Below are 230,686 nucleotides of genomic sequence, written 5' to 3'. Positions count from 1 at the left end.
TCATTTGTTATTTATGTACCAGACAATGCTGCTATGGAATCTGTCATTATGGATTTCATATGGAAAGATCAAAACCGGGATATTGAATACATGAAAGATTGGCTATTGGAGAACTGCGGAAAACCTAAGGATAAAATTAGAGATATTTATAAAAAACAAGGACAGTCTTGGGTGTATGATGGATACTATATCGATTATTTTCAAGATTTTAAAAGCTTATAGAAGATGAGCTTAGGCATGATTTAACGACCGGGAGGAAACCCAATGCTTGTCGTTCACTGGTCACCAGTAAGCAACACAAAAAATATTTTGAAAAATGGAATAGCAAAAAGTCAAAACGGAGTGTACTGTTTCCCAGTGACGGGACATCTTTCTTTGGATCGCTGGTGGATGAAGGCATTGAAGAGCTTCAAAAGAGATGGCAAGCGATATAACGGTTTTATTTTCAGAGTGCAAGAGCAGGATTTACCAGCTTATTTTAATCATTTTATAGGGGCTACATCAGGTGATAGATTTGAGAAGCCTATAGCAACGCTAGCCCGGCTAGGGGAACAAATGAAAAACACAATTGTTTGGCGAATTGGCGAGAGATCCGTATGGCATACATACTTGAGGACTACCAAATCGTATTAACGAAATCAATCGAGGCGAACCGTATCATTCGGGTAATACCGCCAACGGAGCAATTCGGTACAAGATTATATAAAAACAAGAAACAGAAATATGATAAGGGCCAATGGAAGGAAGCCCAGCGCTTCGACTAATGGCTCATTTTTGGAGCATAAGGAGCTTTTATGGACATTGAAATCAATATGTTTCTCATCATAGGCATATTTATTGTGCTGGCAGCGGGGTTTGTTCAAGGATTAACGAGCTTTGGCTTCGCGTTAGTTACCATGCCTTTTTTGGTGAAAATGATTCCGCTGCAAGAGGTCGTTCCGATCGTTGTCATCCTCAGTCTATGTACAAATATTATCGTACTCCTAAATAGTTGGCGGCATGTAGCCATTCAGAAAATATGGATATTAATCCTTTCCAGCCTATTGGCTGCCCCGCTGGGAACCTTTTTGCTGGTCTATCTCCGTGCAGATCTTTTAAAAGGCTTTACGGGAATATTAATTATTGCTTTTGCCGGCATACTATTATCAGGGAAATCCTTCCCTGTCCGTAATGATAAAATCGCTTTTATACCTATCGGCATGACAAGTGGGTTATTAAATGGAAGCATCTCGCTCAGCGGTCCTCCGGTTGCTTTGTTTTTATCCAATCAGGGATACAGCAAAAATGAATTTAGAGCCAACATCACGGTTTACGGCGTTATTTTAAACATGATCACAATCGGTACATTTTATTATAGCGGCCTGCTGACTCCCAAAGTGATGATGTACACATCGCTATTTGTCCCAAGCATGTTAATCGGTGTTTTCATTGGCATTATAGCGATCAAAAAGCTAGATGACCAGCTGTTTAAAAAGCTGACCTTGTGGCTTATCATCCTCTCGGGGTTGTGGACGATTCTGGGTTCGTTGAAGCTCGTGTAGAGTAACCTGCATGTAAATATAATATAAACACAGGGATATCGGTTTTTCGCTATTAATGTGATGGAAGGCTACTTTTAAATATTTAATTTGCCCAAGGGGGGAATTCCTTCCTTGGTTATTTGCGATTTTCAAGCTCGATTTGAACAGTACGATTTTTCTGCGCTTCGGAATTCGAGCACGTAGGTTAGGCTAGTAGGACTACGCCTGAGTTGGTCATTATTGCGCATCATGCTGCATAATAAAATTTTTCACAAACTAAAAATACTGCACTACAACGTAAAAACAAAGTGTACTGCCACCACAGCTATAATAAGTTCAGGTTATCGTGAAAGCGATTTCTTTATATAGAGAGGGAGGAAAAAAGATGGTTAAATTACAGAATGGAAAGAGATTGGGAAAAAGGGTATTGTCTGTTTTTACCGTTATAACTATTACGGCAGGCTTAATGACGCAAATTGGCCCGGTGTCCTATGCGGCGGAAACGACAGTCGTATTCAAAACACAAAGCGGAGGGGTATTCAACGGCATGCCGTTGTTCGACGGTAACCCGGAGCATTTGGATGATTTCGTGGATACTTATTTTAATTATACCGGTCTTGAAGGACCGGCCGTGTACGTTACTGGCTCTCGCAATCATTATACATTGAAGAGAGGGGCTCATGCAGGTAATGTTATTCCGGGTGCTCTGTCTGCTGCTGATAATGTACAGGGCATTTCTACCGATTTTCCTGCTTTGGTTGGCATGGGCCAGACCTGGAACAAGGAATTGCTTGGTGAGATTGGCAAGGTTATTGGCAACGAGAAGATTAGTCAGCTCAAGGTAAAGCAAGGTGAATCCAATATTCATGGAGGAGCTAATGCCTCTGCGAGCGTAGCTTTTACTGTGGTCAGCGATTTGCGGATTAATCCGCTTAGCGGTCGCTTTGATGAGGGTTTTGCTGAGGACGCTTACATGGCGGGTACGCTCATTGATAAAATGGCTACCGGCCTGAGCGGTATCGACCAGCCCGCAACGAATGATGGCTTCTGGATGCGTGCGGCGGTTGGAACCAAGCACTATTCGGTCTATAATGCACAATGGTTCCGCCAATCGGCGAGCAATAGCGCTGGGGCGAGAGCGATGTTCGAATACCAAACTAAAAGTGCGCTCAAGGGGCTGGAGTCGGGAGCGGTGGCCGGAGTCATGACCTCGTTTGGCCGAACGAATGGGATTCCAAATATTTTGTCGCCGCTCCAGCTTCATGCTAACGAATTTTCGAAATACGGCGTATATAGCTCGCCGGATTTTAACGGCGATCAGCATGTTTCCACAGGAAATCAATTAGGCAATGGCTACGATAATAATTATGCGGTGGATCGTGCGCATGCAACGCTGTTGATGGCAATGGCGAAGGCGAGTGCTGGCCGTCCATCTCCATCGGTTGACAATGCCAATATTGACGTGGCTGAGCTTGTTGCGCTGGTCGAGCAAAACGAATACGGCATTACGACCGAGGACTTAATTGAAGCAGCTCGCCCCCATGTAAATCAGCTCGTTCGTCTTGGTATTTTCAATGAAACGGATGAGAACGGTATTCCAACCATGTACCCCTTCGCACAGGATGCCAAGGATGTCCGGCAGATTCCGGCAGCTTCGTACAAGGATGCTGAGCATCAGGAGGTTGCACTGAATGCAGCACAGGAAAGCATTGTGTTATTGAAAAACGACGGTACATTGCCGCTTGTCAAAAACCAAAATGCTGCCGTATCGGGCATTTACGCGGACTCTCGGTTCAAAACAGTTTATTCGGTAGGTGTTACGCCAACGGATATTGCTAACTCGGGCAACTCGCCGTTGCTTTCCATAATTAAGGCGAATGGAGCCAACCATGTTCATTATACGAATGGCAGCGAGGTTATCGCCTTGACTTCCAAGCTGAATGGTCAAACCATTAAAGCTGATGTCGATCAGCCTAATGCGATGGAGCAGGGATCTGCACTCATCATGTCGGCAGAAGCTGTCGATCCGCAAAATCCAGCGCAGTTGTTCCAGGTTTATGATTGGGGACAAGAAGGTTCAAGCTTGTTGTCGCTTTACAACAATCGTTGGGTAACATCACCAGCAGCTGGGAGTACGGCAGTGGGCAATACGGATGGCACAAAGCTCAACTTGACTGCAAACGACTGGAACCTTGCAGAGATGGTGGGAGAAACCAGCGTTATTCCGCCAAGACTGCGTATGGAATCGAATGCTGATGATACGGTTTCACTCGTAGCCAACGGTTACCGCACGGGATTCTCTGGAGACTTCACAAACTTTTACTATAGCAACGGCCGCTTCGTTACAACGGGTGACGATGCCTCACTCAAAACCGCTGCCGACCCTCTTGGAACGAAGGCTAATGCAGCTGTCCGCCCTGATGCTGTCAAGTTTGAGAAGACAGTTGTTCAAGAGGTCGGTGCAGAAGCAGCCGCGCGAGCTGACATTGATGACTATGCCGTCGTATTCGTTGGCGCGGTTCCCCGTCATAGCGCAGGGGAAGGCAATGAGCGCTCAAGCTTGAACATGGGTGACGCTGATTACAAGCTGGTAGACAAGGTTTCCTCCGCATTTGCCGCCAAGGGGAAAAAGACGGTCGTAGTTGTCAAGACAAGCTTCCCTGTTGGATTGGAGGAGATCCAGAATAATCCGAATGTATCGGCGATTGTATACCAGCCGTATGGCGGGCAATACGACTCCTATGCGCTTGCTCAGGTGCTCTATGGTGATTATGCGCCTACAGGTCGTTTGACCTCAACATGGTATAAGGATATGTCAGTCTTCCCGACTATTAACAAGTACGTCATCCCGGAGGGCAACAAAACGACGACGCTCGATGACATCGACCCGCGCTTCCAACTGGATATGACGAATGCTGATCCAATCGAGTCCGAGCTTACCTACATGTATACGAAGGCACCGGTGACGTATTCCTTCGGCTACGGGCTGTCATACAGCTCATTTTCATACAAGGGCTTGTCCGCTCCGTCAAGCGTTAGTGGCAATGAACCCTTCACGGTATCCGTACAAGTCAGAAATGATGGGGCTGTGGCAACCTCAGAGGTCGTACAGCTATACGTGAAAAACAACAATGCGAGCTATGGCAGCCATGCGCCGCAGAAGCAGCTTGCATCGTTCGAAAAGGTATACATTGCACCAGGTGAAAGTAGAACAGTGGAGCTTACAGTTGATCCGAAGGACTTCGGCATCTGGGATGTGAACAGCAATCAATTTATTGTAGAGAACGGTGACTATACGCTTGAGCTTGGCTCATCTTCCTCCGATATTAAGGCGCAGCATACGGTCCATGTACAAGGACAGTCGCTTGCCCAGCTTTCACTGGCGCAGCCTTTCAACGTATTTGACCATGCCTATGCAGCTAATGAGGTTGTGTATCATGAGGTATCCAAAGCTCATACTGCTGCTGAATTGAAGGAGAAAGCGGTAGTTGGCGGCTACTATGCCGTTACATCCAAACAAAATGACTCGTGGGTAGCTCTTCCAAAGGTTAGTTTGACAGGAGTGAACAAGGTGAAAGCCTCTGTTGCATCGGATGCGGCAGGCGGAGTCATTACGCTTCATGCGGATTCTCCAAGCAGCGCGCCAATTGCGACCATCACAGTACCGCAAACACAAATGAACGCTTACAAAATTAATAATGCCAATGTTCAGGTAAAAGAGCTTGGCTATACTGATGTAGAAGTGGATGTAAGTCTGGACAATTTAACTGGTATCCATGATCTGTATGTGGTATTCAAAGCACCTGATATTCGCATTGACAGTCTGGCCTTTACGGCAACGGCAGCACCGACGCCTACGACGACACCTACGACGTCTACGGGTACATCAGGTTCGGGCACAGTTGTTCCAACGCCTACGCCAACAGCAACCCCGACGCCAAGCGCAGCTGCAACGCCAACGGCAGTTATGGTTGCTCCGGGCTCGGAAAGCGATGCCGCTAAAGTTGCAAAAATCAGCAAAGCAGGCGTGAAAGTGACAGGTGAAGCGGTCGCCATCACCGTTTCGGGGAAACAAGGAAACTACGCAGAGGCAACAGTGAATGCGGGAAAACAGACTGGTCAAAGTGAACTAACCTTGGCCTTGGTCGGTGCAGATGGCAAGCTTACGCCGGTACCAAGCAAGGCAACGATCGATCAGGATGGAAATACGGTCATTAAAGCGCTTGTATCATCAAGCGGAACCTATGTAATAGTGAGCTCCACGCGCCGATTCACCGATGTTCCAGGAAGCGCATGGTTCGCCCACAATATAGAAAAAGCGAATGGACTACTGCTGATTAATGGCGTATCCGAGACACAAATGAAGCCTGCGGCATCCACGACTGCCGCCCAAACACTGATGGTGGCTCTGAATGTGCTTGGTCTAACACCTGAACAGAAAGCAGGTGATACGAAGTGGTATGACGCTGTAGTAAGATCCGCATCTGATGCAGGACTTATCGAGAGCGCAGCCTTTCAAGCTGAAAAAGCGATAACGCGCGAGTCTATGGCAGAGATTTTAACGAATGCTCTGGCCTACGCGGGATTTGATACAGAGCTAAGCGCTTCAGAAGCCAGTGCGCTGCTTGCAGACTTTAAGGATGCTGCGAAGCTGTCGAACGACAAACGTAATGCGATGGCTGTAGCTGTAAAATACGGTATCTTCAAAGGCACTCCAGATGGCCGTCTGCTTGGTGCTGCTACACTGACACGTGCAGAGCTTGCCGCGGTTGCGCTTAGAACGTATGAGGCTGTAACTAGCAAGCTGTAACTAGCAAGCTGTAACTGGCAGTCTGTAAGAAGCATGAAGTAAATACAAGTAGAGCATCAACATAAAATGAAAACAGGCGCTGTACCCAAGCTCGTTCGAGATGGGGCAGTGCCTGTTTGGCGTTTAGTTAGTTTAGGCAGCCTTGTCAGCCATTGCGAAAGTTTTCCGGCGTTGTACCCGTCATTTTTTTGAATACGCGAAAAAAATATTTAGGATTATCGTAGCCAAGCTCCTTGGCGATTTTGTATACTTTGTCATTCGTAGTTCTAAGCAGCTTTTTGGCTTGCTCGATTCTCAGTTTGTTGATGTAGTCGGTGAAATTCTCCGCTGTCTTCTCTTTAAACAAATAGCTTAAATAGCTTGGATTTAAGTAGAAAAGGGAGGATACCCGCTCCAGTGTTAAATCTTGTGTGTAATGATTATGAATATATTTTTTAATATTATCAATCACGTGATCGGAGGAGTAGGCAGAGCGTTCCTTCAGCAGCCCGGCAATGCCTGTCAACACTTTGAGCATGTATTCCTTAATCGCTTCGATGTCAAAGGAGATGCTCAGCACCGACTCAAGGCTGGAGGAGGAGGAGCTAATCACATCGGTTTGCAAATAAGCAGACAATATTTTTTTGACCTCCATTATGATATCGCGGCTCTGCTCTTTCAATTGGTCGATTGTCACATCGGGCTGTCGAATAAAGAAGGCAAAGAAATCCAGCACAAGCTCTGTTGTTTTGGAAACATTTCCCGATTCGATAAAAAATAGCAGCTCGTGTGATTTGCTCCAGATGACGACAGTGCTCGCTTGTGAAGCCGTGCTGTAGAAATAGCATTTGCCGAAGTCGGTAACGGATCGTTTGTTCAGCGCAGCTATGGATTCCTGATGTGCTTGTCTGAGCGCAGCAAGTGAAGGCTTGACCATACTTACCCCGATGCAGCTTGCTCCCCCACCCTTGGAGCCTGCCTGTTCAATAAGCTGTTTGGCCGTAAGTTCAGCGTGCCCTAGCATTGCACGCTCACTCTCCCCGTGACGGAAGGTCAAAAGTACAAAGGCAAGGTTGGCGCTTTGTGGGTGGGGGATATAGAGAGAGGCGCGCAAGACAGGCAGCTGTTCCACAGCGAGCGGCTGTGGTGAATACAGCGTCAACAGCATGTAATGGGCTTGCTCGACCAACGTGGCAAGCGTCTTGGAGGAGAATACAGGGAGCTGGTCCGTTTGATGAATGCTAAGAATGACATTCAGCAGGAGCTGAATGTCCGATTTCAAGCTGATTTCTTCATTCTCTACCGTTTTCTGCATGACCTCCAGCTTGACAGAGCGATGCTGGTCTATGGCTTCAATCGCCAATTGAAGCGTGCGATGAATCTCCTCGCGGCTGAAAGGCTTCAGCAGGTAGCCAATTACCTTGGCAGAGATGGCCACCTGCATATATTCAAAGTCGGAATATCCGCTAATGACGATTATTTTTTTGTCCGGGTACTGTTCATGGATGTGCTTCATTAACGATTTACCGTCCATCTCCGGCATACGCATATCCGTCAAAATAATATCGGGGTCTAAGTCCTTAATTAGGCCAAGCGCATCCGAGCCGTTGTCTGCTTCGCCAAGAAACGTTAAAGGTATGTGGAAGGATTGGATTTTTTTGAGCAGTCCTTTGCGTATAAGAGGCTCATCGTCGACAATGATGTAGGTGTACATGCTGTTTATCCTCCTTTAATTCGGTTTGCTGGTATGGAAATGGTAATCGTAGTGCCCTCATCCTTAACGCTTTTTGTTTCCAGTCCGTATTCGTGGCCATAGTAGAGGACGATTCTGGAATGTACATTTTTAATGCCGATGCTTTGTTTGCTTCGTTGCCCTAGAGAGACGAATTCGGGCGGCTCGGACAGTAACCTCTGAAGCTCCTCAAGCTGTTGAGGCGTCATTCCTACGCCATCATCAATAATTTGAAGCGTAACTCTCTCCTCCTCTAGCCAGCCTTTGAGCGTGATGCTTCCTTTACCGCGCTTTTTCTCAAGTCCATGGTAAAGGGCATTCTCAATAAGTGGCTGAAGCAGCAGCTTAAGCATACGCAGCTCAAGAATTTGTGGATCAATGTGTTTGTAAAAGGAGATTTTGTCGCCATATCGAATTTGCTGAATCGCCATATAATTGTCAACATGCTGCACCTCCTCTTCCGCTTTAACGAGCTCGCTGTCGGTTTTGATGCTGTATCTGAACATATCACCCAGCGCCTTCGTTATGACTACGATGCTCTCAACCTCTTCGATTTCAGCTATGCTATTAATGGACTCCAGCGTGTTGTATAGGAAGTGCGAGTTAATTTGGGCTTCGAGCGCTTTCATTTGAGAATCCAACGATAAAATCCGATTCTGGTAGCTCTCGCGTATATGCGTGTCAATATCACGGATCATTTTATCAAATTCGTGATACAGGATCCCAATTTCATCTACCCGCCTGGCGTCCGCGTGGATGGGGACGAAGCGCTGTGTTTTATTTTTACGCATAATTTTCGCCAGTCGAATAATCGGCTTCGTAATAAGATTGGAAAGAACGAAAGATACTAGCAGAAAGATAGCAGAGCAACTAGCCGCTACATAAATAACTAGCTTTTGCGAAATGCCATATTCCTGGTATAGCTTGTCCACCGAAATGCTAGCGATAACGCTCCAATCGTTGCTCGGAACCTTCTGAATAACTGTCAAGATGCCGGAGTCATTGAATTGCTGGAGCGAGCCGGTCAGGCTACCAAGCTGCTTTTGAAGCAGGGGAGGGAGCTTCCCTCCTGCTGTTCTGCTTGCGCTTTCATAAATGATGCTGCCTTGTCCATCAGCCAAATAAATATTGGATAAGCCAGGCGCGGGATTCTGATTGAGGCCCGAAAATAAATCCATGCTGCAATCAAGCATAAACACGCCAAGAAACTCGTTGCTGTTCGGATCGTAGAGTGCGCGCGAGAAGCTGATGGATGGTTTGGCGCTAAGCATATATGGCTTGCTGCCAACCTCTCCGATGTATAGGCCACCCTTTAAATGAATCGTACCAATGTACCACGGATCTTGAAGTGGTGTATAATCCAGCTTCATTTCATTGCCGTAGCTAATCGATTTTCCATCCGGTGTAAATAAATAAATGCCATTAATGTAATTATAACCAAGTAAAATGTTTTCAAAAATAAGCTTGAGTCGAGCTCGGGTAATAAAAATTTCGTATTGATCGTTTGTTTTATTCAGTGCTCTCAGCTCATCGCTAACGGTGTTATACACGGTAGTCGACGATGACTGCTGCAGTAAAGTGATTGAGATACGATCAATATTTTGCAAAATGTCCTCGATGCTCTTCACTGAATTTTGGATCGTTGTTGCTGCGACATATGAGGTTTGTTCGTTGACAAGCCTGGTATAACTTCGATAAGAGCTTATCGATACAACAATGATAGGGGCAATGGAGACGAGCACGAACACAAGAAATAATTTTGTTTTAATATTAAAAAAAAGCATATACTTAACCTCCATGCTTGTCTATTCTAAAAATAGTGCACCATTTTTACCAAAGCAATTATACTGCAACTCACATTATTATAAAAATGTGCATAAGGCAAGGACAATAACGAAGCAGGGGGAAATATACGATGGAACGTGCAAAAACAATTTGGCTTGCTGCGCTGGTACTCGTAGTAATCATGCTGAGCGCATGTGGAAGCAACAACGGAGGAAGCGCAACAACGGAGCCGGCTGCGAGTAGTGGAACTGCCGCGGTAGAGACCAATGCCTCGGAACCAGTCACCTTAACGATGATGCTGTCCGGCAATAAAGCGACCGATGGTGAGGATTTTGAGCTTGATGTACTGCCGCGACTGGTGAAGGAGAAATTCCCTAACATTACGCTAGAGGTTCAGAAGCTGCCGGATGATCAATATAATACGTCGGTTCGGACGAAGCTGGCAGCTGGCAAGGGTCCTGATATTTTCTGGATTTTCCCGAAAAATGCGGCTGGCGGCGTCATTGATTTTGCTAAGGCAGGCTTTGCGGCAGACCTTTCTGATCTGGCCTTTTGGGATAACATAGGCAAGGGAGCAAAGGAAGATATGTCCTACGAGGGTAAGCCCTATGGTGTAGCAGAGGGGCTGGATTTTCTAGGTGTCTATTATAATAAGGAAATGCTGGAGCAGGTTGGCGTTTCGGAGTTTCCACAGGACTGGCCTTCGTTTCTTGAACTGTGCCAGAAGCTGAAGGATGCGGGCATTACTCCGATTGCACTTGGTGATAAAGATCCATGGGTCATCCAGTTCGGTATGTACCCGATCGCAGCTAACGTAGTATACCCAGATGAAATGGACTTTGATGTAAAGGTGCAAAATGGCGAAAAATCGCTTAACGATCCGAAGTGGGTCAAAACCATTTCCATGTACAAAGAGCTGTACGATAAAGGTTATGTCGTTAAAAACTCTCTTGGTGTAGGCAGTGCCCAAGCTGCTCAGTTGTTTATTGACGGAAAGGCTGCCATGTCCTTCACTGGAACTTGGGATTATCCGTCAATGAGCGCTAAAGGAGCTGCTGAATTTACTCGCGGCTTCGCATCGCTGCCAGGCAATGAAGCTGGCAAGCCGCTGTACGTATCCGCATCGACATCTGCAGGCTACGCATTGAATGCGAAATCGCAAAATCTTGACAATGCGAAGCAAGTGCTGAACTACCTGTTCGATGGGCATTCTGATCTGTTTAAAGCATTCGTAGACTCGAATAGCTCGATCAGTGTATACAAAGGTGTAGAGCTCAGCAACGAACTGTTCAAGTCGGTTAATGACAACTATCAGAAAAACGGCAAATCCGTTTACTTCAGCAACCAAATGTGGCCGGCAGGGGTGTCCGATGTGATGCAGTCGAAATTTTCCGAAATTATCGGCGGTAAAAATACGACACCAGAAGAAGTGGCGAAAGCAATGGATGACAAATTCAAGGAGCTTTGGAAAAATAAATAAGAAATGGCATGACTACAGATAGTGCCTGACGGGGAGGGCTTTAGCCTTCCCTGAATGGCGTCAAGGAGATAGCCTGAAAGGATGGAGCAGTATGAACTCAACTGTAATGAAGAAGTCGATGTATTTATTTGCAATACCGGCTCTCATTTTTTATATCATTTTATGGATTTTCCCTATTCTCAGATTATTTCAATACAGTATAACGGATTATAATGGCTTCTCACAGGATTATAGCTACATCGGCTTTAATAATTTCAAGGATCTGCTGAATGGCGATGTTCTTGGCGTTTCCTTAAAAAATACACTCCTCTATACGCTGATCACGGTTGTGTTCGGAAATTTGATTGGACTTGCGCTCGCGCTATTGCTAAACATGAAAATTAGAGGCAAAGGGATTTATCGCTCGCTGGCTTATATTCCGACGTTGTTCAGTGCAATCGTAGTAGGCTTTCTATGGAGCTACGTCTATATGCCGGATTACGGATTAATCTCTACCTTTCTTGATAAAATCGGAATCAACAACGATAACCTGAACTTTCTAGGTAATTATTCATCGGCCTTATATGCGATTATTTTGGTTGAAATATGGAAAAATATAGGTACGACAATGATCGTCTTTCTGGCAGGCTTGCAGACGGTACCTAACGATTTGCTGGAGGCTGGAAAAATGGATGGCTGTGGGCCGTGGCGCCTGCTGCAGCATGTGAAAATTCCGTTGCTTGCTACCGCAATTACGATCAATGTTACGCTAAGCCTGATCAATGGACTTAAAGCGTTCGATTTTCCCTTCATCATGACGAATGGCGGACCAGGAACAGCGACGAATACACTTATTTTCTCGATTTACAAAATGGCGTTTACCGAGCAGTTGTTCGGCAAGGCATCCGCGCTTGGCGTTATTTCGTTCGCCGTTATTATTGTCATTACAGCGGTGTTCGTTGTACGCATGAATAAACGGGAGGTGTCAGCATAATGTTAGCCAAGCTTACTCGAAAAACGCTAGTTCAGCTGCTTGTCATCGTCGTTATGGCGCTAAATCTTATTCCACTGATTATTGCGTTGTCGACCTCGCTGCGTGATCCTAGCAATAATACTAATCCACTAAATATGTTTCAAAGTATTTCATTTGAAAGCTATCGGGTTGCCTTTGAACGAATGCTGTTTCCGCAAGCGTTGCTTAACAGCGTTATTTTAACAGGAATCTCAGTGATCTTTGTTGTACTGTTTGCCGCAATGGCATCGTATCCAATGGCTAGGTTAAAGACGAAATGGAGTAAATTTCTTTATTTGTTTTTTCTCTCGGGGCTTGTCATTCCGGCTCAAATGGTGCTGATCCCAGTCGTGCAAATGATTAACGCGCTTCATATTCCAACGAATCAATACACACCGATTCTTATGTTTATTACTTGCAGTCTTCCTTTTTCAACCTTTCTATACACCGGTTTTATTCGCAGCGGCGTTCCAGAAGAGGTGGAGGAGGCAGCACATATCGATGGAGCGGGGCTATTCCGTCGTTTCTGGTCCGTTGTATTTCCGTTGCTTATTCCGGTTACGGTGTCAGTTATTATTACGCAGGGCGTATGGATTTGGAATGACTATTTTTTCAATATGATCTTTATTTCGGGAGCGGGCGATTCGCCACTGCCGCTTGCTATGCTGGGCTTTTTGGGCGATCAGCAAAACCCGACCCAATGGAATGTGCTGTTCGCAGCCTGCTTCCTTTGCGCGCTTCCATTGCTGATTTTGTTTCTGTTCCTGCAAAAATATTTTGTTGGCGGCATGACAGTCGGAGCAGTAAAAGGGTAACGGCCTTTGCCGCCACAGGATGGCTTCAGCCGTTTACGCTTGTCTAGAAATAAAGGAGATAACGACAATGAATAATAAGATCATTCATCAAGCTTTTGTCGATACAGCGAATGCGCTAACTCCGAGGTTGTTCAGGAGCAAAACGTATCCGCAGCAGCAGGTAGAGGTTCTTGCCAATGAACAGGCTTTTCAGGGCTGGGAAGTGAAGCCAGCAGGTACAATGGAGGAGTTCAGTAGCAAGGTGCTTCGTCAAGGCGATAGCGTTACTCTCGATTTTGGAGATCATCAGGTGGGCTACGTTACGCTTTCAATACGCAATATCGACAGCAACGCGGATGCACCGCTCCGTTTGAAGCTGATTTTTGGGGAAATGCCTTGTGAAATTGGCGAGGATTTTGCGGATTATAGCGGCTGGCTCAGTCGCTCCTGGCTGCAGGAGGAGATCATCCATGTTGATGTACTTCCAGGTGTTGTTACGCTGCCTCGAAGGTATACCTTTAGATATATGAAAATAGTTGTGCTCGCAACTTCAATTCGCTACCATGTTAGCTTTCCCGAAATCTATTGTGAAACGGTGACCTCGGCTAACGTTTTGCAAATAGCTCCGTTGCCTGCTCATGTTCCGGAAGATTTGCAGCAAATGGATCGCATAGCCATAAAAACGCTGCAGGATTGTATGCAGACTGTATTTGAGGATGGGCCTAAACGTGACAGACGGCTGTGGATCGGTGATTTGCGGTTGCAGGCGCTGGTGAATTATGAGACGTTTCAAAATAATGATTTGGTGAAGCGTTGCTTGTATTTGTTTGCGGGCATGAGGCTGGAGGATGGACAGGTAGGCGCTTGTTTGTATGAGAAGCCGCAGCCGTTTATCGATGATATCTATCTGTATGACTACTCGCTGTTTTTTGTTTCTACTTTATATGACTATTATTCAGCTACACAAGATCGTCAGACGCTGCTGGAGCTATGGGTGGTAGCTGTCGAACAAATGGAAATTGCCTTGAAGCGGCTGAATGCTAAAGGTATTGTACAGGATGATGACACATGGTATTGCTTCCTCGATTGGCATGATGATTTGAATAAGCAGGCTGGCGCACAGGCTGCTCTTATCTATAACCTAAAGCGGGGCTTGCTGCTTGCCAATGAACTTGGCGATATAGATCGCTCGGTTTTTATTCAATCTGCAATCGAAAGCGCATCAGCGGCGGCAATGGACATTTTATGGGACACAGATCGCCAGTTTTTTGTTAGCGGAGAAAGCAGGCAGGTGTCCTGGGCATCACAAATTTGGATGGCGCTGGCGGAGGTGCTAGATGAACAAGCCAACGCTGAGCTGTTGGAGCGTTTAATAAAAGAAAACCCGGAAATCGGTATGTCCACTCCGTATTTGTATCACCATTTTATTGAAGCACTTGTGCTGTGCGGAAAACGGGAGGAAGCATTCAAGCAAATGCGGAACTACTGGGGCGGGATGATAGCTGATGGAGCAGACACGTTCTGGGAGCTTTACAATCCGGCGGATAAGCGTCTTTCGCCTTATGGCAGCAATCTGGTCAACAGTTATTGCCACGCCTGGAGCTGTACGCCGAGTTATTTTATTCGGAAGTATTTTGTGAATGGGGAAGGCATGTAACTGAGGAGGCTCTCCTTGCTTCAAGATCCATTTTTAAAAGGCCATATGACCAGCCACTGAGCTGTAAAGTGTACCCTTTGTAAAGGACATTTTACTGTTCAGCGGTTTTTTTTATTTTCAGAACTAGCGCGGCGGATGCGCTGTAGGCGAAGCCATCTCCTCAGTATTTCCATTTACTCGTTGTTGAGTTCCGTTAAGGAGCACTCAAACACATGAAAATGGTTTCCTTCACCATATCCATCCTTCACTTCATGCAACTGAATATGACGAAAACCGTTCGTCTTAAGTATATTTTCAAACTCTTTAACATCATAAAGGCGAAGTGGAAAATCCATAATTTCTGTCTTTTCGATTTTATCCTCTGTAACTACCTGGTATTTCAACTTCGTAAAGAGCGTAGATTGCTCTTTATGATATTGAGCTTTTTTGGATATAACAATCCATTCATTGTTAATATATCTTTTTTCTAATTGTATCCAATCTGAACTCTCTTCAATCTTTTGATAATACACTTTGGGTTCCAACTTATTTATATTGCCTTTCTCTATACAGACCTTAAGCATATCTTCTGAAATATCGAATCCTTCTATTTGTATATCACGTTGCATAAAGGGTATCAACATTCTTCCATTGCCACACATTGGTTCAAGTACACTAATATCTTTTCTGTCAGCAAAAGAAAGATAAAAATCAAGCTCCTTGCCGTCTGCTAATGATTTATCACTTTCATACATTTTCGTGCAAAGCTCTCCATAGTAACTTATCACTGATTATCTCCCTTAATATTGATATATATATGCTACTTTATATGAAAGAACACTTTATCCAGAATTAACTGGTGTATTAGGTTTCTGCGAATTTCACGAAAAAAAGTGTGGATTTGTGGTGCTTTTGGATAATTTACCTCGCCGATAACAATATACCACATCACATCCATTTTGTTTGCTTTTTTTACCTTTAGAGTAGAAGAACGGTATAATAATATATAATAGAGTTTGTGAAGCGTGCTTGAGTATGATGCGTAATTATTACAAAGCTTGATGGGAGAGTTGATGGAGAAATGGACAATATTCGGTTTCCTATAGGTCAGTTTAAAGCGATAATGAATCCAACAGAGGAAGAACGCGTTTTCCTAATCAATCAAATACCAGAAATCACAAAGAAGTTAAGAACGATTTTGAATGATTTGGAGCCTGCTCAAATCAACACTCCGTACCGCCAAGATGGCTGGACAGTAAAACAAATCGTTCATCATCTTGCTGATAATGATATGAATGCTTACTTAAGATTTAAGAGGGCGCTAACGGAAGATGGACCGATGGGAAACTCTTATCGGGAAGATTTATGGGCACAATTAAGCGACTATGAAAATATACCTATTGAAGACTCTATACTACTAATTGAAATACTTCATAGACGATTTCTGATTTTGCTTAACCATTTAAGAACGGAAGATTTCAGGCGAACCTTGAAAACTCAAGCGCTAGGGGAAGTAACATTAGATATCGCACTTCAAAGATTTGTATGGCATAACCAGCATCACATAGCTCAAATCCAATCTTCTGTTCAAGCGAATAACTGGCCAGTTTGGGCCACAGAACCAGTTGAGATTAAAACCCCTGATCCCGCTTGGTTAGTAAAGGGGACACAAGAAGTTAAGCGATTAAGAGAAACTCTTTATCCTTTCGGAGTGAGAGATATAGAACATATTGGTAGTACTTCAATTCCCAATCTCCCAGCCAAACCAATTATTGATATGATGGCAAAAATCAAGTCCTATAATGATTTAGAAGAGATCATTGAAAGTTTAAAAGCTAATAATTGGAGTTATGTTCCATATGAACTGGATGGACATGAGTGGAGAAGATTTTTTGTCAAAGTTAAAAATGATAGAAGAGAATGTCATCTTCATTTGATGCTAGAGGACGAAGAGCATTGGGGACAACAAATTAAATTCAGAAATAAACTTCGTGAACAGCCTAATTTGGCTGAGCAATATGCCGAACTGAAAAGAAAGTTAGCAGAAGAAAACAGAGAAGACAGAGAAGCTTATACGGAGGCAAAAACCGACTTTATAAAAAGTATATTAGAATCGGAATAATCGTTTGGTGTTTGGGAGAATTATAATTATGAGGTGACAACGGTATGTTTTATGTTAATGCAAGAGCATTTATTGAGAGAAAACGTAATAATGGTACTGAAATTATTGTCCAAGTTCGTAATAAGAAAAATGAAGAAGCTATAGAACTGCCTGGCGGAAGATTGGAACCCTATGAATCTATATTAGATGGATTAAAACGAGAGGTACTTGAAGAAACAGGTTTGATCGTTACAGAAGTAGAAGGCAGTGAAAAGCGTATTGACACAGTTGGCATTAATTCTGAATTTGAAGTGGAATGCTTAGAGCCCTATTGTGTGTATCAGACCATTAAGGGACCTGTTGACTCAATAGGAATGTACTTTATTTGTAGAGCAGAGGGGCAATTATTAGCTGAAGGAGATGAAACCTTACATATTCGATGGGAAGCTATTGATGATATTTATCAACTAATGAAAAATGACCCGCGACAATTTTCAGATGTTGATCGAGCAGGACTGAAATACTATTTAAAACATAAGTTTGGAAAGCCATGAGAACGTATTGGGTAGCCACAGAAGCTGTTAACTTCGCCCAGCATAGAGTGTTAGGTGAAATTAAAATGAAAATCTGGAGGAGCACACAATGATGAACTTGGACAATATATACTTAATTACCGATATTCCTGGATATTCTCCTCAGATCAGTCGACTGATTTCCATGATGAATTATGCAAGATTTACTACACTAGAGGCAGTGAAAGATTTGTCGAAGGACCAGCTTGATTTTTTACTGGATTCTGAAAGCAATTCAATTGGTGCTTTATTATTGCACTTTGCAGCTGTTGAATATGCTTATCAGGTAGATACATTTGAAAATAGAGAGTTAACTGAAGAAGAAATTAGAGTTTGGGGTCCTGCACTTGATTTAGGTAAAGAAGGACAAGAAAAGATAAAAGGGAATGACTTAATATTTTATCTTACCCAAATGGAGCAAGTAAGAAATAGAACGCTGGATTTTTTGAAATCAGTTGATGATGACTGGCTATATGTCGAGGAGCAATTTTGGTACAACAAACAAGCTAACCGTTATTTTATGTGGTTTCATGTATTTGAAGATGAAATCAATCATAGGGGCCAAATCAGAATGATTAGAAAAAGATTGAATGTATAGCGAAGAAGATTTGTGCTTTACCAAATGAAGGATCTACGCTGTGGGCTTTGTACGGAGTTCGTGGATACAACAAGGTAATCTTAAATTACTCGAAGGCGAGAAGAACAATGACTGTAAAACAAACAATTAAGTTCATTGACCAAGAACTTTCACAAACGCTGAATGATTACTCTGTATGGTTTAATATAAGCCCAGAACTAATTAACTATAGACCTAAATTAGGATGGAGTATTGAGCAGATACTTGGACATGTCACTTTGACCAATCATTATTTATTAATTCTGATTCGTAAAGGTAATAAAAAGGCTAAAGAACAATCTTTAAAAGTCGATCGGCTTGAGATGACTAATTATGAGTTATGATTTAACTGTATTGGTTCCCAATATACAAGAGATTAATATTAATGATTGGATCAAAGACATGGAAAAGCTAAATACAAAAATCGAGATTCACCCAGAATTTTCTTTCAAAGATCACAATGGGTTCTTACCTTTTAAGGTACTTGTGACGGATTGTCTGAAGGACTCATTAAATAGCATATATTTACTTTCTGGGTTCGAGTTATCCGTTCATGATCAAGTATCGAAAATTTCTTGGATTGATAAAATAATGAACACAAAAAAAGAAATTAATAAGGCGCTTATTATCTCAGTAAGTTCAAATGACAGTTTTGAAATGCGCTTAGCTTGGTATTCCGCTGCAGTGATTGCAAATAGACAAAATGGGAAAATTAAAGATCATCAAGAAGGAACTATAATAAAAGGGAAACAGCTTATTGAAGAAGCAAAAAAAATAGTACAGAAATATGAAGAGTCAATAGCAGTAGACAATTGGAAGTTCCGTGAATTCAAAGAATGGTTGTAGTAGTTCGAAGAAGGCGATTACTTTAAGCATATTTATTTTCTGAGTCATTATTAATTCTTGTAGTACGTAATTAAGATTGCACATAAAAAGGGATGAAAATAGATGTCGACTAAGGGCTTTACGCACTGTCTTCAAATTTTTCCAAGCTCTGATATGAACAAGACAGCAGCCTTTTATGAATTGCTTGGATTTAGAGCCGTTCATTATCTTGATTCAGAGGAACCACATATTTGTTTATATAGGGATCAAATAGAGATCGTTTTAACAAAATCGACTAAAGAAGTTATCGCACCTAATCGAGAAATTCATGGTTATGGATATGATGCTTATTTTATAACAAATAACCAGGAGGAAATGGAGAATGAGTTTAGGAAATTAGGAGTTACGATCGTGCGACCTTTGTCAACGACGGACTATAGCAACAAGGAATTTGTATTTGAAGATATAGATAGAAGATGGATTGCTGTTGGGAATAAACAGTAAGGGGGGAATCATTTGATTACGGTTAAGACTCATATTGAGATCTCTGCACCTATTCAGGTTTGTTTTGACTTAGCAAGAGATATAGACGTACACACAAAAACAGTCTGGAAACACACAAAAGAAAAAGCCATCATGGGAGCTGCCTCAGGACCGATCGGATTAGGTCAAACCGTAACTTTTGAAGCCACTCATTTTTTAATAAGGCAAAGGCTGAGCTCGAAAATGACGGAATATCAGGAGCCTTTTTTATTTGTCGATGACATGCAAAAGGGAGCGTTTAAAAGCTTAAGGCATGTGCACGAATTCAAACAACTAGGGGATACGACTATAATGACGGATACGCTGCATTTTGAAGCCCCATTTGGATTGCTTGGAAAAGCAGTTGAAAGACTTATACTTAAGAAATATATGAAAAAGTTTTTAGAGCAACGAAATCAACAATTAAAAATATGGATCGAAGAACGTTAGGGGAAATCTTTGCAAGTAACAAGGAGAAAGTATGAAAACAATAAATGACCTGCAAACGAGACCATCAAGTCGCTTTGATGAATATGATCCTGATCAGGATGGAAATAAAAACACGAAATTCGCTGATTTCATTATTGATGGCAGATCGATTTATCAAATGCTCAAAAAGCATGATAGGGTTCCAGCTCTAGGGTGGGGTAGCGAAGAGAATCAAAGACAATTGATTGATTATTTTCTATTGAAAAAACAACATGAATATATGTATTCTAGATACCCCATACTAGTCTGCCCTTGGTGCGGGGATGAAGAATGTGGCTTTATCTCCGTTAGAATCGAAAGGGAAGATGATATTGTTATATGGAGAGACTTCAGGAAAGAGCCGGACAATCAACGTATTCAACTAGTGCCTTATTACTTCAAGTGGGATAACTATGAGAACGTCATTAATGATACTTTTGGGACTGCAGGAATTCAATAATATGAAAGCTACAAGCAAATATAAATGAATAGTAAAGGTTAGTTCTAATAAGGATTTCCGTCGTAAAATACTATATCCATGTTGCGCGGCATCAACCACTTGGTGTGCCGAGGTATTTAGCGGACATTTAATTAGAAGGCATCTTTCACAGGTTTCAGAAAGAATGTGTGAAATGAATTCTTATCTTTATGGTGAGATTATACCAAGTATAAGTATTGGTAAGTATCGTCTTGGTATTAAACTAAATGAACTTTTGAAAGAGATAGATGTTGAATATACCTTAAAGAAAAGCAGAAGTAATACGTTTACTCATGTAGTTGATATCAAGGGAATGTCATTTTTCTTTGATTTTTCAACAGAAATACTTATTCAGATTACAGTTTCATCAGGTTATAAAGGAAAATACAAAGGGTTAATTGGAATAGGATCAATTTTAATAGAATATAAGGAACAATTATTATATCAACTAGATGAAGATGATAATGACTGCGGTTTGTTTATACCTGATGTACCCGGTATATGGATACAAACTGCAAAATGGGGTGACAATAGCGCACCTATCGAATTAATTAGTGTAAACAAGATACGTAAGAATTACTGATAGCTGATCCATTTCGATCCACACATCAGCTATCAAGCAGGATTAAGATGAGGTTTTGATGAGATAATCATACCAGAATCGATTGTTTTGATATACTCGTAGGAAGGAGATCGCTATGTGCAGGTACGCCATGTATGGACCATATAAAGATATCTATGCTTGTTTCAGCTGTAGAAAAGTATTCAAGCAAACATCGGATCAAGAACTAAGCAAAGCCGAAATAGGGAATAGGGATTATAAATGTCCGCAATGCAGTGAAATCATGAAGGATATGGGGCATGACTTTCAAGCTCCTAAAAAAGACGATATTAAGCAATGGATGAAAGTAGAGATTTTATATCGTAATGGATTTACTTATCACTCTTGTGGTTGTGGTGGCCCGGGTTATAGACCAGCAGCTTTATCCGAAGTGGAACAATTTTTGGAGAAAAATAGAGTGTTTCAGTCCGCTGGAGAAGCGTTATTAAACCGTCTAACGATGAAGCAATAATTTATATGTAGATGAGGTAGGGACACTATTGATCAACGCTTTAAAACAATGGGCAATTAAATATGATATTGAAAAACAAGCCTTACTAGCTTTTGGGAATGCTTTAACAACTATATTGAAGAAGAGCCAATATTCTTGATTAAGGGTAGTTTTATGCGTCTACCAGATTTAATCAAAATAATATATTCAAAAGCAGAAGGTCCTAGTCATACAGGGGTTTCTGCTTTTTGGTTTATTTGAGGACTTTACTTGCGTTATCACGAGTCGCATATGCCATTAAATTGATTGTGAATATATTGCCTTATTTTCCAATAATATGTTATTGTGTTGAAGGGGATACAGTTGAGTCCTTTAGTTGATTATGCTTGCAAATGTCGATCCTTGATTACAACGCAAGCTAGATTGGTGAAGAAGGGAGGCGGGGGATTCTTGTATCGTTGACTATGAGTAATCATGGTAACTGTTCTGTTTGTTGCACGACCAAATAACCTTAGCGGAGGTTTAGACATGCTCGCAAAAATGAGAAAATACGGCGTTTGCAGTTTAGCTTTTATCTTGCTGACTACGATAGTTTTTACGGGATGGAGCGCTCAGGCATCGGCAGCAACACCAATTACATCGGATTTCAGGTCATTGCAGGCTTCGCAAATCGTTTCCGAAATGGGTGCAGGATGGAACTTGGGCAATCAGCTTGAGGCGACGGTGAACGGTACACCAAGCGAGACAGCCTGGGGCAATCCGGTCATTACAGCAGCGCTGATAAAAAAGGTGAAGGCAGCAGGCTTCAAGACGATTCGCATTCCCGTCTCCTACTTGAATCACATTGGAAGCGCTCCCAACTATACGATTAATACCGCCTGGCTGGACCGAGTGAAAACGGTCGTTGACTTTGCCTACAATGAAGGTCTATATGTTGTTATGAATATTCATGGCGATGGCTTTAATTCCATCCAAGGTGGATGGTTGCTGGTCAATAGCGGAAATCAGGCTGCCATCAAGGAGAAATACCAGCGTGTTTGGCAGCAAATCGCCAACAAGTTTATTAACTATGACGAGCGGCTTATTTTGGAATCGATGAATGAAGTGTTTGACGGTACTTACGGGAATCCAAATTCGGCCTACTACGCCAATCTTAATGCATATAATCAAATCTTCGTGGATACGGTTCGGAAGACCGGGGGCAATAACAGTGCCAGATGGTTGCTGATACCAGGCTGGAATACGAATATTGACCATACCGTTGGCAATTATGGCTTCGTCCTCCCAACGGACAACTTTAGATCGTCCACAATCCCGAACTCGGAGAAAAGGATCATGATTTCCGTACATTATTATTCCCCTTGGGATTTTGCAGGCGAGGAAAACGGAAATATTACGCAATGGGGAGCCACAGCTACGAATCCTTCCAAAAGGTCTAATTGGGGGCAGGAGGATTACTTAAACGCGCAGTTTAATTCCGTATATAATAAGTTTGTGACTCAAGGCTACCCTGCTGTGCTTGGCGAATTTGGCTCAATAGACAAAACCGCACATGATTCCTCAAACAATGTGTACCGTGCAGCATTCGCCAAAGCCGTAACGTCCGCGGCCAAGAGATACAAATTGGTTCCTGTATACTGGGATAACGGCTACAATGGCCAGCACGGATTTGCGCTGTTCAATCGTTCTAATAATACCGTAACACAGCAAGGCATTATTAATGCAATTATGCAAGGCATTCAATAATTGCTCATTAGACTGCATCGGTGAAATCGGCGTGTTCCTTGCAAAAAGGAACGCGTCGTTTTTTTTGGAATTTGTTAGGATGGACGATATAACCTTTTAACCGTTAAAATGGAAAGTGTACCTATCATACGGCTTTAATTATGCTGTATCCCATATTCCAATTATCGAGCAAAGCAAATAGATCAATAACGAAAGGGTGAGCAGCCATGTTATGCATTTCTGTCGAAAACATTCAAACGCTCAATCATAAAAATAAACGAACAAAAGAAAAGGATGGTTCTTGATTGGAAATTAAAAATAGCAGTAATGTGCCTGTACGATTTTTCATTAATGACGAGATTAAGCTTGAAAAAAATGCGTTGGCAGAGTTGGACCAGCTCCTGACGGTGAATGAATCGGTCGAAATGCTGAAGCGGCGCCAGACCGGCTATTTTTCCAATGCGGATGCCAAGATCGAAGAGGTTTCGATTACGCCGGACTTCCATAAAGGGAGCGGTATCCCGATTGGCACGACGATTCTTACAAAAGGCTTCGTCATACCCCAAGCTGTAGGCAATGACATTAACTGCGGCATGCGGCTGTACACGACTTCGCTTCAAGAGGACGATATTCGTTCCAATCTCAAAAAAATCGAAGTGGACATTCGCCACATTTTCTTCGAAGGCGGACGCAATATCCCGATGACAAGGTCGCAGCGTGAAGCGATTTTCAAAGAAGGCTTAACGGGTGTTTTGGCATCGCAGCAAGGGAGCAGCCGCGAAGGTCTATGGGGTTTTTACGATGCAAATCAGCAAGAGCAAGACCTTGCCAGAGTAAACCGCTCTGGCTCGTTCATTGCTGGCGGTGTAGACGGACTCGACAGCTTTCTAGGCAGCCCGGGGCTTTCCTATGACAGCCAGATTGGCTCGATTGGCGGCGGGAACCATTTTGTAGAGATACAAAAGGTAGTTAATATACGCAATCATGCCTTGGCTAACGAATGGAATATTAAGAAAGGCCAAGTGGTTGTGATGATTCATACGGGTTCCGTATCGATTGGACATCATGCAGGCCTCAATATAAAAGAAATGCTGAAAGACATTTATCCAGCATCATTAAAGCATCCAAGCAATGGCATCTATGTGCTGCCGCAATCTGAGCAGTATGCGCTGCAATGGAAGCGTTACTGGAATCTCCTTCACAATGCGGCTAATTTTGCTTTTGCGAATCGCTTGTTTTTGGGACTTATGCTGCAAAAAGCATTGCATCAAAGCTTGAAATCGTTCGATTATCAATTGCTGTACGATGCGCCGCATAATTTTGTGTGGGAAGAGACGATCGATGACAGTGCGGGCTTTATTCACCGTAAAGGGGCATGCACCGCGAAGTCGGCAGAACAAATGATGAACACGCCTTTCCAATATACGGGGGAGCCTGTATTCATCCCGGGATCGATGGGTGCGAGAAGCTATATCCTTGCGGGACTCGGCAATCGGGAGAGCCTGTTCAGTGCCAGCCACGGCGCGGGCAGAAGTCTTTCCCGAGGAGATTCCATCAAGGTGGACGATGCTTTATTCCGGGAGTTTATTGCCAAGTTTAATGTGGTCACGCCGATTGATCCTAATCGCAACGATATTAAATCGCGGCCGGATATTTTGAAGAAATGGGAGGAGGAATTAAAGAAGGAAGCTCCCTATGCCTACAAGGATATCAATGCCATCATTGAATCGCATGAGGAGCACGGCATGGCCCAAGTCGTAGCGGAAGTAGAACCGATTTTAACGATTAAAGGCTAATCAACCGTGTATAGCCTAAAACCCCATAAAACCGCCTGTCAAATGTCGAAAGACAATGACAAGCGGTTTATTGATGTTGCAAGATGTTGCGCAATGTTGCACGTGCCGCAAACCCAAGCTTTAAATAGCCCGGGCAATCAGTGCCGCCAGCGCTTTCGCTCCTTTAGCCGTCAGATGGACACCATCTTGTGAAAAATAGTCGTCTTTGCCAGAGCTGGCCGTGTGCCAGTCAACGAGAACCATATTTTTGCCCGCTCTGGCGGCTTTGGCTAGAGCATCGTTGACGATTTGCTCCCACGGCCGAGGGACCCTCGTGTTCACCAATATAATTTTTTTATTATTCTTAAGCAGATCAGAAATTCGCGAAAGCTGCTTGCTTGCAAAAGCGCCGTTCGTTCCGAGCTCAATAATAACGGTGTCGCCAAGTGTGCCTTGCTGCTGAAGCTGTTCAAGAATAGGTGGAGCCTCAGACATTTGCCTGCCGATTTGACCGTCTACCGCTATGCTGGGAACGAGCTTTTCCAGCTCGCTCTGAATGTCGAGCATGACCGAATCTCCAATTGCGGTAATTTTTGTTTCAGAATGAGAAGGCTGCTCTTCTACATGCTCCGGCGCCCTCTCGCCCCCATCTCCACCCGACTCGGTCGGTTTCACTAACGGACTCGGCGTCTGCTCTGGTGCGGCTGATTCTGCTCCCGTCCCAGTACCAGAGCTTCCTTCAACACCGGGCTCCGTCCCTGGAGCTTCGGCATCTCCAGCGGCGTAATTACCCGACGCCTGCACATGTGTGAGCGGCTTATTGCCCCAGATCGATTCTAACCAATCCATTCGCAGCGCAAACGAAAACGTGACGAATAAGCACACGATGAAAAAGGCGGTAAAGGCTCTTCGATAGGAATGGGCGGCCATCCAGGCGGGGAATTGCCTGCACAGCTTTCTAATGCTTCCGTGACGTAGGGGCTGTTCAACATATTTATAGGATACGGTGGCAAGCACAAGCATCAACACAAGCTGCAAACTTAGGCGCATCATCGAAATTTCACCCGTGTCCACAGCCGGACTCGTCAAAATAATGACCGGATAATGCCACAAATACAGTCCATAAGAACGAACGCCGATAAAACGAAGCGGCGGAATCGATAATAAACGACCGATTCGGCTGGCTGGATGCGCCGCTGTCATAATGAGCAGCATCGATACAAAGGACAGCAGCAGCATGCCTCCTAGGTATAAGAAGGGCTGATACTCATTCGTATACCAAAAAGCAAGCAGCGACATAAGCAGCGCCATTCCGCCGATTATATCAAGCGTAAGCTTCGCTTCATTGGAAACGCGTGGTTTGAGCTTATGAAACGGCCATATAAGAGCGAGCGCTGCCCCGATGAGCAGGCCGAACATGCGCGTATCTGTTCCATAATAAACACGGCTCGGATCACTGTCAGGCTGATAAAGCCATGCCATAGCAGCGGCCGAAAGCACAGCCAGCGCAAGTATGCCCAGCAGCAGCGCACGGCGCCGTTTCAAAAAACGCAGACCTACTAAGAGCATAAGCGGCCACGCCAAATAAAACTGTTCTTCTACAGCAAGTGACCATAAATGGCCGAGCGGCGAGGCGGGGCCAAAGCTTTCGAAATAAGAAACATTATGTAAAATGAGCCACCAATTGCTCACATAGAGCAGCACGCCCGGTAAGTCGGTTAAAAAGGGAGACCAATGCGGATAGGCAAACAGCAGGGTCGCTGCCCCGGTGACCGCAATCATAAACAGCATGCCGGGAAGCAATCTTTTTGCCCGACGAATCCAAAAAGCTTTCAAATCTATTTTTCCATGTCGTTCAAGCTCATGCATTAATATACTTGTAATCAAATAGCCGGATAGGACAAAAAAGATGCCTACACCGAGCAGTCCGCCCAGCATCCATCCGGGATGAAGATGGTACACAATAACCGCAATTACAGCGATTGCTCTGATTCCGTCAAGCCCAGCCCTGTACGTTTTGTTTCCCTGTTTCTTATGTGCACTTCGCGCGATATGTCCTTGTGACTGCTTGCTGTTGTCCATTTTGCCTCTTACCTGCCTATGTCTAATTTTGTTGCGCAACATTTAATTTGAATGAGGGCTGTAACCTTTATTATCATAATGATTATAGAAAAATGCAAAGGATAAATAGTTACAAATCAGTTATTTACATTGTGTTCTTTTACCATGCAACTATTTAAAGATAAGATTCGTTTTGGTGGATGAAGGGTATTAAGAAGGCAGAGTCATAATGTTTATTAAACCACCTACGAGCAGGAGGACATTCATAATGAAAACATCCACACGATCGATCTCCAAAGGGAAAAGCATGATGGCAGCAGCGGCTATTGCGATTGGCTTGGCAACGATGTTGCCTACAGCTGGGGCAGCGGACTCTACAGTTGAGCAGGGTTTATTCAGCGGAAAGCCGGCAGGCGACAGCGCCTACCACTTTAGCGATATCCAGTTTTTAAATGCAACGACAGGACGGGCTGCTGGCAACGGCTTTCTAATCGGGACATCGGATGCTGGCTCCCATTGGCAATCGATATATAAAGGAACATGGCAGTTTACCCAGCTGGACTTCATCTCTAATACGACGGGCTGGGCACTAGCTAAATCTGCGAGCAATGGTCCGAACGCTTTGCTGTATACGACGGATGGTGGAAGCAAGTTTACGAAGCTGCCTACAGGCACTCTTCAACTGCAGCGCATTCATTTTATAGATAAAAATAATGGCTTTGGTTATACGAATGCCTTTGCCTATAAAACGAAGGATGGCGGGAAAAGCTGGGCGAAAATCGCAACCCCGGCAAATACGCGCTATGCGGAGTTTGTAAATGACAAGCAGGGCTGGGCGTTAGTCATCCTGCCGGGTCTCGGCTATAACCTGTCGAGAACGACGGACGGAGGCGTGACCTGGACGACTTCCCTTCATGTGAAGGCGGACGAGCTGAGCGGCGGCAAAATCGTTGCAGATGGCACTGGGGTATGGGCGCAATTTAATGGTGGAGCGGGCATGTCGCAGCAATCTTATTCGGTATACGCTTCGGCTAACAACGGTGCAAGCTGGCGCAAAGTCATTAGCCAGAGCACAGCAGGCGGTGGCAGCGCGCCTGGAGAAGCAAAAGGACTTGTTTCTCAAGGGCCGGCATCACCGGGCGGACATCCGAGCGACCTTGAGCTGGTGGGTGGCACAGCGATTTTGAGCGCGTATTCCCCAGCGGCGCAGCGCATCGGCATTGGCCGCTCCTCCAATGGCGGACAAACCTGGTTTGCGCCGTCGGATACGGTCGGTTATGCCAACACCATCTCGTTTACGAGCACCTATGTCGGGTTTATGGCGGACACAAGCCTGAATTCCCCAGCGATTTACAGCACAGTGGATGGCGGGAAAAGCTGGTATACGAAGCTTGAAATTCCGGTTAAGCCATAAGAGTTAAAAAAGGAGCTCCTCCCACTGCTGAATAGCAGTTGGAATGGAGCTCCTTTTTATTGCCGCTTGTATGGCTGCTTACAACGGCAGCTAAATACCGCCAATTTTTCGGCCTGCGCGGAATTGCTTGTACCAGAAATAAACGGTGCAGCCTACGCAATAGCCGAGCAGGGCGGCGCTAGCGGCTGCCAGCAGCATAATGGAGAACGCATACGCTGCAATGTCCCAGCCAAACGCTGCGGATGCCAGCGCTAAAGTAAGGAACAGCACAGCCAGCACATTGTTGAAACGCTGCAGCTCAGCCGCTTGCGTCACCGTGCCTGATCCTTTTAAAATCAGCTTCGCGATCCGTACAAAAAGATTAAGCTTCCCTGCGGAAGCAAGGCCAACCACTTGAATGATCCATAATATCCCCAATAGCAAGGGCTGATTAAGGACAAACGAGAGAAGAACAAAAGTAACGATTCCAACCTGGTTCGCTTTAACATAGCGCATAGGCACTTCACGCATCATCGTTCACCTCTAATTCCAATTTACTTACTTGGTATTATTGTATGTGCTAGTTGAAATTTGAGCAACACAAATATTTTGTAGCGTCATCTAAAGGGAGCAAGCTTTAAACCGGGCTATAATGGTGCTATATTTTAGCTACTATAAAGCGAGCGCAGAGGTGACGAATGCCGATTATAAAGACTGAGCTTTACATCAAGGCGCAAGCCCAGCTATGCTTTGATCTGGCCCGCAGCATTGATATCCATGCGGAATCGACTTCACAGACGAGAGAACGCGCGATTGGCGGCGTGACGCAGGGGTTAATTGAGCTAGGACAGTTTGTGACGTGGGAGGCTGTGCATTTTGGCATCAAGCAGCGGCTGACAGCGCGCATTTCCGTCATGGAGGCTCCGCATTATTTTGTGGACGAGCAGGTTAGCGGGGCGTTTAAGCATTTTACACATTCCCATGAATTTATCATCTCCGGCGACGGAACCTTAATGATTGATACGTTTGATTATGCCTCGCCCTTGGGACTTCTGGGAAAGCTTGCAGATGCGCTGTTTCTTAAGCGCTATATGCGGGTATTTTTGACAAGACGCAACCTTTATATTAAAAATATTGCGGAACAGCGTGCAATGGCGGCGTGTAATAAGAATTGAAAAAAGGATGGAAAAACGCATGAAAAAAAGATTTTACTTTTGCAGGGCTATGTGTTAAATTAATTTATGACCAACTGACCGAAATTGAATTTTAGTCATTTTTGATCAATAGGCAATCATTTAGAAGGTTGTAATGCTTAATGCGAGGGAGGTGCTGGGGATGGCGATTGATCGCAAAACATTGATTTTAGAAGCGGCGGCACAGTCGTTTGCACAGTTTGGCTATAAAGCGACGACGATGGATCTCGTATCCAAAATCGCAAATGTAGGCAAGGGGACGATTTACACCTTTTTCAAGACGAAGGAAGAGCTGTTTGAGGAAATTCTCGGCAAAGCCTTTGCAGAGCTGCAAAGCATTATGAACGAGGGAACGGAGCAGGACGCGGCGTTCGTCGACAATTTGTTTCATGTGCTTGATTCGATTCTCGATTTCCGCTCTGACCATGAGCTGGCGGTGAAGCTCTCCCAGGAGGTACGAGACATTGGAACGGTGCAGGCGCTGGAGGGTATTCGCCGAATGGAGCAGTTCGCGCTGGACTTTCTTAAGCAGCAGCTTGAACGGGCGATTGACAATGGCGAAGTGAAGCCCTGCAATCCTGAAATTGCCGCGTTTATGATTTTTCGGCTGTACATCGGATTGACGTCCGATTGGAATAAGCTGAGCGCGCCGCTGAGCAAGGATGAGATTAAACAAAATATGCTTTCCTTTATCACATATGGCATTGTAGCCGATCCGGTAAAGTAATAGGCAAAGTCAAAGCAAGTCGGCGATGCCTATTTTTTTGGGAGAAATTGACCGATAAACCGAAATGGTCATCGGTTCAACATATGAGCAGCATAGATCAGCATATTGAAAAAGGACGTGTTCGCGATGGGAGTATTTCAAGTGTTTTGGAAGGAAATCAAGCTGCTCGGCAAGAAGCCGATGGTGCTGCTGACGTTAGCGGGTGTTGCTCTGCTGCCGATGCTGTACAGCAGTTTTCTAGTAGAAGGCTCATGGGACCCTTACGGACAGACGAGCAAGCTGCCGGTAGCGGTTGTTAATCTTGACCAAGGGGCAGACTATGAAGGCAAGCAGCTGCATATTGGCGAGGATTTTGTCGATGAGCTGGGGAAAAATACTGACTTTAGCTGGTCATTCGTTACGCAGGATCAGGCAAAGACCGGCATGAGCAATAATCATTATTATATGACGATAACGATTCCTGAGCATTTTTCGCAGGATGCATCGACGCTGACGAAGGCTGAGCCGAAGCAGGCGGAAATTATTTTTGAACCGAATAGCGATTATAACTTTGTAGGCGCACAAATCGGCAGCAGCGCAATGAAAGAGCTGAAGTCGAAGCTGTCCGTGCAAATAACAGAAGCCTATACGCGCAGCATGTTTGAGCAAATCGATAAAATTTCCGATGGGCTTGGTAAAGCAGGCTCAGGTGCAACGGAGCTTCAAGATGGGGCAGGCAAGCTAGAGGGCGGCATTACGACGCTGAAAAAGAATTTGAACAAGCTGGCGAGCGGCACAGCGGACGTTCAGGTAGGTGTGAAGCAGCTCGCGAGCGGCGCGGGCGACCTTGCCAAAGGCGCAGGTGCGCTGAAGTCGGGAACCGCGACTTTGTCGAGCGGGCTCAGTGAGCTGTCTGCGGCCGCTGCCAAGCTGGATGCAGGGGCAAGCAGCGCGCAGGATGGCGCTGCTAAGCTTGAAGCTGGCTTGCAAGCGGCAAGCGTTGGAAGCGGAAAGCTGTCCGCTGGCTTGACGGCTTCGGAGAAGGCCAGCGCGCAGGTTGCGGCCGGCGCAAGCCAGGTCGCTGACGGTTTGGCGCAGCTCGTAGCGAGCAGCCCGGAGCTGCAAAGCAATGAGCAGCTGGCAAAGCTGCTGGCGGCTAGCCGCCAAGTGGCGTCCGGCAGCGAGCAGCTGCATGACGGACAGAAGCAATTGCTGACCGGCAGCACAGAGCTTGCGAAAGGACAGAAGCAGCTGCTGGATGGAGCAGCTAAGCTTAGCAGCGGACAGCAGGAGCTGGCTCAAGGGCTGCATACCTTCAGCACCAAAATGAAGGAAGCTGCGGCAGGCGGCGAGAAAACAGCAGAAGGTGCCTCAAGCCTTCAAGCAGGCGCTGCAAAGCTGCAAACGGGACTTGGAAAGCTGAACGGCGGCGTTAGTGAACTGGCCGACGGCTCTAAAAAACTTGACGATGGCGCAGGCCAACTGGCCGATGGCTCCGTGAAGCTGGTTGACGGATCGGGCGAGCTTGCGAGCCAATTAAATGAAGCGGCTAGTAAATCGTCAGACGTGCAATCAGGAGACAGCACGGTTAGCATGTTCGCTGCTCCAGTCAAAGTGACAGAAAACACCGATCATAAGCTAAGCCATTATGGTCTGGGCATTACGCCATATTTCCTGTCACTGGCGCTATTTATGGGAGCGCTCGTGTTTACTACGGTGTTCTCTTTGAGAGAGTCTGGCATTGCCAGTGCGACACCTATGCAGCGTTTTGTCAGCCGGACGCTGACGTTTACGATGGTCAGTCTCGTGCAGTCGGTCATTGCCGACACGGTTTTGCTATACGTCCTCAAGCTCGAAGTTCACAGCAAGCCATTATTTTTCTTATTCACGATTATAACAAGCTTGACCTTCACTTGGATTGTACAAATGCTCGTCACATGGCTTGATAACCCGGGCCGCTTTGCGGTCATCGTGCTGATGATTTTGCAGCTTACTTCAAGCGCAGGAACGTTTCCGCTGGAGATGCTGCCGGACTGGATGCAGAAGGTAAACCCTTGGCTGCCGATGACACACAGCATAATCGGCTTCAAAGCGATTGTAGCAAGTGGAGATTATGGGGTAATGCGCGAGCAAATGTTGATTTTAGGCATCTTTGCGATTATTGCGCTCGCCTTGACCTTCCTGTATTTCTTTCGCCAGACGGGCAAAAATGAAGAATTACAAGCCATTACCGCATAATGAAGCAGCAGGATAAATGAAGAAGAATAATCGGAAGGAACCTCCTCTTTCATTCAACTCGCAAATGCGTTAATATAATCTTAACAATTATCGTTAAGGAAGCGGCCATCACGTGTTGGTGGCTTCTTTTTTTTAATTATAAGCTTTTATAAGTTACACAATTATCATATTAACGTGGAATGCGAGAGAGTGAGTGAGGCTTATGCAGCAACTGATGTTTGGAGAAAATAAGCAGCGGTCGCCTTTTTTGCTTGTTTATGCAGCGCTGCTGCTCAAGCTGGCGTTATTTCGCTATTTTATTTTTGATACGATTGCAATGAGAGATGTGGCGATGGATGGCCTAGGCTTGCTAGGCGTGTTATTGCTGTTCGAGCTGGTTGCCCCCGCAAAACGCAAAGGCGCTCTTTTTTTACTCGTTAATGCGGTGCTGTCGCTGCTGCTGTTTGCCTCGACGGTTTATTTTGATTATTATGGCTCGGTGCCGACGTATAATGTGCTTAAGTCGATTAATCAAGTCGGTCAAGTGCGGGCAAGTGTTCAGTCGTTAATTCAACCTGTCTATTTCGCTTATTTTCTTGATGTGGCGATTTGGCTGGCGGTGTATGCAGTAAGGCGTTTTCGTACACGGAAAGTATATGAATACAAACGTATGGGAAGAGTGTCGGTGCTGCTTGTCGTGCTAATCGTCAGTACATCGTTTTTCAGCCGCCAGGTTTATATGGATCAAACGATTGCAAATGAGCTGGAGCGTGCGAAAAATCTCGGATTTATCGGCTTTCAGGCATCTGCGGCTTGGCAGGCTGGCAGTGAAGCCATCGAGACCGAAACCGGCAGCTTGCCAGAAACGATTGCTGAAATTAATGAGCTGCAAGCAAGCTATCCTTATGCTGATACGGGAGCTAATAAGGATGTACAAGCCAAGCAAGCGGAGAAACAGCCTGTTCAATTTGGTAAGGCAGCAGGTGAAAATTTAATTGTCCTGCAAATGGAGGCCTTCCAAAACTTTCCGATCCACCTTAAGGTGGACGGCCAGGAAATTACGCCGACCATTAATCAGCTAGCGGATGAGGGCTATTATTTTCCTCATGTGTATCAGCAAATTGGCCAGGGCAACACATCGGATGCCGAATTTATGTCGAATACGTCGATTTATCCGGTCGGCAGCGAAGCGATGTCAAAAGGGTACGGGGACCGTGCGTTCCCAAGCCTTCCGAAGCTATTGCAGGAGCAAGGCTATGACACTGCCACCTTCCATATTAATAACGTGACGTTCTGGGAGCGCGACAAGCTGTACCCGGCGCTTGGTTTTAATGCTTATTACGATAAGCCTTATTATACGAATGACCAATTTAATGATTTCGGCGCCTCGGATGAGGAGCTTTACCGGGTCGGAGTCCAAAAGCTTACCGAGATGAAGCAGCCGTTTTACGCGCAGTTCGTTACAACGTCCAGCCACTTTCCCTTTAAGGTGCCGGCTGACCGCGTAACACTAACACTGCCGGATTCGCTTGCAGGCACTCAGCTGGGCGACTATTTGACGGCAATCCATTATACCGATTACGCCATTGGCACATTGATTAGCAAGCTTAAGGAGCAGGGATTGTGGGACAATACGGTGCTGGTTATGTACGGCGACCACTTCGGCCTGCAGCCTGACAAAATCGATCCAGAGCAATTTAAGAAGGAGCTTGGCATGACGTATGATGCACGGCTCAGCCGCTTCAATATTCCGTTTATCGTCCATATGCCGGGCGGTGTCAAAGGCGGCAAAGGGCAGGTAGTAGAGCAGGTTGGCGGACAGTTGGATATGATGCCGACGATTGCTAATTTGCTTGGTCTTCAGCCGGAGCTGTCGGGCGCTACACTGTTTGGCCATGATCTGCTGAACATCGATCGGAATGTGCTGGGGATGCGTTATTATTTGCCGAGCGGATCATTTTTCAATAATGATATTTTGTTCGTTCCCGGCAAAGGCTTTGATGACGGCACCGCTGTGTCTCTTGATACGATGGAGCCGGTTACGAATTTTGAGCAGTACCGCAGCGACTATGATTATATTATGAAGCTCATGAGCTTATCTGATAAATACGTGCGAATGCTGCCAAAGCGTGAGCTTGAGGCGAATTAATGATAATAGATGAGTGAGATAATTACTATTTTATTGTAAAAAAGCTCCGCCTATTGGCGGAGCCCAGATTGTCGAGAAACCCTACGTCTTATCTCAAGACGTTCGGGTTTCTCTTTGTTTTGGGGATCTAAATGGAGTTGAAAGAGGGGATTTCCCTATTGTGCTTTCCTTTCAAGTCGAACCTTTTCATCAATAAAGGAAAAATCGATGTATTTGTCGATCTTGCGAAGCATATGATCAGTAGGCGCTAAATCTTCAATGGAAATGAGCTCGTAGCTTTGTTGTTTTTCTCGATTAGAACGCAGCATAGGACGACACCTTCCGTTCGTATAAGTTACCATTATCACACCGTGGTAACGCGATGTCGTATTAAACTAAATGCTTTTAAAGATGGCTGTCGAGAATTTCTCGACAGCCTGAGCTCCGCCTATTGGCGGAGCTTTTCGTAATTACCATTCAAATTTTTCCGCTTTTCAATAACTTCGCTAACTTCTTTATCTCGTTGTTCGTCTTTCGGTCTGGGTACAGTCGGGGAGACTTCATATTTATTAAAGCGAGTGTCTGCTACATCTGTTCGGCCTCTATTGGAGCTTCTTACAAAGTGGAATCCGGAATTTAGTAAGGCATAAATTTAAGCTGATCGGGCATAATATATTCAAAACCGAAATGGTGGTGCTGTTTATGCAGAAACCTCGCAAATTCATTGAAAATAGGACTCATAACTGCTATTATTCAAAACATAAGGAGGTGTTCTGCATGTTGATTGAATACAAAGTTAAGAATTTCATGTCTTACAAAGATGAAATAGTTCTTTCAATGGTAGCGGATAAGAACAGGGAACTTGCTGAAACAAATATATTTGAGCATGGAAACATGAGGCTATTAAAAACTGCGGCAATATTTGGAGCAAATGCAAGCGGTAAAACAAATTTAATAGAATCAATGAATTTTTTAAGTCATTTAATGAAATCAAGAATGGATGTAAAGGAAAGTTTTTCTGAAATTCCTAATTTCAGGCTTGATAATGAGAGTAGAAAAAAGCCGATTTCTTATGAAATATCATTTTTTTTAGATGAGCAGCGTCATAGGTACGGCTTAACCTTGGATAAGGACGGTATTTGTGAAGAGTGGCTGTACTTTGTACCCAAAAGACAAGAAGCATGTTATTTTGAAAGAAAAGGAAATAACATAACTCATATAGGAACCTACTTCGAAGATAAAAAAGCTTTAGATTATATAAAGCCTGATTCGTATAGACCATTCTTATATACATTAGGGCAAGAATCAATTAAACAATTTCAATGGGCTAAATTAATTTTAAGATATTTAAAATTCAATATTAAATCCAGTAACATACCAGATGCAATTTTTAGGCAGATGATTGAAGAAGAAATTATGGATGATACAGATGAAAAGACTATCTATAAGGAAGAGATAATTTCAATATTAAAGGATGCAGATGTGGGCATTAGTGATTTATCAGTTGTTAAAGAAGTAAAGAGTGCCGAAGAAAAAGAAATGCTAAGTCACATTATTGGCATATTACAAAAGCAAGGGCAAGAAGGGGAATTTGTTGAACAAAATGAAAATTATGAAACACTCATGCATCATTTAAAGTATGATGATGATAAGAACCAAATCGGCGAAGAACGCTTCCCATTGAAGATTGAATCTCGTGGAACAGTCAAATTATATGCACTTCAATATCCTCTTCTTAATGTTTTGAAAAGAGGGGGCATTCTACTGATAGATGAGATAGAAACTTCGTTACATCCACTTCTATGCGAGAAAATTATAAATTTGTTTAATAATAAATCTACAAATCCTAAAAATGCACAATTAATATTTACTACGCATAATACTTTACTAATGAATCCAAAACTTTTGAGAAGAGATCAAATTCTTTTTACTGAAAAAGATCAATACGGTGTAAGTTCCTTATATAGCTTATACGATATCGACTTAAAGGTTAGAAACAATTTTAATTATCTAAATAATTATTTATCAGGACGGTTTGGGGCGATTCCCTACTTAGGCTCATTCTTTATTAACTCCGAAAAACTAGAGGATATTGCCGATGAGACAAAAACGGAGTAACGGTAGTTATCAGCGGAGGAGTAAAAGCATTCGTCCATCCCCATTTTTTATAATTGTCTGTGAGGGTGAGGTAACGGAAGAAGACTATTTTAAAAGCTTCCCTTACTACCATAGCCTTGGGAAGGGAAATCTACAAGGACAATTATATGAGCATAAAGCCGTACATATAGAAGCTGGGGCTGGACAACATATACAGGTAGTAAAGAGAGCTGAGAAAGTTTTCAATGAGTTCATTAAAAAGTATGGTACCGTTAAACCTAGTGAAGTATGGTGTGTATTTGATTGTGATAATGACATCATTGCCTTAAAGCTAGCTGTAGAGGCCGCAAAGAAAAAAGGATTTAATGCTATATATTCAATTCAATGTTTCGAATTGTGGTATCTATTGCATTTTAAACAACTAAATGTAGCGATTTCGAAAGAAGATTACGACAGTCAAATAGGTAGATTTTTAAAAATAAATTATACTCACGGAACTAAAGGATTATATGGAAAATTGCTTGAGTATCAACAAAAAGCTTTAGACTCATCGGAGAGTCTTTGGGATATGAGACAAAAAAGTGGTGAATTATTTGAAGATCCTACAACAAATGTACATATATTAGTTAATGAGCTTAATAAATCATTTTCAAATTTGAAAATGAAGAAATGATTTAGAGAATTGAAAAATCTTTCAACGATATAGTGAGTTTTTCGAGATCCAATATTTTATTTATTCATACTAAATAGGCACCTCCAGCGCTGCGCTGTATTGCCGCAGCTGGAGGTGCTTTTTTCAGCTTTTTTGAAAAAGAAAACGGCAGAACAGGCAGGCGGCTACTCCCGCGAAAAGCCTTCCTCTTCCAAATATTCGACAGCCTCTTCGTAAGTTTCGAAGGCCATCTCCAAATTAACTCCCTCGTAGATCATCCAAGTATCTTCCTCAAACCGTACTTGAAGCGTCTGCGAATCCTCGTTAACCCATTGCTGATCGGAATTAGCCCGTTGTCTTCTGCGCTGTGCTCTCGTCAGCGGCACTTCAGGCTTGAACGATAGCGATTTGATTGCTTCGGTAATTAATGTGCGAAGCGCAGGCTCATCCAAGCTGCGAATATTGACGAGACCCTTGTCGTCGATGTCATAGCCTTCCAGCAGGGCGGCATAAACGAAGCCATTGCCGTTCGGATGCAGGTGGTAAACGACATTTTTGCGGTCGTACACGCTGTCTGCATATTGAAAATTAACGCGTCCAAGCGATACATCGCTGCGCTCCAGCTCGGGAAAGGACGTAATGATTTCAAGCTTTTGTTCAAAGGTTAGCATAATTTCCTCCATCGTTGAATCCAGTTTACTTTAGCGTAAAGGGCGCTGGCTACAGATGCGCCTTGTTGACCTGTTCGTTGCGTACCATTTGCTCCAGCTTGTCGACGAGAGCTTGATGCTCAGGCGGCAGCTTCCGCAAGCCGAATAACCGTTTGGCTTTGTTTTGCTTCAGCGTCTTCAGCATATACAGCTTCTCCCGATAGGTGAACATGGGTACCAGCCTCCAATCCAATTGCACCGTAAGTTCCTCCATTATATAGGCTTCACCGTCAGGATGAAAGCTATAACCTGAACAATGGAGCTTTTTTGCGAGAGGCAAGGCGGCGCGGGCGGCTTTTCTTCTTTTTTATCCGAGCCAAGCATAAGCTTGAATACAGAGTGGGACGATCCTTAGGGCGGGAGGCGATAGAAGCATGGCAAGATGGGGGAGAAAATGGGGACTGCTTCAGCTGTTGAACCGCAATCGAAAGCTAGCCTGGCCTGGCCTGGCGCTGCGGCGGGTGAAGACGGTCAATTGGAGCAGCCGTGGAAACGCAAGCGGAAATGCAGGCAGCCGCAGCGGCACAAGATGGGGCAATGGCAAGCGATCTGGCGCAAGTGTTAGCCGGCCCAAGAGCTGGGGCAGTGGCAAGCTTGCCAGCGCAAGCATGAGCTGGCCTAAAAGCTGGGGCAGAGGGAGCCGTACTAGCCCCACCGCTAGTCGCCCCAAAAACTGGGGAGTGAGAAAGCAGCTGCTTGGCAAAGGCAGCAGACATAGCGGTTTTGTGGCAAAATCGCAGTCTGGGAGCGCTGAAGCCCGCCGAGCGACCTATGATGCTTTTCAGCCTGGACAGTTACAGTCGTCCGGCGGAGGAGGCTGGGGCTCGCGGCCAAAGTCGCCAAGACGGAAGCTCAAAGTATGGACTGCCATTATTGTGCTGACGCTGCTCATTGGCGGCATTCAGTCTTTTTTATACGTAGATAAGCATTTGCGCGAGCCGCTTACTAAGGTTGCCCAATTGCGAATTAAGCAGGTAGCAACGCAGGCGATTAATAAAGCGACGACGGAGCAGGTGGCCAGCCAATCCGAGTTCGAGAAGCTGGTAGATTGGAAAATGAACAGCAACGGCAAAGTGTCGGGATTCATGCTGAACTACAATGAGCATACGAAAATTAGGGCGCAGACCATTGAAACGGTGCAATCGACGCTTGCGGATCTCAAGGAAATACCCGAGCATATCCCGATTGGCAATGCGCTGGGCAGTCCGCTTATCGCGTCGTATGGTCCCCGTGTTCCTGTGAAGTTTGAGCCGGTCGGCGCTGTTAAAGTAGATCTCAGCACACGGCAGCAAAATGCGGGCATCAATATGATTTTGATTGAGGTGTACATTCATATTGTCGCTGAGGTTGCGATTATTATTCCTTTCGAAACGGAGCCGCAAATGGTGGAGACGGAAATTCCAATTTCCTATTTGCTCGTCGTTGGCGACGTCCCGATGTATTATTACGACAACAAAGGCAATCCAGTAGGCAACTCTGCCCCTGGCGCCCCTAATATTGCACTGCCTTTATCAAAAGGAACCGGGGTGACGCAGCCATCGGACGGCAGCATGCTGGAGGAGCAGCTTGAAGCGCCGACACTGCCTGCGCCGAGCGCGGAGAATGAGAGCGAGCATTAGAAATAAGGAGAGCCACTGATGCAATCACCAGCATCAGTGGCTCATTAGTGATTCATTGTTGTTTCATTTAAGCGTAAGCGAAAATTACATGTACAGCATGAAGAAATTCACGTCATGTCCGTTCTGCTTCAAGTAGTTGTAAAGCTGCGAGCGATGGTGGAACGTATGGGTAACGACCTCAATAAGCCATTTGATCTGAACCATGCCATGCTCCAAATAATAAGCCTTAGATGATTGATTCAGCAGCTCCTCCTCGCTTAAGGAAAGGATATACTGCCTGAACGTTGCGAGGTTGGCTTGAAAACGCTGAATCAGCTCATCGGGGCTAGTAATGCCAGCGGCTCCATTTTCAACTGCCGCCACTTCATGCTCTGTCTTTTCCTGCAAAATGGCAAGATCGCTCGCCGGAATAGCTACCAAATGATGAACGAGCTCAAGCAGCGAGCGCATATTGTCCTGCGGACGAAAGTCCCACTCGGATGGCTGAATTTGGGCAATGAAGGAGCAGCTTGTCCGAATGGACAGCTCCAATTCCTCCAGTAAATGATCTCTAACGGTAAATGTTCCTGACATCAAGTATCGTCTCCTTGTTTGGTCGTTTATTTATTCATGTTGTTCATAGCGGGCAGCGAGCTGGCATACTCGTTGATAGATCGCTTTTCGCAGTGCAGGCGGCTGCGTCACTTCGGCATCCATGCCAATGTAGGTGAAAAATTGAACAGCCCAATCCCATTCGGACATGGGCAAATCCATTTCAAGCTGCCATAGCTGGCTGTCCACCTGCTGGACCAGCTGCCCAAAATGAGGGTCCTGCTCGGCGAGCAAAGCTCCCCGATACGTTAATTGGGCAGCGATGTGAACGAGCTTCATTGCACCGGGCTCCGCCGATATAGCCTTGTCCAAGTAGGCTGAGGCCGCTGGCGGCGGCTCAGTGGGCTCTAATTCCACAAAACGGTCAACGCGGAATGTGCGCTGTTCTTCATGCAGCACGGAATAAGCCTCACAATACCAGAAGCCATGCGCTGTGTAGAGCCGAAGGGGCAGCAGCTCAAGCGATCTTTGATGCTGCTCGGAGCGATAGAAGGCGCGAATCCAGATCGATGTTCCTGCATATTCCAGCAGCTTCTCTAGAAGCGGCGTTTTGTAGCTCCGATCGGGAATCGAAATTTCTATACGATCCAAGATCGGCTCTATATGCTGCAAAATATGCTCCGGCATGGTGGCCCGAATTTTATCAATAGCTGTAAAACGTGCTTGGTTAAAAGGGGTGTCGGCCATTTTAGTCATGGCATTTAGCGAAAATAACACAGCGAGTGCTTCCTGCGAATCGAAATGCAGCGGCGGCAGCTTATAGCCATCCATTAGTCGGAAGCCTCCAGCAGGCCCCGATATGGAATACAACGGTATTCCCATCTCGGCTAGCGCCTGCATATCGCGAAGAATCGTTCGTTTGGATACCTCAAGCTTGCTGGCCAAAGCCTGCGCTGTCTCGGGCCGCTGCTGCAAGGCCATCATAATGGCAATGAGGCGATCATTCCTTTTCAAACGGAGCCTCCCTCCCTTTTTAACCCAGTATAGCATGCCATTAGTGACAACATGTTTGTCATCATTAAATCAGGCCGCTCAATAAAAAATAAAGCAAAAATAATGCTGCCGCCTATGAAAAAAACCGCTAGCTGCCGGCCAGCGGCCAGCAATTAGCGGTACGGAATTTCTCGGAATGAAACGCGCCGCGCCGCCGAGGAAGGCGCCAGCCGTTTCACCTTGAAATATAGGAAAGGATATCCTAACGCGCCATCCTTTCTCTATATTTCTCGGAATGAAACGCGCCGCGCCGCCGAGGAAGGCGCCAGCCGTTTCACCTTGAAATATAGGAAAGGATATCCTAACGCGCCATCCTTTCTCTATATTTCTCGGAATGAAACGCGCTGCGCCGCCAAGGAAGGCGCCAGCCGTTTCACCTTGCTCGTCGCAGTTCTTCGCGCTCCCATGCCTTCAGCAGCGGGTACGGATCAAAGGACCATTCGATGAGTCCGCGGTCGCGGTATATACCGTAGTGAAGATGGGGCGGGAATTTGCCCTGGGTTCCCGGCTTGCCATAGCCTGAGCTTCCGACCCAGCCAATCACTTGTCCCGGCTTGACTACCGTTCCGGCGGTCAGCGATTTGTCGAAACCGGATAGGTGCGCGTAATAATGGTAATAATTGTTGAGATCACGGATGCCAATGCGCCAGCCGCCGAACGGGTTCCAGCCCTTCACCTCGATAATGCCGTAGCAGGTGCTTTTGACCGAGAGGCCGTAGCCGGCGAACAGATCGGTGCCTTCGTGGCTGCGTCTGCCGCCCCAGCTGCGGGCGTTGCCCCAAGTGCTTTTATACGAATAGTTATGCCCGACAGGCAGCGGAAAAGCATGCTCAAACAGATCCAGTCGCCCAAACGCTTCATAAATACGCGCAAACTGCTGAATGCGCTGGACAGAGCGGCTGTTATGATAATATTCCCACAGCCCGATGGCCAAATCATCCTCGGTCGTTCCATGCTGCAAAATTTTGCTTGCTATCGCATACAGCAAATCGGAATCATTGGTGCGTTCCGCTTGCCCATCTCCATCGCCGTCCCGGCCAATGCCGTTGAACCAGCGAATGGAAAGCGGTGATATATCATCTTTATTCGGATTCAGCAGGCCGCTCCATTGATCCTGCTCAATAAAGACGCCAACGGTTTGGCCTAGAAGCGGCCGCGATTTCGGGCGTGCGCTGGACAGAGTGCGCTCATATTGATCGATAGCCGCAAGCTGCGGCCAGGGAATGCCCGTCATCAAGCTTAACTTGTCATATAACGTTTGCCGGGTGGCGAACACTTCGGCAGCTTGGGGTGTGGACTGGGCTGGCAAAAGGCTTTCATCCTTATACTCAGCAGGCCGGGATGCCGAATGGGCTTGCCCCAAGTGCCCGGTTATGAGGCAGGTGGAAAGTGTGAGTGCTGCTGCAAAACGCACGGTCTGTTTCAAGCTGTCCATCCTTTCTGTAGCTGTATCGCTTAATGGTTAGGTTTTGCAAATCATTGGTTTTTATGCGAAGCGCGCAGACTCGTCATCTATCGTAAATCTGTATGGCTTTTATCTGAAATTCGAATGAATCGAATGGGCAATAACGTGCTACATAGGGAAGAAACATGCTATAATAGCGAAAGTGATACGGTCAGGGCTTATTTTGAAATGCAGCCATTGTTGCGTTTAAGGTAGGGCCTTGTTAAATGGAGTGAAAGCAGGGATGCCGGATGAAACCAACCAAACAAACAGAAAAACTGCCGAAGCCGGATTGGCTTCGCATTAAATTAACGACTGACGGCAATTATGCCGAAATTAAGGACATGATGCGCACCAAGACGCTGCATACGGTATGCGAGGAAGCGCGCTGTCCAAATATTTATGAATGCTGGGCGAATCGTACAGCAACCTTTATGATATTAGGTGACATTTGTACGCGGGCTTGCCGCTTCTGTGCGGTGAAGACGGGTATGCCAACGGAGCTTGATACACAAGAGCCGGAACGCGTTGCTGAAGCAGCGGAGCAGATGGGTTTGCGCCACTGCGTCGTAACATCCGTTGCACGCGATGATTTGAAGGATGGCGGCGCATCTATTTTCGCCGGAACGATTCAAGCGATTCGCGAGCGCGTTATGTTTTGCCGCGTCGAAGTGCTCATTCCGGATTTCCTAGGCAATGAAGCCGCGCTTCAAGTGGTTATGGATGCGAAGCCTGATATTTTGAACCATAATATTGAAACGGTAGAGCGCCTTTCTGACCGCGTGCGTGCCCGGGCCAAATATGCCCGTTCACTGGAGCTGCTTAAACGCGCGAAAGCGATGAATCCGAAAATTCCGACGAAGTCGAGCATTATGCTAGGCCTTGGCGAGACGTTTGAAGAAATTTTGAAAACGATGGATGATTTGCGTGCTGTGGATTGCAACATTTTGACTTTAGGCCAATACTTGCAGCCAACGCCAAACCATCTGCCGCTAGTTCGTTACGTGCATCCAGATGAATTTGCCGCTTTGAAGGAAGAAGGATTGAAGCGTGGATTCCGGCATGTTGAGTCCGGTCCGCTCGTTCGCAGCTCCTATCATGCGCATGAGCAGACGGATTCTGCTGTTGCCGCTGAAGAGCGCGAGCTGAGCAGCGTATAAGGCTTGAACTGAAGCTTCGAGAGGTGGGAAGTCGTCTTGATTCAAATCGGTGGTAAAATATATGAGCTTGTTCATGAGAACAGAAATGGCTGGAATCAAGAGGCCTTTCGTGCCCGCTACAGCGAGGTGCTGGAGCGGTATGATTATATCGTGGGCGACTGGGGCTATAGCCAGCTGCGCCTGAAAGGTTTTTTCAAAGACAATCATATGAAGTCAACTCGTGATACGATGTTCTCCTATGCGTCGGATTACATTAATGAATATTGCAACTTTGGCTGCCCTTACTTTGTGCTGGAGAAGACCGGAAGCGTGAAGCAGTCTCCCGAGCTTGAGGAAGTGGACGAGGAGGATGCACTGACGGCTGATCTCAACGACAAGCTGTTCATGGCGCTAGAGGAAGCTTTTCAGACGGCTGGGCAGGAGGAGGACGGCCTCGTGCAGACGGATGCTCCGGCAGCCAAGTCTCCTGGTGAACCACGTGCTCTGAATCAGGGTCAGAAGCAAAGCCAGCAAGGTCAAAGCCATACTTCGCGCGGCAGCTCCGGCAATCGCAGCGAGGATTCTGCTTCTGCGCAACGCAGCGGTGGCAAGCAGCGTGAGCGCCGCAGCTACCGGCCGAATGGCGGCAGTAGCGGGGGCGGAGAGCGTGCAGATCGCAGCGGCGGCAAGAAGCCGCCAAGAGGACTTGCGGCAAGCAAGGAAATCGCCGCTTCCGCTGAAAGCAATGAAGGGGCGCCGGCTCAGCCGCAGCGCCAGAAATCGCCTTATCGCGGCAAAAACCGCCCGCCGAAACCGAATCAATCCGAGCCAACAGCGGAATAAGCTGGCCCTTGTACAGGTGTAGGTTTAAAAAAGCAGGAATGCTGGAGTTCATCCAGGTTCCTGCTTTTTTTTTTGCAAATATAAGAATTTATAAGTTGTAGCTTATAAATAGGACTTATATTTCTCGGACTGAAACGCGCTGCGCCGCCAAAGGACGGCGACAGCCGTTTCACCTTGGTTCAACAGCAATTGGTAAAATCGGACAAAATGCTACATGGACGGTCGCAGGCGTTGTCGATATCATTGATAATGAAAATCAATTAAAAATTCCAGGAGGTGCTTCCAACGGGAATGGCTTACGCGAATAAGGCAGCAATAGGCGAACTGGCAAGCTCACAGGCTTTTCAGAGGGCGAGAAGGCGGGTGTTCACCCAACTGATTGAAGCGCTCGTATTTGAAAGGCTCCCCGCGTTTACATGCACAGAGCAGCGGGATGGCCAGCTGGAAATACTTATTTTCGGTCGCGATGATCAAGAGCGGCCGGTCCATTATAGCTGCCAAGGCAGAAAAATGCTAAGTTTTGGGAAAATAAAGCTGACGAACAGCATCATAAATCGCCTTCAGGATGGAAGACAGGAGGAGGCGCAGGATATTGCCCTCTTTCTGGAGGAAATGGCCCGCTCGCTTGCTGAGGCACCTAGCCAGATCAGCGCCTTTGCCGCAGAGCTGGAGCAGACGCTGCTAAAGGAAGCCGCTGCCTTGCAGTGGGTAAACGAGGAGGAGAGCAATAAGCGGGGCGGCAACCGCAGCTACGACGAGCTTGAGGGAGATGTGCTGGAAGGGCACCCGTACCATCCATGCTTCAAGTCGAGAATCGGATTTTCGATGGCTGATAACGAGGCGTACAGTCCGGAATTTCATCCGCAGTTTCGGCTGCTCTGGCTCGCCGTCTGGCAGGAGGATGTGGAAATGACGTCGTCCGAAGGGATAGATGGACGCGGGCTTATCTTAGCAGACGTTGGCGCGGAGCTGCTCACGCAGTGGGAGCGGCGATTGGAGCAGAAAGGCAGCGAGCCAAAGGATTATGTATATATGCCTGTACATCCATGGCAGTGGCGGGAGGTGCTTTCCGGTTTATTTTTCAAGGAGATCGCTTCAGGAAAAATCGTCGTATTAGGCGAAAGCCGTCACCTCTACTCGCCACAACAGTCCATTCGTACTTTAGCTAACCGCACAGAGCTGAAGGGGCTGTCGATTAAATTGCCGCTAAGCATTCGCAATACATCATCGCTGCGGACAATTAGTCCGCGGCATGCGAGGAATGGTCCGAGATCTTCGGCCCGTCTTGCGGCTATGGTGGCGGGGGATCGGTATTTGAGCGAAACGCTGCGGCTGATTTTATTGCAGGAGCGGCTCGGTGTTTCTTATCGTTATGAACGGCTTCCACAGTCCGTGCGCGGGCGGGCAGAAGGAACCCTTTGCGCCTTATGGCGGGACAGCGTCCATCTTTATGCAGATCAGGGTGAGCAGGCGGTTCCATTTACGGCGCTATGCCATGTTAGGCAGGGCGGGCAGCCCTTTATTGCGCCATGGGTGCAAGCGTCAGGGGTTGAGGTATGGCTTCACCAATTGCTCAGCGTTGTGTTGCATCCGCTGCTCCACTTGTTGTTCGCTCATGGGGCCGCAGTTGAAGCGCATGCGCAAAATCTCGTGCTGCTGCATCGCAGCGGCGTACCGTCGCGGCTCGCCGTAAAGGACTTTTCCGGCGGCGTATTATTTTATAACGGAGAAAATGCGAACCCTGCGGCTTTGCCGGAAACGGATGTTAAGCATGACGTTCGGGACGTGGTGCATAACGCTTTGTTTTTTGTGAATTTGGCGGAGCTGGCTTTGTTTTTGAATACGCATTATTCATTCGCGGAGCAGCATTTCTGGCAGGCGGTTGCGGATGCGATCGGCCAATATGAACGGGATTTTCCGCAGCTGGCAGAGCAGTTTCAGGCCTATAATCTGTTTGGAAATCAAGTTTTCGTTGGGCTGCTTGCTGCCCGCAGACTGCGAGGAGATGGCGGAGAGCGGGATCACTGGATTGCGAATGCCTTGGCTGGCTACCGTGACAGTAATCGCAAAGCTGACCGTGAAGCTCGCCGTGACCAATCGGACTGCATAGAGGAGGAGAACAAGAAATGAAGGCACTTGAGCTGACGCAGCACGAGGCGGGGATAGAGGAGATTGTCCATTCGGAGGCTTATCCGCCAGCGCGGCGGCGTGTATTCCGCCAGCTGCTGGAGGCGCTGCTGTATGAGCAGATGATTGCTTACGACAGCGTTATCGCTGCTGATGGAGCAGAGAAGATTTCGATTACAGGAATGGATGCCGAGGGGCGTCCCGTCTATTATCGCTGTTCATTCAGGCGCAAGCTGAGCTTTGGCAAGCTTCGCTTAACGGATCAGCCGCTGTTTAGGCAGGCAGCGGAGCATCAGGATGGAATCGGGCAGGAAGCCGAGGATATTGCGTTATTTTTGCAGGAAATCGTTTCTGCGATGGTGGAGGAGCCGCGGTACCTAGAGCGCTTCACGCAGGAGATCGAGCAGACGCTGATCAAGGAAGCGGCTGCCCGCAGTCACCGACTGCTGCATCCGGTTAGCGGCAGCCGGGAGCTGGCGGATTTGGAGGGCGACGTTATTGAGGCGCATCCGTATCATCCGTGCTTCAAATCGCGAATCGGCTTCCAATTGGAGGATAATGCGCAGTATGGCCCGGAATTTCATGGACGGTTCCAGCTGGTATGGCTAGCGGTCCATAAGGAGGATCTGATTTTCGCCGTATCCCAGGATCGTTCATGGGCGGAGCATATTGCCCGTGAGCTTGGCGAGGAGACTGTTGCAAGGTTTGTACAAAAGCTGGAGCAGCAAGGGCTTGCGGCGGCGGAATTTACGTTCGTCCCGGTTCATCCCTGGCAGTGGCGGGAGAAAATCGCTCCCCTATATTTCCGGTTCATGGCCAGCGGGCGTATCGTTGTGCTCGGCGAAGAAGGAGATCATTATTCTCCGCAGCAGTCGATCCGTTCGTTGTCCAATCGCAATAACCGGCTCAAAAATAATGTCAAAACCGCGATCAGCATCGTCAATACATCCGCTGTACGCCTTCTCGGAACGCATCATGTAACGAATGCGCCGATTTTATCGGATTGGCTTGAAAGCATTGTGGCTGGTGACCGCTATTTGCACGATGAGCTCAAGCTCGTGCTGCTCAAGGAGCATGCTGGCGTCTCCTTCCGCTACAATTTATTGCCAGGCCCTGTACGGGCCGCCGGCTATGGAACGCTTGGCGCTATATGGCGCGAGAGCGTCTATGTTCACTTGGAGGAGGGCGAGGAGGCAGCACCGTTCACCGTTTTATGCCATATTGGCGCAGACGGCAAGCCGTTTATCGACAGCTGGGTGCAGCGCGAAGGACTTCGAAGCTGGCTGGATAAGCTGCTTTCAATCAGCATGCTGCCGCTCATTCATCTGCTGTTCGAGCATGGCATTGCAATGGAATCGCATGGTCAAAACTTAGTGCTCATTCACAAGCAAGGTGTGCCTTCGCGAATTGCGCTGCGGGATTTGCCCGGCGGTGTGCGTTTCCATACTCGCGATGGCGAGCAGGAATCGAGACCTGAGCATTTACTGGACTCCGATCCGCTGCATCCTAATAGCTACAGCACATCGCCTATGGAAACGAATAATGTTCAGAAGATTCGCAATTTTCTGATGGATTCTTTTTTGCAAATTATGCTTGCTGACCTTTGTCTCGTTCTAGAAGAGCATTATGGGCTTCAGGAAACAGCGTTTTGGCAAGCCGCTGCGGCGCCGATCCAAAGCTATTTGAGCACATTCGGTCTGCATAAGGCAGAGCGCTATGATCTATTTGCTGAAACGATAGAGGTCGGGCAGTTAACAAGGCGCAGGCTGTTCGGCGAGCATGTAATCCGCAATCATGCTGTCGTCAATCCGCTATACCATATGAGAGAAACGGGAGTGTGAACTAGATGAATGTGAAAACGGTGCACAAGCAAGAGGCAGGAGTGACCTCCGTAGTAGATTGTGTGGGCGGAACACCGCTCGTTCGGCTGAAAAGAATTTTTCCAGACTCAAGCGTCCGGCTGTTCGCCAAGCTGGAGATGATGAATCCGGGCGGCAGCATGAAGGATCGATCTGCGCTGTATATGATTGAGCAAGGCTTCGAGAGCGGCTTAATCGGGCCGAATACGCATTTAATCGAAAGCACCTCCGGCAATCTCGGCATCGGGCTGGCGATGGTTGCGAAGATCAAGGGGCTGAAGCTGACCTGTGTCGTCGATCCAAAAATATCAAAAACGAATTTGCAAATTATTAAAAGCTTGGGCGCGAGCATTGATATGGTGACCGTCAAGGATGAGCAGGGCGGCTATCTCAAAACGCGGATTCAGCGGGTCAACGAGCTGCTGGGCCAAATTCAGGATTCCTACTGGATCAATCAATACGCCAATGAATGGAACTGGAAAGCCTACTATTCTACTGCAGCGAGTGAAATTATAGAGCAAATCGATGAAAAAATAGACTATTTGGTTTGTGCGGTCAGCACGACCGGCAGTATTTTGGGCTTTGCCCGGCGGCTGCGCGAGACGAATCCGCATATGAAAGTAATTGCAGTGGATGCGGCAGGCTCCGTTATATTCGGCGGCCCGCCGGGAACGAGAGAAATTCCTGGCATTGGCGCAAGCCGCGTGCCGGAGCTGCTCAGCAGGGATGAAATCGATGAGGTCATCTATGTGCGCGATTTGGAATCGGTAGCCGGCTGCCAGCAGCTGCTTGGACAAGAGGGGATTTTTGCAGGTGGCTCTACGGGGTCGATTATTGCTGCCTTGGGCAAGCTGCTGCCGTCTATTTCTCCGTCCTCGACGATTGTTACCGTATTCCCCGATCGTGGGGATCGTTACATGGATACGATTTATAACGATGATTGGGTCAGTATGCTCGAACAAACAGGAGGCGCACTAGTATGAACAAAATGCTGTATTTGAACCGCGAGGATATTCGCCGGGCGGGAGGCGATTCGTCAGAGCTGTATGTGCAGGCGGTCAGCCATGCACTTGCGCTGCATGCGGAAGGGGATTTCGTACAGCCGCTGAAGCCGTATCTGCGCGTCAATGAACAGAGCGGCCATATTGCCGACCGGATTATCGCCATGCCCGCTCATTTGGGTGGAAACGAGCCGATATCCGGTATTAAATGGATCGGAAGCAAGCATGACAATCCATCCCGGCTTGGAGCGGAGCGGGCCAGCGGCGTCATTGTGCTGAATGATCCACAGAGCAATTATCCGGTAGCGATACTGGAGGCGAGCCTGATTAGCGGCATGCGCACTGCAGCCGTTACCGTTATTGGCGCCCGTTATTTGGCGAAAAAGCAGTTTGCAGCTTTAAGCTGCATCGGCTGTGGCGCAATTGCCGGCATGCAGATGCAGGCGATGCTTGAACAGTTTCCAGCTATTAAGACGCTGCAGCTTTATGATTTGAACGCAGCGGCGGCGGAGCGTTTCGCTCAGCGCCTGCGCGAGCGCTTCAACCATGTGGATATTACAGTTGCGGGGAGTGCGGAAGAGGCTGTGCGCAGCGGCGAAGTGATCGTCACCTGCACGGTCGCCGACCAGCCGTATATTCCATTCGATTGGCTGCAAAAAGGCGCTTTCGTCAGCAATATTTCGATTATGGATTTGCAAAAGGATGTTTTTCTCCGCGCGGACAAAATCGTCGTTGACGATTGGCAGCAGGCGAATCGGGAGAAAAAAATTATTCATCAGCTTGTCACGGAGGGCAATTATTCGCGCGAGCAGCTGTATGGCGAGCTGGGCGAGCTGGTTACTGGCCGGAAGCCAGGACGCGAGAACGATGAGGAAATCATCGTGCTCAATCCAATGGGCATGGCTATTGAGGACATTGCCAGCGCCGCGGAAATTTATCGGAAGGCGAGAGAGGCGGGCATTGGCAGCGAGCTGGAATTGTTTGGCGCTGAGCAAGCTGCGCCATCTGCAGGGTGATGCTATGAGTGAGCGGAAAACAATCGCGGCTCCGCTGGCAATAGCGGAGCAAGCGCATGTGGAGCGGCTGCTCAATGCGTATATGCGGGAAGCGGGACATTTTCGCCCGCTTCTTCATGCGGAGCAGCAGCTGCCGATGGAGCTTCAGGCAGCTGTCGCTCGTGAAGGAGGCCTTGGGGCATTTATGCTGGAGCTGCCCCATTCCCGCGGGGCAATTGTCGGTTCTATTCGCTGGCTATCGGCGATGGGCCATCACAAATATGGCGACTCGCTGTGGCTCGTGGAGGGAACAGGAAGGGCAGCTCGTCATGCTCCGTTCAGCTGGCTGGATGGTGCAGCTGGGCTAGCAGCGATTATAGTGGCCGAGCTCGCGCTTGCGAGCGGAAGCCGAGATGCAAGCAAAGAAGAAGCATTTCTGGCGCAAATTGCTAGCTCATTGAGCAATATGAGCCATTTCTTAGAGGAGTCAGGCAGTGGCGGCATGCAGCTTGCAAGGACGTATGGCAGCGGGCGAATAAGGCTGGCAGAGCAGTCGATGCTGCAGGGCCATCCATTCCATCCTGCCCCGAAAAGCTCGCAGGGATTTACGGCGGACGATAAAGTCCGCTACGCTCCGGAGCTTGGCGCTGCGTTTACGCTGCATTATTTTGCCGCTGAGCCGGAGCTCGTGCAGCAGCAGTGGATTGGAGATCAAGCAGTGGGCGAGAAGGGCGATACGGTTACCCCTGAGAAGGTACGCCTAGCCGCACTGAAGCTGCTGCCTGCTGCTCGCCAGCACTACGTTCTTATGCCGGTCCATCCTTGGCAGGCGGAGTACTTGCTCCGCTTGCCTGTGGTCGAGCGGCTCATGGAGCAAGGCGGCCTTGTGCATTTGGGCCCGCTAGGAAATGAAGTGGTGCCGACCTCATCTGTGCGTACCGTTTGGGATGCACAAAGCCCTTATATGATCAAGCTTCCGCTGCAAGTGCGTATTACTCATTTTGTGAGAAATAATCCGACAGAGCAGCTGGTCAGAACCATTGAGGCCAGCCGAATTCTCGCACAGCTGGAGCAAAGCAGCCCGTTTGGAGAAACGTTCACTATTATCCTTGAAGAAGGGTATCAGACGATTAATTTGCTGGAGGATGTGCCAGCTGAATCACTAGAGGCTGCTATAAGCGCAACAGAAGCGGCGGAACTTGCCGCGAGCTTTGGCGTCGTATTCCGCCGCAACCCGGCCTATACGGAGTTGGGCCATGAACCTGAAGAAGCGGCAAGCCCGCTAGTAGTCGCCGCGCTGCTTGAGGAAGGAGCGGAACCGAAGTCTGCGCCGATAGGCGCCTTCATCCAGCTTGCCGCAGATGCCCGGCAGGCGGCACCTGATCTTTCTTTTGCCCAGCAATGGCTGGAGCAGTATGTTGAAATATCACTGGTACCGCTGATTTGGCTATTTGCAGAGCATGGAGTCAGCATGGAAGCCCATGTGCAAAACTCGCTAGTTGCATTAGAGCGGGGCTGGCCGGTACGTTTTTACGTCCGTGATTTGGAAGGGACTTGCCTTAGCGAAGAGCGGCATGGACAGCCAGCTTCCGGGAGGAAGTCCAGTTATGCAGCACGAGGGAACAGCTCTACTGGGCAGACTGCCTTTACACTGCCGCAGGGCCATCCGGCACTTTATGCAGATAAGCAGGCATGGGATCGATTTAAATATTATGTGCTGGTCAACCATTTCGGCCATCTCATTCATGCCATCGCTTATTCGCTGGATGTGGAGGAATTGGCGCTGTGGCACACCGTTCATCATACGCTTCGCCGTTCTTCATGGCTGAGCGGGGCTGAGCCGTATATGACCGATTTATTTCATACGCCCCAGCTGCCAGCCAAAGCGAATTTGTCCAGCTGGTTCAGCCAGTGCGGCGAAAATCCGTCCTATGTAACGCTGCCTAATCCGCTTTATGCGGTGGCAGAGCGCAGGGACGAGCCGATTACTGCCTCCGTGCTGAAGCGGGTAATGTCGGATAAGCAGGAGCATGCCGATCAGCCCTATTGCGCTTATTTGTACCATTTGGCTGAGCTCCGACAGCATATTAGCCGCCTGACCGCCAGCCTGCCGAGCTTCTGCCAGCTGTTTTATGCGCTGAAGGCAAACTCCGAGGCACCTATTATAGGAGCGCTTGCTCCTTATGTTCATGGGTTTGAGACGGCTTCCGCAGGCGAAATCCGCAAAGCGCGCGAGGTGGATGTTAGCATTCCGGTTATTTATGGAGGTCCCGTCAAAACCGATGAGGCGCTGATGGAGGCTATGGAGCGAAAGGTTCGCCATATTCATGTGGAAAGCAGGCATGAGCTGCTGCGATTGAACGAGCTTGCCGCTCGGCGCAGGGAAATCATGCCGGTGCTGCTGCGCGTAAATGTAAGCATCCCTTTGCCGGATGCAAAGCTCGTAATGGCGGGACGGAAATCGCAGTTCGGCAATGATGAGCAGCAAATTCCTGAACTGCTGGAGTTGTCTCGCACGTTAAGCCATATCAAAATCGACGGTTTTCATTTCCATTCGCTATCGAATAATTTGAGCGTCGATCGGCATTTGGAGCTGCTCGCCTTTTATTGCCGCCGCGCTGCAGAGTGGACGCAGCAGTTCCATCTGAACATTGCTTACATCAATGTAGGCGGTGGAATTGGCGTCAATTATGCAGATTTGCTGCGCCAATTCGAGTGGGAACAGTTCACGGACGGGCTGCGGGAGCAGATTGCTCCGCTATGTGCGCCTGGGGTCAAGCTCGTATTTGAATGCGGCCGCTATATTGTCGCTTCTTGCGGCTATTACGCGGCGGAGGTGGCCGAGGTGAAAAATAATCACGGCAGCCGCTTCGCCCTGCTGCGCGGCGGTACGCACCATTTCAGGCTGCCGGCATCCTGGCAGCACAGCCATCCGTTCCGCATTATAGCGGTGGATAGCTGGCCCTATTCCTTCGAACGTCCGCAGCTGTCTGATAGCCGGGTAACGATAGCTGGCGAGCTGTGTACGCCTAAAGATGTGCTGGCGCGCGACAGCTATATCGAGCGGGTGCGTGTCGGGGATATTGTGTTATTTCCTTATGCAGGTGCTTACGGCTGGGCGATATCCCATCATCAGTTTTTGAGCCACGCGCAGCCGCAGCACATTTACCTTGATTAAAGAAACGGAGCTGAAAACGATGACCCAGACGAAAAAGCAGCTGCATCTGAATTTATTTCTGATGAGCACCGGCCATCATGAGGCTTCATGGCGGCATCCCGACAGTAGCCCGGAGAGGGCAGTCGATGTGCATTATTATGTAAAGCTGGCGCAGACCGCGGAGCGGGGCAAGCTGGATTCGATTTTTCTCGCCGATTCCTATGGCCTGCCGCCTACGATTCAATACAAGGTGCTTCAAGGACTGGAGCCGTTTACGCTGCTATCCGCGCTTGCGATGGCAACGAAGCATATCGGGCTCATTGGCACTGCCTCGACCACTTATAATGAGCCGTTTCATATTGCCCGCAAATTCGCCTCACTGGATCTCATCAGTGGAGGTCGGGCCGGCTGGAATATTGTGACCTCTACCGGCAATACAACGGCTTTCAATTTCCGCGACGAGCAGCTTCCTGAGCATTCGATGCGCTATCGCCGGGCCGAGGAGTTTTTGCAGGTCGTCAAATCGCTATGGGACAGCTGGGAGGATGATGCGCTCATCATCGACAAGCAGTCCGGCGTCTATGCGAATCCCGAGCGAATTAAGCGGATCGATCATAAGGGTGAGCATTATGCGGTTCGCGGTCCGCTGAACTTGCCGCGCATGCCGCAAGGGTACCCGCTGCTAGTGCAGGCAGGCGCTTCGGATACGGGCAAGGAATTTGCCGCGATGGCGGCGGAGGCCGTATTTACAGCACAAAATACGCTGCAGGGCGGGCGCGACTTTTACAGCGATTTGAAATCGAGAATGGCTAAATACGGCCGCAGTACGGATAGCCTTTGCATTTTGCCCGGCTTCTGCGCCATCATTGGCGATACGGAAGCAGAGGCGAAGGAAAAGGAGCAGGAGCTGCATGAGCTGGTGCAAATCGATTATGGACTATATAGGCTGTCTAATTTATTTGGGATAGACCTGTCTGCTTATCCTTTGGATGGTCCGCTGCCTTATGCCGACTTGCCCCAAACCGAGCAAATCAATTCGCAGAAGGGCCGGCATCAAATGTTTATTGAAATGGCGCAGCAGGAAAAGCTCAGCATTCGCCAGCTTATGATGCGCACCGCTTCTTCACGCGGCCATTTCTCCATGGCAGGAACGCCGATACAAATAGCTGATGCGATGGAGCGCTGGGCAGTCGCAGGAGCAGCCGATGGCTTTAATTTAATGCCGCCTTCACTGCCATCAGGGCTGGATGACTTTGTAGACAAGGTCATTCCTGAGCTGCAAAATCGCGGCTTGTTCCGCACCGATTATACCGGCAGCACACTGCGGGAGCATTACGGGCGCAGCGTAGAGGCACGGCCTGGCGTCCACGCGTGAAGGGAAAAGGGGCGCCAGCCGGAGCAGGTGGCGCAGACAAGGCAGCGGTTAACTGGCGGCTGAATCTCACCATTTTATGGCTCGGCAATTTTCTTGTTACGGGCAGCGCGACGATGGTCATCCCCTTTCTCCCGTTGTTCCTAGAGGATTTGGGCGTGAGCTCGGTCAGTGAGGCGGGGTTTTGGGCTGGAGCGATATTCGCCGCCCATTATGTGACCTTATTCATTTGCCAACCCATCTGGGGAAGAATAGCCGACCGCTATGGGAGAAAAATGATGCTGCTGCGAGCAGGCTTCGGCATGGCCATCGTCATTGCGATGATGGGCTTCGCTGAGGCGCCATGGCAGCTGCTGCTGCTTCGTTTACTCAATGGCGCTTTTGCCGGGTTTTCACCTTCGGCAACTGCCATTGTATCGACGAATACGCCGAGCAGCCGAATGGGCTTCGCCATGGGGACGCTGCATTCCGGCAATATTTCCGGTACGGTCATGGGGCCGCTTATTGGCGGCTTGCTGGCGGAATGGCTTGGGCTGCGGAGCGTTTTTTTCATAACGGGCACGGTGATGTTTTTGGCGGCACTGTTGACTGCTATCGTCGTGAAGGATCATTTTGTGAAAGCCGATCAGCACTCCGAGCAAAATGTTTCCACGATCGGCGGCTTTCTCGTGTTATGTCGGGTTCGGCAAATTCCCGCGCTGCTGGCGGTCAGCGTCATGATTCAGTTTGCGCTGACCGGATCTCTGCCGTTTATTCCGCTGTTCGTCAAGGAGCTGCATGGCGAGGCGGGCATGCTGGCTTTATATGTAGGGCTGGTCAGCTCGGTTACGGGCGTGTCCAATATGATTTTTGCGCCGCTGCTTGGCAGGCGCTCTGACCGAACAGGCCCGCACCGCATTTTGAGCTACTCGATGCTCGGCGCATGCGTAGTCGTACTGCTGCATTATTTTGTCGCTTATTATTGGCAGCTGCTGCTGCTGCGGTTTTTGCTTGGCATGTTCATTGGCGGGCTCATTCCGACGGTGCGAACGCTCATTAAGCAGTATGTGCCGAAGGGGATGGAGACGCGGGCATACAGCTTTGATACGAGCGCAGTCAGCCTGGGGGCCGTTCTTGGGCCCATCGTGTCTGGGGCAGCTTATGGCTACGTGGGTATAAGGGGAGTTTTTCTCATGTCTGCCTTTCTCATGCTGCTCAATGCCGGCTGGAGCTACAAAATGCTTGGAGGCAGCGGCAAATCCAGAAGCGATGCTAGAGCAAATCCCGAAACTCCTTCTGACACGATCGCCACTCCTGAAAATAACGCTTCTACGCCCCGACCTGCGGGCGAAGCATTCAAAAAGCCTATGTAGCCGCGTTAGCGCGGCCGCATAGGCTTTTTTTTGAAATATAGAGATAGGATATCCTAGCGCTATCCCTTCTCTATAATTTCTCGGAATGAAACGCGCCGCGCCGCCAAAGGACGGCGACAGCCGTTTCACCTTGTTGAAAAACTAGGCATGATGCTGTCCGTCCGTATAGAGGAGCAGCGAATCCATAATCGTTTTGCGGCCGATCGGCGTCCAGCACATGGCATACCAATTTGGGATGAAGCGTACACGGCCGCTCTGGACAGCCTCATGCTTTTTCCAGAAGGGGCTGCTTTGCATTCGCTGCAAAATTTGATCGCTGCTCGGTCCATGATGAAGCTTCTGAACGAACAAATAATCCGATTGAATGGATAGGCCGCTAAGCTGCTCCGGCTGCATTTCGACCTTGTGGTCAATGGCTGGAGAAGAGCTGCCCGCCGTTAGTCCGAGCTCGGTGAACAGCAGCTCGTTGAGCGGATGGTCCGGCGCTCCTTGAATGCGTACGGCGTTGTGCGTAACCCGCATTAACGTCAGGCTACCGCTGCCGACGGAGCGGCCGAGCTGCTTGCGGGCGTCGTCGGTTTGCTGCGCCAGCTCGCTGAGCATCGTCTGCTCGGTGAGCTCGCAGCCGATCATCTCCGCAATTTTGTGCAAGGCGATACGCCAGTCGGCATGATGCTCCAGACAAGCGGTGGAGGCGATTTGTTTAAGCGGCTCCTCGTAGTTATGATGATAGCGATCAATGAGAATCAAATCCGGTTTAAGCAGCATCAGCGTCTGCAAATGTCCGGTCACTTTGCGCAGATGCTCGGCTTCTCCCATGCCGGGATAACGGAAGCAGTTCATGCTGGCTATCGGATAAATGCCGAGCGAGCGCAAGCTGTCGTCAAAGCTGGAGCAGGCGACGACCGCGATTTTTAATTGATGGCGCTTCATATAGAGATTGGGAGAAATGCCAACCGCTGCTTTAAATACCCGGCTGAAATAAAATTCGCTGCCAAAGCCAATCCGCTCGGAGACACTTCTGACAGACGCCCCATTCAGCGAGAGCTGGGCCTTCGCCTCCTTGACCCGAAGCTCTGCTAAATATTCAAAGGGAGTGACGCCCATTACCTTCTTAAACTTGCGCGAGTAGGAGGTTGGCGTCAGCATGGCGATACTGGCAAGCTGCTCCAGATTGATTTTTTCATGCAGATGTTTATGAAGGTAGTTAATGCTTTCCTGCATGCCCTTCTCAGATGTTGGAATGCGATTAAGCTCCAGCAGCTCTAGCAGGACTGTGCTGTAAAGCTCCTGAAATTGCAGTTGAATCATCATCTCGCGTTCAGGCCTGCTTTCGAACTTATCGGCTTGTGAGGCTGTCTCATATAGGCGTGCGATGCGCTCGGAGATTTGCTGCTGGCTGTGCAGTTTAATGCCACTATTGAACAGCTCGGCTGGCAGCTCGGGAAGCTGTACCTTCCGGCTTTCACGCTGTTTGGCGATACCAACGGCATCCAGCATCAGCACATAATATTCAAAGTCTCCGCGACCTGCTTGGAAGCGTATAGACATGCCGGGAAGCAGCAGAAGCGGCTCAAGCGCTTCGAGCTTTCGCTCATAGCCGTTCATAGAGAGGAGGCCGGAGCCTCGGGTAAGAAAGATGAGCATCGGAGCGGGCGCCGTCCGCTGAATAGAAGTGTGAGCGGGTTTGCTGTATTTGTGAATGGAAGATAAAAAAACCATTGTACGTTTCATTTTGGCGTCTCCAGTCTATTAGTCTGGTAAGAGGCATCGGTTGCTGCAAGGTGAAACGGCTGTCGCCGTCCTTTGGCGGCGCGGCGCGTTTCAGTCCGAGAAATATAAGCCTGTTATAAGAGTGAAACTTATAAATGCTTATATTTAAAAATAAGAAAAATGGGATCCTGTTTATTGTAAATGAAAATCATTATCATAGTCAATTATGAAAATAGGTTATTGTCAACTATGGGGTAGATGATAAAATCTTATATGGAATCGGACAAAAAGATCAATGTACAAAAAGCGCCAAACGTTTTATGATTCTCGTTGAGAATAGTTCTCATAAAAATGGTCGTTAAAGGCCGAAGATACATACAGGGAGGGTTTTTCAATGTTATTCAAGTTACAAATCAATGGGCAGGCGCGCGCGGTACTGGTGCTGCTGCTGCTGATGCTCGTCGTATCAGGCTGCGGAGCTGCGGCAAATGGAACTGGCGGTGCATCGCCTGGGCAAAGCAGTGCTAGTCCGGCTGCGGGAGAAAGCACTCAGCCAACCGCTGAAGCAAATGCTGCTGGGTCGACAGAAAATCGTACTTTCAAGCATGCGATGGGAGAAACAGTCGTTCCGCCTAATCCGCAGAAAGTGGTTGTATTGGATAATGGCGCACTTGATAATATACTTGCACTTGGCGTGAAGCCGGTTGGCGCGCCATCGATCATTTCGGTGGATGATGGCTTCGCCACTTATTTGACAGGAACAGATGGCATTACGAATATCGGAACGGTGGAGCAGCCGAGCTTGGAGACGATTGCCTCGTTGAAGCCAGATGTCATTATCGGCATCAAGGATACCCAGGAGGCTATTTATGAACAGCTTTCACAAATTGCGCCAACTGTATTTACTGAGGTAGGCGGCGCACAATGGGAGGCGAATCTGGCTGTGCACGCCGCTATTGTTGGCAAAGAAGCAGAGGGCAAGAAGCTGATTGAGCAATTTGATGCGCATATTGCAGAGCTGCACGCAAAGCTGGGCGATAGCTTGAATACGACGGAGGTTTCGCTGCTTCGTCCAAGGAAGGACCGCGTTTCCGTTTACTTGAAGCCTTCGTTCACTGGCGGTGTAGTAGAGCGTGCAGGCATTAAGCGTCCAGCTGTACAAAGCGGCGATGACGATTTTAACTTTAATGCGACAGAGGAACAAATTGCCGATCTGGACGGCGATGTCATTATTTTGTTCGGACGCGAAAGCGAGCAGGAATATTTTGAGCAAAAAATTAAAAGCAATCCGCTATGGAATACGCTCAAAGGTGTGCAAAATGATCGCGTCTACGTAGCGAGCTGGGAAGTTTGGCTCAGCGGGCATGGCATACAGGCCGTCAATCTTATGATTGACGATTTGGCTAAGTTCCTGGTCAAAGCGTAATCAGCGCTTGCGTTCAAGGGATTGGAAGCGTGGTGAGTAGGCAGAGTGTCCCTGCTGCGGCAGAGCTGGCGCTCTGCCGCCACGCTTTTAGGGAGGAACGGATTTGAATATTCGGCTTATGGGCATTGTGCTCGGTATTGTATTTGTCATCCTTGGCCTTGCAGCCAGCATCGCTGTAGGAAAATCAATGGTTCCGCTTCATACGGTCATCGATGCGTTTACCTCATTTGACGGCTCAAGGGAGCATCTGATCGTTCGCACGGTCCGTGTGCCGCGCGCGCTAATGGCGATGATGGTCGGAGCATCGCTCGGGATGGCGGGAAGCATTATGCAGGCGATTAGCCGCAATCCGCTGGCGGGCCCCGAGATGCTCGGAAGCAACTATGGGGCGGCGCTGCTGCTCGTCATTTCCATGTTTGTATTTGGCTTTACGTCTTCGCTTGTCCATATGTGGGCGGCACTGCTCGGGGCTGGGCTTGCCTGTCTCGTAGTTTTTATGCTTGGCTCGCTGGGCCGGGGAGGCCTTACGTCCATTAAGCTGATTTTGGCGGGCGCCACAATCAATATGCTGCTTGCCTCCATGGTGCAGGGCATTCTTATTTTCAGCGAGGAGTCGCTGGATGAAATGCGCTTCTGGATGGCGGGTTCATTAACCGGTGGCAGTATGGAAATGTTCGTGCGCGTGCTGCCATACATGCTGGTCGGGATCACGGGCGCTCTGGCGCTCAGCCGGCAAATCAATTTGCTTAGTCTCGGCGATGAGGTTGCTCAGGGGCTGGGGCTGAAAATCGGCCTAATGAAGACGGCGGCGCTGTTCATCGTCATGTTCCTTATGGGAGGCTCTGTCGCTATTGCTGGGCCAATCGGCTTCATTGGTCTTGCGGTTCCGCATATCGTCAGATTTATGGTCGGACTGGATTATCGCTGGATTATTCCTTATTCTGCGCTGTTTGGAGCGGGCTTGCTGCTGCTGGCGGATATCGCCGCTCGCTTTATTTTTCCCTATCAGGAGCTTCCGGCAGGTGTAGTGACGGCGATGGCAGGCGCTCCCTTCCTCATTTATTTGGCTCAAAGGAGGGAGAAGCGATAATGTCCCGTTTCACTTTATCCGCCTCCGCCCCTTTGTGGCCCGTCATAGTTGTCCTGATTGCCGCCAATTTTATCGTTCTCTCGATGAGCATTATGATCGGAGAATATCCTGTACCGCTGTCACAAGCGTGGAAAACGATCATCGGCATTGGCGAGCCTGAATATGAGTTTGTCGTCAATCAGCTGCGCTTTCCAAGGTCGCTGGTAGCCTTTCTAGTCGGCTGCGGGCTGGCGCTGTCAGGTGCCATTTTACAAGGGATTACCCGCAATCCGCTGGCTGCCCCAGGTGTTATTGGCATTAACGGAGGTGCTGCCTTAATGGCGGTTACCGCCATTATTGCCCTGCCATCGGTGCCGATTGCGCTGCTGCCTTTTATTGCGTTTAGCGGGGCGCTTGGAGCGGCTGCGCTTACGTATTTTCTTGCTTGGCGACGTGGAGCTGCACCAATGCGGCTGCTGCTTGTCGGCGTAGGGGTGGGCGCGGCCTCACACGCATATATTACCTTTTGGATGACGACGCGTCACGTTCAGAACATTAAGCAGGCGATGATCTGGCTGATGGGAAGTACATATGGAAGAACATGGGATCATTTTTGGCCGCTGCTTCCTTGGCTGCTCATTTTGTTTCCGACAGCGCTTCTTATGTCGCGGACCTTGGATATTTTGAAGCTTGGCGATGAGCTATCCATCGGGCTTGGCAGCTCGGTTGAGCGTTCACGCGGCCTTTTACTGCTCATCAGCGTAAGCTTGGCTGGCGCTTCTGTCGCGATGGCCGGCACCATTGGGTTTATTGGCTTGATGGGACCGCATATTGCGAGGCAATTGGTGGGCCAGACGAGCCGCAGGCTGCTAAGCGTATCGGCTTTAGTTGGCGGCTTGATCGTGATGTCTGCCGACCTGCTGGGACGTGCGCTGCTGCCGCCTATTGAAATCCCTACAGGCATTATAACGACAGCTATTGGAGCGCCCTATTTAATCTATTTGCTGTACCGCAATCGCAATCGTCCATAACTGGACACAAGGAGGAGAAAACGATGCATACGGACAAGTCCGCTCTGCCGAATACGGTATCGCAACTCATAAAGGAAAGGCGCACGGTGAGGGTTTTCAAGGAAGATCCGGTATCCGTGGAGACATTGACGGAGCTGCTCGATGTAGCGGTCTGGGCCCCTAATCATAATTTGCGCGAGCCTTGGCGTTTTATCGTGTATGAAGGGGAGGGGCGCAAAATTTTCGCAGATGCGGTGCTGTCCACCTTCTCGCCGGAGGAGCTGGCAAAGTATGGCGAGCACCGGATGAAGGAGTACATGCTTACCCCGCTGCATTTAATGGTCGTGCTCAAGGAGGACCCGCGTCAAAAGCAGTGGGATGAGGATTTTTCGGCCGTATGCTGTCTCATTCAAAATCTTCAGCTTGCCGCCTGGGAGAAGGGAATTGGCATGGTGTGGAAGTCGAATCCTTACATGTATAATCCGAAATTTCGCGATGAGTCTGGTGTAGGCGTACAGCCGGGTGAAAAAATTGTCGCCGTGCTCCATATTGGCTATCCGCGAGTGATTCCCCATGCTGCCCCGCGTACTCCAGCGCGTGAGCTTCTTACAATTGTTAACAAATAATTTACATTAAATTTAGTTTAATTTTCTATAAAATCCGAAGACTCTTGGAATCTAATGATTCTAAGAGTTTTTTAATAATTTTAATATAGAAAAATAGGGCAAAAATGTACATGGATTAACTTTAAGTATTTCGTTAAAATCGTAAATGAAAATCGTTATCAATATTAGAACGCAGAGTCGCCATCCCGTTCCAGGGTGACCCTATATCCTTTTGAGGAGTGGTAGAAGATGAGTTATGGCAAAAAGAAGATGCATTTGAACTTGTTTCTGCGAAATACAGGGCATCACGAAGCGTCATGGCGCCATCCGGGCAGCGACCCGAATGGGGTGACGGATATCGACTATTATATAAAGCTGGCGAAAATTGCCGAAGCGGGCAAGCTGGATTCGCTATTTCTCGCCGATTCCTACGGCCTGCCGCCAACGATGCAGTTTCTGGTGCAGCAGGCGCTGGAGCCGTTCACACTGCTATCGGCACTCGCGATTGCGACAGGCCGCATCGGATTGATCGGGACGGCTTCGACAACCTATAATGAGCCCTTCCATGTCGCCCGCAAATTCAATTCGCTGGATCATATTAGCCGGGGCCGGGCGGGCTTTAACATTGTAACCTCGACGGGCAATGCGACGGCCTTCAACTTTGGCGCGGCTCCGCTGCCGGAGCATACCGACCGTTATGAGCGGGCTGGCGAGTTTATGGAGGTGGCGAAGGGGCTATGGGACAGCTGGGAAGAGGACGCGGTCGTTGCCGATAAGGCGCAGGGACTTTATGTGGACCCGGATAAGCTGCATGAAATCAACCATGTTGGCCGCCATTTCTGTGTGTTGGGGCCGTTAAATTTGCCGAGGTCGCCACAAGGACATCCCGTGCTGGTACAAGCGGGAGCATCGGATACCGGCAGAGAGTTTGCCTCTCGTATGGCGGAGGCTGTTTTTACCGCGCAAAATACGCTTGAGGATGGACGGAGCTTTTATGCGGATGTGAAAGGACGGATGGCGAAATATGGCCGCTCGCCAGAGCAAATTAAAATTTTGCCGGGCTTTTGTCCGGTCATCGGCGATACATCGGCGGAGGCGAAGGAGAAGGAGCGCGAGCTGAATGAGCTGACCCAGCCGGAATACGGGGTGTACCGTTTATCCAATTTACTGAAGATGGACTTGCGCGGTTATCCGCTCGATGGTCCGCTGCCTTTCGCAGAGCTGGCGAAAAATCATGAAATCAATTCGCAAAAAGCACGGCATCAGCTGTATCTGGAGCTGGCGCAGCGGGAAAACCTGACGATCCGGCAGCTTATATTGCGGACAGCAACGTCGCGTGGACATTATTCGATGTCAGGCACGCCGATTGAAATTGCCGATGAGATGGAGCGCTGGATAAAGCAGGGGGCAGCAGATGGCTTTAATTTGATGCCGCCTTACTTCCCGAGCGGACTAGAGGAATTTGTCGATAAGGTCATTCCCGAGCTGCAAAATCGCGGTCTGTTCCGCACCGATTATGAAGGCACGACGCTGCGGGAGCATTACGGGCTGGAGCGGCCAGAGCGCTCTTCATCCAGGCAGTCGGTTATTTCCGCCCAATAAAAGGGCAGTGGAAGGGGAGGAAGGAATGAAGGCGACCGACAGGCAGCTTCACCTGAATGTGTTTCTTATGGGCAATGGCCATCATGAGGCCGCTTGGCGGCTGCCGGGAAGCAGCCCGCAGGATGTTACAAATGCCCGCTATTACGTCAAGCTGCTGCAAACGGCGGAGCGTGGCAAGCTCGATTCCTTATTTTTGGCTGATTCGTATGCGCTGCCCCCGACTATCCGATACAAGGTGCTGCAAAGCTTGGAGCCGTTTACGCTGCTTTCTGCGCTTGCTATGCTGACTAGTCGGATTGGATTAATCGGTACGGCTTCGACGACTTACAGCCATCCGTATCATGTGGCGCGGCAGTTTGCTTCGCTTGATTTTATTAGCGGCGGCCGTGCCGCTTGGAACATTGTGACATCAACCAATGATGCCACTGCCCACAACTTTGCTGATGAGAAGCTTCCGGAGCATGGGGAGCGTTATAAGCGCGCTGCAGAGTTTTTGGAAGTGGTGCAGCGGCTGTGGGACAGCTGGGAGGACGATGCGCTTGTACAGGATAAGGAGAGCGGCATTTACGCTGATCCTGGCAGCATACACGAGATACGCCATGAAGGCAGCTATTTTTCGGTGCGAGGCGCACTGAATTTGCCGAGGCCCCCGCAAGGGCAGCCCGTACGGGTGCAGGCCGGCGCTTCGGAGACGGGCAAGGAATTCGCGGCGCATGCAGCGGAGGTCGTGTTTACGGCACAAAACAGCTTCGCGGACGGCTGCCTCTTTTATACGGATTTGAAATCGCGAATGAAGAAATATGGAAGGCAGCAGGATGAGCTGAAAATATTGCCGGGGTTTTGCCCGATTATCGGCGATACGGAAGCTGAAGCTAGGGATAGGGAGGCCGCGCTTCATGACCACATCCAATTTGATTACGGTCTGCTGCGTCTCTCTAATTTGTTCAGCACCGACATGACCGGGTTTGAGCTGGATGGACCGGTACCCGTCGATTTTCTGGCGCAGCAAAGCGAAGTGAATGGCCACCGCGGACGCTACCAGCTTTATGTGGAGCTTGCCCGCCGGGAAAAGCTGACGATGCGTCAGCTGATTATCAAAACGGCCGCCTCGCGCGGACATTATTCGATGGTAGGCACGCCAGTGCAAATTGCCGATGAAATGGAAAAATGGTGGCGCGGCGGAGCGGCAGACGGCTTTAATGTCATGCCTCCATATTTGCCGGAGGGGCTGGAGCTGTTCGTGGACAAGGTGGTGCCGGAGCTGCAAAACCGCGGTATTTTTCGCAGTGAATATACAGGAACAACTTTAAGGGAGCATTATGGCCTGCAGCGCCCTGCCAGCATCTATGGGCGGACGGGGCAATTGGCAGCCAAGAGATAACGGCAGTGATGCCCTAACATGCTATGTCGAAAGGAATGAAGGAATGATTTCAGCGAAGCGGAGCATGCATATTAATTTATTTCTGATGAACACCGGGCATCATGAGGCGTCATGGCGCCATCCGGCAACAGATCCCCGCCGCATTACCGATTTGAATTATTATCGTGAGCTTGGACGAATTGCTGAACGGGGAAAGCTGGACTCGTTGTTTCTCGCGGACACCTTAGTGCTGCCTCCGACAGTTGAGCATAAAGTGCTGCATGGACTGGAGCCGTTCACACTGCTGTCAGCCATCGCCGCCGTTACCGATAAGATTGGGCTGATTGGCACAGCCTCAACCACCTTTAACGATCCCTTCCATATTGCCCGCAAATTTGCCTCACTGGACTGGATCAGCGCAGGACGGGCTGGCTGGAACATTGTGACAACGGCAAGCGAAAGCGCAGCTTATAACTTTACGGATGCGGCTTTGCCGCCGCATGACAAGCGCTATCGCAAGGCAGGCGAATTCGTAGAGGTAGTGAAGGCGCTGTGGGACAGCTGGGAGGATGATGCGCTCGTTGCCGATAAGGAAAGCGGCTTATACGCCGATATGGCGAAAATCCATCCGCTGAATCATAAGGGCGAGCATTTCGCGGTGAGCGGCCCGCTTAATATGCCGCGCTCCCCTCAAGGCCACCCGCTGCTCGTACAGGCGGGGTCATCCGAGGATGGCAAATCATTCGCTGCAAGGGTGGCGGAAGCGGTATTCACTGCTCAGCCTACCTTCGAGAGTGGACAGGCCTTCTACGCAGACATCAAGTCGCGTATGCAGGAGTTTGGGCGGAGCCCGGACGAGCTGTGCATTTTGCCGGGTTTTTTCCCGATTATCGGCGATACGCTAGCTGAGGCGCAGGACAAGCAGCGTGAGCTGGATGAATTGACGATTGTTGCATATGGGCTGAAGCGGCTGTCGACACTGTTCAAGATCGATTTGACGGATTGTCCGCTCGATGAGCCAGTACCGCTCCATCTGCTGCCGCGTCATGAGGAAATCAACGGCAATCGAGGGCGCTATGAGCTCGTTGAAGGTATGGCCCGCAAGGAAAAGCTGACGCTCAGGCAGTTGATTATGCGCACCGCAGGATCACGCGGACATGCATCGCTTACGGGTACGCCGCTGCAAATTGCGGACGAGCTGGAGCGGTGGTTTGTCGGCAGGGCGGCGGACGGTTTTAATTTAATGCCTTCGCATATGCCAGATGGACTGAGCGATTTCGTCGACAAGGTCATTCCCGAGCTGCAAAACAGGGGCTTGTTCCGTACCGAATATACGGGAAATACATTAAGAGAGCATTACGGGTTCAGTCGTCCTGCCAGCAGGCATAAACTGGAGGCTCATATATGATGGGCGGTGGAAGCGAGAATCGCCAGCTGTACATGAGCGTTGCAATAGATGGCCTTGATTACCTGGAGTGCGTGCAGCTTGCGGAAGCGGCAGAGCGTGCTTGTCTGCACGCTATCCTTGTTCCGGACAGCAGCATGAGTCCGAAGCCGCTGGACGCAACGGGACTTATCGGTCAAAGGGGCTCGGCCAATGGTGATGCCGCGTCTTCTGCCGTGCTGGAGCCATTTACTTTGCTGGCGGCCTTGTCGGCTTCGACGAGTACGATTGGCCTCATTGCGGAAATCCATACCGCCTTCCATGAACCTTTTCACGCGGCGCGCAAACTGGCTGCACTGGATTATATGAGCGGCGGCAGAGCAGGCTGTCTTGTGCTGCCGGGGCAGGAAAATGCCGCTGCAAATTTCGCTCGAACCGATCAGCTGCAAATGCGCCAGCCCTGCTACGAGGCTGCCGCCGCTGCGGAGTTTGGTGAAGCCTTGCGGCAATTGTGGGACAGCTGGGATGACGATGCGCTTATGTATGATAAGCAGGCAGGGCTGCAATTTGATGAAGCGAAGGTGCGCGAGGTCCATTATGCAGGACGCTATTACAGTACGCGTGGCCCGCTGAATATTGCTCGTCCCCCGCAAGGCTACCCGCCACTGGTAGCTCGAATCAGGGAGCAGGCGGACAAGCTTGCTGCAGCCAGCGGGGCAGACGTCATCATTATTGAGCCGCAATCGCTGGAGGAAGCCGCCGAGCTAGGATGCGAGCTGCGAGAGCTGCTGCGCCAGCAGGGAAGGCAGCCGGAGCAATGCCGGATTTTGGCCAGTGTGACGCCGCTTGTACAAAGCAGTGCCAACAACCATGCGGAATGCTCATTGCAAATGGGTGGCGGCTTTGAAGGCGGGGCAATAGAGGTTCAGCATTCCCGTGAGGGAAATGTACAGCAATTAGCAGAATGGATGCGGAAGTGGCAGCTTTCAGGGGCAGTTGACGGTTTTCATATGGAGCTGCTGCCGCATGCTGCGCTTGACAGCTTCAGGTATGTTGAAGAACGGCTCATTCCAGAGCTGCAGAAAAGAGGGATATTTCGCCAGGCAGCGATTGATGGCGGGACGCTGCGGGATCAACTGGCGCTTCCAAGGCCGATTAATTCATTTCACGCCATGCGGTAAAGGGGGACGTTGCAACTGAATGAGGACAATCGCAAAATACGCTTAAATGTATTTGTACACGGAACGGGTCATCATGAGGCAGCTTGGCGGCATCCCGGCATGCAGCCGCGCCAGACGCTGGATATCGTCTATTACCGCCATCTTGCGGAGGTGGCCGAGCGCGGAATGATGGATTCTATTTTTGTCAGCGATGCCTATTTTGGAAAAATCAATAAGCTGGAAGCGACTACGCTGCTGGGGGCGCTGGCTGCTGCTACAAGGCATATCGGCCTCATTGCCACGGTTGGTACGACCTACTATGAGCCGTATCATCTCGCCCGGCAAGCGGCAACGCTTGATCATATTAGCGGCGGTAGGGCAGGTTGGAATATTGTGACGGGAAGCGCCGATGAGACGGCCTTTAATTTTGGCCGAGCAGCCCATCCCGAGCATGGACAGCGCTACCAGCTGGCGAAGGAATTTGTTGAGGTTGCGAAGCAGCTGTGGGACAGCTGTGAGGAAGGAATCGCTGTTCATACCGCTGGCTCTACTAACGGTGTTGGAACTGCTCGACATTATGCGGTGAAAGGGCCGCTCCATGCTCCTCGTCTGCCCCAGGGCTATCCGGTGCTCGTCCAGGCGGGCTCCTCGGAAAGCGGCAAAGCGATGGGCGCAGAAATGGCCGACGTTATTTTTACAGCCCAGCAAACCTTTGAAGCAGCATGTACTTTTTATACAGACGTCAAGGGTCGTCTTCCGGCATACGGAAGAAAGGCTGGCGAGCTGTTGATTATGCCTGGGCTATGTCCGATCGTAGCGGATACGCTTGGGGAAGCACGGGAGCTGGAAGAAGAGCTGAATCAGCTCGTTCATATGGAGGATGCGCTGAGGCGGTTATCGCGGCGATTTGCCGCAGATTTGTCCTCGTACCCGCTCGATGGCCCGGTACCGCTGCATTTGGCAAAATCGTCTGGTGAAATTAATTCGCTGAAAAGCCGCCAATCGCTGCTGCTTGAGCTTATCGAAGAGGAGCAGATGACGATTCGCCAGTTTGTCCATCGCTTTGCGAATGGGCGCGGCCACTATGCTTTTACGGGAACGGCAGTGCAGCTTGCAGATGAAATGGAAAAATGGTTTCACGGCGGAGCGGCGGATGGGTTTAATGTGATGCCGCAAATTTTCCCGAGCGGGCTGGAGGCTTTTGTGGAAAAAGTCATTCCTGAGCTGCAAAATAGAGGGCTGTTTCGAACAGCCTATGAAGGAGCATCATTGCGTGAGCGTTTGGGGCTTAAGGCGCCAGCTCAGCACTGCAAGGTCTAAGGTTAATTAGCCAGAGGAGTGAGCGCTATGGGAGAAACATCGTTGAATGGATCGAAGAAACTGATTGAGAAGACGATACACTACATGCAAACTCATTTTCATGACAAAATCGATATGGTTACGTTATCCTCAATGGCGGGACTGACTACAAGCTCATACTCCCGGCTGTTTAAACAAACGATGAAGGAGCCGCCAATAAAATATTTAACGAGATTGCGCATTGAGCGGGCCAAGCGCCTGCTTTACCATAATGCAGGTCCGGTTAAGGAAGTGTCTGCCGCAGTTGGCTATGGCGATGAATTTTATTTTAGCCGCATCTTCCACCGTATGGTGGGAATACCACCATCCCGTTATGGAAAGCAGAAGGAGATGGGCAAGGAAGAAGGCAGTGTGATGAACGAGGAGCTGTTTATTCATTAAAAAAAAGAAGCTGCCCTGCAGGCTAATTGCCTGAGGGGCAGCTTCTTTATTCGGCGCTTGCTCAGATTTAGACTTCGTGCATATCCACGAAGGCATCGCGGACGCGATTCCAGAACGGGAATGGGCGATAGCGGGCGAAGCTGACCTTGCGGCTGGACACATTGCAGCGTATGGATAAAATGTCGCTGCGCAATATGCTGAGCTGGTCGATAGTCAACAGCATCCGCTGGTTTTTCTTCGAGATAATGTCGCAGTGGTGATGCTGCGGCAGCAGCAGCGAAGAGCCCAGCGTCCGGAAAACGCGATTGTTAATAGAAGCAATCTCGGCAATTTGTATTGAGGCAATGGACGGATGGACGATAGCGCCCCCGACGCTTTTATTATAGGCGGTACTGCCTGAAGGCGTCGAAATAACGATACCATCGCCACGGAACATTTCGAAGGGCTCATCATTGACATTGATTTGAGCGACGAGCGTGCCGTCTACCCCTTTAAGCGTGAACTCGTTCAGCGCCATATAATGAAATTTTCCCTCGGTCGTCTCGACCTCGATTTCCGCGAGCGGATAGCGGACGATGCTAAGCTCCTTCTCGGCCATTAAAGCGACGAGCTCGGGAAGCTCATTTTTTTGCCAGTCGGCATAAAAGCCCAAATGTCCGGTATGTACCCCTACAAAGGCGACATCCATAATGCGATCAACATATTTGTGAAAAGCCTGCAGCAGCGTGCCGTCTCCACCTATGGATACGACAATTTCAGGCGCGTCGTCATTTCGGTTGAAGCCGCGCTCCGCTGCGAGCGTATGGAACTGTTCCGCCAGTGACTGGGATATGGAATCGCCTCTGTCGATAACGGCATATTTCAAGGAATGCAGCCCCTTTTCAAATCTTCTGGTTACGTTCCCTTAAATGATATCGGAATACAGCCGTAAATTCAATGTGCGCAGCACATTTCATCCGAGAAATCTGGGTATTAGGGCCCGAGCCATCCCCATAACGCATAAACGAGCCCAAATGCGATAAAGCCGTGCAGCAGCCTTGCGAGCATAAGCGGCTTGTAGCGCATATCGGTTTTGCTGACGAGGCTGGCCACCTGGGCGTGGACGGATAAGCCTCCCCATGACAGCACCCAGGCTGCGATTGCCGTTTGATGCAGCAGGCCTGTGCCAGCTTCACCTGCGGCGCGGGCGCCGAGCGTTACTTCGAACAGGCCGAAGATGGCGGCATCAGCGAGGGCGGGCGGAAGCCCAACCAGCTCGAACAGCTGCCGCAGCATAGCAGCAAGCACGGTAATCAGGCCGGCTGATGTCAGCATCTCCATAATGACGGAGAAAAAAACAACGAGGCCGCCGACGACGATCATTAGCCGCAGCGCGGATTGAATCGCCTCCTGCAGCAGCTGGCCGAGGCCTCGCCTGTCAAGCAGGCGTGCCTCATGCATCGCCTTCAGCGCTTCCGCAAGGCGAGAACGGCGCAGCGAGCGTGGGTGCTGCAAGTGCTGTGAATGTTGTGAGTGCTGCAAGTGCTGCGAAGATGTTGTCGTATTCAGCGGCTGATGGCCTGCCGAGCCGGGCTTTGTGCCAGAATCGGACAGGCTGCTGCTGCGCCGGGCTTCGGTAATCGGCGCATGCGGGTCGTGGAAGCGCATGAGCAGGCCGATGATGAGCGCGCCGCCATAATGGGCGGCGGCTAGCACAGGCGCCAAAGCAGCATTGTGGAAGAAGCCCACGGATACGGCGCCGATTAGGAAGATGGGATCGGATGTCGTCGTAAAGGCGACAAGCCGTTCTCCCTCTGTACGGTTGATGAGCTGCTGCTCATAGAGCTTGGCTGTCAGTCTGGCGCCAACCGGGTAGCCTGATATATAGCCCATTGCCACAACGAAGCTGCCAATACCCGGGAGCTTGAACAGCGGGCGCATGAGCGGGTCCAGCAGCTTGCCGAAAAAATGGACGATGCCGAAGCCAAGCAGCAGCTCGGAAATGACGAAGAAGGGGAAAAGGGCAGGAAACAGCACCTGCCACCATATCGATAAGCCTCGCAGGGCAGATTCCAGCGCTTCATTCGGAAATACGGCCATTAACAGGGTAAGGAACACAGCGGCTAATCCTGTTAAGGCAGCGGGATGCGAGAGCGTGCGCAGCATGGTCAAGTCCTCCCCTCAAAATGGCGCTTCACAGTCAAAGGGACTTGTCCCGGTAAATAGGCAAGCAGCCCGTAGGCCCGGCAGAAGTCCTTTTATCATCTTTATGCACAAACTAGGACATCCATCACTTGCAAAGGAGGAAAAGCCTATAAAAATATTTTTAGTCCCAGAAAGAAAACGCTTGCAAAAAGGGTGGACGCGGGATTATTTTATGGTACAATAGAATTACCTTTGAATGCTTGGAGTGATGGGAATGAGTATAATCGCTGGCATCCTCGTCTGTGCTTTCGTCTATGTAATTAGGGAATCGCTTACAGCACCAGGAGAAGAGGACTACGAAGGCTACCACTAAAATAAACCTTATACTTTCACAAAGCCCGCATATGGATATGCGGGCCTTTTTTCATATAACGGCTTTGCAGATGACATCATGCATTTGAACAGCAGCTCCGTACCTGACAGCACGCTTGAATTTGTGCTTCAAGCGGTCAGAAGCCAGGACCGGGAGCTGCTGCCCAAAGCGGTCGAGCGTATGCTTGCAGCAGCATGCAGCTACAAAGTAGAGCAAGCGACGGTTGCGTTGTCCAAGCTGGCCTCCGATCTTCAGAAAATAGCGAAAACCGGTCTTGCCGAGAGCATAACGCGGCATGCGGATTTCCTCGATCATTATCAGCGCATTTGGCGTATACGCAGTCACGCTGAGCTGCGGGCCTGGCTGGAGAAGCTGTGTTTTGATGCATTTGGGAAGCTGAACGATTTAAATACGGTGCAAACCCGAAATTTGGCCAGCGAAGCCATCGCATATATCCGCAACCATTTCGGTGACCAGACGCTTTCCTTGAATGGTCTTGCAGAGAAGCTGACGATTAGTCCGCCTTACTTGAGCCGCCTGATTACAGAAGCGACGGGCAGCAGCTTTCCCGATTTTGTCAATTTGGTCAGTCTAAGGGGTTCTATGGCAACTAACGGACGAGTTCGGAAGAGGCGTTGTTTAGCCAATGTGCGAGCTCAGTTGCAAAGGCCTCTGGCTGATCCTCTTGGACATATGTACGCGAGTTTTGTATCAGCTTGAAGGTGGACTGTTGAAAAATAGCGTCGACCCGCAGCCCCAATTGCTGCGGAAACAGCTTGTCGTCGTCGGCTCCCCATAGGACAAGCACCGGTTGGCGAAATTGGCGAAGCTGCTCGGCAGCCTGTAGCGTGATGCGGGGAGACCATCCCTTTACAACCTTCCTGAAGTCGGCCCGAATGCCGCGTTGCCTAATAAACGATGAAATATAGAGCGTGGACGCCTCATGCTTGGTCAGGCGATGAGAGAGGAGGCCAAGCACGAGAGGCGTTGTAAGCAAAGCTTTGCAACGGAATAATTGGGCCATGAGCCACGTAAAGCCGGGAATGCGGACACCGGCTTTCAGCGAGGCAAACGCCTTGGGAGGGAAAACCTCAAATGCATCGGTGTTGCACAGAAGAAGATGAGAAACACGATCCGGATAAAGCGATGCAAAAACTTGCCCGTAAGCGCCTCCCGTGTCATTGCCGACAAGAACGATGTTGTCAAGCTTCAGGGCTTCGATAAACTGTTCTAGAATGAGCGCAACGCCGTGCGGCGAAAGATCCGCCTTGTGGGCAAGCGGAATGGCATGACCGCCAAGCGGAAGGTCGGGAACGATGCAGCGAAATTCGCTCGACAAGAGTGGAACAACTTTCCGCCATGTATGTCCGTTGCTCAAAGCTCCGTGCAAAAAAATGATGGTTCTGCCGCAGCCCTCATCCCGGTAGCGAATGGTGCCTGCCTCAATGGTTAATGTTTTCAATCGCATCAGCCTCCCCATTTGGTTGTGCAGAAAGTATAACATACTCTCGGTATGTTATACATACCAAGAGTATGTTGCGGGCTAAAGCTTTTCCAAATAGGCGGTTCAGCAGTTATAATACAGGTATGAGCGAAAAACGACGAAAAAAACAAGATGCCGAATGGACGAAGGAAGCATTGCTGCAGCAGGCGCAATTGCAATTTGCCGAATACGGCTATGCGGGAACTTCAATTGATGAAGTTGTAAGACGGGAACAACTGACGAAAGGAGCAGTCTACTACTATTTCAAGGATAAAAAAGATTTGTTTGCCCAGGTGGTGGATCGGCTTCTAAATCGTATGGTGCAGCAAATCGCAACGACCATTGCACAAAAGAGCGACCCGTGGGAAAAAGCGTTGACCGCCATCGATACGTATTTGGAGGGATGCCTTGACAAGGAGTATCGGCAAATCGTATTGAGGGACGCACCGGTAGTGCTGGGCTGGACGGAATGGCGGGAGAAGGAGCGGCAAAGCGTGGTTGGTTTGTCGACTTTGCTGCTGGAGCAATTAATGGAAGCGGGACTTATGAAGAGGCAGCCTTTGGACATGCCCGCCTATATGCTGTTTGGCGCGGTAACGGAAGCGGGGATCGGCATTGCCGAATCAGACGATCCGGCGCGTGCCCGGGAGCAGGCCAAACAAGTAATTAGAAGTATATTGCAAGCTCTTTAAAGTTGCGAGGCGAGAGCTTCATGTCGAATGGCACCTATGCAAATGCAAAGCGAAAGAATAAAAAAGTTGGACGGAAAACATGACATGTTTCTGCCCGATTTTTTTAAAGCAGATACGCAGAATAAGGCTTGTAAGCTTGAAAATTAAGGCGGTACAGCTGCTAGTTAAGCGCTGTGCCGTCTTTTTTTGTGCTGCCTGCCTCATTGACCTTGTAGTGAAGCTCGTAAAAATGAGCAAGCAAGCTGTTCAAATAACGTCTGATTAATCACGAATTCGCCGCTTTTAGATGGGAATAGAAATTAAAAGCAAGCTTAATTATATTATAATAGGCTTATGGCCCAGAACGAACCGGGACAAAGGGGCCGGAAGGAGGGTGATACGAGGCAAAATTGTTGAGACAGCCAAATTTTTCTGTGATATAATACTAAATACCTACTAATTGGAGCTGAAAATGACGATGAATAGGAATATAAGCCTCTATGAAGCACTTGGAGGAGATAGGTCTTTAAGACTTATTGTGGAAGCATTTTACCCGAAGGTACAAGCTCATCCCCTTCTTGGTCCGCTGTTTCCGGAAGATATTAATCCGGTTATGGAGAAGCAGCACATGTTTCTCACCCAGTTTTTTGGAGGGCCAACGCTGTTTTCTGATGCTTTCGGCCATCCGATGATGCGTGCTCGGCATATGCCTTTCGAGATTACGCCACAGCGTGCTGAGGCTTGGCTCGATTGTATGAACAGAGCGCTACAGGAAGTAGGCATTGAGGACGAGCTAAGACAATTTGTAATTGAACGACTATCAGGACCTGCCCATCATTTTGTAAACACACCGGAATAGGAGATGTGGTCTGTATGGAACCGCTATACGAAACGAAAGTACAATGCATTTGCTGTGAGACAAGCTTTATAACCTCGCGCGTGCGTCCTAGTTTTAAGAAAGCGGTGAAGTCAGACACAGACTTCTGCGGATATTATAAAGCGGATATAAATCCCGATTATTATGTCGTTCGCGTATGCCCAACATGCGGCTATGCGTCGACGGAGAATGGAACGGAACGGCTGAGCGATAAACAGAAGATGAGCTATTATGAAAATATTGGCTCGCGCTGGGCTGCACGTGAGTTTAGCGGAGAGCGCACACTTCAACAGGCTATGGCTACGTACAAGCTGGCGCTGTTGTCGGCCCAATCGGTGAGCGAGTCCCAACGTGTTATCGCTGGCATTTTGCATCACATTGCATGGTTGTACCGCTATGAAGGCAACCACGCCGAAGAGCAGCGGTTTCTGAGATTTGCGCTGCAAGCCTATTTAAGAGTTTTTGAAGGGGAAGGCGCGGAGCTTAATGGCGCTAAGCTGATGTATTTGATTGGCGAGCTGAACAGACGCATCGGCGAACGTGCTGAGGCTGTGCGCTGGTTCTCGCGCATCGTGAATGACAAGCGCATTATGGATGCCGCGATGATACGGGCAAGCCGCGAGCAATGGCAGCTCATTCGCGAGGAGCAGGAAACGAGCAGAATGCTGGAGCAAGAGCCGCATGGCGAACTGACATCTGCTTAATACGAATCAGGCATGAAGCAGTCTGGTACAAATAAAGAAGCTTTCGCATTTCCGCTGTAAGCAGCGGGTGCGGAAGCTTCTTGTTTTTGCTGTGAGGCCAGCGGGCAATTGCCTGCTAGCCTGATTTAGTTGAACGGGAGCAGGAGGCTTCAGACAAGGGACAGGCGCTCTATTTTTCATAAAAGGCTTGGAGGGCTTGTCCGCGCTGCCTGGTTAGCTGCCTAGCTTGCGCAAGCGCTCAGTTGCCAGCAAATAGTCGCCATCTACATCGATGATCGTTACTCGGTTGTGGCAGCAGGGAAAGACCAGCAGCTTTTTTTTGCCTTGCTGAATGAGCGGAATTTCCTTGGGACGAATCGGGAGTAACACATTGCTGGCCTGGCAAAATGGACAAGCATGTACATAGATATCATTCATGATGATGTCGTAGGGCCAGGTGTTCTCAAACGGAATCATACAGGCTTGTCTCCTGAAGCTTCATCTTCAGAAGGGTTCGCAGCGGCTGCGCTCGCCTGTGCTTCGGCTTTGGCGAGCTCCCCGAGCTTTTGCAGCAAAATGTGCTTTGGCATATGCATTAAGTGTTCAATCGGTATGCCGAGCTGCTTAGACAGCTTGATTGCGGTATCCGCTGAAATTTGTAAAGGCTGGGACATGGTAGAAATCCTCCAATCTGTATATAATTAAGTTATACACCGCCTCCGGAGAATGCGCAAATGAAAAGCGAATCTTGCGGGCGGTTTTTAGTGAAATAGAAGCAATTATAAGTTTCACACCTATTAATAGGCTGATGATTGGGCAAGGAGAGGAGATAGGCGAATGTCAGTTGGTCATTATTCATTAACATGGAATTTGGACTCTATTTATGCAGGAGGAGCGGGCTCGGAGGCTTTTGCAGCGGAGCTGGCTGCGGTGCAGCAGGAACTGTCGGAGCTAGAGGAGCTGCTGGCAGCACCGCAGGAGGGAGCTACATATTTAAACAAGGCAACGGAGCTTGTACAGTCGGTTTTGCTGCGGATGCGCCAGTCGGATTCATTCGTAGCTTGCTTGACCGCGCAAAATATGAAGGACAAGGCGGCAACTGCTCTGAATGATCGCATTAAAACATTGAATGCGGCTTTTCAGGGCGCGCTGACGCGCTACGATAATGTGCTGCGGAGTGTGGACGATGCCAGCTGGGCAGCGTGGATCAGCGAAGGGCCAGCGGCTGAGATTGCATTCAGCTTGACGGAGCGCCGCGAGCAGGCGAAGGAGAAGCTGTCTCCGGAGCTGGAGTCTTTAATCGAAGATATGGCGGTGGACGGCTATCATGGCTGGGGAGATTTGTACAATCTCGTCGTATCGCGGGCGAAATTTAATGATGTCGATGCAGATGGCGAGAAGCGCGAGCTTTCGGCAGGACAGATGTTTAATAAGCTGTCAGCTAGCGACCGTACGGTGCGGCAGGCGGCTTTTGCCGAGTGGGAACGGGAATGGGGCGAACAGGCTGATCTGTGCGCAGACGCCTTGAACCGAATATCGGGCTTCCGCCTGAAATTGTATGGCAAGCGCGGCTGGGATTCGGCGCTCAAGGAGCCGCTGCAAATGAACCGGATGAGCGAGAAGACGATCGGGGCCATGTGGTCGGCGATCAATGAGGGCAAGCCGGAGCTGGTCAAATATATGCAGCGCAAAGCGAAGCTGCTTGGTGTCGAGCAGATGGATTGGCACGACATGTATGCGTCCATCGGTACGGCGGAGAAGGTTGTCAGCTACGACGAGGGCGCGGCGCAAATTTTGGAGCAGTTTGCGAAGTTCAGCCCGGAGCTGGCCGCTTTTTCGGAAAAAGCATTTGTAGATAAATGGATCGAGGTTGAGGATCGTCCGGGCAAACGTCCTGGAGGCTTCTGTACTTCTTTGCCGAAAAGCAAAGAGACAAGAATTTTTATGACGTATTCGGGTACAGCATCGAATGTGTCGACACTCGCGCATGAGCTTGGACATGCTTACCATCAGCATGTCATGAATGATTTGCCAGCCTATTCGCAGGAATATGCGATGAATGTGGCAGAAACAGCCTCGACGTTCGCAGAGCTGATCGTATCGGATTCCGCGCTCAAGGCTGCTACGGACAAAGATGAGAAAATCGCTCTGCTGGAAGAAAAATTGAGCAGCGCGGTGTCCTTTTTCATGGATATTCATGCGCGGTTTTTATTCGAGACGCGTTTCTATGAGCGTCGTGCCGAAGGCATGCTGACCGTGGAAGAGCTGAACAAGCTGATGGAGGAAGCGCAGCATGAAGCATTCTGCGGCGCATTCGGACAGGTGCATCCGTTGTTCTGGGCATCGAAGCTGCATTTCTACTTTACGGATGTGCCTTTCTACAACTTCCCGTATACGTTCGGCTACTTGTTCAGCGCGGGCATTTACGCACGGGCAGTGAAGGAAGGAGCAGCTTTTGCTGACCGCTATGTGGCGCTGCTGCAAGATACCGGCCGCATGACAGTTGAGGATTTAGCGCAAAAGCATTTGGGCGTCAACTTGGAGGAACCGGATTTCTGGCGTGAAGCGGTCGCTTTGACGACTGCCGATGTAAAGCTGTTCCTGGAGATGACGGAGGAATAACGCAGTTCGCTTATGATTGAAGAAAAAGAAGCCAGCAGAGCCGGGAAAAGCTTCCCGAGCCCTGCTGGCTTCTTAGGTGTAGGCTTAAATTTAAGTTTCCGCGCCAATGAGCTGTTTTAGCCGCTTATGATCTGCTTCGTTAAAAGCGGACCCAAGGCTGGTCTCCACTGGGTGCGTGATGCTCATTTGGTATTCGTCGCTGACTTTAATCCGCTGCTGCTCTTCATGAATGTCCAAAGCTATGGAGGCGGGGGAGCCTGCAAGCAGAACAATTCTCGAACCAAGCCTTAATGCTTCATCGCAGTCATGGGTGACGAGGAGTACGGTAGGCTTGTCCTTCTCCCATAGATTAAGCAGCAGCTGATGCATGTTTAGCCGTGTGGCCGGATCAAGACTTTGAAATGGCTCATCCATCAGCAGCCATTCAGGGCTTGCGGCGAATGCCCGCACGAGCGAAACACGCTGCCGCATGCCGCCACTGAGCTGGTGGGGGAAGTGATGGATGGCAGAGGCAAGTCCTGCTTCGCGGAGCAGCTCAATGACCCTATCGCGAGCGATGCTGTTTTTTGCAGACTTGGAGCTGCTTTGGCCCAGCACCCACAGTACATTATCCAGCACGGTTTTGCCGGGCAGCAAGCGTGGCTCTTGGAAAACGCAGCTGATGCGATGCTTGATGCTGCTGCTATTGCCTTTACTGATGTTGTTGCTGAAATTAGTGCTAGTGCTAGTGCTAGTGCTAGTGCAATTGCAATTGCTGTTGCGAGTCACCCGGCCTTGCTCGGGCTTCTCCAAGCCTGCTGCACAGCGAAGAAGCGATGTTTTGCCAATGCCGGAGGCGCCCATTAGGCAGGTGATTTTTCCCTCGCCCAATTGCAAGAAAAAATCATGGAATATCGTTTTGCCGCCAAAGCTCAGCTTGATGTTGTCGAACTGCATCAGCGATTCTCCTTCAAGATCATGTTATTCGGCACCTGCTGGCCCTTTGCGATGGAGCAGCTTTCGTGCGAGCTGCTCCATCGATAGGCCGAGCAGGGCAATGACGAGCGTCCATGCCATAACGTCCGGCATTTCCAAGTAAATCCGCGCCGTATTCATCGACGCGCCAATCCCCGTATGTCCGCTAATAAGCTCCGCCATGACCACCGTTTTCCAGCCCATACCTAGATTGACCATAATAGCTGCTGACCAGAAGGGCTTTAATGCGGGCATGTAAATCCCAGTAATCCGTTTACCAGTGCTTACTTGGTACACGGCGGCCATTTCCAGCAGCTCATGGGGCGCTTGTCTAACCCCTTCTACCGTATTGAAAAAGAAAACAGGCATAAGCGCTATCATTACAATGAGCACCTGCGCACCACCGTTCGTGCCAAACCACATGATGGCCAGCAGCATCCAAGACACCGGTGGCACCGCCTGAAGCAGTGAAATGGCGGGACGAATAAACGCATGTACGCTTTCCCGCCAGCCGGCGGCTGCACCTATACCGGCTCCAAGCAGGAAGGCGAGAGCGAAGCCTGTGGCAAAACGGGCGATAGTACGCTTAAGCGGCTCCCACAGCTGACCTTCGGCAATGAGTGCTGCTAATGCTTGCAGCGTTTCGACGGGGCCGGGCAAAATGACCGGCGGATACAAACGCGCCGCTCCCGCCCAAGCCAGCAGCAGAAGCAGCGCAGTACTTATTGGCTGCAAGCGATTACGGCGCGTAGTAGAAGCCATCATCCGGCAGCTTGCCCCCGACTGACTCTGGCGCCAGTTTCAGCAATATATCAAAGTAGCGATCGGTCTCTTGCCTTGCCTCTGCGGCGGTTTTGAAAGTGAGCATGATTTTGCCCATGGCCTGCGTCAGCACAGCTTCCGGCATGCCGAAGGCTTCGGCGGCTGCCGTTAGATCCGCTCCTGGCTGAATGGCTTCCTCCAGCGCTGTTTTATACTGGCTTTGGAAAGCGGCAATCGCCTCTTTATTGGTTTTGGCCCATTCGCTATTGACGAATATGCCTGTTTGCGGCAAGCTTTCGCCAAATGCTTTTTGCCACGCTGCATCATAATCGACCACTTGGGACAGCTTGCCTTCCAGCTTTATGCGCAGTCCGCTAAGAACTGGCTCCGGCAGCACAGCATGCTTGATCGTTCCCGCAGCAAGCTGCTGCATCATATCCGGAATTGTCGAATAGGCGAGCTCGATGTCCGAAGCAAGTGCGGCTTCTTTTATCAAATATTTCGTCAGGGTGTCAGGAGGGCCGCCTTGGCCGGGAATATATACGGTTTCGCCTGCGAGATCGGCGAGCGTTTGTTTTTCCGTATCCGTCGATATGAGGTACATAGAGCCCCATGTATTAACTTGAATGAGCTGCACCGGCAAGCCTTTGGCATAAAGATTGCTGCCTACATTAAGCGGTGCTGCAATAAAGGCGGCATCGCCGTTTTGGATGCGGGCAAGCAATTGCTCAATCGTATCCCAAGTTTCGATTTTAAGCGCAATGGTATCGGCAGGCTTGTCCGCCGCAAGAAGTGCCGGAATGAGCGAAGGCGCTTTTGGCGTTAGCAAAGTGACAGCTTGCGCTTCCTGTGCAGGTGCTTCAGTGGCCTGCTGCTGTGCCGCAGCTTCGGCCGTTGTCTCTGCTGCTGCCGTCGCATTCGAAGCGGGGCTTGAAGCCTGCGGCTCCTGCTCGCTGCTGGAGCAGCCGGCAATAATCATGGCTGCAGCAAGTGTGCCTGCCATTAGCAGTCTGCTGATCTGGTGACGAAATGTACCCATTTGTTTGTCCAACTCCTTAAGTGTTTGTGTGGTTTCGTTAAGAATCATTCTCAATTATAGAGGGTGGAGGAGAATGCACCATCCCATAAATGTGGGATATGACTCGCGCCTTAAGGAGACCAAGCGTCATATAGCGGTCATTTTTTTCGAAAAGGTCATGAATAAGCATTATATCGTTCTCTTTAATCCGCTATCAGAAACACTAATAGCATTATGTCGTCTTATATATTGTGCATTATATTTATATGTGTTATATTAATTGCGGATAATGACCATTTAATATGATGACTATCTTATAGATAGATATGGTCGAGAGGGGGAGAGAACGGTCATACAGCTATCATCCAGGCAGTTAGAGCTTATTGAGCTGGTAAAGAAGCATGCGCCTGTTACCGGAGAGCAACTTGCAGATTATATAGGCGTGAGTCGTCCTACTCTGCGCTCGGATTTTTCGCTGCTCGTGATGCTGGGGCTTCTTGATGCCAAGCCTAAAGTCGGTTATTTCCTAGGCAATGCTTACCTCGGCATCGACAACTCGGAAACGAGGCAGCGCTTTGATCATATGAAGGTTGCTGAAATACAAGGCGTGCCAGTGAACATACCGGATACCCTTTCCGTTCATGATGCTGTTATCACTTTGTTTACCGAAAATGCGGATACGCTGCTGATTGTTAATGAAGATAAAAAATTTGTCGGCATCGTTACGCCCAAGGACTTGCTGAAAATTACGCTAGGCAATGCGGGAGCTGCATCCATTCCAGTAAGCATGGTCATGACGCGCTTCCCGAATATCGTGACGCTTTCCAGCGATGATTCGGTGGCGGATGCGATTCGCAAAATGATTTTACATCAAGTGGACTGTTTGCCGGTTATTACGTCGGTGGACGAGTCCGGTCAAGGTCCCGAGGTTACCGGTTGGGTGTCCAAATCCAATATAATTCGTCTGATGTCGGACATCGCAGCAGCAGAGGAACTGGGGGAACAGGGTTTATGACAGAAGAAATCATATACGTGTGCTCCGATGCCGTAGGCGAAACAGCTGAGGCAGTGGCGAAAGCAACGCTGCGGCAGTTTTCTTCGGAGCATGTCAAAATTAAGCGTTATGGTCACATGAAGACGGAGGACGAGGTTATTCAGCTTGTTGCCGAGGCAGCACGCACTGGCGGCTTCATCAGCTATACGCTCGTCCAGCCGGAATTGCGCGAGCTTATGAAGCAAGAAGCTTTACGCTGGGGTGTTCGCGCAGTCGATGTGATGGGTCCGATGATGCAAGCCTACGTGGATACCTTTGGCAGCTTTCCCAAACGCAAGCCCGGCTTGCTGCATTCGATGGATGATGAATATTATCGCCGAATGGAAGCGATTGAGTTCGCGGTTAAATATGATGATGGAAAAGATGCGAGAGGTTTTATGCAGGCCCAAGTGGTGCTGATCGGCGCATCGCGGACGTCGAAGACGCCGCTTAGCGTGTTCTTGTCCCACAAAGGCATTAAAGCGGCGAATTTGCCGCTGATGCCAGAGGTAAAGCCGCCAGCTGAGCTGTACCCATTGCCAGGCCGGCTTATTGTTGGCTTGACGATGCAGCCGGAGCAACTGCTGCACATAAGGTCCGAGCGTTTGAAGACGCTAGGCTTGCCGGGTTCGGCCCAATACGCTTCCATGGAACGCATCATGGAGGAGCTTAATCATGCATCGCGCGTTATGGAGGAGCTGGGCTGCCCTGTCATTGATGTGACGAGCCGGGCGATTGAGGAAACGGCTGGCATTATTATAGAAATGATGAACAGCTAGAATTGCTGGACAAGAAGGTATAGAAGGCGAAAAGTTGGCAATACGAAGGAGAGGGAGATAACAGATGCTGGAACGCGAATTATCTTTGGAGCTTATACGAGTAACGGAGCTTGCCGCACTTGCGGCTTCTCCATGGATGGGACGCGGCGACAAGCATAGCGCAGACGGTGCGGCAACGGAAGCGATGCGCAGCATGTTCGACACCGTTTCCATTCGTGGAACCGTTGTAATTGGCGAAGGCGAGATGGATGAGGCGCCGATGCTGTATATCGGAGAGCAGGTCGGCAGCATGAATGGTCCTGAGGTTGACGTGGCAGTAGACCCGCTTGAGGGTACTGAGATCGTTGCCAAGGGGCTAAATAATGCTATGGCTGTCCTTGCTGTAGCGCCGAAAGGCCAATTGCTGCATGCCCCTGACATGTATATGGAGAAGCTTGCAGTGGGCCCTGCGCTTGCCGGGAAGCTGTCGCTGCGCGACCCGATTGTGACAACGCTTGAAAAAGCGGCCCTCGCCCTTGATAAGCCAGTATCTGATCTCACCGTCATGATTCTCGATCGAGAGCGTCATGCAGATACCATTCTAGAGCTGCGCAAAGCAGGTGTCCGAATCAAGTTTCTGTCAGACGGAGACGTAGCGGGCGCGATGGCACCTTCCTTCCCAGAAGCGGGCATTGATTTGTATGTAGGCTCTGGCGGTGCGCCTGAAGGTGTGCTGGCAGCTGCTGCACTTAAATGTCTAGGCGGAGAAATTCAAGGACGCCTCATGCCGGAAAATGAAGAGCAGTACGAGCGCTGCATTTCTATGGGGCTGTCCGACCCTCGCAAAATTTTGTATATCAACGATATGGTCGGCACGGATGATGTGATTTTCGCTGCGACTGGCGTTACGCCAGGCGAGTTTATGGGCGGTGTTCGTTATTTGCCCGATCAGCGGGCTGAGACACATTCGATCGTTATGCGGGCCAAAACCCGTACGATTCGTTACGTGAAATCGCTCCATTACTTGCCGAACAAACCGCTGTTGCGATAGGGTGCTTTTATGAAAATCGAATTTTTAAATGAAAATGAGAGGTTTACCTTCGATGTTCGCAGAAGCATTTTGCTTGGCGCGTATATGGCACAGTGGGGCATGCCGGAATATCGGGTAGTGCTGTCTAGGGCGGAGAGCGGCGTCTATATTGAAATGTATCTTTTTCCCGATCGGGGAGGCGTTTCAAGGTTTGTGACGATTGGCTTGTCCAATACGTTTCACAAGTCTGGGCAACCCGTAGCCTCTGAATGGATGCTGGCGCTTCCTTCTGATTTGGGAGGAGAGAAGCAAGAGCGAATCTTTCATTATTTTGCCGATTTAATTGCACACCATATCGAAAAAGCCTCCAGCTCGTCTGTTCCTCTCGTCATGGGCTCAAGTGCTTTAGCACCAGACAACTGGAATGCGAAAGCTTTGTTGATCGATGAGCTGCGCGGCGAAAGCGATAGCTTGGAGGAGCTGAAGGTGGGCGATGAGGTTTTTCCACTCTTATGGGCAGTTCCGATTACCGAAAAAGAAGCGGCGATTATTTTGGAAAAAGGAATTGAGGATTTCGACGAAATCTTTGAAAAGTCTGATTATTCTATAATTGATCCTTGCCGTCCGTAATCTAGCATTAGATTTGACAGGAAATGAAATGGATAATAACAGTTTAGAATAGAAGAGAGGAAGTTAGCGTATGAGTCGTACTTTTGTAATGGTGAAACCGGATGGGGTTAAACGCGGCCTAATTGGCAATATCGTAGCAAGGTTTGAGGAAAAAGGGTTTGAGCTTGTACAAGCCAAGCTGATGAATGTAGATGTAGCGCTTGCTAAGCAGCATTATGTGGAGCATGTGGAAAAACCATTTTTCGGCGAATTGGTAGATTTCATTACTTCCGGCAAGGTGTTTGCGATGATTTTGGAAGGGCCCGATGCGGTGCAAAATGCAAGAAACATCATTGGCAAAACCAATCCGAAGGAAGCTCAGCCCGGATCGATTCGCGGCGATTATGCGTTATCCGTTGAAAGCAACATCGTACATGGTTCAGACTCAGATGAAAGCGCTGCTCGCGAAATTAAATTATTTTTTCAACAATAGAGATCGGCAATCAGGAGGGTGGAGCTCGCAAGCGAAATGAGCTGCTCGCTGTTCTTTTATTGCTTCAAGCCGCCGGTCATGGCTCATGGCCTGGCGGCTTTTCTTTTGCCGCTAGGCTGCTCCCTAAGGTATGATAGAAGCAGATGGACTAAGGTACGCTTGCAAGCTGAGCGACTAGAGCAAAAGGGGACAACAAGGAGGCTATTGGAGATGGAGATCAGAGCGCTGGAAGCCAAACATTTTGAGGAAAGATTGAAGCTGTCCGAATATGCCTTTCAATTTAAACTTACACCAAGCCAGCGGGAGCAGAATGAGCAAAAATTCCGCCCGGAGCAGGAGCTTGGCGCATTCGATGAGCAGGGGGAGCTACTCTCGGCGCTTACTTTGCTGCCGCTCGAAATTTGGGTGCAAGGCAAGCCGTTCGCGATGGGCGGGCTTGCGGGGGTTGCGACATGGCCGGAGGCAAGAAGACTTGGCTGTGTAAGCGAGTTATTAAAACGGTCGCTTGAGTTAATGAAGGGCGCAGGGCAGACGGTAAGCATGCTTCATCCGTTTGCGTTTGCCTTCTATCGGAAATTCGGCTGGGAGATGACGGTGGAGCGCAAGGCGTATACGATTGCAGCGGGCCAGCTTCCTCTGCGTAAAGTGACAAGCGGCCGAATGCAGCGGCTGGCAGAGGTGGATAGTGCGCTGCTGGATGAGGTGTATGCCAAGTTTGTATCGCGGTATACGGGAACGCTTGTTAGAACATCCGAGTGGTGGGCTCAGCGTGTACTCAGCAAGCCCGGTCACACAGCTGTATATTATAATGCGGACGATGAGGTGGCAGGATATGTGAGCTATCAAATTGAAAACCGTAAAATGACGATTCACGAGCTGGCTGTGCCAACAGAGGAGGCTCGCACTGCAATTTGGACCTTCATTAGCAACCATGACTCCATGCTGGATGAAGTTACTGTGACGGTGGCAAATGATGATCCACTGCCATTCCTGCTGCCAGACCCGAGAATCAAGCAGGAGCTGCAGTCTTATTTTATGACGCGGATTGTAGATGCGGAAGCTTTCGTGAGCCAGTATCCTTTTGCTGCTGGTGATCAGGAAGAGGCATTAGAGCTTGTGATTACAGATGCGCACGCTGAGTGGAACAACGGCCAATTCCGGTTAGTATTCGATGCAGATGGGACGGCACGTTTGACGAGAATAGAAGAAGAACAGTCGGATATGAAGCAAGCGCCTGCTGCTCCTCAGCTTGCCTTGGATATCCAGACCCTGTCAGCGCTGCTGCTTGGTGGCCGTAAAGCCTCCTGGCTTGCAGAAGCGGGACGAATAACGGGCGATGCGGAAGCGGCTGCACTGCTCGAACGCCGGATACCGCAGCATAAGACGTTTTTGATGGACTTTTTTTAAGCGGAGTGCCACAGCATTTGCAATAGTTAGGGCAGCAAACAGGGTATGGGACGTTATTCGTTCCCATGCCCTGTTTTTTGATATGGATATTTATAAGCCTTCATTAATAAATAGGAGACGTGGCGATTGAAACAGAGGGCAGTATGTAGGTGTCGAAAGAAAAAAGGCCAACCATAAATCTCTGGTTGGCCTGATAATACGAAATAAAGTATTAGACGGGAATCGTTGATTTAATGTGATTTTTGTAATGAAGAATCGTCAGCTTTGGAAAAATAATTTGTAGACTGCCGCTGTTGTCATTAAACTAACGATTCCCGTAGCTTAACCTTCTTTCGCAAGTATTAAATACTTCTCAAAACTTAGCACATCATTTATAACCTCTCCATCAAAATCTTGCGTGTAGTGGTACCGGGCAATCAAAGATTCTTTATAGCGTACGGTTTGTACAAATTCAATCAGAGAATCAAATCGAAAATTAATAACTAGTGCGATCCGTTTCTAGTTCGCCAGGATATTATCATTACCCTGACTATCTTTCCTCGTTAGTGTTGAATAACTGTTTCTGTTATTTCACTTGTTCAGTTATTTTAAATGCCTGATTTAAACAAGCAAGATGATTTAGTTTTACACTCATTTTGTCGTTGAATACTGTATAAATGAGTTTCGCTAAGTCTGTTTCAGACTTGCACAAGGAGCATTGTGCTACAATTTTCCTTATTTCAATACTGTATTCATCTTCTGGGGCTCCTCCTTCTAAAAGACCAACAGGATCCCAGTTATTTATTACTTTAGTTAAAACCAACAAGTCAATATTCACCTATTTATCCCCCTTTTTTAGAATCAGCTATTGGAATTATATTGCTCTTTAGATTGTGTAGCTGTCTGAAGGTAATATGCACGATGATGCACTGAACTAAATTCTTCGTTAGCTTAATAATTACATGGATTTATGATTATCGAATATTGAAGACAAGATACTGTCCGAATACTCCAACCAATCAAACATAAAAGTACCGATTTTCAATGTTTTTGTTGTCTCGCCATCTTCATAACTAAAATCACTCCAGATAATATTCTCTCCTTCAAGCCTTATGGAAACTGTAATTGCTCCACAACCTAAATCAGCACACATAGGGCATACATAGAGAAAATATCTCCTACTGTCCAATTCAGAAGTTCTCTTCAGTAATAACTTTTCTATTTCTTCTCGTTGTGCCGACTCTTCCTTATGCTGGAGTACCGAAATGAAATCGTATGACTGAAATCGATCGTAAAGTGAGTTTCCATCAATATTAAAATCAAAAAACTCAGTATTTTTCTCGCATTTAGTGATTATCCCATCAACATATCTATCTACATACCCGTGTCTGATCTTTGTTTTACACTCTATTTTGTTCATTAAAGTGCCCCCATTAATAATTGGTCTTAACCTAAGGTTTTTATCTTAAGTGGAATATAGGGTCTTGTATTGCAATAAAAGCAGTCGATTTTACCGCAATTTGGGGTTATCCATTCAACACAATACGCACAGAAGGTAGCATCATATCTATCGTAATAAAAGAGTCCATTATTACAGGTGACACAAAAACTATTAGGCTCTGGGGCTCCACCAATTTTAAAGTAATCGTCAATAATAATAAGCCGCTCCTTACTCAATATTTTTATTTTCAACCTACACCTCCGACGAAAAATATTATCCTTATTTTACTACATTTACGGGAACTAAACTGTCCGTTAGCTTAATGATACGTTACGAGCCTAATACTTTATTTTCACCGAACAATAGATATGGCTCGCACTGCTTCAACACGGAGCATCCCATCTACCTACTTTGGCCGAAGCCATCAGCCTCAGGACCTTCTATCTAGTTTTGTATACAAAATGTATCAAATTTTGTCTATAAATCTACCTCGCCATATTACAGGCTGTTCCTCGCCTATCCTCTAAGAATAAACACGCGTTTTCTACATATAAGTTAGTTTGAATTATAAAAAAGTCCCATTTTCCCTAGAGAATACGGAGTTTTTCAGTGAAAACGCTCTCTTTTTTAGGATTGCGCTTTCAGTTACATTCTGACGCATTTTTATGAAAATATGTGAAAAATCTATTGACATGATACGTATTGTATCGTAAAGTTAGGGTTATAAAAATACATAATGTATCAATCAACAGGCGGCAGACGCTTATGGAAAATGGCGCTAAAAGCATCCGTATTTGTCAGAAGAAAAAAGAATATCAGAATGAAAGGGTGGATGAGTGACGTCATTATGTCAGCTGCTGAGAAGGCTCGACTCTAAGAGACAAGTTTCAGCTTTTTCGAAATAGACATAGAAATACGGATAGCCTGTGGAGGGATAACAGTGGAGTTGAAACAATATATGAAAATCGTCCGAAAAAAAATAGGGCTGGTTGCGGTCATTGTTCTTATCGCCTGTGTGGCAGCAGCGGTAAAAAGCTTCTTTTTTACGACCCCCATCTATCAAGCTCATGCCCGGCTGCTCGTCAATCAAACCGCCCTGCCTGACGGCCAGTTTTCCCCAAGCGTAGGAACGCTGCAAACGAATATTATGATGATAAATTCTTACAAGGTCATTATAAAATCAGAGACGATACTTAGTCTGGTGACCGAGCGTTATCCCGAGTTGAACATTACACCGACGCAGCTGGCTGGACGCATATCCGTCTCCTCTGCCGAAAATTCGCAGGTTATGGATTTGCTGATTCGAGATCAATCGTATGTACGGGCTGCGAAAATGGTCAATGCGGTATCCACAGTCTTCAAGGAACAAATTCCCCTCATTATGAAGGTCGACAACGTTACAGTCCTGGATAAAGCGAATGAAACGGCCGCTGCGTATCCCATAAACAACAATCCCATTTTCGTCATTCTGGTTAGCTTTATTGCAGCGCTTATGCTGGCGATTGGACTTGTGTTTCTGATTGAGTATTTGGATGACACGTTTAAGATGGAGTCCGAGGTTGAAGCGGTGCTGGGTATTCCGGTCATTGCCTCTGTACCGAAGATGACGAAGGAAGATGTCCGTCCTTCCCGCAAGCGTGTATTGAATAACCAAGGGGTAGGTGAAGGGCAGCATGCGACGATTAACCAGTGAGACGAATTTAGTAGCGTTAACGAATCCCAATTCTCCCATTTCGGAAGTTTACCGAACGCTTCGCACCAACATCCAATATGCCGAAATCGATACGCCCAAGCAAATTTTAATGATCGCCTCCTCACAGCCGGATGAAGGCAAGACGACGACGATCACCAATCTGGCGGTCACGATTGCCCAAGAGGAACGCAAGGTGCTGCTGGTTGATGCTGATATGCGCAAGCCGTCCTTGCATCAAGTGTTTGACAAGCCGAATCGCATCGGTCTCAGCAGCGCCATATCCAATCAATTTTCGTGGCAGGAGGCGGTAATGGATACGATGGTCGAGCATTTATCGGTCATTACCTCCGGCCCGATTCCACCGAATCCCTCCGAGATGCTGGGCTCTAATAAGATGAAATCGCTCGTGCAGGAGTGGAAAGAGCATTATGACGTTATTTTGTTTGATACCCCGCCCGTGCTTGCTGTAACGGATGCCCTAATCGTAAGCGCGTTTTGCGATGGCGTTGTGCTGGTTGTGCTGGCAGGCAAGGTGAAGAAGGAAATGGTCAAAAAGATGAAGGCGAATCTGGACCGCGTCCAGGCGCAAATCGTCGGAGTCGTCATGAATAAAATCAATCCGAAGGACAGCGAGGATATTCAGCTGCAATATTATGAAACAGCTAAATCCTAAGCGGTCTGCCATAGCTTGATTTTCAGAAAAAAGAAACGAATTACGGAGCCAAACGGCTCAGGTCATGCCTATAACACCTTTATCAGGGTAGGCACTCGGTCACGCTGTGGGTTAAGCGACCTTAGACATGATTGTCGAGGGTGTGATGTGAGGAAGGGTTAAATGCCCTGTTAAAAATAATAGTTATTGCCTTTTGTTATAGGCAAGAGGCAATAACTAGCATTTTTAACTTCTAAGAATGGCAGCCATAGATAAAGAATAAATAGGGATAGGGTGATGGATGATGAAGAAGGTCAAAAAAGCAATTATACCTGCTGCAGGGCTCGGAACACGTTTCCTGCCAGCGACGAAAGCAATGCCGAAGGAAATGCTGCCTATCGTGGATAAGCCGACGATCCAGTATATCGTTGAAGAAGCGGTGGCATCAGGAATTGAAGATATTATTATTGTAACGGGCAAGGGCAAGCGGGCGATTGAAGACCATTTTGACCATGCCTTCGAGTTGGAGAACAATCTGTTCAGCAAAGGGAAATTCGATCTGCTGGACGAAGTCAGACGCTCCTCCAATGTAGATATTCATTATATCCGGCAGAAGGAAGCGAAGGGGCTTGGCCACGCCGTATGGTGTGCACGCAATTTTATCGGCAATGAGCCGTTTGCGGTACTGCTCGGAGATGACATCGTCCAAGCGGAAGTGCCTTGCGTGAAGCAGCTGATTGAGCAATATGAAAAAACGCAAAAATCAGTTATTGGCGTCCAGACGGTGGCGGATGATCAGACGGATCGTTACGGCATCGTAGATATATTAGAAAAATTTGACCGCCTCTATGAGGTGAACCATTTCGTGGAAAAGCCGGCGAGAGGCCAGGCGCCGTCGAACTTGGCTATTATGGGGCGATACATATTAACCCCTGAAATATTTGGCTTTCTGGAAAAGCAGGAAGAGGGCGTCAGCGGCGAAATTCAGCTCACCGACGCGATTCAGAAGCTGAATGAGCATCAGGGCGTATTTGCTTATGATTTCGAAGGCATTCGGTACGATGTTGGTGAAAAGCTCGGCTTTATTAAAACGACACTCGATTTCGCCTTGCAAAATCAAGAGCTTCGCGGCCAACTGCTATCGGTTCTTGAGGAAATTTTGGTCAGAGAGCAACTGATTAAAGCAAACTAGCGCAGCGCACCCCGCTGTTTTTTCAAATATAGGAAAGTATATGATTTCGTCATACTTTCTCTATATTTCTCGACAAAGCTCTTCGCACGTCCCAGAAGGACGACGAAGTCGTTTTTGCTTGGAGTATTGAAATCGTTATTCTACTATTTAATTGAGGTGATTGCGAATGCCCCCATCCCCGCAGCGCAATGATGCCAGGGCCGTATTGGAAGGCGGTTTTAATGCAAGCTTTGAGAAAAGAAGGTCGCTACGTCTCTATTTAATGGCAAAGCGGGCAGTGGATATTATCGGGGCAGCTACAGGCATTATGATTTTATCGCCGATTTTTATTCTCGTGGCTACTCTCATCAAGCTGGAGGACCCGCGCGGCAAAATCTTCTTTTACCAGACGAGGGTTGGACGTAATGAGCGGACGTTTAAAATGTACAAATTCCGCTCCATGGTTTCCAATGCCGAAGATATGCTGGAAGATTTGCTTAGCAAAAATGAGGTAGAAGGCGCGATGTTCAAAATGAAGGAAGACCCGCGCATTACAAAGATCGGCCGATTTATACGAAAAACGAGCATTGATGAGCTGCCGCAGTTTTGGAACGTGCTGCTTGGCGATATGTCGCTCGTCGGTCCCCGTCCACCGGTGCCCCGGGAAGTGGAAACCTACAGCAGCTATGACAAGCTGCGACTGCGCGTAACGCCTGGCTGCACGGGCCTATGGCAGGTGAGCGGTCGTAATGAGCTGAATTTTCATGAAATGGTGGAGCTCGACCTCCAATATATTAAGCAAAGAAGCATTATTTTTGATATAAAAATTATTTTATTGACCGTTAAGGTGATGTTCGGTTCAAAGGATGCATATTAGGGGCGGGGCTTCGAAACCTTTATTGTGAAAAGGTGGCGTGAAAAAGAAGCTTCGCTGCATGAAAAGCCCGGCTTCCGATCGCCATTGACCTTCAATTTCTTCAATTAAACCGCATCTGCGGTGGAAATTGTGGGCCAAAAGCGAACGCTGACGCTTCTCCAGTCCAAGCTTTTCATTCCGCTACGTCTTATTCACTTTACCTTTAAACAAGAAAAGATTTTAAAAGCACAGCCCGCTAAAAGGGAGAGGAATAAAGGGATGGAAATAGGAGCTAAAATTTATGTGGCGGGACACCGGGGGCTTGTTGGCTCGGCTATCGTCAGAGCCCTTCAAGAGCAAGGCTATCAAAATCTTGTATATCGCACTAGCGCGGAGCTGGATTTACGCAAAAAGGATGAGGTGCTCGCTTTTTTTGAGCAAGAAGCTTTCGATTATGTGTTTCTCGCTGCGGCTAAAGTGGGTGGCATCGTGGCAAACAACGATTACCCAGCCGACTTTATTCGAGATAATTTGCTCATTCAAACGAATGTCATAGATGCCGCTTATCAGACGCGTGTTGGCAAACTATTATTTTTGGGCTCAACCTGCATTTATCCTAAATTTGCTCCGCAGCCGCTGAAAGAGGAATATTTGCTGACGGGCGAGCTGGAGCCGACAAATGCGCCTTATGCAATTGCCAAAATCGCCGGCATTCAAATGTGCCAATCGTATAACCGGCAATACGGTACAACCTTCATTTCCGCTATGCCAACTAACCTCTATGGGCCTAATGACAACTTCGATCTAAAAACTTCGCATGTGCTGCCCGCCCTTATTCGTAAATTTCATGAAGCTAAGCAATCCGGCCAGCCATCAGTGGAAGTATGGGGCTCCGGCAATCCAAAGCGCGAGTTCCTGCACTCCGATGATTTGGCGGATGCCTGCATCTACTTAATGCGCCATTATGATGGCAATGACATCGTCAATATTGGCGTAGGCGAAGATATTTCAATTAAAGAGCTCGCAGAGCTAATCGGTTCTATCGTGGGGTATGAAGGGGAAATTACATTCAACACCACCGTTGCTGATGGAACGCCGCGCAAGCTCGTCGATGTAACGAAGCTGAACAGGCTCGGCTGGAAATCCAGCATTACGCTTGAAGAAGGTCTGAAAGCGGTATATGCCGCGTATCAGAAGGAAGCTCTAGTCAACCACTAATGCAGATAAAAGTGTCATGAAAAAAAGCGCAGCTTCTTTTTCAGCATGCTTTTAAAATTCATACAATAATCCCTTTGGAGGAATGAAAATGAAGAGAGCGCTAGTAACCGGTGTAACGGGGCAGGACGGATCGTATTTGGCAGAGTTTTTGCTGGAAAAAGGCTATAAGGTATATGGCATGAGAAGAAGAACGAGCACGCCAAACTATGAAAATGTCGCTCACATTAAAAATCAGATCGAATGGATTTCCGGCGATTTGACGGATCTTGCTTCTTTAATCGAAGCGGTACGCATTTCCGATCCGGATGAGGTCTATAATTTGGCGGCGCAATCGTTCGTGGCGGCCTCATGGCCACAGCCGCTGGCTACCGCGCAGCTGACGGCGCTTGCCGTCACGAATATGCTGGAAGCCGTTCGCATCGTTAAGCCGGAGGCGCGTTTCTATCAAGCATCCAGCAGCGAAATGTATGGCAAGGTGCAAGAGACGCCGCAAAAGGAAACGACTCCTTTTTACCCGCGCAGTCCGTACGGCGTAGCCAAAGTATACGGTCACTGGATTACGGTCAACTACCGCGAAAGCTTTAATATGTTCGCTTGCTCAGGCATATTGTTCAACCATGAATCACCTCGGCGCGGGCTTGAGTTCGTAACGCGCAAAGTAACGGACGCCGTTGCCCGCATTAAGCTCGGTGTGCAAAATGAGCTGCGCATGGGCAATTTGGATGCACTTCGCGATTGGGGCTTCGCAGGCGATTATATTAAAGCGATGTGGCTGATGCTCCAGCAGGATGAGGCGGATGATTTCGTCATTTCGACGGGTGAAATGCACACGGTTCGCGAGCTGCTGGAGGTTGCGTTCTCCTATGTAGGGCTTGATTACAGCAAATATGTCGTTATTGATCCTGAATTTGTGCGTCCGGCAGAAGTGGATTTGCTGCTTGGTGATTGCACGAAAGCGAAAGAGAAGCTTGGCTGGGAGCTGGAGGTTGGTTTCCAGCAGTTGATTCATATGATGGTCGATGCGGATTTGAAACGGGTTCGTGCTGAAACAGCCTACAACAACAGCTTGATTGGCGCAGCAGGGGCAGGCGTTTAATTAAAAAGCAGAACAGGGCGGCAGAGCAATTCTGCCGCTCTTTATTTTTGAAGAAAGCTGGAGTGAGCGATGATTAAAATTAAACCGGTAATCGAGCATGAAGGCATTTGCCGGCACTGCGGCGTTGTTCTTGCCAATGAACGAGTGCTGTGGCAGGGCATTCATGTATGCGTGGAAGCGTGCTGCCCGGCCTGCGGCGGCGAATACGTGGAGGATTTGAAGGTCGGGCATGCAACGACCTATCCGTATTTGATTGACCTTTCGTCATACACGCTTAGTGGTCATGAGGAATCCAGAGGCTGGCTCGGGAATCCGCTGCTTCATAGCCTACAGCATCCAACTGCTGATGAACAGGTCAGGCTTGAGGTAGAGATACGCGAGGCTTGCCGCGATGTAGTTATCATTAACTGCATCGACTTTCTTTACGGTCATTCCCTGCTCAAGCTGCTGAACGCTGAACGTGAACGTACCGAAAACCCGGATATCGGCATTATCGTCCTCGTGCAATCGTTTATGAAATGGATGGTACCGGATTATGCGGCGGAGGTGTGGACGGTCAATGTGCCGCTCTCCAAGGCGCAGCGGTTCTATCCGCAGCTGGATGAGCAAATTTCAGCGCAGTGCGAGCGTTTTGAACAGGTTTTCGTCAGCAGGGCCTATTCGCATCCGAGCCGATTCAATATTGAGCATTTTACGAAAATGCGCCCATTCCAGATGGAGGAGCCCCAGCCTGGGCCGACGCGGATTACTTTTATTTGGCGTGAGGATCGGGTATGGCTCGATAATCCTTATGTCATTAAAGCGGCGAAGCGCTATAAGCTGCTGCGGATGCTGCTTAAGCCGATTATTTGGTCGCAGCGCAACAAGATCGTCAAGCTTTTTAGCAAGATTAGAAAGCAGGAGAAGGACATTAAGTTCAGCGTAGTCGGACTTGGCCGCTCCTTCGCTTTCCCCGATTGGATTGATGATTGCCGTGTAAGCAAATTCAATCTGGAAGCGGAGCTGATGGCTTGCGAGATTTACGCCTCCAGCGCGGTCATTGTCGGGGTGCATGGCTCCAATATGCTGCTGCCCTCGGCGCTTGGCGGTATGGTTGTTAATTTAATGCCCGCGGACAAATGGGGCAATTTCGCCCAGGATATTTTGTTCACGGAAGAGAATAACCGCATTTCGGCTTATATGTACCGTTTTCTGCCATTGGAGACGAAAATCAAGGTGCTGGGCAAAATCATTTCCAGCCAAATTTCCGGCTTCACGCATTATCACGATCAAATGAAGGAAGACATTATGATGAGTAGGAATGGGTAGGCTTATGGGCAAAGTAAAGCAAATCTTGCAAGCAAAGGACCACCCGTTCTGGGTCATTGTCCAGCAGTTCGTGACGAAGGTGCTGACGGGCGTCAAGTTTCTCATTATCGCTCGCATGCTCGGGCCGGCCGAGATGGGGCTGGTCAGCATTGCGCTCGTGAGCCTGTCCATTATTGAGCTGCTCACGCAGCTTGGCGTCATGGAGGGCATCATTCAGAGAAAAGAAGACTTGAACAATGAGCAGAAAAATGCGCTTTGGACGATGATGCTTGCGAGAGGCGTAGGCATCAGCCTTGTACTGCTCGTAACCGCGCCTTATATTGCGCAGCTGTTCGGCGAGGGACGGGCGACGTCCTTGCTGCTGCTGGCAGCGGGCGTTCCACTCGCAACTAATGCGGTCAGCATTAAGTGGTATGAGCGAATGCGCCATAAGGATTTTCGCTCGACGGGCATTTTGCAGCTGATTACGATTATGCTCGATTTAAGCTTATCCGTCATGCTCGTCGTAGTGCTGAATTCGCCAATCGGCGTCATTGCCGGTCAGCTTATCGCCCAGTTGTTCCGCTGTACGGCTTCCTTCGTCTGGTTCAAAGATAAGCCGAAGCTGAGCCGCGATATGGGCAGCATTGCCGATATTCGCAAATATGGCAAATGGATTTGGGCGAACAGCATTTCGACACTTGTGCTTTATCAATTGGATAAGGTCATTGCCTCCCGCTTTCTGGGAACGACGGTGCTCGGACTGTATCAGACGTCGCAGAAGCTCAGCCAAATGAGCATCAGCGATGCGTCTTATGCGCTCGGGCAATATTTTTTTCCGGTGCTTTCCAAGCTTAATCGGGAGGATCATAGCCAGCTGAAGGTGCAGTTTATGCAAATGCTGTTTATTATCTTCTCGTTTTCAATTGTTACTTCGGGCTATGTGTTATTCAACGCAGAAACATTTATTGTTTTATTATTGGGTAATGAATGGATGGAGTTAAGTCCGTTGCTCGGTCTAATGCTGCTTAACGCAAGTATTGCTGGCATTATGAATGTTTTTGTTGTTGCCTTGCGTGCCATAGGTAAGCCACGGGTAGTAACCATTACTTCTTATATTCAGTTGGGTATTTATTTGCCACTCGCTATAGCTGGCGTTTTCTATTATCAAGTTTATGGGCTGATTTACGCCAGTATTATAGGAGCAACCACCACCACGGTCTTATTGTTTATTTCCTGTTTTAAAAGAATGAATCTATGGGGTGAGCTCGTTTATTTAAGAGGGGTTTTTGCTAACCTCTTATTTGTCATTATTATGTTTATGATTTCAATTACAGCTGGAAATCAACTGACCTTTATTATGTCAACATTCTTATATCTAATATTTGCATACAGGCTAGCAGCGAAGCTAAAAGTCAAGGTGAAACGGCTGTCGCCGTCCTTTGACGGCGCGTTTCAGTCCGAGAAATAGAGAGAAAGTATGAAAAATTCATATACTTTCCTATATTTTAAAAAAGTGCAGGCGATTGATGAAATAAGCGTACCTGTAAAAATTTAATTGCGCAAAAGGAACGTGCTTATGGAACCTAAATTAGCTGTGCATAAAAACATTTCAATTGATTATATGGTAGGGTTTTATTTCATTTTCTTTTGCTATACAGCTATTCTAATTCCTTTACTGGAGCTTTATAAAACGGTATTGCTAGCTGCGTCATTTAATTATCTTAATCTGGGCTTGAGCTGGTTTATTATGTTTTATGCAATTGGAAGGCTTTCTTTGCTTATGATGAGCGATACAAGAAGATTAATTGAGCTTTTTTTCTGGATTTTTGTATACATTTGGATGGGGTATGTTCCTCTCCAACAAGTCCTTACGGAGCGTTTTGCTTTGTCGGGAGCTTACTCCAGTGATGATATTCGCTTTGCGTTGTTTCTTGTAATAGCGGGTATTCTTTCCTTCGACCTTGGTGGTTTTCTTCATAATAGCTTGAACAAGAGACGGGATAGAGCAGCCGATGATGATGCAGGATCAAATATAAATGTGTTTGCAATCGACAAAATACAAGTAAACGAGAAAAAATTTATTATTTTTACGCTGATAGCGCTGTTTATATGTGCCATTATTATTTTGAAAATTGGTGGCGTAAGTGCTTTATTTCTCAATAGGCAAATCTTTAATGCTCAGTTTGGTGGGAAAATTGAGTTTCTTGTGTTATCCAGTTTTTTAAAGGTATCCATATTCGTATGTCTTGTACTTGGCGTTATTTATTATAAGCATTCAAAAATGAAGCTTTCCTTAGGAACAAAGCTATGGATCCTCTTTATTGGTATCGTTAATTTTATGATCAATAATCCTATTTCGGGAGCTAGATACTGGATAGGCTCCATGTTATTAACCCTATGCTTTTTATTATTGCCATGGGGGAAACGGTCCTTTTATAAATGGGTCATTACGCTTTTATGTTTATTGCTATTTATATTTCCTAAGTCAGATATGTTTAGGCATACAACAGATACGGAGAAAATTGTTCAAAGCCTTACTACCCAAAGTAATATGGCGACAGATGGGGATTATGATGCCTTTCAAATGACGCTTAACACCGTTAAATATGTTGATCTGTTTGGTCATACGCATGGGGAGCAGTTACTAGTTGCTTTTCTTTTCTGGGTGCCAAGATCTATTTGGGCAGATAAACCATTTGGCTCAGGAACGACAGTAGCGGATGCCCTCGGATACGACTTTACGAATTTATCATGTCCGCTATGGGCAGAGTTTTACATTGACTTTGGTTTGCCTGGAGTTGTGCTTCTATTTATATTGTATGGTTATTTTACTCAGAAGGCACAGAAGGCTTATGAACGAGCGGTTACATCGAATGAAATTTCACTGGCGAGATTATGTGTGCCTTATTATGCTCCGTTTCAAATTTTTTTGCTAAGAGGAGAGCTGATGAGCGGAACCTCCTATTTAACGGCTTATCTTTTCTTTGCTTTAATCGGATATTGGTTTTTTAAGCAAAAGCAGGAGCCATTGAATCAGGCATATCCAGACTTCAAAAGTGTCTCGAGTTAAATGAATATTAAAATGATTGGAGCAAGCCTATGAATAAGGTACTTCTTCTAACCAATACAATTGCGCCCTATCGCATACCCGTATTAAATAAGCTGCACCGTGATGACAATACGAGCCTGACGGTCTGGTATTTGGAGGAGAAGGAGCAGAATCGCAAGTGGGATATTGATTATGGCGAAATCGAATATGCGTACAAATGTCTGCCGGGCATGCATGCTTTTATTCAAAAATTGGATATGGGCATTCATCTTAATCCCGGCATTTTTTTGCGGCTGATGAAGCATAATCCCGATGTGGTCATTACCTCAGGCTACGATTCGCTTGGTTATTGGTCGGCACTGCTGTACAGCAAGCTGTTTAGGAAAAAATTTATCATTTGGTGGGGCAGCACGCTGGAAAGCAGCCGGGTACAAAATAAACTGGTGAACACGGTGCGCAGAGTGTTTTTCAAGCTAACCGATTCCTTTATTACATACGGTACACAGTCAGCGGAATGCCTGGAGTATTACGGCGTCAGCAAGGATAAAATCGTAATTGGCTACAATACGGTGGACATTCGATTTTTCCATAAAAAATATACCGAGCATAAGCAGAGCAAGCTGCGCAGCGATGAGGGGCCGATCAAGCTGCTTTTCATCGGACAGTTGATTGAACGCAAAGGGCTCGCACAAATTATTGACGCTATCCAGCAAACGCATAGCGATGCGGCCTGGCAGTTGACCATTGTCGGCTCGGGCCCGGATGAGCAGAAGCTGAAGGCACGTGTGGAGCAGTATGGGCTAACGGGGCAGATCAGCTTCGAAGGCTATAAGCAGAAGGATGAGCTGATTGGTTATTTGGTGGAAGCCGATTGCCTGATTTTCCCTTCCCTAATCGAGGTGTGGGGGCTCGTCGTCAACGAAGCGTTAAGCACGAATACGTTTGTACTGGCATCCAAATACGCGGGAGCAACGAAGGACATTATCGTCGATAAGCAAAATGGTCTCATTATTGATCCGCTTGATCCGCAAAACTTAAAGGAATCGATGGACTGGGTGTTCGCAAACAAACGGTATATTCAGTCGAGCTGGAAGCTGAAGTTTGGGCTGTGGCGCAAAATGCACCCGAATTATTATGCCAGAGCGGTATCATCAGCCGTAAACCGGGCTTTGTCAACGGAGGGATAGCAAGTGGAAAATATTCTTTATATTCAGCCGTATGCAAGCCATGTCGGCGGTGTGGATACGGTGCTGCTGCAGCTGGTTCAAGGTCTGGATCAGGCGAAATACAAGCCCTATGTGGTGCTGCCGGAATGGAGCCCTTATGTGGAAAAATATGAGGCGAGCGGAGCAACGGTGCTGTTCGCAGCCCTTGCCGTCTTTGGCAAGCCGACCGATGCGCTTTATTATTTTCGCAATACGGTTAAATTGGTCAAATCCATGCGGGCACTGCGAAAAATCGTCAAGCAATATCATATTAAGCTCATTCATTCGCATAAAATGGAAGTCATTGGCGGCAATATTGTCGGTAAAATGCTCGGTATTCCGACGCTGCAAACCGTCCATGAGCTGCCAAGAAAGCCGCTGATCGCCTATAAATTTGTCGGCTATTTGGACCATCTGTTTAATGACCGCATTATCGTCTTATGCGAACGCAGCAAAATCATGTTTCAGTGGGGCGGCCATACGTCAAAGAAGCTGATTAAAATACATAATGGCATTGAGGTGGCCGCGCCCTCCGCGCTTAGTGAAACGGCCAGCAGCCTGCTGCGCCAGGAGCTGAATTTGGCCGAGACAGACCGCATCGTCATTACGGTGGCAAGGCTGTCGCCGATGAAAGGCATCGAATATTTGCTCAAGGCTGCGCACTTGATGAAGAGGAAAAAAGTCGAGCAAAACCTGCATTTTGTCATCGTAGGCGATGTTGCCTTTGATACGGATCAGGAGTATAAGCAGGGCTTGCTCGCCATGGCTCAGCAATACAAGCTAGGCAATGTCCATTTCCTCGGCATGCGCAGGGATGTTGCCGATTTACTGCAGCAGGCGGATTTGTTCGTGCTTCCGTCGGTCTATGATATTTTTCCGACGGTGCTGCTGGAGGCGATGGCGGCTTCACTGCCGATAGTAGCGACGGATGTAGGCGGCGTGCCAGAAATGCTGAATGGGGCGAATGGACTGCTCGTTCCGCCGCAGGATGAGCTAGCGCTTCAAAAGGCGATAACGAGCATTTTTGAACAAAATTACAAGCTGATGGGGGAAGAAGGCTATTCGCTGCTCCAGCAATCCTTCACCCGGGAGCAATATGTGAAACGAACGACGGAGGTTTATGAGGAGTTGTTGAACATCGGATGAAAAATCTCATACGTTTGGACCAGTATGAGCAGGCTGGCTATTCAAGGGGCAGAAGCGGCGCGTATGTTCTGTTATGGTGGCTCATACAAGGCACGCTGTTCCGGTTCTCCCTGCACAATATGTACGCGTGGCGAAGCTTTCTGCTTCGTCTGTTTGGTGCGAATATCGGCAAAGACGTATTAATTCGTTCAACGGCGAAGTTCACGTATCCTTGGAAGGTCAGCATTGGCGACTTCTCCTGGATCGGTGATCATGTCCAGTTTTATAGCTTGGATGAAATTGTAGTGGGCAGCCACTGCGTTATTTCCCAAAATGCTTATTTATGCACAGGCAGCCATAAAATCAATGATCCTGCTTTTTCGCTGGAGGTTCGGCCGATTGTCATTAAAGACGGCGCTTGGGTGGCGAGCGATGTATTCGTTTATCCCGGCGTCACCTTGCATGAAATGGCCGTTGCGGCAGCAAGAAGCACGGTGTTGAAAAGCATCCCGGCCAATGAAATTCATGCCGGTTATCCGGCGCAATATTTAAGAGAGCGATTCGCGAAAGAGGTCATGGCATGAAGCCTAATATCGTATTCGTAATAAATTATTTTTATCCTGATTTTGCTTCTACAGGGCAGCTGCTGACGGAGCTTTGCTTATATTTGCAGGATGATTTCAACATTACGGTCATCGCGGCACAGTCCGAGCAGGGCGAGAAGGAAGCGGAAGCAAAGGGGGATAAAAGTCGCATCGTTTATGATCGTTTGGAGGACATTCAAATTATCCGCATCCGCCTGCCCAAGGTGGATAAGCGGAGCAAAGCAAGTAGGCTGCGTTATATTGCATCCTACTTTTTTCATGCCAATATTCAGCTGCTGAAGCAGAAAAAGGTTCATTTCATTTATACGATATCGCAGCCGCCAATTTTGGGCGGGTTGATTGGAACCATAGGCAAGACGCTTAAGCGCTCCAAGCATATTTACAATATTCAGGATTTCAACCCTGAGCAGGCCGCAGCCGCAGGCTATATGAACAATAAAGCGGTGCTGGGATTGGCGCGCTGGGTGGATACGCTGAATTGCAAATACGCCGATCATATTATTACCGTTGGTTATGACATGCAGGATACCCTTCTTAAGCGTTTTGCCAGCCGGAGGGTGACGGACAATACGGTCATCAACAACTGGACGAATGAAGAGGAAATTATTCCGCTGTCCAAGGAGCATCCACAGGTTCAAGCGTTTCTTCGCGAGCATCATTGGCAAAATAAATTCGTTATTATGTATTCCGGAAATTTAGGCCTTTATTACGATCTGGAAAAGCTGGTTGAGCTTGCGAGCCGGTTTCGTGATTACCCGGATGTGATTTTCGCCTTCATCGGGGAAGGCGCTGTGAAGAAGCAGATGCAGGATTATGTGCAGCGGGAGCGGCTTGCGAACGTAGCTTTTTTACCTTTTCAGCCGAAGGAGCAGCTTCGTTATTCGCTTAATGCGGCGGATGTGCATCTCGTCGTGAACCAGAAGGGCATTAAGGGCGTGTCGGTGCCAAGCAAAATTTATGGCGTCATGGCAGCAGGCAAGCCGGTTCTAGGGGTATTGGAGCAGGGCAGCGAGGCGTACCGGATTATTGAAGAGAGCGGCTGCGGCATCGTGGCGGAGCCTCAGCAGTATACGGAGATTGCGCGAAAGCTGAATGCGATGATTGAGCTTGGAGGAGTGGAGCTGGAGGAGCTTGGCCTTTGTGGACGGGATTATTTAGAGGCTCATTTGCGCAAGGAAATATCTCTTAATAAGTATCGCAAGCTGCTGCTTTCCATATAAGAAGGGGAGGGATCCATGATGAAGCTGGTATTATTGTCCGGAGGTTCAGGCAAGCGGCTATGGCCGTTATCGAATGATGCGAGATCGAAGCAATTTCTGAAGGTGCTGGAAAATGAGAACCGGGAAATGGTTTCCATGGTGCAGCGTGTATGGGGGCAAATTAATGAAAATGGCCTAGGCGATTCCAGTTATATTGCCACGAGCCAGGCCCAGATCGAAATGATGCAGACCCAAATTTCACCGGAGGTTCCGCTCATTATTGAGCCGGATCGGCGAGATACGTTCGCGGCTATATCGCTTGCCGCCACCTATTTATATTCCCATGCGGGAGTAGGGCTGGATGAGGCAGTGGCTATTTTGCCCGTTGATCCTTATGTGGAAAGTCATTTTTTTGAAGCGGTTAAGCAGCTGGAGGATGTGCTGAACCGCTCTGATGCCGAGATTGCGCTCATAGGCGTGAAACCAACTTATCCATCGTCCAAATACGGCTATATTATACCGGAAAAGGCTGCTTCAGCAGCAGCGGGTACAGCGATGGCAAGTAAGACTGACAGGGAATATGTTGCGGTCAGCCACTTTCGGGAAAAACCGACTGAGGAAATCGCTGAGCGGCTTATTGCAGACAATGCCTACTGGAATTGCGGCGTTTTTGCCTTCAAGCTGGGTTATGTGATTGAGCTGCTGGCGAGCAGAGGGCTGCCGATTCAATATGAGGAGCTTTCAAAGCAATACCAGCTGCTGCCGAAAATCAGCTTTGATTATGAAGTAGTCGAGAAGGCGTCGAGCATCGTCGTTCTGCCTTATGAGGGCTGCTGGAAAGACCTTGGCACGTGGAATACGCTGACCGAAGAAATGAAGAACAAACAAATAGGCAGAGGCATCATCAGCGAGGATTGCATTAACACGCATCTCATTAATGAAATCGATATTCCCGTTTCTATTCTCGGCTTGTCGAATATCGTAGTTGCGCTAAGCCCCGATGGCATCTTGGTGACGGATAAAAGCGCGAGTCCGCGCATTAAGGATTTTATCAGCTCCGATCAGGGGCCAATGTATATCGAGCGCCAATGGGGCTGGATCAGAGTGCTTGACGATCGCACCTATGAGGATGGCCGCTGCGTGTCTACGAAGCGCGTAGGCATTCAGCTCGGCAAAAACCTCAGTTATCGCCTGCATTCGGCGCGTGAGGAAGTGTGGACCATCGTCAAAGGCAGCGGGGAGTTTATTCAAAATGGCAATTTTATGCGCGTCGGAGCAGGCAATGTGCTGCATATACCGATGAAGATGCTGCACAGCATCCGTGCATTGACGGAGCTTGAAATTATAGTCGTGCAAAGCGGCATGGCCGAGGAGCGCAATCAGGTTGTGGAAATTTATCATACCTGGGACGAAGTGTCCGAGCATTGCATTAAGGTATGACCATGCTTGGTGCTCGGGATACGAACGGCCGTTTAACAACGATTGGATACTATATTTCAGATTATGGCTATGGCCATGCAACGCGCAGCATTGCGCTTATTCGAACGCTGCTGCTTTATTCGCCGTGGCGTTACCGGCTTATGATCTGCTCGGGCAAAACACTTCCCTTTATCCAGGCTTCATTAGCGGATTACAGCGCTGAATATAGCCCGGAACGGTTAGAGTTTCGCAGCTGTTCATCGGATCTTGGCTATGTGCTTGGCGGAGGCACAGGCTCGGTTGAGCCTGATCAGGAAGGGTTCAAGCTTGGTTATGAGCAATATATGGCAGGATTTTCAGCTGAGATAAGGCGAGAAGCCGATTTTATGATGAGTGAACGGATGGATATGGTCATTTCGGATATTTCTCCAATTCCGATAGCTGCCGCCGCGATTGCGGGAGTGAAATCGGTGGGCATATCCAACTTCACCTGGCATACCGCCTATGGGGCTTTTCTGCAGCAGGAGCAGCTGGCTCCACTGCATCAGGCGTACGAACAACTGGATTATTTCATTCCGCTGGCTGGGTCGGATTTTGGGGAACGGAAATGGACAACGGGCAGCGAGCCAGAGACAGACTTTTATTGCCGAACGCCGCAAGCTGCTGAAGTGCAGCGCATCGTGCAGGAGCTTAATCCGGACGGCAGCAAAACGATCGTTTATTTTGCTCTAGGCATGGGAATGGAGACGGAAGCGCTAGACTCGTTTTCGCTGTGGAACGATCATTCTTGTGTGTTTATCGTATCGCAAAATATGCAGGTGAGCGGGCCGAATATTGCTCAAATTCCGCAAGGCTACACCGAGTCGCAAAATTATGCGGCAGCAGCTGATATTATCATTTCGAAGCCGGGCTGGGGTGTAGTTGGGGAGGCGGTAACACTTGGCAAGCCTTTGATTATGCTGGTCAGATCGTCCATGACGGAGGATCGGAATACGCTTCAAGCATTGCAGGGCAAGCATCCGCATATGCTGGTAACTTGGCAGGCACTAAGGGAGCTTGACGTGCAGCAAAGCTTATCGCAGCTAGCAATGGCAGGATGGAGCGAGCGCGCTTCTATCGCTAGGAATGAGCGGTGTAAATACCAAATTATCCAATGGATTGAGCGGATTGCTGATGAAACGAATGCCATTCGTGCCTATCGCTCCTCGGTTTAGTTTGTAGAGTTGGTTATGAAGGCTTTGTATAAGGATGCAAAGGGTTAGTGGGATGGTATATAAAGCAGCGGCCTGCGATTAGGCACCCTTGCTGCATATGGAGAGGAGTGGGCAGCATGAAGCTTGCTGTAATTGGAACGGGTTATGTGGGGCTTGTATCAGGCGTATGCTTCTCCGAGCTGGGCAACGATGTCATCTGCGTTGACCACCTGGAGGAGAAGATTGCCTTGCTGAATAAAGGCGAGGTGCCGATTTATGAGCCGGGCTTGAAAGAGCTTATAGCGAGCAATAAAGCGGAGGGACGCTTGCAATTTACTACGGATTTGCCAGAAGCGGTGAGGCAATCCGATATGATTATCATTGCGGTAGGGACGCCATCGCTGCCAAGCGGCAAAGCGAATTTGAGCTATATTGAACAGGCAGCCCGCGAAATCGGCTTGGCAATGAATGGATTTAAAATTATTGCTACGAAAAGCACGGTGCCAGTTGGCACGAATGAACATATTCAAGCGATTATAGCTAGCCAGACGGCATATCCGTTTGAGGTCGCATCCGTACCAGAATTTCTCCGGGAAGGCACAGCGGTTCAGGATACGCTGCACCCAGACCGCATTGTCATTGGCACATCGGGCGATACGGCGCGCAAGTGTTTGACGGAACTGCATAGGCCGCTCACCAAGCACATCATGAGCACCGATATTCGCAGCGCCGAAATGATTAAATATGCATCCAACGCTTTCCTTGCAGCCAAAATATCCTTCATTAATGAAATAGCCAACATTTGCGAAAAGGTAGGCGCCGATGTGACGGAGGTAGCGGAAGGAATGGGCTATGATCAGCGAATCGGTTCCTCTTTCTTGAAAGCGGGAATAGGTTATGGGGGCTCCTGCTTCCCGAAGGATACGCAGGCGCTTATTCAAATTGCCGGACAAATGGATTATGATTTCAAGCTGCTTAAATCAGTCGTCGATGTGAATCGCGACCAGCGCTTTAACGTCATTCGCAAGCTGGAAGCTTCGCTTGGCGATTTGGGAGGCCGGACCGTTGCCATTTGGGGCCTGGCCTTCAAGCCGGAAACGGATGATGTTCGCGATGCACCAGCCTTTGAAATTATTGAAGCGTTAGTAAAGCGAGGCGCAAAAGTCAAAGCCTACGATCCGATAGCGACGGCTAATTTTCGCCAGCAATTTGGCGAATCGGGTGTCGTATACTGTGATAATCCGGAGGAAGCGGCAATTCAGGCGGATGCGCTGTGCATTTTGACCGAATGGAAGGAATTCCGCGATATTAAACCATTAAGTATTCAATCCTGGCTGCGAACGCCTAATCTCATTGATGGGCGCAACATTTATAGTGAGCATGAACTAGTCAATACACAGCTCATTTATTATTCGGTTGGCCGTCCCAATATGAACCATGGAGTAAAAGAACAAAAACCATTATTATCGCTATGAAAAATGGTGAAGCATAGGTTAAAACGAATAATTGTTTCGGTAAAAATGATACAAATTGTATCTTTATGTGCTATAATAAATACAGTTAGTATCAAAAAGAAGGAGGCACAGCATGAGCGCAATCGCCGCTATTTATCAGAAGGATTCCGAAGCTCCCGTTTCCGTAGAAGCGGGGTTGCGCCTAATGCAAGCCTTGCAAAAATATCCAGCGGATGCCGTCGATACTTGGCATGACGGACGCGTTTTCCTAGGCTGCCATGCCCAGTGGATTACGCCTGAATCGGTCGGACAGCCGCAGCCCTTTCACGCAGCTGAGCTGGGACTAACGATTACGGCTGATGCCATGATCGATAATCGTCCATTTCTATGGGAGCAGCTGCTCATCGATCGCGAGCGGCGAGCCAGCATGCCGGATAGCGAGCTGATTATGCTGGCCTATGCCAAATGGGGAGAGGAAGCGCCGCGTTATTTAATTGGCGACTATGCGTTCATCATTTGGAATCAGCGCAAATCCGAGCTGTTCGGTACGACCGATTTGTTCGGCAGCCGTACGCTTTATATCTACTCTGATGCTCGGCAAAGCTCCTTTTGCACCACCATTGCGCCGCTGCTTGCCGCCCATCATGTGGAGAAAAAGCTGAATGAAAGCTGGCTCGCTGATTATTTGGCGGTTGCTATTGTTCATGAGTCGAGTGACCTGTTCGCAACGCCCTATGAGCATATTCGGCAAGTGCCGCCGGGGCATGCTTTTCGCATCAAGGACGGCAAGCTTGATTTTTGGCAGCACAGCAAGGTGGAGTCCCCCGAGCAGCTGAGGCTGAAGCGACGTGAGGAGTACACGGAAGCTTTCCAGGAGATTTTTCAGGAAGCGGTCAATGCCCGGATGAGGACGTTTCGGAAGGTAGGCGCAACGCTTAGCGGCGGCCTCGATTCTGGCTCGGTCGTCAGCTTCGCGGCAAAATCACTACAGGCGCAGCAAAAGCAGCTGCATACCTTCAGTTATGTGCCAGAACCGAATTTTCAGGATTGGACGTCCAGGCGGCATATGGCGGATGAACGTCCCTTTATAAAGAAAACTGTCGAGTTTGTTGGCAATATTGCCGATCAATATTTGGATTTGCAGGGCCGCAGCCCGCTGTCGGAAGCGGATGAATGGCTGGAAATGCTGGAGATCCCCTTTAAATTTGCAGAAAATTCATTTTGGATTAAAGGGGTTTACGAGCAGTCGCAGCAGCAGGGAATGGGCATTTTGCTTACGGGAGCAATGGGAAACCATTCGATCTCGTGGGGGCCTGCCATCGATTATTATTCGTTGCTCCTCAAGCGGCTGCAATGGCTGCGGCTGTACCGGGAAGTGACGATGTTTGGCAAGCGTAAGGCAGTCGGGCGGAAACGGCTTATGTATTATGTTGGGAAAAACGCCTATCCGAAGCTGTTTCCTCGGGACCAGGATCATGGGCAGCAGGAGATGCCGCTCATGATCAATCCGGCTTTTGCCAAGCGGATGAACGTCTTTGCCAGATTGAAGGAGCGGCAGGCAGGGGCAGGCAGCGTTTTTGAAAAAGATGCGATTAAAGCGCAGCCGGGGCCTTTTCAGGATATGGCGATGACCAATATGAGCGGTACGCAGCGCACCAAGCTATCGCTAAGCTATGCGCTGTGGGAACGAGACCCGACCAGCGATCCGCGGGTTGTGAAGTTTTGCTTGTCTGTTCCGATTGAGCAATACGTTCATGACGGTTACGACCGTGCTTTAATCCGCGAGTCAACGGCCAACTATTTGCCCGATCAAATTCGGTTAAACCAGCGGGTGCGCGGCATTCAAGCAGCGGATTGGGTTCATCGAATGACGCCGGTTTGGTCTGCATTTGTAGAGGAGCTGCGGCAATATTGCAACGATTCGTATCTTGCACAGTTTTTCAATGTAGAGCAGATGAGGACTTCGCTGGAACAGGTCGGCTTAGTGCCGAAGCCGGAATACGCGGTTGATTTAAACAGCCGTTATTTATTGCATTGCCTCGTAGCCTGCCGGTTTGTCCGGCAGTTTAATTTGAAGGGAGGTGAATAAGCATGGAGAAACAACAATGGCAAGCTCCGGTTCTCGAAACGCTGCAAGTGAGCGAGACGATGGCTGGCGTAGGTACACGTTACATTGATTTTGTAAAAGCGGGGGACTTTGACGTCACTGATGACCCAACTCCGTTCCCTATCGATCCAGGCACTTCCTTTTCCTAGAAATAAATCCATTATACTTATGCAGTAAAAGTGATCAACAAGGTCCTTATACAGCAGGATATCCTTGTACAAGGACTTTGTTGATTTTGTTCAAATATAGGGAAGTACAGGTTTCACCGCGAAACGATTACTTTTGATGGCTTGAAGCAACGCGATTTTATTCATATAAGGGTGAACGCGATGATAGTAACTGGGAAAAAAGCAATCTACGACGCTTTCGGCTTATGTATCAGCAGTGAAATTGAGCTGCCTGAGCTGCTTGAGGCGGAAAATTCGAAAGCGTTTGCAGATGTTGAAATAGAGCTGGCTAAGCCAGAATTTACGTGGCCGATTTTGGAGCAAACGCAGGATCATTACGTTGTTCACGGCGCAAAATTGTTTTTTTATATTCACGAGGTCGCAAGCTTCTGCATTCAAGAGGGCAAACGGATTATTGTGGAGCCATGCGAAAACATGGATGAGGGCAGGCTCCGGCTTTACCTGCTTGGAACATGCCTAGGCGCGCTGCTCCTGCAGAGAAAGCAGCTGCCGCTGCATGGGAGCGCTATAGCCATAGACGGCAAGGCCTATGCTTTCGTAGGGGACTCTGGGGCAGGAAAGTCGACGCTGGCCGCAGCTTTTATAGACCGTGGCTATCCCCTGCTTAGTGATGATGTCATTGCCTTAAAGGAACCGGAGGCTGGTGCAAATGGCTCGTCAATTGTCATGCCCTCCTATCCGCAGCAAAAGCTGTGGCAGCAAAGCGTCGAGCAGCTCGGAAGAACGAGTCAGCTTTATAAGCCGCTTGCCTATTCCGTATCCAAATTCGCTGTTCCGTTATCTGCCAGCTTCCTAGCCTCTCCACTTCCACTCGCCGCCGTATTTGAGCTTTCGCGCACAGAAGCAAATGCGGTATCGCTATCACAGCTGCATTCACTAGCGAAGCTGCCTGTATTGCTGAACCACACCTTCCGACATTTTCTAATTGCGCCTTTAAGGCTGCAAAATTGGCATTTTTCTGCTGTTGTTCGGCTTGCAGCAAGCGTGCAGGCTTATCAATTGCAGCGTCCCGCAGAAGGAGCATTTTCCGCTTATGAAATGGTTGATCTAATACTAGCAGCGACTCAGAAAGGACGTGAGGCAAATGTCTAAACAAGCTAGACCGCTTCTGCAGCCTGAACAGATAATCCAGCGGACAGAAGGTCATTTGGCTACTGATATGGATGGCGATAAAGTGCTGTTAAGCCTGTCTTCGGGCAAATATTACAACATGGGCAAGCTGGGCGGCATCATTTGGGAGCGGACGGCGTCGCCCGTGACACGCCGCGACATTGTGGCCCAGTTGCTCAAAGAGTATGAAGTGGAGCCAGCGGCATGCGACCAGCAGGTGGCAGATTTTTTACAGGATCTGTATGCGGAAGGGCTGCTTGAGCCTGTCTCGAATGCAGGCGCACAGAATGGCGGAGCAGGAGCTACGGCAGATTAGCGAATAGTTCAAGGAAAGGGCGGTTCGATTGTCTTGCTTAAAAAATGGAGCCAGTTCACCTTGCTGCCGCTTCGCAGCAAGCTTCTTCTGTTCGAAGCCTATATGCTGCTCGCCTGGGCGCGTCTTCTCAAACTGATTCCTTTCGCTAAAGTTGCCCCTACTCTAGGTGTTCCTATGAAGGAGACGCCCTATGAGCGGGTAGCGGAGCATGAGCAGATGCTCAGTGAGGTGGCGAAAGCGATACGGCAGATGAGCCGCTATACTTGGTGGGAAAGCGAATGTCTCGTTAAGGGAATCGCCGCGATGAAGCTGCTGAAACGCAGAAAAATAGCGAGCACGCTCTATTTGGGCACAGCCAAGGACGAATCAGGCAAAATGATTGCCCATGCCTGGCTTCGCAGCGGCCCCTACTACATAACAGGTGTCGAAGAAATGGGTCGTTTCACCGTCGTTGGCTTGTTCGGTAATCAGATTAAGCGGAAGAAGGAGCAACGCTATGGATAAAACGTATGAATGGGAAGTGGCTAACCTTCCGCTTGAATTGCAATTTATTCTCGAGTGCCTGCGGCCAAATGCCGATCCGGCAGTCATTGGCCGCCGCTGGGCCGGCAGCAGGCTGAACGGGGAGAAGATTATCGAATTGGCGCGCCATCACCGTGTATATCCAAGCCTCTATTTGAAGCTGAAGCAGCTTGTGAAGCCGGTGCTGCCGAAGTCGGTGCTGCTGACGCTCCAGCAGGATTATTACGCCAATACGCTGATGATGCTGAGGCTCAGCGCCGAGATGCAGCGGATTGTAGCGGCTTTGGCAGAGCGCGGCATACGCTCCTTGCAATTGAAAGGGCCAGTTATTGCACATGAGCTTTACGGCGATATTTCCCAGCGCACAAGCAAGGACCTGGATATTTTAGTGCCAATAGAGGATGTTGACCGAGCCGAGGCGTTGCTTGAAGAGCTTGGTTATTATGATCGGGACCCGGCGCCGCGTTTGTTTAATGATTTAAAGTGGAAAACGCATCATAGCTGCTTCGAGCATACGATCAATCAGACGCAAATTGAGCTGCACTGGCGACTCAGCCCTGATGCGGTGAAGGAAGTGTCCTTCGAGCAATTATGGGCGCAGCGCAGAATCTATGAGCAGACGGGAAGTCCGATCCCTTATTTAGGGCCGGAGCATCTGTTTCATTATCTCGCCAGCCATGGCGCAAGACATGGCTGGTTCCGGCTGCGCTGGCTGCATGATATTGCCCAGCTTGCTTCTGCCTGCGAGGACGGCGGCGAATCGCTGATAGAGGAAACACGGAGAAACGGAGGAGCGGCGGCCATAGGGCAGGCGCTTGTTTTGGCGCGAGAGCTATTCGGTGTAAAGCTTCCCGAGACACTGCTGCCGTTGACCGACAGCCCCCTCGTGCATAGGCTTGTACGCTGCATTTTTCCATTTATTCAGGAGACGGTTACGATCAGCCCGATTCCAGAGGAGAAGAAGATGGCGCTGCTTTATAAGCGTTATACCTTTATGCTGCTGACAAGCCGGGAGAAGCTGACCCATTTCATCGGCAAGCTTTATCCAAGCGCCTGGGATGCGCAGACTTTGCCTTTGCCTAAGGGACTGCATTTTCTATATTTTCCGCTGCGGCCGTTTCTGTATTTTTATCGAAGGCTCAAGCAGCCTCGCAAAAGGGTGAGTATATGAAACCGATTTTGCTATATATGAAAAAGCTGCATCAGTTTGCAGGAAAGAAGCTTTACTTGAACATGCTGGGTATTATGATTGTCAGCTCGCTTGAGGGCGTAGGGCTGCTCGTCTTAATACCGCTGCTGGGCATCATCGGTTTATTTGATGTGCAAAGCGCAAGCTTGCCAGTCGTACCGCAGGTCAGCGTCTGGCTTGGCGAGCTGCCGCAGGAGCTGCTGCTTGCAGCTGTACTGGCTATTTTCATCGGCATTAATGTTGGGCAGGGCCTGCTGCAAAGACAGCAGACGAATCAGGGCTTTGCCCTGCTTCAAAGCTTTGTAACGAAATTGCGGATGGATATTTATCAGGCGCTGCTGCAATCGAACTGGGCTTTTTTTCTTGGCAAGCGCAAGTCGGACTTCAATCATATTTTGTCTTCCGAGCTATCTCGGGTTAATCAGGGTGTGCAGCTCTCACTTCGTTTAGTTACGACGGGAATATTTACGCTTGTACAAATCGGGCTAGCCTTCTATCTGTCGTATCAGCTGACGTTGCTTATTTTAATTTGCGGTGGCCTAATCAGCTTGTTCTCACGTAAATACACGCGAGGAGCAAGGTCGCTTGGCACCCGGCTGACAGAGCTGTCGCAGAGCTATGTGGCGGGCATAACCGATCATTTCAATGGCATTAAGGAGATCAAAAGCAATCGGCTGGAGGAAAGTCATCTGTCCTGGTTCAGCAAGCTGACGCAGCAAATGGAGCACAATAATGTGCAGTTTGTGAAGCTGCAATCCAATAGCCAGCTCCTATTTAAAAGTATCTCAGCGTTGATGATTGCGGGCTGCGTATTTTTATCGGTGCAGGTTCTGCAGGTTGGGGTAGCGCAGCTTACATTAATTGTGCTGATTTTTACAAGGCTGTGGCCGAAGCTGACGCTCATTCAAACCTCTATGGAGCAAATCGTGCTGACGCTCCCGGCATTCAAGAGCTTGAATGACTTGATGAAGGAATGTGGCGCTGCTGAGGAAATGCAGCTGAATAAGCCTGCTGACCCAACAGAGCGAACAAAGCAGGCAGAGCAGGCAGAGCCTGCTGCGCTGAAGCTTGTGCATGAGCTGGTCTGCCAGGATGTGTATTATCGCTACCGGGAGCAGGATGAGACGTATGCGCTGAAGCATATTAATTTGCGTATCCCGGCGAACAGCATGACGGCAATTGTCGGCAAGTCCGGGGCGGGAAAAAGTACGCTGATCGATACGTTAATCGGGCTAATCGTACCCCAGCACGGAGCGGTGCTGCTCGATGGTGCTCCGCTGGACGATAGCAATCGCTTTGCTTACCGCAGCGCGGTGAGTTATGTCTCGCAGGACCCCTTTCTTTTTAATGTCAGCATTCGTGAAAATTTAAAGCTCGTACTGCCGGGAGCGACGGAGGAGCAATTGTGGGAGGCGCTCGCTTTTTCGGCGTCTGATGCCTTCGTTCGCGCGCTGCCGCAGGGACTGGACACGATCGTGGGCGATCGCGGGGTAAGGCTGTCTGGCGGTGAACGGCAGCGCATTGTATTGGCGCGAGCGATGCTTAGGAAGCCGTCGATCCTTGTACTGGATGAGGCAACCAGCTCACTCGACAGCGAAAATGAGCTGAAAATTCAGCAGGCACTTGAGCAGCTGAAGGGCAAACTAACGATTATTGTCATTGCCCACCGACTGTCAACGATTCGTGACGCCGATCAGGTTATCGTCTTGGAAGAGGGCAGAATCATCCAGCAAGGCGGCTATAATCAGCTGTATCGCGAGTCCAAGGGGATGTTCAGCAAGCTGCTGGAGTATCAGGCGGGCGGGCCGGGATAAGTACTGGGATAAGCAACGGGAAAGTGAAAAAAGCAAGAGAGTGCAGCAGAATTGCCTGTGCTCTCTTGCTTTTTTTTAGTTTATAGAGATTATTTATGTACTAAAGCAGGAATGTACACTCATTGCAAAAGCTTACACACACAATGGAGCCAAGCAGAATATTTTATTTGTATCAAAGCTTTTATCCTCCATTGATTGAAGTTCGTAATCATCTGTAAACAGGCTAATGAGATGAATTTTTAAATAAAACGCTATTTAGATAAAGAGAGGAAGTAAAAATGTATAGTCAATAGGAGGAGAGGCATGTGGCATCTAATGAAACAGATAATCTCAAAATGAGTGTTAATGCTGGAGATGAAAGCTTAAAAATTAATGAAATAAAAAATAATTTTCAGAAAATTGATAAGGAATTTGAAAGTCGTGGTTCCAATATTGAATGGTTTAGTGCTGATAAAACCGGAATGACCAATTCGACTCAGGCATTTATTGATCTTGAAGCCTTTATTCAATCACGAATTACTAATAATGTAAGTGAAATAACGAATCCACAAGGAAATACGGTCATTGATTTGCCTGCTGGTACCTATGTCGTTTCAAGCAGTAATCCGAAAATTTTAGGGAATTCCAATACAAAGAGGGCTCGTGGCTTAGCTTTCCGAGGGTCTGGAAGAGGAATTACAAGGATTTTATTTAAACCAAATTCAGGTACGAACGGTTATTTGTTTTACAATAATGACAAATGGCTGCACATTCATTTTGAAGGAATTACATTTGTCGGTGATTACGAAAAACAAACCAATTTTATGTATTCGTATTCGAAAGGCGGGGCTCAAAACTATACGTTTGATAAATGTGATTTTATTAATTTTAATTATGGTTGGAAGCTAGAAGGGTTAAATACAAATAGTGAATTTACGTGGTTTCACTGTGGTTTTTATGGAAAATGGAATAAAACGATATTTTCGGAAAGTACAACAGCAAATGACCAATTCCTAAATTATAATTTTTTTGCTTGTCAATATGAGGCTTCTAGAGGGGACTTTCTGCATTTCGAAAAAGGTGGAAATATCAATATCTGGGGTGGAAGCTTCATAAATACGGATAGTAATGGTGGCAACACTACTTTTTTTAAATTGCTAGGAGCTTCACATGTAAGCGGTGTACAGAGATTTTTATGTATAGGGGCTAGATTTGAAACAAAATATGGTTTAGCGAAGCTAATTGAATGTGAATGGGCTGATGGTGCTGTTTCATTCATAAGCTGTGATAGTGATTCTCAGCAATACAATAATGGGAGCCATCAGTGGGTTACCGCCTTATTTAAATCAACGAATGTGAAAATGCCCATTATTAAATTCGATGGCTGTACGCTTATGGGGCAACATCAATATTATTACACGGGTAATTCATGGGCATTCCCTCATAATATTATTTATGAGAATTGCCAGATTGCCAAGCATACTAGACCGAAGGATTTTATTTCGTATGTAAGTACAAATTCGCTTGGGAATCTTGGAGGGCAGCCCCAAATTAAATTTAGAAATTGTCGTGGTTTAAATGACAGCCCTAAAAATATATGGGAATGTACGCTTGGATACGAGAGGGCAAATGTTGGAATTGTGCAAAAGAAGATTATATCTGTAAAGGGACCGAACGGGAGATTTCCTTATTTGGGGAATCAAAATTTAGAAATTATATTACCTATTAATTCGATTATTACGCAAGTAAGGCTCTATTCCCCTGCCAACGCTGTAACGGAAGATACCCCTGCAACATTCACGCTTAAAACCGCGGAAGCAAATCCAACTATATTAGCAGTAGCAGATGTAGCTCGTCATAAATTTGGTTTTAATGTTACGGCCGAGCTTTTTTTCGTATGTGATACCGATGACAAATGCAATATTATCATTTCATCAAGTAATGGTGTTAAACAGTCGAATCCGTCTGCCCTATGTTTAATTGAATATATCGGGTAAATGTAAGTTTTATAAATACTAATTTTGCTTGTATCTACTGATAAAAAACCGTAAAAGGTCATATGTAATTATGGTCTTTTACGGTGTAATTGTTTTTAACTATGTTTATCTAGCTGCAGTTTGAGAAAGTTAAGGACCTACAATTAAATCAGCGAATGGAGGAGGCTAATGGAAGAGGGCTAAGGGAAATAGGTATAAGCGGCATATTTCCATTTTATGAAAAATAAATATAATTAAAATCTAATCCTATTTTAAGTCTAAAACTAGAAATGAACTTGCAAAAGAAAAAAAGCAGTTGACAGGATACATATCGTCGTGATAAATTTTTCTCAATCTTAAATTGGATGACTACGGAAGCACCGTAAAGGACCGCAGGTAAACTGCGCCTTTACGGTGCTTTTTTGCGTTGTCTGAACTCAGATTGCTGGTTGTAGCTTTGCTTCGAAAGGAGGATGAATGGTGCGTTATCAATTAGCTGTTGCAGTAAGTGAGCTGGAGTATGCAAGAAGACTTGCAGAATACGTGAGGGATAGTTCCTTCGGTGAGCATTGGCAGCTAACAGCTTTTACAAACCCGGCCTCGCTCATCCAGTTTCTCAAGGGAGGCTATGCCGTTGATTTAATCGCGGCCCAGCCTGCTATTCTCGCTGCCGCTGCTCCACACCTGCCCGCTGGTGTGCCAGTGGCGGCATTCGTAGCTGCTAAGGGGCAAGATGCTCAGTATGATGCGGAGCTGCTGCAATATCAGCCGCTCCCGGAATTATTGCAGAGCTTGGCGGCTCTGCATGGAGCAGTCCGGTCGAGCGCAGTTAATGCAGGCAGTGAGGGCGGAGCGTCAGTTATTGCTATCGGCTCGGCCTCTGGCGGAGTTGGCAAGACAGCACTTGCGCTCAAGCTGGCGAATACAGCTGCCAAGCATGGCTGCCGCGTTTTTTATTTGACGCTGGAGCGCTGGAGCGCCCTTGAGGTGTGGCTGGGAGCGGGAGACCAGCGCGTGCTGCCCGAGGGAGAAGGCATGTCACAGCTGCTTTATCACCTGAAGGCTGAGCCAGATAAGGCAGGGGCATGGCTTGCGCAGCATCGCAAGCGCCACCCGGCGCTGAAAGCCGATTTTATTTTGCCCTGCGACAATGAGGAGGATCGTTACAGCCTATTGCCAGTGGATGCAGTGGCGATGGTAGAACTGCTCCGAGCTACAAGGCAATATGATCTCATTTTAATCGATTTGCAGGATGGGATGGGCGAGCTTGAGCTGTCGATTTTGAGGAAAAGCAGCTTGGTTTTGTGGCTGGTTACCGATGACCTATCCATTCAGCGGAAGGCAGAGCTGGCGTTTGGCTGCGCCGAACGCAGGTGGAAAGAAGATTTTCAGTCGCTTAGCCGCCGCATCCGACTTGTTGTTAATCGCCGTATTACGCCAGCCGGAGGTGATGAAGCAGAGGGGAGGCCTCCAGATATGTTTACGATTAAGCTGCGAAATGGAAGCCGTTCGATTGCCGCAGCGCTGCCTGAAGCTGCTGAAGGGAGTCCATCACCGGTTGTAGTTGCTGCGTCGCCATTGTATAAAGCAGCCGTAGAGCGGTTGTTTCAGCAATTGGTAAGCGAGGGAGGTATTCGGATTGCTAACCGATGAGCTGGTACTTGCATTAAGAAACCAGATTAGGTCGCAGCTTGATTTCAGCGGCGCTGTAACGGATGAAGAGCTGACGCGAAACGTGGAGCAGACGGTATTTGACTATTGCAATAGTGGAAGTCCGCTTACGGCGGCAGAGAAGGTCCAGTTGGTTCGGAGGCTGTTTCATTCCTTTCGGGGTTTGGATATTTTACAGCCGCTGATGGATGATCAGGCAGTTACTGAAATTATGATCAATCATCACGGCGAAATTTTTATTGAACGAAGCGGAACGATGACACAACTGCCAGCTGCCTTTGAAAGCAAGGAGCGGCTGGAGGACTTGATTCAAGCTGTCGTTGCAGGTGTCAATCGTGTCGTGAACGAGTCTTCGCCTATTGTTGATGCCCGTCTTAAGGATGGCTCTCGCGTCCACGTTGTACTGCCGCCTGTAGCCTTGCGCGGACCAGCGATGACGATTCGCAAATTTCCTGAGCGCCCAATGACGATGGAGCTGCTCGTTGCGGCGGGAGCTTTAACCGCAGAGGCAGCAGGCTTTCTGCAGCAGCTGACCGCAGCGCAATACAATATTTTTATTAGCGGAGGGACAGGGACGGGCAAGACAACTTTCCTGAATGCGTTGTCCCAGTTTATTCCTGCTGATGAGCGAGTTGTAACCATTGAAGATTCTGCTGAACTGCAAATTCGCAGCGTTGCCAATCTAGTATCGCTGGAGACGCGCAATGCCAACACCGAGGGCAAAGGTGAAATTACGGTTCGCGATCTTATTCGCGCATCGCTGCGGATGCGTCCTAATCGAATCATCGTCGGCGAGGTAAGGGGGCCGGAAACGCTGGATATGCTGCAAGCGATGAATACCGGGCATTCAGGCAGCATGTCCACTGGTCATAGCAACGGTGCGCGCGACATGATGGCAAGGCTCGAGACGATGGCACTTGGTGCAGCTGATTTGCCCGTTCAGGTCATTCGGCAGCAAATCGTCTCCGCATTGGACATTGTCATTCATCTATCGCGGTTTCGCGACCGTACGCGCCGTGTAACAGAAATAGCTGAAATTGTCGGCATAGATGGTGGGGAAATCGAGCTTCGCCCCTTGTTCCGTTTTGAGGAGGAGGGAGAGAAAGACGGCAAGGTGCTAGGAGCTTTAAAGCGTACCGTTCATTCACTTCTTCACCGGAACAAGCTGCAAATGGCAGGACTAACACTGGAGGAGGAGCGTTTTGAAGATATTGGGGAATGCGATGAGAGCGGAGAAAGCCGAGAAAGCGGAGAAAGCGGAGAAAGCCAAGAAAGCCAAGAAAGCCAAGAAAGCCAAGAAAGCCAAGAACACAGGGATAGTCGGGCAACGGCTGCTCAATAGAGCGCTCTCCTGGTGTGGCCTTGAGCACGAAGGTGACAGAAGTGAAGGTGAAGACGGGAACGGGAGTAATACCAGCTGGCAGCCGTCCAAGACCGGATATTTAACGAATTATGATAGGTATGTGCTGTCTTATCGCGAGTTCGCAGTGGCAGCAATTATCGGTTATGCAGCTGTTTTTACTGCTCTGTATACGGTGTACCATTCCCTTCTGGTTTGTCTCATCGCAGCCGGATTGGGATTATGCGCACCACGTTATTACAAGGCTTCATTAATTTCGCGTCGCAAGGAGCGGTTGAAGCTGCAATTCAAGGAGGCGCTTTATTCGCTGACCTCCTGTCTTGCGGCAGGAAGATCGGTGGAAAATGCCTTTATTGCGACGTTGGATGATTTAAAGCTGCTTTATCCTGACCCAAGAACGGAGCTGCTGCTGGAGTTTCAAATCGTTAAGCACCGTCTTGAGCATGCGGAGCCGCTGGAGCATGCGCTGCGAAGCCTAGCAGCCCGCGCTCATGTAGAGGATATCGTACAATTCGTTGATGTGTTTGCTGCCTGCAAGCGCACTGGAGGCGATTTGGTAGAGGTGATGAAGCGTACGGCGCAGACGATTGGCGAAAAGCTGGAAATCCAGCAGGATATTATGGTGCTGCTGGCACAAAAACGCTTTGAGGCACGCATTATGATGGCGATTCCCTTTATATTTCTTGGCCTTTTGAATCTAATGGCTCCGGATTATATGGCTCCTCTATATGGAGGAATGGGCTATTTGCTGCTGACGATTGGCCTTGGGGCATTGTTAGTATGCTTTTGGTTTATCCATAAAATAATGAGTATTCGTGTATAGGAGCGAGCGCAAATGATAGCAATTCCGATTGTGCTCATGGCGTCATGGCTGTTCATTATCGGTGGAAAGCGTCTTCGAATGATCTTGGCTGTATCCCGCCAAAAACAACGCAAGCAGGATGCTTTAAAGCATTTGCTTTTCATTGAGCCGTTCAGCGAGCTATTGGAAAGAAGCCGCTTGTATGAGTACATGGCACTTTCACTTAGCAGCTATCACGCTAAGCTCGTTATTTTACGGGGAATCCGGTGGCAGCTGCAGCAGACGAAAGAGCAGCTTGGCGGTGCTGCTGGTTACGGATATGGCGCCATGATAGGCTGCGCCTTACTGGCTTGTGCAGCAGGCGAACCGCTGCTGCTGGCAATGGGGGCACTGCTTGGCTTGCTGCTGCCTGTTCGCCAGCTTCTGGAAGCAGGGAAGCTGATTAAGCAGCGCAAGCAGGAAATTATTTTGGAGCTGCCGGAAATGATCAGCAAGCTAATGCTTCTGGTCGGAGCGGGCGAAACCGTCTTGCAGGCGCTGGGGCGCTGCCTTGAAGGCAAGGACATTACGCAGCATCCGCTGTATAAAGAATGGAACAAAGTCGTATATTCGCTGCACAATGGCGAGTCGTTTAGTACAGCAGCGGAGAAATTCAATCGCAGCTGCGCGGTGCAGGAGGTTTCGATTTTTACGACAGTGCTGCTGCTGAATTATCGCCGAGGCGGGGAGCATTTTGTGCTGGCGCTGCGGGAGCTGTCTTATACGTTGTGGGAGAAGCGCAAGGCTGTTGCGCGGGCGCGCGGCGAGGAGGCATCCTCGAAGCTTGTTTTCCCGCTGGTTGGCATTTTGCTCGTGTTGATGGTGTTTATCGCTGCTCCTGCCATGCTGTTAATGTCTTAAGCCTTAACGGGGCAATTGAAAATAGAGAGGAAGCTGGAACGATGACAACAGTAAAAAAAGCATGGAAAAGATTTTGGAAATCGGAGAGCGGCTTAGGTACGCTGGAAATTATTTTAATCATTGCCGTTGTTATCATTATTGCATTGCTGTTCAAGGATTGGATTATAGAACTCATTGAGCGTTTAATGGGCAAGGCCGATGACCAAGCAGACAAAATTTTCTCTTAGGCCGCTGGTTCGCAAGTGGCTGCACGGGGAGCAGGGCAGCTTTACGCTGGAATCAACGCTCGTTTTCCCGCTGCTGCTCACTGTTATTTTGTTGTTTCTCCTGCTTGGGATGTACATGTACCAGAAGACAGTGCTTTATTATTCGGCTTCCGTTACGACGGAGCGTACGGCCTTCGGTTGGGATAACAGCTTCCGTAATCCGCGGACGGGCCTACTGCCGGAAGGTGAATACGATAGCCTATACTGGCGAATGAATGAGGAGCGGATGCTCAGCTCTTTGTTCGGCTTAGGCACCGAGTCAACGGATTTCCAGTTAGTTTTGCCTTTGGAAGGGGCTGCTGGGGATAGCTTGCCTGAACAAAAAATGGCAGCGGCTGCAGGGTGGATGGATGCTGAGCGAGGGCTTCCTTTTGAGGGGAGCATTGGCTACCATCGTACGGTCATTCAGCGCCATATTGAGACAAAGCTTTTACAGCCTGTGTCTATGCAGCCGCTTGAGCGTATCTTAGGCATTCGGGAGCCTAAGACGGTTGCTTCCAGCCCGGTTACCGATCCTGTCGATTTTATTCGTGGCGTTGATTTGGTTAGATATTATACGGCTAAATTTGCTGGCAGTCCTCAGGGCAGCGGGAAGGAACAGGCTAGTCAGGTGCTATCCACCTATAGCAAACAAGACAGTAAGAGTAACGCCAAAGGATCATTAAATGGAGGTGAAAAATGAAAGCAAGCCGATCTGAAAGGCTGAGTCAGTATGTAGCCAGAAAAAGCTGCTTACGCAAATGGCTGTGGCGGCGTGAAGGTGCAGTTACTATATTTTCCGCTATGGTGCTATCGTCGCTTTTGCTGTTCATGTCCATCCTTATTGATTACGCCAGAATAGCAGCTCTCCATAAAATAACCGAGGATGCAGCTAGAGCAGGTATACGATCCGTATTATCTGCCTTCGATAGTCAGCTTTATGAGCAATACGGATTATTTGGGCGAGGCGGGACAAGTGCAGATACGATTTATAGCGAGGTTGTAAAAGCGAATGTGGAGCGTAGTGCATCATCCGCTGCTTTTTCTCGGCCAATTGATGCCAATGTAGTCCATTCACATACGGATCAGGCAGCGGTATTGGGCAGCCATAAGGTGTTTGAAAGACAGGTGCTGGAAGAGATGAAATATAAAGCACCGATTGATTTTACACTGGAGCTGGCTTCCAAGTTTACTCCTATGTCGGAGGCGATGAAGGAGTCGGCTGTGACAGTGGACCTGCTGGAGCAGCTGCGCAAGCTGTATGACAATCGCCAAGCGAGTATCGCTCGTATATTAGCCTTGCAAAAGCAGGCTTCTGATGCAGTGGGAACAAGCGGCTTGAAGGCGCTTCTGCCGTATGGGGAGCTGGATATCTCAAGAGCAGGAGATGGGACAGCAGCATCGCTTAGTCGGCGTTATGAGGAATATGCCGGCTGGGTCATCGTTGACGAGCAATTAATAGCCGCAGGCAAAGCACCAAAATATACGCAGGAAAGAGCGGAATATAAATCAGAAGCAATTACGCTGATTAATGAGCTCAAGAAACTGAGCGCTAAGGTGATGCGCGAGCATGTAGAGCTGCAAAGCACGGCGAAGGACGAGCTGGAGCAAGCAAGGCTGTTGAATGAGGAAATGCGGCGGGTTGAAAGCAAGGCGAAACAGTCTCCCGCCTATAGCGGATATGACCGCGTATCTGGCAAACAAGTCGTAGGCTCGGATTTGCAATCTTTGCCGTCCGGAGCGGTCTCTGAACTGCAGGATATACAAAAGACAGCGGACCAGCTGATTTTACCCGACGCTTGGTTCACTGAATATGGAGCTGAACTGGATGATCAGGCTCAGTCGTATACAGCTTTTCATAACGAAGCAAGTGGATTCACCTCAGCATTTACGGTGCTGCTTGATCTAGTAGATCGTTACTCAACCATACTCCATACTGGATTAGCGAAAATGATTATGCAGTCTGGACAATATGCAGGTCTGTATGTTCAGCCAGGTACTATTATTGCCAAGCGTCAGCAGGAGCTAGCAAATGAAGGACTCGAAAAGCAGCGTAAAGAGCAAGAAAAGCAGCTAGGCTCGTTATGGAAAAAGGCAGGCAACATGCTGGAGGGTTTTCAAAGCGTTGCTGGTTCAGAAGAACAGCAGGCAATATTTAATCAGCTGGAAGAGCGCTACAATGGAAATTTGCAATTTAATGCAGCCGCTGCGCAAGGCTCAAATGTTGAAACAAAAACGTTTGGCGACGATGCCCATGCTCAGGCTGAAGCTTCTGCGGAGCTTTCAAATGGCTTGTTCGGCGGGGTAGCCGATATGCTGGAGCAGGCTAGAGATACTGTATATTTTGGCGAGTATGTATTGCAGCGATATTCGTTTTTTGCCCCGCAGCAATTGAAGATGATGCTTGAATATGGGGATACCGCTGAGCTCACGCAGGCGCTGACCTTTCATAATCAAGAAGCCGAATATGTGATTTATGGTTTTCATAATCGCATAGGCAATGTGGCCGCAGCTTATGGCGAGCTGTTTAGCGTACGCATGGCAATTCGCACTATGGAAGGGTTGTCTACTTGCCGACCTGCTGGACATCCCCTCTTGATTTTATCTTGCTCGCTTATTTATGGCTTGGAGAAGACGATGGAAGACATGCTCGCATTTGCCAATCGGGGATCGGCCCCGTTATCTAAATATGTCAATGTAGAAATTTCGTATACCGATTATTTGCGGCTTTTTATGCTTCTGCATGGCGGCGCTAACAAAGAAGCAGTCGTGTCTAGAATGATTGCGGTTATTGAGCAAAATAGCGGGGTTACTCTGTCTGGTGTTTCCACAGCTGTAACAGGAGAGGTGCGGACAACTGCACAGCTGTGGTTTTTGCCTGGTGTCATGCAGCTGCTAGGAAGCTATGGATTATTGCAGGGAAGGGTGACGAATGGCCGCTATGAAACGACGCAGACGATTGGCTGGTCATACTGATCGCCGTAAGGGGGAGCGCGGCAGCATCGTTATGGAAGCAGCGCTAGTTATGCCGATGCTCCTGCTTGTGCTGATGGTATTCATTATTTTTATACGTGTGTGCGCACTTCAAATGGCGCTTCAAGCAGCAGCCTCGCATTCCGCCAGGCAAATTGCCGCTCATATATATCCTGTAGAGTTAACCTATCAGAAATTTTCTGCATCTATATCGGAATTTAGTGCTGCACACCTGCCGCTCGCTGATTGGAGCGCTGCGGCAGGTGATGCTGCCAAGTGGCTGCCTGATCCGGCAGGAACACTAGCTTCCTCTGCATTAAGCGGCGATTGGACACCGCTTAAAGATATGGCAGCAACGGAACTTGGAAGAGGAGCGGTAGAACCGCTGCTCCGTCAACATGCAGACGAGGCTGTACTGGAGAAAGATAGAATCAGGCTTTCAAGGCTATCGCTGCCGGATTTGAAAAATAAGCAGCAGCCTTATCTGATTATCGAAGCGGAATATGAATTTCCAATGCAGCTGCCCTTCATGAGGCAAAAGCTGGTTTTAAGGGAGCAGGCTTCAGAGCGGGTATGGATAAGCGACGCTGTAGCGGCGCAAGATTCAGCAGCGCAAATTGATCCCGACCATATTCCACTGCAAATTATATCGATATCACCTGTGCCGCTCAGACCGGGTCGCAAAGCTACGGCTATTGTACTAACAAAGCCGGGTGCAACTGCTTCATTAAAAGTAATGTACAAAAGTGGGCAAAGCCAGGCCAAGCATCTTGGCGAGGCGACAGCGGGCAACGACGGATTTGTACAGTGGACATGGCTTGTGTCGGGCAATACGACGCCAGGCATGTGGGAGCTGATAGCTGGAGTGGGCAATCAGCAAGCATCCATGCATTTTCAGGTTGAGAAAAAATCAAATTAGAAATGTGCGAGCCAACAAGCATACAAGGAGAAAGGGGCAGAATGTAATGCTCACCATACCGTTTGCAGCGGCAGCCGTGCTGCTCATCGCTGCGTTACTGACAGATTTGCGTTCCATGATTATCCCAAATCGTTTGACCGTATCTTTTTTTGCAGCAGGCTGCTTATATCAGACTGTCGTTGGCAGCTGGAGTGGATTATGGATGGGGTTAATTGGTGCTGCCGCAGGCTTTGTACCGCTGTTTATATTGCATATGGCGAGAGGAATTGGCGCAGGGGATGTTAAGCTGTTCGCTGCCCTGGGTGCATGGGTTGGCACAAGTACGGTGCTGCAAATGATGATGTATGCCATTTTATATGCTGGCTTAATTGGCGTACTGCTTGTCCTGTTTAATAGGCCTTTTAGCAGAAGGGTTTTTAGTGGCTTGCTGCTGCTGTTGCACAGAGGCGCAGAGCCCAGACGCAAGGAGCTTGGAGGCTGGGCAGCGGGAGGGACTACCTTTCCATTTATGCTTGCAGTAGTACCCGGGGCATTAACTGCGTGGCTTATGCTTACATAACACTAACAGCGTGTTAGCTTTACTTAGATTAGCTGTTCATAAAGAAACGAGCTGCAAGTAAAGGGGGAGAACCGATGGGGAACTTTATTGTAGATTATGCGATGAATCGTGGTCATGAGCTAATTCTGGATCGTGAGGGAGGCATACGCAGACAGGAGCTCGACGATGTAGAGCTGCAAATGCTGCAAGGCGGCTCGATTCCACATATGCTGCCAATGGAATGGTTTGAGCTTGATGGGCTCATTACATTCAGATATCGAATAAGCGGCAAAAAATTGCTGCTTCATCGCTTGCAGATACAATCACTGACAATGGAGAAGTTTTATGCCGTGCTGCTTGGTATTATAGAAGCGCTGGATGAGTGTCGCCATTATATGCTTCGCCCTGAAGGCTGCCTGCTGGAAGAATCACATATATTTGTCGGCGAGCAGCTAAGCGATATTTTTCTCGTGTATATGCCTTTAAAACCGAGTAATACAGGCCAGGCTGCTCCAAGCTGTACGAACTCTCTGCTAGCTCTGGCAGTACGCTGGTCCTCTTATATAGAAGAAATAAATGGCGAAGAGTTTCAGCATATATTGCGTTTGTTAAGCAGAGAAGATGCTACGGTTAGCATGATCCGTTCGCAATTGCTGGAGCGCATCAGTAAAATGTATGAGGGTTCGTATCGCCGTCCTGCGTCCGCGCCTAGCACAAGCGGGCCAGATTATGCTGGCAGTACTAGTATTGCTAGCAATGCTAATTTTGCTGGCATTATGAGGCCAGACAAGCCTTCCGATCATAGCAGTTCTAAGCATCACGCAGAAGCTGGAGAGTTTGGCCACGATAGCGATGCGATCAAAAAAAGCGAAACGACTATGGATGATTCGCCAAATGAGCGTTTTTTTGCCGCAGGCAATTGGGAGATAGAAGCCGAGCCTCTGCCTCCATATAGTTTTAGTGAGGAGGAGCCTGCGCCAGCTCGAAAAGGAAAGTGGCTATTAAGCGCTTTAATCATTGTAATAGTGGCTTGTATATGGCGCTATATTTATTTGACGTCTCCTTCTAGCAGCAAGCTGTTTATATGCCTGGGTTTATCGCTTGGCGGTGTGGCTGGACTGCTAGCCATATGGCTCAAAAAAAGCGTTATTGCTGAATCGGAATTAGTAGAAGAAGAGAGAATGAAGGAAGAGAATATGGAAGAATCGTTTAGCCACTCACGTCATAAAGGAATAAATCAAAGATGGGAAGAGCTGGTTCATCCCCCTAAATCGGCTGTTGATAGGGAGGGAGCTGTGCCCGCGTTTAAAAAGACAGTTTCCTCGCAATCTGCATCAACTAGAAGAGAGGAAGCGACCGTGCTGCTAGGACAGCATAACAAAAAGCCTGCTGCCAATAGCGGACTCTCACTCCAGAGGGAGTGGGAAGGGCAAGGGCAGAGGCTCGATTGGGAGAAAGGCCGATTTACAATTGGCCGTATAGGCGAACAGGTCAACTATGGTGACGAAGCGCAGGGAATATCTCGGCTGCACCTCGAATGTTATAGAGACGACAAAGGCTGCTTCATCAAAGATCTTGGCTCCCGAAATGGAAGCATGCTGAACGGACAAACGATGATTGCTTACAAAGCCTATCCATTTTCAGTAGGAGATATTGTCCAGCTAGCTGGAGTAAATGGTCCTAAATATGAATTGAAGCAAGGCAACTGATGGAAGGAGCAGGCTTAGGACTTTTTGTACATATGCTCCATTGCGCTCTCGACATTCGGATATAGGAAAGTAAATCCATTGTCCAAGGCGACACGCGGAAGCGCCCGCTGTCCATCGAGCAGCAGCGTTGCAAGCTCGCCGACCGCAGCTTTCATCACAAAAGCGGGAACTGGGAACCAGTGTGGCCGATGCATTGCTTTGCCGATCGCTCTCCCAAAGCTGTCATTCGTAACAGGCTCTGGAGCAGAAGCGTTAACAGGACCATTCACATTTGGCTGATCCACGCAAAAGATGATGAGGCGAACAATGTCCTCCAGATGAATCCAAGATATCCATTGCTGTCCGCTGCCCATCCGTCCACCGCCAAATAACTTATAGGGAAGCGCCATTAATGGGAAAGCGCCGCCTGTTTTGTTCAAGACGACGCCTACTCTTAGCTTGATCAGACGTTCTACCTTAATCGCGTCGGCAGCTTTTTCCCATTGCTTGACCACCTCTGACAAAAAGTCTGTTACGGCAGTCGGGCTGTACTCATCAAAGGTTTCGGTAGTTGACAGCCCGTAGGCTGAAATGCCTGAAGCATTAACGACAACCTTTGGTTTGCCTTTTAGAGCTTGGACGATTTGGGCGATGCGTGCGGTTGCAGTCAGCCTGGAGTTAAGAATTCGCTGCTTGGCCTCGTTGCTCCATCTTTGATTGATGGATTCGCCAGCCAAGTTAATGATGGCGTCAATTCCCTCCAGCTTTTGAGGATGCTCGGCAAGCTCGCTCCATGTTATATAATGGAGGCCTTTTCCTACAGGCGAGTTTTGGCTCCGTCCAGAGCGCGAAATAATCCATACTTCATCACGCCGCTCCAGAAGAGCCTTGACCAATGCTTGTCCGACAAAACCAGTACCTCCTGCTACCGCGATCCGCATGCATCCACCAGCTTTCCATTATTGTTTCTCGATTTTCTCCGCCCACATTTGCGTGAAACCGTCTAAATCCTTTTCAACATACTGGTATTTAATATTGCTTTTCTCTGGCAGTGTATTAATGACATCAAGCAGCTTATCATCTATTTGCAAAACGATGGTGCCGCTTGGCGTGTCCACTTCAATGGAGTGGGTGTCGATAATGCCATTGAATACACCTTCACCGTTTTTTAGATCCGGGTTAGCAGTCGGCGTGTCTGTTCCTGCGCTGCTTTCTGGCGACGCTTCGCCAGGCTCTGTTACGCTTCCGCCATCACTCGGTGATGGAGCAGGGCTTTCCTCTGGCGTTGGCGATACGGTAGCTGGCTGCTCGTCTGTGGCAACCGGGCTGCTGGATGCAGCGGGAGCATTATTGCTATTGCTTGAGCAAGCGGCGGTTGCGAGCATAATTGCTACTAATAGGGAGCTCGTCACCATCAAGCTGCTTTTTTTGGTTTTATTATTTTTTGTCATTGTGAAGCACCTCCTGGCAGTATAAACGAAATCTGATCGCAATAGGTTCCAAAAAAAGAGATCAGAGCGAGCCGTCGCCATGCTCGTACATGTTCTTACACGGACAGAAGACTCATTAAACAGCCAGCGCCAGGCTAATCGTAAATGGTAAAACTAAGAAACGCTATTTGTTGAGCAGATGCTTGAAAGGGCTGTAATCAATGCCTTGCTTCTCGAGAAAGGTAACAAGTACTTTGTAGTCTCTTTTGGGTGTAGCCCGTATGTATCCTTCTACACAGTGTGCTCGTGTGACCTCTTTGGCTTCATATTCAATAGCTACTTGACCGATCTTGGCAGCTATGGAGTGCTTCGCTATATCTCGGAATGCAGATGGGACAGGCGCAACCAGCTCATCGAGAAAAAGCTTCGATTCCTGGGTCCACATGCTGCGGCTTCTGTCCACCCAATAATTTTGCCAATCGAGCTTGGACTTGCCATCCCGCTGAGGGAGCACCTTCAAAAACTTGCGGAACATAAAGAAACCGCCGATTGCCATGAATACGACCATGACGATTGCCCAGAAAATGATGAAATACATAAACCAATCAGGAGCTGATTTCATATCCAATTTTCACCTCATGGATGAATTATAGCGTATTCCTAGATTTATTTCGACATTCCTTGTAAAATAGGTGTGATAAACCGAAAGGGGCGTTATATAACGATGTTGAAAATCGGTTCCCATGTTTCATTTTCGGACAAAGGGCTGCAGACAGCAGCAACGGAGGCTATTTCTTATGGCTCCAGCACATTCATGATTTATACCGGCGCACCGCAGAATACGCGAAGAAAGCCGATTGACACGCTATATATTGAAGAAGGCAAAGCTTTAATGCAAACAACAGGTATTGATGAGATCGTTGTTCATGCTCCGTACATTGTCAATCTCGGCTCCTACAAGGACAGCACCTATAACCTGGCTGTTGAATTTTTGCAGGAGGAAATCCGCCGTACGGCTGCTATTGGTGTGCAGAACATTGTGCTGCACCCAGGCGCTTACACTGACAAGGATGCTGAATATGGCATCGGCCGTATTGCCGAAGGGCTGAATGCAGTGCTGGAAGGCACGAAGGAAACGAATGTCAATATTGCGCTTGAGACGATGGCTGGCAAAGGCACGGAAATCGGCCGCAGCTTTGAAGAGCTGGCAGCAATTATTGATAAGGTTCAAAGCAACAACCGTCTGACGATTTGTATGGATACTTGCCATATGCATGATGCAGGCTACGATCTTGTTGATGATTTGGACGGCGTGCTGGACAAGTTTGACAAGCTCGTAGGACTTAACCGAGTTGCAGTAGTCCACGTGAATGACAGCAAAAATCCGCGTGGAGCGGCAAAGGACCGCCATACGCCGATAGGCTCGGGATATTTGGGTTATGATGCTATCCAAGCCATTGTCCATCATGAGGGACTTAAAGGTCGTCCATTTGTTTTGGAGACGCCATGGATCGGCAAGGATGCCAAAACCGAGCGTCCGATGTACGAAGTAGAAATCGCCTTGCTTCGCGGCGAAGTTCAGCAGCGGTTTGGCGACAGCTTCTTGGAGGATGTTGCGAAACTCCAGCAGTTTTTTGTACCGCAAGGCATTGACCGTGCATTTGTACTGTCGACATGGGAGCTGCTTAAGGCGGATGCCAAAGCGAGAAAAGCTGATCCTCGCGAGCCAATGGAGCGGATTTACGACCTCGTTATTGAAGGCGGCGTATTGCCGGCGGCACTGACGGAAGAGCAAATTAATCAACGGATTACAGCATGGTTTGCAGGCAAAGCTGTGCTCTAAATATAAAGATTTATAAATGATGAATAGAATGAAGATAATAGTTGAAGGAAGGAAGTTTGAAATACATGTCATCACCATCTATATCGCAGCAGCCGTCCGCCAAGAGCGGACGGGCTCGCATGCTTATTTCCTGCCCGGACCGTTCTGGAATCGTGGCAGCCGTTTCCCATTTTCTATATGAGCATGGGGCAAATATTGTGCAGTCCGACCAGTACACAATGAACCCGGAGGGCGGAATGTTTTTTATCCGTTTTGAGTTCGATTTGACTGACCTCGACAAGGAGCTGCCTGTATTAGTGGAGGATTTTGCCCGTGTTGCCGACCGTTTCGATATGAAATGGCATACGTTCCGTGCAAGCCGCAAGAAGCGCCTGGCGATTTTCGTTTCCAAAGAAGATCATTGCCTGATGGAACTGCTGTGGCAGTGGAAAGCCGGCGATCTTGATGCCGATATTGCCATGGTCGTCAGCAATCATCCGGATATGCGCGAAATGGTGGAAGGCTTCGGTATTCCTTATCACCACATTCCGGTCACTGCGGATACGAAAGCGGAAGCGGAGCGTAAGCAGATGGAGGTTGTTGCGGATAAAGCAGACATTATCGTGCTTGCCCGTTACATGCAAATTATTTCGCCGAAATTCATCGAGCAATTCCCGAATCGCATCATTAATATTCACCATTCCTTTTTGCCTGCTTTCGTTGGCGGCAAGCCGTATGCGCAGGCTTACCAGCGCGGCGTGAAAATCATCGGAGCTACAGCGCATTATGTAACAGAGGAGCTTGACGGCGGTCCAATTATCGAGCAGGACGTGCAGCGGGTCAGCCACAGGGATAATGTGGACGACTTGAAGCGGATTGGCCGCACGATTGAGCGTGTCGTTCTTGCCCGTGCAGTTAAATGGCATATTGAGGACCGGATTATCGTTCATCATAACAAGACGGTCGTATTTAATTAGGTTTTTCACGGTTATTTATCAATAATTTTTAATAGGCAAACTGCTCTGGCGGGTGTTACAATGTTCAAAGCCATTGTGTTCATTTGCGCACGACCTATAAGCATGTTGAAAAATGCAGGCTTTCCGCCTTATATTTCATCGCAAAACGGAAGCTTTGCCACCAGAGGACGGCGAAAGCCGTTTCACCTTGAAATAATAGGAAAGGATATGATTTTCTCATCCTTTCTCTATATTTCTCGGAATGAAACGCGCCGCGCCACCAGAGGACGGCGAATGCCGTTTCACCTTGCCATGCTTCTAAAGAGAGAGCAACACTTAAAACAAGAAGACCAGAATGGATTTTTAGGAGGAAACAAGCTAATGACAGTTACTCAAAAATCAGTTGACCAGCTTTCGATTGATACGATCCGTACGCTTGCGATCGATGCGATTGAGAAAGCAAAATCTGGACACCCAGGCATGCCAATGGGTGCAGCTCCAATGGGTTATCAGCTTTTCGCTAAAAACATGGTTCACAACCCGTCTAACCCGACTTGGGTAAACCGCGACCGTTTCGTACTTTCCGCAGGACACGGCTCCATGCTGCTTTACAGCCTGCTGCACCTCTCCGGCTACGATCTTCCAATTGAGGAGCTGAAAAACTTCCGTCAATGGGGCTCCCTGACTCCGGGTCACCCTGAGTTTGGCCACACAGCTGGCGTTGACGCAACGACTGGTCCATTGGGACAAGGCGTGGCTATGGGCGTTGGTATGGCGCTTGCAGAAGCTCAGCTTGCTGCTACTTACAATAAAGAAGGCTTTAACGTAATCGACCATTATACTTATGCGGTTTGTGGCGACGGCGACTTGATGGAAGGTATTTCACATGAAGCGGCTTCCATGGCTGGTCACATGCAGCTGGGTAAACTGGTTGTCCTATATGATTCGAACGATATTTCCCTCGATGGCGAACTGAGCCTGTCCTTCTCGGAGAGCGTTCAGAAGCGTTTTGAAGGATACGGCTGGCAAGTGCTGCGCGTAGAAGACGGCAACGATCTGGATGCTTTGTCCAAAGCGGTTGCAGAAGCGCAAACAGACCATGCTAAACCGACTTTGATCGAAGTGAAGACGGTTATCGGTTACGGCAGCCCGAACAAAGGCGGCAAAGGCGGACATGCAGGTCCTCACGGATCACCGCTGGGCGCTGAAGAAACGAAGCTGACTAAGCAGTTCTACGGATGGGAAGAAGATAATCAGTTCTTCGTGCCAGACGAAGTTCGCGCACACTTCGCAGAAGTGAAGAAGCAAGGTGAAGAGTCCAATGCGCAATGGGATGCTTTGTTTGCTGAATACAAAAAAGCAAATCCTGAGCTTGCTGCTCAATTCGAAATCGCAACTTCCGGTTCATTGCCAGCTGGCTGGGATGCAGACCTTCCTGTTTATACAACAGAAGACAAGCCTGTGTCGACTCGCGTAGCTTCCGGTAATGCCCTGAACGGCCTAGCGAAAAATGTCCCTAGCCTTGTTGGCGGCTCCGCTGACCTTGAAAGCTCGACGATGACTCACCTGAAAGGCTTGCCAGTGTTCAAGCCAGGCAGCTACGATGGCCGTAACATTTATTTCGGCGTTCGCGAGTTCGGTATGGCTGCTGCAATGAACGGTATTGCTCTTCATACAGGTCTGAAAGTATTCGGCGGTACGTTCTTCGTATTTACCGACTACCTGCGTCCAGCTATTCGTCTGGCAGCGCTGATGAAGCTTCCTGTTGTATACGTACTTACGCATGACAGTATTGCAGTCGGCGAAGACGGTCCTACACATGAGCCAATCGAGCAGCTTGCTTCGATTCGCATCATCCCTGATCTGACGGTTATTCGTCCAGCTGATGGCAATGAAACTTCCGCAGCATGGGCTTATGCGCTGGAGAACACAAACAATCCAGTAGCGCTTGTTCTGACTCGCCAAAACCTGCCGATTCTTGAAGGTTCTGTTGATAACGCACGCGAAGGCATCCGCCGCGGCGGATACGTTGTATCCGATGCGAAAGACGGCAAGCCGCAAGCGCAAATCATTGCTACAGGCTCTGAGGTTCAACTGGCTGTTGCTGCTCAGAAAGCTCTTGCAGAAGAAGGCATTCAAGTTCGCGTTGTCAGCCTTCCGAGCTGGGATCTGTTCGAGAAGCAAGACAAAGCTTACAGAGATTCTGTATTGCTTCCTGAGGTTAAAGCACGCGTTGCTATCGAAATGGCTTCCCCATTCGGTTGGGAGCGTTATGTTGGCGATCAAGGCACGATTATCGGTATCGACCGTTTCGGCGCTTCGGCTCCTGGCGACCGCGTCATCGCTGAATATGGCTTTACGGTTGAGAACGTTGTAAGCAAAGTGAAATCCGTACTTTAATTTTCGAAATAGAAGGAGATTATACCGCCATGTCTCAATTTGAAAATGTAACGGTCGTCAAAGAAGCTAACGTTTATTTTGACGGTAAAGTAACAAGCCGCGCTGTATTGTTCGCGGACGGCACGAAAAAAACGCTCGGCATTATGCTGCCAGGCGACTACGAGTTCGGTACAGACTGCGTAGAAATTATGGAAATTCTTGCTGGTGATTTGAAAGTGCTGCTTCCTGGCGAGACGGAGTGGCTGCACATTCAAGGCAAAGGCGAGTTCACTGTGCCTGCCAACACGAAATTCAAGCTTCAAGTTGCGACGGTAGCAGACTACTGCTGCTCGTACATTTACGAATAAGATTCCAAAATCAAAGGAAGGGCTGCTTCGCATATGCGAAGCAGCCCTTTTCGTCGTTCATCGAATAACCGATGTTTCCTTAACCAAACAACATAAATCCTAAAACATTGTTATATCTCCCCATGGCTTTGGAAAGCTACAATAGCTTCTGTAACCGCTAACAATAAATAAGAAGAAGGTTAAATGGAGGGGGATTTATTGAAACAAAGAGCGATGCGGAGGTGGAATTTCAAGCTCACTTGGCCGTTGCATGCCATGCTCATTCCGGGTATAGTTCTTGTTCTGATCTTTTCATATTTGCCCATGCTGGGACTCGTGATGGCCTTTCAGGATTACAAGCCCCAGCTTGGATTTTAAGATTCCGAATCCCTGACGATGATTGCCGGGCGTGTTTTTCTTCATCCCGTATATCTCTCTCAGATGTATAAAGCGGCAACCGATGAAAGCTTAAGCGGCTATATGCAGCGAATGCGGATAAGCTGATGCGGGCCCGGCTGGCGCTTCATTTGTGTCAACTTTTCTAATTCATGCTTAGAATTCGATTTTTTGTGACATAAACGTCTGAAATAGGGGTCTTTGGCATGGCATAATCGGGAAGGAAGCTTTTGTTTTCTGCTTGAAATATTGGAAAGAGAAGCATATTTGTAGGAGGAAGAAGCGATGAGTAAAAGGGAACAGGAGCAGAGCCTTAAGCTGCTGCCGGACAAAAACTATACGCCGCTGATTGCGATTTTGACCGTTGTGATCGTAGGGCTAGTGACGGTGCTGTTTTTTCTGCCGGCCTATGACGGGGAGCTTGGCTTCAATGTGAAATTGCTGCCGCTGCTCAATGCGGTTTTTAACTGCTTTACGTTTATTGCTCTGGTCGTAGCTTTAGTTGCGATTATCAAAAAGAACATCAAGCTGCATCGCCGTTTTATTGGAGCGGCATTCGTCTCGACGACCTTGTTTCTCGTGTCCTATGTGACCTATCACTATTTGACGGAATCGACGAAATATGGCGGCGAAGGGGCATTGAAGAGCATTTATTTCTTCGTGCTGATTACGCATATTTTGCTGGCAATCGTCGTTGTGCCGCTGGCGCTGCTATCTGTGGCAAGAGGCCTCTCCATGCAGGTCGAACGCCACCGCAAAATCGCGAGATGGACGATGCCGATCTGGCTCTATGTCAGCTTCACGGGCGTTGTCGTCTACTTGATGATTTCGCCGTACTATTAAGGAGGAGCGGGTTTCCGCTTCGCCATGCAAAAATAAAACCGGGTACAGCCTGTCACTTTAAAGGACAAGCTGTATCCGGTTTTATAATCAGAGGAGCATTCGAATGGCCTTCGCTATCCATGCTCTTCCATTCCTATCGCTTCGCGCTTAAACATTGCTTCTTAGAAAGACAAGCCTAGCACGTAAGGCAAGCCTAGCACGCAAGGCAAGCCTAGCGCACAAGGCAAGCTTAGCGCACTTGCAAGCCTACAAGCTGCCACCGCCGAGCTTGCGCCCGATATACTGCTCGTACGCTTGCGCTACGGCACACATATCCAGCCCGCTCAGTCCCATTGACTCGCCGACCTGGAACATGCTCTTCGCCGACTCCAGCAGCGGTGTGGGCACGCGCAGGCTGTCTGACAGCACGGAGGACAGCTTAAGGTCCTTGAGCATCAGCTCCAGCGAAAACTGCACATCATAGTTGGCATTGATCAGCTTAGGGCCCTTCAGCTCAGCCGATTTGCTCGATGCGCTGCCGGCCTGCACCAGCTCTAGAAAGGCGCTGCTGTCGAGCCCGCCGCTTGCGGCAATCGCCATGCCTTCCGTCAGCGCAACAACGTTGATGCCGACGATTGTATTATGCGCCAGCTTGGCAATGGAGCCGCTGCCGTTGCGGCCCATATAGATGAGCTTGCCGCCCATTGCTAGCAAAATGTCGTCATTGGCGTCGAGCACCGCCTTGCTGCCGCCAATCATAAATACAAGCGTTCCGGCATCGGCTGCCGGCTTGCTGCCTGTAACCGGGGCATCGAGGAACGAGGCGCCCTTCTGCTCGGCGGTTGCCGCTAGCTCGCGCGCCAGACTTGGCGAGATGGTGCTGCTGTCAATAAGCACAGTGCCGGAACGGACGGCGCTGAAAATCCCATTTTCACCATAATAAACGTCCCGTATTGCTTGATCATTGCTGATCATTGTAATCACGACATCGCTGCCAGCGGCCGCTTCGGCCGGAGTTAATGCTGCAGTCGCTCCAAGCTCGATTAGCGCTGCCGCTTTTCCGGGCGTGCGGTTGTACACCGTGACGCTATAGCCTTTGCGCAGCAGGTTCGCCGCCATTCCCATACCCATTACACCAAGTCCGATAAAAGCTGCTGTTTTCATCAAAAGGTTCCTCCCATGGTTAGCGTTTTCCTTTCATTATACGGCTTCTTCATCAAGATTTCATTGTTATAAGCTTGTTTTTATAGTTTAAATCCGATATTGTAGATTTGACGCTATACATGATGTTGATTATCAGTGGGGGGAAGCTTGAGCCCCGCCGTTAATCGTACGATATTTTAAAAACGGCAGCGATGCCGTTTATATTCCTAAGGAGGCTTATTTGTTTATGAGTAAAACGGTACATTTCGATTACAGCAAAGCACTAACTTTTATTGGGCAAAATGAGATCGACAACTTGACGCAGCAGGTTCGTCTTGCGCATGACCAACTACATAACGGCACGGGTGCAGGCTCTGACTACCTGGGCTGGATTGACCTTCCTGAAAACTATGACAAAGATGAATTCGCCCGCATCAAGCAAGCGGCTGAAAAAATTAAATCGGACTCCGAGGTGCTGATCGTAATCGGCATCGGCGGTTCTTACCTAGGCGCGCGCGCAGCGATCGAAATGCTGTCGCATTCCTTCTATAACTTGCTGCCGCATGAGCAGCGCAAGACGCCGCAAGTGCTTTTTGCCGGCAACAACATCAGCTCCACTTACGTGACGCATTTGACGCAGCTGCTTGAAGGCCGCGACTGGTCGATCAACGTTATTTCCAAATCCGGCACAACGACCGAGCCAGCGATCGCTTTCCGTCTGTTCCGTGAACTGCTGGAGAAAAAATACGGCAAGGAAGCTGCACGCAAGCGTATTTATGCAACGACGGACAAACAGCAAGGCGCGCTCAAAAAGCTCGCATCCGAAGAAGGCTACGAGTCGTTCATCATTCCTGATGACGTAGGCGGCCGCTATTCCGTATTGACAGCTGTAGGCTTGCTGCCTATCGCAGCGGCTGGCGTTGATATTGATGCAATTATGAAAGGCGCGGCTGACGCTGCCAAAGAATACAGCAACCCGAATCTGGCTGAAAATGAAGCCTACCAATACGCGGCTGCCCGCAACTCGCTGTACCGCAAAGGCAAAACAACTGAAATTCTCGTTAACTACGAGCCTTCGCTTCACTTCGTATCGGAGTGGTGGAAGCAGTTGTTTGGCGAGAGCGAAGGCAAGGACTACAAAGGGATCTATCCTTCCTCCGTTGATTTCTCGACAGACCTTCACTCGATGGGCCAGTTCATCCAAGAGGGCAACCGCAACATTTTCGAAACCGTTATTCAAGTGAAGGAAGTGTCCGAGCACATTTCCATCGGCCATGACGATGCGGATCTGGATGGTCTGAACTTCCTGACGGGCAAAACGATGGACTTCGTCAACAAAAAGGCATTTGAAGGCACTTTGCTTGCGCATACAGACGGCCAAGTTCCTAACTTTATCGTCAACATTGCAGATTTCTCGCCATACACCTTCGGCTACCTCGTGTATTTCTTCGAGAAGGCTTGCGGCATCAGCGGCTACCTGCTCGGCGTAAATCCATTTGACCAACCGGGCGTAGAAGCATACAAGAAAAATATGTTCGCGCTGCTTGGCAAACCGGGCTACGAGAAGGAGAAAGCGGAGCTGGAAGCGCGCCTGTAGGCGTCGTTTCCGACTTCCTTCCTGATGAAGCTTGAACGTTACCGAACGGTTAGGCAGCAGGCCCATGCCGAAATCGTCATCAAGCGCTCCCGTTTTATTGGCTATGCAAAGCCAGTAGAGACCGAGGAGGAAGCGGTGCAGTTTATTGACGAGATCAAGCGGCTGCACAAAACCGCTACGCATAACTGCTCCGCCTATATGGTGGGGGAGCGTGACCAATTCCAGAAGCAGTCTGACGACGGCGAGCCAAGCGGCACGGCGGGCAAGCCGATTTTGGAGGTCATTAAGCACAAGGGTCTCAAAAATATCGCCGTCGTTGTCACCCGCTATTTTGGCGGCACGATGCTGGGCGCCGGGGGACTCGTCCGGGCCTACACAGACGGCGCGGTAGCCGGAATCGAAGCGGCAGGCGAGATTGTAAACGTCCTGCACCGCGAGGTGCGGGTTTCCGTTGACTATACTTGGTATGGCAAGCTGGAGAACGAGCTGCACGGCCGTGGCATACGCGTAGGCGGCACCGAGTTTACGGACCGCGTCATCGTCAGCTGTTTGCCGGCGGAGCCGGAGGCGGAAGCTTTTATTGCGTGGATGACGGATTTGACGCAGGGCCAAGCCGAGATAGAAGCAGGCGAGAGCGTCTATTATATTGAGGGCGAATAAGCAGCCCATCATTTGCTTTTAATAATTGCAAAAAAGCGCCTTATTCATAAACCCATTGGGGATAATGAATAAGGCGTTTTTTGTCATGGTTTATTGTTTTTGTTCTTTTATTTTTTATCTGTATTCTTTTATCTTTTTTACTGAGCGGTTTTGGCGATTTTGTTCTGTGGTTTTTCAATTGTAGCTGGAAGAGGGGCGGAGCGGAGTGAAAGGTTTGAGCTGGAGAAGCGGAGCGCTCGCCTTTGCCTGCGGAATTCTACCATAAACATGGTACAATCGAAGAATTCCGCGGGCAACAGCGATCGTAAGCCAAACCTTTCACGCAGCACAGACCCTATTTCCAGCAATCAGTTGAACTCCACAAATAAAAGGCCAAATTAGCATTGACTTGGACTAATATGATCTGCTAAATTGATAATACCAAGTTTGTTAATAGGGATTATCTTTTTTGCTTTCTTTTTTTACTTTTCGCTTTTCGTCTGTGGTTTCACCTACGACACGAGTCGATGGTCTGGAGGGTAACGTCAACGTGAATGCTATGTTTCGAAACAAATGGTGGAGCTTCGGCTTCCGAAGTACGGTTATGCTTTATTTTATTATCCTGATTATTATTCCGATTTTCGGCATTTACACGCAATCGCTGTCGCTAGGCTGGCAGCCGTTCTGGGTAAGCGTAAGCGATCCTCTCGCGTGGAAAGCGGTGCTGCTCACCGTCAGGCTCGCCGTTATTGCGACGATAATCAACATTTTTCTCGGAACGCTGATTGGCTGGGTGCTTATTCGCTACAAATTTCCCGGGAAAAGATTTCTCAACTCGCTCGTCGATTTGCCTTTTGCTTTGCCGACAGCGGTTGCGGGGCTGATGATTTTGCTGCTGCTGGGCCCACGAAGCTTTGTTGGCGGTTTGGCGACGAAGCTTGGCTTCGATATCGTATTCCATGAACCGGCGATTATTATCGCGATGGTGTTCGTCACCTTCCCATTCGTTATCCGCGCTGTACAGCCTTTGCTGGAGGAGCTGGATCGCTCGGAGGAAGAAGCGGCGTATACGATGGGTGCTTCAAGAGCGCTGACGTTTTTTCGCATTATTTTACCGTCGATGCTTCCAGGTATTATAAGCGGAGCGATGCTGGCATTCTCGCGCGGCATAGCCGAGTTTGGTGCAGTTGTGCTAGTAGCGGGCAACATTCCTGGCAAAACGCTCATTGCATCAGTTTATATTTTTGGGGAAATCGAAAGCGATAATCCGCAGGGAGCAGCGGCGGTTTCCGTTATTTTGCTCACCTTATCCTTCGTCATCTTGTGGACGGTTAACCTGATTCAATCCAGGAGGCCGGGCCAATGAGAAAACTATGGATTACGCTCACTTACGTCGTATTTATACTTCTACTTATCATACCGCTTGTTGAAATCGTGCTCGGGTCCTGGGCAGAAGGCTGGAGCGGTTTTACTGAAGGGCTGCTAAGGCAGCAATCGCTTCATGCTCTTAAGATGACCGCATTAATCGTCGTTATTGTAACCGCATTAAACACACTTTTCGGGGTCATGCTTGCGCTTTATCTGGTACGGGCAAAATGGATTGGGCCGCGTATCAAGCGCCTGCTGAACAGCTTGGTAGACCTGCCGTTTGCAGTGTCTCCGGTTATCGGCGGTTTGATGATTGTCCTTATTCTTGGACCAAGTACCGTTATTGGAACCTTTTTTGAAGCGTCGGGCTTTAAAATCGTCTACGCCTTGCCAGGCATGGTGCTTGCAACGCTGTTCGTCACTTTCCCGCTCATGGTGCGCGAGGTACTGCCCGTATTGCAGGAAATCGGGGCCCAGCAGGAGGAGGCGGCGTCTACGCTTGGCGCATACTCGTGGTATACGTTCTGGCAGGTGACATGGCCGTCGATTCGTTGGGGTGTCATTTACGGTGTTGTGCTGACGGTTGCCCGCTCGCTTGGCGAGTTTGGCGCTGTGCTCGTCGTATCCGGCAATATTATGAATAAGACGCAGACGGCAACGACGCTCGTGTATCAGGATGTGGAAAATTTTAATGTTGTGGCTGCGAACGGGGTTGCGCTCGTGCTTGCGGCGTTCTCCGTAGGATTGCTGCTTTTAATGGAATGGGCCAAGAAACGAAAGGAAGTGCATTAAGCCATGCATATTGAAGTCCGTAATTTAAACAAAAGCTTCGGGGATTTTCATGCGGTGCAGGATGTCAGCTTCGATATTAAGAAAGGCCAGCTCATTGGCCTGCTGGGGCCGAGCGGCGGCGGCAAAACGTCAATTCTCCGCATGCTGGCAGGGCTTGAGTCGCCTTCCTCTGGCGATATCGTATTCCATGGCAAGCGCGTCAATGATTTGCCGCCGCAGGAGCGCGGAATCGGTTTTGTATTCCAGAACTATGCGCTGTTCAAGCATATGACCGTTTATGATAATATCGCTTTTGGACTTAAGGTGAAAAAGCAAACCAAAGAACAAATCCGCGAGCGTGTGATGACGCTTGTTGAGCTTACAGGGCTGAAAGGCTTTGAGCATCGTTATGCCCACCAGCTATCGGGAGGCCAGCGTCAGCGTGTCGCCTTCGCTAGAGCACTCGCGCCTGAGCCGCAGCTGCTGCTGCTCGATGAGCCTTTCGCGGCGATTGATGCGAAAATTCGCACGGAGCTGCGCACTTGGCTCAAGGAAATGATTGAGCGCGTTGGCATTACGTCGATTTTCGTCACGCATGACCAGGATGAGGCGATTGAGGTTGCTGATGAAATTATGATTATCAGCAAGGGCAGGCTGGAGCAGAAGGGCTCGCCATGGGCGATTTACAAGGACCCGCAGACGCCGTTCGTAGCGAGCTTTATCGGGGAATCGACAATTGTCGAGGATGTTGGCGCATTGAAAGGCTTTGACTCTGCTGCTGGCAAACCGGGAACAAAGGCGCTCATCCGCCCCGAGTATATAGAAATCGGCAAGCCGGGCGAAATTCGCCTTGCATCTGCGACGCTTGCAGCAAACGTTAAGCATATTCATTTCCGCGGCAGCGAGTGGCTGGTTGAGCTTGAGGTAGGCTCGGTTAAGCTTGTTACCTACCGTTCGCTGGAGAAGGATGTGCTGCAGCCGGGCGACCGCGTTCAAGTGCTGGTGCACCGGGCGTATTTGTTTAATGATCAAGAGAGCTGGATTCAGGAAAACAGCCTGAAGGAAGATCCAATGCCAATTCATATCTAATAGCTTGGGTTTGAAAACATCGAGCAGAAAGAGTTGTATGCCATTATGAATGCTATTCAGACAACAAGCCGCCGTATATTTGCCCTGTTGCTTGCGACCGCCCTGCTGCTTGTTGCAGCGGGCTGCGGCGAAGCGCAAGGCAATGATCCGGCGGTGGAATCTTCCGTTCCAAACGGCGATGTCACGCTTGTCATTGGTGCATACTCCATAGTGAAGGATGCTTTCGCCGAAATTTTGCCGCAGTTCCAGGCTTACTGGCTGCAGCAAACGGGACAAAAGGTTGTATTTCAGGAATCCTATGAAGCCTCTGGGACACAAGCGCGTGCCATTATAGGTGGATTTAATGCCGACGTTGCCGTGCTGGCGCTGGAGGGTGACGTCAACAAAATTGCCGATGCGGGACTTATCAACCCGAATTGGAAGGAGCAAGCGGACGGCGAATTTGTGACCAAGTCGATTGTTGTGCTTGGCACACGTGAAGGCAATCCGCTGAACATTCAAGATTGGTCCGATCTTACTCGCAGCGGAGTAAAGATTGTCTATCCGAACCCGAAAACATCTGGCGGCGCCCAGTGGGATATTAATGCAATTTACGGCGCGGGATTGAAGCAGTCGGAGGAAGAGACAGGTGCCAAGGACCCGGCATTTGCAAAAAACTTCCTCAAGGCGGTCCATGCCAACGTAGAATCGCTTGATAAAAGCGGCCGTGCTTCTATGGCGGCGTTCGAATACGGTGTCGGCGACGTGATCGTGACGTATGAGAACGAACTGCTCGCCCGCATTAAGCAGGGTAAGGACTATCATATCGTCGTGCCGAAAAGCACGATTCTGATTGAAAACCCAGCGACGGTAGTAGACAAAAATGCAGACAAGCACGGCACCCGCGAGGTGGCCGAAGCATTCATCCATTATTTGCACAGCGATGAAGCGCAGCGTGTGCTTGTCGATTACGGTTTCCGTTCTGTAAATGAGACAGTAGCCAAGGAATCGGCGAGCAAATACGTAGTTCCTGAGCAGCTGTTCGACATCAGCTACCTCGGCGGCTGGCCCGAGGTAAAGAAGACGCTCTATTCCAAAAAGGGCATCTGGTACCAAGTGCTTGCAGGTATTTAATTGCAGTCAAAAGTGCAGTTGCTTGTAACCATGTAATTAGACATTGTAATAAATGTTGTAACAACAAACAAACCGTGGAGCTGGCGATTAAATGAGCCAGCTCCACGGTTTGTTTTATTGCCCCAAAAAAATCGGTAAACGCTTTAAGGTTGTATAGGTGAGCGGGTCGTAGCGGAGTGAAAAGGTGGGGGTGGAGAAACGAAGTGCTCAACAGAGCTTTCTGGAAGAAAGCGGCTTCGAAGCCTAATCTCCTTGCTGTGGAATTTCAGCCGTTCACGGCTAATTCGAGGAAATTCAACAGCAATGGCGATCGTAACCCCCACCTTTTCGCGCAGCGCAGAATCCCATCTCACCTACACCTATCCCTTACGAGTTTAAAACGAATTTTTCAAATACGTGACGAACGCCCTCATCATTATTGCTAAGCGTCACATAATTAGCAACCTCTTTCAGCGCTGGAATCGCATTAGCCATTGCTACGCCAAGTCCAGCCGCTTCGATCATCTCGTGATCATTCCATGCATCGCCGATTGCAATCGTTTGGTCCATTGTGCAGCCAAGATGCTCAGCCATAAAACGCAGCGCATGTCCTTTTGTCCCTTCTTTATGCATAAACTCTAAATAATGAGCTTTGGATTTCGTAATATGCACACGGTCGCCGATAAGCGCCTTGAGCTGCTCAGCAATTTCATCGAGATAGTCCGGCTCATCGATAATCAGCATTTTCGTATTCGGCTGCTCCAGCAGCTCCTCGAAATCTGGTGCTACCGTGTAAGGGATTTTGGATAGGCGCGAATACATAAGTGCTTTATCATTCGCTTCCTTCACAAACAGTTGGTCATCGACATAAAGCTGCAAATGCAGGCCATGTTTTTCTGTAAAAGCATACAGCTCCTTGGCCGCATCGGTAGGCACACTGCGCTCATACAGCACCTTGCCGTCCAGCAGCGTTTTTACTAGCGAGCCCTGATACGTAATGATGGGCACATTGAGCTGGATTTGCTCAGCGATTTGTCTGGCCGAAGCGTACATTCTTCCGGTAGCCAGCGTCACCGTTACGCCTTTCGCGATCGCTTCCTCCATGGCGCGTTTCGTTCCTTCAGTCACAATGAGTTCATCGTTCAACAGTGTATCGTCTACATCAATTGCAATTAGTTTATACATAATGACAATATGTTCCCCTCTCCAAGCATCTTTATCGTGTACATAAGCTAGGTTGATTGTAGCGAAAAATCGGCGTTCGTACAAGCGATCACCGGCTTTTCCTGTATAATAGAAAAGACTGTTAAAGAATGGATAGAGAGAGGATGGGCAAGGATGAAGCTAAGATGGGGAATTTTAAGCGGTGCGAGTATTGCGATACATACGATGATTCCAGCCATACAGCAGGCAGAGCGAGGCGAGGCGGTCGCGATTGCAAGCCGCAGCATCGAACGAGCTGTTGAGGCAGCAGAGCGGCTAGGCATTGAAAAAGCATACGGCTCCTACGAGAAGCTGCTCGCTGACCCGGATATTGATGCGGTCTATATTCCGCTGCCGAATCATTTACATAAAGAATGGGCGATTAAAGCGGCTGAGGCCGGCAAGCATGTGCTTTGCGAGAAACCATTTGCAATCACGGCAGCGGATGCGGGGGAAATGGCAAAGGCGGCACAGACGGCAGGCATCGTCATGGCGGGGTAGATATGATGGCTTCTGGCATTCTGGAGTTCGGAAATGATGTAAGCCTCGTATTCGACTGCGGCATGTGGGCGGCTTACCGCAACCGCATGGAAATTCTCGGGACGAAGGGGCGGATTGAGCTGCCGAACGCTTTTGGCCCGGGTGAAGAGGATTATTTTTTCGTACATACGGAGGATGGCCAGCGTAAGGAAGGGCCTTTCAACCTGAACACGTATGTGATGCAAATCAACCGAATTGCACAGATTGCCGCTGGTGAGGAACAGCCGCTGTTTGGTCCTGAAGATGCGATAGCGGGGACTGCGGTAATTGAGGCCTGTCTCACCTCGGCACGAGAGCAGCGGCGGGTTCTTTTGTGAAAATTTGCTCCATCCCCCTTCAATAAGATACAGTAAAGAAAGCGGATGAGAGTTGAACCTGGGGAGATGACGAGTTGAGGTATTTTACACATGCTGCTGCACGGCGCAGAGTGCTGTTAATTGGCCTGGTTGGGGCTATATTATTTATGGTTGCCGGGTTCGCAGTGGGGTGGCTCTGGATGGGGCATCGTTATCCGATGCTGAAAGAGCCTGCATTCCAGAACTTTGCGGTATCCTACAATACCATTATGGATAAATATTTAAATGGAGCGGATGGCGAGGATTTGATTAATGGCGCCTCCGAGGGAATGGTAGCATCGCTTGAAGATCCGTATTCCCGCTATTTAATCGAGGAACAGGGCGATGCCTATACGCAAGGTTATGAAGGCGAGTTTTCTGGAGTTGGGGCGGAGGTGCGTGAGCAGGATGGGCAGTTCATCATTCATGCGCTGACCCCCAAAGCGCCGGCAGAACGCGGAGGCGTGCAATCCGGCGATATTATTGCGGCGGTTGACGGCCAGGATACGAAGGCGATTAAGTTTCAGGATCTGATTGCACTTATGCGCGGCAAGTCCGGTACCGAGGTGACGCTGACGCTGCAGCGCTTGGGAGAGACGGAGCCAATCGAGATCACGCTTAAGCGTGAGGCGATTCCAGTGTATACCGTAACCTCAGAGATGCTGGAGGATGGCATCGGACATATTACGATTAGCCGCTTCGCCCAGAAGACGGCTACAGAATTTGATGAAGCGGTAGCGAAAATGAAGGAGCAGGGCATGACGAAGCTGCTGCTGGATCTTCGCTCTAATCCAGGCGGACTGCTGCAGCCGACGATTGCGATTGGCAGTAAGCTGATTCCGAAGGGAAAAGTGATTCTGGAGGTCGTCTATAAAGAAGAAAGCAGCCCGATTGTTTATAAATCGACCCAAAAGGAAGAGTGGACGATTCCAATCGTTGTGCTAGTGAACGGCCAGTCGGCAAGTGCAAGCGAGGTGTTGACAGCCGCGCTTAAGGAGTCGGCGGGAGCAACGATCGTTGGCGAGAAAACGTATGGCAAAGGCGTCGTTCAGGCGTTTGAGCAATTTAAGGATGGCTCGGTGCTCAGCTTGACCGAGGCACAGTGGAAAACACCTGCTGGCACGTGGATTCACAAGGTTGGCGTCATGCCTAATGAGGTTGTCAGCCTGCCTGCATTTGCAAGCTTACGGCCGCTTCCGGTCGGCAGCGAGCTGAAAAACGGCAGCTACGGCGAAGACGTCAAGACGCTGCAATCCATGCTGAAGGAGCTCGGTTATGCGTCCGTGGGCAAAGACGGCTTGTTCGATGATGCGACGGAGGCGGCGATGCGCGCTTTTCAGAAGGCAGAGAAGGTGGACGTTACCGGATCGCTTAATGACAAGACGGCGTACAAAATTGTTGAGCTGCTCAAGGAAAAGCTGGATAAGGAAGATACTCAGCTGCAGCGAGGCATAGAACTATTGAAAAAATAAGTTTGGCCGCTGCCCCGTGGCTATTGACAACGGTAATGATTATTACTATCATTTGATAGGGGGCCTTTTGGATCGAGCGGACGATTGCCTGATCATACAAAAGCGTCAACCGTAATCAGACAGCCGTTGCGGCAGCGGGGTGACACACCTATTGAAGATCAAATATTGCACCAAAAATTTCAAAAACGGGACGAAGCCGGTCTATAAGGCGATGAAGGATAAGTTTCCCGACATCAAGATGAAGAAGTCCGACTGTCTCGGAAATTGCAAAACATGCAGGCATGAATGTTTTGCCGTGGTGAAGTCCAAGATGGTCAGCGCTCCGTCAGCCGAGAAGCTTTATAAAGAATTAAAAAAATTAATTGGATAAATATAGGGTGGGCGGCTTTTGCCGTCCTCCTTTTTTGTGTTAAGATAGAGGCAACTCCGAAAAAGAAGAGGTGCATAAGTAATGAATGATCAATTAGCTGAAGCTTTAAACGAACAAATGAACTTTGAATTTTATTCGGCGCATGTGTATCTTGCAATGGCAGCCTACTGTTCTGGTGAAAGTCTGGACGGGTTTGCGAATTTCTTTATTATCCAGGCTGAGGAAGAGCGTTTCCATGGCATGAAAATATATAAATTCCTAAACGACCGCAACCGTCGTGCTACCTTGTCTGCTCTGCATGAGCCTAAGAACGAATATGCATCGATGCTGGATGCGTTCGAGCGTGCTTACGCGCATGAACAGCAAAACACTCGCAAGTTCTACAACCTTGCTGACCTTGCGCTCAGCGAGCGCGAGCACGCGACGATCTACTTCCTGAAATGGTTCATCGATGAGCAGGTAGAAGAGGAGTCCTTGTTCGACGGTATCATTTCGAAGCTGAAACGCATTGATAAAGACAGCAACGCGTTTTATATGCTGGATGCTGAATTTGCACAGCGTACGTTCACGCCTCCTGCGGAATAAATGAGAAAGAGGGATTGGCACTTACGCCAATCCCTCTTTTTGTTTATTAAGCTGAATAAATGAATCGACTAAGTCCGGGTCAAACTGGGTGCCGCGCATCTCTTTAATGTAAGCGAGCGCCTGCACCTCCGACCATTTTTCCTTGTAGGGGCGTTTGCTGGTAAGGGCGTCGAAAACATCAACGATGCTTACGATTCGCGCTTCAATGGGGATAGCTTCTCCAGCAAGCTTATGCGGATAGCCCTCGCCATCCCACCGTTCATGATGGTGCAAAATAATATGCCTGCTCGCTGTCAGCTCGCTAGTAAACAGCTCGTCATTAAACTCATTGAAAATCTTCTCAATAATGTCGACGCCAATAAACGTATGCATTTCAATAATGGTGCGTTCATAGTCAGCGAGCGGACCTGGCTTATACAAAATCCCCTCGGGAATGCCTGATTTTCCGATATCATGCAAAATGCTCGCTGAGGCGATGCGGCTAAGCCGTTCTTCTTTCCATCCCAACTGCATGCGCTCATTATGATAACGCACAAGCTCCTCCGTAAGATCCCTCACCCGCACAAGATGCGACTCAATGCCAGGATCGCGAATTTCACAGGAAATGGCGAGCACCTTGAGCAGCGAGCTTTGAATATGCCCAATTCGTTCCTGAGGCATATAGAAGCCGCTAGGGAGCTGCTCCAATTCACGGAAAATGCCGATATAATACCAGCTCTCATCCATATATAAAGGTGTAATGGTAATGGAGGAATGCCACAGCTGTCCATCCTTGCGGCGGTTAATGAATACGCCAGACCATGGCCGCTTTGCCTTTAACGCTTCCTTCATGCTCTCATGAATATGCCCAGGAGTAAGGCTGGTGCGAACAATACCGGCCGTTTTACCTAATATTTCTCTGCGGCTGTAGCCGGTTATCGCTTCATAGCTCGAATTGATTTCTAATATTTGATGCTGGTCATCCGTAATAATAACGGCATCACCTAATTGTAAAAAGGTTCTAAGCTGATCGTTCATCCAGTAGCCACCCCACTAATAGGCATATATTTATTTAAAAGCGTTGAGTAAAAAAGAAGAAACGGCCGCCGGTTTGCCGCGATAATAACCAGGCGAGCTGATGTACAGCTCTTCCTTGGCACGCGTAACGGCGACGTAAGCGAGCCGGCGTTCTTCCTCCAGTGCAGCCTCGGCAACGTCATCACCCGTCTGAATAGCGCTGCGGTCACTATTTTTGCTCGCGGACAGCGCGGAGCTGTGCGGTAAAATGCCATCGGATGCCCCGCTGACGAATACAACGGGAAACTCCAGACCCTTTGATTTGTGGATCGTCATAAAATGGACGGCGTCAGCACCACGGCTCGCCAGCTTGAGCTGCCTCATTTCTTGCAGCTTCACTGCAATTTCGTCCACGAATGCCAAAAAATCGGCAATCGTGGCAAAACGTTTGGAAGCGGTTTCCAGCTCGTCCAGCGTTTCCTTCAAGGCGTCCTTGTGCTCGGTAAGCGTCTGGCTTTTATCGGCTTGGATGTAATTGTCATAAAAGCCATCGCGCAGCAGGCGAATAGCCTGCTCAGGCTTAAGCTTAGGCAAGGAGCGAATGAGCCGCAGCCGCTCTTTGATTTTTTCCTGATGAAATTCCTTAATGCCGGGGAAGCGGACGAGGTGGATCAGCGGCCATTTTTTGGCTTGCTGCTTCTCTTCGTTCCAAATGAAAGCCATAGCCTGCTCCGGCTTGACATAAAGCGTCGCCAGTATATTTTGCATCGCATCAAAATGACGCCGATCGATCGCCAGCCGCAAATGGGCAATGATCGGCTTTACGACCCATTGCTCATAAAAGGACTCGCCTCCGCCATAATCAATAAACGGAATTTGCCGTATGACCAGCTGGTCGAAGATGGCGCGGCTGCTGCTTGCCGTACGAAACAAAATGGCGAAATCCTGATAGCTGCGCTTCCCCTGGCTCTGCGTCTCCGTAATTTTATTGACAATCAGCTGGGCCTCATCGTCGGTATTGCCGGGCCTTGCAAATGTTGGGGAGTGACTTTGCGTCTTCGCCACTTTGAGCGACTTGGGACGGCGCTGCTTGTTGCTGCTAATAATCACATTGCCCAGCCCGACAATGGCAGCCCCGGAGCGATAGTTAATGTCGAGCACAACATTTTTGCTGGTCGGATATTGCTGTTCAAAATTCAAAATATAATCGTTGCGCGCCCCGTTAAACGAATAAATCGTCTGGTCATCATCGCCAACGACCATCAAATTGCCATGCTGCTTAACAAGCAGCTTAATCAGCTCATATTGCACCTTATTCGTATCCTGAAACTCATCGATCATCACGTAGCGGAAGCGGCGCTGCAGCATCTCGAGCAAGTTCTGATCGGTCGTCAGCAGCCGATAAGCGGCCAGCAGCATATCATCATAGTCGATCAGCTGCTGCTCCGACTTCCACTGCTCATAGCATTCAAACAAAATTTTCAGCTGCTTGTCCTCTTCTGTTTGGGCTGGCAGCTCATGGAGCTCCAGCATTTCCAGCTTGTAGGCTGAAAATAACGTAATAAGCGTCTCCGGCTGATACGTCTCATGCAAATTGCGTTCGCGCAGCAGCCGCTTGAAAAAAATCTGCTTCCGGCCGCTGTCGCCTAAAATCGCCTGTCTCATGCCACGCCTGCGCAGCAGCTGCAAGCAGAAAGAATGGAAGGTCCTTGCTTCAACCGCAGCGGCAGCACTTTCAGAAATACCGGGCAGCGTGGCGATGCGCGACTTCATTTCCTCCGCTGCTTTTTTGGAAAACGTCATGAGCAGCAGCTGGGAAGCCATTACGCTGCGGACAGACAGCAAATAAGCCGTTCGGCAGACGAGAACGGAGGTTTTGCCAGAGCCAGCTCCAGCGAGCGTGAGCAGCGGCCCCTCGGTATGGCGAACAGCGGCAATTTGCGCCTCATTCAGCTGGATGCCGTGCTGTTCCAGCGAGCGGAAAAAAGCGGCATCGGCTTCCCCGCTTCTGACAAGCTGTTTGCTCGTATCAGCTGTCGCCTGATTTGCCCGTGGCATTATGTTTGTTGTTACACCGTAAGGTCTGGGATAATATTTTGTACGTGTTTGTTCCATATGTATAATCACCTGTGCTTGATTATAGCATGGCTTAATGGATTAAGATAAACTAATTGAAGAATAACAATAGGAGATGAGCGAAATGATTGTTCCAGCGAAAAAAGAAGATGTGCAGCAAATTATGCCGCTTCTGCATGCTGCGATTGGCGATATCGCCTGTACGCTAACGGGGGCTCAAGACGAGCAGGAGGCTATGAATATACTGGCAGATTTTTATGTGGAAAAAGGAAATAGGCTCAGCTACGAGCATGTGCTTGTCGCCTGGGAGGGGGAGGCCATCGCTGGCATGGCGCTCGGTTACGGCGGTGACGCTGCTGAGAAGCTGGATGCTCCGCTGCTGTCGCGAATCCGCCAGAAGCCAGCCCATGCTGGCTATCAGATTATGACGGAGGCAAGGCCCGGGGAATATTATTTGGATTCCGTGGCGGTAAATCCCGCCTATCAAGGAAAGGGGATAGCGCGGGCTTTGATCGGCGCGCTGGAGAAGAAGGCCAAGGATGCGGGCTGGCCCCGCCTATCGCTCATTGCGCTGGATGATAACGAGAAGGCGACGGCGCTCTATATTCGGATGGGCTATGCCGAGGATGGGGAGCTGGAGCTGGCAGGACACCGCTACATTCGAATGGTAAAGCAGCTGACGCAATAATGGATTGCGAAGTGGAGAGCAAACAGGTACGATAGCCATATGGCAAATATTCCATTCATTTACTAACTTGCTAGAAGCAGCTTTGGAGGCATAACAGATGAAAGACATAAGTATTCGTATCGTAGAGCCACTGGATGAAACGTTGCACCAACTCATTCAATTACTAGACGAGGAACTGCTGGAACGCTATCCGGCGGAAGAGGTGCATGGACTTGATTTCACCGATCCGGGCATCAAGGACACTACATTTATTGTCGCTTTTTCCGGGGACGAGCCTGTGGGCTGCGGTGCCATTCGGCCGCTCGATGCCCAATATACGGAGCTGAAACGCTTTTTCGTGCGCAAAGAAAGCCGGAAGCTCGGCATCGCGGCTGCTATGCTTTCCTTTTTGGAGGATCAGGCGCAGCTGCTCGGGTTTGCGGGCATTCGTCTGGAGACGGGGCCCGAGCAGCCTGAGTCGTTGAAGTTTTATGAAAAGCATGGCTATGTATTTATCGGGAAATTTGGCGAATATGTCGACTATGAGCTGAGCATGTGTTATGAGAAGCGTTTTGGCGCATAAAGAAGGGAAGAACACGATGAATGTATTTGAAGGATGCAGCAAGCAAAGCCTAGGCAAGGAACTGTCATGGATTAATGAGCCGAAGAGCTGGGAAGTGAATGAGCATAAACAGCTGATTGTGCAAGCACCGCCGATGGGCGATTTTTTTATCGATCCGGCAGGAGGAAATACGAAAAATTCTGCTCCTTTTCTATATACAGTAGTTGAAGGCGATTTTTATGCCGTCACTCGCGTTGCGGTCGATATGAAGCAGACGTACGATTCCGGCTGCATCATGATAATGGCGGATGAAGACCACTGGGCAAAGCTGTGCTCGGAGTTTTTTGACGATATGCCGTCCATTCTCAGTGTTGTAACGAGTGGAGCCTCCGATGATTGTGTTTCCAGCGATGCCCAGATCGTTCGTCCTTTTTTGCGTATTGCCCGGGCAGGCAATTGCTTTGCATTCCATTATTCGCATGATGGCGTCAAATGGAAAATGGTTCGTTATTTTGGGATGGACGTTCCCGCAACGATTAAAGTGGGCGTCGTAGCCCAATCACCGATTGGCGAAGGCAGCGTCGCAACGTTTGATTATTTAAAAATCAGCACAAACGTAATTGGCGACATCCGCAGCGTTAATTAAGAACGAGTTGCAGCTACTTCATGCCAATGGTGCTGAACAGGAAAGCAATGAGCTCGGTTGGGCCAGGCATGTCGGGGAAAAAAACGAGCAAAATCGCCAAAGCTGCCGTTATGGCGGTTATGGTGACAGCCGTATTGATTTCCCGGCGGCTGCTCCTTCCCCCGTGAGCTTCTCCATATACAATAATGACGGAGACGAGCACAATACCTGTAATAAATAGTGCCTTCATCGCGAGCCCTCCTGCATGTTTATGCTGCATTTATTCATTGGATTGGCCCGGTATCCCTTGCGGATCACCGGATTTTCCTGTACGCAAAATGCGAACCTCTACTTGGATTTTCGTTTTTATTTTTGGAAAATCGCTTTCCCACTGAGCCTTTTTTGCCTTCCATTTGTGTGGGAAATGATTGCGGTACGCATTCGCATAGCCAAAAAAATCCGTTTTCAGCTTATGCTGGGTTAATTGCAGTGCGGCTTCCGCTCGCTGCTTAAACTGTTCTTGAAACAAAGCCTGAATTTTTTCCACATTCGGCGGTGGCAGGAGCGACAGATCGGTTGTATTCAAGATGACATCGCCCTTTGTTTTAATGTTGACCTCCATCGTCCAGTTCCCGTCAGCAAAGCCGGGAATAAACTCGGTGCGAATGAATTGCGGTTTTATGGTGACAGCCGCTTGTTTGTTCGCTTCATCTGGATTAACCGTCAAAACGATATTGTCCAGCTGATTAAGCAGCATAAGCACGCCAAGGCTCATCGGCTCGGTCACGACGTGAATTTCCCGGTCATTGCGAATCATGGCCAGTCCGAATATATAGGGCATGGTAGCTAGCTTGCTTTGTCCAGACTCGGGCCGAGGAATTTTCAGTCTGGAAAGAACAGCTGATTTGCCTAGACCCTCCAGCGCTTGGGCTAAATCAAGCACCGTCATTTTGGTACCCAGCTTCATGTTGCCCATTTCGCGCAAAGCTTCCGCCGAGCTTCGCTCAAGAGGAGGCAGCAAGGAGAGGATATCCTGTGCTTTAGGCTCACTAATATAAACATAGGCATGCTCGCGAAATTGGGAGAAGCGCAGTAGAAAGTCCATATACTCGCGAATGCCGAGCTTTGCTGTCTTTTCTCCAATGACTATGGCCTCGCAATGGCCCCAGAAAACGTGGCGGGAAATTTTGCGCTGCAGCCGCGCCATTGCATCCGCAATATTGTTTCCTTCGGCAGTTCGCACCATCGTAACGCCGCTCGGAGACCCTTCACTGCCACCGGTCCCTCCAGTCGCGCTGCTGCCGCTTTGGCGTGGAATGAAAATTTGAATCGAAAGATGAACTTTACCGTCTTTGGTTCGATCAATGCCGGTTGCCAACACCATTGCCAAATCATTAATTTCCATTCGATCCCAGCAGCCCTGCAAAAGCGTCGCGCTGCATGCCGCCAGAAGCAGGAGCGCGATTTTGCGTCGCAGATTGTGCAGCTTGCTGCTCATCATGGGGAAGCCTTCTTTTTACGGGTCAGCTTATTTTTAAGGAGCATGAGCAGCAGAAGCAGCATAGGCAGCACGAACAGGCTTATGATTGTATACGTGTTTCCGGATATGCTGATCAAATTGGCGATATCGCCCTGGCTTCTGGCTGACCAGTAGGCAAAAACCGTACATAGAAAGGCAAGTGGCATAACGATAGAACGGTAATGCTTCAATTTAAGCCAATCTGCCACAGTAATCGAATAGACATATAGAAATACCGATATTTTCACAAAAATGCCTGAAATCCATATGGCAATAACGACTGCTTCCAAATGCTGCATAAAGTCGGCGATTGTAATGTAACGGGCGGCAATCATCACCGGATAAATAAAGCTGGTAGTCAAATCCCCCATAAGAAACAAGCATACGAGATTGGTGGCAATCATTGTAATGGTGACAAACAGCACCGATAGCATGCTTTTGCGCATCGCTTTCTCACGGTCGTTCACAAAGGGAAGCAGAAAAGCGATCAAAATATATTCACTGAACCAGGCGGCTGGCGCCAGCGCCCCTTTAATCGATGGACCTATGCCATTTTCGGCAATCGGCAGCAGCTCGGAAGGATGAAGCTCGCCGATTAGCAAAATAAATAGAAAGGCCGAAAGAAAGATAAATACAGCTGTGAATATTTGAGAAGTTCTGCCAATAACCTCAATGCCGAGCCGGGCATTAATGGCACATACGAGCACCATTGATCCGGTAACCACGAACTGCGGCGTCATTGGCAGTGCATTGCTAATAATAAACTCGCCATACTGGCGAATAATGATGCCTGTTAGATGGGGCAAATAAAAAATATAAAACAAACCCACCAGAAAACCCGGAACAGCTCCAAGCAGGCTGAAGCTCGTTCGTATCAAGGTGCTGTCTGGCTTCAGCCGATTCAGCTTGATGGCCACCCATACAGTCAGCATGCCAAACAAGCCTGCCCATATCGGAGAGAGCCACATATCTTGATGGGCATGGGTCATCGTAATGCTGGGCACAGACAAAATCGACGTAGCGAGAATCGATGGATAAAGCAAAATAGCCATTTGAGACGATGATATTTTTCCAGTTTCAAGCATTGGAGCTTCAGCCCCCTCCGTTAACATTTTGGGCAGGTTTTGGATGACGTGAGCTATTTTTTGTTCCCGCTTCGACTGCTGCGTCTAGGATGCCCTTCTTTGCGGGCTTCGTTCATCCATGCGGGAGCACGCCAGATGACATCACGAATGGTCCCCATCGAGGCTGGCGTAACGGGCGACAAGTAGGGAACACCGAAGGAACGCAGACTCGATAAATGGATGACGATTAAAATCAGCCCCAGCATCATGCCGATCAGCCCGAGCGTGCCCGCCATCAGCATAATGGGAAACCGCAGCAGACGTGAGGCAATGCCTGCTGCATACCGCGGAATCATAAACGAGGCGATGCCCGTTGTCGCTACAACAATGACCATAGGCGCGGAGACGATGCCTGCCGAAGTAGCGGCTTGTCCGATGATCAGTGCCCCCACAATGCTGACGGCAGCACCGACCTGCCTTGGCAGCCGCACCCCGGCTTCACGCAGCGCTTCAAAGGCAATTTCCATAATCAGCGCTTCGACGAGTGCTGGAAAAGGAATTTCCTCCCGCGCCTTGGCGATGCTGAGCAGCAGCACTGTTGGAATCATTTCCTGATGATAGGTCGTAATCGCGACATAGGCTGATGGAAGAAGCAGTGACAGCAGGAAAAAAACATAGCGCAGCCAGCGTACAAAGGTACTCATAATAAAGTGCTGATAGTAGTCTTCGACAGACTGCAGCATGGAAAACAAGGTCACGGGTGCGACGAGGGCAAAGGGTGTCCCATCAATTAATATGGCGAATCGCCCTTCAAGCAAATTTGCGCATACAACGTCAGGCCTCTCGGTTGCGATCATTTGTGGAAATGGCGAATAAGGCGAGTCGGCAATCCACTCCTCAATATACTCGCTTTCCAAAATACCATCGGTGTCAATAGCGGCAAGCCGCTTCAGCGCCTCATCGACGGTAGCAGGATTTGCTGCTCCCTCCAAGAAGAGAATACCGATATCGGTTCGCGTATATTCGCCAATGGTCATCGTGAGCAGCTTCATCTTCGGGCTTTTCATTTTGCGGCGCAGCAGCGACAGATTAATGGACAGCACTTCATTAAACGATTCACGGGGGCCGCGAACGGTAGATTCCGCCGAAGGCTCCTCAATGCTGCGATGCTCGATTTTCTGCAGGCCAAACGACAGAGCCTCCTCGCTCCCATCGATAAATAACAGCGGCATGCCTTTGCTGATGCCAACAGTAGCATCCTCCAATGTGCGAATCGTATTGGCAGCGGCGATGGGCAGCAACCCCAGCAGCTGTGCGGGAGTTGCAGCAGTCAAACCGCCAGCATGGCTCGCAAGCGGACGCAAAATGAAAAGATTCAGCTGCTCATTATCGCACATGCTGATATGAAACACGAGCATGGCGTCAGCGAGCTCGCCGATCCGCAAGGAATGGAAGGAGAGGTCATCGCAGTCCGCATACACACGCCGCAGCTCTGCCATATTTTCATCTAATCGATGGGAAAGAGGCTGCTGCTTTTCAGACGGATGATCGCCTGACTGCTGCCAATCTGCCTTTGCTGTTTTGTGCTTCCAATTGCTGCGTTTGAATCCGAGCATGGCAGTCCCTCGCTTCCAGATGATAGAACAACTCCGTGTCCTTAGCGTTTCCAGCGTGTTCCTTTCCTATGTAAGGAAGTAGATATTTTCAGAAGTGGTGAATTATTGTGACAGGGTGTTGAAAAAAAAGCACGCTTGAATTATAATTGATAATGATAATCATTATATATGGATGAGTGATCATTCAGCTGTGCCAATAGGCCGGGAAGGTGGGAAATGATAAAGCATATGAGAAACTCGATACGGATGGGCTTTCAAGAAGAGGATACACACTTTAGGCATAACACCGAATCTGTTGCAGGAGGAAGAAGCAAGCTTGGACAGACGGTTGAATATATGAAACGACATTATCAAAAACCAATTACAAGGGATATGCTTGCCAGCATGGTTGGCATTACGCCGGAGCATTATTCCCGCGCCTTCAAGAAACATATGGGCATCAGCCCAATTGATTATTTGATTGCCATTCGCATTGACCGGGCTAAGGGACTATTGAAGGAGACGAATGCGACGGTGCGCAGCATCGCTCGTCAGGTTGGCTACGAAGACCCGTATTATTTCAGCCGCCGCTTCAAGCAGGAGGTCGGTGTAGCACCTTCCGCTTATGCGGTGCCTGGGTTTAGTGCTGGATTATAAATAAAGGATGAAGCATGTCGGAGCTCACTAGACCCGGCATGTTTTTTTTATACTGGATATTAGGGCACAGCACGTTTAGACTGAATGGGTAGCGATAATGAGAGCCTTGTTTGATTACATAGTAGACAGGAGGAATTAGAATGGATTTGGGTATGCAAGGGAAACGTGCCATTGTGACGGGAGGAAGCAAGGGAATTGGACTTGCCACCGCGCTGCGGCTGGCGGCTGAGGGAGCGGAGGTGGCGATCGTTGCCAGACAGGAGGGGTCGCTGCAAGAAGCAGCAGAACGGATTGAGCAGGCGACAGGCAAAAGGCCGCTTATCATCTCCGCCGATGTATCGGTCGAGGCCGAGGTACAGCGTGCTGTTGCCGAGGTGGTCCAGCAGCTTGGCGGTGTCGACATTCTCGTAAACAATGCAGGGACGTCAGCAGCGCTGCCATTCGATAAGGTAGAGCCTGATGCGTGGGCAGCCGATCTTGACCTCAAGCTGTATGCGGCCATTCATTTCACGCGTGCGGCGCTTCCCTATCTCCGTAAGGCGGGGGGAGGCGCCATCGTAAATGTAACGGCTATCGGCGGCAAGACGCCGGCAGGCTCCTCGCTGCCCACTTCGGTAAGCCGTGCAGCTGGTCTTGCGCTGACGAAAGCGATGAGCAAGGATTTGGCTGGCGATGGCATTCGTGTGAATGCTGTCTGCATCGGCCTTATTCGCAGCGATCAAATAGAGCGCATGTGGAAACAGAGCGCTTCCGATCTATCGTGGGAGGAGTTTGCGGCAAGCCCGAGGCATGATATACCGCTTGGACGCATCGGCAATCCGGAGGAAGCGGCGAATGTCATCGCTTTTCTCGTCTCGGAAGCGGCTTCCTTCGTTACGGGAACTTCCGTCAATATTGACGGCGGCAAGGCAGCGGTGCTGTAGCTCCATTTGAAAAATAAACCTGGCATCAGCAAGCATCTTTCCTTATGCATGCAAGCAAGAGCAGCTAGCTGCGACTTCATTCTTCGCAGCTAGCTGCTCTAAAACTCCGCATCCGCTGCAATCGTCTGGTTGCGGCCCGCATTTTTTGCTTGATACAGCGCTTGATCCGCTTTCTGGAGCAGCTCCTCGGGGCTGGTGCCATGCAGCGGATATTGCGCGACTCCCTGTGAGATCGTTACGCGTCCTACAACCGGATCTACTCCCCCCTCCACTTCCATTCGCAGCTGTTCGGCAACTAAGTAAGCTTCCGCAAGCGTCGTCTGCTGAAGCAAAATAACAAGCTCCTCCCCGCCATAGCGGTAGCCGATATCTTCTGGCCGAATGGCATGAATGACGGTCTGCGCCAGTTGCTTAAGCACCGCATCGCCTGCTTGATGGCCATATTTATCATTGACTCGCTTGAAACGGTCAATATCGATAATAATAATGGAGAAGGGCAGATTCTCTTCCATCCATAACGTCAAAAACTTGATTAAGGTGCGCCTGTTCATGAGCCCCGTCAGCGGGTCCGTTTCCGCATCTTTCGTTAATTGATGATGCTGGGCCTGAATAAGCGATCCTACATTAATGGTTGATTTAATCAGCAGATCCGTTTCCCTAATCCAGTGGTTTTTGCGCCAGGAGCTAAGCTCGCCTGGATCACCAAGCTGACTGACAAACTGCGAAAGCCTTAGAAACGGATTGGCGATGCTTCGCGCCAATATAACGACAGCGAATATAAGCAGCAGCAGTGGTATGGCAACCGTGATGGCAACATTTTTGAAATGATAAAAGAGCTGATCCTTTATGCTTTGCACAGGAGTTGCTACTACGATACCCCAGCCATTTTCCTTGACGTTGGCGTATCCGATGAGCAGCTCGCTGCCGTCCAAATTAGTGACGGTTTCGCTGCCGCTTTGCCCAGCCATTAGCTTTTTCACGACCATATTTTCGCTGATGTTTCTGCCGACAAGCATCGGGTCAGGATGAAACAGTAGATTGCCCTGCTGATCCACAAGATATAAATAAGACTCCAAAAAGTCATTCGTATTTTTCTCGAAAATCGTATTCATAACATTATTTTTCTTTAAATAAATGCTGCCGCCAATAAAGCCCTTGTATTGCTGGTTTTTGTCATACAGCGGCTCGCTTACCATAATAAATAAATTACCCGTTCGTTCATCGAAAAAAGGGTCCGATATGCTCGACCGTTTCGATGCCAGCGCTTGTTTCAAGGAATCCGACGTAATCGGCTCATTGATTAAGTTATTTATTCCCTCCGTAGCCCCTCTTATCATTCCATGTTGATCCACAACCACGATAGAATTAAAAAAATTGCTGCTGTGCTTCATTAAATTTAAATCCTCATTCATCCTCTGGGCTTGATTAGGCCCGTCCCACATGCCCTCCTGATCTCTTTGCACACTGTATTTCAGGCTTAACCGTATCGTCTTGGTTAAGGCGTCCAGCGTATCGCTCATTTTGCTCGCTTTGGAGAAATTAGTGGAAAGGGCCGTACGTTCCATTAATTGCTTGCTGGATTGGAAGGCTGAAAACATCACGAGGATAATCGTAACCAGGACGCATAAAGAAACGAGACCGCTAAGTACGGTAGCCAAGCTGATTTTACTCTTTTTATACGCTGGATGTGGGGCTTTCATCGTAATGACTTCCTTTCGTTTCGCGTAAAGTGTGTCAAAGGAAAACGTTGTATAAAGTAAATTCGTTCTATAGTCCAAAAGTCCTGTAACTGCTAAAATGTTGATTCTACTGTTTTTTTTTGGATTTGTGATAAAATTGAATTTATAAAATGATGAACGATACTGTCAGATGTACGAGTTTGAAAGCGTAATATGAATTGCGGAGCCTGATATGAATAGATTCTGAATGGAAGAGAAAACGGGAGAAATAGCTTGTACCGTTGCAGGCGTGCTGCTGGTGATTTATATTATACAGCCTGCATGGCGATTCAGACAGTAGCTGTGCTAAAGAAAACGATGCTTAATGCTACAACCTATTGGCTGTGAAAAGCTAGGAAGCTTGCTTTTTTGATATATCTATAATAAAATTAAGATGATAATGATTACAAATTGAGAAATTGCAAGCCGCATGCAAAGGAGGCTCATGAGCGATGAGTGAACTGGAAAATCATATAGATAGAATCAACCAGCAGCTGAAAGCGAAGGGCTACAAGCTGACGCATCAGCGCGCGATGACTTTAAGAGTGCTGCTGGAGAACGAGCAGGATCATCTCAGCGCAGAGGACGTATATATGCTGGTCAAGAAGTCTTACCCAGAAATCGGGCTGGCGACCGTTTACCGGACGCTTGAGCTGCTGACCGAGCTGCATATTGTAGAAAAAATGAACTTTGGCGATGGCGTTGCCCGCTTCGACTTGCGTGACGACAACCAAGAGCATATGCATCATCATCTGATCTGCGCCAAATGCGGCGTGCTGAAGGAAATTCAAGAGGATTGGCTGCTTGAGCTGGAGCAGCGCGTACAGCGCGAATTCGGCTTCACCGTTACCGACCACCGATTGGATTTCACCGGCATGTTTCAAGGCTGCAATGCCGGAGATTGCAAGCGAGGCAAAGATACGAAAGCTAGCTAATTGTTAATTTTATGGAGAAATGCATGCATATAAGCCAGCCAATGGCCTTAAAAACGCTGAATCCACCAAATAAAGGGGATTCAGCGTTTTTTTTTACGGCATATTTTTATTTGGTATTGATAATAAGGCTTGGTAAACCGTTATATAAGTATAGGACTTGCGGCTTAAACTACCAGTTAAGAAGGTGACAAAACATGAAGACTATATTGGTAGATAACGAGCCTCTAACGCTTAAGCTTCTGGAAGAGGAGCTGGGGAAAATTGGAGGCATCGATATTGTGGGAATCTTTTCTAATCCTGAGCTGGCGTACCAGCATATTTTAGCCGATCCTCCGATCGCTTTATTTTTAGATATCGATACGCAGGAGCTTGGCAGTATACAGCTTGCTGAGCAAGTGCTGCAGCACTTTCCGGAAGTTATGCTTATTTTCCTAACTGAGCAAGAGAAGTATGCGGTGAAAGCATTTGAGCTTAGCGCTCATGACTATATTATGAAGCCTTTCAACCATGAGCGGTTGTGCACAACGGTTGAACGGCTATTAAAGCGGGCCAGAATTGCTCCTCCTGCTGCACAACTGGTATCTGGCCCAGCTAAAATGATCCATTGCTTTCGATCACTGCGCATTGGGCCGAAGGGCGATGAGAGCGTAACGCTCAAATGGAAAATCTTGAAGGCGCAGGAGCTTTTCGCCTATTTGCTGGAGCATCGCGGGAAGCTGAACCGCAAGGAGGATTTGCTTGATCAGTTGTGGCCGGAAATCGAATGGCGGAAAGGCACCTCCCAGCTGTATACGGCGATTTATCAAATTCGGCGAATGATGCACAGAGAGGGTGTTGACATTCGGATCGTAAACCGTGATGAAGGCTACACGCTGGATTTGAATGGCGTGCTTCTGGATACGGAGGAGTGGGAGCGAAAAATTAAGAGAATCCCTCCGCTAACAGATGAAACATTAGAGCAGCATCAGCAGATGCTGGAAATGTACCCTGGCGACTATTTGCTGGAGTATGCGTATGAATGGGCCGAAACGGAGCGTCGTCGGCTTCGCACCTTATGGCTGCGTCATGCCCAGCGCATTGCCCAGCATTATGATTCGATTGGCAATGAGGCAAAGGCAGTCCAGCAATATTTGCTCATTCAAAAACAGCTGCCCTCCGAGGAGCAGATTTATTTTGAGCTGATGCGTTTGTATGATCGGATGAATGAACGGTTTGCTGTACAGCGGCAGTACGATCAGCTCATACAGATGCTAAGGCAGGAGTTTGATGCCGAGCCGCTGACGCTGGTGCAGCAATGGTACAATCAATGGCAATACAAGCATAGCCAGCGTTTGTCTGCGCAATAAGCGATATACAATGGCATAGCTGCTTTAGTCTAAGCGAGCGTTTTTGCAACATTTATTATAATGGATTAAATTTACTGAAAATTTAAATATTTGCCAACTGAAATGAGGGAAAGAAATGGGGCATCTCCATGGCACCTATGATAGCTCACTAATTATTTTCTCCTACATTATTGCAGTACTTGCGTCTTTTGCAGCTTTGGATCTAGCCGAGAAGGTCGGTATTTCCTATGGCCGCAAACGCTGGATCGGCATTACGCTGGGCGCCGTTATTTTGGGAATGGGCATTTGGTCGATGCATTTTGTCGGCATGATGGCCTTTTCCCTGCCGGTCGTAGTAGCCTATGACCTGATCGTTGTACTGCTGTCGCTTCTCGCCGTCATCGTGGCCGCATTCGCTGCGCTCTATGTCATTGGAAGGGATGAATTGAAAACCGGCAGGCTGCTGGCAGGAGGATTGCTGCTGGCGACCGGTGTGTCGGTTATGCATTATGTAGGCATGGAGGCTATGCTGATTCAGATTCATTATGATCCGCTGCTGTTTTCACTTTCTATTTTTATTGCCTTTACCGCATCTGTTGCCGCTTTATGGCTCGTATTTTATTTTCGCAAGAGCAGCAAGCAGGTTATGTTTTGGAAAAAGCTAAGCGCAGGCATGATTATGGGAGCGGCTATCGCAGGCATGCATTATACAGGAATGATAGCGGCGACATTCAGCTCGAAAACTAAAACGGCGATCTTTTTTGAAATGGTACTGGAAAATAAGCTGCTGGCTTACGTCATTACAGCTGGAACGCTAATTACATGCTTGATGTCGCTGCTGGTCCTATTTGTCTCCAAACGGCTGGAGAGCAAGGAAACGCAGTTGGACGAGCATGAGAAGTGGTACAAGTCGTTATTCGACAACAATTTAGATGGCATTATTACCGTTAATATTCAAGGCCAGATTATTGGCTTAAATCCAATTGCATTGGAAATTACAGGCTTAAAAAGCGAGCAGCTGCTCCATCAGCCTATAAATCTGTTTTTGCCATATATTGTGCCAGACCAGCTGGATCATACAGTAGCGATGTTTACGAAAGCTTTTCAAGGTGAAGCCCAGCGGTATACATCTGCCATATTGCGAAATGGTGAGGAGCGCGTTGATATTAGCGTTGTAAGCGCTCCGGTTGTTGTGGGCGGTGCTGTTGTAGGTATTTACGTCATCGCCAAAGATATTTCAGAGGAGAAGCAGGCTGAGGAAAAGGTGAAGTATTTAGCCTTTCACGATGAGCTGACGGGCTTGCCGAACCGCAGAATGTTCAATCAGGTGCTGGAAGAAGAAATTGAGAAAACAAAACCGGCAGAGGTGGAAACGAACGAAAACGACCCTGTTTTTGCCATCATGGTGCTGGATATCGACCGGTTCAAAATGATAAACGACTCGTTAGGTCATTCTTATGGCGACCTGTTCCTTCAAGAAATGGGCAACCGAATCCTCAGCAGTGTAGACGGCTATAATGTGCTGCTTGCCCGAATGGGCGGTGATGAATTTACCCTGCTGGTGCCTCATTCAGATGCAGGCATTGTGACGGAAATTGCCGAGAAAATTATTCATGCTATCCAGCTTCCGTATCGTCTCAAGGAAAGCGACTTTTATGTTTCGGCCAGCATCGGCATTGCTTTATACCCGCAGCATGGAATGGATACGAGCCAATTGCTTAAAAATGCAGATACGGCAATGTACGAAGTGAAGAAAAAAGGAAAAAATGGTTATCAGTATTATTCGGCTGAGCTCAATGACAAGCTGGTCAATAAAATTGAGCTCGAAGGCGACTTGCGAAAAGCGGTGGAGCAGGGTGAGCTTGAGCTTTACTACCAGCCCCAAATTAGAGCCGAGGATGAGCAAATGATTGGAATTGAGGCGCTTGTCCGCTGGAACCATCCAACGAAAGGCGTACTGTCGCCAGGCATTTTTATTCCGATTGCGGAGGAAACGGGCATTATTTATGAGCTTGGAACTTGGGTGCTCCGGGAAGCCTGCCGTCAAATGCGAAAATGGCATTTAGCGGGCGGACCGCTCATTCCTGTTTCAGTCAATTTATCCTCGCAGCAATTTCATCAGCCGTATTTGGCCGATTACGTGAAGGATATTTTGCGGGAGACGGGGCTTGAACCGCATTTTTTAGAGCTGGAAATTACCGAAAGCATGATGATGGACGCATCGGTATCGACACCTATTTTGAACCAGCTCAATGAATTTGGCGTTCGGATTAGTCTCGATGATTTTGGAACGGGCTACAGCTCGCTTAGCTATTTGAAGATGTTCCCGATTCACAAGGTGAAAATCGATCGTTCCTTTATCCGCGATATTACGGAAAATGACAATGATAAGGCCATTGTATCCACCATTATTTCCATGGCCCAGCATTTAAATATGGAGGTTATTGCCGAGGGCATTGAAACGAAAGCCCAGCTGGACATTTTAACTGATAAAGACTGTGAGAAGATACAAGGCTATTATTTCAGCCGTCCTTTGTCCGCTATTGATGTAGAAGAGGGATTTTTCATACCTAGTCGCCAAGAGAAAACAGCATTTCATTCCTGATTCAGCAGACAGCGGAGGTGGTAAGGTGGACTATTGGAAGAAATCTTTGCCAAATATGTATAAGCAGTTTCCTGAGCCGATTATAACAATAGGAGAAAACGGCTTCATTCTTCATATGAATGAGGCTGCTAAAAAATATCAGCGGGAGGCTATCCGCGATTTGCTTCCGGGAGCCAGATTGTCAAAGCTGAGACGAATAACGGAGGAGGAGGGAGCAAGGCTTGAGCAATTTTTGAGCCGGTCAGATGGCACCTGTTCCGAGCGCCATTTTTTATATTTTGACGATTTAGATGGGGAAGTTATCAGTTGGGAGCTGTATAAGCTCCCTTATGATGCAAGCAGCCGCAGCTTAGGCAGCCATCTTCTCATTCGGGATCGTTCGGAATCGGTTAGGCAGCAGAAGGAAAGTGAAGCTATTAGGGCATGTTACAACGAGCTGCTGGGCTTGTACATAGATCCCATTGTTATTCATCAGGACTCCAAAATCGTGTTCATTAACGATGTGGCTGAGCAAACGATTGGCGGGACCAGCGAACAGCTGATTGGCCAGGATGTTTTTCGCTTTATTCATCCGAGTGATTGGGATATCGTAGCCGAGCGAATAAAAATGATGCGTCAGACGAAGCAGCGCTCCAATATAGAGGAAATTAGGCTGATCAGCTTTCGCAATGAGGTATTTGAGGTTGAGACGATGAGTAAAATGATTGACCATAACGGCCGTCCAGCGGTTTTGACGATCATACGAGATAATAGCGCCCGTAAAAAAGCAGAGCGCGAAATGATTCACCAGACTTTTCATGATTCTTTAAGCGGTCTGCCGAACCGTCTCCAGTTCAATCAGCAGTTGTCGAAAATGATTGAGCGCAGTAGTGCAGGTTTTAACGATGGGAGCAAGCAGATTTCCCGTTTTGCCGTCATGGTGCTCGATCTTGACCGTTTCAAAAATATTAACGATTCACTTGGACATGCCTACGGGGATGTGTTCCTGAAGGAGATGGGCAGTCGTATTCAATCTTGTGTTAGAGACAGTGAAACTTTAGTAGCCCGTATGGGAGGAGATGAATTTACGTTATTAATTAATCGCTTTCAGGATGAGCAGCAGCTTGCGCTGCTGGCAGGAAGGATTACGGCTGCCATTCAGCAGCCCTACCGCCTGAAGGACACCGATTTTTATACGACGGTCAGCATTGGAATTGCCGTCTATCCGGACAATGGACAGGATACGGTACAACTGCTTAAAAATGCCGATACCGCGATGTATGAAGTGAAGCGCAACGGTAAAAACGGGTATCAGTTTTATTCGTATGAATTTAATGAGCAGCTGCAGCTCAGGCTGGAGCTGGAAAACGAGCTGCGCAAGGCGATGGAGCGCGAGGAATTTAGATTGTACTACCAGCCGCAAATCAGCTCCGCCGACAATCGGATGATTGGCGTTGAAGCGCTGATCAGATGGGAGCATCCTACCAAAGGCATTATATCGCCTGGTGTATTCATTCCGGTGGCTGAAGAAAGCGACTTGATTTACAGCATTGGCGAGTGGACGATGCGCGAGGCTTGCAGGCAAATGAAAAAGTGGCATGATGAGGGTGTTTTTTTCGCATCGGTATCCGTCAATTTATCGGCAAGACAGTTTCTTCAGCCGAATCTGGTTCAGCAAATTCATGTCATTTTAGAAGAGACGGGGCTTGATCCGAGCTTTCTAGTGCTGGAAATTACCGAGAGCATGATGATGGACGCCTCGCATTCCATTGGGATATTAAATGAATTAAATAGCACTGGCGTTAAAATCAGCCTCGATGATTTCGGGACGGGCTACAGCTCGCTCAGCTACTTAAAGCATTATCCAATATATAAGCTGAAAATAGACCGTTCCTTCATCATCGATATTACAACGGATGAGAGCGATCAAGCGATTGTCGCCACGATTATTTCCATGGCCAAGCATTTAAAAATGGAGGTCATAGCGGAAGGCATTGAAACGAAGGAGCAGCTCGATTTTCTGACCAGTCATGACTGCAAGGAAATTCAAGGCTACTATTATTGCCGTCCGCTGCCAGCCCAAGTGCTGGAGGAAAAGTATTTAACGATTCAAGCGGAAAATGATGGCATATGGGGCGATTTGAAGCATTGAGACAGTCGTTTACGCTTGAAATATAGGAAAGGGATATGATGTGTCGATCTCTTCTCTATATTTCTCGGAATGAAACGCGCCGCGCCGTCAAAGGATGGCGCCAGCCGTTTCACCTTGAAATATAGGAAAGGATATGATGTTTTCATCCTGTCTCTCTATTTCTCGGACTGAAACGCGCTGCCCCGCCAATGGACGGCGTCAGCCGTTTCACCTTGAAATATAGGAAAGGATATGATGTTTTCATCCTGTCTCTCTATTTCTCGGACTGAAACGCGCTGCCCCGCCAATGGATGGCGCCAGCCGTTTCACCTTGTTTGACGCAGTTTTGGCAGACGCACGACTGGTTGCGCTGTTCAGGCGGTATTTGTTCAAGCAGGCTTTGCGGAACGCGCTCACGGAAGCACCAGCAGGAGTGGGGCGCGAGCCCTGCTTCTATGGCGCAGCCGTTTGGCCCGCCGCATAATGGACATTTTTTCATGGAGGAAAGCCCCTTTCTTCTAAGGGTCAAAAAAAATTAATTAAAATGCTTGATAATAATAATCATTATTGGTAAAATACATAAAGAAAGAAGGGACCGCAACATCCCTTCCATCAGATCAGTTATTTAATTTCGAAAGTTCGGCAATCTGTTTCGCTCGCTTCGTGCGCCATATCTGCGCTATTGCTAACGATATAGATTGATGAAGCGCTGCATTTGTTGTCATCTACCCAATGACGGCAAGAGTCGACTTCGCACAATACGTCTTTAGCCATTACTATCACCTCCCATGGTTAGTAGTCGGTGCACAAATATAAAGCTTATTGACCTCTTATTGGCGTAAGGGGTTATTTGTGCTTTGTAGATAGTTACCCGTCCATCTTACCAAATGAAACCATCATTTACAACCTGTCCAATCAAGCAGCAGGCATGTGCTATCAGGTGCTATAAGGCTTGCCCTCTATATAATAAGCACTCTCTTTATAGGTCCGAAATGCGATCTCTGCTTCCCCCGACTCAAGCTTCTCCATATAACGGTGTACAATAGCGGCAAAGCGGTCCCGGACCTCCTGTCCGCGCTCAAACCAGCCAATTTCAATAAAAGGGAACGAACGATCATGGGCAAGCCCCCCGTAAATAGAAGTGGTTGCAAGGCACTCTATTGTGAAATTGTCTACTCCGCAATCACAGAGGACGGCGAGCTCTTGAACGAGCTCAGGAGCGAGGCTGCGCAAGCCAGGGGCAGGCACACCGCGAAATAATAAATGAGGCATATGATAAGTTCTCCTTTCAGTTATAATAGCTTAAGCTTTTTATGCTGCTGTACTTTATTTACCAGCCTACAAGTTTATCAGTTAAAAGTGCATAACTTGCAGTCTACTATAAAGCAAGTTACCTTTATCTTAACAGAAATTTCTATTTAGCAGGGTTCATTGCAAGGAAAGGATGCAAGATGATGAAAACAATAACGATGGCTGAAGTCGTTGCGGGGCAGAGAAAATGGTTTGAAAGCGGCAAGACACGCTCGGTTGATGCGTGTATTCAGAAGCTGGAAAAGCTGCGTGAGGTGATGCAAAAGCATGAGCAGAAGCTGCTGGCAGCTTTAAAGACGGATTTAAATAAATCAGAGTTTGATGCGTATGCGATGGAGCTTGGCCTCATTTATACGGAATTTAGGCATACCATTAAGCATATAAGGGGCTGGGCGAAGCCGAGGCGCATCAAAACAGCGATGACGCATATAGGCAGCACCAGCAAAGTTATTTCTGAGCCCTATGGCGTAGCAGCTGTTATTGCACCGTGGAACTATCCGGTCCAGCTTGCGCTTGTTCCACTAATTGGAGCCATTGCAGCCGGTAATACCGTCGTTTTGAAGCCATCAGAGCTTGCACCGAATGTAGCCGATACGTTGGCGGTGATCATAGCGGAAGCCTTTGAGCCGGAGTGGGCAACGACGGTATTGGGGGATGCAGCGGTAAGCACGGAGCTGCTGGCTGAGAAGCTCAATTATATCTTTTTTACCGGGAGCGTTGGCGTAGGCAAAATCGTAATGACGGCAGCAGCTCAGCATTTGACGCCGGTTACGCTGGAGCTGGGGGGCAAGAGTCCCTGTATCGTGCATAAGGATGCGAATCTGGCACTCGCAGCGAAGCGAATTGCATTTGGCAAGTTTACAAACGCTGGACAAACCTGCGTTGCACCGGATTATTTATACGTTCACCGTGAGGTGAAGGAGCGCTTCGTCAAGCTGCTGAAGGCTGCGATTGAAGAGTTGTACGGCAGCGAGCCGCTCCATAATGACAGCTACACGCATATTATTAGCGATCGGCACTTTGCAAGGCTTGCCGACTTTATGAATGACGGACGCATTATCATTGGCGGGGAGAAGGATGCTGGGCGCCGGGTCATTACGCCAACGGTGCTGGAGGGCTTGGACTGGCAGGCGCCAGTTATGCAAGAGGAGATTTTTGGCCCGCTGCTTCCGCTCCTTGAGTTTGATTCGATTGAGGAGGTCATGTCGGCTGTTGCCGCTCGTTCGCACCCGCTTGCGTTGTATTTGTTTACGGAAAGCACAGCTGTTCAGCAGCAGGTTACAAGGGGATTGTCCTTTGGAGGCGGCTGCATTAACGATACATTAATGCATATGGCGTCGCCGCATTTGCCTATTGGCGGAGTAGGGGACAGCGGCATGGGCAGCTATCATGGGGAGAAGACCTTTTACACTTTCTCTCACCAGAAAAGCTTGCTTAAGCAAACAACACGCTTTGACATGCCATTCCGCTATCCGACGTCCAAGTGGGGCAAGAAGCTGATTCGCAAGCTGCTCCGATAATTGCAATCGTAAAACCTCCTGAAATTTAGGAGGTTTTTTTAATACAAAGAAGACTTTGCTGCTTAGGCATCTGCTATATGAAATTAATGGAAAACGAGGTAGAATATATGGGCGAACGATAGGACGGAATAGAGAATAGAAAGGAATGTAGCTCTTGAAGAAGCTAGGGCAGTTGAATACGCTGCGCAACCAGATATTAATTGGGTTTATGCTTGTTATGGTTATTGTGCTGGCATCGGTCGGCTACTTTATGTATGGCCAGGTATCCGTGCTCTTGCGAAACAGCGCGGAGAAGCATATTCAACAGACTGCCGTTCAAGCTATGGGGAAGCTTGACGTGCTTCTGGGACAAATCGATACGCTTACCGCGCAGGTGGCTACGAATGCGTCTATCCAGCGATTATTGACGCGGGAAATCGCTGGCAAGCCGATCCGCTTTGAGGAGCGTCAGTCGCTGCAGCAGGAAGCCCGAAAATATGAAGCGTATGTCACGGGTATCCGGGCACTTGAAATGTACAGCAGCGATTATAGAAGGCTGTTTCCGCTAGATGATATTAGTCTGGAAAGCCGGGTGCCGAAGGAGTGGATTGAACAAGCAGATAGCGGAAAAGGACGCTTGGTTTGGCTTGGCTTTGACCCACAGGATGCAAACGTTGTCATTGCTATTCGCCATATACGTTTAGTGGACCGTTCTTTCATCCATGCTGGCTATTTAGTCGTTCATATTGAAAAAAGCTATTTTGAGCTCACAGCTGCCGTAACGGAAAATGAGAATGAAACGCGGGAGCATATGGCTCTATTTGATGGGGCGGGCCAAGAAATTTTTTCTGATTTAGCTATGGATGCAGGTGAGGGAAATATTCTTAATCATGGCGGAGAAACGATTACGGTGGGCGATGAATCGTATATAGCGATTGAGCAGCAATCGAAGGAGACGGGGTGGAAGCTGGCCATATTGACACCTGTAAATTATGCAACGGCAGGTATTTCAGTTCTACGGACGGCTATTCTTGTATCTGGTGCGGTCGGGGGTTTGTTGTTTCTGGTCTTGAGCTTTATTTTGTCAACGATGATTACTCGGCCGATATTAAACTTGATTAAAGCGATGCGCGGTGCGAGATTGGGCACGTTGAAAGCGAACCCGAATACCGCCTCAACCATGGAGATTAATGAGCTCAACAATACATATAACCAAATGGTCGATTCCTTGAATGAACTAATTGAGGTGGTATACCAGAAGGAAATTATACAGAGTAGAACTGAACTGAAAGCACTGCAAGCCCAAATTAATCCTCACTTTCTGTTTAATACATTGGAAGCGTTTTATTGGGAGCTTGATGATAAAGGGGAAGAGGACCTCGCACAAATTGTAGTCGCCATGTCAGGCTTGTTCCGTTATGTGATCAACCGAACTGAGGATGATGAGTGGGTTACGATAGGTGATGAAATGGATCATGCAGAACGTTATTTAAGAATTATGGAGATGCGGATGGTTGACAGGCTGTCGTGGCGAATAGAGGCTGCAGAGGCGTGCAGGACTGTACCCGTGCCCAAACTATTAATTCAACCGCTCGTAGAGAACGCTATCCTGCATGGAATTGAGCAGCGACTCGGGCCGGGGACTGTTGTTCTTCGTGCCGAGCCTTCAAGCCGGGAAGGGTTTACGCGAGTGATTATAACGGACGATGGACCGGGCATGGACGCAGCCGCAGTGGAGTCTCTCCAAGCATTCATGAAAGAAGGTTATGCGAGCAGCTTCAAAGGGACAGGTGTTGGCGTGTCCAATGTGGAGCGTAGATTGAGGCTTTATTATCATGCAGCTGGAAGCGGGCTGGACATTGCGAGCGAGCCTGGTTGCGGAACTTCCGTTACGTTTGAGATACCTAATAAATTGGAAGGGAATGGAATAAATGAAGACCATCTTAATCGTAGATGATGAACCTAGAACAAGGCAGGGAATTCGCAAAACGCTGGAAGCGTGGTCCTGCGGCCGACATCGAATCGAAATGGCATCCAGCGGAGTGGAGGCTTTAGCTTGGTTGCAGCAAAATGAAGCTCATCTGCTCGTGACCGATATTAGAATGCCGGAGGTGGGAGGCCTGGAGCTGGTCGAACGATTAAGCGCGATGACTCTTCCCCCTGTGGTTATTGTTATTTCCGGGCATCCCGAATTCGATTATGCTCAGAAAGCACTTCAGCTTGGGGTCGTCTCATATTTGCTAAAACCACTGGTTAAAGAAAAATTAGTGCAAGCAGTCGAGCTGGCTTTGAAAAGGGAAGAAGAGATAAGCCGGATGGTGAGAATGGAGAAACTTTTTGACCCCAAATTACTAGGTACGGTGCAAGAGGAGAAGCAGTACAGCATTCAGGTGCGTGATGCGCTCCGCCATATCGATGATCATCTGAGCGAACAGGTTTCTATGCGTGCAGTTGCAGATCATTTGCATATGAATGCCAGCTACTTCAGCGTTCTGTTTAAAGAGCAGACAGGTCTCACCTTCAGCGACTATTTGAGTCGCAGACGAGTGCAGCGGGCCAAGGAACTGCTGGTCAATACGAGAGACTCGATTGCGGAAATTTCAGAGCAGGTGGGCTACCAAACAGCAAAATATTTTGTCAAAGTGTTTCGTTCCATAGAGGGCACTAGTCCAAGGCAGTATCGTCAAAACGTCTCTCATTCTGAAAAAATGATCCAATAATTATGGTATTACTCCCAATGCTTATGTCCTTACGGCTTGCTAAAAGTGTTGCTACAATCTAATTAAAGCGGTATTAATACGCTTACATTAGGATTAAAGGGGATGTAAACGTGTTCAAGAAAAAAGGATTGATGCTCTTATTGGCGTTTTGCCTGGTTCTGGTAGCAGCTGGTTGCGGCACAAACAGTAATGAAAGCAGCAGTGGCAGTAAGGAGACAGCAGGCGAGAGCGGTGAGCAGGTCACGATTAACTTTATGCATTTATGGCCGGAGGGTGTGTCAGCAGGCCAAAACAAAATCGTAAATCAAATCATTAAAGCCTATCAGGATGAGCATACGAATGTGACGATCAAGCAAGAAGTGCTGGATAACGAGCAATATAAAAACAAGCTGAAGGTGCTTTCGGCATCCAATAAACTGCCGGATGTCGGTGTAACGTGGGCGGCCGGGTTCTTGCAGCCGTACGTGGAAGGAAAGCTGTTTACACCTGTAGACGACTTGCTTAGCGGCGAGCTGAACGGCAAGTTCGTATCCGGTACGACAGAGGCATATGCGATTGACGGTAAAACGTACGCGCTCCCACTTGAATTCAACATTGCTCCGGTTTACTATAATAAATCCTTATTCGAGAAATACAAGCTTGAAATCCCGCAAACCTACGAGGAATTAAAGGCTATTGCAAAAACACTGTCCGAAAATGGAATTGCGCCGATTGCGCTTGGCAACAAGGACCGTTGGACGGGGTCGCTCTGGTATATGTACCTAGCTGATCGAATCGCCGGGCAGCAGACATTATCCGGAGCGATAAACGGCGAAGGAGCCTTTACAGACGAAGGATTGCTGCAAGCAGCGACTGAAGTACAGACACTAGTAGACAGCAATGCGTTCGTGAAGGGTTTCAACGGTTTGTCCAATGAGGAAGCAAAGTCGGAGTTTCTGAATGGCAAAGCTGCCATGTATATGATGGGCACATGGGAGCTGCCAAACTTTACGACAAATGAAGATATCCCGAAAGAATTTCGCGACAGTGTTGGTTTCTTTAAATTCCCGAAAGTTGAGGGCGGAAAAGGCGACATTAACAGCTGGGTAGGGGGTCCGGGTGTCGGTCTATTCGTATCCGAAAATTCTGCGGTAAAAGCGGAAGCGAAAGCATTCGTCGAATACTTTGTAACTCAGTGGGGAGAGCAAGCGGTGACTGGGGCGGGCGTTATTCCTGCGACTAAAGTGGATACATCCAGCATGGAGCTGCCGCAGCTTTACATTGATTTATTTAATGAAATGAATCAAGCAAGCAGCATTACCTTATTTGCAGATGTTCAAATGCAGGCGAGTGCAGCCGAAACTCATCTGAATATGATTCAAGCTCTGTTTGGAAAGGCAGTGACGCCTGAGAAATTCTCGGAAGAGCATGATAAAGCCATTTCCGAAGGGAAATAATCTCCCTTAAGATTGATCGGTGGAAGACATAACTGCGGGCAAGTCCCGAATATGTCTTCCGCTCATTCATCATGAAGGAAAGGAGTCGGCCCAATTGGACAAAGTGCTTTCGAACAAAAAAATAATTGCTTTATACGTGCTGCCGTCTCTGTTATTAATATTAGCTATTGTTTATATTCCGATTGTGTTAACCGCTTATTACGGTTTGAATGAATGGAATGGCATTGGTGCGATGACCTTCGTTGGGTTGGATAATTACCTTGCTTTGTTCAAGGATGAAACTTTCTGGAACAGCGCGTGGCATTCTTTGCTGCTTGCCGTTTTCTCGGGAATGAGCCTTCTGCTCTACCTTATTGTAGCAATGGTGTTAGCCGCGCGAATCAAAGGAGCTCAATTATTTCGCAAAATCTATCTCATCCCTATGCTTCTATCATCGGTAGCGATTGCGCAGCTTTGGCTCAAAATCTATCATCCAACTAACGGCGTGCTGAACAGCATCCTGGAATCACTTGGGTTTGCCAACCCTCCCGCATGGCTAGCTGAGTCATCGCTCGTATTGTTTGCTTTATTTATTCCGATTTTGTGGCAGTATGCGGGTTTTTATATTTTGATTTATTATGCGGCTCTGAAAAATATTCCGGCATCTCTTGAGGAAGCGGCCAGGATTGACGGAGCGAATGCCCTGCAAATTGCTTGGAAAATTAAGCTGCCGCTTGTGATGGAAGTGATTAAAGTAACGATTGTACTGGCTGTTGTGGGCTCTTTGAAATATTTTGATTTGATCTTTGTTATGACAGACGGCGGTCCCAATGGGGCGAGCGAAGTTATGGCCTCTTACATGTATCATGAAGCATTTCGAGCCTACGATTTTGGATATGGCAGCGCAATCGGCTTTTTTCTGCTGGTCATTTGTCTGGCTGTCACTTGGGTCATTCGCAAATTAACGGCCTCAAAGGATACGATTCAATACTCGTAAGGAGGAAGACTTCATGGTTACTGGGAATATCAGAATTCGGAGTGAGCTGTCGGAAGCAAAACCGGGGATCGGCATCAGGCTGGGGTATAGCGTTTTATATGCCGTTTTAATTGTGGTTGCGGCGCTGCAGCTATTTCCTCTTGTCTGGCTGTTGTTTTTCTCTCTTAAAAACAATCAGGAAGTATTTAATCTCCCGCCTTTGTCTCTGCCGATGAATCCTCGATGGGAAAACTATGAGAAGGTTTGGAGCGCCGGGAACATTGATGTTTATTTTTTTAACAGCGTCTGGATCACCGTTTCAGCTACGTTAATAACTGTGCTGCTGGGCAGTTTAGTCACTTATGCCGTCACAAGAATGAGATGGAAGGGCAGCTCGCTTGTACTGGGATTATTCATGGTGGCCATGATGATTCCGGTTCATTCCACGCTAATCCCGCTGTTCAGCCTGTTTAATAAAGTGGGGCTAACGGATCATCCCCTGTCTCTGATTTTATCTTATGTTGCTTTCAACATGCCGATTACGATCATGATTCTGCTCGGGTTCTACTATGCGCTACCGCGCGAGGTGGAGGAAGCCGCTATAATTGACGGCTGCTCGGTCAATCGGATGTTCGTCCAGATCGTACTCCCGATGACAAGCTCCGTGCTTGCTACAACGGCGATCATCAACATGATTTACAACTGGAATGAATTTATTTTTGTTAACACGTTTATTAGCTCTGATTCTTATAAAACATTGACTGTCGGCGTGCAAAATTTTATCGGTCAGTACACGACGGATTGGGGGGCAATCGGAGCCACTCTTATGATTAGCATTCTTCCGATTTTGATTACGTTTCTGTTCCTCAGCAACCGTATTGTTGAAGGGATTGCGGCGGGTTCGGTTAAAGGGTAAACGATTAAATAATTTTAAGACCTAATTTTAATGTAGGTCTTTTTTTGTTTTTTTTATATTGTGAAAGTGGATGTATTATTTTTTTGTTCATCTCCATTTTGTCCATTGCTTTAAAAATAAGGCTGCGATAAACTGGAAAGGCTGATAATTATAATCATTATCAGTATTGGATTGTTTTCCAATAAGGCTTACCATTATGACAGAAGAGGAATGATGACATGCTTCGCCGTTTTTTTGACTATTACCGACCTTATAAGGGGTTGTTCATACTGGACTTCTCCTGCGCGGTGTTTGCAGCTTTGCTGGAGCTGGTGTTCCCGCTTGCCTTGAACCGGGTCGTGGATGATTTGCTGCCTTCGGGCAATTGGAAATGGATTTTATGGTCCTGTGTGGGCCTGATTGGTATTTATGTAGTAAGTGCGTTCCTCCATTATGTGGTGACGTATTGGGGGCATAAGCTCGGCATTCAAATAGAGTCGGATATGCGCAGCAAGCTGTTCAACCATATTCAGAAGCTATCGTTCCGTTTCTTCGACAATAATAAGACGGGGCATCTTGTATCTCGGATGACGAATGACCTGATGGATATTGGGGAAATTGCCCACCACGGGCCGGAGGACATGTTTATTGCCATTATGACGCTGCTGGGCGCATTCGGGCTCATGCTGACCATCAACTGGCAGCTGGCGGTGCTGACGTTTATTATTATTCCGCTGATGGTCTACTTGTCGCTGTATTTCAGCCGCAAGATGTCCAAGGCGTTCCATCGAATGTTTTCCGATATTGCCGACTATAATGCCCGCGTTGAAAATACAGTTAGCGGCATTCGCGTCGTTCAAGCGTTCTCCAACGAGAAGCATGAAGTGGATCAATTTGAAGTGAACAATGGTCGTTTTCTGCAAACGAAGCTGGTCGCTTACCGTGTTATGGCTTGGAACTCATCGATCAGCTACATACTGATGAAATTTGTTTCCTTGTTTGTACTCGCTTGCGGTACTTGGTTCGTGATTCAAGGCCAAATGACGTTCGGTGAATTTATGGCATTTGTCCTGCTTTCCAATGTGTTTCTTGGTCCAATTGAAAAAATCAACTCGGTTATTGAGACGTATCCGAAGGGAATTGCTGGCTTTAAGCGTTATTTGGAGCTGCTCGAAACCGAGCCGGATATTGAGGATGCGCCGGATGCCAAGGTGATTAGCCGCTTGGAGGGAGAAATTACGTTCCGCGATGTATCCTTTGGTTATGAGGAAGGCAAATCGATTTTGAATCATATTGATTTAACTGTGAAAACAGGAGAGACGGTAGCTCTTGTTGGTCCATCGGGAGCCGGCAAAACCACGATATGCAGCCTGCTGCCGCGCTTCTATGAGGTTACAGACGGGGCGATTGAAATTGACGGCCTCGACATTCGGAAAATTAAGCTGGATTCACTGCGCGGCCAAATCGGTATCGTGCAGCAGGATGTGTTCTTGTTTGATGGCACCATTCGCGAAAATATTGCTTACGGCAAGCTGAATGCTACCGAAGAAGAAATTTGGGAGGCGGCTCGCAGAGCACAGCTGGAAGAGCTTATTCTTTCGCAGGGCCAAGGAATGGACACGCTGATCGGCGAACGCGGCGTTAAATTGTCAGGCGGACAGAAGCAGCGCCTTTCCATTGCCCGCATGTTCCTGAAAAATCCGCCAATCCTTATTCTTGATGAAGCGACCTCGGCGCTTGATACGGCCACGGAAGCAGCTATTCAGCAGGCGCTGGCTGAGCTGTCCAAAGGGCGCACGACGCTCGTTATTGCGCATCGTCTTGCGACGATCAAAAATGCTGACCGCATCGTTGTCGTTACGGAGGAAGGCATTAAAGAGCAGGGCAGCCATGATGAGCTGCTGGCCATTAAAGGCGTATATAACCGCCTGCATAAAGCGCAGTTCGGCGCTTAGCAGAGGCTACTGGACACTAACTAGAGACTAACAACGTAAGTAGATGGCAAAAAAATGGCTCAGCATGAGGGAATTAATCTCATGCTGAGCCATTTTTCATTTCACATTAAGCTTGGGGAGCCGAAGCATGCGATTGTTGCAGAACCTAAGAACGCTTGGGCTGCACCCTCCTTTTTTTGAGGGACTGAGGTTCCGCTATTCTGGCTGCTGCGACGAGTTCAGGCGGTAAGCGGACAGGAAATCCGCTATGGATCTCATTATCTCCACAAAATGGAAATGAGCAGTGCATTAGCGGCTCCTGAGTCAGCAACTTGTGCCACAACCCATGATTCTATTGAAATAGCTGCTGCTGTGTCCACCAAGTGTATCTATGTGGCGCTACATTTAATCAGCAGCTGGCTCGCATACGATCTCAAGCCCAATCCCGCGTTAATGGATCATTGAAGTTCCACATTGCATCTTCCAGATGGAAGCGGCTTCCACCTTTTGCTCCTTACGATGCGGCAAATCGTTTCTTTGGATTAAACGTCGTCTGTGCTCAGTAGAAAAATCCGCGAGCCTGAATATTCCTCTAGCTGTGCAGCATTGATTTTTTTTATGCCAAAATAGAAAAGCTCTATTGGCTTTTATTCGGCAAACGATGGTAAACTCGTTTCAATCATTATTAAATACGACAAAACCACTAGGAATAATAAAAAATTAGAAGCGAACAACCAACAGGAGGGAACAATCATGACCACAACTAAAAAGAGACAATTGAAGCTAGGCGCTATTTTGCACGGAGTAGGCGGGAATATTGCTGGATGGAGACATCCAGACGCACAGCCTGACGCAAGTGTTAATATTGAATTTTACAAGCAGCAGGCGCAGAAGGCAGAAGCGGGCAAGCTTGATTTTGTATTCATTGCTGATGGCTTATATATTAATGAAAAATCCATTCCCCACTTTTTAAACCGCTTTGAGCCATTGACGATTTTATCTGCGCTTGGTGCGGTTACATCGAAGATTGGCCTAGTCGGTACGCTTTCTACTTCCTATAGCGAGCCTTTCACTGTAGCGAGACAATTTAGCTCGCTTGATCATATTAGCGGCGGCCGTGCAGGCTGGAACATCGTAACATCGCCGCTTGAAGGCTCAGCGAAAAACTTTGGCAAGACGGAGCATCCCGACCACCCGACACGTTACCGGATTGCAAATGAATATTTGGAAGTGACGCGGGGGCTGTGGGATTCATGGGAGGATGACGCTTTTGTTCGCGATAAAGAAAGCGGCCAGTTTTTTGACCCGGAAAAGCTGCACACCTTGAACCATAAAGGCGAGTTTTTCTCGGTGCAGGGGCCGCTGAATATTTCCAGATCGAAGCAGGGGCATCCGGTTATTTTTCAAGCAGGCTCGTCGGAGGATGGCAAAAACTTCGCTTCTAAAGTAGCGGATGCGGTATTTGCCCATTTTGAATCTATCGAGCAGGGCAAGCAATTTTATGATGATGTGAAAGGCCGTGCTGCTGCGCATGGACGCTATTCGGAGGATATCGCGATTTTGCCAGGCATTGCGCCAATCATTGGGGCGACGGATGAAGAAGCAGAACGCAAATATCAGGAGCTGGCGCAGCTTGTAAATATTGAGAAGGCGCTCGATTACTTGGGACGTTATTTTGACCACCATGACTTTTCACAATATCCGCTTGATGAGCCGTTCCCGGAGCTGGGCGAAATTGGACTAAACAGCTTCCGCAGCACGACGGACCGTATCAAACGGCAGGCGAAGGAAGGCGGCTTGACACTTCGCCAGGTGGCGCTTCAAGAAACGACGCCAAGGCCGACGTTCATCGGCACGCCAGAGAGAGTAGCGGATCAAATTCAGCAATGGTTTGAGCAGGGGGCGGTAGACGGCTTTATTGTCGGATCCTCTATCCCGACGGGACTGACGGAGTTTGTTGATCAGGTTGTGCCGATTTTGCAGGAGCGCGGATTGTTCCGTGAGGAATATGAGCATGACACGCTGCGCGGACATCTCGGCGTACCTGTGCCGGAAAACCGTTATGCCAAAACCAAGGTGACGACCGTATAGGAAGGGTGAGGGATATGAGCAAAGCATACAGCAAACCAGCGGTTTGGATGAAAATGACCAGCCTCGCCCTAGCGGTTACCCTTGTACTGGCAGGATGCAGCGGAGGAGGGGGCAAGAGCAGCGCGAATACGGGCGGGAACATCTCTGGTGCCGCCCCTGCGTCTTCGGCAGAGCAGAGCAGCGCACCTGCTCAAGGCGGCGAACTAAGCTATGCGCTCGCCACCTCTCCCGATCAGCTTGATCCGCATCGCAGCGGCCTTGCCGTTGCAGTCAGGGTCATTCGTACGCTCTACGATACGCTGGTCGTCCAGCTTCCGGGCGGAGAAATTAAGCCTTGGCTGGCAACGGAATGGTCGATTTCGGAGGATGGAAAATCGTATACGTTCAAGCTTCGCCAGGACGTTAAGTTTCAGGATGGCACACCTTTCAACGCTGAAGCGGTAAAATATAGCTTTGACCGGATCATTGACCCGGAGACCAAAGCAGCGAATGCTTTAGCGCTCGTTAGGCCTTATGAATCGTCGGAGGTCATTGATGAGTTTACGGTCAAATTGAACCTATCCGAGCCGTCGCAAGCGTTCTTGGGCAATGTAAGCCAAGCGCTGCTCAGCATTGTGTCGCCGACGGCGGCGAAGAAGGATGGGGATCAATTCACTAAGCATCCTGTCGGAACAGGGCCATTCAAGTTTGTAAAATGGGATAAAAATTCAGAAATCGTCGTGGAGAAAAACCCCGATTACAACTGGGCGCCGGAAACGGTCAGCCAGCAGGGCGCGCCGAATTTGGATAAAATCATTTTCAAAATTGTGCCTGAGGAGGCTACGCGGATCGGCAGCGTCCAAAGCGGGCAGGTGCTTGCCGCTGAGACGGTGCCGCCGCAAAATATTCTCTCTTTCAAAAACGATGCGAACAGCCAGCTATACCAAGCGGGTACCGTTGGCCTGCCTTATACGCTGTTCATCAATCATAGCAAGGCACCATGGAATGAGCTTAAGGCTCGGCAGGCGCTGCAGCTTGGCATCAATGTCGAGGCAATCGTCAAAACGCTGTATCTCGGAACGTATGAGCAGGCGTGGTCGCCGCTTTCACCAGGCATTTTCGGCTATGACGCTTCGCTTGAAGGCGGCGTAAAGCCGGATATCGAGAAAGCAAAGCAGCTGCTTGACGAGCTGGGCTGGAAAGCAGGGGCAGATGGCATCAGGGAAAAAGACGGGAAGAAGCTGACGCTCCATTATGTCGATGGCTCGCCGAACCGCGAGAAGCGCAATGATATTGCCGCAATCGTGCAGCAGCAGCTTAAGCCGCTGGGCATTCAGGTAGATGTAGAGATTACGAAGGATGTCGCGACCGTCGTTTATGCGAACAATAACTATGATCTGTACGGCAATAGCCAGGTAAACTCTGATCCTAACGCGCTTTATTCTATCTATCACACAACAGCGCCGGGGGCACGCCAAAACCTGCCGAATTTATCCGATCCCGAGCTGGATAAGCTGCTTGAGGATGGGGCGACCGAGCAGGACCAGACGAAGCGTGAAGCGATCTATAAGGAAGCACAGCAGCTCATCATTAATAAGGCCGTCATTATTCCGATTTATGTATTCCCTTATACAGTAGCTGCCTCGAAAAAGGTGCAAGGATTAGCTTTTGACTCGCTGGGCTATCCGATCTTTAATGATGTGTATATAGCCGAGTAAGCATATCGTAATTTAAGTATAAAAGCTGGGAAGGAGCGGAGATGCAGTATGTTAAAAGCGGTAAGCGTTCGGCTTTATACGTCCTTGCTGGTGCTGGTCGGCACGATGGTGCTCGTCTTTTGTATCGTCAATGTGCTGCCCGGCGACCCTGCGCTCCTTATTCTTGATCCGTCTTCCGCCACACCGGAGATGATTGCTAATTTGCGGGAGCAGCTCGGGCTGAACCAACCGTTCTATGAGCGGTTTGGGGAATATTTTCTGCATGTGCTGCAGGGCGATTTTGGCAAATCGATCGTTAATTCGGAGCCGGTATTGCAGAAGATCGTCGAGCATTTTCCCGCCACGCTCGCTTTGACGGCGTTAAGCTCGCTCATTGCCGTCGTTATCGGCGTCACGCTAGGTGTGCTGTCGGCGATTCACCGCAATCGCTGGATTGACATCGTCGCGCGAATGGTTGGTTTGTTCGGCATTTCGATGCCGACATTTTGGTCGGGCATTTTGCTTATTCTTATTTTCTCAGTACAGCTGGGCTGGTTTCCGGCAATGGGCTCGGATGGCTTCAGCACGCTGGTGCTGCCCGCCGTTACGCTCGGCTTCGTTGGCTCAGGCTTTATCGTTCGGATGGTTCGCAATAGCATGCTTGAGGTCATTAATGAGCCGTTTATCGTTACACTTCGGGCAAAGGGCTTGCCGGGGCGGTTCATCATGTATAAGCATGCGCTGCGAAATGCACTGATTCCCGCATTGACGATGGTTGGCGTTATTATTGGCGATTTGATGGCGGGGACAGTGGTCATTGAGACGGTGTTCTCGCGCCAAGGCATTGGACGAATTATTGCCGATGCGATTATGGCGAAGGATTTGCCGGTCGTGCAGGGCGTTATTTTTTTCTCGGCGATCGTGTACATTGTTGTGAATTTGCTTGTGGACATTTCCTATACGTTGATCGATCCGCGCGTAAGGCGTACCGGGTAGCGTAGGCAGAAAGGGGCAAAAGATTCAAATGAAGCAAGCCGTCATTGGCAAACAGATATGGCAAGGAAGCAGGGCAGAAGGGGCTGCGAAATCCCGCAAAAAAATAAGGCTGGCGCCTACGGATCTCCTGATTTATGCCGCAGCGGTTATCGTGTTGTTTATTATTAGCTGTGCTTTAATTCCGAGCTTGATTGCTCCCTATTCGCCTACGCTGATGGATACGGATCAAATTATGCAGCCGCCAAGTCTTCAGCATGTGTTCGGAACCGATTATTTTGGACGTGACGTATTCAGCGTTGTCGTGCATGGCAGCCGGGATTCCTTGCTGATCGGTTTCATTTCGGTGCTTGTCGGCTGTGTGACGGGCGGAGCGATTGGAGCGATAGCGGGATACATTGGCGGTGTGGTAGATGCTGTATTTATGCGGCTGATTGACGTGCTTATGACGATTCCGGGCGTGCTGCTCGCTCTTGCGATTGCAGCGGCGCTTGGGCCAAGCCTGATGAATGTCGTGCTTGCTGTCGCGGCGGCATCGATACCTGGGTACGCGCGGGTAATGCGCGGGCAAATCATGAGTATTAAAGGAAGGTCCTTTATTACTGCATCACGCTCTATTGGCACATCCAGCCTATCGATCTTTGTACGGCATGTGCTGCCGAATTCTTTATCCCCAATGTTTGTCATGGCGGCAATCGGCATTGGCACGGCGATTTTGACCGGAGCAGGCCTTAACTTTCTAGGGCTTGGCACGATAAAAGAAATTCCGGACTGGGGAGCGCTGCTCTCTCAGGGCCGCGGCTATTTGACCGTAGCCTGGTGGATCTGCACCTTTCCGGGCCTTGCCATCACGCTGTTTGTTCTTTCCATCAACATATTGGGTGACAAGGTTCGCGATCAATTAGATCCGAAGCAAAGCCGAGCATAAGACAGCATAGAACGCCGTGCTTAATAGGCGGAAGGAGGAAGCGAAATGAGCCAATTGCTCACGATGGAGCATCTAACGGTTGATTTTAAGACGAAACGGGGCTTGCTAAGGGCAATTACAGACGTTTCGCTTCATATTGCGCCTGGGGAAACGGTATGTCTCGTTGGCGAATCCGGCAGCGGCAAAACGATTACGTCCAAAGCCATTATGCGCCTGATCGACTATGAGAATGGCGTTATTGCCGGAGGCAGCATACGGCTTGGCGATGCGGATCTTGTAGCGATGCCGGAGAAGGAGCTGCGCGCGCTGCGCGGCAAGCGGATGGCGATGGTTTTCCAAGAGCCGATGGCGGCGTTTGATCCGATTTTTACAATCGGGAGCCAAATTACCGAGGTCATCGAGCGCCATAAGCGCGGCAAAAAGAGTGCGGCATGGGAGCGGGCTGTCCATTTGCTGCACCGCGTCGGCATTCCTGAGCCGGAGGCGCGGATGAAGCAGTATCCTGGCGAGCTGTCAGGAGGCATGCTGCAGCGGGCTATGATCGCAATGGCGCTCGCTTGCGGTCCGGAGCTGCTTATAGCGGATGAGCCAACGACGGCTCTGGATGTGACGATCCAGGCGCAAATTCTCCATTTGCTGCAAGAGCTTAAAGAAGAATTTAATATGGGGATTTTGCTAGTGACCCATGATATGGGCATTGCCGCCGAGATGGCGGATCGCATTATCGTCATGTATGCCGGGCAGGTTGTTGAGCAAGCGACGGCGGCGGAGCTGTTCGAGCAGCCGTATCATCCGTATACGAGAGGACTGCTGCAATCGATTACGACGATGGACAGCGACCGCAGCGTCAAGCTTCATTCCATCGAGGGCTCGATCCCAAGCCTGTCGGAGCTGCCGCCCGGCTGCCGCTTTCACCCGCGCTGCTCATATGCCACGGATAGCTGCCGCAGCGTAAGCCCGCCGCTGCTTGCGCTTGGCAAGCGACTGACCGCATGCTGGCATGCCGAGCAGCTCGTTCAATCCGAGGAGTGGGCTGCTGGAACAAGCACTGACAAAAGCACTAGCGCAGTAACGCTGACAGATGCCCTTAGAACAGAGTTTCCGATTGGGTCTCCCCAAGAAGCTGGTCAGCAAGGCGGAAATCTGTTCGAGGTAAGCGGACTAAGCAAATTTTATCCGATTCAGAGAGGTTTGCTTCATCGTTCGGGCCCGCAGGTCAGAGCGGTGGACAATGTTACGTTTTCCATTAAACAAGGGGAAACCTTTGGCCTCGTTGGGGAGTCTGGCAGCGGCAAATCGACGCTTGGTCGGGTGATTTTGCAATTGGAGCAGGCGACAGCTGGTAGCGTTAAGTTTCAGGGCAGGGAGCTGACCGGGCAAAGCAGCTCAGAGCTGCGGCAGGCGCGGCGCGATATGCAAATTGTTTTTCAGGACCCGTATGGCTCGGTTAATCCGCGCTGGCGTATCGGCGACATTATCGGCGAGCCGCTGCGTGTCCATGACAAGTCTGGCAGCAAGGAAAGAAAAGCACGCGTAGAGGAGCTGATGGAGCTAGTCGGACTGAAGGCAGACTGGTACAGCCGCTATCCGCATGAACTTTCCGGCGGGCAGCGCCAGCGTATTGGCATTGGCCGCGCCATAGCGCTTAATCCAAGCTTTATTCTTGCGGATGAAGCGGTATCGGCGCTTGATGTGTCGGTTCAGGCACAGATCGTCAATCTCATGCAGCATTTGCAGCAAAAAATGAATCTGACCTATTTGTTTATCGCCCATGGGCTGAATATCGTCAGACATATTTCCGACCGGATCGGTGTCATGTATTTGGGCAAGCTGGTCGAAATTGCGCCCAGCGAAGAGCTGTTTCTCCGCCCAGCGCATCCGTATACGCAAGGGTTAATTGCTTCCATTCCCCAGCCCGGCCCCGGGCGAACGCGAACATTTCGCGCGATTGAAGGAGAAATCCCTTCTCCGGCCAATCCGCCGTCCGGCTGCCGTTTTCATACGCGCTGCCCTATGGCAACGGATCGCTGCAGGGAGGCGGAGCCCGAACTGCAGCTCATTGGCAGCGAGCATTATGCCGCTTGCCACTATGTATTAGGTTGATAGTAGGTTGACATTTATAAAGGAGGGTATAACCATGTCCGCAGCAAAAAAGGTCATTGTATGGAGTAAAACAGGCTGCCAGTATTGTGGCACAGTTAAACAATTTTTGGAGCAAAACAACCAACCCTATGAAAATATTGATATTGAAGGCAAAGATTATTTGCGAGACGTTCTTGAAGCTAAATACGGCATCCGCCACGTGCCAGTAGTAGAAATCGGCAGCGACGGCGTCTACACCGCCGTTACGGATTGGGATTTGGAGAAAATCAAAGCCCTGATCTCACCTGCCCCAGTAGCAGGCTAAGGGCTTCTAAATCGTATGAAGCCCACTGTTCGTCAACTCCGGTGTACCTTGTTCCTCCGGAGTTGACGGTTTAGGGGCAGAGTTGGGAAGAAGAGCTACAAGAGCTACAAGAGCTACAAGAGCTGCAAGAGCTGCAAGAGCTACAAGAGCTACAAGAGCTACAAGAGCTACAAGAGCTGCAAGCTCTAGGGTGTATATGCAAGCCGGAGCACGCAAATGTTGCTAAGAGCATGCAGTTCTGGGGCTCCCTTTTTTTTGAGGACTGAGTTTCCGCTATTCTACAATTTGAATCGATTTTGGGCCGTAAGGGGACAGGAAAACCGCTATCGCTCTCCTCAACCCTTCAAAATGGCTAAAGACAGCGCATTAGCGGCTCCTGAGTCCGCAGCCTATGGCATAACCTTTGATTCTGTTGTCATAGCGGCTGCTGTGTCCGCGAAGCCTAGCTTTGTATGGGAGTAAACCACTGAAACGAAAAACATGAGACTTCCTTTCGGTACATATGCTCACATTCATGCGGGGATATTCCCAGTAGGTGAGGGAAAGCATTTGACGCTAAATTCGATCAGGATCTGGCTTGCTTATGTTTGCATATACGCCCTAAAAATCTAAATTAGTAGATTAGTAGATAAGTTAGAGCATAAAGTAAAAAGTGGATAGAGTCTAACAGCGTAACCTTCTGAAGGTTTAAGAGGGAAAGACTGTCCGTCAGTAGGTTTATTTTACTGACGGATGGTTTTTTCCTTTTTCTTTATTGTAGTTGAACGGAGAGAAGGAAGGTGCAGGGGAGCGGCGGAGAGAAAGGTTGGAACTGGAGGAGCCTAGCTTTCCGAATGAAAGCCGCTTCGTAAGCATATGCTCAGCGCACGCCTAAAGCTTTCCGGAGGAAAGCATCATTGGCATGGACTATTGTTTTCAGATTTCCTCCTCAGCGAGGAATAAATAGAGAAATCGGAAAACAACAGCGGCCGGAAGCGGGGCCTTTCTCGCAGTAGCGACAATCGCGCCTGACCCTATCAATGTGCAATCTACCATAATATCCCTCTGATTTTACCATGATATAAAAACTAATTATAAGGGTATAAATACCGGCCCGAAATAGAGTAAAATAGTTTAGATAACGAAGCGAGCGCATGCAAATTTCGATCCTCACAAATGTTCGCGCTTACAGAAGTAGGAACCTTAAATTGAAAGGGTGGAATTTATATTGGTTATTCGAAAATTTGGCAGCCTGCTGACAGCAGCGGCATTAACAGCTTCGCTAGTTGGAAGCGCAGCGGCAGCGCAAGCGGAGGACACTAACAGCAGCAAACCAGCTACGCAGCTGCCCGCCTACGATTGGGGCAGAGCGAAGGTCGTAGGTGGCGGATTTGTTCCCGGCATTGTGTATAATCCTTCAGAGAAGGATTTGATTTACGCGCGGACAGATATTGGCGGCGCTTATCGCTTTGATCCCGCGACGCAAAGCTGGATTCAGCTCTTGGATTTTGTGGGCTTCGAGGAATGGAGCATGCTGGGTGTGGAAAGCATCGCGACCGACCCTGTGGAGACGAACCGGGTTTATGCGGCGGTAGGCACCTACACGAACGATTGGACAGATACGCCGGGCATGATTTTGCGCTCGACTGACAAAGGAAACAGCTGGCAGCGTACGGTGCTGCCGTTCAAGCTTGGCGGCAATATGCCGGGGCGCTCGATGGGCGAGCGACTGGTCATTGATCCGAACGACAATCGGATTTTGTATCTCGGAGCACGCAGCGGCAATGGCTTGTGGCGCAGTACGGATTACGGTGAAACCTGGAGCAAAGTAGACAGCTTTACAGCGAGCGGCAACGTAAAGGATTATTTTGACGATATCGTTGGCGTGGCTTGGATTACGTTCGATCAAGCGACGGGCTCGAAGGGCAAGAAGTCCCAAACGATTTATGTGGGCGTGGCTGACAATGAGCAAAGCATATACCGCAGCACGGACGGCGGGGGTACATGGGAAGCTGTAGCGGGGCAGCCGAAGCAAGGCTTTGTGCCGCATCATGGGGTTCTGGACGGCAAAGGCCATCTATATGTTACCTATAATGAATTTGTCGGTCCCTATGATGGCGGCAAAGGCGCGGTATGGAAGCTGGATACGGTAACAGGCGTCTGGACCGATATTAGTCCTACCGGAAATACGGACAATCCATATGGCGGACTGGCCGTAGATGCGCGGCAGCCGAATACGCTAATGGTAGCGACGATGAACAAGTGGTGGCCAGATGATGTTATTTACCGCAGCACGAATGGCGGCGCGACGTGGGAGCCGTTCTGGACGCTTGATTTTTCAAAAAATCCAAGCCGGGAAAATCGTTTCACGATCGAATATGCGGATTCACCTTGGCTGGACTGGGGCGAGAAAAAAGAGCTTCCCGAAATCGCGCCTAAGCTTGGCTGGATGATTGGCGATTTAGAGATTGATCCGTTTAATTCGGACAATATGATGTACGGCACAGGCGCTACGCTGTTCGGGGCGAACAACTTAACGGATTTTGATGAAGACAAAAAGGTTGCAATTACCGTCATGGCAGACGGTATCGAAGAAACATCTGTGCTTGGCCTCATCAGCCCGCCGTCAGGGGCGCCGCTGCTGAGCGCGATGGGCGATATTGGCGGCTTCCGCCATGAAAGCCTTGACCAAGCGCCGGAGATGATCACAGGCCCGTATATCGGAACGAGCACGGATATTGATTTTGCCGAGCTGAATCCAGATATCGTCGTGCGTGTCGGCCATGCGGAAGGGACAGCGGCGAGAATGGGCATTTCCACAGACAATGGAAAAACGTGGACGCCAGCAGCGAATGCATGGACAGCGGCAGAGGAGGACAAAACCAGCGGCGGCTTTGCTGCTGTAAGCGCAGATGGTGGTGCAATTGTATGGAGCCCGAGCAGCGCGGATGAGTTGGCGGCACGTCCGGTCAGCTTCTCCACCGATTTAGGAAAAACGTGGACGGCGTCCAAAGGTTTGCCAGAGAAGGCGCGTGTGTCGGCGGATCGGGTAAATCCGAAGCTTTTCTACGGCTTTGCCGCAGGCGTATTCTATGTCAGCAAAGATGGCGGAGCGACGTTCACCGCATCGAAGGCGACAGGCTTGCCGCAAGTGATAACAAGCAATTTCAAGGCGATGCCGGGCAAAGAAGGCGACATTTGGATCGCTGGGGCAAAAGACAACAAAAAGGTCGATAGCGCCTACGGCTTATGGCATTCGACCGATGCCGGCATGACGTTTACGAAGCTTGCAGGCGTAGAGGAAGCGGCAACGATTGGTTTTGGCAAGGCAGCACCGGGAAAAACGAATGTAACGCTTTATTCCTACGCGAAAATTGGCGGCACATTTGGTATTTTCCGCTCGAAGAATCTCGGCAAAAGCTGGGTTCGCATCAACGATGACCAGCATCAATTTGGTTCCGCCAATACGGCGATTACAGGCGATCCAAGAGTGTACGGTCGTGTCTATATGGCGACGAATGGGCTGGGTATTGTCGTTGGCGAATTAAAGGATGACATCAGCTACGAGTTCACGGATTTGGGCGGCGTGTATGCGGAAGCGCAGCAGGCGATTGCTTTTTTATATGGCAAGGGCGTTGTAACGGGGAAAAATGAAACGTTGTTCCAGCCGGCTGCACAGGTCACTAGAGCGGAGTTCGTCAAGCTGCTCGTTGGCACGCTGGGATTGACACCAGAAGGTGAGTCAAGCTTTGCGGATGTGCCTGCAAGCGCCTGGTATGCGCCATATATTGCCGCAGCTGAGAAAGCGGGCATAATAGCGCTTCTGGCCCAAGGAAGCGGCGGAGAAGGCAGCCTATTCGAGCCGAACCAGCCGATAACCAGGCAGGACATGGCAGTCCTGCTGGCGAGCGGGTGGAAGGCGACAGGCCAGCCGCTGCCAGAACTGCCTGCGGGCAGCGTGCCTGTATTCAGCGATAGCGACACCATTGCTGCTTATGCGAAGGATGCCGTAACGCTCGCAGCACAAGCGGGGTTAATGAAGGGCAAGCCTGACGGCAGCTTCGGCGCGGCTAAGCCGACTAACCGTGCGGATGCGACGGTCGTCATCTATAGGCTCCATACGCTATTCTCGCAAGCTGCAAAAACGGAGTAATAGACGAAGGGCTGGCTCGCAAGCAGATGTTTATGCTTGCGGACCAGCCCTATTTTTCATCCGACCTCTATTCCTCAGCTTCGTGCCAATGCTCCAGGCAGAAGGCTAGCACAAGCTGCTCTTCCTCGTCTTCCAGCTCAAAATCCAAAATGCGCTCCGTCTCGCGCTCGATAATTTCGTGCTTGGCAATTTTGGCTTGCTCGCCATCCTTGGCAAATACGGCACGTACATAAAGCCCTTTAGGCGAATAAATATCGTCGTCCTCGGCTGCTTCAATATCGATTATAAACTCGTAGCGTTTTCCGGTTAAAATGCCGAAAGGGTCTTTAATATATTGCACGCTATAGCTGGAAATTTCAATCATCGTATCATCCTTTGATGTGGTTTTCCTTCCATTATAGCAGAGTTGCTTAGCCAAGGCAGGCTTTCCTATGTATTAGCTGGATGTATTAGCTCGATTTATGTGCTTTGTCGGTATTGTCGCCTTTAGGCGGCAGGACGGAAATAGCGATTACAAGTTGTGCCAAATAACGGCGGAGCTTCATCACATGGACCCCCTCGCATAAATATACAAGCTTGTAGCTATTATTAATCGTTTTGTCGAAATTTGAAACAGCATTCCTCCTGTTTATTGGAATAATAAGTCGCTAATTGGGTATTTGAGCTTGCGGCTTGGCGGGGTTGTTGCTTCTCCTGCCACAAATAGCCTAATATAAACGTAATCATACATGCTGGCTTGAGCATGTGGGCAAGAGCGGAGAGACAGGGAGGGACAGCAATGAATGAGTCCATATTGATTGTAGAGGACGAGCAAAAGATCGCCCGGGTGCTGGAAATTGAACTGGAGGCGGAGGGCTATCGCGTTTCTAAGGCAAATGATGGCTTGCAGGCGCTTGAGCTGTACCGCACGGGCGAATGGGATCTAGTCTTGCTTGACGTTATGCTTCCGGGAATAAGCGGCATCGAAATATTGCGGCGAATCCGGGCGGCTGACGCGGCTACGCCTATTATTTTGCTGACAGCGAAAAGCTCCGTAGAGGACAAGGTGTCGGGGCTTGATCTTGGCGCTAACGATTATATGACGAAGCCGTTTCAAATTGAGGAGCTGCTGGCAAGAATTCGAGCAGCGCTTAGACAGCGCCTTGTTCCAGCGGAGGCAGCAAGCGCAGGGCTAGTGGATGAGACATGGCTGCTGGCCGGCGATTTAAAGCTGAATGAAACGACGCGCGAGGTTATTCGCTCGGGCAAAAGCATCGAGCTGACGCCGCGCGAATTTGATTTGCTCAGCTATTTGCTGAAGCATCAGCGCCAAGTGCTGGGACGCGAGCAAATTGTTGAGGCAGTTTGGGGTTATGACTACTACGGCGACACGAACGTTGTCGATGTATATATTCGCTATGTGCGCAAAAAGGTGGATACAGGCTTTGCCAGCGAGCTGATTCATACGGTGCGCGGAGTCGGCTACGTGCTCAAGGAAGCGCAATGAAGCTGCGCAGCCGGATTCATCTTTATTCCTCTGCTTTATTCGCTGTTTTGCTCGTAGCTATGAATTTGTCCGTCTATGCGCTCTTCAGCAAATTGACGATTACGAGTCAAATGGAGCGGGTAGAGGCGGAAGCTTTGAAAATTTCCGCAGGCATGCTGAAGTCGGCCGGGACGGTTCCGACAGCAGATTTGCTACGTGCGTATGTGCCACTGAACGGCATGCTGCGCATGGTGACAGCTGAAGGAGCGGACAAGCTGCTGGTTACTGCGCCAGGCGAGCAGCAGCTCAGCGAGCGAGAAGCTGTCTATGCAGAGAAGAAGCGGATTGAAAGCATTGATTATAAGGGAAACAGCTATGCCCTTGTATCGATTCCGGTCATTTGGACAGATGGCGCAGTCGTCAATATTCAGGTGACGGAAAGCGTGCAGGACACGGCAGACCAGTTGAAGGTGCTGCAAATTGTATTGCTGGCGGTAACAGGCATCGCAATGATTCCTGTTATTGCTTCGGGGCGCCTGCTCGGAAGCATCATCGTGCGTCCCATCGCCCATATGACGCATACGATGCGGGCGATCCAGCGCAGCGGGACCTTCATAAAAATCAAGCCGGAAGGCAAGTCGCAGGATGAGCTTGCGGAAATGGGAGCGACCTTCAACGATATGATCGCCTTGCTGGAGACGAATTTTGAGAAGCAGGAGCAATTTGTTTCCAATGCCTCCCATGAGCTGAAAACGCCGCTTACAGTCATTGAAAGCTACGCCAGCTTATTGAAGCGCCGGGGGCTGGATCGCCCTGACCTGTTCGTCGAATCGATAGATGCGATTCACTCCGAAGCGGTGCGGATGAAGGAGATGACCGAACAATTGCTGCTGCTGGCCCGCAACAAGGAGCAGTGGAACCTGACGATGGAAAGCGTTGATCTGACGCAGCTAGCCAGTGAGTCGTCCAAAGCCTTTCAGAAGGCGTATGGACGGGATATTCAGGTGCGGCTTGCCAGCAGCGAGGGCAAGCCTGCCGGGGCGGACATGGAAGCAGCGGCGAACGCATCGAATTTGGAGGTAAGCAGCGAAGGCGGGCAGCCGGGCATTTATGGGTATGCAGATGCGAATAAGCTGCGCCAATTGCTGTTTATTCTGCTGGATAATGCGCGCAAATACAGCAGCGCTGCGATTACGCTGGAAATTGGCGCGAGCAGCGATTACAGCGAGATCCGGGTCATTGACCGAGGCATCGGCATTCCGCAGGCCGCGCTGTCTAAAGTATTCGACCGCTTTTACCGGGTCGATGAGGCAAGAAGCCGCCATGACGTTGGCGGTGCTGGGCTTGGGCTCGCTTTGGCGAAGGAAATCGCCGCAGCTATTGGCGCTAGCCTAGCGCTTGCAAGCGAGGAGGACGTCGGAACGACGGCGACGATTAGACTGAAAAGAACGGAAGCAGGATAATAGCAGCTATACGATGATTGAAGCAGCCCGAAGTAGTCCAGAGGGCTGCTTTCTTTTTTTACAGGAATGGATAAAAAAAAGATTGATATACGTATATATATGCGATATATTACATACAAGAAAGGAAGATGCGTATGCCTATTCCGAGCCATTTTACAACACCGATTAAAATTTCAGCGAAAGAACGAGCGCTTTCTCAAATTCAGCGATGGATTATTGACGGTACGCTGCTTCCCGGCGAGAAGATTGGCGATGCAGAGCTCGCGGAAGCTTTAGGAGTCAGCAGGACGCCTGTCCGTGAAGCCTTGCAAATTCTTGAGGTGCAGAAGCTCGTGGAGGTGCATCCGGGCAACTATACGAAGGTCAAAAGCTTGGAGAAATCCGATATTTTGAAAATGTATTCGACGCTGGCTTCCTTGCACACATTAGCAGCAGAGATGGCTGCCAGTGTCATTGTACCCGAACAAATTGAACAGCTAAAGCAGCTGAATGCCGAGTTTGCAGCGGCGATTGAACAGGGGCTGCCCTTTCAGGCCATGGAACTCGACGAGCAGTTTCACAATGTGATCGTGGAAGCCGCAGATAATGAATACCTGGCCTCTTACAGCGCCTCACTCCAGGTACATATTCGCCGCTTTAAATATGTGTTTCTAAAACAGCCTGTTCAGGCGACGCATGTATCAGTCGAGGAACATCAGGCAATTATTGAAGCTATGGAGGCTGGCGACCCTGAACGGGCGGCAGCTATGATGAAGCAAAATTTACTGCGCCCTATGCGTGAGCTTTATGCCATTATTTAACCAACAATGAGGGGATGGATGAACATGTCCGAGAAGGAAGATTTGCGTGGACGCAGCAAGGATATAAGCGAAGGGGTAAACCGAATGCCGAACCGGGCCATGCTGCGGGCGGTAGGCTTTCAGGATGAGGATTTCAAAAAGCCGATGGTTGGCGTGGCCAGCACATGGAGCGAAGTAACCCCTTGCAATATTCATATTGATCAGCTGGCGCGTGAGGCGAAGGCTGGGGTCAAGCAGCATGGTGGGGCTCCGCTTATTTTTAACACCATTACGGTGTCGGATGGCATTTCGATGGGACATGAGGGGATGCTGTTCTCGCTGCCGAGCCGGGAAACGATTGCCGATTCCATTGAGCTGGTTGTGAATGCTGAGCGTTTTGACGGACTCGTGGCGATTGGCGGCTGTGACAAAAATACCCCGGCTTGCCTTATGGCCATTGGCCGGATGAACCTTCCATCTGTTTATGTATATGGCGGCACGATCCAGCCAGGGAAGCTGCATGGCAAGGATGTTGATATCGTTACGGCTTTTGAAGCAGTCGGGAAATATCAGGAAGGGCAGCTGACGGATGAGGAGCTGCATGAGGTAGAATGCAGCGTTTGTCCAGGCGCTGGCGCATGCGGCGGAATGTACACGGCGAATACGATGGCTTCGGCGGCAGAAGCAATGGGCATGGCGCTCCCTGGCTCCTCCTCTACGCCAGCCATTGCACCAAATAAATCGGTGGAATGTTCGGAAGCGGGCAAAGCGGTAATCGAGCTGCTAAGAAAAAATATTCGCCCCCGCGATATTATGACGCTGAAAGCTTTTGAAAATGCGATCACCGTCGTCATGGCGCTTGGTGGTTCAACGAATGCGCTGCTTCATCTGCTGGCGATCGCGCATTCGGCTGGCGTGAAGCTAACGCTGGATGATTTTGAACGGGTGCGCAGCCGCGTTCCCCATCTGGCCGATTTGAAGCCAAGCGGCAAATATGTCATGCAGGATTTGAACAATATCGGCGGTGTGCCGGGCGTGATGAAGCTGCTGCTTGAGAAAGGGCTGCTGCACGGAGACTGCTTGACCGTAACGGGCAAAACGCTTGCGGAAAACTTGGCGGACGCCGAGCCGCTGGAAAGCGGACAGGATGTCATTCGTTCCTTCGAGCAGCCATTAAAGCCAACAGGACCTTTGGTTGTTTTGAAAGGCAATTTGGCTCCTGATGGGGCAGTCGCTAAAATGTCGGGCCTTAAAAAGATGCGTTTTAGCGGCCCAGCCCGTGTATATGACAGCGAGCAAGAGGCTGCCGATGCGATAGCGCGCGATGATATTAAAAAAGGCGATGTGCTCGTCATTCGATATGTCGGACCTAAGGGCGGACCCGGCATGCCGGAAATGCTGTCCATTACCGCGATGATTAGCGGGAAAGGACTTGGCGGCGAAGTGGCGCTTATGACCGATGGACGCTTCTCGGGCGGCTCGCATGGCTTTGTTGTGGGACACGTCACGCCTGAGGCTCAAGTGGGCGGTCCAATCGGCTTGCTGCAAGAGGGCGATATCATTACAATAGACAGCGAGACGCAGGAAATGAACATGGAAATTTCGGCTGAGGAATTTGAATCGAGGCTTGCGAAGTGGGTGCAGCCGCCGCTGAAAGTAAGAACAGGCGTATTAGGCAAATATGCGAGGCTCGTATCCTCGGCTTCGCAAGGCGCGGTAACTGATCTGGATTTGTAATCAGTATAGACTAGGCTTTGGCAGGGCAGGGCAGGGCAGGGCAGGGCAGGGTAGGGTAGAGTAGAGTAGAGAGCATGGACTTGAATCGACGTGCAGTTTTCGTTCTCACCAAATTCTAATCTACAGGTTATATAATAGGTTGTCATACAGCATGCCTTTCAAGCAGCGAGCTTGAAAGGCATGTTTCTGATATAAATGGGGTGTGAAGATGCGACAAAAGCAAGCGAGACTGGTGCTTGGCATAACGATAGCTTGTGTGGTCATTATCTGTATTGGTGGAGGATTATGGTGGCAATCTGTGGCTGACGCCCGGCCTTCCATTACGGAGGAGCAGGCGAGCGAGCAGGTTCTTCAGCAATATGTTGGGAAAATTGTTAGCGCAAAGCTGGGCGACGGCGTCTACGAAGTTAAGCTGCAGTCTGAAAAGGGCATGTACGATGTGGCTGTTGATGCGAAAGGCGGAGGCATCGTTTCCATAAAGCTTATAGATGGCGAGCTGCCTGCTGCTGGAGAATCGCCTCCTGCTTCCTCAGCAAACGAGCCTACAGATGCGACAACTGCGACGCCAGCGGCAGAGCCGACGCCCGTTCAGAGCCCGGTGGCAACGCCGAGCCCAGAGCAAAGCTTAAGCCCAGCACCAAATGCAAGCACTAATCCAAATTCTAATCCAAGCTCGAAGCCAACCACTAAGCCAAGTGATGGCAATGGAGGGAAACTGCCAGCGGCGTCACCTGCCAAACAGGGCATATCTCCAGATGAAGCGGAAGCGATCGCGCTCAAGCAGGTAAAAGGCAAGGTGGAGGATACCGAGCTGAAAAGCTCCGACCGCAGCCGATATTATTTAGTCGAAATCGATACGCCAGACGGCCGTGAGGCTACGGTGCAGATTCATGCTGTAACGGGAGCCATCATGTCAATCACATGGGACGAGGACGATGATCAAGAGGACGATTAAGGTTAAATGAGCGCAGACTCAGCTTTTTATCATCAAATTCTAATGTTGCTGTTATGGTCATCTCATTTGCCGCAGGTAAAGTAAGGGTGAGACAAGCGAGAGACATTTGAAAATGGGAGGAACAAGATGATGATGAATAAAAAAATCTGGATTGGCGTTGTATCGGTTACGTTGGCACTCGGCGCAATGGGCGGTGCAGCAACGGCTGCTTCAAATACGAAAACCTTGATCGGCAAAGCCGAAGCGAAAAAGGTCGCCTTGAAGCATGTAGAGGGCCGAATTGACGGTGTAGACCTGGAGCGGAATCAAACAGGCATCTTTTACGAGGTGGAGGTCGAGCGCGGAGCTTATAAGGATGAAGTCGATGTGCACATCGATGCTTACAGCGGCAAGCTGTTAGGCATTTATGACAGCGATGATGATGACGACGATCGCCGTGCAGCTCAGGCGACGACAGCACCAGCGGGAACAGCATCAAACGCAGGGACAGTGAATCAGCCAGCTGCGAGTCCATCAACTAGCACGGGAACGACAGTCTTAAAGACGGCTGAACAGGCTGGAGCTATTGCAGTTGCGAAAGTTGGAGGTACAGTAGTCAAGGTTCAGCGTGATCGTGATGACGGCAGAATCATTTACGAGGTTGATCTGCGCATTACTGGCGGTAAAGCCGAAGTGGAAGTTGACGCAGCAACGGGAAAAGTGCTGTCCGTGGATAAAGATTACGACAACGACGATGATGACTACGATGACGATGATCGTTATGATGAGGATTAAGCAATCGTAGCAAGCGAGCGCAATTATTTTGAAAATAAAGCGATTGAATTACAAAAAAGGGGGCATCTTCGGATGCTCCCTTTTATAGTTGGCATAAAGCTGCTTATGCAGCTTTAGCGCTGTTTTCTTGGTGCTTGCCCAGCCTGCGGGGCTGGAGCAGCATTTTTAAACGGATTAAGAAACAGCTTGGGAATGCCCGTATCAAAACGGAGCAGCTTGCCGGTCAGCGGATGCTCGAAAGAAAGCACGCGCGCATGCAGACCAAGCCTGCCAATTGGCTTAAGCCGCGCTCCATATTTTTTATCCCCGGTAATGGGATGGCCGATGTCCTCCATGTGGACGCGGATCTGATTTTTGCGGCCAGTCTCCAAATGCACCTCCAATAAGGAGAAGCTGTCGTTAGCTTGAATCAGCTTGTAGTGGGTCACAGCATGCTGTCCATCATTCGGATGGGAGCTGGAGTACATTTTCAGTGTGCTGCTTTCCTTGAGCCACGATTGGATCGTGCCTTCGGGCTTGCGTACTTTGCCTTCTACAAGTGCTACATAGGAGCGCTCCTTGACGGCTTCCTGCCAGTTGTTTTGGAGCGATTGCTGCACCTTCTCGGTTTTGGCAAACATCATGACACCCGAGGTGTCACGGTCCAGGCGATGCACGACGAAAATCCGATTTTTCGGATCGAAGGTTCGGACATGCGCCGTCAGCTGGCGGTAAGCGGTAACCTCCATCTCATCCTTGGTGGAAGCGATGGACAGCAGCCCCGCATCCTTCTGCACGACGATAATGGCATCGTCCTCATGTAAAATGGTGAGTCCCATAAGCGGCGGCGCTTCTACCGCTTTTTCCGTATTTATGGAAACCGTCTGCCCGACCTCGAGCGGGAAATTATATTTCGTTTGTACGCGCTTATTCACCGATACTTGTCCGCGCGCCAAAACCGATTTTACCGAATTGCGTCCCATGCTCGCCAAGTGGATCAATAAAAAAGCCAGCAGCTCCGACGGCTCCTTGACCGTGAATTGCTTGGCCTCTGCGGCTTTACGCGGCTTGCCGCCTTCATTTTGCTTCCTAGACATGCTTAAATACCCCCTGCTTGTTCACTGCTGCTATCACTATACCACGGTTGGAAGGGATAATTCTATGCACGGCGGTTGCCAAATCCATTTTGAGTAGGATAAATAATTGCTTTCATTAAATCAGATTAATTTCAAAACGAGCTTTATCATGCAAGATAATGCGACAGTTACTAAAGGATACTATTCGTTTAATGGACATGGCGATATTATAGATGTTAGGGATATATCTGGTGCTCATTTCGTTATTCCGGTGTGTATTGGGGCAAAAGAGGCACTTGAATTGTACTTAGAAGATATGAAAAAAGAAGACATTCCTCAATCGACTATTTTAATAGAGGATATGTTAAAACCAACTGAGAAGATTTTTCTGATTGAATTTTAAAAGTTGTTAATTAGCTCGTGATTTAGGTTACGTTGAAATCTATCATAGCCTTAAGTTGTAATCTTTCAAGCTGAAAAGAAACCGATTTACGAGTCCTCCAATACCGCAGGATCGAATTACAAAATTGTAAGGTAGATGTAAGGCAAATCGATGGCTTAGGCCAGCCTGGCAGGATAAGATTAGAACAAACGAAAATAGAAATTTTTTCAAAGGAGAATCGAGATGAGGCTATTTGAACTGTTGCTTCTTTTATCAAACATCGGCTTGTTTGCATTAACAGTCCTATTAAAAAAGGGACGGCGTAGAATTCCAGTAATCGTTGCAAGCGGGATCGCCACACTTTTACTGGTCATTCATTGGACGGTGGAAGGATACAGAGTTCAGCTATTTTTCCCATATTGCATTACGGTCATTTTTTTAGCCATTTCAGGTTATAGCTATTTTAAAAAAACCGGCCTAAAAAAAATCCCGCGATTCATGTTGGGCTCAGCTTATACCGCTATAGCGATAATGCTGGTCGTAACAGCGGGTCTTATGTATGCTTTTCCTGTATTTAAACTACCTGAACCGAAAGGCGAATTTAAGGTGGGAACGCAAACTTTTCATTTCGTGGATACAAATAGGGAGGAGATTTTCGACGAAGCCAGAGATGGTAAAAGAGAATTGATGGTTCAGATATGGTATCCTGCTCAAGCTGGCACTGGCCAGAACGCTCCCTTTATTCCCGATACCCAGATTTTACGTTATATGGCCGCGAACTATGGCCTTCCCGGGTTTACTTTTCAACACCTGAAGTACGTATCCAGTCATGCTTATTCGGGGGCCGAAGTTTCTTCGGCACAGACTTCATACCCGCTGATCCTTGCGAATCCCGGCAACGGCTCTTCCAGGTTCCTCCACACGTCGCAAGCCGAAAATCTCGCGAGTCACGGATATATCGTGGCAGTGATCGACCACACCTACAATACATTTGCAACCGAGTTTCCGGACGGTCGAATCACGACCAGCACAACCAACGACTTATTCTCGCCCGACCAAGATTACCGGACAAGTAGAGGAAATCGCGACAAGTTGGGAAAAGTTTTAACCGACGATGTGTCGTTTGCGCTGGACCAATTCGAGCTCATCGAATCGGGGCAGATTTCGAGTCATCTAAAAGGGAGAATTGATCTCGGTCATGTCGGGGTATTCGGTCATTCCATCGGCGGAGCGACGGCCTATGACGCTTCTTACGATCCGCGAATCGCGGTTGGTATAGACCTTGATGGAGGGCTTTATCGACTGCGCGACAGAGAGGGTCTGCGAAAGCCGTTTTTGTTCATCAACTCGGAAAGCTATTCCGAAAAATTAAAAATGGTGATGGATAACCGGGTCTACACGGATGCAGAGCTTAACCGTATGGGCTCAACAAGAGAGTGGGAGGATCAAGTAACGGAAGATAAAAAGTTGGAGCTTGAACGGATGCGCGAAACGGTCAACGAAGGGGGACAAGTCCTCTATATCGAAAATACGGAGCATTTGAATTTTGCCGACGTACAGTTCATTTCTCCTATTTTCAAAATGCTGGGCATTACAGGAAAGATTGCGCCCGAAAGAGCGAGCTCCGTTATCAATGCCTATATGCTGGATTTCTTCGATAAGTATCTGAAAAATCAAGGCGGAATCTTAATGAAAGGACCGGATAGCAGCTTTCCGGAGGTGAAGTTCGTAACCTCGCTATAAATTACGGAACAGACTACCGATTTTGATATGCTCCCCTTCAAGTAGACAGGTTTAATAAATAAACCGCTACTTGAAGGGGAGTTTTCCTTTGTCTAATTGAAAAAGCTCAGTCCCCGCTAAGAAAGGGAACTGAGCTTTTAATGTTTTACTACGTAAGCTAGTTGTGTCCAGCTTAAGACTGCTCCGCAGCAGGCTTAACGAGAGTTCCAGCGAGACTTGTGCTTGCAGTAGCAGCAGCAGGCTCGACTTTCGAAGCTGCAGCCGCATCCGGCGCGCCGCCCGGATGAAATTCATTTTCCATCTTGGCGACGACGACGGTTGCTACACCGTTGCCGATCAGGTTCGTGATGGCGCGGGCCTCGGACATGAAGCGGTCAACGCCGAGCAGCAGAGCCATGCCAGCAACAGGAATGCTCGGGAAAGCGGCAAGCGTCGCTGCCAGCGTAATAAACCCGGAGCCCGTAACGCCTGCGGCTCCCTTGGACGTCAGCATCAGTACGCCAAGCAGCGTAAGCTGCTGCCAGAGCGACATCTCAACGCCGGATGCCTGGGCGACGAACATCGCGGCCATGGACAAATAAATCGCCGTACCGTCGAGATTGAACGAGTACCCAGTTGGAACGACGAGCCCAACGACCGGCTTGGAGCAGCCGTATTTTTCAAGCTTATCCATCATGCGCGGCAGCGCCGATTCGGAGGACGAAGTGCCGAGCACGAGGAAAATCTCATCCTTGATATAACGGATAAAGCTGAAAATGCTAAAGCCATAAAAGCGGGCAATCGAGCCGAGCACAATGATGATGAACAGCGCCATCGTAATATAGACGGAGCCCATCAGCTTGCCCAGCGAGGTCAGCGAGCCAATGCCGAACTTGCCGATTGTGTAGGACATCGCTCCGAAAGCAGCAAGTGGTGATAGCTTCATAATCATATTGACGATGCCGAAAAAGCCATGCGACAGCTTGTCAAACAGCTGGGTAACCGGTTTTGCCGATTCTCCCATCGCCGTAAGCGACAAGCCGAACAAAATCGCAAATAAGAGTATCGGCAGCAAATCGCCGCCAGCCATAGCCGAAATGACGTTATCCGGAATAATGCCGAGTATAAAATCCACCATGCTGTGGCTGGACTGAGCAGCAGCGTCGGTGTACTTTGTAATGTCGCCGCTGGCTTTGCTGGCATCAATGCCTGCGCCCGGCTTCACCAAATTGACGACGAGGAGGCCGATCGCAAGCGCTAGCGTCGTCACAATTTCAAAATAGAGCAGCGCCTTGCCGCCGATGCGGCCGACTTTTTTCATATCGCCCATATTGGCAATGCCGTTTACAACGGTGAAAAAGACGATGGGTGCAATAACCATTTTGATCAGCTTAATGAATCCATCGGCAAGCACTTTCATTTTCTCGCCAAGCTCCGGGAAATAATGGCCGAATAAAATACCAATAATGATAGCACACACGACTTGGACGGTTAGGTTTTTTAGGTTGAATTTCAGCTTCATGAGGAGGGCCCCACTTTCTTTTATCAAAATGAAAACGCTTTAATTTCGTTTGCGTCCTCATTGTAAAAGAAGGAGAGCCTCTGTCACAAGCATACGGTCATATTGTTCGTTTTGGTTATTTCGGTCGCGCGATTTCCTTCATCAGCGGTTCCCCGATAATGTCGCGGTATTGGTCGTAAATCGGCAAAAAAGCTTGCACCCATTGCTCCCGCTCCTGCGGGGTTAGCATATGAATGTCAATATCCTTGGATTGCTTGAGCTGACGAAGCTGCTGCTCCTGCATCGCGGCTGTATTTTGCTTCATCCACTCGGTCGTGTCTGCAAGCGCGCTTTGCAGCTCGGCCTGAATGTCCGGGGGGAGCCCGTCCCAGAAGCTTTCATTAAACATTACCCCATAGCCGAGATAGCCATGATTGCTAATTGTCATATAATGCTGCGTCTGGAACAGCTGCTTCGTAAAAATGTTGGATATTGTGTTTTCCTGTCCATTGACGATGCCTTTTTTTAAGCTTGCAAATACTTGGTTGAAGGGGATTTTCGCTGTAGTGGCGCCAAGCGCTTGAAATTGGCTGATGACGACATCGCTCGGCAGCATGCGGAATTTCAGACCTGCAAAATCTTCGGGAACCCGCAGTGGACGAATGCTGTTCGTCATTTGCTTGAAGCCGTTGCTCCAAAAGGCAACGCTTTTTATATGATGCTTCTCCATCGCTGCAGCTAAAAGCGTGCCAAGCTCGCCAGCAAGCGCCTTATCCACTGCTTGCTGATCGGTAAAAGCAAAGGGCAGATCCATGACGAGCCATGCGGGATCAACGGCGCTTAGATTGGAAAAGGAGGGGGAGATCATTTGGATATCTCCACGTTTGAGTGCCGCGACCTCGGTATCCTCGGTATACAGCATGCCGTTTGGAAATATTTGAATTTCAACGGCGTCATTCGTCTTTTCCTTGACGAGCTTGGCGAAATGGGTCGCCGCCAGTCCTTTCGGTGTATTTTCCGCGACCACATGGCTGAACTTAATGACGATTCTCTCCTTCAGCCCCGTCTGTTCTTCATCAAAGGGCAGGGTACGAGTCGCCTCGGGACGAAAGCCGAACAAAATGGCAGCCAGCAAGCCTACAGCAATAAAGCTGATCATACCGATTGCGGTTTTCATTTTTAATCCACTCCCTTTCCTGCCAGATTAGCAGCGTTTGCCGCAGTTGCTATTTTACCCTTATTATTTCACAATAGAGAAAAAACGTAAACGAAGCAACAGGGAGGAGAAGCGATGCTCAGCCGTCTGCGAATTTATTGGAAAATGATATTGCTGTCATTCGGACTCGTTCTTCTTTCGCTGCTTATTGGTGGCATTGTCGTCATTGGGAGCGTCACCCGCATGAAGGAGGACGAGCTTAAACAGCGGCTGCTGATTACGGCCCGTACCGTTGCCGAGCTGCCTAGCATTAAAAATCAGATCAATGAACCAGATAGCGCAAGCTGGATTGCGCCTGTAGCGGACAATATCCGTATTATTAATAATGTGGCCTATGTCGTCGTGCTGGACATGAACCGGACGAGGCTATCGCATCCATTGGCGTCGAGGATCGGCGGCAAGTTTGTTTCATCGGATGCGGATGCGGCGTTTGCCGAGCACACCTACATGTCGAAGGTGAAGGGGGAGTCGGGCGTTGCCCTGCGCGCATATGTCCCGGTTATGAATGAGGCGCATGAGCAGGTAGGTGTTGTCGTGGCGGGCGGGCTGCTGCCCGGGCTGGCGAAGCTTATTGAGGAGCAGAAAAGCTCGATTGTGCTTACGCTGCTGATTGCTTTATTGTTTGGGATATTCGGTTCAGCGCTGCTTGCCCGGCATATTAAACGGCAAATGTACAATTTGGAGCCGCATGAAATTGCGCGCATGTATGGGGAGCGTTCGGCGGCCTTTCAGGCGATGCATGAAGGAGTCATTGCGATTGATCGCCTTGAGCTGATTACGATTTTTAATGAGCGGGCGAAGCAGATTTTCAGCGTATCCCGTGACGTAGTCGGTTTGCCGATTCGCGAGGTACTGCCGGATACAAGGCTGCCGGAAATTATGGAGCTGGAGCGCCCTGTGTTCAATCAGGAGCTGCGAGTGGGCAATACGCTGATTTGGAGCAACCGCATTCCGATTCGTGAGCAGGGAAAGATGATCGGAGCGATTGCGATTTTTCAAGATCGTACCGAGGTGACACGTATGGCAGAGGAATTGACGGGTGTGCGAGAGTTCGTCGATGCGCTGCGGGTGCAAAATCATGAGCATAGCAACAAGCTGCACACGATTGCTGGACTGCTTCAACTGGATAAAAAAGAGCAGGCACTGCAATATGTATATGATATTTCCGGCCAGCAGGAGGAGCTGACGCAGTTTCTGCATCAGCATATTGCGGATGACAGCCTAGCGGGCCTGCTGCTTGGCAAAATCAGCCGGGGCAAGGAGCTGGGCATTCAGGTTAAGCTTGATCCTCATATGGAGGTAAAGCAATTCCCCGTCATGCTGGATCAGCATGATATGGTGCTGCTTATCGGCAATTTGATTGAAAATGCTTTTGATGCGCTGGCGCAAGTAGTGCGTCACGAAAAGGAAATTTATGTTAGTATGGAGCAGAATGAAGAGCTGCTGTCCATTCTTGTTGAAGATAATGGCTGCGGCATGACGATTGAGGTGCAGTCGCGTGTGCTTGAACGGGGTTTTACGACGAAAGGCAGTGATAATCGCGGCATTGGACTGTATTTGGTTGGCAGTATCGTCGATAAGGGCGATGGGGTGCTGCGTATTCAGTCGGAGCTAGGAAGCGGTACGGCTATTGAGCTAACATTTCCGATGGGAGGGGCTGGCGGATGAACGTGAAAGCGGAGGACATGAGCAAAGGACAGGACGGAAGCTTTTTCAAAGTGGTGCTTATTGAAGATGATCCCATGGTGCAGGAGGTTAATCGCCAGTTTGTTGAGCAAGTAGACGGTTTTCAGGTCGTGGGCATTGCGGGGAATGGGCTGGAGGGCTTGCGCCTCATCCGGGAGCTTGCGCCGGATTTGGTGTTTCTCGATGTATTTATGCCAGCACTAGACGGCTTGGCGGCGCTGCGGGAGCTGCGCTCAGCGGCAATGCCCGTTGACGTTATTGTCGTAACGGCGGCGAAAGATCCGGAGACGATTCGCGAAATGCTGCGCGGGGGCGCGATGGATTATATTATTAAGCCCTTCAAGCTGGAGCGGATTCGCCAGACCTTGGAGCGTTACCGCGACCGCCATGAAGGTTTGGCAGAAGAAAAGGCTGTCACCCAAGAGGAGCTGGATCGAATGCTGCTCAGTGGGGAAAACGGGGTGCAGGGGCAGAAGCATGGTAATGGGCAGCAGGAAGCTGGACAGGCTGAACAAACAGGGCCAGGAGGGATAGTCGGAAAGGCTGGGCCAGCAGGACAAGCAAGGCAAATTGGTTTTGCTGGACTGGATGAGCAGCAAAGCAGCCTGCCGAAAGGGCTGAATGCCGTTACTCTGCGGCAAATCGTCGACGTCATGCATCGCTTGGAGGGCGGAGTTTCGGCGGAGGAAGCAGCCGAGGGAATCGGTATAGCCAGAGTAACGGCGAGGCGCTACTTGGATTTTTTGGAGAAGAGCGGTTATGTGATGCTGGAAATCAACTATGGCGGGGTTGGGCGTCCAATCAATCGCTACGTATTGCAGCAAAGACCAAAATGACCAAAACCAACAATATGGTCAAAAGCTTCCCACGTTTTCATGTAACCGTTATCATGAAGGCAAATAGCAAGCGCTAAAGCGTTTGCAAAGGGAGTGTGGTCAGGATGGCGGTGCCAGCAACGGGAAGCACGAATATCGTATTGCGTTTGGAAATGGACAAGGAAACGTCAACCTTTGGCCGAATTGCTACGGCAATTGGTGAAGCGGGCGGCGACATTGTAGCTGTAGACGTAAGCGGGACAAGCAAAACATCGACGATTCGTGATGTGACGGTCAATATTACGGATACGCAGCGCAAAGAACTAATTGTAAGCGTATTAAATAAGTCGCCAGGCGTAAAGGTGCTGCAGGTATCAGACCAGACCTTCCTTATGCATCTTGGCGGCAAAATCGAAGTAACACCGAAAATGATGATTAAAACACGCGATGATTTGTCGCGGGTGTACACGCCGGGCGTGGCAAATATTTGCATGGCGATACATGAAAGCCCGAAGCGGGCACACTCGCTCACGATAAAAAGAAATACGATAGCCGTCGTATCGGACGGAACAGCCGTATTAGGGCTTGGCAATATTGGCCCGCTCGCAGCGATGCCGGTCATGGAGGGCAAGGCGATGCTGTTCAAGCAGCTCGCAGGAGTCGATGCTTTCCCGATCTGCCTCGATACTCAGGATACGGAAGAAATCATTGCGACCATTAAGCGTATTGCCCCCACTTTCGGTGGTATTAATCTCGAAGATATTTCGTCGCCGCGCTGCTTCGAAATTGAGAGGCGTCTCATTGAGGAGCTGGACATTCCGGTATTCCACGATGACCAGCATGGTACAGCGGTCGTGCTGCTCGCAGGTCTTATTAATGCGGTCAAGCTTGCTGGCAAGCAGCTTGCGGATTGCAAGGTTGTACTGTGCGGCGTTGGGGCGGCAGGTATTGCCTGCACGAAGATTTTGCTAGCAGCAGGTGTACGGAACATCATCGGGGTTGATCGTGACGGCGCACTCGTCGCTGGCAACAGCTACGCGCATGAAGCGTGGAGCTGGTATGCGGAGCATACGAATCCGAACCGGGAGCAGGGCAAGCTGAGTGAAGTCATTGCGGGCGCAGATATTTTTATCGGCGTATCGGGGCCAGGCGTGCTGAAGGCGGATGATGTTCGCAAAATGGCGAAGGATGCCATTGTGTTCGCAATGGCGAATCCAACACCGGAAATAACGCCGGAGGAAGCGGAAGGCCTTGTGCGCGTCATTGCGACGGGACGGTCGGATTATCCGAACCAGATCAATAATGTATTATGCTTCCCCGGATTGTTCCGCGGCGTATTGGACTGCCGGGCGTCGCGGGTGACAGAGGAGATGAAGCTGGCTGCCGCCGAGGCCATTGCTGCGGTGGTTACCGAGGATGAGCTGAATGAATATTACATCATTCCGAGCATATTTAATCCGCATGTGGCAGATCGTGTCAAAGAGGCGGTCATTGAAGCGGCTTATGCTTCGGGCGTTGCCCGCAGACGGGAGCGCAAGCTGTAGTTTGCATATGGCGTGGGTGCTGGATAGGGGACAAAAAAATATTTAGATTTGAATATAGATTGAAAAGTGGGAATGCTTCGGGGCTAGCTATGGGCCTGAGGCATTCTTTTTTTTGAAATATAGGAAAGGAAATGTAAAAAAAGTCACTTTCAAAAACAAACAAAAGTAATACAATATAAACAAAGATATTGAACGAGAAAAAGGGGGACACGCGAATGGAATTCACCTTATTACATCCTTCCGATCAGCTGGTCATGATGATGGAGCGCATTTACGGTTATGGCATGACGACGACTTCAGGCGGCAATTTATCGATTTTGGATGATAATGGCGATCTGTGGATTACGCCGGCGGGTATTGATAAGGGTGAGCTGACGCGACAGGACATCGTTTGTGTGAAGGCTGACGGTACGATTGCAGGCAATCACCGGCCATCGAGCGAATACCCGTTCCATCAGATGATTTATCGCAGAAGGCCGGATATTCGGGCGGTTGTTCATGCACATCCACCGGCGCTTGTGGCGTTCAGCATGGTGCGTAAAGTGCCAAATGTCCGTCTGCTGCCGAATGACTATTTGATCTGCGGCGAGGTGGGCATGGCGAAATACGGCTTGCCGGGAAGCGCGGAGCTGGGTGAAAATATAGCGGATGTATTCAGCGAAGGCTTGAACACGATTATGCTGGAAAACCACGGCGTCGTGGTAGGCGGCCGCGATTTATTTGAAGCCTTTCAAAGATTCGAGACGCTGGAATATTGCGCGCGGATGGAGATACAGGCGAATCGGATTGGGACGCCAGTAACGCTGGCGGCCGAACAGCTGGCGGATACGAGGGAGGTGCTGCTGGAGGCGTTCGTACCGGACTTTTACAGCAGTGAGGAGAAGGAAGCACGCCGGGAGATGTGCAAGCTCATTAAGCGTTCTTACGATCAGCGGCTGTTTACGAGCACACAGGGGACCTTTTCCCATCGGGTCGGTGAAAATTCCTTCATTATTACGCCGTATGATCAGGACCGTAAATATGTGGAGCCAGCAGATCTCGTACGCATCGACGGCGGGAAGAAGGAGGTGGGCAAGGTGCCTAGCCGCTCGGTGCAGTTTCACCAGCATATTTATGAGACGCAGCCGCATGTGAACTCGGTTATTATTGCCCATCCGCCCAACATTATGGCGTTTGCGGTGACGGAGGTGCTGCTGGATTCGCGGACGATTCCGGAAAGCTATATTTTGCTGCGGAATATTCCTAAGCTCCCGTATGGAGATTTGTATACGAAGCCGCAGGCGGCGGCACAGCTTTTTCAGGAGAACACACCCATCGTCATTGCCGAAAATGACTGCGTCATCGTCACTGGGCAAAGCCTGCTGAACGCCTTCGACCGCCTAGAGGTCGCCGAATACAGCGCGAAAGCAACCATTTCAGCGAAAAACATTGGCGCTATTGTGCATATGGAGCAGTCGAGGATTGCGGAGCTGGAGCAGGCTTTTGGGTTGAAGTAGGTCAATTGGCCTGAATCATTTCACCTAAATTAATAGGGAAGTGAACTTAAATATGATGGTAGATGTCCAGCCTGCGGATTTGCGGGTTGGGCATTTTTTTGTTGATAGTAAGACTTAGGATATAGATAACAGATGAAAAGGAAGATTATTGTGAGTTCAAATAGGATTAACTGGAGATAAATAAAAATATTTATTTTTATGACTTATGTAGTATAAAATTTCAAATATCCAACCGATATACTAAGTACAAAGAACTATTATTTCAAAGGTTGGTTTAAAAATCAACAAGCCCATTGAAATTGAAAAAGGCAAACCTGATCGAAAGACAGGGACGCAAAGCCACGGGTCTTCACGGAAAACCATCATTATGGTTGCCGTATGACAGCCGGGCCGCCAAAAGTAAATGGGTCTTTTTTATTTGCCGCCAGAGGGTGGCGACAGCCGTTTTTCTTAATAGAGGAGGATATTCAAATGTATTTTAGTCAGATTAAGCAAGGTGTAATAAGAGTATTGTGCTTGTCATTAATCATTCATTTGTTCTTGCCTTCGATCTGGAGCGATTCTACGGAGGCTGCCACGGCATTTCGAGGCGTTAATATTCAGTTTAAAGCAGCTGATGCTTTAGCAGCAGATGGCTATTTGGCCGACCATGGGGATGAGTATGGTCCACATAATGGATACTTCTATGGTTGGAATATGGATCATACGCAGTCTACGGTTACGGGAAGCACCTACGATGCTCCGCTTCTAAACTCTTCTATTCAAGTGCAAGAAGGGGGCGAATGGGAGATTGAGCTGCCGAATGGCAGATATAACGTGAAGGTCAGTGTCGGAAGCTCTGTATATGAAAGCAATAATACGCTTAATGTCGAGGGAAACACTTTTTGGGAGAATACAGAGCTGCCAGCTGGCGGGCAAGTGACTTTCCATAAGGGGGTTGTCATTGCTGACGGGAAACTGACGCTCCATGCAGGCAGCAGCGAAGATACAACCGCTATTCAGTATATCGAGATTAAATCTCTAGAGCCTATTATTCAAACGATTCCAAAGCCGCAAATTGGAAATCCAGCGGAGCAAAACAAGCTGCAGGGCAATAAAATTATTATTTCTGGCAATCAAAATAATGAGCATAATGCGCTGCCCTTTATTCGGGTAGGCGATTTGAATCCGGAAATTAGCCGGTATATGAATGCAGAAATGGCTTCACTCGAAAGCAGTCTGGCGGCATCCAATCCGTCATTTATCTCCTGCAATAACTGCAGTGCCTCAGGTCTGGAGGCAGCAATCAATAACAGCAGCAGTGATATGGTCGCTGTAACGGTGGGCCATTTAAATTTAGATTCCTCATTGACATTGGGCTCGCCTACAAAACCGGTTTATGTCATTGCAGAGGGGATTAATACGAACAATAAGCTGTCCATTACGGTTTATGGAACTTTGGTCGTCAATGGAAGCATGAATGCGAACACCGAGCTGACTATAGATATTAAAAAACCGAATGATTCCACTCGGACAATGGGAGGGAATTTATGGGTCAAAGGTTCCTTGCACTTGAATAATAATTCTAGCGTCTCGATTGCGGATAATTTCATAGCTGGAAGCCTTACTTATAATAGCGGCCTGCTTCATGTACAAGCGGGAAGAGTTATTGTGCCTGGAAGTCTTCATATTAATACAAATGTAAATATGAATATTGATGAGGAAATGGTAGTTGGCAGTCTGGTTTCCAATAATCAGCAAGCCAATATTTCTGTAAAACGTGGAGATTTATTTATTCAAGGCGATATGCATGTTAACAATCACTTGAATATTGAGACTGGAGGCATCGTTGCCATCGGAGGCGGCATTACAGCTAATCAGAAACCGATTATTAATATCGGAGTTGGTACTGAAGGGGAAACAAAGCTGAAATATTTGGCGGCAGGATTAAAGGCGGAATATTTTACAGAGGAAAATTTGGATGGTGAAAAAATGACGGTGCTAGAGCAGCCTGCATTGCAAGGCAAGGCTCCTGTATCTTCAACAGGCCTAAATGATGGACGGTTTTCTGTCAGATGGACCGGACAAATCCAGCCTTATTATGCAGAGAACTATACGTTTGAGGCTGATGTTAATGGCGGAGTCAAATTATATGTGAATGGGACTCTAATTATCGATGAGTGGGCAGCGCAAGGAAATAAATTATTTACTGGCTCTATTGCACTAGAAGCTGGTCAAAAGGTTGACATTCAAATGGAATATGTTAGCCGTAATGGTTCGCCAAAGGCTATTTTATTATGGCAAAGCGCTTCTGGAGTGAAAGAGGTTGTGCCAGCTAGTCAGCTATCTCCGTTTGCAACTCCCGCCATTCAGACAATTCCAACTGAAAATGCGGTGAAGGTCGGTTGGACTACTGCATTTAATGCAGATGGGTACGAGGTTGAAACAGACGGCAGCATTTATCCAATGGGCATTCATAATGAATTTATTCATGAACCGCTGCCATCCGGCACGGTGCATTATTACAGAGTCAGAGCGACGAGCGGCGATTTGAAGGGCGAATGGTCTTCTGTATCGGAGGTTTGGACTTTGCCGGACGTACCCGAGGATATTAAGCTGCAATCGACAAGCGATTCCGTAACCTTGACTTGGGAAAATGTGAGAGGCGCTACTGGCTATGAGGTGGAAACCTACAATACGGTCGTTAACATTGGCAACGTGAATCGTTATTTTGAAGAAAATCTGAGTTCAAACATCCAGCGAACCTACCGAATAAGAGCGGTGAATACAAGCGGTCCGGGGCAATGGAGCCCGATACTTGTGAAATCTACGCTTCCAGGAACCTCTGGTGTACTGAATACAACTGCAACGGATAAGTCTATTCATATTACTTGGGATTCTATTTCTGGTGCGGACTTCTATGATCTTGAGGTGGATGGCGCAGTTAAAAGCAATATAACGGGAACGGAATATTTGCATGACCAGTTAGAGCCTAACACATCGCATACGTACCGAATTCGTTCGAAAAATAGCAATGGAGCAAGTAATTGGAGCGAGAAAGTTACGGCGGCTACATTGCCTTCCGTCCCGAAAAATCTGCATGCAGTAGCTGGCACCTCCAGTATATCAGTAGAGTGGGATGAGGTTTCTGGGGCAACTGGCTACGACATCGAGGTGGATGGAAATGTTGTAGATAATGGCCTCAGTACAAGTTATTTGCACTCAAATTTAGAACAGAGCGGCGAGCATACGTACCGGGTACGCGCCAAAAATAATGGCATCATTGGACAATGGAGCCATTCCATTACACGTACAACACTTTCGGGAGTACCTTCGAATATACGCACTACAGCTACGGGCACAGCTATTACTGTAACCTGGGATCAAGTAATTGGAGCAGTTGGCTATGATATCGAAGTGGACGGGCTGATTGTAAATAATGGCTTGAATTTAACGTATGTTCATAAGGATTTGCTGCCGTTTACGGAGCATACTTACCGGATTAGAGCTAGAAATGCAGGGGGGAATGGCCCTTGGAGCGAGATCATTACACAAGCAACATCACTTGGCAAGGTGCAAAATGTGAAGGCGGCATCAACAAATGATGCGATTACGATTTCCTGGGATAGTGTCAGTGGAGCTACTAGCTATGAAATCGCTGTTGATGGCGTGCTAGTAGAGGTTTCAAATGGGACTAGCTATACACATGCAGGGCTGGCACCTAATTCGCTCCATGTTTACCGCGTAAGAGCGAAAAATAATGATTTGACCGGTGATTGGAGCGATACGGTTAGAGCAAGCACGGGACTGGGTATTCCCGTTATTCATAAAGTTCTCTCGGCAAGCACGAGTATTTCCATAGAGTGGGAAAGTGTTGTCGGTGCAAATGGTTATGACGTTGAAGTAGATGGAAGAGTCGTAGATAACGGAAATTTGACCCGATACGTACACTCACAGCTTACTCCGGGATCAAAGCATGTGTACCGGGTGAGAGCAAAATCGAGCAGCGCTCTAGGAGAATGGAGTCAAGCGGTTACAGCTATAAGCTCAGCTGGGGTACCGGAAATTATTTCTACGGTAGCAAAGACAAATCAAATTACCGTCGAGTGGACTTCGGTAACAGGAGCGGCAAGCTATGATCTTGAAGTTGATGGGACACTTATTGAAGGTATTTCAGGGGTCAGCTATGTACATCAGGGGCTGAAATCCAATACACGACATGTTTATCGGGTTAGATCCCATTCGGGGAGCAGCTCTAGCGAATGGTCTGAAAAAGTAGAGAAAAATACAATACCTGAAATTATTGTTAACCCAGGCAAAGACAATAAGTTCAATGTAGTTGTTGCTGCTCCTAAGAAGCAGGGTGTAACACAAAGAACGATTACAGTAACTTATCAGCCTTCTGAAGTAGAGGTTCTAGATCTTAGTGGCATGACGCCAGAAATAGAGCTGGGAACTGGTTTAATTCAAGGTACCAATATGATGGTGCGGAAATTCGTGCCTGGAGAAATCGTGTTTGAGGTTATTAATGCCGACAAAACGATAGTGAACAGCATTGAGTTTCTAGCGAAAACGAATGACTACTCAAAAATTACTTATATTGTGGAATAGCATATGTGGGGGACAGTTCAATGAGAAAAATTACAGTACTAACCTTATATTTTTTCCTGGTAACGCTCATAGGGCAAAATGCTGGTGTTTTTGCAGCAAGCATTACTCCGGATAATGGACTTAAAAACCCTAACTGGTCGTATGTGGCAAGTCATAATTTTGGAGAACAGAATTTTTATTCTTCCAACGTCCCTGGTTCCTACTTGGATGGAAAAGAGAACTTGATTTTTGATATTAATCATTCTCGGTACGGGGTTTATCATACGAGACTTGAATTTACAAGCAATAAAAACAATTTACCATTAGGATGCGGATATGAAATAAGCTTCGTCCCGGCAATATTTGGCGGTTCATATGCTATATTGAAAGGTTTTTATAACGAACCTTTTTTGGATATAGAAGGTGTTCCTGGAGGTGCTACTAGGGATATCAAGATAACAAAAGTAGGATGCTATGGACAAAATATGGGCTCCATACATGTGTATAAAACCTATAAACCAGCTAATGATCCTGTATTAATAAGTAGACCTCGATATAACGAGGTTTATAAGGGAACTATGCTTTTGACATGGAAGGTTCAACCTTTGTTAACGATAACCCCCAGTACGGTGAAAATAGAAATCTCACTAGATGGGGGATATTCGTGGGATGATGTCGAAACGGTGCCAGCCTGGCAGGTCAGTCATGAAGGGGAATATTTATTAAATTTAAATAGATACAGGCCCTCTAATCAAGCGATGGTTAGAATATCGGCGAATGATAACGGAATGTGGGGAGAATATGCGTATAGCCCTATTTTCACGATTCAAACGGCCATGAAGCAAAGCATTTTGACACCTACTTCCGGTCAAATGGTTAGTGATTTGCAATCTTTGATTCCGACAGTAAGCGTAACGGGCTCAGCAAGCGGTAATCTTAGTCTTTCCTATTTTATAGATGCAGAGAGCACACCAAGAGATACAAAAGTCATTTCTAATACAGCGACAGCACAGCAAGTAAACTTTAATGCGCTCAATGTCCAATCATTGAGTGAGGGCCCGCATACGATGAAATTTACAGTGAACGATGGGGCACAAACGATTCAGGAAACGGTAGCTTTTCAAGTGGACAAGAATGCTCCAGCAGTTGGCGTATTTCAGGCAACAGCAACGGATACGACTATCCAAGTAACGGGAACAGCAACGGATGCAATATCAGGCTTGCATGCTCTGCCACATCGTTTCACAATAGGGACAAGTGCAACGGACTGGCTGGCGACGGGTACGCATACCGCGACGAGCCTTATCCCAAATACGAATTACACTGTGAAATTTGAAGCGAGAGATGCAGTAGGACATATTGGATCACAAACGAAAAGCATTCAAACAAAGGCGCAAAGCCCATCTTTCGTACTAGGACAAGCCAATGAAAGCAGCCTTGAGGTCACATTTCAAGATGGAAATCCGACCGGAACACAGTACCAGTTAAAAGCTGGCGCTCAGTATGTGAATGGTTCAGGAGGGTTAAGCAGCACGGCCGCATGGTTTACCCCGACGAATAAGAAAATACGAGTTATTGGATTAGCATCCAATACAACACTCGTGTACCAGGCAAAAGCTAAAAATGCACTAGGAGAGGAAACAGCTTGGAGCAGCACAAGGAACGGAGAAACCTTGGCAAGCCCGCCAGCAACGCTAACGCCAGAAGCATCCCAGCGTTACTTGCGGATTTCATGGCCCGCAATTGGCGGCACCGTCACATATGAGATTGAAGTCGATGGAGTGGTCATTAACAATGGCGCTTCGAACACGTATCTCCATAGCTCGCTCACGCCAAATACGAGACATACGTACCGGGTACGAGTCAAAAATGGAAGTGGAGCGGGAAGCTGGAGTCCGCTGCTCGCTGCCTTTACACTGCCAGACCCGCCTACGATTCCGCTGGAAATAGAGGTTGCACCATCCCAGAAGGAACAGACGATCACTTGGGGAATCGTCGCTAGAGCAGATAGCTACGACATTGAAGTAGATGGTGTTGTATTAGATGCAGGAAGTGCGCTCCGCTATGTACATGCTGGACTTGAACCAGAAACACAGCATACGTACCGGATACGGGCAAAAAATATAGGTGGGATCAGCGAATGGAGCGCCTTGATTACCTCACAAACGCTGCCCTATCCTCCACAAAAGCCAGGCACTTTATCAGCAGAGCCGGCGATACATGAGATGGCCGTGAGCTGGGAGCCCGTTGCGGGAGCTACAGGTTATGAAATTGAGGTAGACGGCTTGATTTTGGATAATGCCAATCGCACGAGCTATCTTCATAAGGAGCTGGAGGCGCTAAGTCCGCATACGTATCGCATAAGAGCGACGAACGCGGGTGGCAAAAGCGCGTGGAGCGAGCCGCTCGAAACGGTCACGCATCCTGAAAAGCCTGCCATACCTACGAATCTCATCGCTACAGCCGAAGCGGACGGCAACACGCTGACCTGGTATAAAGTACCGCATGCGGAAAGCTACGAGATTGAGATTGACGGTTCAACGATAATGAACGTTACAACCAATCAATATGCACATACAGGACTAATATCCAATAAAGCCTATTCTTACCGGGTTCGGGCGGTGAACATAAGCGGTCATAGTGAATGGGGCAGCAAGGTGACCCTTACCGCTTTACCTAATCAACAAGCATCGGATTTGGCCCTAACGAACGTAGCGGCTGTCGTGACGAATCGATCAATCACTGTATCATGGGAAACGGTGGCATTTGATGCGCACTATGAGGTGGAAGTAGATGGCGTTCTAACCGATAACGGGCTGGACACGATCTATCATCATGGAGGGCTCGGGGCGAATGAATTTCATACGTACAAAATCCGCTTGAAACAACAAGGGGCACCAGCGAACTGGATCGCCGTATTGTCGTTGTCCACCCTTCCTGACTCCCTCCAAGGGAATATTGAAGTAAATGCAATAGCGAATAACAACAGCATTGAGCTGCGCTGGGATCAGGTAGAGGGAGCAAGCGGATACGACATTGAAGTAGATGGCCAGACCGTAGCATCAACGGGCACATCAACTACCTATACGGATACAGGCTTGGAGTCCGGTACCTCGCATACGTACCGCGTGCGCGCCAAGAATGAAGCAGGCGTGACGGTATGGAGCCCGGCAATTGTGAAGAGCACAACGAGCCCTTCGTATATCGTCAACGGTGTAAAAGGGAAGACGTTTGATTTGTCGCTGCTGGGCAGCAATGTGCAGGATTTCAGTGAGTTAACGTATGTCGTTACGTATGATGCATCAGCGCTGGAGGTCGTGGATTTGTATGATTTCACGCCAGCGCTGGACACGCAGTCCGGTAAAATAGCAGGCTCCAATCTGGAGGGCACTTACACACCGGGACGCATCACCTTTAAGAAAAGCCAAAACATTGTGCCGGGCACATCATGGTCGGGTGAAGTGACGACGATCATCTTCAAATCTAAAATAACAGGTCAAACGATGATTGACGTAAAGGTTTAACAGGAAACGGAAATGGAAATGGAAATGGAAATGGAGCTGAGTATGTGAGGCATTTTCTAAAAAAGCATTACAAATGGGTAGCGATTGTTGTTGTCATCGCTTTAATCACGGAAACCTTTGTATTGCTGCTAGATAACAATTTAATCAATCCAAATAAAGAAGAAGCTGCCGTTGAAATGAAGAGCGACAGCATGATGGCCGCAGATATTTCCAATATGACAGGTGTCAAGGCAGAGGAAATTATGAAGCTGAAAGACACGGGACTTTCTTGGAATGAAGTGCTTGAGCAGTTGAAGTCAACCAAGCTTGCAGCAAACGACGAGGACCGCAGCAAGCGCAGCGGGCTGCTCGCAGAGTCAGGAATGGATGAAGTGACGAGCAAGCTTCAGGCACAAGGCTTTCAGAATGAGGCTATTTTAGAGGCGAAAATGCTTGCAGAACGACTGCAATTTCAACTGAAGGAGCTGGGGGGCGGCAATCAGCCTGCCCCTGCTGTAGAGGTTCCCACGGCAAGCATAGACAAGAAAGAGGAGGACCAGCAGGAGCGCTATGAGAAGCTGCTTCAGCAATTCAACGTTGCCGACGCTGTGTATTTCATGCTTTTGCTGGAAGGCAAAGTAGGCAGCGCGGAAGCTGTATTGGATGAATATTTAATGGCTTTGCAATTGGAATTGGATTTGAACCTATATATTTCTGATCAAGAGGCTTATATAAAAGCAAGAGATGAGAAGCGGATGATCAGCCCTTCCCATGAAATGATTACAATGTCTGGTGTTGAGCTTGCGCTGCTGGAGCAGATTCAGAAAAACAACACGCGTATAAAAGATCATTTGACGACAACGACGCAGGGAACGACAGCATCGATAGATGTAAAAGACAGCAAGGGTGACAACATTTTACCCGATGTTCCTTTGCCGGTTATAGAGGATATTAGGCCTGGCAACCCAGCGGCTGATGTCATGAAGGAACTAGAGGCTATTAACCCAAATCGACCGTAAAGGCGGACTACCGATGAAATATAAATTTAATAAAATGACAAAATCCTTAGTTGTCATACTTGCACTTGGCACAGTGCTGCAGCTTGGAAGCGTGCTTGCGAAAAATGCATGGACTGATCAGAAAACGACAGTCAATACCAATAAGACCTTCCAAAATGCTGCAACCCTGTCGCTATCGCAAACGGCATTGGATCAAATTAAAGAAGCGGATGGGGCCACTTATGCTCGCAACCTTGCTAACTATGAAAGCATGGTGAAGACGCTGCAAGTGGATGAGAAATTCCAAAAGGAGCTTGACCGTCTGGCAGCAGCAGGCAGCAGCTTGCCTGATTTGCTTATTGCTTACGAGTTTTTATACCAAAACTATGGAAAAATGCAAGATTTGGAGCAGCTAGCTTTAGAGCGCTCGAGGGGGAATGATTGGGAGACCGTCATGAAACAGTATCATTCCAGCCATAAAGCGTTCGTTCCCAGAGCTTTCGGGGGAGATGAGCTGGAGCAATGGATGAGCAATCCGAAGCTTAGCTCAGATGACATTATGATTGCAGATACGCTCTCTTTTGTATCCGGGGCAGCGATGGAAGATCTATTGAAGGAAAAGCTTGAGGCAAACAAAGGCTGGCAGGAGATTTCAGCCTCTCTTGATATTTTGAATGGCTCACTCAGCTTGCCGCGCCTGCAAATAACGAAGGAGCAGCTGAGTAAATATGTTCAAAAAGGAAAGTTTACAGAGCAGCAGGTAGCAGAAGCCTTTGTACTAGCTCAGAAGCTTGGGTTAACGCCAGAGTCTGTCATAACGAAGAAAAAAGCAGGAACCTCTGATGAAGCGATTATGGCGAAAGCATACACAGACAAATACAATTAATCGTTTTCGCAAGCATAACAATCCACAAATGCAGTTAAACTTCTTGGAGGTGCAAGGGTGAAACGTTGGCTTAAGACGTCCTTATTTATCTTATTTATATCTATGCTTTCTGCTCCATTAGCCTATGCGGAAACATTGGAAGAGCAGATGAACAACTTAATAGGGCCGCAGAAAAATTACAATACAATGCTGTCCCCTGTTTATTTGAACAACAATAAAAGTGCCGAATACATCAACCCGCAAAGCGGAGAGCTGAGTCTAACGCAGACCGATTATGTGCTCCCTGGGCGCAATGGATTGAATTTGGAAATTAAACGGATTTATCAGAGTGGTATTTCCAATGTGCAGCAAATGAATGTCAAGTATGTTAATGGCGCATGGGTAGACTATGTGGAGCCAGTGGATGAATCCTCTTCTTTCTATGAGGATCGTTATAATTTGGGGATTGGGATGCGTTTCTCGTTTCCTAGCATGGAAATTCGCAAAAATGAAGATGGTACGAGCCATAAATTTCTACATACCGAGAGCGGCGATATTTACCGTTTGAAAAATGCATCACAGGATGGTCTTCCCGTCATGCTGCCGGAAGGTCAGACGGTAAAAGATGTCGTCATTCGTGAAACGACAGAGTTTAATAATGGGCAAACGGATGGCAGCTCCAAATATGTGATGACCGATAAGGAAGGCAAGAAAACATTTTTCTCCTTAGATGGCGCGATTCTCGGCATTGTCGATCGTTATGGCAATACGATTACGTTCCAGCACAAAATACTAGACTATACCGTAGATGGCAAAACGACGCATAAAAAATTGATTTCCAAAATCGTCGATACCGTTGGGCGTATCACGACCATCGATTATAAAGAAAATGATCAGTTTAAAGTAGGAGCAATCACAAGCCCGGCGTATGGGAAAAATGAAACCTACAAAGCGACGCAAAATCCGAATCATGTGGATTCCGGCGACCTGCAAGGGCAGTTTCAGGTTATCGTCAACCTGCCTGGAGAGAATAAGCTCGTGTATGACAAATCGGCTGTGCTGGTCAATGATTCCAAGCATGTGGTGCGGACAAGGCTGCAGCGCGTATTTGATGTGGATGGCAGTCCGAAATATCATTTTTGGTATGAGCAGCCTGAGCTTGGCTTTACGTTTGTGAATGGCACCCATTATGGCGTCTACAATCGCTATGAAAATTTAATGCAGGTGGATTATGTTCCTACCAATCATATCACTCGCTACATCTATAATACGTTTACGAAGGGCCTCAGCGAGGGCAGCATGCAGTACCGTAAAATTTTTGAGAAGCGCGAGCTGATCAAGAAGGATTACGATGCATCCAAAGCCAAGTTTGAGGATCGTTTTACCACCGAGGTAAAAAATAAAACCGTATACAGCTATACGAACGAGGCTGACGGCTACAAAACCGATAACTATAACCCAAATGACCATACGTATTTGAAGGATAAGTTTCGCTATTACACGGAAACGACCGATGCAATCGGCAATAAAATGAAATATACCTTTGATGGCTTGCATCAGCTGATTTTGACCGAAAATACCGGGAAGGATCATAAGGAGGTCGTATCGAGCGAGCGCGACGAGCTGAAGCTGGTGAAAAAGCAGGAAACGCTGATTTACCAGACAACGAATGGTCAATCGAATGAAACGCCTGTAAAGCGCATCGAAAACTATCGATACGATGAATATGGCAACCTAACGAATTATACGGGGCCGGAAGCAGAGCGAGATAGTCAGGGCTATCCCGTAAACAATGATCATTTGGTTGTTTATGCATATGCCTATGACAAGTTTCATGTTTTGGCATCAAAGACATGGAAGAAGGATAAAAATTCCGTAAGCCAAATTCTGTATGCCATCGACTCGAAAGGAAACGTGACAAGGGAAACGAAGATGAATGCCCAGTCAGAGGATAGCTGGACTGTGACGGACTATCAATACGACGCTTACGGCAATATGACGCGCCAGGCCTCAAGCGCTGGTGGACAAAGCTTCGTCACCCAGTTTGAATATGGTGTGGATGCGAACGGCATAGACATGTTGGGTGCCTATGTGACCAAGCAGTCTGGCAGCGCGGATGGCGAGGTTGCAGCCAAATCGTATGCGTATGACTTTAATACGGGCAACCGCAAGCTTGATGTTAATCCTAATAAGGAGCAAACAAGCTATACCTATGACAAGCTGGGACGGGTTACGCAAACGACCGAGCCGGATAAGGGTGTAAAAGGGTACAGTTATATCGAAAACCCTTACGCCAATTTAAGCATTCAATATACCGATCCGAATAAAAATCGATTCCAATATGAATATGACATCATGGGTAATTTGCTTAAAGCGGCTGTGGAGGACAGCGGAAAGTGGCATGTTTTACAAGCTTATGAGTACGATGCTCTTGGACTGAAAACGAAGGAAGTTGATGCGAACGGCCATAGCTTCCGCCTGGAGTATGATAGCAATTACCTCCTGACTAAACGTTCCTCTTATGAACAGGATAAGGTCAATAAAGGGGAGTTGACGCTTCAATATAAGTACACAGGCAATAGCGATACCCCGCTTGTCGTTGTTTTGACGAATGAAGAGGGTTATTCCACTACGTTCTATTATGATCTATTAAATCGTCCAGTTAAGGTAGAGACGACGCCAGATCATAAGCAGGTGTATACCACAAGCTATGAATATGATTTTATGGGCAATTTGCTGCGTGAAACCGATGGCAAAAACGGTTTGACAGCGTACAGCTATGACAACATGGGGCGGTTAATAGAGAAGAAGGATGCATTAGGCAATGAGACTTCATACGCCTACAATGCGCTTGATCAATTAAAGCTCCAGCAAGATCCGGGGAAAAAGGTTACGGAGGTTATTTATGATGCTCTTGGACGCGTAGCGGAGCAGCGTATTTATACCAAGGGTGAGGCGGACTATACGTATACTCGTCACAACTATGATTCAGCGGGAAATCCGATTCGAACAAGAATGGGCAAATTAATAGGAACGGCGGGTGTCGTAGCTAGCGATGTAAGCTATACCTACGATGCGATGAACCGGGTGACGGATGAATACGCCAAGCTTGATGGTTCGAGAACGGCGCATGTTCGGTATGCCTATGATCTTAACGGCAATAAGCTCACCGGGACGTATTATACGGATGCAGCTGAAACCAGCTTTAAGCAGCAGCTGTTCACCTATAATTTTGCGGGTCAGGTGACGAAGGAAGAAGGCACTTTTAAAGAGAAAAATGGCAGTAAGACGGAAGAGCATGGAAGCTACCGCATGCTGTATGACCGGGATCTTGCGGGCAATGTTATTAAGCAGCAGGTATTTAATGGAGACGGCTACGATACGATATTGTTTACATATAATTACCGCAATCAGGTCATCGAGAAGGCGGAGCCTTTCGGCGGCAAGGCCAATGGAAAACGTACCGTGTATCGCTATGACAAGCTTGGCCAGCTTTTAACAGAAACACTAACGGTGCAAGGAACCGACCTTACGCAAACGATAACTTATGATGGGCTTGGCCGTATGGCAACGAAGAGCGATGCTCTCGGCAATCGAAGCCGGTATGCTTATGATGCAAATGGCAAGGTCATTAAAGAAAGCGACGGCAGATATTCTGCCTTGGCTCTCGAAGATGCGCCAGGAACGCTTTATGAATATGATGCGCTGAACCGCATGACAACCGCCAGCTCCTTTGACGGAAAAGTCAAAGAGGTCGTGATGTTCAAGCAATATGATGAGCGTGGCAACGTCAATAAGGAAGGGAAAGGCGAAGGCTATACAGCCGCAAATCCATCGAAATCGAATGGAACGGCCTATCAATATGATGCCAATGATAGAGTCATTGCTGTCATTTCTGCGCAGACTGGCGCGGACAATGATAGCAAAGGCACAGCTCATTACACCAACCAATATGTGTATGATGCTTTGGGAAATGTCATTTCGGAAACGGATGCCTTGGGACGCAAAACGTCGTACAGCTATTATTTAAATGGGCTGTTGAAGGAGAAGGCTTATCCGGATGGCAGCAAGGAAAGCTATAACTATGACCTTACGGGCAAGACGCTGGTTAGCAAGAAGGATCAGAACGGCAATGTAACGACCGTAAGGAACAATGTGTTTGAGAAGCCTTACCGGATGGAGCATCCGGATGGAACCGTGGAACGCATGTCGTATTCCGCTAAAGGTGAATTAATCGAGAAGGTGGATCAGGCGGGGCAAGCCTCTTATTATCGCTATGATTCCAGCAGCAATCTGATTGCTGAGCAAGCTTACATCTCGTCTAATTCGACCTCAACTCAGTATAAGCTGACGGAGTATCAGTATGATGAAGCGAATCGCCTGCTCAGCAGTGAAACCTTCAGCTATAAACAGCCGAAGTCAGGCGCAGAAGGAACCAAGACATCTGCTGGCGATAAAATCACGAATAGCTACGATAAAGCTGGGCGTGTGCTTAGCGTTAGCGGACCAAATGGCCGAGAAACGCTGCAGCAATATGACGAGGCTGGCAATATTACGCTGAAGCGGACGAAGGTAGCGAGCGGCGACTATGACATCACGCGTTATGCGTATGATGTTCAATCCCGTAAGCTTTCGGAGTCGTTATTGGTGAAAATGGATGAGCTTGTGCAGGCTGAGCTTGCGGATGCCGGGGTAGATGATACCTACTACGATCGTGTGCTGGCGACAACGGTTTATGACTATGATAAATCCGGCAATGTCGTGAGCCAGACGGATCCGAAAGGTTATGTAACCAAGCTGGCTTACGACTTGGATAACCGCATCGTTAAGCAAATCGATCCGCTTGGAGCAGCAACCACCTATACCTATGATGAGAAAGGCAATTTAGTTGAAGAAAAAAATCCGCTAGGTCTGCTTACTCGCTATGACTATGATGAGCTGGATCGCGTCATTCGTACAAAACAACTGGCAGCGGATGGAACGGAAGCCGTTACCCGTTATATTTATGACGCTAACGGCAATGTAATCAAAGAGATTTTGCCGAATCAGTATACGGCTTCTCTGGATCGTGATGGCACAGTCAAGTCCATAAAGGGATTATCGTATACGTATGATGCGATGAATCGCCTTACTACTACGACCTCGCCAGAAGGCAAAGGGATGGAATACATCGCCTACGATGTGAACGGTCGAATAATCAAAACGGTAGATGGCTTGCAGTATACCGGAGATATAGAAGCTTCTATGGGCATGAGCTACGTTTATGATGGCCTTGGTCAATTAATTAAGCAGACGGATGCGCTGCAGCATTCTAGTATATTTGTTTACAATGTGCTTGGAAATGTGACGAAATCAACAGATGCTCGTGGCATGATTACGGAATATGCTTATTATCCTGATCGTCTAGTTCGCTCAATCACCTATGCTGATGGCGGAGAGACGTCTTATGAATATGACAAGCTGGGACGTGTAACTGCGGAGACAAATCAGCTCGGCAATAAGACGACGACAGCGTATAATGCCTTTGGGCAAGTGAAGCTGGTGACGGATGCGCTGCTTCAGCGCACGGAGTCTAAATATGATCTTGCTGGCAATCTCGTATCGCTTAAAGATAAGCGCGGCAGCATTTCGCTATATGCCTACGATGCCAACAAGAAGCTGATTGAAACGAAATCGCCGTTGGAGCAAGACAGCAGCGGCAATCTCGTGTACGCAGTAGAAAGCTATGCTTACGATGCGGCTGGCAATCTCATTAAAGAGAGCCTCAGCAGCTCGAAGGATGAAGCCTTTTTACGCGAGACAACCTATGCCTATTACCTGAATAATTTATTGAAAAGCGAATCGGACAATAGCGGCGCATTGACGATTCATGAATACGATAAGAACGGCAATGTGACGGAAACGGCAACGCTTCGTGATACATCGATTTATGATGTGGAGCGTTTTGTGTACGACAGTCAGGACAGAGTGATGCAAAGCGTGAAGCTGGTGGATGCGGAGCATATTTATTTAGATAGCTCGGCTCATACGGAGCTTCTGCAAGATCAGGAAAATCCGGGTAAGCTGCAGATCATAACAGGGTACGTGTATGATGTGCTCGGCAATGTGGTCAAGGAAATTGATCCGAGAGCCTTTATGTATGCTGCAACAGATACAGCGGGCAGAAGCCAATACACGACGACCCATACGTATGATGCGATGAATCGCCTTGCTCAAACGAGCCGCAAGGTAAATGGACAGGATGCGGTCAAACTTTTTACGTATGATGAAAATGGGAATGTTGCGGAAGAAACCAATGAGCGCGGTTATGTGACGAAATACGCCTATGATGAGCTTAACCGCGTAGCGGCCGTTACAGATGGAGAAGGGCATAAGGCGACCTTCAGCTATGACTTGGCGGGCAACAAAATTGCCGAAGCGAATGCAAATGGGAACCGTATGACCTATGCATACGATAAGCTCAATCGTCTGGTGACGGTTAAAGACCCGTACAACATCATTGTGACTCGTAATGTTTATGATGCAGCAGACAATCTCATTAAAGTCATGGATGCGAAAGGCTATGCATCGGCAGCGACGGATGCACAGCGCTATGGAACGGTGTACAGCTATGATCTGGCGAATCGCCTAATTACCCAGGCAGAGCCAGAAGCTGCATTGCAAAATAAATTCAACAAGTATCAATACAATGCAGCAGGAGATCGAATCTCTGAAACGAATGCGCTTGGGGCTACCCATACGTATGCCTATGATCAAGCGGGACGCTTGCTGAGCGTAACCGATCCGCTTGGCGTCAGCGTGACCTATGGTTACGATTTACTCGGCAACCAGCTAGATATGACGGATGGCAGAGGGAAAGTCACCCGCTATCGCTATGGGGCATTTGGTCTGGTGACGCAGGTCATCAATTCGAACAATCAAGCGATGTCCTACCGCTACGATCTGGCGCTGCAAACGGCAGAGCTGACGGATCGCAATGGCAACCACACACGGTATAGCTATGACAATCGAGGACTGCTGGTCGAAAAAGCGGTGGCTGAAACTGAGGATCGGATTCAGTATACGTATGATGAAGCCGAGAATCGTGCTTCCATGACTGATGGCAGCGGCCAAAGCAGCTACGTGCATGATGGAAACAATCGTTTGCTGGAAGTCGCCAAGGATGGGAAAGTCCAGCTCACGTATACGTATGATGTGGTAGGCAATGTGAAGAGCCTGAAGGATAAAACGGGCTTTATGACCAGCTATACGTATGATAAATCGAGCCGAATGAGTACGGTAACGGCGCAAGGGAAGACGACATCCTATAGCTATGATGAGAACGGGAACCGTACATCCATCGCTTATGCGGGTGGCGTGAAGGAAAGTTACACCTTCGACCGCAATAGCCAGCTGCTGAAGTTGGTTAATACGAAGGCGGACGGTGCTGTATTATCTGAATACAGCTATACGTATGACTTGTCGGGCAATCAGCTGACAAAAACGGACAGCTACGGAGCGACGAATTACGGGTATGATGAAGTCGGCCGTATCGTAAAAGCGGAAGCCCCGGGCAAAACGACGGTCTTCACGTATGACCGTAGTGGCAATCGGGAGTCGATGCTGGAGACGTATACGTCGGAGCAGCCGACAGGCTATACCGATCCGATCAGTAAAGCGGAGCTGACATATATCGTGAAGCGCAGCGAATATATGTATTCGAATGCGAACGAGCTGCTTCAGCTGACAGAGCAGATGAAGGATGCAGCGGGCGAAGAGATGCTGGAGAAGAAGGTCATTTCCCTATTCGACAACAACGGGAATGAAGTGCGTCAGCAAACCAGCTATTTGCGTCCGCATAGCCGAGGGATGAACCAGGTAACGGGAGCGAATCCTTACGGGGATGAGCAGACCGAAGAAATAAGCAGCTTGCTGGAGAAGGTGAACAACACCTTTGACGGCTTCAACCGTCTGACGCAAGCGATCAATGTGCAGGGCGGGGAACGCTCGACGGTTGAATACGCGTATGACGGAGACGATCTTCGGACACAGAAAACGGTTCGCAGCTCGGCAGACGGCTACGCGGAGCAGGTGACGAACTACTTGTATGACCGTCAATACGTGATTTTGGAGACGGATAAAGCAGACGCGGTCAGTGTGCGTTATGTGAAGGGCATAAACTATATCGCCCGAATCGACCAGGCGGACAAGCTGTCGTATTTCCTGTTCAACGGCCATGGGGACGTTGTTCAGACGGTGGATGAGCAGGGAACGATCGAGAATCAGTATGACTACGATGTATTCGGTAGCCCAACGCTGACGATTGAGCTGTATGAAAGCACGATTCGCTACTCGGGAGAATTTTACGATGCGGAAGTAGGCTTGTATTACCTGCGGACGCGTTATTATGATCCGTATGTGGGGCGATTTATATCTGAGGATACGTATAAAGGGCGAGCTAATGAGCCGTTGTCGCTGAATCGGTATACGTATGTGCTGAATAATCCGTTGATTTATTTAGATCCAACAGGAATGATAACAGTATCTTTACGGGATATAGCGAAGGCGACGGATACGAAGATATCCTATGATTCCAAAACAGGGATAACGACAGTTAGATTGACAACAGGTATCTCTATTCAATTAGAAACGAAGAACAAAGACGATCAGATAGCCAAGGGATATTCCGTGATAGATGGAAGAATTATCATTGATAATGAGCAATACGATAAATGGATGACACAAACCACAACGAAAAGTGTAAGTTCTGTAACGGGCGGACCAGTAACGACCACAGCTACGGTTAAAACATTCGTGGGAGACGGAATAATCGGAGCGTCTGTCTATATTACGAAAACATATGGAAGTCAAAAACCACAAGTAATAAGAAACAAAGTGTCTGTACTAGATTTATCTACAGATAAGAAAGATAGTATAAATTTATTGACGGGCAAAGGAATGACTGGAAAAGATGAGCTCTTTGTCAAAAATTTATATGCCGAATTGGGAGCAGTGATGAGTGAAGCTAATGCAGCATTGGCTTTATTGATCAATCGGAGGGAAAATAGTTCATTTAACAAGTTTATATACGATCATTATACGTTGAGTGATGATCAATATTATTCCTACTACGGCACAAAAAGAGAAGGCGCACTAGCGGCAGATATGTATTCCGGTGAAGTCATGATAAGAGGAGCTGGAGCTTTATCGAAGCAAGAAACAAATGATTTAAGAAAAGTATTTATGAGTACTTATAAGGGAGCGACAGAAGCAGATTTTCAGGCCTATTTGCAGACAATAGACAATACAGAAGGCTTGAAGCAAGGTATAGAGGCATTTTTCTCAAGGGAAGCGTTAATGTACGCAGATATAGAAAACCATGGAATTATAGCAGCGTCCGCAGTTATGTCCATGGAAATTATGGAATCCAGTATGCCGGGAATGGGATTAGGGATATCTAAAGGGAGAGCAAAATTCAAGCCGGGGAGGTCTATTGTAGCTGGCTGCAATTGCTTTACAGCAGGAACAAAGGTGTTGACAGACGAGGGAGAGAAGCCAATTGAAAACATCGAAGTCGGAGATAGGGTTCTTTCAAAGAATGATGAGACAGGAGAGATTACGTATAAGGAAGTTTTAAATCTGTTCCGTAATGAACGAGACGTGATTTATAAACTTTCTATAGATGGGCAAATCATCGAGACAACATTTAATCATCCATTTTGGATAGTAGGTAAAGGCTGGGTGCTTGCAGAAGATCTAGAAGCAGGAGAACAACTTCAGAATAGTAGCGGGGACCTTTTAACAATTGATAACATCGAGATTGTTAGTTTGAAGGAAGAGGTAACCGTATATAATTTTGAAGTAGAAGATTTCCATACCTACTTTGTTAGTGATCTCGGCATATGGGTGCATAATACAAACACGAATGGTTGTACACCTGGGGGGACGGGGAATATTAAACTCCCTGACTCATATTCAAAATGGAATTGGGATAAACCTAATAGTTTACCTACCTATAGACATGCTTACTCAAAACACGGCTCACATATGTCTGATGATGCATTAAAATCTAGGGCTGCTAAAGATAAGGTTCAGATTGGAAGATGGAATAATCAAAAAGATGCAGCGAAGCTAATATCAGAAGTCGCGAAAAAAGGACCTGGAGTATATGATGTAGAATTACCGAGTAATGTTGGGGGGAGCTCATTCTTGAAAACAGGAGAAAGGGTTGTTGCAGATAGAGCAATTATTGTTGTTAAAGATGACAATAGTATAGCCAGTGCATATCCTTACAATAGTAATTATTCTACAGTACCAGAAAGGTGATTAAATGAATAAATATCCGATAGGAGTCACTCCTGAAGCAAGACTTAAACTTATTGAAAAATTTGATTTATCTGATACTCATCACATTGATTGGGAATATATAGTTGCAGATCATACTAAGCTTCAAGAATTTATTCAAAGCTATAAGTCATTTAATTGGAATATAGATGAAAAATATGCTCTTATGGCTATTATTGTGGCTTCATATGATGATGAACTTCAAGTATGTAAGGAAGAAGAAACGATGTGGGATGAGATTAGGAGTATACTTATAACAGATTTGGAAATTCATATTGATACCATAATTTATTGGTCATTAAAGGAGACTGATTTAACCCCAGAAGAAATTGAGGAAGACGGATATCTGATAACAAAAAGAATGATAGAAGTTTATGAATTTTGCAATATTCTAAATCTTGTAGGTGAAAATCGATGGGAGTCATATAACAGCTAGCAAATAAAATAAGTAGGAATCTTTCATTTATTAGTTTTCAATTCCCCATTTAGTGGGTATTGATAATACATCTAGCCAACAAGCTGACTTCGGTACCTAACCGGAATCGGCTTGTTTAGCTTATACCGCACCATAAGTAATTAGTGTTACAAATCACTAGAGTTGCATAGATGTTTTTTTGGATCTTCAATGAGTGTAATGAACCGTCTGGTGCAGACGAGCCGCAAGGTGAACGGGCAGGATGCGGTCAAACGATTTGCGTATGATGAAAATGGGAATGTAGCGGAAGAAACAAATGAGCGCGGCTATGTGACGAAGTACGCCTATGACGAGCTTAACCGTGTAGCAGCCGTAACCGATGGAGAAGGGCATAAGGCGACCTTCAGCTATGACTTGGCAGGCAACAAAATAGCCGAAGCGAATGCCGCTGGCCATCGCATGACCTATGCGTACGACAAGCTTAACCGTCTGGTGACGGTTAAAGACCCGTACAACCTTATCGTGACGCGAAATGTGTATGATGCAGCAGATAATTTGGTTAAAGTGATCGATGCCAAAGGCTATGCATCAGCAGCAACGGATGCGCAGCGCTATGGAACGGTATACAGCTATGACTTGGCGAACCGCCTGATTGCTCAGGCAGAGCCAGAAGCCGCTTTGCAAAATAAAATGAATAAGTATCAATACAATGCAGCAGGAGAGAGAATCTCCGAAACGAATACGCTTGGGGTTACCCATACGTATGCGTATGATCAAGCGGGACGCTTGCTGAGCGTAACCGATCCGCTCGGCGTCAGTGTTACGTATGGCTACGATTTACTCGGCAACCAGCTAGATATGACAGACGGCAGAGGGAAGGTCACCCGCTATCGTTATGGGGCATTTGGTTTGGTGACGCAGGTCATTAATCCGAACAATCAAGCGATGTCCTACCGCTATGATCTGGCGCTGCAAACGGCAGAGCTGACGGATCGCAATGGCAACCACACGCGATATAGCTACGACAATCGGGGACTTTTGGTTGAAAAAGCGGTGGCTGAAACCGAGGACCGGATTCAGTATACGTATGACGAAGTCGGGAACCGTGCTTCCATGAACGATGGCAGCGGTCAAAGCAGCTACCAGTATGATGGAAACAATCGATTGCTGGAAGTTGCGAAGGATGGAAAGACCCAGCTCACGTACACGTATGATGCGGTAGGTAATGTGAAAAGCCTGAAAGATAAAACGGGCTTTATGACCAACTACACGTATGACAAATCGAGCCGAATGAG

The 230,686-nt window shown here is 48.6% G+C and carries 189 protein-coding genes, 2 pseudogenes and 1 riboswitch (1 of these 192 running past the window's edge); of the genes and pseudogenes, 150 read left to right on the top strand and 41 right to left on the bottom strand.

All coding sequences use genetic code 11. From position 1 onward, the window contains the following. The first annotated feature begins 90 nt into the window (after nt 1-90). From MHB80_RS22980 to MHB80_RS22965, 4 genes are all read left to right on the top strand, one after another. The gene (locus MHB80_RS22980) at nt 91-222 is read left to right on the top strand and encodes a hypothetical protein (protein WP_341279162.1); all 132 of its coding nucleotides are present in this window, start codon (nt 91-93) and stop codon (nt 220-222) included. A gap of 42 nt (nt 223-264) precedes the next feature. Beyond that, nucleotides 265-633 carry a hypothetical protein gene (locus MHB80_RS22975; protein WP_341279161.1) on the top strand — a complete coding sequence of 123 codons (369 nt, stop codon included), beginning with the start codon at nt 265-267 and terminating at the stop codon, nt 631-633. A gap of 161 nt (nt 634-794) precedes the next feature. After that, a complete protein-coding gene (locus MHB80_RS22970; RefSeq protein ID WP_341279160.1) occupies nt 795-1,541 on the top strand; it encodes a sulfite exporter TauE/SafE family protein in 747 nt (248 codons plus the stop codon). A gap of 364 nt (nt 1,542-1,905) precedes the next feature. Continuing rightward, nucleotides 1,906-6,330 (top strand): glycoside hydrolase family 3 C-terminal domain-containing protein, encoded by a 4,425-nt coding sequence (locus tag MHB80_RS22965; protein WP_341279159.1) that lies wholly within the window; start codon nt 1,906-1,908, stop codon nt 6,328-6,330. A 145-nt stretch (nt 6,331-6,475) separates the two neighbouring features. Here the strand turns inward: MHB80_RS22965 and MHB80_RS22960 are convergent, their stop codons facing one another. Beyond that, on the bottom strand, nt 6,476-8,023 hold the full coding sequence (locus tag MHB80_RS22960) for a response regulator (RefSeq protein WP_341279158.1): 1,548 nt from the start codon (nt 8,021-8,023) through the stop codon (nt 6,476-6,478). Nucleotides 8,024-8,028: 5 nt separating this feature from the next. Next, complete coding sequence (locus tag MHB80_RS22955) at nt 8,029-9,825, bottom strand: sensor histidine kinase (RefSeq protein WP_341279157.1); 1,797 nt, start codon at nt 9,823-9,825, stop codon at nt 8,029-8,031. Nucleotides 9,826-9,956: 131 nt separating this feature from the next. Here MHB80_RS22955 and MHB80_RS22950 point away from each other — a divergent pair, with 131 nt between their 5' ends. The 4 genes from MHB80_RS22950 to MHB80_RS22935 all read left to right on the top strand — a co-directional run bounded on the left by MHB80_RS22950 (nt 9,957) and on the right by MHB80_RS22935 (nt 14,748). Continuing rightward, nucleotides 9,957-11,306 carry an extracellular solute-binding protein gene (locus MHB80_RS22950; protein WP_341279156.1) on the top strand — a complete coding sequence of 450 codons (1,350 nt, stop codon included), beginning with the start codon at nt 9,957-9,959 and terminating at the stop codon, nt 11,304-11,306. Between the two features lie 91 nt (nt 11,307-11,397). After that, nucleotides 11,398-12,279, top strand: coding sequence for a sugar ABC transporter permease (locus MHB80_RS22945; protein WP_341279155.1), 882 nt, complete (start codon nt 11,398-11,400; stop codon nt 12,277-12,279). Continuing rightward, nucleotides 12,279-13,112 (top strand): carbohydrate ABC transporter permease, encoded by an 834-nt coding sequence (locus MHB80_RS22940; protein WP_341279154.1) that lies wholly within the window; start codon nt 12,279-12,281, stop codon nt 13,110-13,112. Before MHB80_RS22945 ends, MHB80_RS22940 begins: the two co-directional genes overlap by 1 nt. Nucleotides 13,113-13,179: 67 nt before the next feature. Next, nucleotides 13,180-14,748 (top strand): sugar hydrolase, encoded by a 1,569-nt coding sequence (locus tag MHB80_RS22935; protein WP_341279153.1) that lies wholly within the window; start codon nt 13,180-13,182, stop codon nt 14,746-14,748. A gap of 173 nt (nt 14,749-14,921) precedes the next feature. Here MHB80_RS22935 and MHB80_RS22930 read toward each other — a convergent pair whose 3' ends face one another. Continuing rightward, nucleotides 14,922-15,515, bottom strand: coding sequence for a class I SAM-dependent methyltransferase (locus MHB80_RS22930; RefSeq protein ID WP_341279152.1), 594 nt, complete (start codon nt 15,513-15,515; stop codon nt 14,922-14,924). 293 nt (nt 15,516-15,808) lie between these two features. Here MHB80_RS22930 and MHB80_RS22925 point away from each other — a divergent pair, with 293 nt between their 5' ends. From MHB80_RS22925 to MHB80_RS22870, 12 genes are all read left to right on the top strand, one after another. Continuing rightward, complete coding sequence (locus MHB80_RS22925; RefSeq protein ID WP_341279151.1) at nt 15,809-16,849, top strand: YfiT family bacillithiol transferase; 1,041 nt, start codon at nt 15,809-15,811, stop codon at nt 16,847-16,849. A gap of 44 nt (nt 16,850-16,893) precedes the next feature. Next, nucleotides 16,894-17,382 carry an NUDIX domain-containing protein gene (locus MHB80_RS22920; protein WP_341279150.1) on the top strand — a complete coding sequence of 163 codons (489 nt, stop codon included), beginning with the start codon at nt 16,894-16,896 and terminating at the stop codon, nt 17,380-17,382. A 91-nt stretch (nt 17,383-17,473) separates the two neighbouring features. Further along, nucleotides 17,474-17,998 (top strand): DinB family protein, encoded by a 525-nt coding sequence (locus MHB80_RS22915; RefSeq protein ID WP_341283055.1) that lies wholly within the window; start codon nt 17,474-17,476, stop codon nt 17,996-17,998. Nucleotides 17,999-18,105: 107 nt separating this feature from the next. After that, on the top strand, nt 18,106-18,360 hold the full coding sequence (locus tag MHB80_RS22910; RefSeq protein ID WP_341279149.1) for a hypothetical protein: 255 nt from the start codon (nt 18,106-18,108) through the stop codon (nt 18,358-18,360). Then, on the top strand, nt 18,350-18,862 hold the full coding sequence (locus tag MHB80_RS22905) for a hypothetical protein (RefSeq protein WP_341279148.1): 513 nt from the start codon (nt 18,350-18,352) through the stop codon (nt 18,860-18,862). Before MHB80_RS22910 ends, MHB80_RS22905 begins: the two co-directional genes overlap by 11 nt. Before the next feature lie 102 nt (nt 18,863-18,964). Continuing rightward, nucleotides 18,965-19,345 (top strand): VOC family protein, encoded by a 381-nt coding sequence (locus MHB80_RS22900; RefSeq protein ID WP_341279147.1) that lies wholly within the window; start codon nt 18,965-18,967, stop codon nt 19,343-19,345. A gap of 12 nt (nt 19,346-19,357) precedes the next feature. Continuing rightward, nucleotides 19,358-19,813 (top strand): SRPBCC family protein, encoded by a 456-nt coding sequence (locus tag MHB80_RS22895; protein ID WP_341279146.1) that lies wholly within the window; start codon nt 19,358-19,360, stop codon nt 19,811-19,813. A gap of 31 nt (nt 19,814-19,844) precedes the next feature. After that, complete coding sequence (locus tag MHB80_RS22890; protein ID WP_341279145.1) at nt 19,845-20,291, top strand: oxidoreductase; 447 nt, start codon at nt 19,845-19,847, stop codon at nt 20,289-20,291. Between the two features lie 172 nt (nt 20,292-20,463). Then, on the top strand, nt 20,464-20,892 hold the full coding sequence (locus MHB80_RS22885; RefSeq protein ID WP_341279144.1) for a hypothetical protein: 429 nt from the start codon (nt 20,464-20,466) through the stop codon (nt 20,890-20,892). Between the two features lie 115 nt (nt 20,893-21,007). Further along, nucleotides 21,008-21,382, top strand: a complete 375-nt coding sequence (locus MHB80_RS22880; protein WP_341279143.1) for a hypothetical protein — start codon at nt 21,008-21,010, stop codon at nt 21,380-21,382. A 507-nt stretch (nt 21,383-21,889) separates the two neighbouring features. Then, entirely contained in the window at nt 21,890-23,107 is a 1,218-nt protein-coding gene (locus MHB80_RS22875; protein ID WP_341279142.1) for a glycoside hydrolase family 5 protein, read from the top strand. A gap of 284 nt (nt 23,108-23,391) precedes the next feature. After that, the gene (locus tag MHB80_RS22870) at nt 23,392-24,882 is read left to right on the top strand and encodes an RtcB family protein (protein WP_341279141.1); all 1,491 of its coding nucleotides are present in this window, start codon (nt 23,392-23,394) and stop codon (nt 24,880-24,882) included. Between the two features lie 120 nt (nt 24,883-25,002). On the opposite strand, the gene MHB80_RS22865 is transcribed toward MHB80_RS22870, so the two are convergent. Next, nucleotides 25,003-26,943 (bottom strand): acyltransferase family protein, encoded by a 1,941-nt coding sequence (locus MHB80_RS22865; RefSeq protein ID WP_341279140.1) that lies wholly within the window; start codon nt 26,941-26,943, stop codon nt 25,003-25,005. Between the two features lie 247 nt (nt 26,944-27,190). Between MHB80_RS22865 and MHB80_RS22860 the strand changes: the two genes are divergently transcribed. Further along, nucleotides 27,191-28,336, top strand: a complete 1,146-nt coding sequence (locus tag MHB80_RS22860; RefSeq protein WP_341279139.1) for a hypothetical protein — start codon at nt 27,191-27,193, stop codon at nt 28,334-28,336. 90 nt (nt 28,337-28,426) lie between these two features. On the opposite strand, the gene MHB80_RS22855 is transcribed toward MHB80_RS22860, so the two are convergent. Continuing rightward, nucleotides 28,427-28,849 (bottom strand): DUF4395 domain-containing protein, encoded by a 423-nt coding sequence (locus tag MHB80_RS22855; protein ID WP_341279138.1) that lies wholly within the window; start codon nt 28,847-28,849, stop codon nt 28,427-28,429. 164 nt (nt 28,850-29,013) lie between these two features. On the opposite strand from MHB80_RS22855, the gene MHB80_RS22850 reads away from it, so the two are divergent. The 4 genes from MHB80_RS22850 (at nt 29,014) to MHB80_RS22835 (ending at nt 34,580) form a co-directional block, all read left to right on the top strand. Beyond that, nucleotides 29,014-29,490: an SRPBCC family protein gene (locus MHB80_RS22850; RefSeq protein WP_341279137.1), complete on the top strand. Its 477-nt coding sequence runs from the start codon at nt 29,014-29,016 to the stop codon at nt 29,488-29,490. A gap of 160 nt (nt 29,491-29,650) precedes the next feature. Next, a complete protein-coding gene (locus MHB80_RS22845) occupies nt 29,651-30,235 on the top strand; it encodes a TetR/AcrR family transcriptional regulator (RefSeq protein ID WP_341283054.1) in 585 nt (194 codons plus the stop codon). A 126-nt stretch (nt 30,236-30,361) separates the two neighbouring features. After that, entirely contained in the window at nt 30,362-32,452 is a 2,091-nt protein-coding gene (locus tag MHB80_RS22840) for a YhgE/Pip domain-containing protein (RefSeq protein ID WP_341279136.1), read from the top strand. Between the two features lie 202 nt (nt 32,453-32,654). After that, the gene (locus MHB80_RS22835) at nt 32,655-34,580 is read left to right on the top strand and encodes an LTA synthase family protein (protein WP_341279135.1); all 1,926 of its coding nucleotides are present in this window, start codon (nt 32,655-32,657) and stop codon (nt 34,578-34,580) included. Nucleotides 34,581-34,735: 155 nt separating this feature from the next. On the opposite strand, the gene MHB80_RS22830 is transcribed toward MHB80_RS22835, so the two are convergent. Next, nucleotides 34,736-34,888, bottom strand: a complete 153-nt coding sequence (locus MHB80_RS22830; protein ID WP_341283121.1) for a hypothetical protein — start codon at nt 34,886-34,888, stop codon at nt 34,736-34,738. 448 nt (nt 34,889-35,336) lie between these two features. On the opposite strand from MHB80_RS22830, the gene MHB80_RS22825 reads away from it, so the two are divergent. Both MHB80_RS22825 and MHB80_RS22820 read left to right on the top strand, forming a co-directional pair. Then, a complete protein-coding gene (locus MHB80_RS22825; RefSeq protein WP_341279134.1) occupies nt 35,337-36,677 on the top strand; it encodes an ATP-binding protein in 1,341 nt (446 codons plus the stop codon). After that, on the top strand, nt 36,658-37,329 hold the full coding sequence (locus MHB80_RS22820; protein WP_341279133.1) for an RloB family protein: 672 nt from the start codon (nt 36,658-36,660) through the stop codon (nt 37,327-37,329). The genes MHB80_RS22825 and MHB80_RS22820 overlap by 20 nt, the downstream gene beginning before the upstream one ends. A gap of 164 nt (nt 37,330-37,493) precedes the next feature. Here MHB80_RS22820 and MHB80_RS22815 read toward each other — a convergent pair whose 3' ends face one another. Continuing rightward, nucleotides 37,494-37,979, bottom strand: a complete 486-nt coding sequence (locus MHB80_RS22815) for a hypothetical protein (protein WP_341279132.1) — start codon at nt 37,977-37,979, stop codon at nt 37,494-37,496. Between the two features lie 49 nt (nt 37,980-38,028). Further along, the gene (locus MHB80_RS22810; protein WP_156182362.1) at nt 38,029-38,217 is read right to left on the bottom strand and encodes a hypothetical protein; all 189 of its coding nucleotides are present in this window, start codon (nt 38,215-38,217) and stop codon (nt 38,029-38,031) included. A 175-nt stretch (nt 38,218-38,392) separates the two neighbouring features. Here MHB80_RS22810 and yunB point away from each other — a divergent pair, with 175 nt between their 5' ends. Further along, entirely contained in the window at nt 38,393-39,637 is a 1,245-nt protein-coding gene (gene yunB / locus MHB80_RS22805; protein ID WP_341279131.1) for a sporulation protein YunB, read from the top strand. Nucleotides 39,638-39,721: 84 nt separating this feature from the next. Here the strand turns inward: yunB and MHB80_RS22800 are convergent, their stop codons facing one another. The 3 genes from MHB80_RS22800 to MHB80_RS22790 all read right to left on the bottom strand — a co-directional run bounded on the left by MHB80_RS22800 (nt 39,722) and on the right by MHB80_RS22790 (nt 42,647). Continuing rightward, nucleotides 39,722-40,210, bottom strand: coding sequence for a DinB family protein (locus MHB80_RS22800; protein WP_341279130.1), 489 nt, complete (start codon nt 40,208-40,210; stop codon nt 39,722-39,724). Nucleotides 40,211-40,240: 30 nt separating this feature from the next. Further along, nucleotides 40,241-41,182: a WYL domain-containing protein gene (locus MHB80_RS22795; RefSeq protein ID WP_341279129.1), complete on the bottom strand. Its 942-nt coding sequence runs from the start codon at nt 41,180-41,182 to the stop codon at nt 40,241-40,243. A 412-nt stretch (nt 41,183-41,594) separates the two neighbouring features. Then, nucleotides 41,595-42,647 (bottom strand): M23 family metallopeptidase, encoded by a 1,053-nt coding sequence (locus MHB80_RS22790; RefSeq protein WP_341279128.1) that lies wholly within the window; start codon nt 42,645-42,647, stop codon nt 41,595-41,597. A gap of 269 nt (nt 42,648-42,916) precedes the next feature. Between MHB80_RS22790 and lipA the strand changes: the two genes are divergently transcribed. From lipA to MHB80_RS22745, 9 genes are all read left to right on the top strand, one after another. Then, nucleotides 42,917-43,825: a lipoyl synthase gene (gene lipA, locus MHB80_RS22785; protein ID WP_099519069.1), complete on the top strand. Its 909-nt coding sequence runs from the start codon at nt 42,917-42,919 to the stop codon at nt 43,823-43,825. A gap of 36 nt (nt 43,826-43,861) precedes the next feature. Then, nucleotides 43,862-44,647 (top strand): YutD family protein, encoded by a 786-nt coding sequence (locus MHB80_RS22780; RefSeq protein ID WP_341279127.1) that lies wholly within the window; start codon nt 43,862-43,864, stop codon nt 44,645-44,647. A 291-nt stretch (nt 44,648-44,938) separates the two neighbouring features. After that, the gene (locus MHB80_RS22775) at nt 44,939-46,777 is read left to right on the top strand and encodes an IucA/IucC family protein (protein WP_341279126.1); all 1,839 of its coding nucleotides are present in this window, start codon (nt 44,939-44,941) and stop codon (nt 46,775-46,777) included. Continuing rightward, a complete protein-coding gene (locus tag MHB80_RS22770) occupies nt 46,774-48,615 on the top strand; it encodes an IucA/IucC family protein (protein ID WP_341279125.1) in 1,842 nt (613 codons plus the stop codon). The genes MHB80_RS22775 and MHB80_RS22770 overlap by 4 nt, the downstream gene beginning before the upstream one ends. A gap of 5 nt (nt 48,616-48,620) precedes the next feature. Then, nucleotides 48,621-49,616 (top strand): 2,3-diaminopropionate biosynthesis protein SbnA, encoded by a 996-nt coding sequence (sbnA, locus tag MHB80_RS22765; protein WP_341279124.1) that lies wholly within the window; start codon nt 48,621-48,623, stop codon nt 49,614-49,616. After that, nucleotides 49,613-50,650 (top strand): 2,3-diaminopropionate biosynthesis protein SbnB, encoded by a 1,038-nt coding sequence (gene sbnB, locus MHB80_RS22760; RefSeq protein ID WP_341279123.1) that lies wholly within the window; start codon nt 49,613-49,615, stop codon nt 50,648-50,650. Before sbnA ends, sbnB begins: the two co-directional genes overlap by 4 nt. Then, the gene (locus MHB80_RS22755; protein ID WP_341279122.1) at nt 50,595-53,807 is read left to right on the top strand and encodes an IucA/IucC family protein; all 3,213 of its coding nucleotides are present in this window, start codon (nt 50,595-50,597) and stop codon (nt 53,805-53,807) included. The genes sbnB and MHB80_RS22755 overlap by 56 nt, the downstream gene beginning before the upstream one ends. A 19-nt stretch (nt 53,808-53,826) precedes the next feature. Next, nucleotides 53,827-55,161: an LLM class flavin-dependent oxidoreductase gene (locus MHB80_RS22750; RefSeq protein WP_341279121.1), complete on the top strand. Its 1,335-nt coding sequence runs from the start codon at nt 53,827-53,829 to the stop codon at nt 55,159-55,161. After that, complete coding sequence (locus MHB80_RS22745) at nt 55,158-56,510, top strand: MFS transporter (RefSeq protein WP_341279120.1); 1,353 nt, start codon at nt 55,158-55,160, stop codon at nt 56,508-56,510. Before MHB80_RS22750 ends, MHB80_RS22745 begins: the two co-directional genes overlap by 4 nt. Before the next feature lie 141 nt (nt 56,511-56,651). On the opposite strand, the gene MHB80_RS22740 is transcribed toward MHB80_RS22745, so the two are convergent. Next, entirely contained in the window at nt 56,652-58,244 is a 1,593-nt protein-coding gene (locus MHB80_RS22740; protein WP_341279119.1) for an AraC family transcriptional regulator, read from the bottom strand. Nucleotides 58,245-58,617: 373 nt separating this feature from the next. Between MHB80_RS22740 and MHB80_RS22735 the strand changes: the two genes are divergently transcribed. From MHB80_RS22735 to MHB80_RS22690, 10 genes are all read left to right on the top strand, one after another. Beyond that, nucleotides 58,618-59,649 carry an iron-siderophore ABC transporter substrate-binding protein gene (locus MHB80_RS22735; protein WP_341279118.1) on the top strand — a complete coding sequence of 344 codons (1,032 nt, stop codon included), beginning with the start codon at nt 58,618-58,620 and terminating at the stop codon, nt 59,647-59,649. A gap of 103 nt (nt 59,650-59,752) precedes the next feature. Further along, on the top strand, nt 59,753-60,739 hold the full coding sequence (locus MHB80_RS22730) for an iron ABC transporter permease (protein WP_341279117.1): 987 nt from the start codon (nt 59,753-59,755) through the stop codon (nt 60,737-60,739). Further along, nucleotides 60,739-61,749 (top strand): iron ABC transporter permease, encoded by a 1,011-nt coding sequence (locus tag MHB80_RS22725; RefSeq protein ID WP_341279116.1) that lies wholly within the window; start codon nt 60,739-60,741, stop codon nt 61,747-61,749. The genes MHB80_RS22730 and MHB80_RS22725 overlap by 1 nt, the downstream gene beginning before the upstream one ends. Before the next feature lie 23 nt (nt 61,750-61,772). Next, nucleotides 61,773-62,354, top strand: coding sequence for a nitroreductase (locus MHB80_RS22720; RefSeq protein WP_341279115.1), 582 nt, complete (start codon nt 61,773-61,775; stop codon nt 62,352-62,354). Between the two features lie 228 nt (nt 62,355-62,582). After that, nucleotides 62,583-63,935, top strand: coding sequence for an LLM class flavin-dependent oxidoreductase (locus MHB80_RS22715; protein WP_341279114.1), 1,353 nt, complete (start codon nt 62,583-62,585; stop codon nt 63,933-63,935). A gap of 25 nt (nt 63,936-63,960) precedes the next feature. Beyond that, the gene (locus tag MHB80_RS22710; protein WP_341279113.1) at nt 63,961-65,316 is read left to right on the top strand and encodes an LLM class flavin-dependent oxidoreductase; all 1,356 of its coding nucleotides are present in this window, start codon (nt 63,961-63,963) and stop codon (nt 65,314-65,316) included. A 43-nt stretch (nt 65,317-65,359) separates the two neighbouring features. Beyond that, nucleotides 65,360-66,703 (top strand): LLM class flavin-dependent oxidoreductase, encoded by a 1,344-nt coding sequence (locus MHB80_RS22705; RefSeq protein ID WP_341279112.1) that lies wholly within the window; start codon nt 65,360-65,362, stop codon nt 66,701-66,703. Then, nucleotides 66,700-67,860, top strand: a complete 1,161-nt coding sequence (locus MHB80_RS22700; protein ID WP_341279111.1) for an LLM class flavin-dependent oxidoreductase — start codon at nt 66,700-66,702, stop codon at nt 67,858-67,860. The genes MHB80_RS22705 and MHB80_RS22700 overlap by 4 nt, the downstream gene beginning before the upstream one ends. Nucleotides 67,861-67,875: 15 nt before the next feature. After that, on the top strand, nt 67,876-69,159 hold the full coding sequence (locus MHB80_RS22695) for an LLM class flavin-dependent oxidoreductase (RefSeq protein ID WP_341283053.1): 1,284 nt from the start codon (nt 67,876-67,878) through the stop codon (nt 69,157-69,159). Nucleotides 69,160-69,186: 27 nt separating this feature from the next. Beyond that, nucleotides 69,187-69,579 (top strand): AraC family transcriptional regulator, encoded by a 393-nt coding sequence (locus MHB80_RS22690; RefSeq protein WP_341279110.1) that lies wholly within the window; start codon nt 69,187-69,189, stop codon nt 69,577-69,579. 67 nt (nt 69,580-69,646) lie between these two features. On the opposite strand, the gene MHB80_RS22685 is transcribed toward MHB80_RS22690, so the two are convergent. Both MHB80_RS22685 and ylbJ read right to left on the bottom strand, forming a co-directional pair. Further along, the gene (locus MHB80_RS22685) at nt 69,647-70,444 is read right to left on the bottom strand and encodes an NAD kinase (RefSeq protein ID WP_341279109.1); all 798 of its coding nucleotides are present in this window, start codon (nt 70,442-70,444) and stop codon (nt 69,647-69,649) included. 107 nt (nt 70,445-70,551) lie between these two features. Further along, nucleotides 70,552-71,724 (bottom strand): sporulation integral membrane protein YlbJ, encoded by a 1,173-nt coding sequence (gene ylbJ, locus MHB80_RS22680; RefSeq protein WP_341279108.1) that lies wholly within the window; start codon nt 71,722-71,724, stop codon nt 70,552-70,554. A gap of 430 nt (nt 71,725-72,154) precedes the next feature. On the opposite strand from ylbJ, the gene MHB80_RS22675 reads away from it, so the two are divergent. Beyond that, nucleotides 72,155-72,796, top strand: coding sequence for a hypothetical protein (locus tag MHB80_RS22675; protein ID WP_341279107.1), 642 nt, complete (start codon nt 72,155-72,157; stop codon nt 72,794-72,796). Here MHB80_RS22675 and MHB80_RS22670 read toward each other — a convergent pair. Beyond that, nucleotides 72,687-73,538 carry an alpha/beta hydrolase gene (locus MHB80_RS22670; RefSeq protein WP_341279106.1) on the bottom strand — a complete coding sequence of 284 codons (852 nt, stop codon included), beginning with the start codon at nt 73,536-73,538 and terminating at the stop codon, nt 72,687-72,689. The two genes, MHB80_RS22675 and MHB80_RS22670, sit on opposite strands and share 110 nt — an antisense overlap. Before the next feature lie 125 nt (nt 73,539-73,663). On the opposite strand from MHB80_RS22670, the gene MHB80_RS22665 reads away from it, so the two are divergent. The 3 genes from MHB80_RS22665 (at nt 73,664) to MHB80_RS22655 (ending at nt 75,811) form a co-directional block, all read left to right on the top strand. Continuing rightward, nucleotides 73,664-74,251: a TetR/AcrR family transcriptional regulator gene (locus tag MHB80_RS22665; protein WP_341279105.1), complete on the top strand. Its 588-nt coding sequence runs from the start codon at nt 73,664-73,666 to the stop codon at nt 74,249-74,251. Between the two features lie 457 nt (nt 74,252-74,708). Then, nucleotides 74,709-75,089: a globin gene (locus MHB80_RS22660; RefSeq protein WP_341279104.1), complete on the top strand. Its 381-nt coding sequence runs from the start codon at nt 74,709-74,711 to the stop codon at nt 75,087-75,089. A gap of 14 nt (nt 75,090-75,103) precedes the next feature. Beyond that, nucleotides 75,104-75,811, top strand: a complete 708-nt coding sequence (locus tag MHB80_RS22655) for a DUF2225 domain-containing protein (protein ID WP_341279103.1) — start codon at nt 75,104-75,106, stop codon at nt 75,809-75,811. Nucleotides 75,812-76,024: 213 nt separating this feature from the next. Here MHB80_RS22655 and MHB80_RS22650 read toward each other — a convergent pair whose 3' ends face one another. Together MHB80_RS22650 and MHB80_RS22645 are read right to left on the bottom strand one after the other, a co-directional pair. Next, on the bottom strand, nt 76,025-76,267 hold the full coding sequence (locus tag MHB80_RS22650; RefSeq protein ID WP_341279102.1) for a hypothetical protein: 243 nt from the start codon (nt 76,265-76,267) through the stop codon (nt 76,025-76,027). Then, the gene (locus MHB80_RS22645; protein ID WP_341279101.1) at nt 76,264-76,464 is read right to left on the bottom strand and encodes a YycC family protein; all 201 of its coding nucleotides are present in this window, start codon (nt 76,462-76,464) and stop codon (nt 76,264-76,266) included. Before MHB80_RS22645 ends, MHB80_RS22650 begins: the two co-directional genes overlap by 4 nt. A gap of 163 nt (nt 76,465-76,627) precedes the next feature. On the opposite strand from MHB80_RS22645, the gene MHB80_RS22640 reads away from it, so the two are divergent. Further along, nucleotides 76,628-78,412: a M3 family oligoendopeptidase gene (locus MHB80_RS22640; RefSeq protein ID WP_341279100.1), complete on the top strand. Its 1,785-nt coding sequence runs from the start codon at nt 76,628-76,630 to the stop codon at nt 78,410-78,412. Between the two features lie 90 nt (nt 78,413-78,502). Here MHB80_RS22640 and MHB80_RS22635 read toward each other — a convergent pair whose 3' ends face one another. The 3 genes from MHB80_RS22635 to MHB80_RS22625 are packed head-to-tail and all read right to left on the bottom strand — an operon-like array spanning nt 78,503 to nt 81,167. Then, nucleotides 78,503-79,348, bottom strand: coding sequence for an ABC transporter ATP-binding protein (locus MHB80_RS22635; protein WP_341279099.1), 846 nt, complete (start codon nt 79,346-79,348; stop codon nt 78,503-78,505). Between the two features lie 24 nt (nt 79,349-79,372). Beyond that, nucleotides 79,373-80,131 carry an ABC transporter permease subunit gene (locus MHB80_RS22630; protein ID WP_341279098.1) on the bottom strand — a complete coding sequence of 253 codons (759 nt, stop codon included), beginning with the start codon at nt 80,129-80,131 and terminating at the stop codon, nt 79,373-79,375. Next, a complete protein-coding gene (locus MHB80_RS22625) occupies nt 80,106-81,167 on the bottom strand; it encodes an ABC transporter substrate-binding protein (RefSeq protein ID WP_341279097.1) in 1,062 nt (353 codons plus the stop codon). Before MHB80_RS22625 ends, MHB80_RS22630 begins: the two co-directional genes overlap by 26 nt. Nucleotides 81,168-81,462: 295 nt before the next feature. Here MHB80_RS22625 and MHB80_RS22620 point away from each other — a divergent pair, with 295 nt between their 5' ends. The 6 genes from MHB80_RS22620 to MHB80_RS22595 all read left to right on the top strand — a co-directional run bounded on the left by MHB80_RS22620 (nt 81,463) and on the right by MHB80_RS22595 (nt 86,476). Next, nucleotides 81,463-82,161: a helix-turn-helix transcriptional regulator gene (locus MHB80_RS22620; RefSeq protein ID WP_341283052.1), complete on the top strand. Its 699-nt coding sequence runs from the start codon at nt 81,463-81,465 to the stop codon at nt 82,159-82,161. Beyond that, on the top strand, nt 82,158-82,958 hold the full coding sequence (locus MHB80_RS22615; RefSeq protein ID WP_341279096.1) for a pyruvate, water dikinase regulatory protein: 801 nt from the start codon (nt 82,158-82,160) through the stop codon (nt 82,956-82,958). Before MHB80_RS22620 ends, MHB80_RS22615 begins: the two co-directional genes overlap by 4 nt. A gap of 67 nt (nt 82,959-83,025) precedes the next feature. Further along, nucleotides 83,026-83,988 (top strand): class II fructose-bisphosphatase, encoded by a 963-nt coding sequence (glpX, locus tag MHB80_RS22610; RefSeq protein WP_056041492.1) that lies wholly within the window; start codon nt 83,026-83,028, stop codon nt 83,986-83,988. A gap of 9 nt (nt 83,989-83,997) precedes the next feature. Then, nucleotides 83,998-84,597, top strand: a complete 600-nt coding sequence (locus tag MHB80_RS22605; RefSeq protein WP_341279095.1) for a suppressor of fused domain protein — start codon at nt 83,998-84,000, stop codon at nt 84,595-84,597. 70 nt (nt 84,598-84,667) lie between these two features. Continuing rightward, on the top strand, nt 84,668-85,069 hold the full coding sequence (ndk, locus tag MHB80_RS22600) for a nucleoside-diphosphate kinase (protein ID WP_341279094.1): 402 nt from the start codon (nt 84,668-84,670) through the stop codon (nt 85,067-85,069). Between the two features lie 210 nt (nt 85,070-85,279). After that, complete coding sequence (locus MHB80_RS22595) at nt 85,280-86,476, top strand: GNAT family N-acetyltransferase (RefSeq protein ID WP_341279093.1); 1,197 nt, start codon at nt 85,280-85,282, stop codon at nt 86,474-86,476. Nucleotides 86,477-87,041: 565 nt separating this feature from the next. On the opposite strand, the gene MHB80_RS22590 is transcribed toward MHB80_RS22595, so the two are convergent. Together MHB80_RS22590 and MHB80_RS22585 are read right to left on the bottom strand one after the other, a co-directional pair. After that, nucleotides 87,042-87,293: a hypothetical protein gene (locus MHB80_RS22590; protein WP_341279092.1), complete on the bottom strand. Its 252-nt coding sequence runs from the start codon at nt 87,291-87,293 to the stop codon at nt 87,042-87,044. A 120-nt stretch (nt 87,294-87,413) separates the two neighbouring features. After that, nucleotides 87,414-87,875: a hypothetical protein gene (locus MHB80_RS22585; protein ID WP_341279091.1), complete on the bottom strand. Its 462-nt coding sequence runs from the start codon at nt 87,873-87,875 to the stop codon at nt 87,414-87,416. Between the two features lie 961 nt (nt 87,876-88,836). Here MHB80_RS22585 and MHB80_RS22580 point away from each other — a divergent pair. The 34 genes from MHB80_RS22580 to MHB80_RS22415 all read left to right on the top strand — a co-directional run bounded on the left by MHB80_RS22580 (nt 88,837) and on the right by MHB80_RS22415 (nt 127,439). Beyond that, the gene (locus MHB80_RS22580) at nt 88,837-89,589 is read left to right on the top strand and encodes a Wzz/FepE/Etk N-terminal domain-containing protein (RefSeq protein WP_341279090.1); all 753 of its coding nucleotides are present in this window, start codon (nt 88,837-88,839) and stop codon (nt 89,587-89,589) included. After that, entirely contained in the window at nt 89,570-90,262 is a 693-nt protein-coding gene (locus MHB80_RS22575) for a CpsD/CapB family tyrosine-protein kinase (RefSeq protein ID WP_338552660.1), read from the top strand. The genes MHB80_RS22580 and MHB80_RS22575 overlap by 20 nt, the downstream gene beginning before the upstream one ends. A gap of 283 nt (nt 90,263-90,545) precedes the next feature. Continuing rightward, nucleotides 90,546-91,433, top strand: coding sequence for a UTP--glucose-1-phosphate uridylyltransferase GalU (galU, locus tag MHB80_RS22570; protein WP_341283051.1), 888 nt, complete (start codon nt 90,546-90,548; stop codon nt 91,431-91,433). A 166-nt stretch (nt 91,434-91,599) separates the two neighbouring features. Further along, nucleotides 91,600-92,289, top strand: coding sequence for a sugar transferase (locus MHB80_RS22565; RefSeq protein ID WP_341279089.1), 690 nt, complete (start codon nt 91,600-91,602; stop codon nt 92,287-92,289). A 258-nt stretch (nt 92,290-92,547) separates the two neighbouring features. Further along, complete coding sequence (locus tag MHB80_RS22560; protein ID WP_341279088.1) at nt 92,548-93,486, top strand: GDP-L-fucose synthase; 939 nt, start codon at nt 92,548-92,550, stop codon at nt 93,484-93,486. Nucleotides 93,487-93,574: 88 nt separating this feature from the next. Next, nucleotides 93,575-94,582, top strand: a complete 1,008-nt coding sequence (gene gmd, locus MHB80_RS22555) for a GDP-mannose 4,6-dehydratase (RefSeq protein WP_341279087.1) — start codon at nt 93,575-93,577, stop codon at nt 94,580-94,582. 69 nt (nt 94,583-94,651) lie between these two features. Continuing rightward, nucleotides 94,652-95,890, top strand: coding sequence for a hypothetical protein (locus tag MHB80_RS22550; RefSeq protein ID WP_341279086.1), 1,239 nt, complete (start codon nt 94,652-94,654; stop codon nt 95,888-95,890). Between the two features lie 4 nt (nt 95,891-95,894). After that, a complete protein-coding gene (locus MHB80_RS22545; RefSeq protein ID WP_341279085.1) occupies nt 95,895-97,340 on the top strand; it encodes an oligosaccharide flippase family protein in 1,446 nt (481 codons plus the stop codon). Nucleotides 97,341-97,448: 108 nt separating this feature from the next. Further along, nucleotides 97,449-98,942, top strand: coding sequence for an O-antigen polymerase (locus MHB80_RS22540; protein ID WP_341279084.1), 1,494 nt, complete (start codon nt 97,449-97,451; stop codon nt 98,940-98,942). A 29-nt stretch (nt 98,943-98,971) separates the two neighbouring features. Then, entirely contained in the window at nt 98,972-100,108 is a 1,137-nt protein-coding gene (locus MHB80_RS22535) for a glycosyltransferase family 4 protein (protein ID WP_341279083.1), read from the top strand. Nucleotides 100,109-100,111: 3 nt separating this feature from the next. Next, nucleotides 100,112-101,272, top strand: a complete 1,161-nt coding sequence (locus MHB80_RS22530) for a glycosyltransferase family 4 protein (RefSeq protein WP_341279082.1) — start codon at nt 100,112-100,114, stop codon at nt 101,270-101,272. Further along, entirely contained in the window at nt 101,269-101,835 is a 567-nt protein-coding gene (locus tag MHB80_RS22525) for a putative colanic acid biosynthesis acetyltransferase (RefSeq protein ID WP_341279081.1), read from the top strand. The genes MHB80_RS22530 and MHB80_RS22525 overlap by 4 nt, the downstream gene beginning before the upstream one ends. Then, on the top strand, nt 101,832-103,076 hold the full coding sequence (locus tag MHB80_RS22520; RefSeq protein ID WP_341279080.1) for a glycosyltransferase family 4 protein: 1,245 nt from the start codon (nt 101,832-101,834) through the stop codon (nt 103,074-103,076). Before MHB80_RS22525 ends, MHB80_RS22520 begins: the two co-directional genes overlap by 4 nt. 18 nt (nt 103,077-103,094) lie before the next feature. Next, a complete protein-coding gene (locus MHB80_RS22515) occupies nt 103,095-104,495 on the top strand; it encodes a sugar phosphate nucleotidyltransferase (RefSeq protein ID WP_341283050.1) in 1,401 nt (466 codons plus the stop codon). Next, nucleotides 104,492-105,688, top strand: coding sequence for a glycosyltransferase (locus MHB80_RS22510; protein ID WP_341279079.1), 1,197 nt, complete (start codon nt 104,492-104,494; stop codon nt 105,686-105,688). Before MHB80_RS22515 ends, MHB80_RS22510 begins: the two co-directional genes overlap by 4 nt. 116 nt (nt 105,689-105,804) lie before the next feature. Continuing rightward, nucleotides 105,805-107,142 carry a UDP-glucose/GDP-mannose dehydrogenase family protein gene (locus MHB80_RS22505; protein WP_341279078.1) on the top strand — a complete coding sequence of 446 codons (1,338 nt, stop codon included), beginning with the start codon at nt 105,805-105,807 and terminating at the stop codon, nt 107,140-107,142. 112 nt (nt 107,143-107,254) lie between these two features. Beyond that, a complete protein-coding gene (locus tag MHB80_RS22500; RefSeq protein ID WP_341279077.1) occupies nt 107,255-109,210 on the top strand; it encodes an asparagine synthase-related protein in 1,956 nt (651 codons plus the stop codon). 2 nt (nt 109,211-109,212) lie between these two features. Then, nucleotides 109,213-109,377: a paeninodin family lasso peptide gene (locus MHB80_RS22495; protein ID WP_143088617.1), complete on the top strand. Its 165-nt coding sequence runs from the start codon at nt 109,213-109,215 to the stop codon at nt 109,375-109,377. A gap of 180 nt (nt 109,378-109,557) precedes the next feature. Beyond that, nucleotides 109,558-110,508, top strand: coding sequence for an aldolase (locus MHB80_RS22490; RefSeq protein ID WP_341279076.1), 951 nt, complete (start codon nt 109,558-109,560; stop codon nt 110,506-110,508). Then, nucleotides 110,501-110,842, top strand: coding sequence for a lasso peptide biosynthesis PqqD family chaperone (locus MHB80_RS22485; protein ID WP_341279075.1), 342 nt, complete (start codon nt 110,501-110,503; stop codon nt 110,840-110,842). The genes MHB80_RS22490 and MHB80_RS22485 overlap by 8 nt, the downstream gene beginning before the upstream one ends. A gap of 27 nt (nt 110,843-110,869) precedes the next feature. Then, complete coding sequence (locus MHB80_RS22480) at nt 110,870-111,346, top strand: lasso peptide biosynthesis B2 protein (protein ID WP_341283049.1); 477 nt, start codon at nt 110,870-110,872, stop codon at nt 111,344-111,346. Continuing rightward, complete coding sequence (locus MHB80_RS22475; protein ID WP_341279074.1) at nt 111,339-112,535, top strand: nucleotidyltransferase family protein; 1,197 nt, start codon at nt 111,339-111,341, stop codon at nt 112,533-112,535. Before MHB80_RS22480 ends, MHB80_RS22475 begins: the two co-directional genes overlap by 8 nt. Further along, on the top strand, nt 112,532-114,367 hold the full coding sequence (locus MHB80_RS22470; protein WP_341279073.1) for an ABC transporter ATP-binding protein: 1,836 nt from the start codon (nt 112,532-112,534) through the stop codon (nt 114,365-114,367). Before MHB80_RS22475 ends, MHB80_RS22470 begins: the two co-directional genes overlap by 4 nt. A 305-nt stretch (nt 114,368-114,672) precedes the next feature. Then, a complete protein-coding gene (locus MHB80_RS22465) occupies nt 114,673-116,343 on the top strand; it encodes a hypothetical protein (RefSeq protein WP_341279072.1) in 1,671 nt (556 codons plus the stop codon). Nucleotides 116,344-116,799: 456 nt separating this feature from the next. Then, on the top strand, nt 116,800-117,975 hold the full coding sequence (locus MHB80_RS22460; RefSeq protein ID WP_341279071.1) for a hypothetical protein: 1,176 nt from the start codon (nt 116,800-116,802) through the stop codon (nt 117,973-117,975). Beyond that, a complete protein-coding gene (locus MHB80_RS22455) occupies nt 117,962-119,335 on the top strand; it encodes an ATPase, T2SS/T4P/T4SS family (RefSeq protein ID WP_341279070.1) in 1,374 nt (457 codons plus the stop codon). The genes MHB80_RS22460 and MHB80_RS22455 overlap by 14 nt, the downstream gene beginning before the upstream one ends. Then, nucleotides 119,217-120,176 carry a type II secretion system F family protein gene (locus MHB80_RS22450; RefSeq protein ID WP_341279069.1) on the top strand — a complete coding sequence of 320 codons (960 nt, stop codon included), beginning with the start codon at nt 119,217-119,219 and terminating at the stop codon, nt 120,174-120,176. Before MHB80_RS22455 ends, MHB80_RS22450 begins: the two co-directional genes overlap by 119 nt. Nucleotides 120,177-120,188: 12 nt before the next feature. Further along, complete coding sequence (locus MHB80_RS22445) at nt 120,189-121,055, top strand: type II secretion system F family protein (protein WP_341279068.1); 867 nt, start codon at nt 120,189-120,191, stop codon at nt 121,053-121,055. 41 nt (nt 121,056-121,096) lie between these two features. Then, a complete protein-coding gene (locus tag MHB80_RS22440; protein ID WP_341279067.1) occupies nt 121,097-121,282 on the top strand; it encodes a Flp1 family type IVb pilin in 186 nt (61 codons plus the stop codon). Then, nucleotides 121,254-122,003 carry a TadE/TadG family type IV pilus assembly protein gene (locus tag MHB80_RS22435; RefSeq protein ID WP_341279066.1) on the top strand — a complete coding sequence of 250 codons (750 nt, stop codon included), beginning with the start codon at nt 121,254-121,256 and terminating at the stop codon, nt 122,001-122,003. Before MHB80_RS22440 ends, MHB80_RS22435 begins: the two co-directional genes overlap by 29 nt. Then, nucleotides 122,000-124,276 carry a hypothetical protein gene (locus tag MHB80_RS22430; RefSeq protein ID WP_341279065.1) on the top strand — a complete coding sequence of 759 codons (2,277 nt, stop codon included), beginning with the start codon at nt 122,000-122,002 and terminating at the stop codon, nt 124,274-124,276. Before MHB80_RS22435 ends, MHB80_RS22430 begins: the two co-directional genes overlap by 4 nt. Next, nucleotides 124,233-125,192, top strand: coding sequence for a TadE/TadG family type IV pilus assembly protein (locus tag MHB80_RS22425; protein WP_341279064.1), 960 nt, complete (start codon nt 124,233-124,235; stop codon nt 125,190-125,192). Before MHB80_RS22430 ends, MHB80_RS22425 begins: the two co-directional genes overlap by 44 nt. A gap of 46 nt (nt 125,193-125,238) precedes the next feature. Next, the gene (locus MHB80_RS22420) at nt 125,239-125,751 is read left to right on the top strand and encodes a prepilin peptidase (protein WP_341279063.1); all 513 of its coding nucleotides are present in this window, start codon (nt 125,239-125,241) and stop codon (nt 125,749-125,751) included. Between the two features lie 74 nt (nt 125,752-125,825). Continuing rightward, nucleotides 125,826-127,439, top strand: a complete 1,614-nt coding sequence (locus MHB80_RS22415) for a DUF6382 domain-containing protein (RefSeq protein ID WP_341279062.1) — start codon at nt 125,826-125,828, stop codon at nt 127,437-127,439. A gap of 14 nt (nt 127,440-127,453) precedes the next feature. Here the strand turns inward: MHB80_RS22415 and MHB80_RS22410 are convergent, their stop codons facing one another. The 3 genes from MHB80_RS22410 to MHB80_RS22400 form a co-directional block, all read right to left on the bottom strand. Then, complete coding sequence (locus tag MHB80_RS22410; RefSeq protein ID WP_341279061.1) at nt 127,454-128,359, bottom strand: TIGR01777 family oxidoreductase; 906 nt, start codon at nt 128,357-128,359, stop codon at nt 127,454-127,456. An 18-nt stretch (nt 128,360-128,377) separates the two neighbouring features. Next, nucleotides 128,378-128,869: a hypothetical protein gene (locus MHB80_RS22405; RefSeq protein ID WP_341279060.1), complete on the bottom strand. Its 492-nt coding sequence runs from the start codon at nt 128,867-128,869 to the stop codon at nt 128,378-128,380. A gap of 163 nt (nt 128,870-129,032) precedes the next feature. After that, nucleotides 129,033-129,470 (bottom strand): DUF2621 family protein, encoded by a 438-nt coding sequence (locus MHB80_RS22400; RefSeq protein ID WP_056041344.1) that lies wholly within the window; start codon nt 129,468-129,470, stop codon nt 129,033-129,035. 102 nt (nt 129,471-129,572) lie between these two features. Between MHB80_RS22400 and MHB80_RS22395 the strand changes: the two genes are divergently transcribed. The 6 genes from MHB80_RS22395 (at nt 129,573) to MHB80_RS22370 (ending at nt 135,591) form a co-directional block, all read left to right on the top strand. Beyond that, on the top strand, nt 129,573-130,691 hold the full coding sequence (locus MHB80_RS22395; protein WP_341279059.1) for a deoxyribonuclease IV: 1,119 nt from the start codon (nt 129,573-129,575) through the stop codon (nt 130,689-130,691). Nucleotides 130,692-130,756: 65 nt separating this feature from the next. Then, entirely contained in the window at nt 130,757-131,647 is an 891-nt protein-coding gene (gene purU / locus MHB80_RS22390) for a formyltetrahydrofolate deformylase (protein ID WP_341279058.1), read from the top strand. Nucleotides 131,648-132,007: 360 nt separating this feature from the next. After that, nucleotides 132,008-134,026, top strand: a complete 2,019-nt coding sequence (tkt, locus tag MHB80_RS22385; RefSeq protein ID WP_341279057.1) for a transketolase — start codon at nt 132,008-132,010, stop codon at nt 134,024-134,026. Between the two features lie 29 nt (nt 134,027-134,055). Beyond that, nucleotides 134,056-134,373 carry a pyrimidine/purine nucleoside phosphorylase gene (locus MHB80_RS22380; RefSeq protein WP_046233271.1) on the top strand — a complete coding sequence of 106 codons (318 nt, stop codon included), beginning with the start codon at nt 134,056-134,058 and terminating at the stop codon, nt 134,371-134,373. A 198-nt stretch (nt 134,374-134,571) separates the two neighbouring features. Further along, the gene (locus MHB80_RS22375) at nt 134,572-134,730 is read left to right on the top strand and encodes a hypothetical protein (RefSeq protein WP_341279056.1); all 159 of its coding nucleotides are present in this window, start codon (nt 134,572-134,574) and stop codon (nt 134,728-134,730) included. A 303-nt stretch (nt 134,731-135,033) separates the two neighbouring features. Then, nucleotides 135,034-135,591: a DUF420 domain-containing protein gene (locus tag MHB80_RS22370; protein ID WP_341279055.1), complete on the top strand. Its 558-nt coding sequence runs from the start codon at nt 135,034-135,036 to the stop codon at nt 135,589-135,591. A gap of 246 nt (nt 135,592-135,837) precedes the next feature. Here the strand turns inward: MHB80_RS22370 and MHB80_RS22365 are convergent, their stop codons facing one another. Continuing rightward, nucleotides 135,838-136,734 (bottom strand): NAD(P)-dependent oxidoreductase, encoded by an 897-nt coding sequence (locus MHB80_RS22365; RefSeq protein WP_341279054.1) that lies wholly within the window; start codon nt 136,732-136,734, stop codon nt 135,838-135,840. Nucleotides 136,735-136,960: 226 nt separating this feature from the next. Here MHB80_RS22365 and MHB80_RS22360 point away from each other — a divergent pair, with 226 nt between their 5' ends. The 6 genes from MHB80_RS22360 to MHB80_RS22335 all read left to right on the top strand — a co-directional run bounded on the left by MHB80_RS22360 (nt 136,961) and on the right by MHB80_RS22335 (nt 143,290). Beyond that, the gene (locus MHB80_RS22360; protein ID WP_341279053.1) at nt 136,961-138,310 is read left to right on the top strand and encodes a glucose-6-phosphate isomerase; all 1,350 of its coding nucleotides are present in this window, start codon (nt 136,961-136,963) and stop codon (nt 138,308-138,310) included. Nucleotides 138,311-138,334: 24 nt separating this feature from the next. After that, a complete protein-coding gene (locus MHB80_RS22355) occupies nt 138,335-138,970 on the top strand; it encodes a YigZ family protein (RefSeq protein WP_341279052.1) in 636 nt (211 codons plus the stop codon). Nucleotides 138,971-139,508: 538 nt separating this feature from the next. Further along, complete coding sequence (gene cysT / locus MHB80_RS22350) at nt 139,509-140,315, top strand: sulfate ABC transporter permease subunit CysT (RefSeq protein ID WP_341283048.1); 807 nt, start codon at nt 139,509-139,511, stop codon at nt 140,313-140,315. Further along, nucleotides 140,312-141,109, top strand: coding sequence for a sulfate ABC transporter permease subunit (locus MHB80_RS22345; protein ID WP_341279051.1), 798 nt, complete (start codon nt 140,312-140,314; stop codon nt 141,107-141,109). Before cysT ends, MHB80_RS22345 begins: the two co-directional genes overlap by 4 nt. Nucleotides 141,110-141,112: 3 nt before the next feature. After that, nucleotides 141,113-142,177: an ABC transporter ATP-binding protein gene (locus tag MHB80_RS22340; RefSeq protein WP_341279050.1), complete on the top strand. Its 1,065-nt coding sequence runs from the start codon at nt 141,113-141,115 to the stop codon at nt 142,175-142,177. Between the two features lie 45 nt (nt 142,178-142,222). Beyond that, a complete protein-coding gene (locus MHB80_RS22335) occupies nt 142,223-143,290 on the top strand; it encodes a sulfate ABC transporter substrate-binding protein (RefSeq protein ID WP_341279049.1) in 1,068 nt (355 codons plus the stop codon). A 366-nt stretch (nt 143,291-143,656) separates the two neighbouring features. Here MHB80_RS22335 and MHB80_RS22330 read toward each other — a convergent pair whose 3' ends face one another. Beyond that, nucleotides 143,657-144,454, bottom strand: coding sequence for a Cof-type HAD-IIB family hydrolase (locus MHB80_RS22330; RefSeq protein WP_341279048.1), 798 nt, complete (start codon nt 144,452-144,454; stop codon nt 143,657-143,659). A 153-nt stretch (nt 144,455-144,607) separates the two neighbouring features. Here MHB80_RS22330 and MHB80_RS22325 point away from each other — a divergent pair. The 4 genes and pseudogenes from MHB80_RS22325 (at nt 144,608) to MHB80_RS22310 (ending at nt 147,774) form a co-directional block, all read left to right on the top strand. Further along, a pseudogene (locus MHB80_RS22325) lies at nt 144,608-145,329 on the top strand (Gfo/Idh/MocA family oxidoreductase). Nucleotides 145,330-145,403: 74 nt separating this feature from the next. Beyond that, a complete protein-coding gene (locus tag MHB80_RS22320; protein ID WP_341279047.1) occupies nt 145,404-146,819 on the top strand; it encodes a S41 family peptidase in 1,416 nt (471 codons plus the stop codon). Nucleotides 146,820-146,958: 139 nt separating this feature from the next. Beyond that, nucleotides 146,959-147,189, top strand: coding sequence for a DUF1450 domain-containing protein (locus MHB80_RS22315; protein ID WP_341279046.1), 231 nt, complete (start codon nt 146,959-146,961; stop codon nt 147,187-147,189). A gap of 81 nt (nt 147,190-147,270) precedes the next feature. Then, complete coding sequence (locus tag MHB80_RS22310) at nt 147,271-147,774, top strand: ferritin (RefSeq protein ID WP_056041379.1); 504 nt, start codon at nt 147,271-147,273, stop codon at nt 147,772-147,774. Nucleotides 147,775-147,795: 21 nt separating this feature from the next. Here the strand turns inward: MHB80_RS22310 and MHB80_RS22305 are convergent, their stop codons facing one another. Together MHB80_RS22305 and MHB80_RS22300 are read right to left on the bottom strand one after the other, a co-directional pair. Then, entirely contained in the window at nt 147,796-148,791 is a 996-nt protein-coding gene (locus tag MHB80_RS22305; RefSeq protein ID WP_341279045.1) for an HD domain-containing phosphohydrolase, read from the bottom strand. Between the two features lie 30 nt (nt 148,792-148,821). Continuing rightward, complete coding sequence (locus MHB80_RS22300; RefSeq protein WP_341279044.1) at nt 148,822-150,885, bottom strand: ATP-dependent helicase; 2,064 nt, start codon at nt 150,883-150,885, stop codon at nt 148,822-148,824. An 85-nt stretch (nt 150,886-150,970) separates the two neighbouring features. On the opposite strand from MHB80_RS22300, the gene MHB80_RS22295 reads away from it, so the two are divergent. The 3 genes from MHB80_RS22295 (at nt 150,971) to MHB80_RS22285 (ending at nt 152,721) form a co-directional block, all read left to right on the top strand. Then, nucleotides 150,971-151,534: a GNAT family N-acetyltransferase gene (locus MHB80_RS22295; protein ID WP_341279043.1), complete on the top strand. Its 564-nt coding sequence runs from the start codon at nt 150,971-150,973 to the stop codon at nt 151,532-151,534. Between the two features lie 97 nt (nt 151,535-151,631). After that, entirely contained in the window at nt 151,632-152,096 is a 465-nt protein-coding gene (locus MHB80_RS22290) for a GNAT family N-acetyltransferase (protein ID WP_341279042.1), read from the top strand. 16 nt (nt 152,097-152,112) lie between these two features. Next, entirely contained in the window at nt 152,113-152,721 is a 609-nt protein-coding gene (locus MHB80_RS22285) for a DUF1349 domain-containing protein (protein WP_341279041.1), read from the top strand. A gap of 13 nt (nt 152,722-152,734) precedes the next feature. Here MHB80_RS22285 and MHB80_RS22280 read toward each other — a convergent pair whose 3' ends face one another. Genes MHB80_RS22280 through MHB80_RS22265 form a run of 4 tightly spaced genes read right to left on the bottom strand, consistent with a single transcriptional unit; the run spans nt 152,735 to nt 156,899 of the window. After that, on the bottom strand, nt 152,735-152,950 hold the full coding sequence (locus MHB80_RS22280; RefSeq protein ID WP_341279040.1) for a hypothetical protein: 216 nt from the start codon (nt 152,948-152,950) through the stop codon (nt 152,735-152,737). A gap of 30 nt (nt 152,951-152,980) precedes the next feature. Then, nucleotides 152,981-154,201 carry a Ger(x)C family spore germination protein gene (locus tag MHB80_RS22275; RefSeq protein ID WP_341279039.1) on the bottom strand — a complete coding sequence of 407 codons (1,221 nt, stop codon included), beginning with the start codon at nt 154,199-154,201 and terminating at the stop codon, nt 152,981-152,983. Continuing rightward, nucleotides 154,198-155,304 (bottom strand): endospore germination permease, encoded by a 1,107-nt coding sequence (locus tag MHB80_RS22270; protein ID WP_341279038.1) that lies wholly within the window; start codon nt 155,302-155,304, stop codon nt 154,198-154,200. Before MHB80_RS22270 ends, MHB80_RS22275 begins: the two co-directional genes overlap by 4 nt. Nucleotides 155,305-155,357: 53 nt before the next feature. After that, complete coding sequence (locus tag MHB80_RS22265; protein ID WP_341279037.1) at nt 155,358-156,899, bottom strand: spore germination protein; 1,542 nt, start codon at nt 156,897-156,899, stop codon at nt 155,358-155,360. A gap of 216 nt (nt 156,900-157,115) precedes the next feature. Here MHB80_RS22265 and MHB80_RS22260 point away from each other — a divergent pair, with 216 nt between their 5' ends. Next, a complete protein-coding gene (locus MHB80_RS22260) occupies nt 157,116-157,535 on the top strand; it encodes an AraC family transcriptional regulator (protein WP_341279036.1) in 420 nt (139 codons plus the stop codon). A gap of 140 nt (nt 157,536-157,675) precedes the next feature. Continuing rightward, nucleotides 157,676-158,458 (top strand): SDR family oxidoreductase, encoded by a 783-nt coding sequence (locus MHB80_RS22255; RefSeq protein ID WP_341279035.1) that lies wholly within the window; start codon nt 157,676-157,678, stop codon nt 158,456-158,458. 98 nt (nt 158,459-158,556) lie between these two features. On the opposite strand, the gene MHB80_RS22250 is transcribed toward MHB80_RS22255, so the two are convergent. Further along, nucleotides 158,557-160,158 carry a diguanylate cyclase gene (locus tag MHB80_RS22250; RefSeq protein ID WP_341279034.1) on the bottom strand — a complete coding sequence of 534 codons (1,602 nt, stop codon included), beginning with the start codon at nt 160,156-160,158 and terminating at the stop codon, nt 158,557-158,559. 470 nt (nt 160,159-160,628) lie between these two features. Here MHB80_RS22250 and MHB80_RS22245 point away from each other — a divergent pair, with 470 nt between their 5' ends. From MHB80_RS22245 to MHB80_RS22230, 4 genes are all read left to right on the top strand, one after another. After that, nucleotides 160,629-161,111, top strand: coding sequence for a Fur family transcriptional regulator (locus MHB80_RS22245; RefSeq protein WP_341279033.1), 483 nt, complete (start codon nt 160,629-160,631; stop codon nt 161,109-161,111). 194 nt (nt 161,112-161,305) lie between these two features. Next, nucleotides 161,306-162,457 (top strand): response regulator, encoded by a 1,152-nt coding sequence (locus MHB80_RS22240; RefSeq protein WP_341279032.1) that lies wholly within the window; start codon nt 161,306-161,308, stop codon nt 162,455-162,457. Nucleotides 162,458-162,572: 115 nt separating this feature from the next. After that, nucleotides 162,573-165,041 carry an EAL domain-containing protein gene (locus tag MHB80_RS22235; RefSeq protein WP_341279031.1) on the top strand — a complete coding sequence of 823 codons (2,469 nt, stop codon included), beginning with the start codon at nt 162,573-162,575 and terminating at the stop codon, nt 165,039-165,041. A gap of 25 nt (nt 165,042-165,066) precedes the next feature. Then, nucleotides 165,067-167,172 carry an EAL domain-containing protein gene (locus tag MHB80_RS22230; protein WP_341279030.1) on the top strand — a complete coding sequence of 702 codons (2,106 nt, stop codon included), beginning with the start codon at nt 165,067-165,069 and terminating at the stop codon, nt 167,170-167,172. A 253-nt stretch (nt 167,173-167,425) separates the two neighbouring features. On the opposite strand, the gene MHB80_RS22225 is transcribed toward MHB80_RS22230, so the two are convergent. From MHB80_RS22225 to MHB80_RS22215, 3 genes are all read right to left on the bottom strand, one after another. Next, nucleotides 167,426-167,650: a cysteine-rich CWC family protein gene (locus tag MHB80_RS22225; protein ID WP_341279029.1), complete on the bottom strand. Its 225-nt coding sequence runs from the start codon at nt 167,648-167,650 to the stop codon at nt 167,426-167,428. Between the two features lie 122 nt (nt 167,651-167,772). Beyond that, entirely contained in the window at nt 167,773-167,925 is a 153-nt protein-coding gene (locus tag MHB80_RS22220; RefSeq protein ID WP_341279028.1) for a DUF1540 domain-containing protein, read from the bottom strand. A 162-nt stretch (nt 167,926-168,087) separates the two neighbouring features. Further along, nucleotides 168,088-168,423: a DUF1904 family protein gene (locus MHB80_RS22215; protein WP_341279027.1), complete on the bottom strand. Its 336-nt coding sequence runs from the start codon at nt 168,421-168,423 to the stop codon at nt 168,088-168,090. Nucleotides 168,424-168,602: 179 nt separating this feature from the next. Between MHB80_RS22215 and MHB80_RS22210 the strand changes: the two genes are divergently transcribed. The 14 genes from MHB80_RS22210 to MHB80_RS22145 all read left to right on the top strand — a co-directional run bounded on the left by MHB80_RS22210 (nt 168,603) and on the right by MHB80_RS22145 (nt 190,128). After that, the gene (locus MHB80_RS22210) at nt 168,603-169,982 is read left to right on the top strand and encodes an aldehyde dehydrogenase (protein WP_341279026.1); all 1,380 of its coding nucleotides are present in this window, start codon (nt 168,603-168,605) and stop codon (nt 169,980-169,982) included. Between the two features lie 154 nt (nt 169,983-170,136). Next, entirely contained in the window at nt 170,137-171,918 is a 1,782-nt protein-coding gene (locus MHB80_RS22205; RefSeq protein WP_341279025.1) for a sensor histidine kinase, read from the top strand. Continuing rightward, a complete protein-coding gene (locus MHB80_RS22200; RefSeq protein ID WP_341279024.1) occupies nt 171,893-172,681 on the top strand; it encodes a response regulator in 789 nt (262 codons plus the stop codon). The genes MHB80_RS22205 and MHB80_RS22200 overlap by 26 nt, the downstream gene beginning before the upstream one ends. Nucleotides 172,682-172,791: 110 nt before the next feature. Next, complete coding sequence (locus MHB80_RS22195) at nt 172,792-174,117, top strand: extracellular solute-binding protein (protein WP_341279023.1); 1,326 nt, start codon at nt 172,792-172,794, stop codon at nt 174,115-174,117. 94 nt (nt 174,118-174,211) lie between these two features. After that, the gene (locus MHB80_RS22190) at nt 174,212-175,093 is read left to right on the top strand and encodes a sugar ABC transporter permease (protein WP_341279022.1); all 882 of its coding nucleotides are present in this window, start codon (nt 174,212-174,214) and stop codon (nt 175,091-175,093) included. A gap of 13 nt (nt 175,094-175,106) precedes the next feature. Next, complete coding sequence (locus MHB80_RS22185) at nt 175,107-175,988, top strand: carbohydrate ABC transporter permease (protein WP_341279021.1); 882 nt, start codon at nt 175,107-175,109, stop codon at nt 175,986-175,988. A gap of 218 nt (nt 175,989-176,206) precedes the next feature. Continuing rightward, a complete protein-coding gene (locus tag MHB80_RS22180; protein WP_341279020.1) occupies nt 176,207-177,922 on the top strand; it encodes an ABC transporter ATP-binding protein in 1,716 nt (571 codons plus the stop codon). 732 nt (nt 177,923-178,654) lie between these two features. Then, a complete protein-coding gene (locus MHB80_RS22175) occupies nt 178,655-179,992 on the top strand; it encodes an LLM class flavin-dependent oxidoreductase (RefSeq protein WP_341279019.1) in 1,338 nt (445 codons plus the stop codon). A 14-nt stretch (nt 179,993-180,006) separates the two neighbouring features. Beyond that, nucleotides 180,007-181,689, top strand: a complete 1,683-nt coding sequence (locus MHB80_RS22170; RefSeq protein ID WP_341279018.1) for an ABC transporter substrate-binding protein — start codon at nt 180,007-180,009, stop codon at nt 181,687-181,689. Between the two features lie 48 nt (nt 181,690-181,737). Further along, nucleotides 181,738-182,664, top strand: coding sequence for an ABC transporter permease (locus MHB80_RS22165; RefSeq protein WP_341279017.1), 927 nt, complete (start codon nt 181,738-181,740; stop codon nt 182,662-182,664). 28 nt (nt 182,665-182,692) lie between these two features. After that, entirely contained in the window at nt 182,693-183,589 is an 897-nt protein-coding gene (locus tag MHB80_RS22160; RefSeq protein WP_341279016.1) for an ABC transporter permease, read from the top strand. Between the two features lie 45 nt (nt 183,590-183,634). Continuing rightward, entirely contained in the window at nt 183,635-185,692 is a 2,058-nt protein-coding gene (locus MHB80_RS22155; protein ID WP_341279015.1) for an ABC transporter ATP-binding protein, read from the top strand. Between the two features lie 34 nt (nt 185,693-185,726). Next, nucleotides 185,727-185,996: a glutaredoxin family protein gene (locus MHB80_RS22150; RefSeq protein ID WP_056041432.1), complete on the top strand. Its 270-nt coding sequence runs from the start codon at nt 185,727-185,729 to the stop codon at nt 185,994-185,996. Between the two features lie 1,207 nt (nt 185,997-187,203). Then, nucleotides 187,204-190,128 carry an S-layer homology domain-containing protein gene (locus MHB80_RS22145; RefSeq protein WP_341279014.1) on the top strand — a complete coding sequence of 975 codons (2,925 nt, stop codon included), beginning with the start codon at nt 187,204-187,206 and terminating at the stop codon, nt 190,126-190,128. A gap of 67 nt (nt 190,129-190,195) precedes the next feature. Here the strand turns inward: MHB80_RS22145 and MHB80_RS22140 are convergent, their stop codons facing one another. Next, nucleotides 190,196-190,492 carry a DUF6509 family protein gene (locus MHB80_RS22140; RefSeq protein WP_341279013.1) on the bottom strand — a complete coding sequence of 99 codons (297 nt, stop codon included), beginning with the start codon at nt 190,490-190,492 and terminating at the stop codon, nt 190,196-190,198. A gap of 414 nt (nt 190,493-190,906) precedes the next feature. Here MHB80_RS22140 and MHB80_RS22135 point away from each other — a divergent pair, with 414 nt between their 5' ends. From MHB80_RS22135 to MHB80_RS22110, 6 genes are all read left to right on the top strand, one after another. After that, complete coding sequence (locus MHB80_RS22135) at nt 190,907-191,614, top strand: response regulator transcription factor (RefSeq protein ID WP_341279012.1); 708 nt, start codon at nt 190,907-190,909, stop codon at nt 191,612-191,614. Continuing rightward, a complete protein-coding gene (locus tag MHB80_RS22130; protein WP_341279011.1) occupies nt 191,611-193,056 on the top strand; it encodes a HAMP domain-containing sensor histidine kinase in 1,446 nt (481 codons plus the stop codon). The genes MHB80_RS22135 and MHB80_RS22130 overlap by 4 nt, the downstream gene beginning before the upstream one ends. A gap of 134 nt (nt 193,057-193,190) precedes the next feature. Continuing rightward, nucleotides 193,191-193,856: a GntR family transcriptional regulator gene (locus MHB80_RS22125; RefSeq protein WP_341279010.1), complete on the top strand. Its 666-nt coding sequence runs from the start codon at nt 193,191-193,193 to the stop codon at nt 193,854-193,856. Between the two features lie 24 nt (nt 193,857-193,880). Next, nucleotides 193,881-195,572 (top strand): dihydroxy-acid dehydratase, encoded by a 1,692-nt coding sequence (gene ilvD / locus MHB80_RS22120; protein WP_341279009.1) that lies wholly within the window; start codon nt 193,881-193,883, stop codon nt 195,570-195,572. A gap of 208 nt (nt 195,573-195,780) precedes the next feature. Then, the gene (locus MHB80_RS22115) at nt 195,781-196,527 is read left to right on the top strand and encodes a PepSY domain-containing protein (RefSeq protein WP_341279008.1); all 747 of its coding nucleotides are present in this window, start codon (nt 195,781-195,783) and stop codon (nt 196,525-196,527) included. A gap of 126 nt (nt 196,528-196,653) precedes the next feature. Beyond that, nucleotides 196,654-197,301 carry a PepSY domain-containing protein gene (locus MHB80_RS22110; protein ID WP_341279007.1) on the top strand — a complete coding sequence of 216 codons (648 nt, stop codon included), beginning with the start codon at nt 196,654-196,656 and terminating at the stop codon, nt 197,299-197,301. A gap of 113 nt (nt 197,302-197,414) precedes the next feature. On the opposite strand, the gene MHB80_RS22105 is transcribed toward MHB80_RS22110, so the two are convergent. Beyond that, nucleotides 197,415-198,377, bottom strand: a complete 963-nt coding sequence (locus MHB80_RS22105; RefSeq protein WP_341279006.1) for an RluA family pseudouridine synthase — start codon at nt 198,375-198,377, stop codon at nt 197,415-197,417. Nucleotides 198,378-198,525: 148 nt separating this feature from the next. Here MHB80_RS22105 and MHB80_RS22100 point away from each other — a divergent pair, with 148 nt between their 5' ends. Beyond that, entirely contained in the window at nt 198,526-198,759 is a 234-nt protein-coding gene (locus MHB80_RS22100; RefSeq protein WP_341279005.1) for a hypothetical protein, read from the top strand. 222 nt (nt 198,760-198,981) lie between these two features. Further along, the gene (locus MHB80_RS22095; protein WP_341279004.1) at nt 198,982-200,481 is read left to right on the top strand and encodes a dienelactone hydrolase; all 1,500 of its coding nucleotides are present in this window, start codon (nt 198,982-198,984) and stop codon (nt 200,479-200,481) included. A 172-nt stretch (nt 200,482-200,653) separates the two neighbouring features. On the opposite strand, the gene MHB80_RS22090 is transcribed toward MHB80_RS22095, so the two are convergent. Beyond that, the gene (locus tag MHB80_RS22090; RefSeq protein WP_341279003.1) at nt 200,654-201,982 is read right to left on the bottom strand and encodes a dicarboxylate/amino acid:cation symporter; all 1,329 of its coding nucleotides are present in this window, start codon (nt 201,980-201,982) and stop codon (nt 200,654-200,656) included. 115 nt (nt 201,983-202,097) lie between these two features. Further along, complete coding sequence (locus MHB80_RS22085) at nt 202,098-203,138, bottom strand: DctP family TRAP transporter solute-binding subunit (RefSeq protein WP_341279002.1); 1,041 nt, start codon at nt 203,136-203,138, stop codon at nt 202,098-202,100. Nucleotides 203,139-203,252: 114 nt separating this feature from the next. On the opposite strand from MHB80_RS22085, the gene MHB80_RS22080 reads away from it, so the two are divergent. The 11 genes and pseudogenes from MHB80_RS22080 to MHB80_RS22030 all read left to right on the top strand — a co-directional run. After that, nucleotides 203,253-204,845: a sensor histidine kinase gene (locus MHB80_RS22080; RefSeq protein ID WP_341279001.1), complete on the top strand. Its 1,593-nt coding sequence runs from the start codon at nt 203,253-203,255 to the stop codon at nt 204,843-204,845. Then, nucleotides 204,842-205,699 carry a response regulator gene (locus MHB80_RS22075; RefSeq protein WP_341279000.1) on the top strand — a complete coding sequence of 286 codons (858 nt, stop codon included), beginning with the start codon at nt 204,842-204,844 and terminating at the stop codon, nt 205,697-205,699. The genes MHB80_RS22080 and MHB80_RS22075 overlap by 4 nt, the downstream gene beginning before the upstream one ends. Before the next feature lie 104 nt (nt 205,700-205,803). After that, nucleotides 205,804-207,222: an NAD-dependent malic enzyme gene (locus tag MHB80_RS22070; RefSeq protein WP_341278999.1), complete on the top strand. Its 1,419-nt coding sequence runs from the start codon at nt 205,804-205,806 to the stop codon at nt 207,220-207,222. 215 nt (nt 207,223-207,437) lie between these two features. After that, the gene (locus MHB80_RS22065) at nt 207,438-208,718 is read left to right on the top strand and encodes a class II aldolase/adducin family protein (RefSeq protein ID WP_341278998.1); all 1,281 of its coding nucleotides are present in this window, start codon (nt 207,438-207,440) and stop codon (nt 208,716-208,718) included. Between the two features lie 297 nt (nt 208,719-209,015). Then, a riboswitch (cyclic di-GMP riboswitch) is annotated at nt 209,016-209,116 on the top strand. A 73-nt stretch (nt 209,117-209,189) separates the two neighbouring features. Beyond that, nucleotides 209,190-213,308 (top strand): PA14 domain-containing protein, encoded by a 4,119-nt coding sequence (locus MHB80_RS22060; RefSeq protein ID WP_341278997.1) that lies wholly within the window; start codon nt 209,190-209,192, stop codon nt 213,306-213,308. 584 nt (nt 213,309-213,892) lie between these two features. Further along, a complete protein-coding gene (locus MHB80_RS22055) occupies nt 213,893-216,811 on the top strand; it encodes a hypothetical protein (protein ID WP_341278996.1) in 2,919 nt (972 codons plus the stop codon). Between the two features lie 44 nt (nt 216,812-216,855). Next, nucleotides 216,856-217,809, top strand: coding sequence for a hypothetical protein (locus MHB80_RS22050; RefSeq protein ID WP_341278995.1), 954 nt, complete (start codon nt 216,856-216,858; stop codon nt 217,807-217,809). 13 nt (nt 217,810-217,822) lie between these two features. After that, entirely contained in the window at nt 217,823-218,674 is an 852-nt protein-coding gene (locus MHB80_RS22045) for a hypothetical protein (protein ID WP_341278994.1), read from the top strand. A gap of 57 nt (nt 218,675-218,731) precedes the next feature. Next, complete coding sequence (locus MHB80_RS22040; RefSeq protein WP_341278993.1) at nt 218,732-228,958, top strand: polymorphic toxin-type HINT domain-containing protein; 10,227 nt, start codon at nt 218,732-218,734, stop codon at nt 228,956-228,958. 4 nt (nt 228,959-228,962) lie between these two features. Then, entirely contained in the window at nt 228,963-229,412 is a 450-nt protein-coding gene (locus MHB80_RS22035; protein WP_341278992.1) for a hypothetical protein, read from the top strand. Between the two features lie 189 nt (nt 229,413-229,601). Further along, nucleotides 229,602-230,686, top strand: a pseudogene (locus MHB80_RS22030) (RHS repeat-associated core domain-containing protein); its annotated part runs 1,228 nt beyond the window's last position; the annotation flags it as partial.

It is taken from the genome of Paenibacillus sp. FSL H8-0537 (assembly GCF_038051995.1).
Lineage (GTDB): Bacteria > Bacillota > Bacilli > Paenibacillales > Paenibacillaceae > Pristimantibacillus.
The sequence above is the reverse complement of the archived record's forward strand: the minus strand, read 5'-3'. Positions and strand labels throughout refer to the sequence as shown.

What these genes read in the sequence shown, in the direction of transcription:
- MHB80_RS22980 (WP_341279162.1), top strand. Translation starts at nt 91, where the DNA reads ATGAAAGATTGGCTATTGGAGAACTGCGGAAAACCTAAGGATAAAATT.
- MHB80_RS22975 (WP_341279161.1), top strand. Translation starts at nt 265, where the DNA reads ATGCTTGTCGTTCACTGGTCACCAGTAAGCAACACAAAAAATATTTTG.
- MHB80_RS22970 (WP_341279160.1), top strand. Translation starts at nt 795, where the DNA reads ATGGACATTGAAATCAATATGTTTCTCATCATAGGCATATTTATTGTG.
- MHB80_RS22965 (WP_341279159.1), top strand. Translation starts at nt 1,906, where the DNA reads ATGGTTAAATTACAGAATGGAAAGAGATTGGGAAAAAGGGTATTGTCT.
- MHB80_RS22960 (WP_341279158.1), bottom strand. Translation starts at nt 8,023, where the DNA reads ATGTACACCTACATCATTGTCGACGATGAGCCTCTTATACGCAAAGGA.
- MHB80_RS22955 (WP_341279157.1), bottom strand. Translation starts at nt 9,825, where the DNA reads ATGCTTTTTTTTAATATTAAAACAAAATTATTTCTTGTGTTCGTGCTC.
- MHB80_RS22950 (WP_341279156.1), top strand. Translation starts at nt 9,957, where the DNA reads ATGGAACGTGCAAAAACAATTTGGCTTGCTGCGCTGGTACTCGTAGTA.
- MHB80_RS22945 (WP_341279155.1), top strand. Translation starts at nt 11,398, where the DNA reads ATGAACTCAACTGTAATGAAGAAGTCGATGTATTTATTTGCAATACCG.
- MHB80_RS22940 (WP_341279154.1), top strand. Translation starts at nt 12,279, where the DNA reads ATGTTAGCCAAGCTTACTCGAAAAACGCTAGTTCAGCTGCTTGTCATC.
- MHB80_RS22935 (WP_341279153.1), top strand. Translation starts at nt 13,180, where the DNA reads ATGAATAATAAGATCATTCATCAAGCTTTTGTCGATACAGCGAATGCG.
- MHB80_RS22925 (WP_341279151.1), top strand. Translation starts at nt 15,809, where the DNA reads ATGGACAATATTCGGTTTCCTATAGGTCAGTTTAAAGCGATAATGAAT.
- MHB80_RS22920 (WP_341279150.1), top strand. Translation starts at nt 16,894, where the DNA reads ATGTTTTATGTTAATGCAAGAGCATTTATTGAGAGAAAACGTAATAAT.
- MHB80_RS22915 (WP_341283055.1), top strand. Translation starts at nt 17,474, where the DNA reads ATGAACTTGGACAATATATACTTAATTACCGATATTCCTGGATATTCT.
- MHB80_RS22910 (WP_341279149.1), top strand. Translation starts at nt 18,106, where the DNA reads ATGACTGTAAAACAAACAATTAAGTTCATTGACCAAGAACTTTCACAA.
- MHB80_RS22905 (WP_341279148.1), top strand. Translation starts at nt 18,350, where the DNA reads ATGAGTTATGATTTAACTGTATTGGTTCCCAATATACAAGAGATTAAT.
- MHB80_RS22900 (WP_341279147.1), top strand. Translation starts at nt 18,965, where the DNA reads ATGTCGACTAAGGGCTTTACGCACTGTCTTCAAATTTTTCCAAGCTCT.
- MHB80_RS22890 (WP_341279145.1), top strand. Translation starts at nt 19,845, where the DNA reads ATGAAAACAATAAATGACCTGCAAACGAGACCATCAAGTCGCTTTGAT.
- MHB80_RS22885 (WP_341279144.1), top strand. Translation starts at nt 20,464, where the DNA reads ATGAATTCTTATCTTTATGGTGAGATTATACCAAGTATAAGTATTGGT.
- MHB80_RS22880 (WP_341279143.1), top strand. Translation starts at nt 21,008, where the DNA reads ATGTGCAGGTACGCCATGTATGGACCATATAAAGATATCTATGCTTGT.
- MHB80_RS22875 (WP_341279142.1), top strand. Translation starts at nt 21,890, where the DNA reads ATGCTCGCAAAAATGAGAAAATACGGCGTTTGCAGTTTAGCTTTTATC.
- MHB80_RS22865 (WP_341279140.1), bottom strand. Translation starts at nt 26,943, where the DNA reads ATGGACAACAGCAAGCAGTCACAAGGACATATCGCGCGAAGTGCACAT.
- MHB80_RS22860 (WP_341279139.1), top strand. Translation starts at nt 27,191, where the DNA reads ATGAAAACATCCACACGATCGATCTCCAAAGGGAAAAGCATGATGGCA.
- MHB80_RS22855 (WP_341279138.1), bottom strand. Translation starts at nt 28,849, where the DNA reads ATGATGCGTGAAGTGCCTATGCGCTATGTTAAAGCGAACCAGGTTGGA.
- MHB80_RS22850 (WP_341279137.1), top strand. Translation starts at nt 29,014, where the DNA reads ATGCCGATTATAAAGACTGAGCTTTACATCAAGGCGCAAGCCCAGCTA.
- MHB80_RS22845 (WP_341283054.1), top strand. Translation starts at nt 29,651, where the DNA reads ATGGCGATTGATCGCAAAACATTGATTTTAGAAGCGGCGGCACAGTCG.
- MHB80_RS22840 (WP_341279136.1), top strand. Translation starts at nt 30,362, where the DNA reads ATGGGAGTATTTCAAGTGTTTTGGAAGGAAATCAAGCTGCTCGGCAAG.
- MHB80_RS22835 (WP_341279135.1), top strand. Translation starts at nt 32,655, where the DNA reads ATGCAGCAACTGATGTTTGGAGAAAATAAGCAGCGGTCGCCTTTTTTG.
- MHB80_RS22830 (WP_341283121.1), bottom strand. Translation starts at nt 34,888, where the DNA reads ATGCTGCGTTCTAATCGAGAAAAACAACAAAGCTACGAGCTCATTTCC.
- MHB80_RS22825 (WP_341279134.1), top strand. Translation starts at nt 35,337, where the DNA reads ATGTTGATTGAATACAAAGTTAAGAATTTCATGTCTTACAAAGATGAA.
- MHB80_RS22820 (WP_341279133.1), top strand. Translation starts at nt 36,658, where the DNA reads ATGAGACAAAAACGGAGTAACGGTAGTTATCAGCGGAGGAGTAAAAGC.
- MHB80_RS22815 (WP_341279132.1), bottom strand. Translation starts at nt 37,979, where the DNA reads ATGCTAACCTTTGAACAAAAGCTTGAAATCATTACGTCCTTTCCCGAG.
- yunB (WP_341279131.1), top strand. Translation starts at nt 38,393, where the DNA reads ATGGCAAGATGGGGGAGAAAATGGGGACTGCTTCAGCTGTTGAACCGC.
- MHB80_RS22800 (WP_341279130.1), bottom strand. Translation starts at nt 40,210, where the DNA reads ATGTCAGGAACATTTACCGTTAGAGATCATTTACTGGAGGAATTGGAG.
- lipA (WP_099519069.1), top strand. Translation starts at nt 42,917, where the DNA reads ATGAAACCAACCAAACAAACAGAAAAACTGCCGAAGCCGGATTGGCTT.
- MHB80_RS22775 (WP_341279126.1), top strand. Translation starts at nt 44,939, where the DNA reads ATGGCTTACGCGAATAAGGCAGCAATAGGCGAACTGGCAAGCTCACAG.
- MHB80_RS22770 (WP_341279125.1), top strand. Translation starts at nt 46,774, where the DNA reads ATGAAGGCACTTGAGCTGACGCAGCACGAGGCGGGGATAGAGGAGATT.
- sbnA (WP_341279124.1), top strand. Translation starts at nt 48,621, where the DNA reads ATGAATGTGAAAACGGTGCACAAGCAAGAGGCAGGAGTGACCTCCGTA.
- sbnB (WP_341279123.1), top strand. Translation starts at nt 49,613, where the DNA reads ATGAACAAAATGCTGTATTTGAACCGCGAGGATATTCGCCGGGCGGGA.
- MHB80_RS22750 (WP_341279121.1), top strand. Translation starts at nt 53,827, where the DNA reads ATGACCCAGACGAAAAAGCAGCTGCATCTGAATTTATTTCTGATGAGC.
- MHB80_RS22740 (WP_341279119.1), bottom strand. Translation starts at nt 58,244, where the DNA reads ATGAAACGTACAATGGTTTTTTTATCTTCCATTCACAAATACAGCAAA.
- MHB80_RS22735 (WP_341279118.1), top strand. Translation starts at nt 58,618, where the DNA reads ATGTTATTCAAGTTACAAATCAATGGGCAGGCGCGCGCGGTACTGGTG.
- MHB80_RS22725 (WP_341279116.1), top strand. Translation starts at nt 60,739, where the DNA reads ATGTCCCGTTTCACTTTATCCGCCTCCGCCCCTTTGTGGCCCGTCATA.
- MHB80_RS22720 (WP_341279115.1), top strand. Translation starts at nt 61,773, where the DNA reads ATGCATACGGACAAGTCCGCTCTGCCGAATACGGTATCGCAACTCATA.
- MHB80_RS22715 (WP_341279114.1), top strand. Translation starts at nt 62,583, where the DNA reads ATGAGTTATGGCAAAAAGAAGATGCATTTGAACTTGTTTCTGCGAAAT.
- MHB80_RS22710 (WP_341279113.1), top strand. Translation starts at nt 63,961, where the DNA reads ATGAAGGCGACCGACAGGCAGCTTCACCTGAATGTGTTTCTTATGGGC.
- MHB80_RS22705 (WP_341279112.1), top strand. Translation starts at nt 65,360, where the DNA reads ATGATTTCAGCGAAGCGGAGCATGCATATTAATTTATTTCTGATGAAC.
- MHB80_RS22700 (WP_341279111.1), top strand. Translation starts at nt 66,700, where the DNA reads ATGATGGGCGGTGGAAGCGAGAATCGCCAGCTGTACATGAGCGTTGCA.
- MHB80_RS22690 (WP_341279110.1), top strand. Translation starts at nt 69,187, where the DNA reads ATGGGAGAAACATCGTTGAATGGATCGAAGAAACTGATTGAGAAGACG.
- ylbJ (WP_341279108.1), bottom strand. Translation starts at nt 71,724, where the DNA reads ATGCTGCGCACGCTCTCGCATCCCGCTGCCTTAACAGGATTAGCCGCT.
- MHB80_RS22675 (WP_341279107.1), top strand. Translation starts at nt 72,155, where the DNA reads ATGCATTTGAACAGCAGCTCCGTACCTGACAGCACGCTTGAATTTGTG.
- MHB80_RS22665 (WP_341279105.1), top strand. Translation starts at nt 73,664, where the DNA reads ATGAGCGAAAAACGACGAAAAAAACAAGATGCCGAATGGACGAAGGAA.
- MHB80_RS22660 (WP_341279104.1), top strand. Translation starts at nt 74,709, where the DNA reads ATGAATAGGAATATAAGCCTCTATGAAGCACTTGGAGGAGATAGGTCT.
- MHB80_RS22655 (WP_341279103.1), top strand. Translation starts at nt 75,104, where the DNA reads ATGGAACCGCTATACGAAACGAAAGTACAATGCATTTGCTGTGAGACA.
- MHB80_RS22650 (WP_341279102.1), bottom strand. Translation starts at nt 76,267, where the DNA reads ATGATTCCGTTTGAGAACACCTGGCCCTACGACATCATCATGAATGAT.
- MHB80_RS22645 (WP_341279101.1), bottom strand. Translation starts at nt 76,464, where the DNA reads ATGTCCCAGCCTTTACAAATTTCAGCGGATACCGCAATCAAGCTGTCT.
- MHB80_RS22640 (WP_341279100.1), top strand. Translation starts at nt 76,628, where the DNA reads ATGTCAGTTGGTCATTATTCATTAACATGGAATTTGGACTCTATTTAT.
- MHB80_RS22635 (WP_341279099.1), bottom strand. Translation starts at nt 79,348, where the DNA reads ATGCAGTTCGACAACATCAAGCTGAGCTTTGGCGGCAAAACGATATTC.
- MHB80_RS22630 (WP_341279098.1), bottom strand. Translation starts at nt 80,131, where the DNA reads ATGATGGCTTCTACTACGCGCCGTAATCGCTTGCAGCCAATAAGTACT.
- MHB80_RS22625 (WP_341279097.1), bottom strand. Translation starts at nt 81,167, where the DNA reads ATGGGTACATTTCGTCACCAGATCAGCAGACTGCTAATGGCAGGCACA.
- MHB80_RS22615 (WP_341279096.1), top strand. Translation starts at nt 82,158, where the DNA reads ATGACAGAAGAAATCATATACGTGTGCTCCGATGCCGTAGGCGAAACA.
- MHB80_RS22605 (WP_341279095.1), top strand. Translation starts at nt 83,998, where the DNA reads ATGAAAATCGAATTTTTAAATGAAAATGAGAGGTTTACCTTCGATGTT.
- ndk (WP_341279094.1), top strand. Translation starts at nt 84,668, where the DNA reads ATGAGTCGTACTTTTGTAATGGTGAAACCGGATGGGGTTAAACGCGGC.
- MHB80_RS22595 (WP_341279093.1), top strand. Translation starts at nt 85,280, where the DNA reads ATGGAGATCAGAGCGCTGGAAGCCAAACATTTTGAGGAAAGATTGAAG.
- MHB80_RS22585 (WP_341279091.1), bottom strand. Translation starts at nt 87,875, where the DNA reads ATGAACAAAATAGAGTGTAAAACAAAGATCAGACACGGGTATGTAGAT.
- MHB80_RS22575 (WP_338552660.1), top strand. Translation starts at nt 89,570, where the DNA reads ATGCGACGATTAACCAGTGAGACGAATTTAGTAGCGTTAACGAATCCC.
- galU (WP_341283051.1), top strand. Translation starts at nt 90,546, where the DNA reads ATGAAGAAGGTCAAAAAAGCAATTATACCTGCTGCAGGGCTCGGAACA.
- MHB80_RS22565 (WP_341279089.1), top strand. Translation starts at nt 91,600, where the DNA reads ATGCCCCCATCCCCGCAGCGCAATGATGCCAGGGCCGTATTGGAAGGC.
- MHB80_RS22560 (WP_341279088.1), top strand. Translation starts at nt 92,548, where the DNA reads ATGGAAATAGGAGCTAAAATTTATGTGGCGGGACACCGGGGGCTTGTT.
- gmd (WP_341279087.1), top strand. Translation starts at nt 93,575, where the DNA reads ATGAAGAGAGCGCTAGTAACCGGTGTAACGGGGCAGGACGGATCGTAT.
- MHB80_RS22550 (WP_341279086.1), top strand. Translation starts at nt 94,652, where the DNA reads ATGATTAAAATTAAACCGGTAATCGAGCATGAAGGCATTTGCCGGCAC.
- MHB80_RS22545 (WP_341279085.1), top strand. Translation starts at nt 95,895, where the DNA reads ATGGGCAAAGTAAAGCAAATCTTGCAAGCAAAGGACCACCCGTTCTGG.
- MHB80_RS22540 (WP_341279084.1), top strand. Translation starts at nt 97,449, where the DNA reads ATGGAACCTAAATTAGCTGTGCATAAAAACATTTCAATTGATTATATG.
- MHB80_RS22535 (WP_341279083.1), top strand. Translation starts at nt 98,972, where the DNA reads ATGAATAAGGTACTTCTTCTAACCAATACAATTGCGCCCTATCGCATA.
- MHB80_RS22525 (WP_341279081.1), top strand. Translation starts at nt 101,269, where the DNA reads ATGAAAAATCTCATACGTTTGGACCAGTATGAGCAGGCTGGCTATTCA.
- MHB80_RS22520 (WP_341279080.1), top strand. Translation starts at nt 101,832, where the DNA reads ATGAAGCCTAATATCGTATTCGTAATAAATTATTTTTATCCTGATTTT.
- MHB80_RS22515 (WP_341283050.1), top strand. Translation starts at nt 103,095, where the DNA reads ATGAAGCTGGTATTATTGTCCGGAGGTTCAGGCAAGCGGCTATGGCCG.
- MHB80_RS22510 (WP_341279079.1), top strand. Translation starts at nt 104,492, where the DNA reads ATGACCATGCTTGGTGCTCGGGATACGAACGGCCGTTTAACAACGATT.
- MHB80_RS22505 (WP_341279078.1), top strand. Translation starts at nt 105,805, where the DNA reads ATGAAGCTTGCTGTAATTGGAACGGGTTATGTGGGGCTTGTATCAGGC.
- MHB80_RS22500 (WP_341279077.1), top strand. Translation starts at nt 107,255, where the DNA reads ATGAGCGCAATCGCCGCTATTTATCAGAAGGATTCCGAAGCTCCCGTT.
- MHB80_RS22495 (WP_143088617.1), top strand. Translation starts at nt 109,213, where the DNA reads ATGGAGAAACAACAATGGCAAGCTCCGGTTCTCGAAACGCTGCAAGTG.
- MHB80_RS22490 (WP_341279076.1), top strand. Translation starts at nt 109,558, where the DNA reads ATGATAGTAACTGGGAAAAAAGCAATCTACGACGCTTTCGGCTTATGT.
- MHB80_RS22485 (WP_341279075.1), top strand. Translation starts at nt 110,501, where the DNA reads ATGTCTAAACAAGCTAGACCGCTTCTGCAGCCTGAACAGATAATCCAG.
- MHB80_RS22475 (WP_341279074.1), top strand. Translation starts at nt 111,339, where the DNA reads ATGGATAAAACGTATGAATGGGAAGTGGCTAACCTTCCGCTTGAATTG.
- MHB80_RS22470 (WP_341279073.1), top strand. Translation starts at nt 112,532, where the DNA reads ATGAAACCGATTTTGCTATATATGAAAAAGCTGCATCAGTTTGCAGGA.
- MHB80_RS22460 (WP_341279071.1), top strand. Translation starts at nt 116,800, where the DNA reads ATGGTGCGTTATCAATTAGCTGTTGCAGTAAGTGAGCTGGAGTATGCA.
- MHB80_RS22450 (WP_341279069.1), top strand. Translation starts at nt 119,217, where the DNA reads ATGAGAGCGGAGAAAGCCGAGAAAGCGGAGAAAGCGGAGAAAGCCAAG.
- MHB80_RS22445 (WP_341279068.1), top strand. Translation starts at nt 120,189, where the DNA reads ATGATAGCAATTCCGATTGTGCTCATGGCGTCATGGCTGTTCATTATC.
- MHB80_RS22440 (WP_341279067.1), top strand. Translation starts at nt 121,097, where the DNA reads ATGACAACAGTAAAAAAAGCATGGAAAAGATTTTGGAAATCGGAGAGC.
- MHB80_RS22435 (WP_341279066.1), top strand. Translation starts at nt 121,254, where the DNA reads ATGACCAAGCAGACAAAATTTTCTCTTAGGCCGCTGGTTCGCAAGTGG.
- MHB80_RS22430 (WP_341279065.1), top strand. Translation starts at nt 122,000, where the DNA reads ATGAAAGCAAGCCGATCTGAAAGGCTGAGTCAGTATGTAGCCAGAAAA.
- MHB80_RS22425 (WP_341279064.1), top strand. Translation starts at nt 124,233, where the DNA reads ATGGCCGCTATGAAACGACGCAGACGATTGGCTGGTCATACTGATCGC.
- MHB80_RS22420 (WP_341279063.1), top strand. Translation starts at nt 125,239, where the DNA reads ATGCTCACCATACCGTTTGCAGCGGCAGCCGTGCTGCTCATCGCTGCG.
- MHB80_RS22415 (WP_341279062.1), top strand. Translation starts at nt 125,826, where the DNA reads ATGGGGAACTTTATTGTAGATTATGCGATGAATCGTGGTCATGAGCTA.
- MHB80_RS22410 (WP_341279061.1), bottom strand. Translation starts at nt 128,359, where the DNA reads ATGCGGATCGCGGTAGCAGGAGGTACTGGTTTTGTCGGACAAGCATTG.
- MHB80_RS22405 (WP_341279060.1), bottom strand. Translation starts at nt 128,869, where the DNA reads ATGACAAAAAATAATAAAACCAAAAAAAGCAGCTTGATGGTGACGAGC.
- MHB80_RS22400 (WP_056041344.1), bottom strand. Translation starts at nt 129,470, where the DNA reads ATGAAATCAGCTCCTGATTGGTTTATGTATTTCATCATTTTCTGGGCA.
- MHB80_RS22395 (WP_341279059.1), top strand. Translation starts at nt 129,573, where the DNA reads ATGTTGAAAATCGGTTCCCATGTTTCATTTTCGGACAAAGGGCTGCAG.
- purU (WP_341279058.1), top strand. Translation starts at nt 130,757, where the DNA reads ATGTCATCACCATCTATATCGCAGCAGCCGTCCGCCAAGAGCGGACGG.
- tkt (WP_341279057.1), top strand. Translation starts at nt 132,008, where the DNA reads ATGACAGTTACTCAAAAATCAGTTGACCAGCTTTCGATTGATACGATC.
- MHB80_RS22380 (WP_046233271.1), top strand. Translation starts at nt 134,056, where the DNA reads ATGTCTCAATTTGAAAATGTAACGGTCGTCAAAGAAGCTAACGTTTAT.
- MHB80_RS22370 (WP_341279055.1), top strand. Translation starts at nt 135,034, where the DNA reads ATGAGTAAAAGGGAACAGGAGCAGAGCCTTAAGCTGCTGCCGGACAAA.
- MHB80_RS22365 (WP_341279054.1), bottom strand. Translation starts at nt 136,734, where the DNA reads ATGAAAACAGCAGCTTTTATCGGACTTGGTGTAATGGGTATGGGAATG.
- MHB80_RS22360 (WP_341279053.1), top strand. Translation starts at nt 136,961, where the DNA reads ATGAGTAAAACGGTACATTTCGATTACAGCAAAGCACTAACTTTTATT.
- MHB80_RS22355 (WP_341279052.1), top strand. Translation starts at nt 138,335, where the DNA reads ATGAAGCTTGAACGTTACCGAACGGTTAGGCAGCAGGCCCATGCCGAA.
- cysT (WP_341283048.1), top strand. Translation starts at nt 139,509, where the DNA reads ATGTTTCGAAACAAATGGTGGAGCTTCGGCTTCCGAAGTACGGTTATG.
- MHB80_RS22345 (WP_341279051.1), top strand. Translation starts at nt 140,312, where the DNA reads ATGAGAAAACTATGGATTACGCTCACTTACGTCGTATTTATACTTCTA.
- MHB80_RS22340 (WP_341279050.1), top strand. Translation starts at nt 141,113, where the DNA reads ATGCATATTGAAGTCCGTAATTTAAACAAAAGCTTCGGGGATTTTCAT.
- MHB80_RS22335 (WP_341279049.1), top strand. Translation starts at nt 142,223, where the DNA reads ATGAATGCTATTCAGACAACAAGCCGCCGTATATTTGCCCTGTTGCTT.
- MHB80_RS22330 (WP_341279048.1), bottom strand. Translation starts at nt 144,454, where the DNA reads ATGTATAAACTAATTGCAATTGATGTAGACGATACACTGTTGAACGAT.
- MHB80_RS22310 (WP_056041379.1), top strand. Translation starts at nt 147,271, where the DNA reads ATGAATGATCAATTAGCTGAAGCTTTAAACGAACAAATGAACTTTGAA.
- MHB80_RS22305 (WP_341279045.1), bottom strand. Translation starts at nt 148,791, where the DNA reads ATGAACGATCAGCTTAGAACCTTTTTACAATTAGGTGATGCCGTTATT.
- MHB80_RS22300 (WP_341279044.1), bottom strand. Translation starts at nt 150,885, where the DNA reads ATGGAACAAACACGTACAAAATATTATCCCAGACCTTACGGTGTAACA.
- MHB80_RS22295 (WP_341279043.1), top strand. Translation starts at nt 150,971, where the DNA reads ATGATTGTTCCAGCGAAAAAAGAAGATGTGCAGCAAATTATGCCGCTT.
- MHB80_RS22290 (WP_341279042.1), top strand. Translation starts at nt 151,632, where the DNA reads ATGAAAGACATAAGTATTCGTATCGTAGAGCCACTGGATGAAACGTTG.
- MHB80_RS22285 (WP_341279041.1), top strand. Translation starts at nt 152,113, where the DNA reads ATGAATGTATTTGAAGGATGCAGCAAGCAAAGCCTAGGCAAGGAACTG.
- MHB80_RS22280 (WP_341279040.1), bottom strand. Translation starts at nt 152,950, where the DNA reads ATGAAGGCACTATTTATTACAGGTATTGTGCTCGTCTCCGTCATTATT.
- MHB80_RS22275 (WP_341279039.1), bottom strand. Translation starts at nt 154,201, where the DNA reads ATGATGAGCAGCAAGCTGCACAATCTGCGACGCAAAATCGCGCTCCTG.
- MHB80_RS22270 (WP_341279038.1), bottom strand. Translation starts at nt 155,304, where the DNA reads ATGCTTGAAACTGGAAAAATATCATCGTCTCAAATGGCTATTTTGCTT.
- MHB80_RS22265 (WP_341279037.1), bottom strand. Translation starts at nt 156,899, where the DNA reads ATGCTCGGATTCAAACGCAGCAATTGGAAGCACAAAACAGCAAAGGCA.
- MHB80_RS22260 (WP_341279036.1), top strand. Translation starts at nt 157,116, where the DNA reads ATGATAAAGCATATGAGAAACTCGATACGGATGGGCTTTCAAGAAGAG.
- MHB80_RS22255 (WP_341279035.1), top strand. Translation starts at nt 157,676, where the DNA reads ATGGATTTGGGTATGCAAGGGAAACGTGCCATTGTGACGGGAGGAAGC.
- MHB80_RS22250 (WP_341279034.1), bottom strand. Translation starts at nt 160,158, where the DNA reads ATGAAAGCCCCACATCCAGCGTATAAAAAGAGTAAAATCAGCTTGGCT.
- MHB80_RS22245 (WP_341279033.1), top strand. Translation starts at nt 160,629, where the DNA reads ATGAGTGAACTGGAAAATCATATAGATAGAATCAACCAGCAGCTGAAA.
- MHB80_RS22240 (WP_341279032.1), top strand. Translation starts at nt 161,306, where the DNA reads ATGAAGACTATATTGGTAGATAACGAGCCTCTAACGCTTAAGCTTCTG.
- MHB80_RS22235 (WP_341279031.1), top strand. Translation starts at nt 162,573, where the DNA reads ATGGGGCATCTCCATGGCACCTATGATAGCTCACTAATTATTTTCTCC.
- MHB80_RS22225 (WP_341279029.1), bottom strand. Translation starts at nt 167,650, where the DNA reads ATGAAAAAATGTCCATTATGCGGCGGGCCAAACGGCTGCGCCATAGAA.
- MHB80_RS22220 (WP_341279028.1), bottom strand. Translation starts at nt 167,925, where the DNA reads ATGGCTAAAGACGTATTGTGCGAAGTCGACTCTTGCCGTCATTGGGTA.
- MHB80_RS22215 (WP_341279027.1), bottom strand. Translation starts at nt 168,423, where the DNA reads ATGCCTCATTTATTATTTCGCGGTGTGCCTGCCCCTGGCTTGCGCAGC.
- MHB80_RS22210 (WP_341279026.1), top strand. Translation starts at nt 168,603, where the DNA reads ATGATGAAAACAATAACGATGGCTGAAGTCGTTGCGGGGCAGAGAAAA.
- MHB80_RS22200 (WP_341279024.1), top strand. Translation starts at nt 171,893, where the DNA reads ATGAAGACCATCTTAATCGTAGATGATGAACCTAGAACAAGGCAGGGA.
- MHB80_RS22185 (WP_341279021.1), top strand. Translation starts at nt 175,107, where the DNA reads ATGGTTACTGGGAATATCAGAATTCGGAGTGAGCTGTCGGAAGCAAAA.
- MHB80_RS22180 (WP_341279020.1), top strand. Translation starts at nt 176,207, where the DNA reads ATGCTTCGCCGTTTTTTTGACTATTACCGACCTTATAAGGGGTTGTTC.
- MHB80_RS22175 (WP_341279019.1), top strand. Translation starts at nt 178,655, where the DNA reads ATGACCACAACTAAAAAGAGACAATTGAAGCTAGGCGCTATTTTGCAC.
- MHB80_RS22170 (WP_341279018.1), top strand. Translation starts at nt 180,007, where the DNA reads ATGAGCAAAGCATACAGCAAACCAGCGGTTTGGATGAAAATGACCAGC.
- MHB80_RS22165 (WP_341279017.1), top strand. Translation starts at nt 181,738, where the DNA reads ATGTTAAAAGCGGTAAGCGTTCGGCTTTATACGTCCTTGCTGGTGCTG.
- MHB80_RS22160 (WP_341279016.1), top strand. Translation starts at nt 182,693, where the DNA reads ATGAAGCAAGCCGTCATTGGCAAACAGATATGGCAAGGAAGCAGGGCA.
- MHB80_RS22155 (WP_341279015.1), top strand. Translation starts at nt 183,635, where the DNA reads ATGAGCCAATTGCTCACGATGGAGCATCTAACGGTTGATTTTAAGACG.
- MHB80_RS22150 (WP_056041432.1), top strand. Translation starts at nt 185,727, where the DNA reads ATGTCCGCAGCAAAAAAGGTCATTGTATGGAGTAAAACAGGCTGCCAG.
- MHB80_RS22140 (WP_341279013.1), bottom strand. Translation starts at nt 190,492, where the DNA reads ATGATTGAAATTTCCAGCTATAGCGTGCAATATATTAAAGACCCTTTC.
- MHB80_RS22135 (WP_341279012.1), top strand. Translation starts at nt 190,907, where the DNA reads ATGAATGAGTCCATATTGATTGTAGAGGACGAGCAAAAGATCGCCCGG.
- MHB80_RS22130 (WP_341279011.1), top strand. Translation starts at nt 191,611, where the DNA reads ATGAAGCTGCGCAGCCGGATTCATCTTTATTCCTCTGCTTTATTCGCT.
- MHB80_RS22125 (WP_341279010.1), top strand. Translation starts at nt 193,191, where the DNA reads ATGCCTATTCCGAGCCATTTTACAACACCGATTAAAATTTCAGCGAAA.
- ilvD (WP_341279009.1), top strand. Translation starts at nt 193,881, where the DNA reads ATGTCCGAGAAGGAAGATTTGCGTGGACGCAGCAAGGATATAAGCGAA.
- MHB80_RS22115 (WP_341279008.1), top strand. Translation starts at nt 195,781, where the DNA reads ATGCGACAAAAGCAAGCGAGACTGGTGCTTGGCATAACGATAGCTTGT.
- MHB80_RS22110 (WP_341279007.1), top strand. Translation starts at nt 196,654, where the DNA reads ATGATGATGAATAAAAAAATCTGGATTGGCGTTGTATCGGTTACGTTG.
- MHB80_RS22105 (WP_341279006.1), bottom strand. Translation starts at nt 198,377, where the DNA reads ATGTCTAGGAAGCAAAATGAAGGCGGCAAGCCGCGTAAAGCCGCAGAG.
- MHB80_RS22100 (WP_341279005.1), top strand. Translation starts at nt 198,526, where the DNA reads ATGCAAGATAATGCGACAGTTACTAAAGGATACTATTCGTTTAATGGA.
- MHB80_RS22095 (WP_341279004.1), top strand. Translation starts at nt 198,982, where the DNA reads ATGAGGCTATTTGAACTGTTGCTTCTTTTATCAAACATCGGCTTGTTT.
- MHB80_RS22090 (WP_341279003.1), bottom strand. Translation starts at nt 201,982, where the DNA reads ATGAAGCTGAAATTCAACCTAAAAAACCTAACCGTCCAAGTCGTGTGT.
- MHB80_RS22085 (WP_341279002.1), bottom strand. Translation starts at nt 203,138, where the DNA reads ATGAAAACCGCAATCGGTATGATCAGCTTTATTGCTGTAGGCTTGCTG.
- MHB80_RS22080 (WP_341279001.1), top strand. Translation starts at nt 203,253, where the DNA reads ATGCTCAGCCGTCTGCGAATTTATTGGAAAATGATATTGCTGTCATTC.
- MHB80_RS22075 (WP_341279000.1), top strand. Translation starts at nt 204,842, where the DNA reads ATGAACGTGAAAGCGGAGGACATGAGCAAAGGACAGGACGGAAGCTTT.
- MHB80_RS22070 (WP_341278999.1), top strand. Translation starts at nt 205,804, where the DNA reads ATGGCGGTGCCAGCAACGGGAAGCACGAATATCGTATTGCGTTTGGAA.
- MHB80_RS22065 (WP_341278998.1), top strand. Translation starts at nt 207,438, where the DNA reads ATGGAATTCACCTTATTACATCCTTCCGATCAGCTGGTCATGATGATG.
- MHB80_RS22060 (WP_341278997.1), top strand. Translation starts at nt 209,190, where the DNA reads ATGTATTTTAGTCAGATTAAGCAAGGTGTAATAAGAGTATTGTGCTTG.
- MHB80_RS22045 (WP_341278994.1), top strand. Translation starts at nt 217,823, where the DNA reads ATGAAATATAAATTTAATAAAATGACAAAATCCTTAGTTGTCATACTT.
- MHB80_RS22035 (WP_341278992.1), top strand. Translation starts at nt 228,963, where the DNA reads ATGAATAAATATCCGATAGGAGTCACTCCTGAAGCAAGACTTAAACTT.